Raw genomic sequence first — 230,686 nt, forward strand, 5'->3', positions numbered from 1 at the left:
TCTGGATGGTACGTCCGGTTATGTGGTAAATGTCAATTCCGGATCGGCCCAGGTAGCGGAAAATTACCGTGATGACGCCGGCACTAACCTCTACAGTGGGAACTACAGCAGCTACACGATTCCGGACCTTTATCTTAAGCCCAAAAGCGCCCAGTCCTACTGTGTCACCCCACAGAATGGTGATTTTTCGCAGAACAATACCATGGTCATCTATCAATGCGGCGCTTCGGATGACTTCAAGTGGCACCTGGTGAACGCCAAAGACGGTCACGTGAAAATAACCAATGCCGGTAACCCCACAAAGAATATCAAAGTCTATCAGGGGATACTCCAGAACAACGAAGACGCGGTTATTTATGAAGATCAGGATTATCACAGCCAAATCTGGGAACCGGTCTACGTTGATGCCTGGCAGGAGCACGTCGCCTTTCGTAACCGAAGTGACAGCAGCTTTTATCTGAAGGTCTACAACGGCGTGTTTTCCAACGATCAGAAACTCGTCATTTATGAATGGAATGACTGGGGATCACAGAAGTTCATAATGGATGAATACTGACGCGTATCAGTTTCTATCGTATTGATATAAGGGTTTGGGGAGGTGCCCCTCCTCCCCTGCCCGCTTCGGTTTATAACCATCCGCGTCGCTTGAAGAACCAGATCAGCCCTGTGGTGATTGCAATCATAATACCCCACACCATCGGGTAGCCGAAGTACCAGCGCAACTCTGGCATCGCCCAAGGACTGCCCGGGTTCTCAAAATTCATGCCGTACACGCCTACCACGAACGTCAGGGGTATGAAGACCGTGGCAATGATCGTCAACACCCGCATGGTTTCATTGGTGCGCTGGCTGATACTGGAGAGGTAAATATCGAGCATACTGGTCGTCATCTCCCGAAAGCTCTCCAGCAGTTCGATGATCTGTACGCTGTGATCGTGGCAGTCTCGGAAATAGACCTGCGTGTTGGCATGAATTAACGGATCTTCGGCTCTCATCAGGCTAGTCAGTAGCTCTCGTTGTGGCCAAAGCACTCGGCGAAGTACCAGGAGTTCTCGCTTTAGGCCATGAATCTGGGCCAATGTTCGCTGGCTCGGATGCTCGAGCAGATCTGTTTCCAGGTCCTCTAATTGGTAGCCGAACTGCTCCAACACCGGAAACCCAGAATCGATAACCAGATCCAATAAGGCGTACAGCAGGTAATCGATGTCCCGGGATAGAAATCGCCGGTTATTGGGCAACCGCATGCGCTGGCGGACGGGTTCGAAGGGGTCTTCATCCAATGGACAAAGACAGAGTAGATAGTTTTTGCCGATGAACAGGCTGATCTGGACAATCTCCAGATCTTCGCCGCTGTAGAATGGCATCGCCGCAATCAGGAACAGCCGGTCGTCATAGAGCTCGAGTTTGGGACGTTGTCCGGTATTGAGCACGTCCTCCAGGGCGAGATCATGAAGATCAAAAAGCTCGCCCAGGTTTCTGAGTGTTTCCGGATCTACCTGGCCATTGACCTGAATCCAGGTTCTTGTCTCTCTGATCACATAGTCCCGGCAATCCGCGGCGTTTACCAGCCTGACTTCCTCCAGGTGATCCTCGGTGTAATCGATCAGGTGAAAGCTCGGCGGCTCTCTGGTCTCGCTCTTCGCAACCAGGGTTCCGGGCTCGGTGCCGGGGTCGTGATAGTGCTTGCTGAAATAAGCCATGACGGGTCCTTATGAGCCTTCCGTTCAGCCACTTGTAGGCAATTGAGCTACGCTTGAGCATAGCTCAATTGATGGAAGGTTTCACAGCCCATTCAAGCCAACACACCAGCAGCGTGCCTCGACGTATCCAGTCCAGATTGGTACCGGATGGGCTATTTCAGCTTCATGTCGTTCTCAACCGATGTCACCCCTTTCACTTCACGTGCAATACTGACGGCCCGGTTAATATCAGCCCGGGAGTTTACGAAGCCAGACAACTGCACCACGCCTTTAAAGGTTTCTACGTTTATTTCCGAGCTTTTCAATGTTGAATCATTGAAAATCGCCGCCTTTACCTTGGCAGTAATGACCGTGTCATCAATGTACTCTCCCGTGCCAGAACTGGTCTCGGTAGAGGCGCAACCTGCAAACATGGCCAACAGCATCGCCAATGCCAGTATCGGAATTTGTCGCATTATCTTTTCCATGCCGGTTTCTCCTGCTATTGCAAATGGCCAACACCTTGCGACCTATGACCCCTAAGAGTCAGTACCTCGGCAGTTGGCTGACCGGGCACACCGTCAGGCTATTGCACTGCCATCATAGAGTCTGTTCGATATCCCACATCCAGCACAGTTGGCATAGGAGACCTTACGGTCAACGCACGCTTCCGCATTTTATTTGCAAGCCCGGATTGACTTTACCTCCGGCCGCCCCCAATCTATCGATTAAACACACTTGGCGCAGCCCCATGTACCGACCCAACCCATCAAGACATCGCCGCAAGTCCGGAGCCTTCAGCGCTTTGTGGCTCACTTTGCTGGTGCTGTCAGTGGGATTGTTGGGCGCCGGGGCTGGTGGCGTTCAAACCTCGGACCACTCGCTGGGGGTCGGCTTTTCGGGCGCCTTTGACCCGGTGGTAGGCGCGCCGTCGTCCACGGTGCTCAATGCCCTTCCCAACGGAGAGCGCCAGTCGTCAGAAGGAACCGACGAAGGCGATCAAGCATTCGCCGCCAATAACGCATTTAATGGCACAGTCGCCGAGCTGTCGGCGCCCTCCTATGACTATCAATCACCGACGCCTCCCAGGCTGAAGCACCCGTTAAACCAGGCACCACGAGCGCCGCCACTCGTCTAATCCGTCCCAGTTTTCACTTCTTTTACGGATTAAACGAGGAATTCCCATGAAATCCCTGCAAACGCGTGCCATCGTGTATGGCCTGGTGATTCTGTTGGGCGTGCTGAGCGCCCTACCCAACCTACTTCCCAAATCCATCAGTGAGGCCTTGCCCTCCTGGTACACCACCAATCAACTCGCCCTCGGCCTGGATCTGCGCGGTGGTTCTCACTTGTTATTGAACGTTGATACGACGGATCTCGGCTTTGAGGCGCTGTCCAGTGCCGAGCGTGCGGTCGCCCTGGATGATGTCATTGAACGCAGTCTGGAGATGGTCCGGCGTCGCCTGGACGAGACCGGGCTGACTGATCCCACAGTCACCCGCCAGGGTGAAGACGGCATTCTGGTCCAGTTACCCGGTGTGGATGACCCGAGCCGAATTCGGACCCTGCTGGGCACGACCGCGAAGATGACCTTCCATTGGGCCGTCAACGATCAATCCGTAGGGCCTGTGCTGCAGTTGCAGGGCCCTGAGAATGAATCACTGTATCGCCTGGAAAAGCGGGTTGCCCTGCAAGGCGAGCACATCCGCGATGCACAGATGGCGTTCAATCCGGATACCGGGGAACCGATTGTCAACTTCAAGCTGGACAATGACGGCGCCCGTCGTTTTGGCGACATGACCCGGGACAACATCGGGCGGGCACTGGCGGTGGTTCTGGACGGTGAGGTCATTACCGCGCCGGTCATACGCTCCGTCATTGCCGGAGGAAGCGGGGAGATCAGCGGCGGGTTTACCACCACGGAAGCCAGCGATCTGGCCTTGCTGCTACGGGCCGGTGCCCTGCCCGCACCGCTGGACGTGGTGGAAGAGCGCACGGTGGGCCCGGAGCTGGGCAGTGATTCCATCGCCATGGGGGTCAGTGCCGGTTTACTGGGTACCTTGCTGGTGTTTGGTTTCATGTTGGTGGTTTATCGGCGCTGGGGCTTGATTGCCAGCGCCGCACTCGCGCTGAATATCGCCTTGATTTTTGGCGTGCTCAGCCTGTTTCGGGCGACGCTGACCTTGCCGGGAATCGCGGGCATTATCCTGAGCATTGGGATGGCGGTGGATGCCAATATTCTGATCAATGAACGCATTCGCGAGGAAGTCGCTCAGGGTGGTCGCGCCTGGAAGGCGTTGGATGCGGGGTTTGGCCGTGCCTGGGCAACCATTCTGGACTCGAACGTCACCACGCTGATTGCCATCAGTTTACTCTTTCTGTTCGGTAGCGGTCCGGTGCGGGGGTTTGCCGTCACCATGGCGGTTGGCCTGCTGACCTCTTTGTTTACAGCCATTGCCGTGGCCCGGGTGTTGATGGAGTGGCGGGTCAGGCGCCTCGGGCGGCGTGCGCTGGTGATACCCGGTCTGGCCTGGATGAGCAGGGCCGGACAAGCGCCGCTGAATATCATGAAAGCCCGTTTTGCCGGTATCGCCCTGTCGGCGGTACTGTCTCTGGTATCCATTGGGCTATTTGTGTCACCGGGGCTGACCTACGGTGTGGATTTTACCGGCGGCAGCGTGGTGGAGGTTCGCGCTCCGGCCCTGTCCGTCGAACAGTTGCGCGACCAGCTGACGGACCCGGCCCTCGCGGGTGCGGCGATTCAGGAGTTTGGTGAGGCGGGTGTGTTTCAGGTTCGCTTGCCCACCGAAACGGCTGATAACGTCGCTTCCGGCTCACTGGTGCAACACCTGAAAGCCGAGGTGTTGGCCGCCGACCCCGACGCGAGTTTTCCGCGGGTGGATATGGTGGGCCCCAAAGTCAGCGGAGACTTTACCGAGGCAACGATTCTCGCCGTTTTGATGGCCGGTGGCGGTATGCTGATGTACCTCTGGTTCCGGTTTGAATCACATTTCGCCCTGGCGGCAACCTTGACGCTGGCTTTGGATCTGGCGAAAACCGTTGGCTTTTTTGCGTTGACAGGCATTGAGTTTAATCTGACAGCGGTGGCCGCCCTGCTGGCGCTGATCGGCTATTCGGTGAACGACAAGGTGGTGGTGTTTGATCGCATTCGGGAAAACCTGCGCCTGGATCCAGACCGATCGTTATGGACACTGTTTAACGACAGTATTTCCGCGACATTGAGCCGCACCTTACTGACCTCAATCACCACCGTGTTGGCCATTGTTCCGATGGCAGTTGCCGGTGGCGCCGCGGTACAGAGCTTCGCCTGGCCGATGCTGTTTGGCATCGTTGTGGGAACCAGCTCGTCTATCTTTATTGCCGCTCCGATCCTTTATTGGCTCAGCGAACGTCGCACGGCAAAGGGGCTGGCTCAACTCAAGCCCACAGGAGAGGCGCTTCGGGCCGAGCTGGATGCCCTACCCTGATCATAGCTCTCCGCTGACATCTACATCCGCCAGAAGGAATTGGTGGTTCAATAACCGGATCCCGAACGTTTTACAGCGTATGCCGCTGGTCGTATCCCGGTAGGCATTTGAGACCACCATGGGTGCATTGCGCTGCTCCCCCAGGCCAATCAGCTGCGGAAAATAGGGCCGGTGGCTCCAGTTCTTGCCGATGAACTGGTCCAGGGTTTCCCCCGTGGCAATTTCAACATTGGGCGACACCTGATTACCTTCAGCATCACAAATATAATAGCGAACGACGCCCAGGCGATTCAGCTCACTCAGGAGAGGGATGGGCAGTGGCTGAGTGTCAAGCAGTTGCCTCGCCACACTCTGAAGCTGGCGCCCTACCGCCTCCTGCTGGATCATCGCCTCGGAGTATGCGCGGGCTTTCCGGCTCAGGTATCGGCTCTTCAGATGTTGTGTTTTGTTCACGGTGGCCGTCGGCTCCATCAACGACTCGCTCGCTTTGCCGTGAATCCAGCCCTGAATCAGGTCCGCGCCGCACTCCAGCGCAAATTGATACTCCTGTTCGGTTTCTATGCCCTCACAGATGACCTGGCAGCCGATGCGCTTGGACATTTCGGTAATCGACAACGCAATATCCGCCTCGATACCACCGAGCACTGCCGCTTTCAACAAGCCCATGTCCAGCTTGATGACATCGGGGGTCAAGGCCGCAATGCGATCGACCTGGGAGGCGCCGGAACCAAAATCATCGATGGCAACGCGGATGCCCTGTTTTTGATACTCCCGGGTTAACCGACGCAGGTTATCAATATCGCCGGCACGCTCGGTGATTTCGACAATGACCCGGGCCGGATCGATCCCGGAAGACTCAATCAACCCCAGGGTCGGAATCAGCTCGTTCTGATCCAGGCGGTCCACCCAGTGTGGACAGATGTTGAGTGCGAGAAAGCCCGCTTGGGGCTCGTGAGCGAATGTATTCAACGCTTTCTGGCGCAGGTCCCGATCGATTCTCAGCACGGCGCTCGGCGCATAGTTCCCGCTGGTAAACAGACCGGCGGCGGTGCGCAGTTGCCCGTCACTGGCCCGGATTCGGGCCAGGGATTCATAGCCTGCGACTCGGCCCGTACTGGTATCCACGATGGGTTGGTAACAGGGAATGTACCGGCCAGAGGGTGACGGCAAGGAGGTTACGGCCAGTGATGGCTGAGTGAACAGTCTGGTGATGGGGGGCGGGTTGGCCATACTCGAGATCTCCGGTACATCTGGCCCTGCGTCCCGAAATGGGGGGTGCCTGGCATCCATTTATCGAACGATTGATTAACAACTCAGCCAGTTACCGAAGCAAGTTACGCGCCACCCCAAGGCACGGCGCCAACCCTTGTGCTCTGGCCCATAAATCTCGATAAAACAAGAGGCTTGGGCCATCGTCACCGAGCTATCACGCCTCTCGCCAGTGCCCGCTGCCCGGGCGCGCACCGGTATGGTGCGGTTTTATGTAAGCTTTCCCACACCAATAGTTGACAGTCAGACGCGCTCACCCCTTAAACTACCGAGAGACAACCCATAACCGCGTGTTATGCTTTCGTTTTCAGGCATTTACAGACTGCAGAGGATGGCTATATGGTCCAGCATCAGGAACAAGCGCCCCGTCGACCGGTTTACCTAGTGGACGGCGCCCGAACCCCCTTCCTGAAAGCCCGCGGGCGCCCCGGGCCCTTCACTCCGGTGGACCTGGCTGTTCAGGCCGGAAGGCCCCTGCTAATGCGCCAACCCATGGCGCCCACCGATTTTGATCAGGTGATTCTGGGCTGTGTGAACGTCATTTCCGAGGAGATGAACCCGGCCCGGGTCGCGGCCCTACGGCTCGGTATGGGTGAGGCCATGACCGCCTTTACGGTGCAGATCAACTGCGGCTCGGGGATGCAGTCCATCGATACAGCCTACCGGACCATTCAGGGCGGCAGTGCCGACCTGATCCTCGCCGGCGGTGCGGAAGCGCTGAGCCATTCGCCATTGCTGTTACAGCAGAAAGCCGTGAACTGGCTGGCTGACTTACAGCTCGCCAAAAGCCCCATGGCCAAACTGAAGGCGCTGGGACGGTTCCGCCCTTCCCTGTTCAAACCCGTGATCGGGCTTGAGCGTGGGCTCACCGATCCCATTGTCGAACTCAATATGGGGCAGACGGCGGAAGTCATTGCCCAACTGTTCGGCATTACCCGAGCCCAAGCCGATGAATACGCGGTAAGCAGTCACCTGCGTCTGGCCCGGGCCCAACGGGAAGGCTGGCTGGACAACGAAGTGGTTCCGGCGATTTCCGCTGACGGGCGCATTTATAAAGAGGACGACGGCGTTCGGCCGGATAGTTCGGTCGAGCATCTGGCCAAACTTCGACCGGTGTTCGAACGCCCCTACGGCATCGTGACCGCGGGCAACAGCTCCCAGATCACTGACGGTGCGTCCTGGATGATTCTGGCTTCGGAAGAAGCGGTAAAAAAACACAACCTGACGCCACGAGCGGTGATTACCGATAGCTGCTGGTCTGCCCTCGACCCGGAAATCATGGGCCTGGGCCCGGCGATGAGTATTGCGCAGTTGTTGTCACGTCACCAGTACCGGCTCGACGATATCGACCTGTGGGAGCTCAACGAAGCTTTTGCCGCGCAAGTGCTCGCCTGTCTGGCGGCGCTGGAAGATGAAACTTTCTGCCGCGAAGCGCTCAAGCTGGAGCACTGTTTCGGTCGCATTGACCGGGACAAGCTCAACATTGATGGCGGCGCGGTCGCCCTCGGGCATCCTGTGGGCACCAGCGGTAACCGCATCGTGTTGCACCTGCTCAACGCCCTTGAGCGCAAAGGTCTCAAACGTGGCATCGCCACCCAATGCATCGGTGGCGGCCAGGCCGGCGCCATGATGATCGAACGAGTTTAAGGAGAGCGCTATGACTGGTCCCGTCTATTCTGCCCTGCAAGCGCGCGCCCTGGAGCTGGGGCCCTTTGGCCACGAACCGTCCAGGGATAACCCCGGCCCCTGGCAACACTGGCAACTCGGCCGGGATGAACAGGATGTTGCCTGGCTACTGCTGAACAAAGCCGACTCCAGCGTCAATGTTCTTTCAGCCGATGTGCTGGAGGAGCTGGGTCAGGTGCTGGATGCCCTGCAGGACAATCCGCCCACGGGCCTGGTGCTGCGCTCGGGCAAGCCGGGAAGCTTCTGCGTGGGAGCTGATATCAAGGAGTTTCGGCATCTGCACAGCGAGCAGGAAGTGAGCGAAAAGCTGACCCGCGCTCACGGACTGGTCAAGCGACTGGTCGACCTGCCCTACCCGACGGTGGCGGTGATTCACGGCGCAGCGCTTGGCGGTGGTCTTGAGCTGGCTCTGTGTTGCGACTACCGCATAGCGGTGGCCGGCGCATCCATGGGCACACCGGAAGTGCTGTTGGGCCTGCATCCGGGCCTGGGTGGCACCGGCCGGCTGGTGGATCTGATTCACCCGGTGGCCGCCATGACCATGATGCTGACCGGGAAGAATACCCGTGACCGCAAAGCCAAAGCGCAGGGCCTGGTCGATCTGGTGGTACAGGAACGGCACGTGGCCAATGCAATCAGCGCCGTCATGTCCGGGAAGGTTAAAAAACGCAAGAACACCTGGCAGGCCAGGCTGTTCCGGATTGACCCCCTGCGTCGATTTGTCGGCAAAAAAATGCGTGGCCAGGCCGCCCGAAAAGCGCCACCGGAACATTACCCTGCCCCCTACGCCCTGGTGGACCTGTGGGAAAAATACGGCCGCAACGGAACCGACCTGTTACGCCACGAAGTTGACTCCTTTGCCAAACTGCTGACCAGCGACACCTCGCGCAATCTGGTGCGGGTCTTTTTCCTGCGCGAACAGATGAAGGCACTTACATCCGTTGATCCGCAGGTGGCACCCATTCGACAAGTGCACGTTATTGGCGCCGGTGCCATGGGCGCAGACATCGCCGGCTGGTGTGCCATTCAGGGGCTTCGGGTCACGCTGTTTGATACCCAACCGGAAATGATTGCCAAAGCGATTGGCAAAACAGCAGCCCTGTGCCGCAAGAAGCGCTTCTCCAGTGCGGACACTCGGGCCGTTCTGGACCGGCTGATTCCCGATTTTCATCACGACGGTATTGCCCAGGCCGATCTTGTACTGGAGGCCGTTCCGGAAAAGCTGGAAATAAAGCACAAGGTGTTCGCCGAGGTGGAGCCGAAACTGAAAGACGGTGCCATTTTGGCCACCAACACGTCCAGTATTCCGCTGGAACAACTCCAGGACGGATTGAAACATCCGGAGCGGATGGTGGGCGTACACTTCTTTAATCCGGTCGCGCAAATGCTGCTGGTCGAAGTGGTACAGCACTCGAAGATGAACAACGAAACCTTCGAGCGCGCGAAAAAGTTTGTCGGTCAGATCAGTCGGCTACCCACCCCCGTATCCAGTGCCCCCGGGTTTCTGGTCAATCGGGCGCTGACCCCTTACCTGATTGAAGCCATCGTCATGCTGGATGAAGGCCACAGCCCGGAAAGTATCGATCAGGTAGCGCTGGATTTCGGTATGCCCATGGGGCCCATTGAGTTGGCCGATCAGGTGGGGTTGGATATCTGCCTGGGTGTGGCGGAGATGTTACGTGAACGGCTGGATACCGAATTGCCGGAAACGCCCCAGTGGTTCAAGGATAAAGTGGATCAGGGCAAACTCGGCAAGAAAACCGGTGAGGGTCTCTACGTCTGGGACAAAGGCAAGCCGAAAAAACGCAACAGCCCAGCCCGAGCGCCGGAAGAGACTCTGGATCGGTTGATTCTGCCGATGCTCAATGCCTGCATGGCATGCATGCGCGAAGGCGTCATCGACAACGAGGAGCTGCTCGACGGTGCGATGATTTTTGGTACCGGTTTTGCCCCCTTCCGCGGCGGCCCCATGAAGTACGCCCATGAACGCGGCTTTGCCGACATTCAGCAGCGGTTGCAACAGCTCGCGCAGTTGCATGGCAAGCGTTTCGCACCGGATGCGGGATGGGCTGCACAGGATTCTGACAAATAACAAGACTGACCTGCCCCGAGGGCCGGTAGCCCAGACTATCGATTCGCGGTCTCGCAAACCGCTCAGGGCATTTCCCTGAGCGGTTTGCCCGCCTCATACATGGCCAGTTGCGCCTCGCGTTGTGTTAAGGGCAGCTGTAGTACTTGTGCATCTTCAATGACTTTTTCCTGCCAGAGTACTGCCTGTTTGAAATTGCCCTGCTCCGCCGCGACGGCGGCGGCCGTCATATAGTAACGCTGGCGATCAAAGTAGCGCTCGTCTACACTGCTCCAAAGTGAGTGAGCCAGTGTTCCGTCCCGAACCTCCTCGTCTGGATGCGTCGACAACACCCAGGCATATCGTAACCGAGCGGTTGGGTGTTGCTTTGCAGCCTCTCGCAACCAGAACAATGCCTGTTCTGAGTCCTGAGTGAAATGGGCGCCACTGAACAACTCCAACGCCAATAAGTATTGGGCACCAATCACACCCTTGTTGGCAGACTGCCACAGCCAATAGTAGCTTTTTTGGCGATCTATCTCGCATCCCTCTCCGTAAAGAGTGTTTCTACCCAGAGAGAAACTCGCATCACCGTGCCCCTGACGGGCCGCCTTCATCAGCCACCCGTTCGGATTCGACCGATTACTCTTCGAGAGCTGTTCCTCCCCGACATAAGACTGTGCTACCTGACTCAGGTAGGCGAACAGGTATTGATCTTGCGCTGCACCACCGTCGGCCTGTACCCGGAGTTTGCTTAAATGAGAGTCTGCAATAACTCCGCGACGCTGATTGTCTGCACCGTTGATATCCAACTGAAACAAAAATCGATAAGACACTCCGTGCACGGTGACTGGTGTCCCATCCACCGTGACCGGCTCATATCGGAAGCGCCGCAGTGACTCCAGAGCAGCCTCTACAAAACTGCTGTGGGAGCTGTAGTAGACCAGGTGATCACTCGTGGTTCCATCTTTTTCAATGCTGAATATGAACTCAGCCCAGCCTTATTCCCCCCGAAGCGCAGCTGATCGTGGATACTGTGAAGGATAGGTATACACCGGTGCGTAATGAGGGTTTGGTGGCTCACGTTCGGCGAAAGCGGGTTGCATTTTCTGCAGCAGGGCCTCATCGCCAAAGGATTTTTCTAATGTCCGCTGTCTCGCAACGGCTGCCCTCCTTTGCACACCACTCAAGAGGCTGAGCACCTGTTCATGGGTGCCGTTTTCAGACAGTGGGGCACTTTGGGCAGAAAGGGCCATCCAAGCGTAGCCTTCCACCAAATCCCGCTCGACATGCTGTCCTTTCAAATACATGACGCCGATATTCAACTGCGCCTGGTGGTCGCCCCGCTCGGCAGCATGCCTGAAGGCAAGGTAGGCAGACTCGTAACGTCCGGCCTCATAATGAGCCAGCCCACTTTGCAGACTGGCGAATACCAATGCCGGCCACAATGAGACCACCAGTGTTGTCAGGCGACATAAATGGACTACAGGTGGTTTGAATCGAATCACGGCAATCCTCCCTGCTGGGCTTCAGCCATCTTGGGGAGGCAGGCACATAAGCCTGGGAAGGCAGACTGACTCCGTTTATCAGAAGATTGTAGCTTTGATAGCGAGGGTCAGTCTACTCGACAATATTAGGAGTGGCGAACCGGACGACGTGCTGGGGATGATTCATCGGGCGCCAGTTGCGCGGCGCGCGCGGCGGTATTGGCCAACAGGTCCCGATTCATGCGGTGAGGGTCACGCTGACGTTGCTCGATAAACTCTCGCAGGGGTTTGGCACCATGCTCTTCGAGCATCTCCATTTCCAGACCCACGCCCGTCATGGATTTACGCACCACCAGAGCGGCTACGCAACAGCGCCGATTACCCTTGACGCGATCCCCCAGCAGTACTTCCAGCTCCAGTTTCTGCAGCTCACGCACGTTCTGGTAGTCGGTTTCCAGATAGAGACCGTGACTGCTACCGTTTTTGATTCGCCCCATCGCCACCGGTACACCGTGCTTGTAGATCAGTGTGTTGATATTGAGTGAGACTCGTCGACTGCATCGATGCTCCATGGGTTACCTCATGATCTTGATGGTTGCAAGGGTAAATTGGGTTGCCGCCCGTAAAGCGTTAACCAATGATGGATCGACTCATTCAGGCTCGGCGGCACCTGGGGCCAGACAAAACGCCAGCGCCAATTGCCGTCCTCGGTACCCGGCCGGTTCATCCGCTGCTCGGAGCCGAGGCCGAGTAAATCCTGAAAGGGAATGATGGCCAATCGTGCCACCGAAGATAGTGCCAGTTGCACCAACAGTTGGGGCATGGGCTCCTGGCTTTGATGGCAGTACTCGATCAGGCGCGTGCGAACCGATTCAGGCTGCTGCTGATACCAGCCCAGGCTGGTGTCGTTGTCGTGAGTTCCGGTGTACACGACCGAGTGAGGGTCGTAAGCATGGGGCAGATGAGGGTTGTCGGCATTGCCGTCGAAGGCAAACTGCAATACCACCATGCCGGGAAGACGAAACTCTTCGCGCAAGGCCTCGACCGCTCGGGTTATGAAGCCGAGGTTTTCGGCCACCAGGGGCAGGTTCTTGTGTTCCCGGAACAGGCTGTTGAGCAGGGCCCGTCCCGGCGCCTCGACCCATCGTCCCAGTCGCGGCTGCGGGGTTGCCGCCGGAATTTCCCAGAAGGCTTCCAGCCCCCGAAAATGATCCAGTCGAATCAGATCGAACCAACGCAGTTGCGTGTTCAGTCGCTCGCGCCACCAGCGAAAGCCGTTGGCCTGCATTTCATCCCAGTTGTAATGTGGATTGCCCCAGTGCTGTCCGTCTTCGGAAAAGTAGTCCGGCGGCACCCCGGCGACACTCAGGGGCTGACCGTCGGCGTCCAGCTTGAACAGGTCCTGGTTGGCCCAGACATCGGCGCTGTCATGAGCCACAAAAATCGGCATATCACCGAACAGTGCAACCTCTCGCTCCCGTGCGTACTGACGCAGCGCTTGCCACTGCCAGTCAAAAACAAACTGCTCAAACCGACGCGCTTCAATGCTCTGACTGAGCTCCCGACGCATGCGCGCCATGCCCTGTGCCCGGCGCAGGCGAATATCATCCGGCCACTTCGTCCAGTCATCGCCCGGGTAGCAATCGCGCAACGCCATGAACAGGGCGTAATCATCCAGCCATTGGCGCTGGTCGTGACAGAAACGCTCGTAAGCTTCGGCCTGCTCCGGATGCTGATCATACTGCGCAAAGAACGTATCGGCCGCCTGCCGCCGCGCCTGCTCTCCGGTAAGCGCCTGTCGTTGTTCCGACGTCAACCAACTGCGACTGACCAGATCATCCAGGTCAATAAGGGCCGGATTGCCCGCGTGAATCGACAGGGTCTGATAAGGAGAACGATTGGCGTGGGTGGGGCCTACCGGCAACATCTGCCAGACGGTAAACCCACACTCGGACAGAAAGTCCACAAACCGGAAAGCGTCGGCACCCAAGGTGCCCTGCTCTCCCGGGCCGGGTAATGATGTGGGGTGCAGCAGCACCCCGGCCCTGCGGTGCTGTAACAACGGGTGCGGCAGATCGCGCAGGGCCATCAGGTACTGCCCTCCGCATGGCCGCGCCGCATGACGCCGCCGGCGGCCGGTGCGCCACCGCCGTGACTGAAGGCGCTTTGCAAATAATCCGGTGGTGGCTGTTTGAGCAACCGGTACAGATTGGTCAAATGGCGCCGGTAAAGGTAGTCAAAGTCCTGCACACTCTCGGACGGGTTGTAATCACCAAACCACCAGAACCAGTCGGACCCTTCGCATTGCGCCAATTGTAACTGCGCGGCTTTCCGTTCAGGCTCGGGCAGCCCCTCGCAATGCGTGTCGTAAACGGCTTTCGCTTCACAGAGCATATCCCAGGCGCGGTTCTTGTCCCGATCGCCAATCCAGGTGGAAAAGGTGCCATAGACCCAGCTTCCCGCGACCAGATGATCGAGCGCCACCGCGTCCAGTTTCGTATCCTCCAGCGCCGACTCGTAAGTCGTCATCTCCAACCGTGGATGACTGCTGATGCGTCGGTAGAGGGCTTCGAGAAAGTACCAGGCGTTTTCCGGGTAGTACTCCCAGGCGTTTTCACCATCCATGATGATGGAAATTACACAGGCATCCGGGTTATCGCTTTCATCCGCGATGCGCACCAGGTGGTTGATCAGATCGCCCACGGCATCCTCGGCGTGCCAGTCGGAGTATTGAAAGCCGATCAGATCGGACAGGCCGTCATCACGGAAAAAACAGCGGATCGGTTGCTGGTCGAAGGTGTAAGCGCGGTGCAGGTGCTTGGGAGCCTGTTTGGCATTGGCGGTTTTTTTCAGACTGTTGTGCAACACGGAGTCTCCCGTGGCGGTCCAGGTAAACCCTTCGTCGGTAAGCAGCTTGAGGGTTTCCCCGCTGAGCGCCCCTTCCGATGCCCAACAGCCCTTCGGGCGTGATCCGAAGTAACCCTCGAACACCTCGAGCCCCTGTTTGAGGTGCCAGTGAGCCCGCTCCTCTCCGCCGGGGTAACCGGCTGACTCGGGCAGGACCACATCGGGCATGGCTTCCCGAGCGCTGTTGAAATCCAGAAGCAGCGGTAATATGGGGTGAGCGTAGGGGCTCATGGCCACCTCAATTCGCCCTTCGTCCCGCAGAGCCCGATAACGGGGTTTGATGGCCCGTAACTGTTCGGCAATCACCAACAGCAGGGTTCGACGATCCTGATCGCTGAAACCGCCGCCTTTGGTCTGCAGTGTCTGAACCCTCGGGTCATCCCGCCGGTGATTTTCACCCAACCAGGCAAGGTGGTACCAGACCACCAAGTCAATCAGGAACTGGGGATTGAGATAACACTGGCGCTGCGGACTGTCGGTGGTCTGATCCAGAATCTGGACCAGAAATTTGTAGGCCGGAAAACGCTCGATCATCCGGTCCCGGTGTGCTCGCAAACAGTTCTGTGCCAGCGTCTCATAGTCCTCACTACCCGGTTCCGGCAATTGCTCCTGAACCAGTGCCGCGAGCATGGGGTCACGGATGCTGGTCCCTCTGTCCAGATAGTCGTCCACTTGTGCCTGGTAATCGTCGAGCTGCTCCAGAAGGATGGGCGCAAAATTCACCACGGCCCGCGCTTTGGGATTGTCCTCCAGATGCACGAGCATGTCGGTGTAATCTTTCAGCGCATGCAGATAGGTCCAGGGAAAATAGTATTCCCCGGTCAACCGGTCCCGGTAATCCGGCTGGTGCATATGCCAGCAGAACACCACTTTAACCCGGGGTTTGACACTGTCAGAACACATGGGGGTATGCCTCATCAAGCATTTCCGGGGTGACCATCACAACGCCTTTGCTCGACACATGGAAGCGCTTTTTGTCCTCTTCCGGGTCGAAACCGATCACCGTTCCGGGTGGAATCTGGCAGCCCCGATCAATCAAGGCGCGTCGAATCCGGCAGTTCCGGCCAACATCCACCCGTGGGAACAGCACCGAGTCGGTAATCTCGGAATAGGAGTGAACCCGCACCCGGGGAAACAGCAACGAATGGTGCACCTGGGCTCCGGACACAATACAGCCACCGGCAATCATGGAGTCCACAGCGTTGCCGCGGCGCCCTTCGTCGTCAAAGACGAACTTGGCCGGAGGCACCTGTTCCTGATAGGTCCAGATGGGCCATTCCGAGTCGTAGAGATCCAGTTCCGGCGTAATGCCGGTCAGCTCCAGGTTGGCTTCCCAGAGTGAGTCGATGGTGCCCACATCCCGCCAATAGGCCTTACCGCCGGTAATCGGGTCGCGGAATGGAAACGCCATGACCCGGTGGCTTTTCATTAAGGAAGGAATAATGTCCTTGCCGAAGTCATGGGAGGAGCCGGGCAGGTTCTGATCATTGAGAAGCTCCCGGAACAGCACTTCGGTGTTGAAAACATAGATCCCCATGGACGCCAGGGCCTGATCGTCAGAGCCGGGCATGGGTTCCGGGTTTCGGGGTTTTTCCTGAAATTTGGTGATCCGGTTGTCGGTGTCGATATTCATCACGCCAAACGCGCTGGCCTGCTCCAGCGGCACCTCAATGCAGCCCACCGTAATGTCCGCCTCGCGCTCCACATGGGCCGCCAGCATGGTGCCGTAGTCCATCTTGTAAACGTGGTCGCCCGCCAGAATCAATACATAGGCGGGGTTATGACGCCGGATAATATCCAGGTTCTGCCACACGGCGTCGGCCGTGCCGGCATACCAGCTTTCCCCCATGCGCTGCTGCGCGGGCAGCAGCTCAACAAACTCTCCGAGTTCGCCACCAAGGAACCCCCAGCCACGTTGTATGTGCCGATCGAGTGAGTGGGATTTGTATTGGGTCAACACACTGATTCGACGGATGCCCGAATTCACGCAGTTCGACAAGGGGAAATCAATGATGCGGAACTTACCGCCATAGTGGACCGCCGGCTTGGCGCGCCAGTTGGTCAACTCATGAAGTCGGGAGCCCCTCCCGCCGGCCAGAACGATGGCCAGGGTTTCCCGAGTAAGACGGCTGACAAAACGGCCCGATGTCGACGTAAGCATAATGAATCCCCAAAGCGAGCGGAGCGCCTGTTATTCGATCAACGAATAAAGTGCCCGCATTATCATAGTCAGCAATAACAGTGCCAAGGATTCCCATCGCCACCAAACTGTTCAGGCAATCCATTGGCCCCTCGAAGTTACCGTTCAAGTTGCTTACTAAGTGTAGTCTCAAAACGAGCGGGTCTGCTTGTTCAAGATCAATTTGTTCCGCGAATTGTGGCGGCAAAAGCAACCCAACAGAAAGGTCACAAACCACTGGTAATATAACGCCATCCCTATTACGCTTTAACGACATACATGCTGTGAGTCCTCTCCCATGCCAGCGACTGCTCTGAAGGAAGCCAGCCAACGCCTGGCTCAGGCACGACACCACGATCCCTTTCAGGTACTGGGTCGACACCCGGTACCGGGAAAGCCGGATACCCTTCTGTTTCGCGCGTTTTTACCCCAGGCAAGCCAGGCTTCTCTCAACGGGGTTAAAGGCAAGCTGACTTTAACCAAAGAAGCGGAGTCAGACTTCTGGTCGTGGCAAGGGAAGGCAACACAGTTACCCGAACACCCGGAAGTCGAATGGCAGGACCACCACAACTGCACCCATACCGCGCACTACCCTTACACCTTCGCGCCACAAGTGGGCGATATGGATCTGCACCTGTTTGGCGAAGGACGGCACTGGCAGGTGTACGAGGTTCTGGGAGCACACCCGCGCACCGTCGACGGCGTGGCCGGCGTGTTATTCGCCACCTGGGCGCCGGCGGCAGAGCGGGTCAGCGTTGTGGGTGATTTCAACCACTGGGATGACCGGCTTCATCCCATGCGGGTGCGCGGAGGCAGCGGTGTTTGGGAGCTGTTCATTCCCGGGCTGGAGCCCAGCACCCTCTACAAGTATTCAATCCGCAACCGGCACTCCGGTCACATCCAGATGAAGACGGATCCCTACGGTCAGGCGTTTGAGGTTCGTCCTAAAACCGCCGCTCTGGTAACCGCTCCCTCAGAGTATCAGTGGCAGGATCAGAAATGGCTGACGCAGCGACGCCAATGGGATTGGCAAAACGCCCCACTGTCGGTGTACGAAGTGCATCTGAGTTCCTGGCGCCGAACGGAAAACGGTGGATTCATCAATTACCGGACTCTGGCGCACCAGTTAGTGGATTACGTCAAGCCTTTAGGGTTTACTCACGTCGAGCTTCTGCCCATTACCGAGCACCCTCTGGATGATTCCTGGGGCTACCAGACCACCGGTTACTTTGCCCCGACCAGCCGGTTTGGTTCGCCGGATGATTTCCGGTACTTTGTCGATCACCTTCACCAGTCCGGTATCGGGGTTCTGTTGGACTGGGTGCCCGCCCATTTTCCGAAAGATGAGCACGCCCTGGCCCGCTACGATGGCACCGCATTGTATGAACATGAAGACCCCCGCAAAGGCGAGCACCGGGACTGGGGCACACTGATTTACAACTACGGCCGCAACGAAGTGCGCAACTTTCTGTTGGCCAATGCGCTTTATTGGCTGAAAGAATTTCATATCGACGGTCTGCGAGTCGATGCGGTGGCGTCCATGCTCTATCTGGATTACTCCCGGGAAGAGGGTGACTGGCTGCCCAACCGCTATGGTGGTAATGAGAATCTTGAAGCCATTGATTTTCTCCGCCAGCTCAATGAGCTCTGTCATGGTGAGCACCCCGGCGCCTTGGTTCTGGCGGAGGAGTCCACGGCCTGGCCTCAGGTCACACGACCCACCTGGGTGGGCGGACTGGGTTTTTCCATGAAGTGGAATATGGGCTGGATGCACGACACCCTGCTCTACATGAGCCGTGATCCGATCTATCGTCACTACCATCACGACCAATTGACCTTCGGGCTGATTTACGCGTTTACCGAGAATTTCATGCTGCCGTTCTCCCATGACGAAGTGGTCCATGGCAAAGGCAGCATGCTCACCAAAATGCCCGGCGATGACTGGCAGCGCTTTGCCAACCTGCGTCTGCTCTACGCCTATCAATGGACTTACCCGGGTACCAAGCTCCTGTTCATGGGTTGCGAGTTCGGCCAATGGAAAGAGTGGGCTCACCACGGTGAGCTGGACTGGTTGTTACTGGACCTTGAACCCCACCAGGGCGTAAAAACGGCCCTGTCCGATCTGAACCAACTTTATAAAACCCGCACCGAGTTGCACCAGCGCAGCTTCCGCAGCGACGGCTTCGAGTGGATCGATTGTCACGACAGTCCCCAGTCGGTCATCAGTTACCTTCGGGCGAGCGACGATGGCTTTCTCGTGGTCATCCTGAATTTCACGCCGACGCCGCGGGAGGGCTATCGCCTCGGCGTTCCCAGCGCGGGGCGCTACCGGGAAGTGTTTAATTCGGACTCCACCTACTACGGCGGCAGCAATGTCGGTAACCCATTGCCACTGGAAACCGAAGATCGCCCGTGGATGAATCGACCCTACTCCATTGAACTGACCCTGCCGCCTCTGGGCGCCATCATTCTCGATATCGACCGGACATGAATATTCTGTTTCTGGCCAGCGAGGCCTTCCCCCTGTTCAAAACCGGCGGGCTTGCCGACGTTGCCGGTGCCCTGCCCCGCGCGCTGATCAAACGGGGGCACTCGCTGCGCCTGGTACTACCCGCGTATCAATCTGTGCTCGCCCGGTTGCGCTCGGACGACAAGGCGCCACCCCTCAGCTCGCGCGGACAGATCGACCTTGACGGAACCCCGGTGAAACTCTGGCAGACGCGTCTACCCGGCACCCGGGTAACGGTCTGGCTGGTGGATATTCCGGCCTTTTCCGAGCGCGAGGGTAATCCCTATGTGACGCCGGAGGGCGTCGATTGGCCGGACAATGACCAGCGCTTTTATACCCTCTGCCGAGCTGCCACCGAACTGGCCATGGGCCGGGCCGGGATCAACTGGAAGGCCGATCTGGTGCACGCCAATGACTGGCAGGGCGGGATGGTCTGCCAGCTGCTGGCGCGGGAAGCGTCCGCGCCCACCACGGTATTCACCATTCACAACCTCGCCTATCACGGGTTGTTTGATTACCAGACAATGCACCGGCTTGGGTTGGAACCCTGGTTGTGGCAACCGGACTTTCTGGAATTTTACGGACAACTGTCGTTTATCAAGGCCGGGTTGGTATTCGCCCAACGGCTGACCACCGTCAGTCCCAGCTATGCTCAGGAGATCCAGACTCCCGAGCTGGGCTGCGGCCTCGACGGCCTCTTGCGAGCCCGGCAGGAAGTTTTGAGTGGCATTATCAATGGCATCGATACCCAGGAGTGGAACCCCGCCCGGGACGCCAGTCTCGCCGCGCCTTACGACCGACGGAGACTGGCCCGAAAGGCCGATAATAAAAAGGCCTTGTGCACCGAGTTGGGGTTGGCTGACAAGCCGGATACTTTACTGCTGGGCTTTATTGGACGCCTGGTGGAACAGAAAGGACTGGACCTGCTGCTGGCAACCCTGCCGGAGCTGTTGGCCCGGGGCGATGTGCAGATCGCCCTGTTGGGCTCGGGCGTCAAAGCCTATGAGCAGGCTTTTGCCGCGTTAGCGAAAGATTACCCCGAACAGCTGTCGGTCACCCTCGGTTACAACGAAACCCTGGCGCACCGTATTGAAGCCGGTGTCGATGTGTTTCTGATGCCCTCCCTGTTTGAACCCTGTGGGCTGAACCAGATGTACAGCCTGCGGTATGGCACCCTGCCCCTTGTGCATGCCGTGGGAGGACTGAAAGATACCGTGATTGATGGCGACGACCCGTTGACGGCCAATGGCTTCTGTTTCGAGCCCGCGACTGTCGACGCCTTGCGCGTTGCGCTCAAGCGTGCTCTCGCGCTCTATCAGGACCCCGAGGCCTGGCAACAACGGCAGCGCAATGCCATGAGTGGCGATTACTCCTGGGATAGAAGCGCCGCCGAGTACGAGCGGATTTATGAGCTGGCGCTGGAGGATAAAAAGCAGAACGCCTGAATGGTACACTCTCGGCTTCATTGCACAGAGGTGACCATGCCAACATCACTCCCTTCCTGGTCCAGATGGCTGCTCGCGTTTATCGCGGCCCTGCTCGTGGGCACACTGCTGGGCAGTCTGGTTCAAACGCAATTCAATCTGCTGGCCATTCAATCCATGGGCTTTCCCGTTCCGCTGGATGTGCGCCTGGTGACCAGCGCACAGGATCTGCTGTTCTTTGGTCCGGTATTCGCCGCACTGTTTGGCGGCAGTTTTCTGGTCTCACAACCCGTCGCCCTACTGATCAATCGCTGGCTTTCCCCCCTCTGGCACCCCCTGCTTTGTGCTCTGGGCGCGGCTCTGGGACTGGCGGTCACCCTGAAACTGGTCGATGCTCTTGCGCCCATGCCGACATTGATTGCGGCCACCCGGTCTGCTTCGGGTACTCTCGCTTTGCTGGCCTGCGCCGCACTGGCCGGCTGGCTGTTTGCCCGCTGGCGCCCCTACCGCTCGACCCAGCCGGTACGATCGCCCTTGGCCACATCCGCGGTCCTTGTGCTTGTCGGTGCGCTCTGCCTGCTTCCCGACCCCTCTTCAGCCAGTGAGTCGGCAGACTACCGGATAGAAACCGTGGCCCAAGACCTCGAACACCCCTGGTCCGTGGCGTTTCTCCCGGAAGGCGGGCTGCTGGTGACTGAGCGCCCGGGGCGCCTGCGCCATATCGACGCTCAGGGTCATCTGCACGCCCCCATTTCGGGCATTCCCGAGGTCTATGCCCAGGGTCAGTCCGGATTGTTTGACGTTCTCCTGGCACAGGATTTCGAGCACAGTCATCGCCTGTATCTGAGCTACGCCTGCGGCACCCACAGCGCCAACCATACCTGTCTGGCCCGAGCCCGGTGGCAGGATTCGGCCCTGCGGGAGATCGAGGAAATTTTCCGGACCCGGCCCGCCAAAACCGCATCCGCCCACTTCGGTGGCCGCCTGGCTTGGCTGGACGATGGCACCCTGGTGATGACATTGGGGGACGGCTTTGACTATCGCGAACAGGCGCAAAATGTGAGCAATCACCTGGGCGGTACCGTGCGGCTCAACCCCGACGGTTCGGTGCCGGCCGACAACCCGTTTCGGAGTCAGACAGGGGCCGCCCCGGAGCTCTACACCCTGGGGCACCGCAATGTGCAGGGGCTGTTCTTTGATGCCACCTCCGGCACGCTGTTCAGCCATGAGCACGGCCCCAAAGGTGGCGATGAGCTCAATATATTGGCGCCCGGAGAAAACTACGGCTGGCCGGCGGTGACCCATGGGCTGGATTACACCGGAGCGCGGGTCTCACCCTACACACAGTGGCCCGGCATACGCCCGCCGCTCTGGCACTGGGCGCCATCCATCGCGCCTTCGGGCTTGACGCGTTATACCGGCACCTTATTTCCCGAGTGGGAGGGCAGCTTACTGGTGGGTGGCCTGGCGTCACGGCAAGTGCATCGGCTGACGTTCACCGATGGCGTGATCACTGAGCAGGAACCGCTGTTTGGCGAGCTGAAAGCACGCATTCGGGACGTTCGGGTCGGCCCGGACGGGGCCGTGTATCTTTTGACGGACAGTCCGGAGGGGAAGGTACTCAGAGTAACACCGGATTGACGGGGTACCGGCGCGGGAACGGCCGGAGAGGAGTCGGGGCGGGCCGTGCCCACCCCGGACAATATTTCAGTCTTCGCTGGTATCGGGCAGGTAGGCGCCGTCTTCGTCGTGCACTTCACGACCGGTGACCGGCGGGTTGAAGGTGCAGATCAGACGCATATCTTCAGTGCCACCACGCAGGATGTGCTTGTCGTGCTTATCCAGCGCGTACAGGGTGCCATCGGTGATTTCATGGGTTTCGCCCGTGGCCAGATCAGTAATGGAGCCATTGCCGGCCACACAGTAAACCGCTTCCAGATGGTGCTTGTACCAGAACGTGTGCTCGGAGCCTGCCTTGATGATGGTTTCATGAAAGGAGAAACCCATTCCGTCCTTTTTCAACAACAGACGACGGCTGGTCCACTGCTGTGCGCTGACTTCGCGTTCACTACCGATAATGTCTTGCACACGTACAATTTTCATAGAAGCTCCTCGTTGACTTGAATGTTCGGCCGACCATTATAACCGAAATGGCACTCTGACCCCACGGGCGGGCTTTATTGGCATCAAATGTCCAGATCCAGCTCGCAACCATAGGCCTCTGTACGGGGCGTTTCAACCGCTTCCCCTGCCAGACCGGCTTCCAGAGCGGCCTCAATATGACTCGTGGCGGCTTCAATGGCTTCCGGGCTTGCGCCATCGCTGTCATCCGGAGCACCGCTATATACCAGGGTGCCATGTGGATCAATGATATAAATCTGTGGTGCTTTACTCACACCATAGGCCCTCGCGACCACACTGGTGTCATCCAACAGCACCGGCGCACTGGATCGCAAGTCGTGGGTATCCTCCAGTGCCAACGCTTCTTCGGCTTCAATCACATTGTCTGGCCCTGGCGCCGAGGAGATGATGGTGAGCCATTTGACCCCCTGCTCTCGGTAGCGCTCCTGCAAACGGGGCAAGTTGCCACTGTCATAATGGTTTTCAACCGCTTCACACCCCGGATGAAACCACTCCAGCACAATCCAATTGCCGATATAGTCGGTGAGCGTATGGGACTGGCCGGCGGCATCGTTAGCACGGAATGCCGGCGCTGGATCACCGGGAGTCGCGACGGCCAATGCAGCGGCTGGCATCAGTAGCGATGAGATCCACAATAAGTGACCCAGTAACGGCTTCATTCAACGAGGCTCCTGTAATTGGTTTGGTGTGCTGTTCAGAAAGCCGCATCCTAACAGACTCATAGTGGATTCTCAGCCGCCCCGATGGTTTACAGTTCGGCCCTGCCGAGCCTATACTGTTTTTATATACAGTATATTTTTATCTGTGAGGTATCCTTGAATCCCGATCTGGAGCAACTCAAGCAACGACGCCTGGTCTGGCGCGGACGCGACGCCGCCCGCCCGCTGGAAGCGCGGGCCAGCGGTTGGCCAGAGCTGGATGCCCGACTGGGCGGGCTGCCCGGTGCCGGGGTAGTCATGATTCAAACGCCCCCAGGCATTGGTGAACTGCGACTCCTGTGGCCGTCCATGGAGCAACAATCCCGACTGACGGTACTGATTACCCCGCCTTACCGGATCGGGGTGGAAGCCTGGCTCGGTGGTGGTGTGGCACAGGAGAAGCTGCTGGTTCTGCACCCCGACAGCACACAAGCTGCGCTCTGGGCAACCGAGCAGAGCCTGAAAAGTGGCAGTTGTGACAGCAGTTGTCTGTGGCTGACGCAGCGATTGCAGACCATCCAGGCCCGCCGGCTGCAACTGGCCGCCCGTGCTGGCCAGTCGACCCTGTTTCTGTTTGCGCCCCCGGCGTTGGACTTGCCCCAGTTACCCATCGACTTGCACCTGGTGCTGAGTCCGGCTGCGCAGGGTGTCCGGGTCGAGGTGCGTCGCCGCCGGCAAGGGCGGCCACTGGCTCCCTTCACAGTCATCATGACAGAACACTGGCCAGAGCTGACCCGCCCCCAGGTTCATTCGGGTCGGGCACCCTCAAGCCCCCAAGTCCAACCCGGTGCCGAGGCCATTTGACATGCTCTGGCTCTACCTCTGGCTGCCTCGACTGCAACTGGATACCCAGGCGCCGGACGACCCTGGCCCGGTGGCGGTTGTGGATGAGCGGGACAATCGGGTGGTGCAGATGAATGAACCGGCTTCCCGGGAAGGCATTACCCTGGGAATGGGCCTGGCAACCGCCGCAGCACTCTGCCGGGACGTGCAATTATTGCCGTACCAGAGCGCCCTTGAGATCCGCCGCCTGGAGGAACTGGCTCACGGGCTCTACGATATCTCGGGGGACATATCGCCGGACCCTCCCTGTGGACTCTGGCTTGGGGCCTCAAGGATGGTTAAATACCATAATGGATTCGACAACTATTGCAAAAAAATAAAGCATTTTTTGAGCTGCCGAAAGCTGTCGATGCAGGTGGCTTCCGGTTTTACCCCGCTGGCCGCCAAGCTGTTGGCTCATTCACCGGAAGTGCCGCTGGACCCATGCCCGGAAAAGCTCCGGCAGGTCATCCGGGACTGCCCGCTCAGCGCTACCGAACTGCCTGAACAGACTCAGACCCACCTGCAACGGCTCGGTATCAAAACCCTGGATGGGTTGCTGGTCATTCCCCCCAAGGACCTGTCCCGACGCTTTGACCGACCACTGGCCGAGTATGTGGGGCGACTCGTCGGCCACTTGCCGCACCCCCTGCCCTTTTATCAGCCGCCGGACTACTTCCGTCAGCACCGGGAGCTTCCCAGCGAACTGGAATCCAGCGACCAGTTGGCCCCCTGGGTTAAGCGGTTGCTCGACGAGCTGGAAGCCTTTCTCCATCACCGGGACCGTGTGGTCGAGCGAGTTGAACTGGCCCTGCAACTGCGCAACCTGGACCCACTGTCTCTGACCATCGGCGCCGCCCGGGGTGAATCCCGGGCAGAGCGCTGGCAGCCCCTGGTCCAGCTGACCCTGGAGCGCCACCCTCTGGAAGCCCCCGTGTGCGGTTTGACCCTGACCGCTCGCACGCTGCTGCCCCGCCCCGGCCAATCCGAAGACCTGCTCAATGAGCGTCACGGCGCCGCGATGGCGCCCGCCCAACTGGTGGCCCTGCTTCAGGCAAGGCTGGGGGCAGACCGGGTCCGGAGCCTGAGGGTGGCGGAGGATTTCAGACCGCTGCGCGCCAATATCGAATCCTGTCCTCTTGAGTCGTCGAAGCCCCCCTCCAAACGACGCAGCGACGACGCAGCTCAGCCCGCGCCTCCGGCCTTGCGCCCGGCTTTTCTGTTAGCGGATCCACAGGTGTACTCGCAGCCCCTTGAAATCATCGAGGGGCCCGAGCGGATTACCACCGGATGGTGGGACGGTGAGCCCCAGGTCCGGGACTATTACATCGTGCGCAATGCCCAAGGGCAATGGTGCTGGGCGTTTCGGGAACCGAACCGTCCGGGATGGTTTTTACAGGGGTATTTTGCCTAGCAAAGACAAAATCGCTTTAGAGAGCTTTGGGGCACAGTGGTTAATTTACCACCGAGCCCCAAAGAGCGGGAAGGCTCAAGCGGGATCCGCTTCACCATGGTAATCACGCGCCATCCACAGGTAGACAGCCGGGATGACAAACAGCGTAAACAGCGTCCCGATGGTCATACCGCTGGCGATCACGAGTCCCATCGCGAAGCGGGATCCAGCGCCTGCTCCCGTCGCAATCAGCAGCGGCACCATACCCAGGACGGTTGCGGCGGTAGTCATCAGAATAGGCCGCAAACGAATCGATGTCGCTTCCTCGATTGCGTCGCGTTTGTTCCTGCCTTCCTGTTGAAGCTGATTGGCAAACTCAACGATCAGAATGCCGTGTTTGGCAATCAGACCAATCAGCGCCAGCAGCCCAACCTGAGTGTAAATATTGATACTGGTCAGCCCTATGCTAATGAAGATAAGGGCGCCACAAATACTCATCGGCACGGTGACCATGATAATCAGGCTATCCCGGAACGACTCGAACTGAGCCGCCAATACCAGGAAAATCACCAATAGCGCAAAGAAGAAGGTAACCACCAGTTGCTGCCCTTCTTGCTTGAGCTGCCTCGATTGACCGGCATAATCAACACTGAAGCCTTCAGGCATAACTTCAGACGCAATACGATCAAGCTCGCCCAAGGCATCCCCGAACGCGACGCCCGGCATCGGTACGCCACTGATGGTAACCGCGTTCAACTGCTGAAAGCCGTTTAGTGACCGAGGCTGAACCGAAGACTCCAGTGTTACCAGCGATGAGAGCGGTACCAGCTCCCCTTCGCGGTTACGCGTGTAATAGTCCTCCAGCTGACTCGGATTCAACCGTTCAGATCGTTCAACCTGGGGAATAACCCGGTAAGAGCGGTTATCCAGTGAGAAACGACCCACATAGCCGCCGCCGGTCAAGCTGCCGAGGTCCGCAGCCGCCCGCTGCATATCGACCCCCATCAGCGCGGCTTTCTCGCGATCAATTTCCACTGTTTCACGAGGGCGGTCAATCTTCAGGTCGCTGTCAATAAAGATGAACTTACCGCTTTGTTGGGCCTGCTGGACGATCTCATCGACCACTTCGTCCATCACCTGGTAGGGCTGGGTTGAGCCGACCACAAACTGGATGGGCGGACCACCGCCCCCCGGTGAAGGCAGAGAAGGCGGCACGGTAGCAAACACATTCACGCCCGGCAGATTATTCAGGAACGGTTGTATATCGTTCTGCAGAATCTCGTCCGTACTGCGCTCCCGCTGGTCCCAGGGCGCCATAACAAAACCCGCAATGCCGACATTAGTGCCACTGGTGCCATTGATGATAAACAGATTTTCCAGCTCGGGAATATCTTCCATCAATTGTTCAATATGCCGGGTATTGATTTCCAGATAGTCGAGAGTAGCGTAGGCGTCAGCGGTCGCCTGGGAAAAGACAAACCCTTGATCCTCCGCCGGCTCAAGCTCGGCCCGACTGGAAACGAACAGGAAATAACAGGACACAAGAATGATGGCGGCAAATACCAGAACCACTGGCATGCTGTTCAGAGTGCCGTGAAGTGTGCGCTGGTAACGCCCGCGTAACTTCTCAAAACGATCGTCCAGCCAGACTTCCAGCTTTGGACGCTCACCACCTGCGTCCCTTGAGCGCAAAATCTTCGAGCACATCATCGGCGACAGTGTGAGCGCCACGACCCCTGAGAGCACCACCGTTGACGCCAGGGTAAAGGCAAATTCAACGAACAGCACTCCTGTCAGGCCACCCACAAAGCCCAAAGGAATAAACACCGCCACCAGTGTCGTGGACATGGCCACAATGGGCCAGGCCAGTTGCTGGGCGCCCAGCAGGGACGCATCCAGACGTGACATGCCCTCTTCCACGTGACGCTGAATGTTCTCCAGCATGATGATCGCGTCGTCCACGACGATACCGATCGCCAGCACCATGGCCAACAGTGTCAACAGGTTAATGGAGAAACCCAGAATCCACATAAGGAAGAAAGTGCCCACCAAGGAAAGCGGTACAGCCACAGCCGGCACGATGACACTGCGCACCGACCCGAGAAAGGCGTAAATCACCAACACCACAATGATCAGTGCGAGAACAATGGTGATGACCACCTCGTCAATCGCGCTCTCGATATACTCTGTGGAATCGTAGGGAATATCGGCGCTCAACCCCTCTGGTAGCTCAGGAATAATATCGTCATCCCAGACGTCGCGCACCCGGGCAATCACATCTAGCGCGTTGGAGTCCGGGGAAATTTCAATGCCGATGAAGGTCGCCGCTTCACCATTGAAACTGACCGATGAGTCGTAGCTCTCGGCCCCGAGCTCTACCTTTGCCACATCCCGCAGCCGCACAATGCTGTCGCCATTGGAGCTGACCACCAGGTTTTCAAATGCTTCTACACTGCGCAAATCAGTACCGGCATTCAGGTCAATCGCCACCATCTGCCCTTTGGTTCGACCCAGTGCGGCCAGCACGTTGTTGGCCCGCAGTGCAGTCGATACTTCCGACCCGGTCAGCCCAAAAGCCGCCATCTGCTGCGGATCGAGCCAGATGCGCATCGCAAACGTCCGGGCACCCAGTATTCGGGCACGCTGTACCCCCTGAATGGTCGCCAGCTGTGGTTCGACCACCCGCACCAGGTAGTCGGTAATCTGGTTGTTATCCAGAAGATCACTATAAAAGGACAGATACATGGCGGCCGTATCCTGCCCCACTGACAGGGTTACGACCGGATCTTCGGCATTCTCTGGCAGTTGTGAACGCAGCGCGTTGACCTGAGCGGCAATCTGGGTCAAGGCCTCATTCGGGTCATAATCCAGGCGCAGAAAGGCCTGGACGCTGCTCACTCCGGCCGAAGAGGTGGATTTGACGTAGTCGATCCCTTCCGCCGCGGCCACTTCCCGCTCCATGGGCTTGGTGATAAAGCCCTGGATCAGGTCGGCATCGGCGCCAATATAGGTCGTCGACACGGTAACCACCGCGTTCTTGATTTCCGGGAATTGGCGAACATTGAGATCAAATCCGGCACGCGCGCCCAGTAACAGTAAAAACAGGCTGACCACTGTCGCCAGCACTGGCTTGCGGATAAATGCATCTGTAAACCGCATTGTGTAGCTCTCCTTAAGGCTGGCCTATTATTCGTTAACAGTGTCAGGGCTCTGTTCAGACGATGGCTGCAATGCGGGGTCATCATTGATATTCACCAAGGCATTGTTGCTCAACTTGAGCAGCCCTGAGGTAGCGATTTGCTCACCGACCGCCAGCCCATCGACAACCTCTACGAGATCTCCTCGTTGTTCGCCAGTTTTGATGAAACGACGCTTGACGCGAGTTTTATCTTCCTCATCAGAGTAAACGACGTACACGGAATTACCATAGGGATCGAACTGTACTGCTGTTTGGGGCAGCACTTTCACTTCTCGAGGCTCCCCCATGGTCAGCGATACCCGACCAAACATTCCCGGACGCAGCTTCTGCTCTGGATTTTCCAGCGTCGCCTGGACCGTAAAGCTGCGAGTGGCTTCGTTGATTGAAGGCTCAATGGCCGTTACTTCACCTGTGAATGTGTCATTGCTGTAAGCATCCACACGAACACTCACTGGCTGCTGTACAGAAACCGTGGCAAGCTCTCGGGCAGGCAAAGTGAACTGCAGATAAATGGGATCCAGCGCCTGGACCGCCACCACCGGACTGCCCGCCGACACATACTGACCGACATTCACCTGACGTATACCCGACAACCCTGCAAAAGGCGCACGGATCATTTTCTGACGAATACGGGCCTTCTGTGCCTCCAGCGAGGCCTGAGCCTGCTGCGCTTCACTCTGCCGTCGCTGCAATTCCGACTCGGAACTGTTGCCCTCCTCAAATAACCGCTGATAGCGCTGCAAATCCAGTGACGCCAACCGCTCCGCGGCTTCAAGGCGCTTGAGTTCGGCTCGATCAGTCTCAGTATCCAGGGATACCAGTAGTTGACCCTCTTCCACCGGTTCACCATTCTCAAAGTGTACTTCGGTGACAATCCCACCCACTTCGGTAGTCAGCTGTGCGCCATTCACCGCTCTGAACGACCCCACGGCCGTTGTTGAACGGCTCCAGGTCAAAGCCTCAACCTCAGAGGCGGTGGTGGCAATGGCCTGCTCCGGCATATTGGCAAAATACTGGCCCATCATGTAATTGCCGAACGCCTTCCAGCCAAAGATGAGACCGAAAGCAATGCTTACAGCCACCAACATTATGATCATTCGTTTGGTCATGCGTGTGCTCCCTCTACTCCTGAATCGCGCGTCGCGAAGGTATCTGGACTCTGAAACGTAGCCTGTTCCGGAGCCTGGTTTGCCGGCACCGGAGCATTCAGTGAAACCCTGGAAAAGCTCTGTTGAACCCTGTAGCCGAACGGATACGCGGGGGTGGGCTCTTTAGATGTGGGCAAAGCTTACAACAGAGGCCTGCAAAGGTACACGGTTGTTACAGAATCTTACATTCCCGCGCTGGCGGCTACGCGGTGTCACTGGATCACTTGCATCTTTTTACACACCAGATTACTGTACGTACAAACAGTATTTGATTGAAGTGTAACCATGAGCTATGCCGAACTCGTCTGCCAGAGCAATTTCTCCTTCCTGGAGGGCGCCTCTCATCCTGAAGAACTGATGAACCGGGCCGACGAACTGGGCTACCGGGCCCTGGCGCTGACCGACGAGTGTTCGGTGGCCGGTGTGGTGCGCGCCTACGCCGAGCACCGCCGGCTGGGCTCAGAGACCCGCCTGATCGTCGGCAGTCGGTTGCGCCTGCCCCCCGGCCTGGACCTGGTGCTGCTCTGCCCGACCCGCCAGGCCTATGCCGAGCTTTGCCGGATCATCAGTAACGCCCGACGGCGAAGCCCCAAAGGACAGTACCAACTGGAGAAGTGGGATCTGAAATCCATCCAGCACGGGTTGTTGTTATGGCTGCCTTGCGGCGATAGCACACTGGACCAGCGCTGGGGCCAGTGGCTGAAAAAACACCACGAGGGCCGGCTCTGGCTGGGCGTGCGGCGCCATCTGACGCACCGGGAGCACCGGATGATGGCCCACTGCGAGCAGCTTGGTCAGGATCTGGCTGTGCCCTTGTGCGCCTGCGGTGAAGTGCTGATGCACCGGGCCGAGCGGCTGCCCCTACAACAGGTGCTCACCGCCATTCGGCTGGGCACCACCGTTGCCAAGGCCGGCCGCAAGCTCTGCCCCAATGCCGAACGGAGCCTGCGCAGTCACGCCAAACTGGAAAAACTGTTCAAGCCCGAGTGGCTGGCCGAAACCTGCCATATCGCCGAGCGCTGTACCTTTGATCTGGGCGAGCTGCGTTACGAGTACCCGGCGGAACTCGTCCCCCCGGGGCAAACGCCCTTCTCTTATCTGTGTGAGCTGGTGGAACAGGGCGTTCAGAAACGGTTTCCCGAAGGGCCCGACGAAACGGTCCGAGCGACGATCGACAAGGAACTGGATCTGATCGACAGCCTCGGCTACGCGCACTTCTTCCTGACCATCCACGACCTGGTGGTGTTCGCACAACGGCGCGGTATCCTCTACCAGGGGCGGGGCTCAGCCGCCAACTCGGTGGTCTGTTACTGCCTGGAAATCACCGCTGTCGACCCGAGGCACATCAAAGTTCTGTTTGAGCGTTTTCTGTCCAAAGAGCGCAATGAACCGCCGGACATTGATGTGGACTTCGAGCACGAACGGCGCGAAGAAGTGATCCAGTACATTTATGAAAAATACGGACGCCCCCGGGCAGCCCTGGCCGCCACCGTTATCCGCTACCGGTTCAAAAGTGCGCTGCGGGATGTGGGTAAGGCGCTCGGTATCGGTGAATCCCACCTGGACTTCCTGATTCGCAACGTTAACCGGCGGGACCGGGACAACCAGTGGGAGCAACAGGTAAGCGATATAGGGCTGGACCCGGAATCCGGAACCGCCCAGCAACTGGTGCAGTTGGTCAATGAGCTGCGCGGTTTTCCCCGCCACCTGTCGCAACATGTGGGGGGCTTTGTCATTTCCTCCGGCCCGCTCTACGAGCTGGTCCCCATCGAAAATGCCGCCATGACCGAGCGCACGGTCATCCAGTGGGACAAAGATGACATAGAAACCCTCGGACTGCTGAAGGTGGATGTTCTGGCATTGGGCATGCTCACCGCCCTGCGTAAAAGTTTTGATCTGGTCCGCCAGCACTGGGGCCGCTCACTGAGCCTTTCCGAGCTGACCGGCGCCATGGACGACCCGGCGGTTTACCGGTTGATTCAGAAAGCCGATACGGTGGGACTGTTTCAGATTGAATCCCGGGCTCAGATGTCCATGCTGCCACGCCTGAAGCCGGCCTGCTATTACGATCTGGTGATCCAGATTGCCATTGTCCGGCCCGGTCCGATTCAGGGCGGCATGGTCCATCCCTATCTGAAACGCCGCAATAAAGAAGAGGTCGTGGACTACCCCTCCGAGGAAGTCAGAGGCGTTCTGGAGCGCACTCTGGGGGTACCGATTTTTCAGGAGCAGGTCATCCAACTGGCCATGGTGGCCGCCGGATTCACCGGCGGGGAAGCCGATCAGTTGCGGCGCGCCATGGCGGCCTGGAAGAAAACCGGTGAGCTGGAAAAGTTTCACGACAAACTGGTCGATGGCATGGTGGCCCGGGGCTACACCAACGAGTACGCAGAGCGTATCTATCAACAGATTTGCGGCTTTGGCGAATACGGTTTTCCCGAATCCCACTCCGCCAGCTTTGCCCTACTCGCCTATGCCTCGGCGTGGCTGAAACACCACTACCCCGAAGCGTTCTACACCGCACTGCTGAACAGCCACCCCATGGGCTTCTATTCACCGTCGCAGTTGATCCAGGACGCCCGCCGTCACGGGTTGGAGGTGCGACCGGTCTGTGTGAATCGTTCGGAGCGGGATCACGGCCTCGAAAAGACCGATCAGGGTTGGGCCATTCGGCTCGGTTTCCGATTGGTCAAAGGCCTCTCTGAGGCTGGCATGACTCAGCTTGTGGCACAGCCCCGCCAGAGCGAAGAACGCCGTTTTCAACAGGTGTCGCAACTGAAAGCCGACGGTTTCAGTCAGCGGGACCTCGAAGCGCTGGCCAGTGCTAATGCCCTGCATGACCTCAGTGATAACCGCTACCAGACCCGCTGGGCACTGATGGACCAAAGTCATTCACTGCCTTTGTTTGCCCATCTTGATGAACCAGACAAGGCGGCCGAACCCGAGGCGGACTATCTGACAGCTCCAAGTGAGTTGGACAACCTGGTGGAGGATTATGCAAGCACCGGGCTGACCCTGAATCGTCATCCGATCACTCTTCTGGATGAGGCTGGCGCTATCGGTCGCTTTACCCGGGCCAAGGACTTGTGCACCCGGGAGCACAAGTCCATGGTGGCCGTCGCCGGTGTGGTAACCGGACGACAGAGTCCCGGCACCGCCGCCGGAGTCACCTTCATCACCCTGGAAGACGATACCGGCAACAGCAATGTCGTGGTCTGGCTGGCAACGGCCCGCGCCCAAAAACAGGCCTACCTGACCGCCCGGCTATTGAAAGTCCACGGGATTCTGGAGCGGGAAGGTGAAGTCACTCACGTGATCGCCGGTCGCCTGGAAGATCTCAGCCACCGTCTGGATGCCCTGTCCACCCGGTCCAGGGACTTTCATTAAACCATCACCGGCATTAAACCATCACTGGCATTAATCAATCACTGATCTCAATCGTGTTACTGACGCACAAATACCAGGCAGCGATTGTTGGCGGGCAGCTCAAGGGTTTCGGTCAGTTCCAGTCCGCGTTGCCCGGCTTCTTCGGCGACCGTCTGTCGATTGCGGATGCCCCGGTGTGGCGCCTGGGTTTTCAGCCACTGGTCGAACTCGGCGTTGCTGTCGCTGGTGAACTCACCCTGCTCGTTGAAGGGGCCGTAAACCACCAGCAGGCCGCCGGGAGGCAGAATCCGCGCGCACCCGTCCAACAGGGAGAGCACCGCCTCCCAGGGCATGATATGAAAGGTATTGGAGGTAAACACCGCATCGGTGTGCTCGATCGGCCAAGGAGACTGCATGGCGTCGAGCGCCAACGGTGGTTTCAGGTTGCTACCGAAATAATCCGCCAGCCAGGCCCGAATGCCTTCATGGTGTTCCGGTAAGTCGCTGGTCTGCCAGGTCAGGTGCGGCATGGCCGCCGCAAAATAGACCGCATGTTGGCCGGTACCGGTACCGACTTCCAGCACATGGCGAAAGGTCGCGAAACGCGGCGCAAGCACCGACAGAATGGGCTGTTTATTGTTCTCGCAGGCTTGAGAGAATGGTTTGTCGACGACCGCCATAAGAACGACTCCAGCACGGTGAAAGAAACCTATTGTATCTCAATAAAACAACACTGACTCACCGACCCGGTCAATCAACAGATTCCGGTAGTACTCCGCCTTGGCAATATGCAGTGTTTCCAGAGGGTTGAAGTCATCCGTAATCACCAGCTCTGTATCGCCCGTAACGCTCACCTCCCGGGCCTGCAACCACTGGCGAGACACTGCGGGGCCACTGAGTTCCAGAGGGTCATCCGACACCACGAACACAAAGTCATTGAAGGTGGCCTCCGGTGAGGAGACAAACGTACGCCGATGCTCAAACACCTGATCCAGGGTGTTGGCCACGGCCTCCACCGGGGTGCGCTCCCCATCATGGGTCAAGCCGACAAAGTTCAGTGCCAACACACCGCCGGGCTTCAGGCGGGCTTTCAGCGTCTGGAACATCTCAAGGCTCAACAGATGAATGGGCTCTGCGCCGCCGGTAAAGCAATCGTGCACAATCAGGTCATAGCGTTGTTCAAGTTGCTGTATCCGATAGCGCGCATCGCCCACCACGACCTCGCCCGTCGGTTCAAAGCTGAAGTACTGTTGCGCGGCATGAGCCACCGCCGGGTCAATTTCAATGGCGTCGGTGCGTACACCGAAGCGGGCGTAGGTATTGACCAGGTGGCCACTGCCCAGGCCCACCAGCAGCGCCGAGTCCCCGGCCGGGTGAAACCGGGGCAGTTGACCGACAACCTGCTGATACCCCAGAAGGCCCAACCCGGTCTCCAGATCTTCCGCACCAATCGTCGAGCCACCCGACATCAGCCAGCGTATACCGCGCTCCGGCTGATCAATGACCCGGACCCAGCCGTAATGGGTTTCCGCTTCGAAGACGACGTCCGAGCCGGGGTAATCCCGCTCACCAATCGAAGTGCCAACTCCCAGCAAGAGCGCCGCCGCCAACACCCCCGTGGACACGCCCCAGACCAGCAGCGAATGCCCGGACCTCAAGCGCTGACGCTCATAGAGTGCCAATACAAACGCCATGATCAGCATCAGCAAACTCAGGCTGACCACGATGGCCTCGGTTCCAAACAGCGGCAACAGAAAAAACCCGAGAAAGAGCGTGCCCAGTACACTGCCCAGCGTACTGATCGCGTAAACCGTCCCGGCAGTTCGCCCCACCCGCTCAAGGCCCTGGGTGACAGTCTTGATGACATACGGGCCCACCATTCCCAATGTCAGCAGACAGGGGGTAAACAGGATCAGCGCACTGAGCAGCGCCCCACCCCGCAGTCCAAAGCCATTACTGGCGAGCTGCACCGGTTTGCTCAACAAGGGAATCACCCCAATCAGCACCCCCGTCACCAGAAGGATGTGGGACAGCCGCAACCAGGGTGCGGTGTCGGCAAGACGTCCACCCACCAGGTAGCCCACAGAGAGCGCCAGTAAGGCGGTGGACAGCAGCGACGACCAGACAATCATGCTCACCCCGTAGTAAGGGCCGATAATGCGCGTACCGAGCAGCTCGATCATCATGACGGTCGCGCCAGTGAGACTGGCGGTGACATAAAAGAGCCACCGATCCATCCGGGTCAACGGCGGATGACCTGGCGTCGCGTTGGGAGATGTTTGTTGGGAGTTGGTCTGCCTGCGTTTGGACACGTTCCATGACCTCTATTATTGTTGTATTGCGAATAGTTGGCCGTAGACTATAAGAAGTTCTGGACGCTGCCAACGTGACCTTCTGTTTTTGTGGTCTGGTTCGCAAGCGGTGAAAAGTATCAGGAGGTATTGTGCGTCGATCTGCATCCATTCTGGCCTGGCTCAATTGCCTGATACCACTACTGGCCGTTACCGGTGCCTACAGCTTAGCGCTGTACCAACAGGCCGCACCGGCGTGCAATCCCTTCCTCGACGGCTGCACCTCCATCAGCCGAGCGGCCCGAAGCGGCGATGCCATTTTCCTGTTTCGCGGCCTGATGATGCCGCTCAGCATGCTGCTGGTGCTTTACTGGCTGCTTCAGTGGCAGTGGTTGAACCAGCGCATAGGCCCACGCCGCCGACACACCGCCGCACTCTGGCTCGGTATCATTTCCGCCCTGGCGCTGGTGCTGTATACAAACTACCTCGGGACCGGGAGTGGTTTCTACGAGTTCATGCGCCGCACCGGCATCATTTTCCATTTCGCCTTTGCTTTACTGGCCCAGTTGATTTGCGTGCAGTCGCTGTTCAGCGCCCGGAATCGACTCCCGGCCGAAATCATTACCCCGGTTCGCTGGCAGTTTGCCCTGGTGTCAATTCAGTGGTTGTGGGGCGCAGTATCCTTGGCGGTGGATATCACTCTGCCCGCGTTCGAGTACGAAGCAAAGAACGTGATCGAATGGAATTTCGCCTGGGCAATGGTGGGGTTTTACGGTGTGAGCGGCTGGATCTGGTGGAGGCATCCACCGCAACCGTAAGTAGCTATGGAGAGGATAGCATTCATACGTCAGAAGCGTTCTAAGAAGCCCGGCGCCGGCAAGGAACACCGGTTGCAGACCCGCCGTGAACCCATCCTTGGGGGCTTCTCGTCGGCATCCATGCCTTCGAGAGTCTGCAACCGGTGTTCCTTGCCGACGCCTCAGTGCCACATTAGATTTTTGTGACTCCGCATAAGTGCTAGATCACAGAACCCCAAAGATCGTATTCGTCCGCCTGCTCAATGATAACCTGAACTTTATCGCCCGGTTGCAGGCCTTCGGCGCCATTCAGGTAGACCAGGCCGTCAATTTCCGGAGCGTCGGCGTAACTGCGACCGATGGCGCCCTCTTCATCAACCTCATCAATCAGCACTTCCAGAGTGCGACCGATCTTGGCCTGAAGTCGTTGGGCGGAAATTTTCTGCTGTACCGCCATAAAGCGGTCGAAACGCTCCTGCTTGATCTCATCCGGCACCGGGTCCGGCAGCTCGTTGGCCGCCGCCCCTTCCACCGGTGAATACTGAAAGCAGCCAACGCGGTCAAGCTGTGCCTCTTCCAGAAAATCCAGTAACTGCTGGAAATCCTCTTCCGTTTCACCGGGAAAGCCGACGATAAACGTGGAGCGAATGGTCAGGTCTGGCACCTGTTCGCGCCAGCTCTTGATCCGTTCCAGGGTTTTCTCGACCTGGCCCGGGCGCTTCATCAGTTTGAGCAGACGCGGACTGGCGTGCTGGAACGGAATATCCAAGTACGGAAGGATTTTGCCTTCCGCCATCAGCGGGATCACCTTATCGACATGGGGGTAGGGGTAAACGTAGTGCAGGCGTACCCAGACACCCAACTCCCCCAGGGCCTCGCACAATTTGAGCATGTCGGTTTTGAGCGGGCGGCCGTCCCAGAAGTCGGTGCGGTATTTCACGTCCACACCATAGGCAGAGGTATCCTGGGAGATCACCAGCAGTTCCTTGACGCCCGCTTTGACCAGGCGTTCGGCTTCACTCATCACCTGCCCGATCGGGCGACTGACCAATTTGCCGCGCATGTCCGGGATGATGCAGAAACTGCAACTGTGATTGCAGCCCTCGGAAATTTTGAGGTAGGCGTAGTGCCGTGGCGTGAGCTTCACGCCCTGGGGCGGCACCAGGTCCACAAAGGGGTTGTGGTCCTTGGCCGGCGGCAGGTGCTGGTGTACCTGATCGAGGACTTTTTCATAGGCGTGGGCGCCGGAAATACCCAGTACGCCGGGGTGCACTTCGCGGATTTCATCTTCCTTGACCCCCAGGCAACCGGTCACCAGCACTTTGCCGTTTTCCTTGAGCGCCTCACCGATGGTGCCGAGGGATTCCTCCACCGCGCTGTCAATGAAGCCACAGGTGTTCACAATCACCATGTCCGCATCGTTGTAGGTCGGGACAATCTGATACCCCTCGGTGCGCAACTGGGTCAGAATGCGTTCAGAATCGACCAGGTTTTTCGGGCAGCCAAGACTGACAAAACCAACGGTGGGCGTGTGTTTCATAAGACAAACTCGTGCGGGGGCGAAAAAGGCCGCTATTGTAGGCGTTCCGGACCCGGATTGCATGGGGTTCCCGTGCTAGAATGCCGCTTTTCCCTGAATGAGCCGTAGTTTGATTCCATGAGGCCCAGCCCACGCGTCTGCTCCCTGCCCTATTTCGTCGATAGTGCCCACTGGTTTGCCTGCCTGGCGGACTGGGAGGCTCCGGTCTGGCTGGACAGCGGGCATCCGGGAAGCCACTACGGCCGCTTCGATATTCTGGCCGCCGAACCCCACACACAACTCACCTGTCGGGGCACCCATTGTGATATTCAACCACGTGGACAACCGTCAGAGCGCCGGGAATCCTCGCCCCTGGATGTGGTGCGCGAGTTGATGCCAGCCCCGCTGAGCCCGCTCGCGGAGATTCCCTTTGCGACCGGTGCCATCGGTTATTTTGGCTACGACCTGGCCCGCCGCCTGGAACGCCTGCCGGAGCAGGCCGCCGCAGACATCACTCTGCCGGACCTCTGGCTGGGGTTTTATGATTGGGCCGTAGTGCAGGACCACCAGACCGCCCAGGCCTATCTGGTCACGCGGCCCGAACAAGACATTGAGCCACTTCGTGCTCGCCTGCTGGCCCAGACACCGGAAAAAGCACTTGAGAACTTTCTTGAAGAAACCGGAAACCGCTTTATTATCAATACGTTCAAAGCGGAACTTAGCGCAGATTCTTACCACAAAAAACTCGACCGCATCCTCGACTACATCCACGCCGGCGACTGCTACCAGATCAACCTCGCCCAACGATTTCATGCCGACTACCAGGGCAATCCGGCTCGCGCCTTCCTGGCCTTGCGGCAGGCGCTGCCCTCCCCGTTTTCCGGCTTTATCCCTCTGGCCGACGGGGCGGTAGTCAGCCTGTCTCCCGAGCGCTTTATCGCGCTGCACGATGGACAGGCGGAAACCCGCCCGATCAAAGGCACCGCGCCGCGCCGGAGCGACCCGGAGGCCGACCGGGCTGAGGCGCAGGCCTTGGCCCAGAGCGCCAAAAACCGGGCGGAAAACCTGATGATTGTCGACCTGCTGCGCAACGATCTGAGCAAAAGCTGTCACAACGTTCGCACACCCAAGCTGTTCGAACTGCAGAGTTTTGCCAACGTTCATCACCTGGTCAGCACGGTCACCGGGGAGCTGAACCCCGACGCCGACGCCCTGACACTGCTCGGCGGGAGCTTCCCCGGCGGCTCCATTACCGGTGCACCGAAAGTCCGGGCCATGGAAATCATCGAGGAGCTGGAGCCGGTTCGACGCTCGGTGTATTGCGGCAGCCTGGGCTACTTGAGCGCCGACGGCAATATGGATACCAGCATTGCCATCCGCACCCTGGTCTGCAATCAGGGACGTATTTACTGCTGGGGCGGCGGCGGTATCGTAGCGGATTCTGAGCCCGAGTCAGAATACGAGGAAAGCTGGAATAAAGTGCGGGTACTGATGGAAACGCTGGAGCGGGAGTTTTCCGACAAGGCGTGAGCGGCGCCCCGTGGGTGTTTTGTATGTTTGGTTTTGGTTGCGGCGGATGCGGGCTGCGCCCTTATCCGCCCTACGGCCGAGCGCAGCGGTATAAACCTGCGTAGGGCGGATAAGCGCAGCGCATCCGCCGCCAAGTCACCTTCACGCTGACACCACAAAAACGCCCTACAGCGCCAAATCCCGATTACTGGCCGCAATAAAGGCCTTCTTCAGGTCTTCGTAATTGTGCACCGCCGGGAACTGGGGGAACTCGTCAATGACGTTCTGCGGCGCATGGAACAGAATGCCGGCATCCGCCTCACCCAACATGGTGGTGTCATTGTAGGAGTCGCCCGCCGCTATCACCCGGTAGTACAGCGTTTTCAGCGCCAGTACGGATTGGCGCTTCGGATCTTTCTGACGCAGCGTGTAATCCGCCACCTTGCCATCCTCATTCACCTGAAGGCGGTGACACAGCAACGTGGGGAAACCGAGCTGGCGCATCAACGGCTGGGAGAACTCGTAAAAGGTATCGGAAAGAATGATGACCTGAAAGCGCTCGCGCAACCAGTCCACAAACTCGGGAGCACCATCCAGCGGCTTCAACTTGGCAATGACCTCCTGGATTTCATTCAATCCCAGGCCATTTTCCTCCAGAATGCGCAGGCGTTGCTTCATCAGCACATCGTAATCCGGAATATCCCGGGTGGTCGCTTTCAGCTCTTCAATACCCGTAACCTTGGCAAACTCAATCCAGATTTCCGGAACCAGAACCCCTTCGAGGTCGAGACAGGCTATTTCCACAATTACCCCCGCAGTGTATTGACAGTCGCCCGGACAGAGCCCGGAAAATGCGGGCAAATTTACCGGTTTGCCTGCCGAAACGCAACTTGCTTCCCCTCCTCCTGCGCGTATTGTGACTCCGGGGTTTTCACGTGGAACATAGATCCAGAAAGCATATCAATCCACGAATAATTAGCACAAAAGTTATTTTTTCATCGTTACTTTATGACCATTTTGTTGATTTTTTATTCGATATGTGGGGTTTTCACCCAACAAAACCACTAGATGCTGTGCATTACGTGGCCAAATTGATGAAACTTTGCCCAATGTTCCACGGAGCACTCCATCGGACACATAGGGGCAAACAGTGATGGAATAACCTCATAAAGACTGGGTATTAGGAAGTTATTTCGGCCTCTGGTATTCTTCTCCGCCGTGATCAGCCAACCCCAGCCATGGAATTATCAATGTCGAGCGAACTACTCAATACCGTCGATCTGGACGCCGAACTGCAACAGGCCTCGCCCCAGAAAATCCTGGAATTCGCCCTGAGCGAGTTCGACAACATCGTCGTCTCTTTCAGTGGTGCCGAGGACGTCGTTCTGGTGCACATGGCCCACCAGATACGTCCGGACATCAAGGTATTCGTGCTGGATACCGGACGCCTGCACGCCGAGACGTACCGCTTTATTGAGCGGGTGCGTGAGCACTACAAGGTCGATATCGATGTCCTTTCACCCGACGGAGAGGCCGTTCGCGAGCTGGTGCGCAAAAAAGGCCTGTTCAGTTTCTACCAGGATGGCCATCAGGAGTGCTGCGGCATCCGCAAAATCGGCCCGCTTCGCAAGAAGCTGCTGGAAGTCGACGCCTGGGTTACCGGGCAGCGCAAAGACCAGAGCCCGGGCACCCGCAACGGCATTCCGGTCATTCAGGACGATAAGCTGTTTGCCCGCCCCGGCGATCGGCTGGTGAAATTCAATCCCCTGGCCAACTGGAGTTCCCAGCAGGTTTGGGACTATATTCGGGCTATGGAGATTCCCTACAACGAGCTGCACGACAAGGGTTATGTCTCCATCGGTTGCGAACCCTGCACACGCCCGATTGGTCCGGGGCAGCACGAGCGGGAAGGCCGCTGGTGGTGGGAAGAATCAACCAAGAAAGAGTGCGGGTTGCACGCTGATAACGTCAAGTCGTGACGTGATAGCAGGCCGGGCGAGACAATGCTCCGAGAACGCCACGAGGTAAGCTTATGACCATCACGCTGGTAAAAAAGATACTCAAAGACGGCTCGCCCTGCGCGAAGTGCGCGGACGTCCTGCAGAAGCTGGAAGAAAGCGGCCATATGAGTCGCATCGACGACATTCTGGTGGCGGATGAACGCGACCCGAACAGCCCGGGGATGCAACTGGCCCGCCAGTACCAGGTCGACCGGGCACCCTTTTTCCTGGTCGATCATGAGGACGGTCAGGATCCGGTGATCTATACGGTGTATCTGAAATTCGTCCGGGAGGTGCTGGAGCAGGAGGCGTCAGAGTCGGACGAGCTGAAGGAAATCATGAAGGATAATCCGGATCTGGATTTTCTGTAATCTTCGCCGCAGACAGGCGTTTTTTGGCACTGCATGGGTGCCCTTGTTTGGTTCTGGTTACGGCGGATGCGCGCTTCGCGCTTATCCGCCCTACGGGTGCACGGCACGTAAAGTAGGGCGGATAAGCGCGAAGCGCGCATCCGCCGAAACATTCCTCCACACTAATACCAATACGTCGCATTGAGCCGATCAAGGCGCTGGACAGCTAACGCCGGTACCACCCAACCCGCAATAACCACCCGGGTTTTTGGCCAGATATTGCTGGTGATAAGGTTCAGCATAGTAAAACGGGCCGGCCGGCTGGATCTCTGTGGTTATCTCTCCCCTGCCCCGCTCCTCAAGCGCGGCCTGATACCGCTCCCGACTCTGCTCCGCCGCCGCTTGCTGCGTGGCATTCTGGGTGTAAATTCCGGAGCGGTATTGGGTACCCCGATCATTGCCCTGGCGCATGCCTTGGGTAGGATCGTGATTTTCCCAGAAGGTTTTGAGAATGCTGCTGAGCGGCGCAACGGTGGGGTCAAATACCACCAGGACGACTTCGTTGTGTCCGGTGTAGCCGGAGCAGACTTCTTCGTAGGTAGGATTGGGGGTATAACCGGCGGCGTAACCGACGGCGGTACTGTAGACGCCAGGCAGTTGCCAGAAGCATCGCTCGGCGCCCCAAAAACAGCCCATGCCAACAACAATCTGTTCCAGCCCTTCCGGGAAAGGTGGCTGCAGTGGCGTACCTTTGACAAAGTGTTTGGCATTGTCGCCGTCGAGTTTCATCGCCTCATCACGCCCTTTCAAGGCCTGATCCCGCGTGGGCATTTCCAGCTTTCTCGTACCAAAAAACATCTCTACACCTATTTCCGATCAGTACTTGTGAGCGTTTATCACGTCCGCTGGCTGAGGGAGTATGGCCTTTGGAGACCCGCCGTGAATACATCCCTGTAGGCTTCTCGTCGGCTCCCTGCCTCCGAGAGTCTCCAAAGGCCATACTCCCTCACCCAGCTCATTGCCAACCTTAGACAGTCGGGGATCCAGAATAGTTGTTATTGGCACGGAGGCGTCAGCGGGGTACACCGTTTGGAGACTCTCGGAGACATGGATGTCGACGAGAAGCCCCCATGGATGGGTTCACGGCGGGTCTCCAAACGGTGTACCCCGCTGACGCCGGACCACGAAGTATGCCTCAGAACCAGCGCTGGTTATTGGAGCGCTGCCACCAACGTAACAGAAGCCGATCAACCGCACCCTCGGTGGCCATACCGAGCTTTTCCGGGAGCGACTTCTTGTGCACAAAACTGACTTCAAACACATCGGACTTCTCGGCCAACTGTACCAGATACTCATCACTGGTTTTCAGCTCATCAATCAGCTTCACCGACTGCGCGCGACGACCAAACCAGATCTCCCCGGTGGCCACCTTATCGATCTCCACCTGAGGGCGGTGCTCCGAAACGAACTCCTTAAACAGAATGTGGGTGTCTTCGAGGTCCTCCACAAACTTGTCCCGGCCCTTCTTCGTGTTCTCACCAAACATGGTGACGGTACGCTTGTACTCGCCCGCGGTAAACATCTCGAAATCGATGTTGTTCTTTTTTAGCAACTTGTGGAAATTCGGTAACTGGGCCACCACGCCGATCGAGCCCAGTACCGCGAAAGGGGCCGCCAGAATCCGGTCCGCTACGCAGGCCATCATATAGCCGCCGCTGGCCGCCACCTTGTCCACGCAGACGGTCAGGGGAATATGGCGGTCTCGAATCCGGGCCAGTTGGCTGGACGCCAGGCCGTAGCTGTGCACCAGGCCGCCGCCGCTTTCCAGCTTGACTACCACTTCGTCCGAAGGGCGGGCCAGGCTCAGTACAGCGGTGATTTCTTCTCGCAGGCTGTCAGTGGCCGAGGCTTTGATGTCGCCGTTGAAGTCCAACACAAAGACCCGTTTTTTATCGCTGTCCTTCGGTTTGCCATCGCTTTTGGCATGGGCTTTGAGGGCTTTCTTTTTCTCGGCTTGCTCTGCCTTTTCCTGCTTTTTTTCGGCCTTGGCGTCGGCTTTGCGCTCCGCATCATCCAATGCCGCCTGCTTGAGCGCGTGGGTCATATGCTTGAAGCGGTCGTTCAGTTTGACGACTTCAACCTGCCCTTTATCGCCCCGCTTCCGGTTTTTGCTGCCAGCGGCTGCCACCAGCCCGGCGACAAAACCGATCGCAATCACGACCGTTATTACCTTGGCTAGAAACAGCCCGTACTCATTGATGAATTCCAAAGCTTCACTCCGTTATTTGGTGGTCTTCTTTTACGTTTTCTCTCGGTAGATCGGTCACTCCCAGACTGACAACGCCTGTCGGGCCGGATCATTCAACGGTCGCGCCAGCAAGCCGGACGATGACAGACGCACCTCAAACAGTGCATTGTCCGCCATGGGTACAAAGGTCGCACTGCCATAGCGGGCGTCAACCACCGGGAACCAGGCCGGGTTGCGATTGACCAGGGCCCATAGGTCCGGCCCCCAGGCACTTTGCTCCAGACTGTAGACGGTGCGCTCGGCGCTGCGCTCATCGTTCAGGGTGTAGTATCGGCCACTGAGCCGATCCAGCCGGTAGCCGGGTTTAATACCCAAGCCACCCAAGAATCCTTGCCACTTGATGATGCGTGCATCCAGTTGCCATTGGTCTCCGCGGAGCTCAAAGGTGTCCTCTTCGCCGTTGTTGTGCACCAGTGTCGCTCTGAACCGCTGATCCCCGAGCTGTTTGAGGCTCAAGGTGGCGACAGGTTCCTCCTGTGCCATCTGCCGATAGCTGAAGAGGTCCAGCGCTGCCAGGGCCAACACCAGAGCCAGAACCAACAGGCCCAGCCCGACGAAGCCCCGCAAAAAACCCATCAGCCAGTGCCGACGGGCCAGCAGGCGCAAGGCGGCATAGACCAGTATCAACCCGAGAAGAATGATGGCGATTGAAAAAATCGTGTAGAACATGAGAGTTTCCTAGTCTCAGGAGCGCTTATTGTGCTGCTGCGCGACAAAATCCGCAATCAACTGTCCGGCGATGGTCTGCACAGGAGGCGTGACGGGCAGCTTGTCATAGCGCCACCAGTTGGCCTCCACAATTTCATCGCCGTCCACCCGTATCTCCCCCGAGTCGTACTCCGCATGAAAGCCCAACATCAGTTGTCCGGGGAACGGCCAGGGCTGACTGGCGAAATAACGCGGCGCCTTGATGGTCAGCCCCACCTCCTCCATGACCTCGCGGTGTACGGTATCTTCAACTCGCTCGCCTATCTCAACAAACCCCGCCAGCGCCGTGTGGATACCTTGGCGCGAGCGCGCGTGGCGGGCCAGCAGACACTGATCGCCACGGGTAATCAGCGTGATCATACAGGGGCTCAGGCGGGGGTAAAAACGCAACTCACAGCGCGGGCACCGATGGGCGGGTTCGCCGGCAGGCATGGGTTCAGTCGGGCCACCGCAGCGCCCGCAAAAGCGGTGCTCCAGCCGCCACCGGGACCATTGCAGAGCATTGCCCACCAAGAAAAACAGCCGATCGTCCAGCAGCCCCAGTTGAGTTCGCAGACCCAGCCATTGGCAGCCTTCTATAATTGGTGCGTCCAGGAGGTGCAGCGCATAGAGTGAGAGACCCTCCCAGCGACCGAGGAAATCGCAATCCGTCGTCGCCACCCAGGGTTCCGCTTCAGCCGCATCCAGGAGTCTCAGGCGACCGGGCTGGTCGCAAAGAACGGTGCCGTCCCCTACCAACAGATACCGACGGGAATGATCAGCATGGGAGTCATCCGCCACTTCAGTTCACCGGATAGCCCAGAGCCGCCAGGCTTTCCTCGGCAACCTGGAGGACACTGTCATCGGTATTACGATCCTGACGCAGACTGTCTATGTAATACTCGAGGCTGATGATGGCATCGGCAAAATTCTCCAGCATATGGCGCACCGCCGCCGGCTGCTCACTCTTGAGCAGTGACTCTTCGATAAAGCGCGAGCAGGAGTGCAGCACCGCCGCTGAGCGTGGACGGTTCAGCAGGATCATACCGCCGCGGATGGTGGTCAGGGTGGTGGCCACATTCTTGATGTGCCCGACATCGTAGTTTGATTCGGCATAGGAGGTCAGCGCCCGTTTGATCATGGCCAGGCCGGACTCGGCCTCTTCCAGCACCAACTCTTCCGCCTCGGCGAGCTGACTGTTGGCAATGATCTCGTCCCGGGAGGTCGCATTCAACTTGGCTAACCGCTCATCGGAGAGGTTCATTTTACCCAGTCCCGACACGGAGCTTTCGATGTACAAGAGCGTGTCGGCGACGGCAAGCAGCTCGTCGGGATCGATGGTCTCGTCGGACTTCTGCCAGCGTTGTATTTTCTGGATTTCCTCTTTCAGGCTGTTACTGGGCGATACCAGCCCCACCACCGACAGAATGTCCGCCACTTTTTTGAGGGTTTCCAGCAGCTCCGGGCTTTCGCGCAACAGTTCGGTGCCGCCCTGGGCGGCCCGCTCGAGAATGTTTTTGGTGCTGCGCAGCTCGTCTTTCAGGACTGCGCCCATGGAGTTGATGGTGGCCGCACTCGGGCCCTTGAGGAATTCCAGCTCCCGCACCAGCTCCGCATCCGTATAAGGCAGCGGCTCCAGGCCGTAGGCTTTCACCACTGCATCGGTGCGCGTGCCGCTGGCCCGCGACAAGGCAATCAGATAGAGCATTTCCTTGAGCAGCGACGGCTCTGGAGGTTGCTCAAGTCCCTCGGGGCCGGCAGACTGAAGTTGTTTGATATGGCGATCCAGGGCGCTGAACAGACGTTTACGGCCGACGCCGATATCCATGTTGGCGGCCCGCAGCGCCTCGAACATCGCTGCGGCCACCCACCACAGGCCCGCCCGGGGGCGACCGTGGCTGATGGATTCCAGGCGCTCCATCGCCCGCCCCATCATGCCCAGTGAGGCCCGTTGCTGTTTGTTCTGAAGCAGGTTGACCAGACCCACCTGATACATGTGCCGAAGCCGGCGCACCAGCGGCGGCAGATCTTCCCCGAGTACAGTGCTGCTCTGCCCCGTCCCCGAATAAATGGGTTCCGGTTCCAGGGTATAGAAGTAGCTCTCCGGTAATGGGGGGGCTTTACGAAGCTGACGCAACTCATTGATATGAGGGATCAGAAGCACCGCCATGCTCCGGGAGGTCTGCAGGCAGTACTCGAGATAGCGCGGCAGGATGAAAAAAGCGGACGTCAGCACGTCCAGCTTGCGATTGGTATTCTGCTCTTCCCCCAGCGGGATGTCGGTGATCTGCTCAACCAGCTCCTGGGCCAGCAAGTCAACGCCTCGCAGTTGCAGGAGATTCAGGGTGCCGCTGATCTGCTTGATGCCATCGATACAGTTCTGGAGGAGCTCTCCGTTATTGCGATCGGCGGCAAACTCCTCCAATCGGACGGCGGCCTGCTCAATGGTGGCGACCAACTGATCCTGAACCAGTTTCAGGGAATTGAGGTTGACGTTTTCAGTGCTGCTCACTGCCGCTACCTTTTCTTGTCATGATTTCAGCCCTTGCCCCGAACAACCGTTGAGAGTCCAACGGGGCCGCCCGGGAGGCGCTTTCCGGGGAACAGCGCGCTATTACTTGTTGTTATGGGACACAATTGTTGTGGGAAACAATGTAACCCAAGTCCCCCTATTTTTCACACAAATTTGAACAAAGCAACGTAAGCCACTAAGAAATCAGCAAATTTGGGACTTTGATCAATCTTGCCAGAGCACCTGCCCAGCACTTTTCTCGATCGCCTCGAGCTTCGCGCGATGGGCGGCCAACTCTTCATCGCTGGCGCGAATCACCGGTGTCGGTGTCCGCTGGGCCGACAGGGGGCGCCGCTCCTGCCCGGAGCTGTCATTGCCGCTGCCCGCCGATGAACTTCCTCCCAGAGACAGTGCCGTCTGGCCACCGGTCATCAGCAGGTAAACGTCGGCCAGAATCTCGGCATCCAACAGGGCGCCGTGCAGCTCGCGCTGGGCATTATCCACGCCATAGCGCTTGCACAGCGCATCCAGGTTGTTTTTCTGCCCCGGGTGCTTGCTCCGGGCGAGGACCAGGCTGTCGATCACGCCGCAACGACGGGTAATAGAGCCAAACCGGGCATTCCACTGTTTGAGTTCGTGGTCGATAAAACCGATATCAAACGGCGCGTTGTGAATCACCAGCTCCGCACCATCGACAAAGGCCACAAAGTCTTCAACAATCTGCGCAAACACCGGCTTGTCCGCCAGCATCTCATTGGTGATACCGTGCACCTCCATCGCGCCGGCATCCACTTCCCGCTCCGGATTGATGTACTGATGATAATGACGTCCGGTCAGCTTCCGGTTGACCAGCTCCACACAGCCGATTTCGATGATTTTGTGGCCCTGGGAGGGCTCCAGACCCGTCGTTTCGGTATCCAGTACGATCTGTCGCACGCTCAACTCCTCAATTCGTCAATGCCGCGGTTGGCCAGCTGGTCTGCCAACTCGTTCTCCCGGTGTCCACTGTGCCCCTTGACCCAGCGCCAGTCAATTCGATGGGTCTGTACCGCCCGATCCAGCGCCTGCCACAAATCGACGTTTTTGACGGGCTTTTTGGCGGAGGTTTTCCAGCCGTTGCGTTTCCAGCCCTTCATCCACTCGCTGATGCCCTTACGCACATACTGAGAGTCCGTGGTCAGGACCACCTCACAGGGCTCCCGCAGGGCGTCGAGTGCTTCAATGGCCGCTCGCAGTTCCATCCGGTTGTTGGTGGTCTCGGCTTCACCACCGTACAGGCTCTTTTCCTGACCGTTGAAGCGCAGTAGCGCTCCCCAGCCACCGGGCCCGGGGTTCCCCCGGCAGGCACCGTCCGTAAATATCTCAACTTTTTTCAAACTATCACCAGCAATTCATTGATTTTCAATACTTTTGATCTTTTCTCATGGGCTGGGCGCCCAGCCCCGGCAACGACGATGGGCGCCGCTCCCACGCGGGTTTGACAGGAACCGCACCACCCAGCTCCTTGCAGGCAAGCACTTGATAGAAGGCGCCTCCCGGGAGGTGCAGCCTTTTACCCCACTGGTCACACCATTGTAAACGACGCAAAGCGCCGGGATGCTGCAACGCCGGGCGGTAAAACCCACGCTGAACGCGGTCCGGCTCAAGATCCAGCAACTGCAGCCAGTCCAACAAACGTCCAAGCCTCAACGGCTGATGGCGCCAGAGCGCGTGCCGGCTGAACAGGCGTGCGACGTGGCGGGTGAGCCCGAAGCCACTCCAGGGATTGAATCCCACCACAACCAGACATCCCCGGGGGATCAAGACCCGTTGAGCCTCTCGTAGCAGCTGATGGGGCGTCGGACTGAAATCCAGTGCGTGGTGCAACACCACCAGATCAACCGACCCGGAAGGCAGCGGCAGCTGTCGGGGGTCGGCGATCAACGACGACAGTGAACCGGCCCCGGCATCACTGAGGGCAATCGTCACGCGATGGGTGATCCGGCTGCTGCCGGTCATATCCAGCGCTGGATCGACACCAATCTGCAGCAGATGGTAGCCAAACAGGTCCTGCAGCGCGCCCTCGAGGGTGAGCTTCTCAGCCGCCAACATCGCCCGCCCGAGAGGGGTACCGAACCAGGCCGCCATTTCCCGGGCCGACTGATCCGCCGGCGGCACGCCAAAACGCTGCCTCCGCCAAGCCCGAACCCGGCTCAGGAACTTGTCTGAAGTCATAGTAATCGCCCCACTCGGCGGTTGCGCAGGCATCCGCTATGCTGAGAGTATACTCGCTTAACCCCATGAAAACAGGAGCCTTTAATGCGCGAACCCATTGGTATTCCCGCACTGGACAGCAACTATTTCTGGCTGCTGCCCGTGGACGATACCCCGGAGTGCCAGAGTGGCGACGTGTATCTGATCGATCCCGGCGACGCCCAACCGGTACTTGAAACACTGAAGCGGGAGAAATTCAGACTCAGAGGCATCCTGATCACCCACCACCACTGGGATCATACCGACGGATTGGACGGGATCCTGAGCCGCCTGAAAGTCCCGGTGTATGGCCCGGACTCAGTACCTCAAGTGAACCAGGTCGTGAAAGACGGTGATCGGTTGGAACTGCCGGGCCTGACCCTGTCAGTCATGGCCGTTCCCGGCCATACGCTGGACCACCTCGCCTACTTTCAGGCGGCGACACAAGAAGCTCCCCCGAGGCTGTTCTGCGGCGACGCCCTGTTTGCCGCAGGCTGCGGCCGACTGTTTGAGGGGACCCCGGCGCAAGCACAGACGTCTCTGGACAGGCTCAACACGCTGCCGGGCAAGACCCGGATCTACTGTGCCCATGAGTACACTCAGACCAACCTGCGTTTTGCCCTGTCGGTGGAGCCCGACAATGCGGCCGTGCGCAAGCGTCTGGGCCATGTCAGCGAGTTGAGAGCCAGCCACCGACCGACCCTTCCCAGTGAACTCTCCCTGGAGCGGGAGACCAACCCCTATTTGCGCACGGACGCCCCCTCCCTGGTGAGCGCTCTGGGTCTGCCCCCCAATACCGAGCGGTCAAGAGTCTTTGGGGAACTGCGCTCCAGAAAAGACCGGTTTCGTTAGTCTGCAGGGAAACCCGGATGAACGGCGCGCCACATCCTCCGTGCGTTCCTTGACGCCCCCGATGAGAGTCCCTAGAATCGCGAAAATCCGCGCCTGGCGAACGACGTCTGGCATCACGTGTCACCAGTACTTCGGTAACCCATGAATCGACTCAAGCGCCCTCTCGCCCTGGCCGTCAGCCTGATCAGCCTCGGTGGCTGCCAGACCCTGACCCCCTCTGAACCGTCCAAAACCGCGGACCAGAACCACCTGGTCATCGACGAATCGCTCTGCACCCTGGATCGGGAGCAACAGGCCCAATTCCTGGTGTCGGATGAGGGCAACCTCTGGCCGCGCCTGAGAGACGGCTACGGACTTCCCGATGTCGATCACCCACGAATCGACACCTACGTGGACTGGTACGCCCGTCACCCACATTACATGGAGCGGGTCATCGAGCGGGGCCAGCGCTTCCTCCACCACATTGCCAACGAGCTGGAAGCCGAGGACATGCCGCTTGAGCTGGCGCTGCTACCCATCGTTGAAAGCGCCTTTGACCCCTTTGCCTATTCCCACGGCCGGGCCTCCGGCATCTGGCAATTTGTCCCCGCCACCGGCCGCCAGTACGGCCTCAAACAGAACTGGTGGTACGACGGACGCCGGGATGTGGTCGCCTCCACCGACGCCGCCATTCGCTACCTGAAGTACCTCAACGAGCTGTTTGACGGCGACTGGTTGCTTGCCCTGGCGTCCTATAACACTGGCCAGGGTAATGTCATGCGCCGAATCCGCAGCAACGAGCGACGCGGCAAGCCAACCGACTTCTGGTCCCTGAACCTGCCCAGGGAAACCCGGGCCTATGTGCCCCAATTATTGGCCCTTGCCAGAGTGATTGGCGAGCCCGAAAAGTACAATCTTGCCCTCAACCCCGTCCCGGACGAGCCCTACTTTCGGATCGTGGATGTGGAGTCACAGATCGACCTTGCGCAGGCCGCCGAGCTGGCCGAACTGGAGCTGGACGAGCTCTACCTCCTGAACGCCGGCTACAATCGCTGGGCCACGGATCCGGACGGCCCCCACCGGCTGTTGATCCCGGTCCAGCATGAAGAGACCTTCCGCGCCAACCTGGCCAGCATTCCCACCCGCGAGCGCGTGGGCTGGGATCGCTACCGTGTCGTCAGTGGCGACTCGTTGATCACCATCGCCCGCCGCTATCGCACCAGCGTTGACACCATCAAAAGCGTCAACCAGTTGAACAGCAATATCATCCGGGCCGGTCAGACCCTGATGATCCCCACGGCCAAGCATCCAGCAAACCGCTACGCTTTCAGCGCCGATCAACGGCGGCAGCGGACCCAGAACCGCTCTCAGGGCAGCGAAGGAAGCTCCAGGGTCGACTACAAGGTTCGCCCGGGCGACAGCTTCTGGACCATTGCAAAGCGCCACGGCATCACCGTAGGGGCGTTGACCAACTGGAACGGCATGGCACCGGGCGACACTCTGATGCCGGGTCAGACGCTGGTAATCTGGACCGAACAGGAAGGCATGACCAGCAGCGCCCAGAGCGATCGCCGTTCCGTCGTGCGAAAGGTGCATTACCGGGTGAGAAAGGGGGACTCGATCGCTCGCATCGCCAACCGCTTCAATCTGTCGGTCCAGGATATTCTGCGTTGGAACACGGTATCCGCATCCAGCTACATTCATCCGGGACAATCCCTGACGCTGTTTGTGGACGTGACCAACAACGCTTCGTTCTGATTACTCCCCGGAGTTACAGGCATAAAAAACCGCCGATTGAAGGCGGTTTTTTTATGCCTATGAGGCGCGGACCAGAAGGTCCGCCACTCTGACTGTCAGCCCATCAACGCTCGACGGTGATCTCCTGACGCAACTGCTCGCGATACGCCAGATATTCCTGCTGCCCCTTCATCTGCGCCAGGTTGCGTTGCAGCGACTGCTGTTCCTCTTCACTCAGATCACTCCACTGACCATTCTGCACCTGGGTCAGCCTTACAACGGCATAGCCATTGCGTACCGATACACCACTGATCACAGGCTCGCCAGAGGGCTTGGGTAGTGAAAACACATGCCGGACCAGCGCGCGATCCAGATCGTTTGCACGGCGCTCGACATCCTCCGCCGTCTGAACCTCAAGCCCGGCTTCATCCGCCACCGTTGAAAGTGCTTCGCCAGATGCTACTGCCTCACGCAGTGCTTCACCGCGCTCCGCCAGCAAAGACTGGATCCGCTCATTGCGCAACTGCCGGACAATCTGTTCGCGCACTTCCTCCAGGGGCTTGATGTAGGCCTCCTGGTAGTCGGTCTTCTTGATCACCACGACCCGATCGTTTGCCAACTCGATCAGATCACTGCTGTTTTCACGCTCGAGGACTTCTTCCGAAAATGCCGCCTCGACAACGGTGGTCTCACCGGCAACGCCTGGGCCACCGTTGCGTCCGAACAGACCGGTGTTTTCCAGGGGCAGTTTCAACTCATCCGCGACAGATTCCAGGCTATCGGCGTTGTAGGACAGCTCGCTCAGTCGCTCCATCAGGGTGACGAATTCATTTTCCGCTTCGACCCGCTTGAGCTGCTGCGCAATGCGTTCCCGAGCATCTTCAAACGTGGTTACTTCTGAACCCCGCTGCTCGGTCACCGTGATCAGGTGAACCCCGGCTTCGGTTTCAACCGGAGCCGACACTTCGCCAACCTCGAGTGACTCAACGGCGGCCATAAAGGCTTCGGGCAGGCCCTCACCGGAAACAAAGCCCAGATCGCCACCCTGCCCGCTGGAGCCTAGGTCTTCAGAGTATTGTTCGGCCAGCTCTGCAAACGAGGCACCCTCTTCAAGTGCACTCTGCACCTCGGCAACCCGCTCGTCACTCGCGTCTTCAAACAGGATGTGGGCAACGCGACGTTCCGCCTCCTGCCCTTCCTGAGCCGCCTGGTTCTGCTCGAACTGGTCGCGTAGCGTCTGCTCATCAATCTCTATGCCCGCCATCAGATTGGCAACGCTCAGATCAATATAATCAACGGCCACCTGCTCGGGCTGACGGAACTGGCTCTGGTTACTCTGGTAATACGCCTCGATGTCACTGTCCGTCACCTCGACCTGGTCCGCGACCTGATCGCGGCTCAGAATGGCATACTGGAAATCGCGACTCTGGAAGTTCAAAGCGGCAAACCGCTCCAGCTCAGCGGGCGTCACAAAGCCACTGGCGGCGACACCGGAAGACAGCTGATTCAGCAACAGTTCCTGGCGCAGCAGAGCCTTATACTGGGCCGGCGTATAGCCCATGGAGCGCAGCACCTGCTGGTAGCGGTTCGGATCGAACTGACCACTGTCACCCGCGAACTGCGGGAAACTCAAGATCAACTGATCCAGCGTACTTTCGCTGACCGCCATCCCCTGCTTGCGGGCGTGCTGAATCAGCACCTTGCGCTGGACCAGCGCTTCAATGGCCGGCTCACGCAGACGTTCATCGCTGACAAATTCGGACGGAACGGAGTCGCCATACTGATTGAGAATCTGCTGGCGCTGGCGATAGATCTCCCGAGCCACCTCATTTTCGGTAATGGACTCACCGTCAACGGAAACCACTTCGCCGGAGCGGCTGGAACCCGAAAACAGCGCCTCGGCACCGGACAAAGCGAAAATGATCACCAGGAAGCCGACCAGAATACCGGCTACCACACCTTTGGAGTTGTCGCGAATCGTCTGCAGCATTGTCTGCTCCTAGTCATAAACCCGTTGGGACGATCGATTCCAACGCGCTTTCTTATCATCTTGCTCAAACCAGGGGCCGAGCGAGTCGATCTGGTTGAATAAAGAAAAGGCGCACCTCTAGGGATGCGCCTCTTCATACTGCCGGGTCAGCTCTCTCTGATTTCTGGAGCGATCACTCAACTCGCTGAAACCAAACTATGAACGTTCCCGGCAATCACCGAAAACGCGCACAGGGCGCGTCAAAAACGCTTAGTTGACCGCGTCTTTCAGTGCCTTACCCGCTTTAAAACTGGGCACCTTGGCAGCGGCGATCTGGATCTCGGCGCCGGTCTGTGGGTTGCGGCCGGTGCGCGCGGCACGCTCTTTCACAGCGAAGGTACCAAAACCGACCAGAACAACCTGATCGCCCTTCTGCAGAGCACCAGTAATGTTGTCAACCATTGCGTCGAGCGCACGGCCGGCAGCAGCTTTAGGAATATCCGCAGATGCGGCGATGGCTTCAATCAGCTCGGATTTGTTCACACTTAACCCCTTTTGATTATTTGCTTCAGAAATCGATGGCGCAGGTTACTGTTCAAAATCAATCCCCGACCATTCAATGTCGGCTCATGACCCGCTCAGGTTAGTACCCGTTCAGGCAAACACCATTGGCCTGAACGGTGAGTTGGCCAGGACAGCAAATCGCCCCGTGCCGCCTGCTTGGCGAATGAACTGCGATTTATACCAAGTGAGGTCAGGCGGGTCAAGAAGACAATGTTCGCTTTGTGCGATTACTTCAAGGATTGAACGTTATTTGACCAAACCTGACCCGAACCGGGCGTCAACGCCCTGTTTTGTTACCCGGATACCAGCCCGAAGGCTGGTCCGGTTGTTACCGTTGGAAACTTCCTTTTCGCCTCAGTGGGTGCTGATACGGTTACCGCAATCATCCTGCTGAGCCTTTTTTTCCAGCGCCTGATACTCTTCATCAGACAGCGGCTTGGGCATGGACTGCAACGCAATCTGCAACACATCGTCGATCCACTGCACCGGTTTGATGGTCAGATCTTCTTTGATGTTGTCGGGAATTTCCTTCAGATCACGTTCATTTTCCTGCGGAATAATAACCGTCTTGATACCGCCACGATGCGCCGCAAGAAGCTTTTCTTTCAGGCCACCAATCCGCAGCACTTCCCCGCGCAGGGTGATTTCACCGGTCATCGCCACATCCGCCCGCACAGGGATACTGGTCAACACCGAGACCAATGCGGTGCACATCGCAATACCGGCACTGGGGCCGTCTTTCGGGGTTGCCCCTTCCGGAACGTGAATGTGGACATCCATTTTTTCGTGGTAGTCGGGCGCAATTCCCAGCACCTGGGCGCGGGAACGAACTACGGTGAGGGCCGCCTGAATGGATTCCTGCATGACATCGCCGAGGGAACCCGTTTTGATGACCCGCCCCTTGCCTTTGACTGCCGACGACTCGATCGTGAGCAACTCACCACCGACCTGGGTCCAGGCCAGACCGGTCACCTGGCCGATCTGGTTTTTATCTTCAGCTCGACCAAAGTCAAACTTCCGAACCCCCAGATAATCTTCCAGGACCGCCGAATCAACCACATCCTCGCGCACGGTCTTGTCCTTCACATGGCGGGTGACCACTTTACGGCACACCTTGGCGATTTCCCGCTCCAGACCACGCACGCCGGCTTCGCGAGTGTAGTACCTGACGATGTCGCGAATGGCTTCATCGGCAATGGTCAACTCGCCTTCTTTGAGGCCATTGGTCTTCATCTGTTTCGGAATCAGGTAACGAAGCGCAATGTTGAGCTTCTCATCCTCGGTGTACCCCGGAATCCGGATAACCTCCATACGGTCCAGGAGCGGGCCGGGAATGTTCATCGAGTTGGAGGTGCAGACGAACATGACATCCGACAGATCGTAATCCACTTCCAGGTAATGATCGTTGAAGTGATTGTTCTGTTCCGGGTCCAACACCTCCAGCAGTGCCGAGGCCGGATCACCCCGGTTATCCATCCCCATCTTGTCGACTTCGTCCAACAGGAAGAGCGGATTTTTTACCCCGACCTTCGCCATTTTCTGCACCAGTTTGCCGGGCAGAGAACCGATATAGGTCCGGCGGTGACCGCGAATTTCCGCTTCGTCTCGCACGCCACCCAGCGCCATCCGGATGAACTTGCGATTGGTGGCCCGGGCGATGGATTCACCCAGGGAGGTTTTACCCACACCGGGCGGACCAACCAGACACAGGATCGGGCCTTTGATTTTGTTGACCCGCTTCTGGACCGCCAGATATTCAAGAATGCGCTCCTTGACCTCTTCGAGGCCAAAGTGGTCTTTCTCCAGCACATCCTCAGCCCGCTGCAGGTCGTGACGGACTTTGCTGCGTTTTTTCCAGGGTACCTTCAGCATCCAGTCGATATAGGCGCGCAGCACCGAGGCTTCCGCCGACATCGGGGACATCATGCGCAACTTGTTGAGCTCGGCACGGGTTTTTTCCTCGGCTTCCTTGGGCATACCCACTTGCTCGATTTTCTTTTCGAGCTCGTCGATTTCATTGCCCTCATCCCCCATGTCGCCAAGCTCTTTCTGAATGGCTTTCATCTGCTCATTCAGGTAATACTCGCGCTGGCTTTTTTCCATCTGCTGTTTGACGCGCCCGCGGATTTTTTTCTCGACCTGAAACAGATCGATTTCCGCCTCCATCAAACCCAGCAGGTGTTCGATGCGCTCGCGCACCGAGACCATTTCCAGAATCGCCTGCTTCTGCCCCAGCTCAAGGGTCATGTGCGCCGCCACGGTATCGGCCAGGCGACCGGGCTCGTCAATGCCACTGAGTGAAGTCATCACTTCCGAGGGTACTTTCTTACTCAGAGTGACGTATTGTTCAAACTGATTGATGGTGGAATTGATCAGGGCATCCGCCTGGTGCCCCGTCAGGGTTTCCTCTTCCAGCAGGTTCACTCTGGCGCGGAAATGTTTATCAATGACTTCGACATTTTCGATCGCGGCACGCTCACCGCCTTCCACCAGCACTTTCACCGTGCCGTCAGGCAGCTTCAGAAGCTGCAGAATCGTGGCAACGGTACCGACGCCGTACAGGTCCTCTGCCTTGGGGTCATCGTCACCAGGATTTTTCTGGGCTACCAGTAATACTTGTTTGTCGCTGGACATGGCGCTTTCCAGCGCCTCGATGGACTTGTCACGGCCCACGAACAGGGGAATCACCATGTGGGGATACACCACAACGTCACGCAGCGGCAACAGCGGAATATCACTGACTTGGGTGGGAATGGGCTTGTCTTGTTGATCCATCTGGGTCGGTCCTCATAGTGGAAGGCCAGAAACTGCTTGTCGCCAAAGGGCGACACACTAAAAGATTGGGGGCTACCCCGCCGGATTACAAGTTTTTGACGGTAAAAAACCGCAAAGAGCGCCCATAAGGCGCTCTTTGCGGTTCAACCACGATACTGCAACCGCGTTCAGTCGCCCTTGGCTACCTTCGCTGGCGCCTCGCTCTGCTCATAGACCAGCAGGGGTTCCGACTCGCCTTTGATAACAGACTCATCGACAATGACTTTCACGACACCTTCTTCGGAAGGAATCTTGTACATGGTATCCAGCAGCACCGCCTCCATAATGGAGCGCAGCCCACGAGCACCGGTCTTGCGGTCCATGGCTTTCTGGGCCACCGCCTCAAGCGCGTCGCGGCGGAAATCAATGTCGACCCCTTCCATTTCAAACAGTCGCTGGTACTGCTTGGTCAGGGAGTTCTTGGGTTCGGTCAGAATCTCAACCAACGCCTCTTTATCGAGCTCATCGAGGGTGGCAATGACCGGCAGGCGGCCGACGAACTCGGGAATCAGACCGTACTGAACCAGGTCCTCGGGCTCGAGCTGATGCAGGATTTCGCCAAACTTGCGCTTGTCGTCCTTGCTTTTGACTTCCGCCCCAAAACCGATACCGCCTTTCTCGGAGCGGTCGCGAATAACCTTGTCCAACCCGGCAAAGGCACCGCCGCAGATGAACAGGATATTTTTGGTGTCTACCTGCAGGAATTCCTGCTGAGGATGCTTGCGCCCACCCTGCGGCGGCACGGAAGCCACGGTGCCTTCAATCAGCTTGAGCAGCGCCTGCTGGACGCCCTCCCCTGACACATCACGGGTGATGGAGGGGTTGTCTGATTTGCGGGAAATCTTGTCGATTTCATCGATGTAGACAATACCCTGCTGGGCCTTGTCGACGTCGTAATCACACTTCTGCAACAGCTTCTGAATGATGTTTTCGACGTCTTCGCCCACGTAACCCGCTTCGGTCAACGTGGTCGCATCCGCAATGGTGAAGGGTACATCGAGAAGGCGTGCCAGGGTTTCAGCCAGCAGGGTTTTACCGCTACCGGTCGGCCCCACCAACAGAATATTACTCTTGCCAAGCTCGATCGGGTCCTTGCCTTTGTCGCCAACCCGAAGACGCTTGTAGTGGTTGTACACCGCCACGGCCAATACTTTCTTGGCACGCTTCTGGCCAATGACGTACTCATCCAGAATCGACGAGATTTCGCTCGGCGTGGGCAGGTGTTCAGAGGGGCCTTCAGCGGCCGCTTCCTGAATCTCCTCGCGGATGATGTCATTACACAGATCGACACACTCGTCGCAGATGAACACCGAGGGACCGGCGATCAGCTTGCGCACTTCGTGCTGGCTCTTACCGCAGAACGAGCAATACAGCAGTTTGCCGTTCTTGTCGCCACTGTCTTTGGTGTGATCGGTCATTAAACCACTCCGTCTTAAACGCTTATAGGGGTAAAGATGCAACCTTTTACCCGGAATTTCAAGCTGGATTCGCCGGTTTGGCCTCCAGACTCAATGAAGTATACGCACCGGGCCCCGTTTGGATGCCCGGGCGTGCTGGCGTCAGATTATTCAGCGCCTCCGCGGCGGCTGACCACACTGTCCACCAGACCGTATTCGACCGACTTCTGGGCACTCATGAAGTTGTCCCGCTCGGTGTCCAGCGCAATTTTCTCCACCGACTGGCCGGTGTGATAGGCCATCAGCTCATTCAGACGCTCGCGGATACTCAGAATCTCCCGAGCCTGAATGTGGATGTCCGACGCCTGACCCTGGGCTCCACCACTGGGCTGGTGAATCATGACCCGGGAGTTGGGCAGACAGAACCGCTTGCCCTTGGCGCCGGCGGTCAGCAGGAATGCGCCCATGCTGCACGCCTGGCCGATGCACATGGTGCTGACATCGGGCTTGATGAACTGCATGGTGTCATAAATGGCCATACCGGCGGTCACCGAGCCACCGGGAGAGTTGATGTAGAGGTGAATATCCTTGTCGGGGTTCTCGGCTTCCAGGAACAGAAGCTGAGCCACCACCAGGTTCGCCATATAGTCTTCGACCTGTCCCACCAGAAAGATCACCCGCTCTTTGAGCAGGCGGGAATAGATATCGTAGGAGCGCTCTCCACGGGCGGTCTGCTCCACCACCATGGGAATCAAGCCGGATGCCATAACGTCAGGTACCTGTTTGGAGAATTCGTTCGACATAAAAACCGTATGTCCTTCTATTGACTACCGCGGCTCGACTGGACGGAACCGCTGAAAATGGTAGGGAAAGCTTAACCTGAGAAACGCTGATATGCCAGCATAAGGAGACTTCGGCGGGGAGAATGGCCACAAACTGTCCAGTTTGTGGCCATTTTGTACAATTATTGCTGCTTTTGACGGGTAACGATGTCGTCGTAACTGCTGGACTCATCGGTCACTTTGGCTTTATCCAGGATAAAGTCCACCACCTGATCTTCCAGGGCCGCCGACTCAACACTGGACAGCAACTGACGGTTCTCGTAGTAGTAATTGACGACCGCCTCGGGCTCCTCGTACGTAGAGGCCAGCTCTTCCACCATTTCACGGACGCGATCGGCATCCACTTTGATCTGGTTTTCCTTGACGATTTCACCCACGACCAAGCCCAGGGCGACGCGGCGCTCCGCATCTTCCTGGAACATGGTGTCCGGGAGCAGAGATTTGACGTCAAAGTTCTGCTGCTGACCACCGAAGCGCTGCATCATCTGCTGACGCAGGGTTTCGATTTCACTGCTGACCAGAGCCTTGGGCAGGTCGGGCTTATGGGTTTCCAGCAGCGCGTCCATGACCTGGTTCTTGGTCTTGGCCTTGATGGCGTTCTTTAGCTCGCGGGCCATATTGGCCTTCACTTCCTTGCGGAACTGAGGCTTACCGCCCTTCTCGACGCCGAACTTGGCGTAGAAATCTTTATCCAGCTCGGGCAGCTCTTTCTCGGAAACGCTGTTGACGGTCACCTTGAACTCAACCGCGGCGCCGCGCAGCTCTTCCGCCTGATAGTCTTCCGGAAAAGTCAGTTCGAGGGTTTTCTCGTCACCGGCCTTCAGGCCAACCAAGCCGTCTTCAAAGCCGGGAATCATGGAGCCGGAACCCAGCACCAGATTCTGTCCTTCCGCACTGCCACCTTCGAAGGCTTCACCATCGCGGGTACCGACGAAATCGATATTGACCTGGTCGCCGTCTTGGGCGGCCCGATCCACTTCTTTCCAGCTGGCCTGGTGCTCACGCAGCACGTCGATCATGTTGTCGACATCTTCAGCGGTTACATCCGCCTTGTAGCGAGTCACTTCAATTTTGGAGAAGTCGCCCAGCTCAACGGAGGGGTACACCTCAAAGGTGGCCACATACTCCAGGTCCTTACCCTCTTCGAACTGCTTGGGCTCGATGGACGGCTGACCCGCAGGCTTGACGTCTTCTTTACGCACGGCTTCATAGAAGCTGCGGTTGATGACATCACCCAGCACTTCCTGACGAACACCGTCGCCATAGCGCTGCTTGACCACTTTCATGGGTACTTTGCCCTTGCGGAAGCCGTTGATACGAATGTTCTTGGCAGCCTGCTGCAAGCGCTTCTGCACTTCGCTATCGACTTCTGCGGCGGGGACTCCCACCGTCAGGCGACGTTCCAGACCGGACGTTGTCTCTATGGAAACCTGCATTCTCTTCCTCTATACGCTATTCGCATCGGGGGGCCAATGCCGTTAAGGGTAACTCATGAATGATCTTAAATTGGTGCGGTCGGAGAGACTCGAACTCTCACACCTCTCGGCACCAGAACCTAAATCTGGCGTGTCTACCAATTCCACCACGACCGCTTTCACTGCCGACGCACCTGGCTTGCGGCGCGACAGGCAAACTTCACAGAACCGCCAAGCCACTGATTTTTATGAATTTTTAACAAAAATCAGCCCTTCGGCCGGCGTGAAGGCAGGAGATTGTGCCACAAGCCCCGGAAGGGTTCAATAAGCGCGCTCAGAGCTGCTCGATGCGGTAACCCGCCTGGCGGAGGTTATCGACCAGACCATCGGGACCAATCAGGTGACCAATACCGACCACCAGAAATACCCGTTGCTGGGCGGAGAGGTAGGATTCCACAGCACTGGCCATGGCTTCATTGCGGGTTTTGAACACTCGCTGATAGAGGGTGCGACTGAAATGATCCTCGCGATCAAACGCCCCGAGGATGACCGACTCCAGGTCCGAGCGATCCCCTTCCCGCCAGGCCCGCGCCATTCTCCGCAACTGCGGCCCGGTGGCCTCGAGGTCCTCCAGAGTATGCTCCAGAAAAGCGCTCTGCTCCACTTCGGTCATACCGGCAAACAGGGACAATTGCTGCTCCAGGGTTTCAAGAGGCTCTACCGGCTTGTCCCCCCGGGCCAGATCGAGAAAGTAGCGGTCGACGCCCTGCCCGGCTCGGTAATCGCTGCGCGCCACCTGAAGGTTGACCAGTTGCAGCGCCGCCAACCAGGGGCGCAGATGCACAATAGACTCGGTCTGCAGGCCCAGCCGCTGACTGGCTTGGCTCAGTTGCTCCCAAAGTGCCGGCGCGATGCGTTCGGACAGTTGCACGCCGGACGGATAACGCCCCATTCGCGCCAGGGTGGCGTGCATACGGTCGGGGCCGACCTGGGAGACATCGAGTTCAACGGCGAGCAGATCCGAGTCGCGGTAGGCATCGAGCACTTTATCGGGGAGGGGAAAAAAACTGTCATCGCCGAAGTGCAGCGCTCCGAAGAGGTACACGGGCTCCGGCTGGTCCGGGTGCTGAACCCGCCACAAGAGTGGGCGTGACGGAGCCTCAACCATGGCCTGTGGGAGCACATCGGAAAGGGCGTCCTGAATGCGGACACTCTCGGCCTGCAGCGCTCCCGACCAGAGCGTCGCGACGAACAGGAGCGATAGCGACGCCACGGCACTCCGCAGCCCTTCGAAGAAGGGACGGGCGTCGCTCAGCCTGTTCGCGGGCGCCAGAGCACCGAATCTATTGACCACCAAACGCACTCCGCCGTCATCAGAGAGTCACAATGACGACGGAGTCTAGCAGAACCTGCACGAAAATCGACCCCTTTGAAAGGGCGCTCAGTTGATTCGCTCAATCACGGTGCTGATGCCCTGCCCCAGACCGATGCACATGGTGGCCACGCCCAGGGTCATATCCTGCTCCGCCATGGCGGTGAGCAGGGAGCCGGTAATACGGGTCCCGGAGCAGCCAAACGGGTGCCCCAGGGCGATGGCACCACCGTTGAGGTTCACCCGCTGATCCATATCGTCCAGCAGCTGAAGATCCTTGAGCACGGGCAGCGCCTGAGCGGCGAACGCTTCATTGAGCTCCACGCACTCCACGTCTTCCATGGTCAGATTGGCGCTGTCCAGCGCCTTTTGGGTGGCGGGAACCGGCCCGTACCCCATGATGGAAGGGTCCACGCCCGCCAATCCCATGGACACCACCCGGGCCAGCGGCTTGAGCCCCAGAGCCTGGGCCCGCTCCGCGGACATGACCACCATGGCCGAGGCGCCGTCGGAGAGTTGCGACGAAGTGCCAGCCGTGACCTGACCATTCTTGGGATCGAACACCGGGCGCAACTGCGCCAGCCCCTCCACGGTGGTGTCCGGACGAATCGTCTCGTCTTCCGCCACCATGATCGGAAAGCCCTCTTCAGTGTGCCCCGCCACGGGGACAATTTCCCGGGCAAAGCTTCCGCGCGCCCGTGCGGCCGCCGCCCGCTGATGCGAGCGGGCGCCAAACTCATCCATCTGCGAGCGGGTGATGCCGTGAAGGCGCGCCAGGTATTCGGCGGTAACGCCCATATTTCCCGCCGCCTTGGCCACCGACAGCCCCAACAGGGGGTTCGGATCAATGGCTTCGTACATCGGCAGGTGCCCCAAGTGCTCTACCCCACCAATCAGGTAAACATCCCCCAGGCCGGCGCGTATATTGGCGGTCGCGGTGTGCAGTGCCGCCATGGAAGAACCACACAGACGATTGACGGTTTGCGCCGGTACCGAGTGAGGCAGACCGGCCCGCAGCCAGATATTCCGGGCAATATTGAAAGCCTGTTCTTCACGCTGCAGCACACAGCCCCAGATGAAGTCATAGACCGATGCCGGCTCCAGGGCCGGGTTGCGGGACAAGAGCGCCTGAATCAGGCTGGCGGATATGTCATCCGCCCGACTGAAGCGGAAACAGCCGTTTTTGGACCGGCCCATGGCGCTGCGGGCGTAATCGACAATAACCGCGTCTCGGTGATGCAAGGTCATTGGGCACCTCCCTGAGAGGGAACAACAGGATAGAAAGGCTCGCCGCTCTCGATTCGGCGCAAAAGCCCATCGGGTAGATGGTACAGCGGGGTCAGGTCAGCCCAGGGTTCCGCCATGGCGCGGAAAGCGTCGAGGCCAACGGCATCGACCCAGCGCAGCGGTCCGCCACGAAAGGGAGGGAAGCCGGTTCCGTACACCATGGCCATATCGGCTTCGGCGGGCGAGGCGACAATCCCCTCATCCAGGCAACGAACCAGCTCGGTGACCATCGGCACCATCATTCGGGCCACAATGGCTTCATCCGACAGGTCGGTATTGTCCATCGGCTCCAGAGACTCCCGGGCCTGGGAGCTCGACTGTTTTTGCGGCCGCCCTTTGCGATCGTCACTGTAATCGTAAAAACCGCCCGCGTTTTTCTGCCCCAGCCGTCCGCTGTCAAACAGCACTTCGGTACAGGAGGTAAAATCGCGCTGCAGTCGATCCGGATAGGCCTCGGCCATCACCTGTTCGGCGTGAATGGCCGTATCCAGCCCCACCACATCCAGCAGATAGGCGGGCCCCATCGGCCAACCCCAGCGCTCCATGACCCGATCAATCCGCTCGTAATCGACGCCGTCGCGCACCAGCAGCGCGAAACCCGCGAAATAGGGGAACAGCACGCGATTGACCAGAAAACCCGGACAATCATTGACCACAACGGGCTTTTTGCCCAACTGATTGGCATAGGCGACCGTTCGGGCAATGGCCCGATCGGAGGTTTTCTCGCCCCGAATGATCTCCACTAATGGCATGGCATGCACGGGATTGAAAAAGTGCATCCCGCAGAAATTCTCTGGCCGGCTCAGTGCTTCGGCCAGCGTGGTAATGGAAATGGTCGATGTATTCGAGGCCAGGATGGTGGACTCGGCCACCGCCCGCTCCGTTTCGGCGAGCACCGACTGTTTGACTTTGGTGTTTTCCACGACCGCTTCGACCACCATATCCACATCGTCGAATCCGTCATACCCCAGCGTCGACTCGATCCGATTCAGCGCCTCGCCCATGGCACTGGCGGTCATGCGACCTTTCTCGACACGCTTGACCAACAGCCGGTTGGCTTCTTCCAGCCCCTGCTCCAGGCCTTTGCGGGCGATGTCTTTCATTTTGATCGGCACCCCCTTGAGCGCCGACTGATACGCAATGCCGCCGCCCATGATCCCGGCACCCAGAACCGCCGCCCTCGATACGCCCTGTTTGTCCTCGGCCTGCCAGCGCTTGGCGTTTCGGGCCAGCAACTGATCATTGATAAAGATACCCACCAGAGCCTGGGCCACGGTTGTCGTCGCCAGGCGGGCAAAGGTGTCGGCCTCAATGGCGAGGGCCGCCTCACGGCCCTCGCCCGCCGCCTGCTCCATCACCTCAATGGCCGCCACTGGCGCCGGGTAGTGACGGCCGGCCTGGGCGGCCACCACCGCTTTGGCTGACTCAAACGCCATGGCGGCTTCAATCCGGTTGTGCTTTAGAGGCGCGGTTTTGGCGGCTCGACGGGCGGCATAGTCAAACCGACCCTCATGACATTCTTTCAGGACGTGCAAGCCCGCTTCACGCAGTTTGGAAATCTCCACCAAGGCGTCCACCACACCGGCTTTCAGCGCGGCCTTGCCATCCCACTGACGGCCACTGGCAATCCACTCTGCGGCGGTATCCACGCCTGCCAGCCGGGGCAAACGGACCGTGCCGCCCCACCCGGGGATAATGCCCAACTGGGTTTCGGGAAGTCCGATCCGGGCCGTGGGCGTCATTACCCGGTAATCGCAGGCCAGACACAGCTCCAGGCCTCCGCCCAACGCATAGCCGTCAATCGTGATCGCCACGGGGATCGGAAGATCTTCGAGGCGATTGAAGTTGCGGTTATTACTCGCCAGATAATCCTTCACGGCCTGCTCACCGGAGGCAAAAAACCCTTGGAACTCGCCGATATCCGCGCCGACCATCAGTGCCGGCTTGGCGCTACTGATCAACAGCCCTCTCAACTCGGAGGGCTTCGCCGCGGCAAGCGCATCGAGCGCTTCGCTCAATTCAACAACGGTCTGCCGGCCGAATTTGTTGACCGACTCACCTTGCAGATCGAACACCAGCTCGGCGATACCGTCATCGAGCATGGCAAGCTTCAATGTGTGTCCCTGATACATACCTACAGTCTCTATTGGTCGTGGTCGAAAGGTGTGGTCGGAGTCAAGGGCGCCGGACAATCCGCGCTGCGGGCCAACACCGCGATGGCGGGCACCGAACCGGTATTGCGCACGCGGAACCACTGCCCCTCGGGCAACTGGCAGCCATCGCCCTCGCTCAAAGTGTAGCAGCGAACCCCCAGAGTCAACTCGAGGCGGCCCGACAACAACCAGCCGGATCGCGCTGAGGACAGCTGCCAGGGCTTGGCCCCCGTGTCTGCGCCGGGAGCAAACTGCAGACGTTCAAGTGACAGGGAGTGACGGTCAGATCGGGGGAAACGCTCTATCACCAGTCCCGACTCGGGGAGTTCTGAGCGAATCATCTGATCGCGGGTCAGGACGGTGCCCAGGGGAGCCCGGGTGTCTAATGCGAAAAATTGCGCCAGGGAGAGCGGGATGGCATCGAGCAGCTTGGCCAGAGACCCCACCGAGGGGCTGATCTGGCCCTGTTCGATCAGGGAAATATTGCTGTTGGTCACACCGGCGCGACGGGCCAGTTCGCGCTGGGACAGCCCGTTCAGCTCCCGCACCAGGCGAAGCCGTTCTCCCAGTGCAATAGCTTCGGGGTCACGATCCGTCTGACTCACTCTGCCGCCCCGCCCGAACTGTGACGGTCAGCGACCGAGGAGCCGCTGCTGGTCCGACGGAGGGAGGTTTTCCACGACTCGCTCATAGGAGTGATCGATCAGTTCCAGAATCAGATCTTCGGGCACACTGCCATCGAGAATCACACTGTTCCAGTGGACTTTGTTCATACGATGACCCGGCTGAATGGCCGGATAGGTATCCCGAAGTTCCTGGGCCCGATTCGGCTCACACTTCAGGTTGATGTAAGGCACGCCATCTTCTCCCTCGGCGAGGGTCGCAAACAGTTTATGGCACACTTTGAAAGACGCCACGCCCGGTCCGGCCGGTTGCAGTTCTACCGCTTCAGGTTTCGCCAATATGCTGGCCTTAGCACTTTCGTAATCCATTGATTTTGCCTCACACAAGGTAGTCGGTTAATTTTACAAAACCATAGTCTAACAGCTTAAAAGGAGGTTCGGCGATAATCACGATACTCCGGTTCCCAGAAGTTGCTCGCAATTTTCTGATCCATTACCTCCTCCGGCACCGGCATGGCAACACCGTCTTCAACCGCCTGCCGGAAAACCGCCCGGGCAATCACCTGGCTCACCGAACGGATCTCCCCCAGCGGAGGCAGCAGTGCGCCCTGGCCGGTTTTTACCATCGGAGAACTCTCGGCCAATGCCCGACTGGCCGCGACCATCATATTGTCGGTAATCCGTGACGCTTTTGCGGCCACAACCCCCAGGCCGACCCCGGGAAAGATGTAGCTGTTATTGCACTGGGCAATCTCGTGACGCTGCCCCGCCATATCCACCGGCTTGAAGGGACTGCCGGTCGCAACGATGGCCTTGCCGCTGGTCCAGCGGAGAATATCCACCGGCTGGGCTTCCACCTGGGAGGTCGGGTTCGACAGGGGCAGCACCACCGGTCGATCACAGTGAGCCTGCATGGCTTCAATGACCGCCTTGGTGAACAGCCCCGGCTGACCGGACACACCGACCAGCACCGTCGGGTTGGCGTTGCGTACCACATCCAACAGACTGATCTGGTCGGGATTTTTGCTATTGGACAGATCCCAATCGGCGACCTGCTCATCCGGAACGCACAGCGGCTTCTGGAAGCTGCGCACATTCTCCGACCCCGAGCGCAACAGACCGGAACGGTTCAGCATGTAGATCCGACCACGGGCCTGCGCCTCGCTCAAACCTTCCTGCATCATCAGGACAATGATCTGCTCCGCAATTCCGCACCCGGCGGAGCCGGCACCGGCAAACACAAACGTCTGCTTGGCAAGGGACTCGCCCTTGGCCTTACAGGCCGCCAGTAGCGTGCCCACGGTCACCGACGCGGTGCCCTGGATATCATCGTTGAAACAGCAGATTCGGTCCTTGTAATGCTCGAGCAACGGCGTCGCGTTGCCCTGGGCAAAATCCTCGAACTGGATCAGGGCATCGGGCCAGCGCACGCGCGCCGCTTCAATGAATTGATCCACAAACGCATAGTACTCATCGCCGGTGATGCGCTCGTGACGCCATCCCATGTACATGGGGTCGTTGATCAGAGACTGATTATTACAGCCCACATCCAGAACAACCGGCAAGGTGTAGGCCGGACTGATACCACCGCATGCGGTATAAAGTGCCAACTTGCCGATCGGAATCCCCATTCCACCAATACCCTGATCGCCCAGCCCGAGGATACGCTCACCGTCGGTGACCACGATCACTTTGACCTTCTGCTTGGTGGCGTTCTGCAGCATGTCATCCATGCGCTCCCGGTCGGGATAGGTGATGAACAGGCCGCGCTTGCGGCGATAGATCTTGGAAAACTGCTGGCAGGCCTGGCCCACCGTCGGCGTGTAAATCAGCGGCATCACCTCTTCCAGATGATCCACCACCAACCGAAAATACAACGTCTCGTTGGTATCCTGAATATTGCGCAGGTAAATGTGCTTGTCAATGTCGTTATGAAACGAGCACAATTGCTCGTAGGCGCGCGCCTTTTGCTCTTCGATCGTTTCGATACTGTAGGGCAGCAGACCTTCCAGATTGAAGTGTTGACGTTCCTGGGTGCTGAAGGCGCTACCCTTGTTTAACAGAGGGGCTTCCAACAAAGCCGGACCCGCGAACGGAAGATAAATGGGGCGTTTTTTCACTATGACACCTGCAACGAATACCAAAGACGCAAATGTTAACACAGACCCGGACACGGAGCAGGCCGCCGCTTGCACGACCAGGATGGGTCTCGGCCTTAAGGTACTTTTGACCGGATCCCTGGTGGTCACCCTGACCGCCTGTCAGGGAGGATCCGCGAACGAGCAGCCGACCCCGGCGCTGCCGGAAAATCTGACCGCTTGCCCGGAGGAGCGACCCGACGTCTGCACCCAACAGTATGATCCGGTTTGCGGCTATTTCCAGCTTGCTCCGAAAGACGACGGGGTGACATCAAGCAAAGAGTGGGCGACAGAAACGGCGGCGGGCGCCGGTCAGAAACGCACTTTCGGCAATGCCTGTAGCGCGTGTGCGAAAGACGGGGTGATCGGTTTTGTAAAAGGAGAGTGTCGCTCGTCGTCTGAATGACTCAGCGATCGGCGACGGTATCGTCGAGCAGGTTTTCAATAACCCGCACCATATTGTCATTGGCACTTTTCTGTGCGCGGGCGCTCGTGGTTTTGAGTGCGTTGACTTTCCAGCGAGCCAAAAACCCCTGCACGCCAAACACCCACATCTGGGCCGAGACCCGGGTGCCCTCTTCGCAGGCCGAACAGGTCAGCGCGACTCGGGCCCGATCCCAGGGCATTGGCCCTTCTTTGGCAGACAGCGGCGTATCGTCCTCGAGGCCGGTGTACTGATAGTCGTAAACCAGACGCTCCGGCGAGCCCACTTCGATCAGTTCCAACCGGGTACGGTACGCATAATCAGCCTCGGGCACACTGATCCAATACACCTTGCCCGGCGCGATGGGACTGTCGTCGGTTGAAAGATGCGCACCATAAAACTCGGGGAGCTGCATCAGATAGCGTTGAAAGTCGCTGAGACAGGAAAACACATCGGTCAGCGGCCGCCGGATCAGATACTCGGTATCGAAAAAAAGCATTGCGCTCGCCCTGCCCTCAGGGCTTTCGAGTTGCGCGTAACAACTCGATACCGTCGGCGTCTTTCAGAATCAATACATCGGACCCGGTCAACTGGACGGCGATAGCTTGGGGCAGGAGTTCAAACATCCGCGCCTCCTGTGCCATCACCGGCGCAGCGCAAGCCATCCGGGTACTGCCCAGAGAGGAGTCGATGCGCAGCCCGGAATCGTCGTACTGATAGACACCAAAGAAGCGATTGCAACCACCGTTTCCGGTGAGCCGCGGCGGCTCGGAAAACTCGACAAACGCATGGCTCGAGGCGTCCAGCTCATCACCGCTCAGCGCCACGACCCGCCAGCTGCCCTGAAATTCCGACAGCGCTGGGCCCATCTGCTGTTCAGCCGCCGTGCGAAATGACTGGCAGGCAGTGACGGATGACAGCGCCAGCGCCATCAATGCCAGCGTTTTGAAGGCGCGCATTGTCCGGCGCATCAGCGACGGAACCCCGGGGGCAACTGGCCGCCGCCGGCACCGGGCATACCGCCGCCACCGCCCATCATGCCACCCATGCCGCGCATCATCTTGTTCATGCCGCCGCCCTTCATTTTTTTCATCATCTTGGACATCTGCTTGTACTGCTTCAGCAACCGGTTGAGGTCCTGAATCTGGGTGCCCGACCCCATGGTGATCCGGCGCTTGCGAGAGCCGTTGAGCAGATCCGGATTGCGACGTTCGAAGGGCGTCATGGAATCGATGATGGTTTCCATGACTTTGAACTGGGAGGTCAGGTTATTCTGTTGCGCCAGCTGGGCCATATTGCCCATGCCGGGCAGCTTCTCCATCATGGAGCCCAGGCCACCCATGCTCTGCATCTGCTGGAGCTGATCCCGCAAATCTTCCAGGTCGAAGCGCTGACCCTTTTTGACCTTTTTGACCAGCTTGTCGGCCTTGTCCTTATCAATTTTCTGCTCGGCCTGTTCGATCAGCGACATCAGGTCGCCCATGCCGAGAATACGCGAGGCAATACGGTCCGGGTGGAACGGCTCGAGCGCATCCACTTTCTCGCCCGTCCCGAGGAACTTGATCGGCTTGCCCGTTACCTGACGGACCGAGAGTGCCGCACCGCCGCGCGCATCGCCGTCGGCTTTGGTCAGTACCACACCCGTCAGTGGCAGCGCCTCATTGAACGCCTTGGCGGTGTTGACCGCATCCTGACCGATCATGGCGTCGATCACAAAGAGCGTCTCGGCGGGATTGACGGCCTTGTGCAACGCCTGAATCTCTTCCATCAGGCTATCGTCAATATGCAACCGGCCCGCGGTGTCAACAATGACCACGTCCGCGAACTGCTTGCGCGCGTGTGCGATCGCGGCCTCGGCGATCGCCACCGGCTTCTGTTCGGCGGTGGAAGGGAAAAAGTCCACGCCCACTTCTTCGGCCAGGGTTTCCAACTGCTTGATGGCCGCCGGACGGTAAACGTCGGCACTAACCACCAGCACCTTTTTCTTTTCCCGCTCTTTGAGGTAGCGGGCCAGCTTGGCCACAGAGGTGGTTTTACCGGCCCCCTGAAGGCCCGCCATGAGGATCACCGCCGGGGGCTTGACCGCCAGATCGAGAGTCTCGTTGGCAGCCCCCATCACGGACACCAGCTCTTCCTGGACGATCTTCAGGAATTGCTCGCCCGGGTTGAGCGCCTTGCTGATTTGCTGTCCCAGCGCCTTGCTGCGAACCTGGGCGACGAAGGTCTTCACAACCGGCAGCGCAACATCGGCCTCCAACAGCGCTTTGCGCACCTCCCGCAGGGTGTCTTTGATATTATCTTCGGTCAGCCGGGCCTTGCCGGTCACCCGGCGCAGACTATCGGATAAGCGATCACTCAGCGTATTGAACATGGTTTCTCTCGACAGCAGATCAATGATGGGCGCGATTATACCCCCAAAGGTGGGGCCCGGGTCCAGCCGACGGGACCGACGAGGCCCAGCCTCCGGCCGACGGGAGAATGAGAAGCCTTCCGCTTCTCTTTGACGACACCTTGTGACACACTGCTACCCACCGGAAACCACTGGATATCAACGCTCATACGAGGACGCCCCCTGACTATGGCCACCCTGCTCCTCAACAGCCTGGCGGCGGCACTGTACCTGCTCACCGGAGCCTATCTGATCTGGACCCTGCTTCAGGGCCGGGAGCCCCACCGCCTCCACCTGCTTATTGCGGTCGCCGTGGCGCTGGTCGTCCATGGCATCGGGGTTTATCAGCTGGTCGCGCTGCCAGGGGCTATCGAGCTGGGCTTTTTCCGGGTCTCCTCGGTACTGTTCTGGGTCATCAACGCCGTGGTCCTGCTGAGCAGCCTGCGCAAACCCCTGCATAATCTGTTCATTCTGCTATTGCCGCTGTCCGCCCTGGGCATCATCGCCTCGTTACTGGGGCGCAATGCATCGGGGCACCCACTGGTGCTCGATTACACCCTGGCCAGCCATGTGCTCCTGTCGATTCTGGCCTACAGCCTTCTGACCATCGCCACCCTGCAGGCGCTGCTTCTGGCCTGGCAGAATCACCAACTGAAGCACCGACACCCCGCCGGCCGGGTGCGCCTGCTCCCGCCGCTGCAGACCATGGAGGCCCTGCTGTTCGAGTTGCTCTGGGCCGGTCACCTGGCGCTGAGCCTGTCGATCATTTCCGGCTTTGTGTTTCTGGACGACCTCTTTGCCCAGCACCTGGCCCACAAGACGGTGTTCTCACTCGCCGCCTGGGTCATCTACAGCGTGCTACTTGGAGGCCGTCACTACCTGGGCTGGCGGGGCTATACCGCCATCCGCTGGACGCTGGGCGGCTTTCTGCTGCTGATGCTGGCGTATTTTGGTAGCAAGTTGGTGCTGGAGCTGATTCTCGGGGCCGTCTGACTATTGATTCGGGGGGAGTTCTGCTTCAAGATACCCGGCCTCGCAGCAGAATGGGCATAAGTCGCCTTGAACGAAGCACCGCTAGAAATACTGTTTGCCGCGCTCATCGGACTGTTGGTCCTCTCCGCGTTCTTCTCCAGTTCGGAAACCGGGATGATGTCCATCAACCGGTACCGCCTGAAACACCTGACCAAAAAAGGTGATCATCGGGCGATTCGCGTTACCGGCCTTCTGAAGACTCCCGACAAGTTGATCGGCCTGATTCTGATCGGCAACAACCTGGTCAATATTTTTGCCGCCTCCATCGCCACCGTCATCGGTGTTCGCCTCTACGGCGATGCCGGTATTGCCGCTGCGGGCCTGATCCTGACCTTTGTCATGCTGGTGTTTGCGGAAGTCACGCCCAAAACGCTCGCCGCCCTGTATCCCGAGCGTTTCGCCTTTTTTTCCAGCTGGTTTCTCAAACCTCTGTCTGTGGTGCTCGCGCCCGCCGTCTATCTGGTGAACGGCATTTCCAAAAGCATTTCCCGGGTATTCGGCATCCACAAAGCACACAGCGGCGTCGAGCATCTCAACCCCGAGGAGCTGAGAACCGTGGTCGATGAAGCCGGAGACCTGATCCCCGATCAGCATCAGGGGATGCTCCTGAATATTCTCGACCTGGAAAAATCCACGGTTGAAGACATCATGATCCCCCGCAATGAAGTGGAAGGCCTGGACCTGACGCTACCCGTGGCGGACCTGCTGGAGCAGATTCGCACCAGTGAATACACCCGCCTGCCCCTGTTTGAAGGGGACATCAATAACGTGGTCGGCATTCTGCATCTGCGCAATGCGGCCCGCTTCATTCGCGGTACGGATGACAGTGTCACCCTCGATGATATTCGCCAGTTTGCGAACGAGCCCTATTTCGTCCCGGAAGCTACACCGTTGCACACCCAACTGCTGAACTTCCAGCAACAGAAGTGCCGCATGGCATTGGTGGTGGACGAGTACGGCGAGGTACAGGGACTGGTGACGCTGGAGGATCTTCTGGAGGAAATCGTCGGCGACTTCACCACCAATTCCGCCGAGGAATCCGATGAGGATATTCAGCCCCAGGATGACGGCACCTACCTGATTGACGGCGGCACTTTCATTCGGGACATCAATCGCGCTCTGGACTGGGACCTACCGCAGGACGGACCCAAGACGCTGAACGGTCTGGCAATGGAATACCTTGAAAGTATTCCGGACGCGCATATCGGCTTTGCGATTGACGGTTACCAGTTTGAGACCCGGGAACTGACGGACAAAATGATTTCCTGGCTTCGGGTCAAGCGCGTCCCCGCCACCAACTGACCACGCACTAACGCTGGCGTCGCTCCCGCCAGCGGCGCACCCTGAACAGCACAAAGCCCAGGATGGCGGCGGCAATAATCAGCCCCGCCAGCAGAACCGCCGCCACCCACAGCGTGTTAGCCAGGTCCTGCAGACTTACTCCCCATCCGTACACCGCCAACGCCAGAAACGCGGCGCAAGCCAGCAGGCTGACCCATAGGGTGCGGTACCGACGGTAGGTGGCTCGAAAAGACTTCATAGTGTACCTCTGCGGCGCTTCGTTTCGAACGATGGGACAGGACTTATTCCCGGCGCCATTGGGTTCCAGTGGGTGAGTCCAGAAGCACCACTCCTTGCGCCTGAAGCTGATCGCGAATTTCATCCGCCCGGGCAAAGTTCTTCGCCTTCTTGGCATCAGCACGCTCGGCAATCAACGCTTCAACCTGCTCGGCACCGATCGCATCGGCACCACCGGCCTGTAGAAACCGATCCGGCTGATCCTGCAGCAGTCCGAACACAGCGCCCAGCGCTTTCAGCTCCGCGGCCATGGCCCGCGCCTTGCCGGAGTCGGACTCACTGTTCAGGTCGCGAACCAGATCGTACATGACGGCCAATGCCAATCGGGTGTTGAAATCATCGTTCATCGCCGAAACGAAGTCCCGATAATAAGCACTGCCTTCCAGATCCTTCATCGAGGCGGGCTCAACCTCCGCGTAATCACGCAGTGCGCCATAGAAACGCTCCAGCCCGGTGCGCGCCTCGACCAGACTGTCCTCGGAATAATTGATCGGACTGCGGTAGTGACTGCCAATCAGCAGGTAGCGGACCACCTCCGGGTGATACTTCTCCAGCACATCGCGGATGGTAAAGAAGTTGCCCAGGGACTTGGACATTTTTTCACCGTCCACCCGCAAGGCACCGGCATGAATCCAGTAATTCACGTAGTGGCAACCGTTGGCGGCTTCGCTCTGGGCGATTTCATTTTCGTGATGCGGAAACGGCAGATCGGGGCCGCCGCCGTGAATATCAAAGTGCTCACCCAGGCAGTGTTTACTCATGGCCGAGCACTCGATGTGCCAACCCGGACGACCTCGCCCCCAGGGCGAATCCCACCCGGCCTCATCAGCCTCGGCGTGTTTCCACAGGGCAAAATCACGCGGGTCTTCTTTGGCTTCATCCACATCAATACGGGCACCGGCGAGCAGCTCGTCGGGATTCTTGTTGCTCAGCCGCCCGTAGTCCTTGAATCGGCTCACCCGATAATAGACATCACCGTTGCTCGCCGCGTAAGCAAAATCCTTGTCAATCAGGGTCTGCACCATGGCGAGAATATCGTCGATATGAGCGGTTGCCCGTGGCTCGACATCGGGAGGAACAATACCCAGCTTGGCCTCGTCTTCGTGAGCGGCATCGATGAACCGGGCGGTCAGACTCTGATAGGGCTCACCGTTCTCCTCCGCCCGCCGCAATATCTTGTCATCGATATCGGTCAGATTGCGGACGTAGGTCAGATCCCAACCCTGACTGCGCAGAAAGCGGGCAATCACATCAAACACCACCAGCACCCGAGCGTGCCCGAGGTGACAGTAGTCGTACACCGTCACCCCACAGACATACATGGAAATCTTGCCCGGCTGAATGGGTTGAAAGGCTTCTTTCTGTCGCGTCAGCGTGTTGTACAGATGCAGAGTCATAGTGAATTACTGTTGATCCATTTTGGCCCAGGTGTCGCGCAACTCGATGGTGCGGTTGAACACGGGCTTGTCGATGGTGGAATACTTGCTGTCCAGGCAGAAATAGCCGGAGCGCTCAAACTGAAAATGGTTACCCACTTTGGCTCCCGCCAGGCTGATCTCCGCCTTGCAGTTTTCCAGAATTTTGAGACTTTCAGGGTTGATCGCCTGCAGGAAATCTTTACCGCCCGAATCCGGTGACGGGTCGTTGAACAGACGGTCGTACAGGCGGACTTCGCAGTTGAGGTGATGGGTGGCCGACACCCAGTGGATGACGCCTTTGGGTTTGACGCCGTCCTCCGGGTCTTTACCCAGAGTGTCCTCAATGATGCGGGCACGAACCTCGATCACTTCGCCTTCGTCGTCCTTGATGACTTCATCGGCCTCAATCACATAGGCATTGCGCAAGCGCACACGTTTGCCCAAAACCAACCGCTTGTACTTCTTGTTGGCTTCCTCGCGGAAGTCGTCCTGTTCAATGTATAGTGTATGGGTAAACGGCAATACCCGCTCACTGAAATCATCGCGGTTCGGATGCCCCGGTGCACGCATTTCCTCGATGCGATCCGAGGGGTAATTAGTCAGCGTCACCTTCAGCGGGTGCAGTACACACATGGCGCGCGGGGCGTTCTTGTCCAGATGATCACGCACGGCATACTCAAGCATGCCGACATCCACGACACTGTCGGACCGGGTAACGCCAATCGCGGTGCAGAAATTACGCAGTGCTTCCGGCGGGTAGCCGCGCCGACGCATACCGGAAATGGTGGGCATACGCGGATCGTCCCAACCATCGACGTGCCCTTCGTCCACCAGCTGCTTCAGCTTGCGCTTACTGGTGATGGTGTAGTTCACATTGAGGCGCGCGAACTCATACTGTCGGGGCCGGGCAGGCACCGGAAGATTCTCGATAAACCAGTCATACAACGGCCGATGATCTTCGAATTCGAGGGTGCAAATGGAATGGGTAATCCCTTCCAGGGCATCACTCTGTCCGTGAGCGAAATCGTAGGACGGATAAATGCTCCAGGTGTCTCCGGTGTGGTGATGGTGCGCCTTTTTTATGCGGTAAATGATCGGATCGCGCAAATTCATGTTTGGCGCCGCCATATCAATTTTGGCACGCAGCACACACTCACCTTCGGCGAATTCACCGCGACGCATTTTTTCAAAGCGCTCCAGGTTCTCCTCGACGGAGCGGTCCCGATAGGGGCTGTTGCGGCCGGGCTCGGTGAGCGTCCCGCGATACTCGCGCGCCTGATCCGGACTCAGGTCACAGACATAGGCCTTGCCCTCGCGAATCAGGTGCAACGCCCAGTCGTAGAGATTCTGGAAATAGTCGGAGGTGTAGCGAACCGGGCCGCCCCATTCAAAACCGAGCCACTGGACATCGGCCTTGATGGCGTTGACATACTCCTCGTTTTCTTTCTCCGGGTTGGTATCGTCAAAACGCAGATGACAGACACCGCCAAATTCTTCCGCCATACCGAAGTTCAGGCAGATGGATTTGGCGTGTCCGATGTGAAGATAGCCGTTGGGCTCCGGGGGGAAGCGGGTCACCACCTGTTGCACCTGGCCCGATTCAATATCCTTACGGATGATCTGCTGAATAAAGTGCAGGGGCTTTTCCGGTGCGCGGTTTTCTGCGGTACCCGCAGTGTCTTTGGTGTCTTTGCCCTTGGCGGGCGAATGATCGCTCATACGACTTGCGTTCCCATTGGTCTCGGTTGAATTCGAGTGTCCCGAAGATTGCGAAAGCCCGGTAAAACGGGCCGTCAGATTGGCTTGAAAAGCCGCCTATTGTAAACACTCCCCCCGGTTTTTCCTAGCAAACCGGCGCCCCATCACTCCCGTAATGTCGGGATCAGGGCGCGGCCGGCAGGGAGGAGCGGTAATCTTCCCGTCGCTGCAATTGATATTCGCGTACCGCTTTGTTGTGCGCCTCCAGGGTGTCGGAAAACACGTGGGTACCATCGCCCTTGGCCACAAAATAGAGCGCCGTTCCGGGCGCCGGATTGACCGCCGCCGCCAGCGCTTCGCGCCCGGGTAGCGCGATCGGGGTGGGAGGAAGGCCGTCGATGGTATAGGTGTTGTAGGGCGTCGGCGCTCTCAGATCCCGGCGGGTCAGCCGCCCTTCGTACCGATCCCCCATACCATAGATCACGGTGGGATCCGTCTGCAGACGCATCCCACGGTTCAGGCGGCGTACAAACACCCCGGCAATCTCTTCCCGCTCCCAGGGCGCCCCGGTTTCCCGCTCGATGAGTGACGCCATGATCAATGCCTCATAGGGCGTATCATAGGGCAGACCGCTGGCCCGCTGCGACCACACCCGCTCAAGTTCCTCACGCATGATCCGATGCGCTCGGCGCAATATTTCAACGTCGCTGGTTCCCCGAGCAAACCGGTAGGTATCGGGAAAAAACCAACCCTCGGGATGCTTCACATCCAGCCCAAGGCGCACCATCTGCTGCTCGCGGTTCAGCCCCTTCAGCTCCGCTGCAATAGTGTCTTCGCCGTGCAGTGCAGCCACCGCCTGGGCAAAGGTCCACCCTTCAATCAGAGTTACCTGATGAAGAACAACGTCACCTGCATTGAGTTGCTCCAGCAACGTGCGGGGGGTCAGCCCGGGGCGAAGGTGGTATTCGCCCGCATGAACCCCGGTCTGCTCAGTCAGTCGCGCATACAATCGCAGCGCCCGGGGATGACGTAGAATGCCCTGGGCGCCAAGCTCTGATGTCAGATGGCTCAGCGTCTCCCCCCGGGTGAGCTCCTGGCGCAGGCCATCCTCCGGCAATGCCAGCGGGCTGTTCAGCCAGTGGTACCCGTAAGCGGCAAGCCCGCCGGCGAGCAGCACACCCAAAATAATCAGTTTCCCCAACAGCCGCTTCACGGCACCTCCTTCAGATTTCTGTTATCGGCCAGCCAATGCTCAAAGCAGCTCTGTAATTGCCGGGTCTGAGGGCCGACCGTCCAGGTTTCGCCACCGGGCGCCAACCCGGTCACAGGCCAGATGCCAAACACGCTATTGCAGATAAACCATTCCCGGGCCCCGATCAGAGCCTCACGGGTCACCTGGCCCTCCTGAACCACCAGGTCCAGCTGTGGCCCCAGGACCTCCATGATCAGGCGACGCATGACACCGGCCACACCATTACGGTCCAGGCGCGGGGTCCACCAGCCATCTTCCAGGCGGACGAAGACGTTACTCAAGGTGCCCTCGATGATATACCCCGCCGCATCGCTCAGCAGCCCCTCAGGGTATTCGTCGTCCCATTCCATTCGGGCCAGCACATACTCCAGGCGATTCAGGTGCTTCATGCCGGCCAATACCGGATTATCCCCCAGACGGTGACGACACTCGTGGAGCACCACACCGTCCCTGCCCTTCTGCCAGGCGGGTGAGACGCCGGGACGCAATTGCCAGCAATAACTGATCTGCGGGTGCTTCGGAGGCTGATAGGCCTTGCCGCCGACGCCTCGGGTAACGACCAACTTGAGGCTACCGTCCACAGCCGGCAGACGGGCGAGCAACCGCTCCCGCTCCCGTTCGAGGCGCTCGGTGTCCAGAGCCAGCCCCAGCATCCGGGCGCCGGCGATCAGCCTCTGCCGATGGAACGACCAGAGTGGTACCTGGCCGGCGCGCACCCTGGCGGTTTCGAATAAACCGTCACCATAGGCCAGGCCGCGATCCAGGGGAGAAAGCGTCGCGCCAAATTCACCGTTGGTCAGTGTGATCACTTCTGAATCTGTCATACAGGGAGTCTACCAAAAGCGGACACAAAAACGCCGGAGTGCAGCACACTCCGGCGTTCGAGCCTAAGGACCACCAGCCGGCTAAATGTTGCGGAAGATCAACGAACCGTTGGTGCCACCAAAACCGAAGGAGTTGGACAGAACCGCGTCAATCTTGCGCTCCTGGGCGGTATTCGGCACCAGGTTGATATCATCACAACCTTCATCCGGATTGTCGAGGTTGATGGTCGGCGGCGCCACCTGATCCCGAATGGCCAGAACGCTGAAAATGGCTTCCACCGCGCCGGCGGCACCCAGGAGGTGACCGATCATGGACTTGGTAGAGCTTACCGCCACCTGATCCACGGCGGACCCCATGACGCTCTTCACGGCCTGGCACTCCGCCCGGTCGCCCGCCTGAGTGGAGGTGCCGTGGGCGTTGATGTAGTTGATCGCCTCAGTCTGAATTCCGGCATCGCGGATGGCGTTGCGCATCGACAGCGCCGCACCGGCGCCATCGGCGGGCGGTGAGGTCATATGGTAAGCGTCGCCGCTCATACCAAAACCCACCAGCTCGGCATAAATTTTCGCGCCGCGCGCCTTGGCATGTTCGTACTCTTCGAGCACCATCACCCCGGCACCATCGCCCAGCACAAAACCATCTCGATCTTTGTCCCAGGGGCGGCTGGCCGCTTCAGGGGCATCATTGCGGGTGGACAGCGCGCGCGCCGCGGCGAAACCGCCCAGGCCCACAGGAGTGGTGGCCATTTCGGCACCGCCGGCAAGCATCACATCGCACTCGTCATACATGATGCTGCGCGCCGCATAGCCGATGCTATGGGTACCGGTGGTGCAGGCGGTGGTGATGGCAATGTTCGGACCGCGCAGACCGTACATGATCGACAGGTTGCCCGAAATCATATTGATGATGGCGCCAGGCACAAAAAACGGCGAAATACGACGCGGGCCCTTGTGCTCGATCATCAGTGCACCGTCTTCGATGGAACCGATCCCGCCGATGCCGGAACCGATGGAAACCCCCATCCGATGGCTGTTCGCTTCATCCACCTCGAGACCGGAGTCCCGCATCGCCTGGATACCGGCCACCATGCCGTACTGAATGAACGCGTCCATTTTACGAGCGTCTTTTACCGGGTAGTAGCCATCGACAGAAAAGTCCTTCACCGATGCGCTGAAGCGGGTGGTGAAAGCCGAGGGGTCAAAATGGCTGATCGGGGCTGCCCCGCTGACACCGTTGACGATTCCTCGCCAGCTGTCAGCAACAGTATTTCCCAATGGACTGACCATACCCAGCCCGGTAACTACGACTCGTTTGCGCGACACCTTGAAAGCTCTCCGACAAAAATGACAATCACCGAACCCGGGCCGGCTCCCGCTGCGGTGCAGCGAGGGCCGGCCCGGGCCCGAGTGTGATCCGGCATTATCGCCGTCCGGGACGGCAATAAGCAAAAGAAAAAGCCGTACTATTTCACAATAATACGGCTTTTCGGAAGACGGTAATCAACCAGCTTGAAGATTACGCCAGGTTGGCATTGATGTAATCGATAGCCAACTGAACAGTGGTGATCTTCTCGGCTTCTTCGTCAGGAATTTCGGTTTCGAATTCCTCTTCCAGAGCCATTACCAGCTCGACGGTATCGAGAGAGTCGGCACCCAGATCTTCGACGAAAGAAGCTTCGTTTTTAACTTCTTCTTCTTTCACACCCAGTTGCTCGGCAACAATTTTTTTAACCCGTTCTTCAATGCTGCTCATGATGTTATATAACTCCTAGTAGGTAGTATCGACGAAGCCAATACGGGACCCGGAAATACCGGTAATACCCGGAAAGACTCCTTAGATTAAGCTACGGACAAAATCGACGCGCATTTTACATCGAATTGCCCCGGGTTGTAACGGATATGGCCAATTTTCTTTGATTTTTACAAAAACCCATTAAAAATCAAAAGGTTAACCAAAGCCATTACGCCATATACATGCCCCCGTTGACATGTATCGTCTCGCCGCTGACGTAACCTCCGGCATCACTCGCCAGGAAGGCAACCACAGAGGCAATCTCCTCAGGCTGGCCCAGACGGCCAAGAGGGATCTTGTCGAGCAACTGATTGCGCTGCTCTTCCGGCAGAGCACGGGTCATATCGGTATCGATGAACCCCGGCGCCACGGTGTTAACCGTAATACCCCGCGAGCCTACCTCAGCGGCCAGTGATCTTGCAAATCCGGCAACTCCGGCCTTACTGGCCGCATAGTTGGACTGACCCGGATTGCCCATGGCACCGACCACGGAACTGATGTTGATGATGCGCCCCCAGCGGGCCTTCATCATGCCGCGAAGCACCGCTTTGCTCAGGCGGTAGACGGCACTCAGATTGGTGTTGATCACATCAAACCACTCGTCGTCGCTCATCCGCATCAACAGGTTATCTTTGGTGATACCGGCATTGTTCACCAGAATCGCGGGCAGACCGTGCCGCTCCTTCATATCTGCCAGTACCGATGCGACCGACTCGGCATCGGTCACATTGAGCACCATACCTTCGCCGGTGACGCCCTGGGACGCCAGACGTTCAGTGATCCGGTCGGCTCCGGCCTGGCTGGTCGCGGTACCCACCACCACAGCGCCCGCAGCGCCCAGTTGCTCGGCAACAGCGGCGCCAATGCCCCGACTGGCACCGGTAACCAGCGCTACCTTACCCTCAAGATTGTTCATGGGTGTTATTCCCCTTTGGTCTGTTGCAGTACCGCCTGGAGATCTTCAGGCGATTCAATGGAAAGCGTGTTAAGCGATTTATCGATACGCTTATTGAGGCCCGAGAGCACTTTGCCCGGCCCACACTCAACTGTGCTGGAGACGCCACCGTTGACCAGAGCGCGGACACAGTCGACCCATAGCACGGGGCTGTAGATCTGCTCAATCATCAGGCGCTTGATCGCCTCCGGATCCGTTTCACTTTTGGCGTGCACATTATGAATCACAGGAATCGTCGGCGCACGGAACTCGGTCTCAGCAATTTTGGGGGCCAGACCGTCTGCGGCCGGCTGCATGAGACTGGTGTGGAAGGGGGCGCTGACCGGCAGAGCCAGGGCACGTTTGGCGCCCGCGGCCTTACACAGGGCCATGGCACGATCGACGGCGGCCGAGGCCCCGGCGATCACCACCTGACCCGGCGAATTGAAGTTGACCGGCGCCACCACTTCTCCTTCAGCACCCTGTTCACACGCTTTGATAATGGCGTCGTCTTCGAGCCCGATAATGGCGGCCATACCGCCCTGCCCTGCGGGCACCGCTTCCTGCATCAGCTTGCCGCGCTGCTGAACCAGAGCAATGGCATCGGCAAAGCTGACCACATCCGCCGCCACCAGCGCCGACCACTCACCGAGACTGTGGCCCGCCAGCAGCGCGGGCACCGCCCCGTTCTGGGACTTCCAGACGCGCCATACGGCGGTACTGGCTGCCAGCAACATCGGCTGGGTGCGCTCGGTGAGGTTGAGCTGCTCCTGGGGCCCCTTCTGAACCAACTCCCACAGGTCATAACCAAGCACATCGGACGCTTCGGCAAATGTATCCGTCACTACGCCGTATTCCGCGGCCAGATCCGCCAGCATACCCACCTTTTGCGAACCCTGGCCGGGGAAAACAAAGGCCAATGATTGTTCGGACATAAACTCCACCTCTTATGATGTTGTTTCCAGAGCCACGAAGCACAGCCGTCGGTCAGGACTCCGCGAGCTCGGTTTCAATATGTTCTGTTACCCGCCGGCGCACCTGCTCTATGGCCACATTCAGGGCTCCGGCAAAGGCCCCCTCATCAGCGCCGCCGTGACTTTTGATCACCGGTCGCCGGAGCCCCAGGAAAATGGCCCCGTTGTAGGCGCCCGGGTCCAGCTCGGTGCGCCAACGGCGAAGCAGGGGCATCAACAGGGGGACCGCCAAGCGATAACGCCAGCGCGATCGGATGCCCGAGCGCAGCTTCTCGCCAATCAGCTTCGCCACACCCTCGCTGGCCTTGAGCGCGACGTTTCCGGCAAAGCCATCGCAGACCACCACGTCGGCCCGCCCGGTGTAGATATCATCCCCTTCAATGTAGCCGATATAGTGCAGGCGGCGGTCATCGGCCATCAGCCGGCTTGCGGCCTGCACCACCTCAGGGCCCTTTCCGGACTCGACACCGACGTTCAGCAGGGCCACTTCGGCATCCCGGCCCAGCTCCCGCGTCGCGAGGACCGCGCCCATCAGGGCAAACTGGTGCAGCTGCTCCGCCGTCGCCTGAAGGTTGGCACCGAGGTCAAGCATCCAGGTTCGCCCACGGGACACCGGCATCGCCTTGCAGATGGCGGGTCGCTCGATGCCCGGCAGGCTTTTCAGAAGGTAGCGGCCCATCGCCATCAGCGCCCCGGTGTTGCCGGCACTGACGCAGGCATCGGCCTGACCGGTGCGCACCAGATCCAACGCCCGCCACATGGAGGTTTCACGCCCGTGACGAAGCGCGGCGCGCGGATCATCATCCATCGCCACCCAGGATGGCGCATGATGCACGGAGACAGAGGACGGGAGGGTCGCGGGCAGCAAGCGCTCCAGAACGGAACGTTCACCCACTAGGATAAAGCGAACCCCGGAAGCGGCCGATGTTGCCAATCGGAGCACCGCCAAGATAGCAGTGCGGGGACCTAAGTCCCCGCTCATAGCGTCTACCGCTATACGAATCATTTCCGGATGGCTGAGTAGTCAGCGACTCCGAAATTACTCGTCGTTGCCGGTGTCGACCACTTTACGACCGCGGTAAAAACCGTCGGCAGACACGTGGTGACGCAGGTGCTTTTCACCGGTCGTCGGGTCTACTGACAGCGCTTTTCCGGTCAGCGCGTCGTGAGAGCGACGCATGCCACGCTTGGAACGGGTCTTACGGTTTTGTTGTACGGCCATGATGATCTCCTGTTGACAATACCACTGAAGCCGGGGCGCCTCACGATTTCGGCGAGCCCTTGAGTTGCTTCAGAACTTGAAACGGGTTTTTTGTCGGTTCCGGCTCCACCGGCTCGCCACTGCTGAGCAATTGCTCATCAATGCACAGCGCCTCGTGGTAAGCCACCGACGGCAAACTTAACAATAGCTCTTCTTCTACCATTGTGTAGAAGTCCGTGTTTCCATCCTCCGGCAGAATCCAGGGATCCAGGGCGCGAGGCAGCTGTCGGGCTTCCTCTTCCGTGCGCACCAGTGCCAGCTCAATCTGCGCATCCACCGCAACGGTCACCGGACCGAGGCAGCGTTGGCAGGTAAACACCAGATCAGCGGCAGCCGAACCTTCAACCACCAGCTTACCGGCCTCACTGATCCCGAAGGTCAGATCCACGCGAGCCTGCGCCCCTTCTTCCAACAGCAGATCCTGAATCCGGGTCAGTTGATCCACCGGCACATAGCCACTGATCCGGACGCCCTGTTGCGCAAATTTGCGCGGGTCGCCCTGACGCGGCAGAGGCTTGTCAAAGGGGGCTGAAAACATAAGCGCGCAATAATAGGGATAAGCGCCGCCTGTGTCAAAGAAAAAAGTGGCCAAAGGCCGCAACGACGGGGGTTTCCGCTAAAATGTTGGCCGATTGTCACTGTTTTTCGGAGATTGACCCATGCCAGAGCTGTTATTGGCCTCCCGCTCGCCCTATCGACGCCAACTACTCGAGCGGCTGAATCTGCCCTTCACCTGCGCATCCCCCGAGGTCGACGAAACCCCCGCCCCGGGTGAAGCACCAGAGGCTCTGGCCCGGCGCCTGGCCCACATGAAGGCCCGCGCCCTGGCACCCGCCGGAGCTCAAGACCTGTTGATCATTGGCTCGGACCAGGTGGCCACCCTGGATGGCGAACAGTGCCTCGGCAAGCCGGGCGATCACCAGAGGGCCGTTGAACAGCTGCGCGCGGCCAGCGGGAAGGTGGTCACCTTTTACACCGGCCTCTGCGTGTTCGATGCCCGCACCGGTACCGATGAAACCCGGTGCGAGAGCGTCCGGGCGCACTTTCGTTCCCTGACGGAGACACAGATTGAGCAGTATCTGCGGCAGGATACACCCTACGACTGCGCCGGCGCCTTCAAGGTGGAGGGGCTGGGTATTTGCCTGTTCGAGCGCCTGGAGGGCGATGATCCGAATGCACTGATCGGTCTGCCGCTGATCCGGCTGACCGAGTTGCTACAAAAGGCCGGTCTCGACCCCTTGCTCATGCCAACTATGACCCGAGACGGTTAGCTTACAACCGATCCCACCGGAGCAGCTCATCGAACTGATCCAGGCAAAGGGCGGGCTCATAGGGATGCAGCCGATCGATCGTATGGGCACCGTAACTGACGGCAATACGATCCATGCCCGCTCGACGCCCCATTTCCATATCGTATTCGGTATCCCCCACCATGACCGCGCTGGACGGCTCGGCCCGAAACGCCTCCAGCAATTGATGAAGCATCAGCGGATGCGGCTTCGAGGCGGTCTCATCGGCGCAGCGGGTGGCGTGAAAAAAACCATCAAGCCCCATAACCTTCAACACCCGGTCCAGCCCCACCCGGCTTTTGCCGGTCGCCACGGCCATCTGATGCCCGTCATCACGCAGCCGGGTCAGCGTTTCCATCACACCGGGGAACAGCTCGGAAGGCTGCGCCTGGTCGGCACGCAGATAGTTCGACCGATACCGATCGCGCAGCAGGCCATGCCCCTCGTCATCCTGATCCGGAAACAATAGATGAAGCGCCTCGGGCAAACCGAGCCCGATGATGTTCTGCACGGCAGCGGCTTCCGGGATCGGCCAACCGAGATCCTCGGCCGACTGTTGCATGGCCCGGGTAATCAGGCCGGTGGAATCGCTCAAAGTGCCATCCCAGTCAAAAATCAACAACAACGCTTATACCTCTTTATAACGTCCATCAAACACTCAAAGCCTCATTCGGATTGGCGTCACTCCTGAGGCGTTTGCGCCAGAACGGCCTGCAGATCATCCGGCAGCGGCGCGACCACGCGCGTCATGTCCGACTGGTCCGGGAGGTAAAAACCCAGCTCCGCGGCATGCAGGAACAGGCGTTTTACGCCCCTCGCCCGCCAACGCCTATTGGCTTCATCATCGCCGTACTTCTCATCCCCAACCAGACTGTGGCCGGCGGACTGGGCATGAACCCGAATCTGGTGAGTCCGCCCGGTAATCAAATGCGCCTCGACCAGGGTCGCCCCCTCAAAGCGCCGCAGAACCCGAAACCGCGTCAGGCTCGGCTTGCCCTCGGGGTGCACCTTGACGATCCGGTCGCCGTTGATTTCCAGGCGCATCAGAGGCGCATCGACTTTGGTTTTACGCTCGGACCAGCGCCCCAGCACCAGCGCCTGATAGATTTTGGTGACACCACTGGCACTCTTGTCTCTGAGTGCCGCCTGCATGTGGCGGAGCATACTGCGCTTTTTTGCCACCATAATGCAGCCGGACGTATCCCGGTCCAACCGGTGGATCAATTCCAGAAAGCGGGCCTCCGGCCTCATCTGCCGCAGCACCTCAATCAACCCCAGACTGACACCGCTCCCGCCGTGAACGGCGAGACCGGGCGGCTTATTGAGCACCAACAGCCCCTCGCTCTCAAACAGGATGGCCTTATCAAGCTGACGAACCAGTTGATCGCTGGGCTTGGGTGCGGGCGCACTCTGGGTCACCCGCACCGGGGGCACGCGCACCTGATCCCCAGAGACCAGGCGATAATCGGGCTTGACCCGACCTTTATTCACCCGCACTTCGCCCTTGCGCAAAATGTTGTACACCCGGGACTTGGGCACCCCCTTTAGGCGAGCCATCAGGAAATTGTCGATTCGCTGACCGGCCTGGTCGGCATCAATCGTCAGCCACTGAACCTGAGTGGGCGGCGTCTGGGGCGGCGGGGCCGACCGGGAGGAAGAGGAGGGTTTAGTCATGGCGCGCATGATAGCGCAAACCGGGCCGGGTCGCGACGGGATACTCCCCGGCGCCAGGCTCGGACCCGAAAACAAAGGCAGATTGAAGCTTTTTGCAATTACTGTTATATTCCGGGCTGCTGGGACAGGCAGGTTTCCGGACAGGTAAGCGTAAATCAGGCCTGTTGCGAGGAAATACCGCTGACAGCAACAGGGCCACTTCGGGCCAGGCGAGATGGTTTACCTCCCCCCGATGTTGGCCAGTGAACTGACAAAACCGGTGCTACCGCAACGACGCCCGAAAGGCCTGCGGGGCACCCCATGACCATCGCGCCAACCGCGTGATAGCCATAGTTGATACTGTACGTGTTTTTGTAGAACTCTGATTTCTACGCATTGCCGGCCAGGTGATTTTCCGGCGTCACAGCGAACATAGGGTCCAGACCAAGATGGTTTCTGGCGGGCCCGAGAGATACCACGTGACGATTCGGCACCCGAACACAACACCGGCACTGCCAGATTCCACGCGGACCCCCCCGCCGAGCCCAGCTCGACCCGGGGAACCGCCTGAAGCCGAAATGAGAAAACTAGAGTTTCATGGAGCAGGATTGCATGACGATCAAGGCAACCGACAGCCCCCTCCGCCGACCGGCTCTTTGCCGGGCGGAGCTTGTGGCTGGCCGTCTGCCTCTGCCCCCAACCCCGACAGGCTCTACCCTGGAGCCCGGTCTGTCCTAAGGTTGTAAAACACAACAGCGTTAACCTTGGTTATTCCGTCGGCCTGGCGCCCCGGACGACTATATTAGGTAACGCATGAAAAGAATGCTCATTAATGCAACTCAACCCGAAGAGTTGCGCGTAGCGCTGGTCGACGGCCAATGGCTGTACGACCTGGACATCGAAAATCGCAATCGAGAGCAGAAAAAAGCCAACATCTACAAAGGCAAAATAACCCGGGTTGAACCCAGCCTGGAAGCCGCCTTTGTTGACTACGGTGCCGAGCGCCACGGCTTTCTCCCCCTGAAAGAAATCTCCCGCGAGTACTTCAGCAAAGCCCCCAACGATGTTGAGGGCCGCATCAAGATCAAGGAAGTGGTCAAAGAAGGTACCGAAGTGATCGTGCAGGTCGACAAAGAGGAACGCGGCAACAAAGGCGCCGCGCTCACCACTTTTGTCAGCCTGGCGGGTCGCTACCTGGTCCTGATGCCCAACAACCCCCGCGCCGGTGGCATTTCCCGCCGCATCGAAGGGGAAGACCGGGCGCAGCTCAAAGATGCCCTGAGCGGCGTCGAAATCCCCTCCGGGATGGGAATCATCATTCGCACCGCCGGCGTTGGCCGCAGCGCGGAAGAGCTTCAATGGGACCTGAACTACCTTCTGCAACTGTGGGAATCGATCGACAAGGCCGCCAAAAGCGCCCCGGCACCGAACTTCCTGTTTCAGGAAAGTAACGTCATCATCCGCGCCATTCGCGACTACCTTCGCCAGGACGTCGGCGAAGTGATCGTGGATAACAAGGAAGCCTTCGATCTGGCCAACGGTTTCATCCAACAGGTGATGCCCAACTTCGGCAGCAAGGTCAAGCTGTACAACGACGACATTCCGCTGTTCAACCGTTACCAGATTGAAAGCCAGATCGAGACCGCGTTTCAGCGCGAAGTCAAACTGCCTTCCGGTGGCTCCATCGTCATTGATGTGACCGAGGCATTGGTGTCCATCGACATCAACTCCTCGCGCGCCACCAAAGGCGGCGACATCGAAGAGACCGCCCTGCAGACCAACCTGGAAGCCGCTGACGAGATCGCCCGGCAATTGCGTTTGCGGGACATGGGCGGCCTGATTGTGATCGACTTTATCGACATGCAGCCGGCCCGCAATCAGCGGGAAGTGGAAAACCGCATGCGCGACGCGTTGAACATGGACCGGGCCCGCGTTCAGGTAGGCCGTATTTCACGCTTTGGTCTGCTCGAAATGTCGCGCCAGCGCCTGCGCCCCTCCCTGGGCGAAGTGCACTCGAAAGTCTGCCCCCGCTGCAACGGTCAGGGCACCATCCGCAGCACCCGCTCTCTGGCCCTGTCGATCCTGCGCCTGGTGGAAGAAGAAGCACAGAAAGAGCGCAGCGCCGAGATCCGCGCGATTGCGCCGGTTTCTGTGGCCACCTATCTGCTCAACGAAAAACGCAAAACCATTTCCAACATCGAGCAGCGCAACAGCACCCGCGTGGTCGTCGTGCCGAACGCCGACATGATGACGCCACACTTCGAAGTTCAGCGTCTGCGCGATGACGACGAGGGCACGCTGGAGACCAGCTACAAAATTGTCGCCACCGCCGACGAACACAGCGAAGAGGAAGTGGAAACCAGCAGCAAGCCGGCCCCCCTGCCCCAGCCCGCTGTGCAACCGGCCGCGCCCACAGAAGCGGCACCCACGCCCGTGGCACCCAAAGAGCCCAGCCTGTGGGAGCGTTTTGTCGCCCTGCTGGTAGGCCTGTTCAAGGGTGATGAAGAGGACAAGAAGTCATCGTCGTCGAAAGGTCGCGGCCATCAACGCAGCCGTCACAGTCGCGGCGGCAACCAGAATCGACGTCGCGAGGGTGGCAACCGCAACCGCCGCGGTGGTCGTCGTGATGAACGCGGCAACCAGCGCGATGGCGACAGTCGCCCTGAAAAGCGTCAGGACAAAGCCGCCGACAAAGCCTCGGACAACACTCAGGACAAAGGGCAGGACAAGAACGCCGAAGGCAACAGCGGCCGCCGCTCCCGTGGTGGCAGAAACCGTCGCGGTGGCGCCGGCAACAAGCCGGAAAACCGCGGTGATAACGGTCAGCCGAAAGACGCCTCACCTCAGAAAGCCGAGGCCGCCGAGGTCAATGAGCCGGCACAAGACCAGGCCGCCAATGAGCAGCAGGAAAACCGGCCACCCAAGCGCCCGGCGGGACGTCGCACCCGCTCCGGCCCCCGTCGCCGCAACCGCCGCGAACTGCCGGAGGAGGTGATCGAGAAGGCCAATGAAATTCAGGCCGCCAATCAGGACACCACCGACAACGTGAAGGCCGAGCGAAGCAATCGGGCCAACCGTGACCAGAAGGCGGACACCGAGGCCCGCAGCGACAATGCGACCGACGACAAGCCCGCCAAGGCGGATACGTCGGCCCGTCGCACTGACACAGGACCAGTGACGGCTCAGGCAGACACAGACCAGAGTGAAGAGCGCGAAGCGCGGCGCACTCGCGGAAACACTGAGGCCCGCAACACCGCGACCACTGAGGAGCCTCAATCTCCGAAGGACGCCGACGCTGAAGCCACCATCAAGCCAACGGCTACGGCGGAACTTCGGGAAGAGGCGCCCCGTCGCGTCAGCCAGCGTCAAGTGGGCGAGCCTCGCCCAACCCAGGACGTCGCTGCCCCGACAGCCGACACAGCAGAAAGCAGCACCACAAAAAGCGATACCAAAGCGGCGCAGAACGCAACGGATACTGAGGCACCCCAGGGCCGCCCGGTAACCGACACGGGCTCGGCTGAAACCGACGCCGAGGTCTCTGCCAAAGCGGTCCAGCCGGCCACGCCAGAGCCGGTCACAGAGCCCGCCAATACCGCCGCCCCGGCGGAGCCCGCAGCGCCCGAGGAAAATGTGCTAGCCGAGGACGAGGCAAGCAAAGAAAGCGTCACCGCCGACACTCAGGAGCCGACAACCGCTGAGGCGCCGGCAGAGGAGACGCAGGAAGTCAGCGCACCGACTCCGGAGCCCGCACCCCGCTCGTCGGCGCGGGCGACCAATGATCCGCGTCTGGCTCCCCAGCCCAAGGTACCGACGGAGATCGTGACCGAGCATCGTCAACGCTCCGCAGCCCAGGCGCTGGATACCCGGCAACCGCCCGCGGTAAGCCACAACCCACGGCCTCTGGCGCGCCCGGCAAATGACCCGCGCAACCGGCAGGCTCCCGAGGTTGAGTCAAGCGCCAGCGAGTAAACCTCGTAACGGCAAGTTCAAAGGGCGCTCTCTTCGGGGAGCGCCCTTTTTTTGGCTCTTCAATCACTACTAAGTCTTCGAAATCCTTGAGTTTTTTTCCGCCCTCCCCTTGCTCCACAGAAAAAGCTCTGTATAATTTGCCCCTCTTCGGAAGGGTGGCAGAGCGGTTGAATGCAGCGGTCTTGAAAACCGCCGTAGGTTAATAGCCTACCCAGGGTTCGAATCCCTGCCCTTCCGCCATATAAAAACCCCCGCCAGCAATGGCGGGGGTTTTTTTATGGCCAAAGGGACGGGTGAGAACCCTCCGTTCGACTAACAAATATTTACACCACCCCCCCTAGAACTCCCCCAACCCGCCCCCATCTAATGCAACAAGCTTGGCAAGTTTCCGCCGGTTCCAGTATGATCTATGTCAGGCAATATTTGTCATCAATGGAGAAAAGCAATGCGAGAGCTCTACACCCAGAATGCCCGTGCTGATATCGGCAGCAGCATTGAGGTCAACAAGGTTTTGCGCAACACCTATATGTTGCTGGCACTGACCCTGGCCTTCAGTGCCGTGACCGCGGGTATCGCCATGGCCATCAATATGTCTCACGGCATGGGGCTGATCATGAGCGTCATTGCCATCGTATTGGTCTGGTTCGTACTGCCCAAAACCGCCAACTCCTCGGCCGGTCTGGGCGTCGTGTTTGCGTTCACCGGTCTGATTGGCGCCAGCCTTGGCCCCATCGTGAATCATTACCTGGCCATGTCCAATGGCGGCTCCATCGTTTTGCAGGCCCTGGGCGGCACGGCGGTCATTTTCCTCGGACTGTCCGGCTACACCCTGACCACCCGCAAGGACTTCAGCTTCCTGCGCGGTTTTGTTGCGGTCGGCATGATGGTGATGATCGCCTGTATGCTGTTGCTGATCGGCGCCTCCCTGTTCGGTTTTGATGTATCCGCCCTGAGCCTGGCCTTCTCTGCCGGTATTGTGTTGCTAATGTCGGCACTGATTCTGTTCCAGACCAGCGCCATTATTCACGGCGGTGAGACCAACTACATCATGGCGACCACGTCACTGTACCTGTCGATCATCAACCTCTTTACCAGCCTGCTGCACCTGCTCGGTGCCAGCAACGAGTAAAGCGGGACGCACCACCATGAAAAAAGCCCCGTAGATCGGGGCTTTTTTTGTTTCAGGAATCAGCGCTGATGAAATTCTCACTCGCCATATACGCCGCACCCTTCAACTCCGAGGCCAGCCAGAGCGCCCTGAACTTCGCGCAGGCACTACTGCGCCAGGGCCACGACATCTATCGCGTTTTTTTCTATCAGGAAGGAGTGGCCATGGGTAATAGGCTCGCCACTCCCGCTCAGGATGAGCAGAACCTGGTGGAGGAATGGCGAACCCTGGCCCGCGAGAACGCCATCGATGTGGTCGTCTGCATTGCCGCAGCGTTGCGTCGAGGCATTCTCAATCAGGAAGAGGCTGACCGTTACGAGCACGATGTTGCGAACCTCGCCCCGGAGTTCAGTTTGAGCGGTCTGGGACAGTGGGTGGACGCCGCGGTTCATGCCGACCGGGTCGTCACGTTTGGTGCCTGATGGAAAGGAGATGGAAATGAGCTGCCGCTTATTGTTCGTGATGCGCCACGCCCCCTACGGTAGCAGCACTGCTCGTGAGGCCCTGGATGCGCTCCTGGCGACCGCGGTATTCGGCCAGGATGTCGGCGTCCTGTTCATGAATGACGGGGTTTTTCAATTGGTGCGGGAACAGTCTCCGGACGCCCTTCCCCAGAAAAATCTGGCGTCGAGCCTGCAGGCATTACCGCTCTACGACGTCGAACGATTGTATGTACACACCCCCTCACTGACTGAGCGGGGTCTGGTAATGTCCGATCTGGTCATGGACAACCTTATCGAGCTGGACAACCGTGCGGTAGGCCGCCTGTTTTCCGAGCAGGACCAACTCCTCAGCTTTTAAGGTCGTTCTTCATGAGCACACTCCATACTGTCAATAAATCCCCGTTTGAACACCGGACCCTGCGCGCCTGTCTTGATGTCTGCCAACCCGGGGACGCGGTGCTTCTGATTGAAGACGGTGTCTACGGCGCCCTGCCCGCTTCACCGGAAGCGGATGCGCTGAACGCCTTGCACGAACGTCAGATTGAAGTGTATGCACTGGAGGCGGACCTCCAGGCTCGCGGCCTGTTGGAACGGATCGCGAACGGGGTGTCGATCGCGGACTATGAGAAATTCGTGGCCCTGACCGTCGCGCACAACACAACCCAGAGCTGGTACTGACATGTCACTGACAGTGGACGGTAAGACGCTGAACACCGACAAGGAAGGCTATCTGAAAGACTTGGGGGACTGGAGCCCGGCGGTCGCTGAAGCGCTGGCCAGTCGCGAAAACATTACCCTGACAGCGGAGCACTGGGACGTGATTGAAGTCCTGCGTGACTTCTACCGCGAGTTCGAACTCTCCCCCGCCATGCGCCCGCTGGTCAAACGGGTGGGACAAAAACTCGGCGCGGACAAAGGGCGCAGCATTTACCTGATGAAACTGTTCCCGCCCAGTCCGGCCAAGATTGCCAGCAAGATCGCCGGGCTGCCCCGTCCGGACAATTGTCTGTAGTCTGCAAGAAGTTTACAGACCGAGGGGCTCGGTATTTTTGCGCGCGAAGTACTCGCGGGTCAGACCCACCACCACACCGGATAGCGCCAGTAGCGCAATCAGATTGGGAATGGCCATCAGGCCATTAAGAATATCCGCAAGAATCCAGACCACACCCAGGCTCATATTGGCGCCGACCGGAATCGCCAGCACCCACAGCACCCGAAACGGCTTCACCACACGCTCCCCCATCAAGTACTGGGCACAGCGCTCACCGTAATAGCTCCAGCCCAACAGGGTTGTGAACGCAAACAATGAGACGCTCAGTGCGATCAGATGTTGCCCCTGGGGAATCACCGATGCGAAGGCCTCCTGGGACATGGCCGCACCCTCGGCTCCCGTCTGCCAAGCCCCCGTGACAATCAACACCAGGCCCGTCACAGTGCACACCACCAGGGTGTCGATGAACGTGCCGAGCATTGCGATCAGCCCCTGGCGTACCGGGCTGTTGGTCTGCGCCGCCGCGTGGGCAATAGGCGCGCTACCCAGGCCCGCCTCGTTAGAGAACACCCCTCGGGCAACCCCGAACTGAATCGCCATCATCACGGTGGCGCCGGCAAAACCGCCGGTCGCCGCGGTCCCGGTGAAAGCGGAGTCAACCACCAACAGGACGGCCGCCGGCAGCACCGGTAAGTGAAGTGCCAGAATCACCAGCCCCGACAGAAGGTAGACGATGGCCATGAACGGTACCAGTTTCCCGGCGACACTGGCCAGACGTTTGATACCACCGATCAGAACGGCGCCCACCAGCGCCATAAGCAGGACACTGGTAATCCAGGGGCTGATGTTGAAACTCTCGGACAGTGCATCGGCAACGGAGTTGGCCTGTACCGTGTTGCCAATACCAAACCCGGCGAGCATGCCAAAAAAAGCGAACAGAGCGCCGAGCCACATCCAGCGCTTGCCCAGACCGTTCTTGATGTAATACATGGGGCCACCGACGTGGCGCCCCTGGTGATCGGTTTCCCGGAACTGGACCGCGCACACCGCTTCGGCGTACTTGGTCGCCATTCCCACCAGGGCACTGCACCACATCCAGAACAACGCACCCGGGCCGCCAATGCCGATGGCGGTGGCGACCCCCACGATGTTGCCCGTACCGATGGTGGCGGAGAGCGCCGTCATGAGTGCGTTAAAGCCGCTGATGTCCCCTTCACCCTGAGCCTGGCGGCCCTGGAAGAGTTGCCGGAACGCGGTGCCGATGCGTCTCAGGGGCATGGCGCCGAGACGCACCATCAGGAAAAGACCGGTGCCCAGAATCAGCACCAGCATGAACTCCCCCCACACCAGGTCACTGAGGGTCTTCAAAAAGCTTTCCAGTGAACGGATGGCGGAGGAGTCAGTCATGGATTAGATGGACTTGATGGTGCCTTTGGGCAGAACGGCGTGAACCGCAACCTTCTGGAACTTCTGCTCAATGTTTTCGCCGGTTTCCAGAACGATGTAGTTGTCGTCAACCTTGAGGATTTTGCCCAGCAGGCCGCTGGTCATGACCACTTCATCACCTTTGCTCAACGCGGACACCAGGTTCTGATGCTCCTTTTGACGCTTGCGCTGCGGGCGGATGATAAACAGGTACATGAACACAAACAGGCCCACAAACATCAGCAGAGTGACCATCGGGTTACCCTGGGGTTGCGCAGCATCTTGAGCCATTGCGGCGGGAATAAAGAAATCCATGAAACAAGCCTCATTCTTCTAGGTCGGAAAAAGGGCTAACTCTACCCTGTTTGCGCGGGGCAGGCAATTACATGGAGGGGGTTGAGCGGTGAAAATCAAGAAGCCTCAGCCGCTGGGGACGGCTGAGGCAATCGCCAAATCTGTGGTCAGGCGTAATCGCGAAACAGCTTGCGGAAGACACTCGGAGAAAGCCCGGTCCACCGCTTGAAAGCGTTGGTGAAACTCGTGCGGTCCGAAAAGTCCAGTGCTTTGGATACCGCATCAACGCTCATATGCTGATCAATGAGAAACTTGATCGCATAATGGAAACGTAGACTGTCCCGCAGTTGGGCAAAGTTTTCGCCCTGCTGCTGCAAACGGCGCTGCAAAGTCCGTTTTGACAGGTCCAGATCCTCGGCAATGTAATCAATTGCCAAAGGGTCCTGACCGACGCGACGGTGCAGAACATCCAGAACCTTGGCGGCGACCCCTTCTGCCGGGGGAATACGCGCTAACTCCAGATATTCATGATAAGACCGGACACCGGGCGTGGCGAACGGGCGTGCCGCACTTTCACTGATTCGATCGTCGATACGCTGTAACTGAATCATACAGGCCTCTCCTTCTGCCAAAAACTCTGGGCATTGAAAATTAATGACGCTGGGTGGTCGCGGAGCGACTGCCAACCGAAGCCGCCAGTAACCGAGCTCGCGCGATCGTTATTGTCGACCAGCGGACAGGCCGATGCCTGAGCCCTGATCGGTCCCGAGGTTTGACGGTCAACCCTGTACCTCGAGGGCTGGGCCCTCAACCTCAAGACAGTTCTAGTATAGGCCAATCAAAGCGCAATTGTCGCTAACGGAGTCAAAAAACCCGACATTCAGCGGGACTAAGATCACATTTTTATTAAAAACCTGATCTTATACCGTAAAAGTCACCCTCGACTCCGATTTGGCCCAACCCGTGCGTCATTCACTTCCAAAATGCTCTCGAACCCAGGTCAGAATGACCTGGTCGTGGTTTTTGGTGGTGAACTTTTCAGGGATGGCCCGCAGACGCCCTTCTTTATCAATGATGAAGGTGGTGCGGATCAGCCCCATGTACTCTTTACCGGCAAACTGCTTCAACCCCCAGACACCATACTTTTCGGCGATCTGGTGCTCCGGGTCGGACAGCAGGTCAAAGGTCAATCCCTGTTTGGCAATAAACTTCTGCAGTGCCGGCTCCTTGTCCGGACTCACTCCCAATACGACCGTATCGTATTGCGCCAGTTCCGCGAGCGAATCGCGCATGCCACAGGCCTGAACGGTGCAGCCCGGGGTGGAGGCCTTGGGATAGAAGTACAACACGATGTTCTGTTTACCCTTGAAGTCTTTCAGGCTGACCGCTTCACCATTCTGATTGTTCAGGGTAAAAGCCGGGGCCAGATTGCCGATTTTCGGTAATGCCATGGTTCGCTCCGAATTGCATTGTCAAAGGTCGTCTTTCGGCATTGCACCGACGTAGTGCAATGCGGTTTTCGGTCACGGGGGCTCAATCCCGGTAGAGCTTGAGCAGGTCCCCGTAGTGATCCACTCGCCGGTCCCGCAGGTAGGGCCAGATGCGTCGCACCTTCTCACTGCGCGCCATATCCAGGGAGACCACGGCGTGCTCCACCTGGTCCGTGCTGCCCCGGTAGAGAAACTCCCCCTGGGGGCCGGCGACAAAGCTGCTACCCCAGAAGTCGATGCCGGAGCCACCGCCGGGATCGGTTTCGTGACCCATGCGGTTGACGCTGACCACGGGCACGCCGTTGGCCACCGCGTGGGCGCGCTGAATGGTGATCCAGGCCTGGCGCTGACGCTCCTGCTCCTCGGGGTCATCTTCCCGACTCCAGCCGATGGCGGTGGGGTAAATGAGCAGTTCCGCCCCCGCCATGGCCATCAGGCGGGCCGCTTCCGGGAACCACTGGTCCCAGCACACCAGAACTCCGAGCTTGCCCACTGAGGTCTGAATGGGCTGAAAGCCCAGATCGCCCGGGGTGAAGTAGAACTTCTCGTAAAAACCCGGATCGTCCGGAATGTGCATTTTGCGATATGTGCCGGCGATGGTGCCATCGCGCTCCAGAACCACCGCTGTGTTGTGATACAGCCCCGGCGCCCGACGCTCGAACAGCGAGGCGACAATCACCAGGTTCAGCTCGCGGGCAAGGGCGCCGAGGCGATCGGTACTGGGGCCGGGAATGGGCTCTGCCAGATCAAACTCGTCCACGTCCTCCTGCTGACAGAAATACAGACCCCGGTGCAATTCCTGCAGCACCACCAACTGGGCGCCCTGCTCCGCCGCGCGGCGGATACCATCAATGGAAGCCTGCAGGTTGGATTCGAGGTCGGCACTGCAGGCGTGCTGAATCAGCCCGACGTTAAGCTGGGTCATAGAGAACTCCCTCGGGTAATTGCATGGTAATACAGTGCAGGCTGCCCCCCTGCTCGATCAGTACCGAGCAGGGAATGCCGAAGATGTGATAACCGGGAAAAACCTGCATCACCTGCTCCAGGGCCTGCTCGTCGCTGGGGCAGTCATACTGCGGCACCAGAACGGCGCCATTGATGATCAGAAAGTTGGCGTAGGTGGCCGACAGGCGCCGGCCGTCGTCGCTGTGTATCGCCCCTGGCCAGGGCAGTGGCACCAGTTGGTAGGGCTCACCATCGGCATCGGTCATCAGGGCCAATTCGGCCTCCATCGCCTTGAGTTCGGCGTAGTGCGAGTCCTCCGGGTCATCGCACTGGACATAGGCAATGACATTGTTCGGGCACAACCGCGCCAGGGTATCGATGTGGCTGTCGGTGTCATCCCCTTCGAGATGGCCGTGCTTGAGCCAATTGACTTTCCGTACCCCGAAGGCTTCCTTCAGACGCGTTTCAATGGCCTCCCGACTCAACCCCGGGTTGCGGTTCTCATTCAACAGGCAGGCTTCGGTGGTGAGCAGCGTGCCGCGCCCGTCGACCTCAATCGAACCGCCCTCCAGCACCCAATCCTGGCGCTTCAGCGCCACCTCGGGAAAGGCGCCGTCGCGATGCAGGCGCTCGGTAATGCCGTTGTCCAGATCGTGGGCAAACTTGCCGCCCCAGCCGTTAAACTGAAAGTCCAACAGCACCGGACGCTCACCCTCGAGCACGGTGAGCGGGCCGTGGTCCCGGGCCCAGGTATCGTTGCTCGGCGCCGGGCGCAGGTGAACGCTGTCCATGGGCACATTCATCGCCTCCAGGCGGCTCTGTATGGCGTCCAGCTCCTGTTCCGGGACGGCTATGATCAGGTCCGCGTAGTCCGCAATCACGGTCACCAGCCCCTCATACAGCGGGATCACCTCATCGAGCAGCGGCGCCCAGTCGCTGTCCCGATGGGGCCAGGTCAGCAGCACCGCATCCTGGGGTTCCCACTCGGCGGGCAGGCGGAATTGTGGCATCAAAACACCTCGTTGGTTCGGCTTCAAAGGGCGGCGATTATAGCGCATCCGGGCCGCTCAGGTCCGCCGCGCCAACACTATCACCCGCCGCTCACCCTCTCTATAATAGCCGCCACTGAATACGTCGCGCTCCAGCGACCGGACGAGCTCACTATGCTTCGATTGCTTATCGCCCTGATTGTCATCATCGGCCTCTGGGCGGCCATGGCCCATATCCGGCGCCTGCCGCCGGCCGAGCGCAAGCGCCTGTACTGGCGCCTCGGTCTGTGGGGCGGCGGCCTGGGACTGATTCTGATGGTTGCCACCGGGCGGGCCCACTGGCTGTTTGCCGTGCTGGGTGCCCTGCTCCCCCTGGCGAAAACCGCCATTGCCCTGGGCCTGCAGTTTTTCCCGCTGTGGAAACAGCGCCAGCAGCAGGCCGGCCCCGCCAGCCCGCCGAGCGGCCCCATGGATGTACGCGAAGCCATGGACACGCTGGGCCTGAAAGGCGACGAACAGACGCTCACCCGGGAGGACATCATCGGTGCCCACCGCAAGCTGATGCAGAAGCTGCACCCGGACCGGGGCGGCAATGACTATCTGGCGGCCAAGGTCAACGAGGCCAAAGAGCTGTTACTCAAACGCCTGAGCTGATGGTGTTCAGGTCACCCGCTTTTTGAGCAATACATGCATATACCGCCCGAGCGAGCGGTACGGCTCCAACTGCGAAAGGCGCAGCTCCTGCTCCAGCACCTTGTCCGGTGCCTGCTCTCTAAGGGCCTTGTCCAGAATGTAGTCGTGAAACACTCGGATACCACTGGTGGCCAGCCGCTCCAACGGCCTCGCCGCCAGCCACTGATCCACCGTCTCCGGATAGAGCGGATTGATGGGTGACAGACTGCCCCGAAACCCGCCGTAATCCCCCCGCTCCACCTTCTTGAAGTTGGCCCGCAGCAGGTTTTTGTACACCGCGCCGTGCAGGTTGTAGTAGCACAGGGAGAGGTGACCGCCGGGCTTGAGCCAGCGAATCAGGTGATCGATCAGGGCTTCCGGATCCAGCACCCACTCAAGTACCGCGTGGCAGATCACCAGATCAAAGGCTTCAGTCTCTTCTGGTAAGGCGTCGTCCAGAGACTGAATGGCGCTCTGCACCAGGGTCACCCGATCGCTGACCCCCAGTTGCTCCGCTTCCGCCCGGGCACCAAGCAGCATCTGCTCAGACAGGTCGCACAGGGTAATGGCATGCCCGGCCCGCGCCAGCGGCAGGGAAAACTGGCCCTGCCCGCCGCCGGCATCCAGAATACGCAGGGGCGGCCGACCGGTGTCGGGCACAAAAGGCGGAAACGGCCAGTGTTGACCAAAGTCGCGGCGCAGCACGCTGAGCCGGATACGCCCTTTGAGCCCACCGTAGACATTGCGGGCGAAACGCTGGGCGAGATCGTCAAAGTTGCGGTCGCCGGTGACCGGTTGCTTGGGCATAGCGTGCCTCAGGCGGCCTGGGGCACGCCGCTGTGAAAGCGGAAGGTGTCATCCGGCGATTCGATCAGCGAGCGCTCCAGCGCCAGAAACTCCTCCACCCGAGCATCGATGGACTCCCCACCGGCGGCCTTGCGGGCCAGCTTGAGGTAGTCCTGAAAGTGCCGGGCCTCGGACTTGAGCAGCGACAGATAAAACCCCTGCAGCTCTTCATCCAGGTGCGGGGCCAGTTTGGCGAAGCGCTCACAGGAGCGGGCTTCGATGATCCCGCCCACGATCAGGGTATCGACGTAGCGCCCCGGCTCGTGGGTACGGATCGGTTTGCGCAGCTCCGAGGCATAGCGGCTGGGGGAAATCTGCCCGTAGGCGATGTCGCGCTTTTGCATCAGGCTCATCACCTGCTCGTAGTGACGCAGCTCTTCCCGGGCCAGGCGGGACATCTTATGCATCATCTCGAAGTCGCCCACATAGCGGTACATCAGCGTCAGCGCGGTGGACGCGGCCTTCTTTTCACAATTGGCATGATCGAGTAACAGCAGCGGCTCATTGGCCAGCGCCCAGCGAACCCAGGCATCCGGCGTTTCGCACTGAAGAAAATTAAGAATAGGTTTTATATCAGTCATTTACATCACAAAGTTCAAGTGTTTTGCGCTGCTTTTTGCATCGCATCCGCGGCCAAACCCGGGGCAATATAGCGCTCGTAGTGCGCGCAGGAAAGCTCGTAATAATCGTGATCGATCTGGTCGCGCAGCTCGGGCAGAGAATACGCCCGCCATTCGGGGCGCACCCGCAGGCCGTAGTGCGCCGGTTCACGGATTTGGCTGGCCCCTGCCTTGAGCAGATCGAAAATCCAGCAGTGCGGGTCCCGATCTTCGTTGAACCGCACCTGCTGGTGGCGGATCTGCTCGTGCAAAACGGCTTCGTCCAGAATCTCGAAGCGTGCCGCCACCACTTGGGTCAGAAAGGCCTCCAGGCGCTTGACGATGATATAGCGCTGCTCCTGGTCGTAGGCATTCCAGTCGATCACCTCGTGGGCAAACCGCTTACAGCCCCGGCACACACTATCCCCGATGCCCGTTGAACAGACACCCACACAGGGGGTTTTGACCCGTTTGAATACTGCCATATCAATAAGGATATCCCGCTACATCCAGTTCAATCTGCCAGAGCGTACCCGCGCCGGTCAGGTACAGCGTCTGACGCTCGGGGCCGCCGAATGCGGCATTGGTGATATTCGCATCGACACGGATCTCCGCCAGGGATTCACCCTCTGGGGAGAACACCCGCACTCGCTGCTCGGTGTGTTCGGTGACATAGATGTTCCCCAGGCAGTCAATCGCCGTACCGTCGGGCACAGTCACCTCGGCCAGATCCCGCTGCCCGGTTACCTGCCTGTCTTCATCCAACGAATAGGCCCTGAGCACGCCCTGCTCGCCGCCGCCGGCGACGTAGAGTGTCTTTTCATCCGGTGACAGGGAGACACCATTGGGGTTGCTCAGGGTATCGTCCACCACGGACACACCGTCGGAATCAATACGATAGACCCGGGTCTTTGGTTGTCCACCCGGCGCCGCCGAGCGCTGAAAGTCCGGATCGGTAAAATAGATCACGCCATCGCGGGTCAGGGTCAGGTCGTTGGGGGAGTTGAACGGGCTGTCCGCATATTCGTCCCAGACGATCTCCCGGTCGCCGGTAGAGAGCTCGTAGCGTGAGATGGCCTTGGCATCGTGGGTGGCGGCCATCAGAAAGCCTTCGGCATCCACGGCCAGACCATTGCTGCCGCTGTTTTCCAGCGCGGTTTCCAGGGTGCCCTCTTCGGTCAGGCGCTGGACTCGCGAGGGGAAGCCTTCCTGAAAGGTGAAATCGGAGAAGTACAGGGACCCACCAATCCACACCGGCCCTTCATACAGGCCCGCTTCTTCCCGGGTGGTGGCGGAGCCCGGAATCCGCTCGGCAGTCAGAGTCCCCGAGGGTGCCTGACCGGCGTCCTGCGGGCACTGCCAATGGCTGTCTGGCGTGGACGCGGTACCGGGATTGTCCGGGTCGCTGTACTCGACTCCACTGGCCGCGGCATTACCGGAGGCTTCGGGTGCCGGCTGCGGTTCTTCAGCGGGTTCACAGCCCCAGAGAATCAGCGCGGTCAGTGCGGCGCTCAGAGGCGCCAGGGCGTGTCGGGTGGTGTTCATGGAGGATGTCCTTGTGCCGATTTTAAGTTATTTATAGCTTTAGGTTTTGAGCGTAACTTATTGATTTTAATGAAATCAAATCGATCAGAAAAGCGAGTATTATTATACCGATCACTTGGATCATGAGCCAGTAACTTTAGTTTGACCGCCAGTCGATCGGCGCTCTTTGCTCCCCCAAAAAGGCGCTCCGATCATAATGCTCCGATGGGGTATAGCCTTGCGAGACACGCCGTGAACCCATCCATGGGGGCTCATCACCCGCCATCCAGGCGGGTGACGGTCTCGCAAGGCTATACCCCATCTCCGCAGTGCGAACGTAACGTTTCGGGAAATAGCACCTTAAGTTCAATTTGGCACTGAGGGCCGGGAAGGGAAAGCCCTTTCAAGACCGTAAGCGGAGGGACTCCGCGCGTCGAGCCCCCAGGGATGGGTTTACGGCGTGTCTTGAAAGGGCTTTCCCTTCCCGGCCCGGGCTTGACGCTTACCACCAGTCTATCTGCCGTAGTCGGCGCGCCTCACAAGGGTATGCCCCGGCGGAGCGCCACAACCGGAGCACCATAAGCATCGAAGCTCCATACAGCCCAACCGGGCGCCCTACACAGTTAAGGGGGGTTACTGTATAATCCGCCGCCGTTGAGCCGTGCCATCAACCGCCTCCCGGGGCGCGGCGCCGGACCCTGGGTCCACTCGCATCCATGACGGTCATGGATAGTCTCTCAAGGCAGAGATCCTGTTGAGAGAGTAACCCCACAAAATCAGAGGAACTCAATCGTGCTTGAAGCCTATCGTACTCACGTCGCGGAACGCGCCGCGGAAGGCGTACCCCCCAAACCGCTGAACGCAGAACAAGTTGCCGAACTGGTCGAACTGCTCAAAAACCCACCCGCTGGCGAAGAAGAGACCCTGGTCGAGCTGATCAGCCACCGCGTCCCCGCCGGTGTGGATGAAGCTGCTTACGTCAAAGCCGCTTTCCTGAGCGCCCTCGTGAAAGGCGAAGCCGAAAGCCCCCTGATCTCCAAAGAACACGCCGTCAAACTGCTGGGCAACATGCACGGCGGTTACAACATCGAAACTCTGGTCGAGCTACTGGACAACACCGCCCTGGCTCCCCTGGCCGCCGACGAGCTCAAGCACACCCTGCTGATGTTCGACGCTTTCCACGACGTGGAAGAAAAAGCCAAAGCCGGCAACGAATTTGCCAAAGGCGTTCTGCAATCCTGGGCCGATGCCGAGTGGTTCACCAAGCGCCAGAAAGTGCCCGAGAGCATCAAGCTGACCGTATTCAAGGTCACCGGTGAAACCAACACTGACGACCTGTCCCCGGCCCAGGACGCCTGGTCCCGCCCGGATATCCCGCTGCACGCCCTGGCGATGTACAAAAACGAGCGCGAAGGCCTGACCCCGGACGAACCCGGCACCATCGGCCCGATCAAGCAGATCGACGAGCTGAAGAAGAAAGGCTACCCGCTGGCCATGGTGGGCGATGTGGTCGGTACCGGCTCCTCGCGTAAATCCGCCACCAACTCCGTGCTCTGGTACATCGGTGAAGACATCCCCGGCGTGCCCAACAAGCGCACTGGCGGTGTGTGCATTGGCAGCAAAGTGGCGCCAATTTTCTACAACACCATGGAAGACGCCGGCGCGCTGGTATTCGAAGCGCCGGTGGACGATCTGAACATGGGCGACGTGATCGAAGTCCGTCCCTATGAAGGCAAGATTCTCAATGGCGAGACCGGCGAGCTGATTTGCGAATTTGGTCTGAAGTCCGAAGTCCTGCTGGACGAAGTCCAGGCCGGCGGCCGGATTCCGCTGATCATCGGTCGCGGTCTGACCGGTAAGGCCCGCGAATCCCTGGGCCTGGCCCCTTCCGAGCTGTTCCGCAAGCCCGAACAGCCCAAGGACACCGGCAAGGGTTACACCCTCGCCCAGAAGATGGTCGGCAAGGCCTGTGGCATGGAAGGTGTGCGTCCCGGTACCTACTGCGAGCCCTACATGACCACCGTCGGCTCCCAGGACACCACCGGCCCCATGACCCGCGATGAGCTGAAAGACCTGGCCTGCCTCGGTTTCTCCGCCGACCTGACCATGCAGTCCTTCTGCCACACCGCCGCCTACCCCAAGCCGGTGGACATTGACACCCAGCACACCCTGCCCGACTTCATCATGACCCGTGGCGGTGTGTCCCTGCGCCCGGCGGACGGCATCATTCACAGCTGGCTGAACCGCATGCTGCTGCCCGATACCGTGGGCACCGGCGGTGACTCCCACACCCGTTTCCCGCTGGGCATCTCCTTCCCGGCCGGTTCCGGCCTGGTGGCCTTTGCCGCGGCTACCGGCGTAATGCCGCTGGATATGCCGGAATCGGTTCTGGTGCGCTTCAAGGGCGACATGCAGCCTGGCATCACCCTGCGTGACCTGGTCAATGCAATCCCCTACTACGCGATCCAGAAAGGTCTGTTGACCGTCGAGAAGAAAGGCAAGAAAAACATCTTCTCCGGCCGCATTCTGGAAGTGGAAGGTCTGCCGGACCTGAAAGTCGAACAGGCCTTCGAAATCTCCGATGCCTCGGCCGAGCGTTCCGCCGCCGGTTGTACCATCAAGCTGGGCAAAGAGCCGATCATCGAGTACCTGAAGTCCAACATCACCATGCTGCGCTGGATGATCGAACAGGGCTACGGCGACGTGCGTACCCTGGAGCGTCGTGCGCGCAAGATGGAAGAGTGGCTGGACAACCCGGAGCTGATGGAAGCCGACGCGGACGCGGAATACACCGAAGTGATCGAAATCGATCTGGCGGAAATCACCGAGCCGCTGCTGGCCTGCCCGAACGATCCGGACGATGTGAAGAAACTGTCCGACGTGCAGGAAACCAAAATCGACGAAGTGTTTATCGGCTCGTGCATGACCAACATCGGTCACTTCCGTGCCGCCGGCAAACTGCTGGAAGCCACCAAAGACGAACTGGCCACCCGCCTCTGGATTGCACCGCCCACCAAGATGGACGAGCACCAGCTGATGGAAGAAGGCTACTTCAACATCTTTGGCAGCAAAGGCGCCCGCACCGAAATGCCCGGCTGCTCCCTGTGCATGGGTAACCAGGCGCGGGTCGCCCCGAACTCCACCGTGGTGTCCACCTCCACCCGTAACTTCCCGAACCGTCTGGGTCAGGGTGCCAACGTCTACCTGGCCTCGGCCGAGTTGGCCGCGGTAGCCGCCATCACCGGCAAGCTGCCCACTCCGGCGGAGTACCTGGAGTACACCAAAGGCCTGAACAGCATGGCCAGCGATATCTACCGCTACCTCAACTTCAACGAAATTGAGGAATACCAGAAGTCTGCGGACGAAGGTAAGCGCATCGCGTCGGTGCAGATTGAGGAAGTGGCGGTGTAAACCGCCCTACCCTCATCGCCCACAAAAAAGCCCGCTGGCGTCTGTCAGCGGGCTTTTTCATTTTTGCGGCGTCGCACAAACTTGCCAATGAGTGGCATAACGCCGTCGTTGTCACCCGACCCTGTTTACGGCTGAGGGTTCCAGCCTTCGCCACCGTTATAGGTAGAGAAAATTTGCTCCCTTGAAGAGAACTCGGTTTCGTACTCCTGCTGGCTCAGTGAATAGCTCACCCAACCGCTGGTATCGAGCGGGTCGCCATTGATATCCATACTGTTGTATTCGCGCCAGCCGTTAGTGGCGATGGCGGTTGCCGGGTTGGGAGTCGGGTCGGTGTGCCAGGCACTTGAACGGATGTGGTCATCCATACGGGTATTGATGAATACCACATTGTCGAAATAGTCCTGACTGCCGCCGCTGCGCGCGAGGGCAAACGTATTGTCAGCCACATTGGCACCGGTCGGTCCTTCACCACGAGTCAGTTCGCTGTTCAGGAACACAAAGCCTTTGACGCTGTCCGGTGTGCGCGCCTGAAGAATGTATCCGCCGCTGCCGCCATCGGACCGACCCACCGTGCGAATCTCACTGTTTTCAAACAGTGCCGCCTCCACATAACCCCAGATGTAATCCACGTTGCCGGCAACCAGGGACTCATAGAACCAGCTGTAGCCCTTGAGCAACAGGGTGTCCTGCTCGCTAAGAAAGGCAGCGTCTCTGGCCACCAGGCGATGCGAGCTATTGAAGTAAATGGTTTCGGCCTGACCACCATCGCCGATCAGGGTGGTGTTCTCAATCGTGAGGTGTTCAAGAACCAACATGTCCGCAGACTCGACCAGGAACAGGGGGCGACCACTGGTGCCGCCATTGAGCTGCTCGTTGTTGCGGTACTCGATGCGGGTATTCTCCCGGCTCTCGCCGCGCAGGGTGAGGTTGTTCTTGTTGCGCAGGTACAGCGGTTCACGGTAAGTGCCGTTCATGACATTGATGGTCACCGCATCGTCTTTGCCCAACTCCAACATGGCATAAGACAGTGCGCCCTGCACCGTGCGGAAATCCGCCTCGCCGCTTTCGGCCACCGTCAGCTCATTACCGGAAGACGCGTCTGCGGTGGTGCTGAACGTCCAGGCAGCGTCTTTTCCGAGACCTTCAAATTCAGCTCCGTTGAGGGTGCCGTCAATCACCCCATCGGCAATGGCGACATAATAGGTCTCGCCGGGCTCCAAAACACCGTAATGGGGTGCGATCACCACACTGTTGCCCTCGACCCAGATCTGCTCCGTGTTGAGGGTGCGCGCACGATCGGCCGATGGCAGACTGTCCTGCTCGCCCAAGACACTGATATTGTCGACCACAGCGTCATCACTGGCGCGGTAAATACGGGCCGAGCCCGCCGCACCGAGCGTGGGAACATCGTCAAAGGTCAGTTTGATCCGGGTATCGCGCAGAATATCGGTTGCACCAACGGCGGGAACAACTCGTTCAGCCAGATCGTAAACCGCGGTTGGCTGGACGAACGCCGGAGTGATTGTGGCTTCAATGGTTCGGATCAGAGTCGCATCAGAGCCGCTGGTAAAGGTGATGGTCGCCTCGCCCTCGGCCAAGGGGCTCAAGTTCACCTGATTGCCCTGCACGTCGACACCGACCACCGCCGTATTCGAGGACTCGACGCTGAACGTATCCGGATCCCCATTGCTCTGCACCGCCGTTACGTCGATCACATAATCATCGGTCTGGGCCTCGGCGATCCATTCATTACTGGCCGGATCAATGGTCAACTGCACCGGCTTGTTGGCCGGATCACCGATGACCACATCATCAATCTCAAACGACTTGTTGGCGGTAAACAGCCCTATATCGCCAATACCGGTGTAGTCGGTATCGGTATGGGAGCCGACATTTTCACCATTGAAGTAAACCGTCAGGGTATCGCCGATCAACTCAAAACGGACGGTGTACCACTGCCCGCCCTCCAGCGTATCTCTGGGGCCCTGGACGATTTCCCGGCCCACCTGGACCGGACGATCGATCGTGCCGTCCACCGACTTGGCGATCTCCACCTTGGTACTGTCGGTGTTGTTCTGCACATTCAGACCAGCGGCATACCAGTTACCTTCACTGTGATAGCGTGCCATCAGGTACAGGAACTTGTTTCCGGTGGTGCTGTTTTCGCGGGGGCGTATCCGCGCTTCCACGTAGTAGTCTTCCGACGGGATTTCAAGAGCGTTCACGTCGATAAAGGCCAACTCGCCGCCCTGACTGGCGGCGGTGAAGCGCAACACGTGGTTGTCGCCATCCTCCACCACATCGAAGGTACCGTTGGGTTCACCCTCCGGGTTATCCGGGGACGACTGCAGAACCCACTGATCGGCCGTGCCATCGGAGAAGTCGTCACAGAAGTACAACCCGCTCTCCGGGCAGACAAATACCGTCGACGCCGGCTCTGACGAGGCGCTCGCGCTGCTGGAGGAGGCCGGATTGCTTGAGGACGAACTGCTGGAGGAGGAACCGTTTTCGGGGGATGAAGAGCCGCCACAGGCGGCCAGCGCACTGCTCAACAGCAGCACGTACAGCCATTTTGGTTGATTCATTGTTTTTACTCTCACGTAATTATTTATAATATGTCATATCAAATGACCCCCAAATAATCTCAGTCGCTCGCCGGCAGGTCAAGCCCCCGGCTTAGGCTCTTTGGTTATACTGTGGTATTTCCCGACCACCCGCTATTGACGGACCCGACCATGCTGATACAAAACGACCATGTCGATCTCGACACTCCCACCGGCACCATGCGCACCTACGTGTACCGCCCCGCGGCCGAAGGTCGCTATCCGGCCATCATTTTCTACTCGGAGATTTTTCAGCAGACCGCCCCCATCGCCCGTTCAGCGGCGATCATGGCCGGGCACGGCTTCGTCGTCCTGGTACCCGAGGTGGCCCACGAGCTGAATCCGATTGGCACCGTGCTGGGCTACGACGACGCCGGCAAGGAAAAAGGCAACAACGACAAGTTCGCCAAGCCGCTGAAGGATCACGATAGCGACACCGGGGCTATGGTCGCGTTTCTGGAGAAGCAGCAATACTACTCAGGCGCGGTGGGCAGCATGGGAGTCTGCCTGGGTGGGCACCTGGCCTTTCGCGCCGCGTTGAATCCGGCGATCAAGGCGGCCTGCTGTCTGTACGCCACCGACCTGCATTCAAATACCCTACCGGCACCCGACGAAGACCAGACCCTCGCCCGGGCCGGCGAGATCCAGGGGGAGCTGCTGATGATCTGGGGCCGTCAGGACCCACACGTTCCGGATCAACCTAGGGCGGAGATCAATCGCGCTCTCAGGGACGCGGGCTGTACCTTCAGCTGGCTGGAAGTCAACGGCCAGCACGCGTTCATGCGCGATGAGGGCGATCGCTACGATCCGGAGTTGGCATTGCAGTGCTACCAGATGGCGGTAAGTCTGTTTCGGAAAGCGCTGCGCTGAGAGCGGTCAGGGACCCTGACGGTATTTCGCCGCCAATGTCCTGAGCCCACCGCACCCGTGGCTCGTCCGTATCGGTTTCGGGAGCGTACAATAGCGGTATGCGTGTTATTACCTGCCTGCTAACGACTGCCCTGCTATCCGCCTGCCAGCCAACGCCGCCGGCCGAGGCGATGCTGGACGACTACCTGACTCGGTTATCCAGGGTGTTATCCGTAGATATTCCCGCCATAGCCGCTGAGCCCGCACCCCGTATGCCGCCACCGCGGGAACTGCAGGTCGAGCTGGAGCCCCTGTCCATCAATCTATTGGATTTCTGGGGGTTTCGTCAGTGCGGCCTGGCCGAGGTACTGGGCGAACGCAACAGTATTCTCGGGCGGGTGATGGTCCCCTCCCAGCACCTGCACATGGACGGTCGTATTCTCCAGCGACTGCGCCATTGCATCCGGACACTGGACGACGCAGAACTGGTGGCGCTGGCCGAAGACCTCGAGCGGCGCAAGCAACAGCAGTGGCCGGCTCGCTACTGGAATGCCAGTGCGGCGGCACCGGAGCTGCGGGCTTTCTGGAGCCCATCCACCACGCCACTGGAACCCGGCCGGGAAGCCACTTTCCAGGAAGCGCTGACCGCCCTCGCCTTTCTATCGCGATTGCCAGAGCGCCTGGAACAGCAACAGTGGCCGGAACGTCCGGAGCTCGAATCGCAATACAAGGCGCTGGAGCAATACGCTCTGGGCGGCAAACTGCTGCAGAGTCTGGTGCTTGGCGAGCGCTATACCCAAGCGGCCAACCGGATGCTGGAACGAGCCCATCAGCAGAAAACGCTCTGCCCGGCGGGCCTGCCGAAGCTAGAGCTCGAATACGCCCGCAACGTCATGGTGAAGGTATTTGTGGGTGAGGTTCAGCCCTGGCTGGCGGCAGTCAATCGTCGAGCCAACAACGTCATGACGCACTATGAAGCGCTGCTGGACCAACAGTCCGCCGAACTGAGGCCTGCCATTGAGCCATTTTTTGATCAAGTGACCACGCAACACCTCGCCTTCCAGAACAGCCTGCGTGACCACGTGGCTCACTGGCAAACCCTGTTCGACGAGTGCGACAGCAAGGCAATCCCATCGAGGTGACCGGGGCCGGAAAAATCCAGTACACTGCATGCCCTTCTAATGGTTCAACAAACGGCGAGATCATTCCGCATGTCCGACACCAAAACCGTTCTGGTAACCGGCGCCTCCACCGGCATTGGTTACCACTGCGCCAAAGCACTGCAACATGACGGCTACCGCGTCATTGCCAGCTGTCGAAAACTGCCCGATGTCTCCCGCCTGCAGGCCGAGGGCCTGACCTGCATCCAGCTGGATGTTGCGGACTCCGGCAGCATCCACCGGGCCGTCGAGGAAACCCTGCAATTGTGTGACGGGAGGCTGTACGCCCTATTCAACAATGGCGCCTATGGTCAGCCCGGTGCAGTCGAGGATCTCAACCGGGACACCCTGCGCCGGCAGTTTGAAACCAACTTTTTTGGCTGGGCGGAGCTGACCAATGCCCTGCTCCCCGCCATGATTGCCGCCGGTGAAGGGCGCATCATTCAGAACAGTTCCGTATTGGGCTTCGCCGCCATGCCTTTTAGGGGAGCCTACAACGCCAGCAAGTTTGCCCTGGAGGGATTGACCGATACCTTGCGCCTGGAACTCGAAGGAACCGGTGTCCATGTCAGCCTGATTGAGCCCGGCCCGATATTGAGTGATTTCCGTAAAAACGCACTGGCGGCGCTGAAAAGCAATATCGACATGCAGAACAGCCGGCATCGGGGAAAGTACGAAAATGCCATTGAGCGTCTGAGCAAAAAGGGGCCCACTCAGCGATTCACTCTGGGGCCGGATGCGGTCTACAAACGCCTGAAACACGCACTGGAAAGTAACCGACCCAAGCCGCGCTACTACGTCACCTTTCCGACCTACCTGATGGGCTATCTGAAGCGGGTGCTGAGCACCCGGAGACTGGATAAAATTCTGGGGAAAGTGGCCACCTGAGCGACTATCGGTCGTTCATCAGACGGTAATCCACGGGCACTTACTGTGCCCGTTTTGCCATATACGCTTCGTAGTCCGGAATGGAGCGATCCACTTCGTTGTTGAACAGCGGCGAGGCCACCATGAAATCGGCCGATATCTGGTTGCAGGCCACGGGAATGTTCCACACCGCAGCGATACGCAACAGCGCTTTTACATCCGGGTCATGGGGCATCGGCTCGAAGGGATCCCAGAAAAAAATCAGGAAATCCACTTTGCCTTCAGTGATCAGCGAACCCACTTGCTGATCACCGCCCAGTGGGCCGCTGATCAGTTTGTTGATCGGCAGTTGTGTCGCATTGGCGATCACCGTTCCGGTGGTTCCCGTGGCGTAAAGCGTGTGGCTCTTCAGGGTCTCCCGGTGCTTGCTGCACCAGGCCACCAGGTCCTGCTTTTTGTTGTCGTGTGCCACCAACGCAATGCTTTTGTTGTTGGGCAGGGTTACGGTTTTAAATTCCATACTCCACTCGCTTTAGAATCGTTATCGGTTAATCGCGTTTCTCTGCCAGGGCCCGGGTGACATCGGCAATGAGTCGAGGCCCCTGATAGATGAATCCGGTATACACCTGAACCAACCGGGCACCCGCGGCCATTTTTTCGACGGCACTGGCGCCATCGCTGATGCCGCCCACACCAATAATCGGCAACCGTTCCTTCAGGTGACTGTGCAAGGACGCAATGACATGCGTGCTTTTATCGCGCACCGGCAGACCACTGAGGCCACCGGTCTCTTCACTGTGCGCCAACCCCTCAACCCCTTCCCGGCCAATGGTGGTATTGGTGGCGATCACCCCGTCCATGCCCTGCTCCAGCAAGACCTTGGCGACCTGCTCGATGGCGACATCATCCATGTCCGGCGCGATTTTCACGACCAGGGGGACATAGCGTCCGATGGCCTGATAGTGCTTCTGTTGCTCCACTTTCAGACGCTCCAGCATACGGGCCAGGCTGTCGCCAAACTGAAGATCACGCAGCCCCGGGGTATTCGGAGAGGAAATATTGAAGGTGATGTACTCGGCGTGTTCGTAGACGCGATTGAGACAGAAGAGATAGTCATCAACGGCATGTTCCAGAGGCGTCGTAGCGTTTTTGCCGATATTGATCCCCAGGATACCGGAGTAACGACGACGCTTGACCTGCTCTACCAGATGATCCACACCCAGATTGTTGAACCCCATCCGGTTGATAATCGCCTCCTGCTCCGGCAGGCGAAACAGCCTCGGTTTGGGGTTTCCCGGCTGGGGCTTGGGGGTGACCGTCCCGATTTCGACAAATCCGAAACCGAGCGCGCCCAGCGCATTGAAATAATCACCGTTTTTGTCGAGTCCGGCGGCCAGGCCCAGAGGGTTGGCAAAGCGTAACCCCATGACTTCGACCGGATTGTACGCCGCCTTGGGTTTGAACAACGGCAGCAGCTTCAGACGCTCCGCCGCCCCCAGCCAGTCCAGGCTGATGTGGTGAGCGGTTTCAGGGTCCAGTTTGAACAGGGCGTTGCGAATCAGCGAATACATGCAAGGGCTCTTTGCAGCGAGGTGAAACAGCGTCAAAACAGAGCCAAAGGATACTGGATTTCGGGTTTCTAGTCGATTTTTTCGATCTTCTTGAAGCGATTGTCGACATCGAAATGGATCCGGAATCGTCCCCGGATTCCCTCGCGGGTGACAAACTGACGCAGAATCGGCGCCGGGAATCGTACACTGCGGCCATCGACGGTCTGGGCAAGCACGCTCTGAGCGCTCCCCTGGTACCAGCGCTGATATTCATCCGGGGAAATATAGAGATTGACGATTACGGCGTTCAAGGGCGATACCACAGCTCCGGGCGGTCCAGTGGGGTGTCGGGCGTCATCAGCGGGTTATCCATGCGAATGAGGGTACGCTCATTGAGACGGGCCCGCTTCAGGCTCTCTCCGAAGTGTGCCATAAGCACCCGATCAAATGAACCATCGTCAATGGCGGCCAGCAGACCGCGCTCGATCGCCTCGGCCAGGCGCTCGTTGTTCCGGCGTACAAAAAAGTAATACGCCGATGGATAGACCAGAACCACATGCTCATCCACCGCCAGCTCCAGCTCGGAGAACACCCGCTGCTCTTTCCAGACTTCCACCACCGAGCGGGGAAAGTAGTCGACCCGACCGGCGTACAGCATCTTGAACATCCCCTCCCAATGGGGCGTGCGGATCACCGGCAGGCCGTTATGTTCCAGAATGGCGCTATCTGGCCAGTCATGCCCCTGGACGGTTTTCAGATCTCGCAGCGGCGCCAGGTCAGTCATGTTGGCAAACTGGTCCTCGTCGCCCGAACGAACCATCAGCAATCGCCAGCCAATCAACCCTTTGAACAGCGGCACCCGAATGGGGCGCAACACAGTCTCTCGGGTCTTGTTGGTATTCATCCAGTGGATGTCGTACATGCCTTTCGCCACAGACATAACACTGCGGCTTTCACGGAAGTTGGATAGCGTGACGGGATCCAGAACATACTCCTCCCCCGCCTTATCCAGCGCCAGGGTCATCAGCTCCAGAAAGTAATTGGGCCGGGTCTGCCCATACTCTTCGCCCAGCACCGGATATCGAATCACCAGCGCCTCACCCTCAGCGGTATTGCTATCGGCCCAGGAAGCACCGCTCAGTACCACTGCCAGAAGCACCCCTTTCCACACCGTTTTTATAACCTGAAGTCGCATTTTTCTCGCCCTATCCGCATAATAGTTATTAATCATCAAGAACTGCGGAACCATAGGCACAATAACGAATTCACGCACCAATTCAAAGCACGACGCATCGCCATTGTCAACCGAAGGGTCGTCAGGTATCGACGGTTTCGGACAGCGCGACGGCGCGTACCGCCGCCCGGTCCTCTGCCAGGTCCATGGCGCGATCTGAACGCGCCAGTGCCAGACGGGAGTGTCGGGTTGCGGCGCAGACCATGGTCTGGTCCTCCAGTGCCGCAAGGGCACCCAGCGCCTTCTGAAGCCGAATCGCCACTTCGGCAATCCCGGCACCATCCCGGGCAATCGCGGTAAAAGCATCATCAAACAGATCATCCACTGACAGCTCGGGGACCCATACCCGGTCGTAGCGGGTCGCGGCTAGCTCGCCCTGCTCCAGGGGCCGGCGCCAGAGGGTGAACAGGCGCACCAGAGTGCCGATCACATCGATCGCGGTCCCCGGATCATTGACGCCGGGAGACAGCGCCTTGTCGGCAATTTCGGACAGTGCCACCAGACCAAACCGGGGATCATCCTCGAACGTCCGGGTGCGGCCGATGGTAAACGCGGCTTGTAGCGGCTCCTCATCGATCGGACCTTCCGCCTCAACATAGGCCAGCACCCGATCGGGGCTGGCGAAGGTTCCGGGCAAGGCAACCACTTCGATACGGGCATTCCGGGTCTCGGCGCAGTCCTGCAAGACCGCCAGATCGACGTGCCGGACGTAGCCCACTCGCGAGCACATCAGGGGCTGGCCCTGCGCCCGAACGTCGCGCAGCGGGGTCGCGCAGAGCGTGGGAGCACATCGTCGCCGCGCCAGCGCCTCAGCCGTTGCCTCTTCAACCCGTTCAATGGTGTTGACCACCCGCCCCAGCCGGGCAATGCGATCGACCCAGCGGACAAAGGTAATGATGACAATGCCAAAGACCCATACGGTCAGGGCAAAGATGGTGAACAGGCCGGCCCCCTGAAAGTAGTCATTTTTGACCGCAATCAGCGCCACCAGGCTGAAGATGAAAGCGCCGACAAAGGCCGACAGCGCATTCTGGGTGACATCATCGGCAATCACCAGGGGAATGGATCGAGGCGTGGCGGCGGCGCTCGCGGAGGCGTAGGCCGCGACCATGGAGCCCACGGCGAAGGTCGCAATCACCAGCATGCTGGATGCCATCACCGAGAGCAGCGACTCCACCGAGTCGAGGCTGACCGCAGGGAGACTGCCGGCGAACGGCGCGCCCTCTGCGAGCTTGGCCAGGAATACACCGCCGACAGAAAGCACGCAAAGCGCCAGGGGCTTCACCCAAAGGCGCTCTCGAATTCGCTGGACGAGAAAACGAAGCCGGTCCAGGGATAGCAGCGAGGGGCGGCTCATCAGCGCAGCCAACCTGCTGATTCAGCGATCAATCCCCCCAGAATTTCCACCACTTGCGGCGCTTCTCCCGGGCTTCCTGGCCCTGCTCAGAGCCCTTTCCCGCCTCTTTTTGCACCTGGTCCTGTTTCTTCTCCCCCTGTTTTTCCATGACATCCATTCGCTCTCGCTCCGAATCCTCCATCGAGTCTTCCATATTTTCCCGGCGCTCCTTCATGTCCCGGCGTTCGCCATCGCCCATACGACGTGCTTCGTCCGCCCGTTCCTGGGCCCGATCACGCATCTCGGAGCCTCCCCGTTCGTCACCGCGCGGCCTGTCCTCACCGGCGTTCTCCGGTTTTTGAGCAACGGCTGCGGCCGATACTGAGAGCGCCAACACTATAGGGATCAATGAATGCTTCATGTTCTGTTCTCCGGATAAAGTCATCGCGAACCAGCCTTACCTTCTGAAGATTAGGTCCGGCCCCGGCAAGCGTCAAGCGTTTGGGTTCTGCGTAAAACACATCTATTATTCAAGGATAGGCGTACCCAGAGCGCGACCCATCGGTAATACCTGCACCCACATAACAAGGAGCCACCATGAGCCAGCCCGTGATCGCCAACAACAAGCCCGCCAAAGTGACGTTAAAAAAAGGCGAAGAATACGCCTTCTGCCGCTGCGGACGCTCCAAGGATCAACCCTTCTGCGATGGCTCCCACTCCGGAACCGGCTTTACTCCCAAGATGTTCAAGGCCGAAAAAGACGGCGATGCCTTTCTCTGTCAGTGCAAGCACACCGACGATGCCCCCTTCTGCGACGGCACTCATAAACAGTTCAGCGATGAGCAGGTGGGGAAGGAAGGACCGGCCGGGGAGCAGGACGAGCAGAGCGGTGCTCCGACCGCCAAAGCGACACCAGAAGAGCCCACGGTCGAATTCATCCACCTGCTGGCCCGGGAAGGACTGAAAAACCTGGGCAGCCACGGGCCGGTATCGGCCATGGGCGTCCCGCGCAGCGAACTGCCCCACTGGGATGACCTCCAGATCATGGTCGCCCAGATGGCGACCAAACCCCTGATGGAGGATGTCGCCGTTGATACGGAACTGGTGGTCGGGCCCGAGGCGAAGAAACCACTCCGCCTGAAGATTCCCCTACTGGTCTCCGATATGAGCTTTGGCGCCTTATCGGAGGAAGCTAAAGTGGCCTTGGCCAAAGGCGCCGAGCGGGCCGGCACCGGTATCTGCTCCGGTGAGGGCGGCATGCTCCCGGAAGAAAAAGCCGAAAACAGCCGTTATTTTTACGAGCTCGCCAGCGCGAAGTTTGGCTACAAGGAGGAACTGTTGAGCGATATCCAGGCGTTCCACTTCAAAGGGGGCCAGGGTGCCAAGACCGGCACCGGCGGGCATCTGCCCGGCAACAAAAACACCGAAAAGATCGCTCAGGTTCGCCAGATCTCCGCTGGCGAACCCGCCACCTCTCCACCCACGTTCAAGGACCTGTCCAGCGTCAAGGATTTCAAGCGCTTCGCTGACCGGGTGCGGGAGATATCCGGTGGCGTCCCGGTCGGTTTCAAATTGAGCGCTAACCATATCGAGCGTGACATTCAATTCGCGCTGGATGCCAGTGCCGACTACATCATTCTGGACGGTCGGGGCGGCGGCACGGGTGCGGCCCCCGAGATGTTCCGCGATCACATCAGCGTGCCCACCATTCCCGCCCTGGCGCGGGCCCGGCGCTACCTGGATGAGCAGAAAGCCAGTGGCCGGGTCACCCTCATCATCACCGGTGGACTCCGGGTTCCCATGGACTTTGTGAAGGCCCTGGCACTGGGCGCCAATGGTATCGCACTGTCCAACAGCGCCATTCAGGCGGTCGGCTGTGTGGGAGCACGAATCTGCAATACCAACAATTGCCCTGCCGGTATCGCCACACAGCGCGAGGATCTGCGCAAGCGACTCAATGTCGATCAGTCTGCCGAGCGTCTGAGCACCTTCTTCGACGCATCGGTGCAGTTGATGAGCGTCATGGCCAGGGCCTGCGGTCACAATGCGCTGCGGGACCTCAATCAGGAAGACTTGGCCACCTGGCATCGGGAGATGGCTCTCCTGTCGGGGGTTCGATACGCGGGCATCGGCACCCCCTGAACCCGCTGGCTGAAGGCGCCCAGGGTGTGGTTGGCGCCTCCAGAGCAGACGGCACCGCCACATTCGATTATCATGGGCGGACAGACTCAACGACAGGCTCTGATCCGCCCGATGCGACTGACTGCCCTACTGCTTCTATTGGCACTCTGCCAGGCCACCTTCGCCGCCCGGTCAACGGAGGCAGCGGAAGTGGTGGTCGACATACCCTATATGGAGCGGGCGGGGCTGCACCTGGACTATGCCATTGATTTGTTGACCCTCGCGCTGGAGCTATCCGAGCAGCGCTATGGCCCCTATAAAATCGTGCAGCAGCCGTCGCAAACCGTTATCCGCCGTCAGTTACTTGAGATACAGAAGAATGAGCGTTTATCGGTCGCCATCTCCATGCCCATGCCGGAATGGCTGAACAATGCCCAACAGATTCCGTTTCCCATCATGAAGGGGCTGGCCAGTTACCGCCTGTTTTTCAGCCACCGTCAGAATCTGGAGCGGGTCAATGCCATTGAAGATCTGGCAACGCTCAAAACCCTGAAAATCGGACAGGGCGCGGGCTGGTCCACCGCTAAAATCCTTGAGGATAACGGCTTTGAGGTCGTGTATGGCGGGCCTTACGAGACACTGTTTCCGATGCTGCTGGGAGATCGCTTCCAGTTACTCATGCGCGGGGTGTACGAAATCAAACCCGAACTCGAGGTCTACCAGCCCGACATGCCCGACCTGGCGATGGTGGATGAGATTGCCATCTACACTTACTTGCCAATGTACTTTTTTGTATCCCGAAAGCAGCCGGAACTGGCCGAGCGGTTGAACTTCGGCCTGAAAAAAGCGCACGAAACCGGTCAGTGGGACGCGCTGTTTTATCACTATTTCAGTGATACGCTCAGCCTGCTGAACCTCGACACAAGACGGGTGTTCTATCTGAACAATACCAACATTGATCGTTCTTTCTATGCCAACGACAGGCCCTATCTGCTGCCATCCATTGTGGCGCTGGAGTCGCAGCGCCAACAAGCCATCACCGATTGACGCCGCCCCCATCTGAATGCCGGAACAACACCGGACACCTATCCAATTCAATCCAATTTTAAGAGAGTGACTTTTGACCCCTACCGACTTTGCTACCCTGCCCCTCGATCCTGCTCTGCTTCGCAACCTGGATTCCCTGGCGTACCACCAGATGACGCCGGTTCAGGCCCAGAGCCTACCCGAGGTGCTCGCCGGCCGGGATGTGATCGTTCAGGCGCGTACCGGTTCCGGCAAAACCGCCGCCTTCGGGCTGGGCCTGCTGCACAAGCTTCAGGCGCAACGCTTTCGCATTCAGTCACTGGTGCTGTGCCCGACCCGGGAGCTGGCCGACCAGGTGGCCGAGGAAATTCGCACCCTGGCGCGAACCCTGACCAACATCAAGGTGTTGACGCTTTGCGGCGGTGTGCCGATCGGACCGCAGATCGGCTCTCTGGAGCACGGTGCGCACATCATTGTCGGCACACCCGGGCGGATCGAGGACCATCTGCGCAAAGGCACGCTGAATCTGAGCACCGTGGATACTCTGGTGCTTGATGAAGCGGACCGGATGCTGGACATGGGGTTTCAACCGGTACTGGACCGGATTGTCGAACACATCCCCTCGGACCGACAGACACTGCTGTTCAGCGCCACCTTTCCTCCGGAAATTGAATCCATCGCACAACGGATCATGAAGCAACCGGTTCGCATTACCGTTGAAGAGCCCCACGATGAGCGCAGCATTGAGGAGATTTTTTCGCCGATTGACGGCCTGTCCCGACCCGAAGCGGTGCGTCTGCTGCTGTTGGCGGAACGACCGAACGCCGCCCTGGTATTCTGCAATACCAAACAGGATGTCAAAGCCCTGACCCAGCACCTTAATCAGAATGGTCTCAAAACCCAGGCCCTGCACGGTGATCTGGATCAGCGAGAGCGGGATCAGACCATGGTGCTGTTTGACAACAACAGTTGTTCGATCCTGGTGGCCACAGACGTCGCCGCCCGAGGGCTGGATATCGACGCCGTGGACCTGGTGATCAACCATGAAATCGCCCGGGACAGCGCGGTGCACACGCATCGGGTCGGGCGCACCGGCCGTGCCGGCCGCCAGGGGAAGGCCATTACCCTGTTTGATGAAAAAGAACGTTTCAAATTGGCCCGCCTGGGGGACTCACTCACCATCGAGCCGCTACCGGATAAGGGCACTCTCACCCAGCCGCCCTATCGGGCGCCGATGGCCACCGTGCAGATCGACGGCGGGAAAAAACAGAAAGTGCGTCGGGGCGATATTCTCGGTGCGCTCACCGCTCCCGGCGGCCTGGACGGACAACAGGTGGGCAAAATACACCTGCAGGACCTGCGGGCCTACGTCGCGGTCAAGCGCTCGGAAGCCACGCTCGCCCTGGAGATGATCAACAAAGGCAAACTGAAAGGCCGACAGTTCCGCGCCCGCCTGGTGCGATAAGCGGACGCTCAATCAATCGAAGTCCTGCTGTTCCATCCAGGGAATGATGCGTTCGAACGCTTTCTCGATATTGTCCATGGAGGTGGAATAGCTCAGCCGCAGGGAATTGCTGCAGCTACTGCCAAAGGTTTCCCCGGGGATGGTACACACCCCGGTTTCCTTGAGCAGGCGCAGCGCGATATTGGTGCCATTGGCCCCCTCCGGCAAGGACGGGAACAGGTAGAACGCCCCTTCCGGCACATAGCCGGTCATGTGCGGCGTCTGCTCCACCAGCTCCACCAGACGATCCCGGCGCGCGGTGTATTCCTTGAGCATGTGATTGATGAAATCATTGCCGCCGTGCAGTGCCGCCACCCCGGCCCACTGGAACGGGGTATTGGCCACGGTGGTGGTGAACATGTGGTAGCGACGCAGTTTTTTGATCGCCCCCTGACTGCCAATCAGCCAACCGATGCGCATACCCGCCATGCTGTAGGTTTTGGAAAAACTGCTCACCACCATGACATGATCGAGATCGCTGCAACAGGACAACACCGAGGGATAGGTTTTTCCGTCGTAAATGAGATGGTCATACACCTCATCACTGATGATCTGGATACCGCGGTAAGCGGCTTCCTCCACAATCGCCTCCAGGGTTTCCCGCGGATAGACCGTACCGGTGGGGTTGCTCGGTGAGTTGAGCACAATACCGTAGGTATGGGGCTCGATCGCGTCGATGACTTCCTGGGGATCCAGTTGGTGATTGTTTTCCGCGCGGGTGGGAATCTCGGTGACCTCCCCGCCGTTCATCCGGATCAATGGGGAGTACAACATGAACGCCGGATCGGGCACGATGAAATGCCGTCCCGGCGCGGACACGGCGGTCAGCGCCAGGTAAAGCGCCTCGGTGGCGCCGGTGGTGATCATGATGTTGTCCGGGGTCAGGGTCCGCTGGTACCGCTCGCCGTAGTAGATCGCGAGCGACTCCAGCAACTCGGGCAGGCCGGCATCCATGGTGTAGCCGGTCTGGCCACGCTGCAGCGCTTCCACCCCCGCGTTGATCACGTTCTGAGGCGTCGGCAGGTCCGGTTGGCCGATGGACAGATGAATCACATCGTCCATGGTGGACGCCAGGTTGACCATTTTCCGGATGCCCGGAATCGGAATGGTCATCAAGGCCGGGTTCCAGATGGGATCCTCGGATTCGTAGAACTCGAAATCCATATTGCTCAGTGGCATACCGCTTCCCCCTTCAAGACATCAGTGCCGGACGACGATCGGTCAGATCGTTGGCCTGCTGATACGCATCGGCGGTTTGCAACACCAAAGCGTCATTGTAGCGTGCCCCCACCAGTTGCAGGCCGATGGGCATACCACCCGAATCAAAACCACAGGGCACGGTAATGGCGGGCTGCCCGGTCATGTTGAACGGATAGGTAAAGGGCGTCCAGGTGGGCCAACGGGTATTGGGCCAGTCCTCCGGGACTTCCCGTCCGGTTTTGAACGCGGTAATGGGCAAGGTGGGCGTCAACAGCAGATCGTACTTCTGGTGGAAGTTCGCCATGCGCTCACGCAGGCGCATGGATTCATCCACCGCCCCCATGTAATCGAGCATGGACAGGCGCCCGGCTTTTTCCGCGACCTTGACCAACTGAGGGTCCATCCGCTCGCGTTTTTTGGTACCCAGCTCGCGCATGGCATTGGCCACGCCGCCGTAGAATAAATGACCAAAGGCGGGCAAGGGATCGCTGAAACCCGGGTCTACCCGAACCACCTCGGCGCCCAGTTCCCGGAACAATTCAACCGATTGCGCCACCGTCCGTTCAACCTCCGGGTCGACGTCGACATAGCCGAGGTTGGGACTGTAGGCGATGCGCAGCCCTTTGATGCTGCGCCCCAGATTCCCCAGATAATCAATATGTCGGCGGGGAATGGCCCGGGTGTCGCGATGATCGTGCTCGGTGATCACGTTCATCATCAGGGCACAATCCTGCACCGTCCAGGTCATGGGGCCCGCTTGCGTCAGCGAGCCAAAGGGACTGGCGGGCCAGTGCGGTACTTCACCCGCAGAGGGTTTGAAACCCACCAGGCCGCAGAAGGATGCGGGAATACGGATGGAGCCACCGGAGTCCGTACCCAGCGCCAGTGGCGCCATTCCCAGCGCCACCGCCACGGCACTACCGCCACTGGCACCGCCGGCGGTTTTCTGTGGGTTCCAGGGATTATTGGTCACCCCATCGACCGGGTTGTCGGTCACCGCTTTCCAGCCGAACTCCGAGGTGGTGGTTTTGCCGATGGGCACATAACCGTGGCGGGCCAGTGCCGCGGTGGAGGGCGTCGTCCTGTCCAGCGTGTGTTTGGGGTCCACCGCCAGCGAGCCCTTGCGGGTGGGCCACATGGGAGTAAAAAACACATCCTTCACCGCCACCGGTACACCGTCGAGCGTACCCTGGGGCTGATGCTGCTGATAGCGCTGCTCGGACTCGCGCGCCAGTGCCAGGGTGGTGTCGCGATCCACCAGGCAAAACCCGTTGGTTTCGGAATCCACCCGTTCAATCTGATCGAGCATGGCGGTAGCCACCTCGACCGGTGACAGGGACCCGTCCCGATACTGCTCCAGAAGTTCTACCGCGGTCATCCGCAACATCGTTTGGCTCATCAACGGCCCTCCCCGGGTCAGCCTTTGGATACCAGATTGTTCAGTGTTTCGCCCGCCTGCCAGCGGGTGAAGTTGTCGGTGAATTGTTCGCCCAGGGCGCGACGCCAGCCGATAAAGTCACCGGCCATGTGGGCGGAAATCATCACATTGGGTTTATCCCACAGGGGATGATTCTCGGGCAGGGGCTCTTCTTCGAAGACATCCAGCGCCGCCCCGGCAATGTCACCCTGTTCCAGCGCCCCCAGCAGCGCCTCAGTGGCCACAATGGGCCCGCGCCCGACGTTGATCAGATGCGCCGACGGCTTCATGGCGCGAAAGGTTTCCCGATCAAACAGGCCTTCGGTGTCCGGCGTTAGCGGCGCGGTGATCACCACATAATCAACGTGGGGCAACACCGCCATCATGTCTTCCTGAGCGTGCACCTTGCGAAACCCGTCAATGCTCCGCTCGGTTCGGGCGGTGCCTTCGACCTCGAGCCCCGCCGCATTGAGCAACTGCCCCACCGTGGTACCAATCGAACCGGCGCCGACAATCAGCACGCGCTGGCGATCAATCAGGCGGGTTTCCCGATGCTGCCAGCGATGCAGACGCTGGTAGCTGAGGTTTCCCATGGTGTCCTTGGCAAACAGCAGAATGGCCCCCAGCACATATTCGGCAATGCCCCGATTGAATATGCCCCGGGCATTGGTCACTGGAATGTCACTGTCGCGCAGCGCCGGGAACATCAGTGCGTCCACCCCCGCGCTGGTGGCGTGCACCCAGCGTACGCTGGGCTTATCGGGCCAACAGCGCTCGATCATTCCGGAGCGAAAGTCGGTGACCACCAGAATGTCGGCTCGGGTCAGCGCGTCGGTCAGCGCCTGCTCGTCTCTCACGTGGGTCACCCGAACCGAATCGGGCAGCCCATCCAGGCCTGGCAGGTCCGGTTCGTCGTCGGCCGTGAGTACCGCTACTTCGGTCATGATGGATCCTTTTGAGTCGATTCAGTCGTTACAGTTCAGAGGCAACGGCTTCGAGCACCTTGCCGAAACGGTCCGCCGCATCGTCCACTTCTTCCGCCGAGACCACCAGCGGCGGCAACCAGCGAATGATCTGCCCGGCGGTGCCGCAGCGCAGCAGAAGCAGCCCACGCTTCTCGGCTTCTTTTGCCAGCTTTTCCGCAATGTCCGCGCGGGGTCGATCCGGGCTGTGGGCGATCTCCATGCCCAGCATTAACCCCCGACCGCGCAGATCGTCGATCCAGGCGTACTCTTTCTTGTACGCCTCCAGGCGGGCGTACAGCTGTTCGCCTCGCTCGGCGGCATTGGCGACCAGTTTCTCACCCTCGACCACGTCCAGGGTCGCCAAAGCCGCGGCGCAGGCCACCGCATTGGCACCGTAGGTTCCGCCCTGCGAACCGGGCAAGCCTTGGTTCATCAGGGACTGGGACGCGGCAATCGCCGACAGCGGAAAGCCGCTGGCCAAGCCTTTGGCGGTAATGACAATGTCCGGATGCACATCGGCATATTCATGACTCCAGAAGCGCCCGGTGCGGCCGTAGCCGGCCTGGATTTCATCGGCAATCAACAGGATATTGTGGTCTTTACAGCGCTGGGCGATGCCTTCCAGGAAGGCCTTCGGAGCCGGGTAATAACCATATTCACCCTGCACCGGCTCAATGATCATGGCCGCAGTATCTGAGGGGGCGCTGTGGGTTTTCAGAATTTCATCCAGCTCGCGCAGGCAGAAGTCCACCGCCGCCTGTTCGTCCCAGCCGTAGCGATAGGCGTGGGGAAAGGGGGCGGTCACCACCCCGGCCATCATGGGGTGAAACCCGGTGCGCACTTTGGTGCCGGAGGTGGTCATGGAGGCGGCGGCCATGGTCCGGCCGTGAAACCCGCCGTGAAAGGTCAGGATGTTGGCCCGGCCGGTGGCGTGGCGAGCCAGCCGCAAGGCCATCTCAACCGCCTCGGAACCGGAGTTGGCAAACGCCACCGAATCGAGGCCCTTGGGCATTTTTTCCACCAGGCGATCGGTCAGTTTGAGCATGGGCTCATGAGTCACCGTGGTGTACTGGGCATGAATGACTTTACCCACCTGCTCCTGTGCCGCCTTGACCACCGTGGGATGGCAGTGGCCCGTACTGGTTACCCCGATACCCGAGGTAAAGTCGAGGTAAACCTGGCCGTCAGTATCGTAAAGCCAGGCGCCCTCGCCGTGTTCAACGCAGACGTTACTGGACTGTTTCAGGAGTGGCGACAGATGATGGCTCATGGGTAGTGCTCCTGTTTTCTCGATGGTGCTTTCGTTTGCGATCGGTAGTGATGTTCAATCCGTTCTCATGAAAGATGTCCGAGAATGGATTGGGTAATCTCGTCGGTGGTGCGTGTGCCGCTGTTCTGCTCTTGTGACTGACGATGTTGTGCCTGCAGATCTTCGGCAACCGCCGAACGCAAGGATTGCGCCGCATCCGCCAGGCCGAGCCAGTCGAGCATCATCGCTGTGGTCAGCAGCATGGCGCTCGGGTTCGCGATGCCCTGCCCCGCAATATCCGGCGCACTGCCGTGGGTCGGCTCGAACAGGGCCGGCCGGGACTTGTCATCGGGGTTGATGTTGCACGAGGGCGCCACACCCAGTCCTCCGGCCAACACGGCGGCCAGGTCGGTCAGAATGTCGCCATGCAGGTTGCTGGCCACCACGACATCGAATTGCCAGGGGCACTGAACAAACTTCATGCAGGCCGCGTCCACCAGTTCGTGATGCACGCCAATGTCCGGATACTCCCGCGCGACCTGTTCAAAAACCTCGGTGTACATTTCGCCCCAGTGCGGTTGTGCATTGCGCTTGGTGATCAGGCACACCTGGGCCCCCTTCAGGCCCGAGCGGTCGCACAGGTACTCGCGCAGCTCACCGTCCTGCTCTCGCAGGGTCAGTCGCTCCCTGGCCCGATTGAAGGCATGCCGGATCAGTCGTTCGGTGGCCTTGCGGGTAAACACTTCCAGTTGGGTGGCCGTCTCATCCGGCGTGCCGGCGCGCAGTCGCCCACCCTGATTGACGTATTCGCCCTCGCTGTTTTCCCGAATGACCAACATGTCGATATCTTTGGCCCGCTCATCGGCGAGGTACTGGGGCGCTCCCGGAAGCAGGCGCGCCGGGCGCTCACAGGCCCAGAGATCCAGGCCTTTGCGGAAAGTCAGCAACGGCGCCAGAGACACACCGTCGGATAACCGGTAACGCTTGGGATCGCTGGTCGGCCCCGGATCGCCGAGCGCACCCAACAACAGGGCCTGATAGTCGCCGAGCCGCTCCAGCGCATCCGCCGGCATCATTTCGCCGTGCTCACGATGCCAGGCGGTACTCGGCCAGGGCAAGGTGTCCCAGCTCAGAGGCAGGTCATACCGCTGGCGCAAGGTGTCCAGCACCCGTTCGGCCGCGGCGACCACTTCCACACCGATACCGTCTCCGGGCATCAACGCCAGCTTGATCGGTTGCTGGGCCATGGCCGTTACTCCCCACCCATGCAGAGGTATTTGATTTCCTCGTATTCGGCCATACCGTGACTGGACCCTTCCCGTCCCAGCCCCGATGCTTTCATACCACCGAACGGTGCGGAGGCGTTGGACACGGCACCCTCGTTGACGCCGATAATGCCACTCTCCAGCGCATCGGCAACGCGCCAGACGCGATGAATGTTCTGGCTGTAAAAGTACGCCGCCAGGCCATAGGGCGTATCGTTCGCCAGGCGAATGGCGTCGTCTTCAGAGTCAAACGCCATGACTGCGGCCAAAGGGCCAAAGGTTTCTTCGTGACAGACCTGCATTCCCGGTTTGATGCCGGTGAGCAACAGAGGCTCCACATAGTTGCCCTTGTCGCCCTCCGGCGCCGGACCGAAGACCCGCTTGGCCCCTTTGCTCATGGCGTCCTGATAATGCTGCTGGACTTTTTCGACCGCCGCGCGGTTGATCAATGCAGATTGATTGACCCCATCTTCAAAACCGTCGCCGACCTTGAGTGTCTTCATGGCCTCGGTGAGTTTTTCAACGAAGGCATCGTGCACACTGCGCTGCACCAGAAACCGGTTCGCGCACACGCAGGTCTGGCCGGTGTTGCGAAACTTGGAGGCCATCGCCCCCTCGACCGCTTTGTCCAGATCGGCATCATCAAACACGATAAACGGCGCGTTGCCGCCCAGTTCAAGAGACACTTTCTGAATGTGTTCGGCGCACTGGGACATGAGAATGCTGCCCACTCGGGTAGAACCGGTAAAACTGAGCTTGCGCACCACGGGGCTGCGGGTCAGCGCCTCGCCGATCGGCTGGGGTTTACCGGTGATGACGTTCAGCACACCGGCGGGCACTCCGGCCTCCTCGGCCAGTTGCGCCAGTGCCAGCGCCGTATAGGGAGTTGCCTCGGCGGGCTTGACGATCATGGAGCAACCCGCCGCCAATGCCGCGCCCGCTTTGCGGGTGATCATGGCAGCCGGGAAATTCCAGGGGGTGATACAGCAGGTCACGCCCACTGGCTGACGGGTCACCACAATATGCTGACCGGGTTTGGCGCCGGGAATGGTTTCGCCATAAGCGCGGCGCGCCTCCTCGGCAAACCATTTGATAAACGATGCGGCGTAATTCACTTCGCCCTTGGCTTCGGCCAGAGGCTTGCCCTGCTCCAGCGTCATCAGGGCACCGAGGTCATCGGTATGATCCAGCATCAACTGATACCAGCGCATCAATATCTCATTGCGCTCATTGGCCGTTTTGTGACGCCACACCTGAAACCCCTTTTCGGCTTCCGCGATGGCGCGCGCCGTATCCTGCTCATTGCAGTTGGGAACCTGGCCGATGATCTCCCCCGTTGCCGGGTTGTCCACGTCCAGCGTTGCGCCGCTTTGCGCCTGCGACCATTGGCCACCGATGTAACAGGCTTGCTGAAACAGTGCCGCGTGGCGGAGTTTGATCGGGGCTGTTTGCTGGGTCTTGGCCATCGTCATCGAGCTCCTGTCCATCTCATCGTGAAATCGTAAAACGATCAATTCGTTACCTGCTCCAACTCTAGCAGACATCGGCTGGCTGAAAGCAAGTGTTTTTCCGACTTTTTGTCAAGAAATGTTGACAACTTCGTTGAACCCTAACAGTTCGTGGGCAAAAGTTTTGACGCCTAAAGATTACTCGCGATCTCCGTACTGGGTAATCTGCACAAGATCGAGCAGCTCTCGCAAGGCCACGGAGAAAATCGCGTAATCGGTACCGCTGCTGTTCTGCACTTCATTCATCATGGAGCGCCAGCGATCCAGCTGCGGAGCGAACTGTTCGGCCCAGTGTGCGACCGTGTGCTCCACTGGGCACTCGGTGCTCACCCATCCACACAGCGCCAACGTCAGGCTGCGCAATTGTGACTCCAGATCATCCAGATAGGTTTCCCGCGCCATCGCCTGCCAGTAACTTTCTACGGCCGCCTCAGAAATCTGACGGGCAAACTCGTGCAGTTGAAGTTGCTCATTGATGCTCAAGTAGAGATCCAATACAGACAACAGAGGCAGTTCGGTGTGGCGAGACGCCTCGGCGACACTCAAACCGGAGTACAGATGCCCGGGCGTCGCGACGCGAGGCACCAGCGCCTCAGGCACACCGGCCTGGGTCAGATAGTCGACCTGCGCCTGCCAATCCTCCAGGGCAGCCCCGCTCAGTTGCCCCGGCAAGGTGCGAATGACCTCTTCCACCAAGGGCATGAACTGTTGGATCTCCGTGCCCGGATCAAGATGACTGCGCCGGTTGCGCAAGAACCAGCGCGATGCGCGCCGCACCCGTCGCATCAACGTTTTCATCAGCTCCATCTGTACACTGGCATCAACCTGATAATCCAGCGACTCCAGCGTCTGCCAGACGTCATCCAACTGGTAGATATCCCGGGCAATCACGTACGCCTTTGCCATATCTCCGGCGCCCACACCGGTGGAGTCCAACAGCCGTTGGGCAAAACTCAGCCCCATGGTATTGACCAGATCGTTGGCCACCTGGGTCGCGACCAGCTCCTGGCGCAACCGGTGGCCATTGATCCACTCGGGGTAGTCTTTCTGCAGGGGCTCGGGAAACGCGCGAAAGGCGAAGCGGGCTATGTACTCATCACCGGCGAGATCCGCTTCGGCCAGGTCATTCTTCAATATCACCTTGGCATAGGAAATCAGCACGGCCAGTTCCGGGCGTGTCAGCCCCTGCCCCTGTGCCTGGCGCTCCGCGAGGGTTTCCTCATCCGGCAGAAACTCCAACTGGCGGTTCAGTCGCCCCTCGGACTGCCACACACTCATGACCCGCCGATACTCGGCATTACGACGCACCGCATCAGAACTGGCAAGACTGATGGCCTGGGTCTGGCGGTAGTTGTTATCCAGAACCAGTTGCGCCACTTCCTCGGTCATGGCCTCCAACCGTTGGTTGCGTTGTTTTTGCGTCAGGTCACCGTTACTCAGCACCTCGTTGAGCAGTATTTTGATATTGACCTCGTGGTCCGAGCAGTCCACGCCCGCCGCATTGTCAATAAAGTCGGTGTTGCAGGCACCGCCCTGCAGCGCAAACTCGATCCGGCCGCGCTGGGTCATACCGAGGTTACCGCCCTCACCCACCACTTTGCAGCGCAGCTCACTGCCATCAACGCGCACTGAATCATTGGTCTTGTCGCCCACCTCCATATGACTTTCACTGCTGGCTTTGACGTATGTCCCTATGCCACCGTTCCACAGCAGGTCCACCGGCGCTTTGAGCAACTGATGAATCAGTTCGTTCGGTGTCAGCTCGTCGTCTTCCAGCGAAAACCGCTGTTTCATTTCGTCCGTCAGGCGAATCGCTTTGGCATCCCGGGAAAAAACGCCGCCACCCTCGCTGATCAGCGACGCATCATAATCCGCCCAGCTTGAGCCGGGCGTCCGGAACAGCCGCTGTCGCTCCTGAAAGCTTTTTGCCGAGTCCGGGTTCGGGTCGATAAAAATATGCAGATGGTTGAACGCCGCCACCAACTGAATATGTTCGGACAGCAGCATGCCATTGCCGAACACATCGCCGCCCATATCGCCAACACCGACCACGGTAAAGTCCTCGCGCTGAATGTCCAGACCCAGCTCCTTGAAGTGCCGCTGCACCGCCACCCAGGCTCCACGTGCCGTGATCCCCATCGCCTTGTGGTCATAACCCTGGCTGCCTCCGGATGCAAAAGCGTCCCCCAGCCAGTGGCCATACTCCGCCGAAATTTCGTTGGCAATATCGGAAAAAGTCGCAGTCCCCTTATCGGCGGCCACCACCAGATACGGATCGTCTTCATCCAGTCGAACCACCTGTTTGGGTGGCACCAACTCGCCCGCCACCCGATTGTCCGTCAGATCAAGCAGCCCGCGGATGAACGTCTGATAGCAGGTGATTGCCTCCTTTTGCAGCGCCTGTCGGTCACCCCCAGCGGGCGGACGTTTGCAGACAAAACCACCCTTTGCACCGTTGGGCACAATGACCGCATTCTTGACCTGCTGGGCTTTGACCAATCCCAGCACTTCGGTTCGATAATCCTGCAGTCGATCCGACCAGCGCAGCCCTCCGCGAGCGACTTTACCCGCGCGCAGGTGCACACCTTCAACACGCGGGGAATAAACAAAAATCTCATACAGCGGACGGGGCTCCGGAATATCGGGAATCCGTCGGGGCATCAATTTGAAGGCGAGGTATTCTTTGAAGCGGTCATCCGCCTCACGCTGAAAATAATTGGTCCGCACCGTACCATCGAGAATCGCCAGGTAGCGACGGATGATGCGATCCTCGTTGAGGTTCGACACCTGGTTCAGGGAATCCAGAATGCGCCCGTGGATGGTGCCGCGCCGCTCGGCGCGATCACCACTGACTGATGGGTCGAACTGCGCCTTGAACAGGCTGATCAGGTCCCGGGTTATGCGGGCATGATTGACCAGTGCCGAGGCGATATAGCCCTCGGTGAAATTGAACAGTGTCTGGTGCATGTAGGCCGCCAGCGCCCGCAATACCGTCACTTCCCGCCAGGTGAGCCCGGCACTCAACACCAGGCGATTGAAGCCATCGCTCTCGGCGCGCTGATTCCAGACCGCTGCAAAGGCGTCCTGGAATTTGTGGCGCACAGCCTGTATATCCAGGGAGGCCTCGGCATCGTAGGTGAGATGGAAGTTGTGCAGATAAACCTCATCCCCCGAGCTCGATACAATGTCGTAGGGGTGCTCCGCCACGACTCTCAGACCCAGGTGTTCAAGCACCGGGATCACATCCGACAACTCCATCGGGGCGTGGCGGCGGAACACCTTGAACCTCAACCCCTGCGCCGAACGATCCGCCGGCTGATAAAAACTCAGGGCGAGATCACCGTCGCCGTCAAGATTCAATATATGGTCGAGATCCTGAACCGCGACACGGGCATCAAAGTGTTCCCGATAGGCGGAAGGAAACGCATCCTGGTACTGCTCCAGAAGCTTGACCGCCAGCTCCTCGCCTTTTGCTTCCGTCAGCGCCTCAAGCAGTTGGTCCTCCCAGGACCGGGTGATCTCGATGATCTGCCGCTCGAGTTGATCGACATCGAACGGTACCGTACCGTCGCCGGATGCTGGGCCATCGTTTTCCAGACGGAAGACCAGATGCACCCGGGCCAGAATCGATTCGGAAAAGTAGGTATTGAACTCCACTTCCTCCGCGCCCAACGCTTTACCCAATAGCGTCTGGATCTTGATCCGGATGCGGGTGGTGAAAAGATCCCGCGGCACGTAGACCAGACAATTGACAAAACGACCGAACGCATCGGGACGAACAAACAGGCGAACCCGGTAGCGCTCATTGATTCGGGCCACACCGGTGGCAATTTCATAAAGCTGGCTGGTACTGCTCTGGAACAGCTCGTCCCGGGGAAAAGTCTCAAGAATCTGGCGCAACGCTTTCCCGTCGTGACCGCTGCGGCTCAGTCCCGAGCGCTCGAACACCTCACGGACCTTTTCCCGAATCAGCGGAATTTCATAGGGGCTCAGGGTGTACACCGCCGAGGTATACAGGCCCAGCAACCGGCTTTCACCGCACAGCTGGCCGTCGGCATCAAACCGCTTGATCACGATGTAATCAGAGTACGCCTGGCGATGCACGCGTGAGCGCTGGGGCGCTTTGGAAAAAGCGATCAACCTGGGTGACAGATGAAACTGCAGCGTGCCCGGGTTTTCGTCACTGACCGGTTTGCGATCCGCCGCGGTATCGGCATCCCGGAACAGGCCGAGACGCTTGTCCGTGCGCTCTACCAACCTGGTGTCGCCGTTTTCGGTCACCAGGTCGTATTCGGTGTACGCCATGAAGGTAAAATGATCTTGAAGAAGCCAGTCCAGAAACGCCTGATTCTCCGGTACCTTCTGGTTCACGGGTGCCTGAGTCACCCGGCTGAGCTGTTCAGCCGCGCTTGCGGTGGCCTCTTTCAGCGCGCTGAAATCATCCACCACTCGGCGCACCTGCTCCATGACCGTCATCAGCGACCGACTGATCTGGCGCAGTTGGCGCGTATCGGTATGCAGCCGGATCTCCATGTACACCAGCGCTTCCAGAGCGCCCCTGCCAGCATCATCCGGCGCCTCATCGCCCTCAGCCGGCCAGAGTCCAACCAGCCGGTGCTGCTCGTCTCTGACCACACCGAGCACGGTACTCTTGATGCTGTGAATGGCGATATTGCGCCGATTCAGCTCGATCCGGATGGAATCGACGAGAAAGGGCATATCCCGCTGCTGCACCAACAACACACTGTGCGGACAGAGCCAACCATCCTCTTCCAGGGTTGGATTGAACAGCCGCACGGTCGGCTTGCCCGGCCGGAACTGATTCATCAACCGCCAGGCGCTGTGCACCGCGCCGAAAACATCCTTGATCGGCCGACCGACCCATTCCTCCAGAGGTAAACGTGCAAAAAAAGCCCGACTGAAGGTGAGCCAGAGTGCCCATTGGTTTTCCTCAATGGAATCTCCCGCCAGGGCATCCAGGTCCGCAAACAGCTCATCCTTATCTCCGGCGTTCACCAAGCGTATATCCACACTGCCTCCTGTTTCATCGTCCCGCGGACGTTATCGGTGTCGCTCAGTTTTCAGTTTGGTCCGGGGGTGTACACTTGTCGAGTGTAACTGCTTGAAAATCAGGGAACTGACGCCATTAACACAAGTCTACGAGCGCATCGCCGCAGAATTGCCGCGATTTGGTCAGCTTTTGATCAGGTCGCCCATTCATCCAGGCTCAACATCCGATCACAATAAGTGGGGACCCATGCAGGCACACGACGCATTACACACCCTCAATCACTGGCTCAATCAGCAGATTGTCGGTCAGGAACATCTGGTTCAACGCATGCTGATCGCCCTGCTGGCGGACGGCCACCTGCTGGTGGAAGGCGCTCCCGGGCTGGCCAAGACCAAGGCGATCAAAACCCTGTCCGATGCCATTGAAGGCAACTTTCAGCGCATACAGTTCACTCCCGACCTGCTGCCATCGGATGTGACCGGCACCGACATCTACCGCCCAGAGCAGGGTCGCTTTGAATTTCAACCCGGGCCCATCTTTCACAATCTGGTCTTGAGTGACGAAATCAACCGGGCGCCGGCCAAAGTACAGTCCGCCCTGCTCGAAGCCATGGCCGAACGACAGGTCAGCGTGGGCAGCACCACCTACCCGCTGCCGGAACTGTTCATGGTGATGGCGACCCAGAACCCCATTGAGCAGGAAGGGACCTACCCGCTACCGGAAGCCCAACTGGATCGTTTTCTGATGCAGGTGCTGGTGGACTACCCGAATATTGAGGCCGAGCGGAAAATCCTGAAGCTCGCCCGGGCCGAGGCCGCTCACCAGGAGACTCCGCCCCCCGCCGAAATCAGCCAGAGTCTGTTGTTTGAAGGTCGCCAGGCGGTTCTGGCGATCCACATGGCCGAGCCGGTGGAGGAGTATATCGTCCAACTGATCAATGCCAGCCGGCGCCCCGGCGACTATGACCCCGATCTGGTCAACTGGCTGGAATACGGCGCCAGCCCCCGGGCCACCATTGCCCTGGACCGGTGCGCCCGGGCCCATGCCTGGCTGGAAGGCCGGGACTATGTCAGCCCCGACGATGTGCGCGCCATTGCCCACGACGTGCTCCGTCACCGCCTGATCCTGAGCTTTGAGGCTGAGGCCACAGGGGTTTCCCGTGAACAAGTAATCGACCGTCTGCTCGACGTGGTGCCGGTGGCCTGATGGCGGGAACCAAGGCCAGACCCACTGCCGCCGCGCTGGCCCCCCAGGGCGCTTACTGCGACCTGGGAGATCTGTTGCGCCTGCGCTTTGCCGCCCGGGACCTGCAACTGTTCGCCCGGCGACCGGCTCGCAGTCTGCTGACCGGAGGGGTACGCACCCGAATGCGCGGCCGGGGGATCGACTTTGAGGAAGTGCGGCTCTATCAGCCCGGCGATGATGTCCGCACCATCGACTGGCGGGTCACCGCCCGGACCCAGGTGCCTCACACCAAGATCTTTCGCGAGGAGCGCGAACGCCCGGTGTTTGTCGTCGTGGATCAGCGTTCACCGATGTTTTTTGGCAGCCGTACCTGTTTCAAGTCGGTGCTGGCCACCCATATTGCCGGCATCCTGGCCTGGGCCGCTCTGAACCAGAGCGACCGGATTGGCGGCCTGATATTTGGCGATCATAGCCAGCGGGATGTCCGCGCCCGGCGCAGCAAACACGCCGCGCTGGAACTGCTCCACCAGATGCACGACTACAACCGTGAGCTGGCCACTCCGGTGCCAGACAAGGCCATCACCTCCCTGGAGACCCTACTGGCCGATGTCCGTCGCGTCGCCAAACCCGGCAGCGCCGTGTTCGTGATCAGTGATTTCCACGACTTCGACACCCGCTGCGAGCAGCAACTGTTCGAGCTGGCACGCCATACCGACGTAACCCTGATGCACGTATACGATCCGCTGGAGCGGGAGCTGAGCAGCAACCATTTCCTGACGGTGAGCGACGGGGAGGAGCGTCTGCAACTGCCCGCCCAGGATCCGGCGTTCCGGCAGGCCTACCGTCGGGAATTCGAGACGCGGTTGCAGGCGCTGACCGAAAGCAGCCGCCGTCTGGCGTTACCGCTACTGTCCTACGCCACCGATGACGACATTCACACATTGCTGCGCGAGCGTTTCGGCGCCCGCCGTCGCCGCGCCCGAGGCTGATTGACTGCACCCATGAATCCGCAAGACCCACTGGCACAACTGAAAGACATTCATCTGCCGGAGCCCATCGGCTGGTGGCCCCTGGCCTGGGGCTGGTGGCTGTTGATTGCCCTGCTGCTGATCGTGCTCGGAGCACTGCTGTGGCAGGGTTACCGCCGTCAACGCCGGCAGCGCTACCGCCGCGAGGCCATGGCTTTGCTCGATCATGCCTACCGGGACTACCTGCGGAGCGATCCGGGCCCAGCCACCCACCGACACTACCTGCAGCAGGTCAGCCAACTGCTTCGCCGAACCGCGCTGAGCGCCCTGCCCGAGGCCCGCGAAGCTGAATTGGCGGCACTGAAGGGGCCCCAGTGGTTGCGCTTTCTGGACGCCAGTGCCGGGCTGGAACCGGCGTTTACCGAAGGGCCCGGTCACATCCTGGCCGACGGCCCCTATCAACCCGATCCGAAAGTGGATGTCGAGGCGTTGCATCAATTGGCCGCACAATGGATTCGCCGCCACCGCCTGTCCGAGCGACACCTCCAGCAATGGCTCGCGGAGGTGCACCATGCTTGAGCTGCAATGGCCCTGGCTGCTGCTGTTACTGCCGCTGCCACTGCTGATGCGCTGGGTTCCGGAAGAACCCAGCCGCGAGGCGGCTCTGCGAGTGCCTTTCTTCAGTCGATTGAAGCGATTGCGAGGCGAAGAGTCCCGTCGGGGGGAACGGCGCTGGTTGATGGCCGCCAGCCTCTGGCTGATCTGGAGCGCCAGCCTGCTCGCCGCCAGCCACCCCCAGTGGGTCGGCGAGCCGGTCAGCCTGCCCAGCAGCGGCCGGGATCTGCTGATGGCCGTCGACATTTCCGGCAGTATGGAAATCGAGGACATGCAGTACCAGGGGCAAGCCATCAACCGCCTGCAGGCGGTCAAAGGGGTGGTGGGTGATTTTGTTCAGGAGCGCCAGACCGACCGCCTCGGTCTGATCCTGTTCGGCACCCGGGCCTATCTGCAAGCGCCGCTGACCTACGATCGGCAGACCGTCTATACCCTGTTACAGGAAGCCCAGATCGGTTTTGCCGGTGAGAAAACCGCCATCGGCGATGCCATCGGGCTGGCCGTCAAACGCCTGCGGGACCGCCCCGAGGCCAGCCGGGTCCTGATTCTGCTGACCGACGGCGCCAACAACGCCGGGGAACTGACCCCACAGCGGGCCGCCTATCTGGCCGAGCAACACAACGTCAAAATCTACACCATCGGTTTTGGCGCGGAGGAAATGATCACCCAGACCATCTTTGGCCAGCGCCGAGTGAACCCCTCCCGGGATCTGGATGAAGACACCATGAGAGAAATAGCCGCCCAGACTGGCGGGCGCTATTTCCGGGCGCGCAGTCTGGAGGAGCTGTACCAGGTGCACCAGACCCTGAATGAACTGGAGCCCATTGAATACGACGAGGAAACCTTCCGTCCCACCCGGAGCCTGTTTCACTGGCCCCTGGCCCTCGCCTTTGTGCTCAGCGCTCTGCTGGCCACCGGCCGCTGGCTGAGCCCACGACTGACCGCACGCACCTCGGGAGGATCTCGCTGATGGATACACTTCAGACAGCACTTGAGAACTTCCACTGGTTGCGGCCGCTCTGGCTGCTGGCCCTGATTCCGGCGATCGCTCTGGTTCTGTTGTTGTGGCAACAGCGCCAGCAGGCCCGCCAGTGGCGCCAATTGATCGCGCCGGGGCTGCTGGAGCACCTCCTGGACCCGGCGACCCAACAAAAGCGCCGCAGCTACCTGTGGGGACTACTGGCGGCCTGGGTACTGGCCTGCCTGGCCCTGGCCGGGCCCAGCTGGGAAAAACGGCCCATGCCCGTACACAAGACCGAGAACGCCCTGATCATCGTGCTCGATCTGTCGCCGTCCATGCTGGCAGAGGACCTGGCGCCGTCTCGTCTGGTCCGCGCCCGCCTGAAAATCGCCGATGTCCTGCGCGAACGCAAAGAAGGCTTTACCGGCCTGATCGCCTATGCGGGGGACGCCCATGTGGTCTCGCCCCTGACCGACGACACCGCCACCATCCGCAGCCTGCTCAACGCCCTGCATCCCAACGTCATGCCCCTCCCCGGCAGTCGCCCGGAGGAAGCGATCGAACAGGCCAGGACCCTATTTGCCGACGCGGGTATCAGCGAGGGCCAGATCTTGCTGCTGACGGACGGCGTTGTCGAAAAAGCGGTCGACCCCATTTTGGAACAGCTCGGGGATACCGCATTCCGGCTGTCCATTCTCGGTGTCGGCACCCCGGATGGGGCCCCCATTCCCAACGACCGCGGTGGCTTCGAGCGGGACCGTCAGGGCAACATTGTCGTGGCCAAGCTCGAACAAGACCGCCTTGAACGCCTGGCCGGGCGCACCGGTGGGCGCTACGAGCGTATTGATGCCAGCGCCGACGACGTACAGTGGCTGCTGGAGCAACCCGGCTGGATGGAAGGCAAGGAGCGTCAGTTGGACCGTCAGTTCGACACCTGGTACGACCGGGGCCACTGGCTGGTGCTGCTATTGTTACCCATCGTGCTGTACAGTTTCCGCCGCGGTCTGCTGGTGCTGGTAGTCGCCCTGCCCCTGTGCGGCCTGCTCCCCCAACCGGCTCAGGCGGCGGACTGGCAGGCCCCGTTCCTGACGCCGGATCAACGGGGCGCCCGGGCACTGGAAGACAGTGATCCGGCCGCGGCCGCCGAGCATTTCCAGAATCCGGAATGGCGCGGCAGCGCGCTGTATCGGGCGGAGGATTACGCGGCGGCGGCAGAGGCCTTCGCTCAGAGCGACAGCGCCCGCGCCCACTACAACCGGGGCAATGCCCTGGCCAAAGCCGGTGACCTGGACGGTGCGATTGACGCCTACGACCAGGCACTGGAAAAAGATTCCACACTGGAAGACGCCCGGGCCAACAAGGCGCTGGTTGAACAGCTCAAACAGCAACAGGAACAACAGGAGCAGCAACAGAACGGCGGCGACTCACAGGATAGTGACAATGACTCCGACTCCGAGAAGTCCGGGCAGAACGAGCAAGATTCACAAAGCGAGCAAAACGGAGAGCAGCAATCACCCTCGGAGAACGAGTCGTCCGGCGACAACGAACAGAACGCCAGCGAAGAAAGTCCATCGAATTCCGACACCAGCGACTCACCAGGCGACGACGAACCACAGAGAACCGATACGGACAGCCCATCGCCGAAGGGACAGAACGACCAGGCCGAGCAGGAGCAGCCACAATCCGGAAGCCCTGAAGAGAATGGCCAGGAGGGTGACAAAGAGACCTCAGCCGCCACCCTTCAAGAGGGCGATGTCAGCGATGAAGAGCGCCAGTCCATGGAGCAGTGGCTCCGTCAGGTACCCGATGATCCCGGCGGCCTGTTGCGCCGCAAATTCGAGTACCAGAGCCAACAGCGGCGCTTACAGCAGATGCGCGGCGAAACCGAGGGGCGGGGAACCGAAGAGCGCTGGTAGCCCGAGCATACTCAACCCACATAACCATGAGACAGACACATAATACGATGACATTCATGAGACCGTTCGCGACCCACTTGAAGGCGACATTCCAGGCCACGTTACTGATGATCCTGCTGCTGGCCGGCCACACCCAGGCCCAGGAGCTGATCGCCAATGTCGACCGCGAGACCATCGGGTTGAACGATACCCTGACTCTGACCGTGCGCCAGACCGGGCGAACCCTCACCGGGGGCCCCGATTTCGACGCGCTGCGCCGGGACTTCGACATCCTCAGCAATCAGCGAAGTCACCAGATGCGCATCGTCAACGGCGACATGGAAGGTTGGACCGAGTGGCGCCTGATGCTGGCCCCCAAGCGGGCCGGTACCTTCAACATCCCCGCCTTCGAATTCGAAGGCCGCCAGAGCGAGCCCATCACCGTAACGGTGCAGGAACGACAACAGCAACCGGACAGTGACGGCCAGGACATTTTTGTAGAAACGGAGCTGAACAAGGAGAGGGTCCACGTTCAGGAGCAGGTCCTGTTCACGGTGCGGCTGTACAGCCGGGTCAATCTGGATGGTGCGGAAATTCAACCGCTGGAACTGAACAATGCGGTGATCAAGGCCGTCAATGAAGAGAACTACATTACTCAGATCGACGGCCGCCAGCACATTGTTCTGGAAACCACCTTTGCCCTGTTCCCCCAGCGCAGTGGCACTTTGGAAATCCCCTCCCTGGTGTATGAACTCGCCGTCAGCCGGGGACAGCGAGACTTCTGGGGCCGCAGCAGCCGACAGCGAGTCCGCACCGACGCCCTCACTGTGACGGTGGACCCGACCCCCGATCAATACACCGGCGACACTTGGCTGCCGGCCCGCAATCTGCAATTGAGCGAACACTGGGGCACCGATCCGGACTCCCTGCGTCAGGGTGAGCCGGTGACCCGCCGGATCACCATTCAGGCGGACGGTCTGACCGCCGCGCAACTCCCCGCCCTGACCCTGGAAGAAACCCCGGGCCTGACACTCTACCCGGACCGGCCGCAGACCGAAGAGCAGGTCAATGCGAGCGGCGTCCAGAGCACCAGCACCCTGACCCTGGCGATGGTGCCCAACCAGAGCGGACGCCTCGAGATTCCGGCGGTCACCCTGACCTGGTGGGACACCGAGGCCGATCAGATGCGCACCGCGGAGCTGCCGGCGAGCACCGTCAACGTCACCGCCATACCCGGCGCCGCCCCCGCTTCCGAGGTCACACCGTCCCGGGAGCGCGAAAATGGCGAAGACGCCACCGCTCCCCGCCCGACTGCAAGCGGGCCAGCGCCGCTGGTTACCGTAGTACTGGGCATAGCCACGGCGCTCCTGTCAGCCTTGACCCTCTGGCTCGCCTTCCTCGTCTGGCGTCTGAAGAGCGATCTTGCCGCACGCGAGGCGCAGGCCCGAGGCGATAGAGACCGGGCCCGGGCCGCCCGTGGCCGAGCCTGGCAAGGCGTCAAACGCGCCGCCAAAGCCGATGACCTGCACGCCCTGCGCCGGGCCCTGCTCGACTGGGGAGCCGCCATCTGGCCCGAGGTGCCCCCCCGAGGCCTGACCGATCTGGCCGAGCGGCTCGACGACGACGTGGCGCGGGCGCGACTGCAAGAGCTGGACGCCATACTGTTCAAGGGTGAGCCCGACGCACCATTCGACACCGCCGCCCTGCTACAGGCACTGAATCAGAGCCGGGCCGGTTATAGATCCGGGCGCACCGATACCGGGGGACTCAAACCCCTGTACCCACACTCGTGATGGCAGAGAGCCGTTGGCAGGTTTACATCATTCTCGGTGACGATGGCCGGTACTACACCGGCATCACCACCGATGTGGTCCGCCGCTGGAAAGAACACAGCGGCGGACCCCGTGGGGCCCGCTACTTTCGCGGTCGCCAGCCCCATCAGTTATGCTTTCTGGAACATCATCCCGACCGCTCCAGTGCCAGTCGACGGGAGTACGCCATCAAGCAGCTGTCGCGCGCCGCCAAAGAACAACTGATCGCCAGCGCACCCGCTCCGGCCGTCGATCCGGAGGCCGCCGAATGAGCCGTGCCCTTTGCCCCCGTTGCGAGCGACCGGAGCGGGCCTGTATCTGCCACTGGGTCCGACCGGTCGACAACGGCGTATCCCTGCTGATTCTGCAACACCCCGACGAAGCCCACCGGGCCAAAAACAGCGCCCGCCTGCTGGATCTCAGCCTGCGGGACTGTCAGCGGGTGGTGGGGGAGCAGTGGTCCGATGCCGCCCTGGGCGAACTGCTCGGCCGGGCTGACGAATCGATACTGCTCTACCCGGAGACCGACGATCTCCCCGCCCCCCGGTATCCGGACCCGAGCGACCTTGCCGAGCGAACCGATACCGGGCCACGACGCCAGCTGGTGGTGCTCGATGCCACCTGGCGCAAGAGCCGCAAAATGCTTTACCTCAACCCGCCACTGCACGCACTGCCCAGGTTGGCGCTGACCGATACGCCAGCGTCGCGCTATCGAATCCGTCGGGCGCGCAAGCCCGGCCAGCTCTCCACCCTGGAAGCCTGCTGTTACGCACTGGCGCATCTGGAGGGCGAGCGCGTAGACTATGCGCCTTTACTCGACGCTTTTGACGGCTTCAACGACCAGCAACTCGCGTTTCGACCCAAGCCGTAAACCGATACCGGAGATTGTGAAACTTTATGACCCACACCAGCCATGCCGCCTTTGAGCACCTGCGCAGCCAGACCATCGACTCCCTGAACCTGCGGGTGGAGGAGTACCAGCACAAAGTGACCGGTGCTCAGCACATCCACCTCGCCAGCGACAACCCGGAGAACGTTTTTCTGGTCGCCCTGCGCACCGTGCCCCAGGACTCGCGCGGGGTCGCCCACATTCTCGAACACACGGCGCTCTGTGGCAGCGAAAAGTATCCGGTGCGCGATCCGTTTTTCATGATGATCCGCCGGTCCCTGAACACCTTCATGAACGCCTTCACCAGTCCGGACTGGACCGCCTACCCCTTCGCCAGTCAGAACCGCAAGGACTTCGACAACTTGCTGGATGTGTACCTGGATGCGGTGTTTTTCTCCCGCCTGGACGAGCTGGACTTTGCCCAGGAGGGTCATCGCCTGGAGTTCAAGGAGCCGGACAATCCCGACTCCCCGCTGACCTTCAAAGGCGTGGTGTTCAACGAAATGAAAGGCGCCATGAGCTCGGTACCCGCACAACTGTGGCAGTCGCTGTGTCGCTACCTGTTTCCGACCACCACCTACCACCACAACAGCGGCGGCGATCCGGAGCACATCCCGGACCTGACCTACGAACAACTCCAGCAGTTCTATCGCACCCATTACCACCCGAGCAATGCGATCTTCATGACCTATGGCGACATTCCGGCAGCGGAGCATCAGGCCAAGTTTGAAGCCAAAGCCCTGCACCGCTTCAAGCGCCTGGATGATGTCATTGCCGTAGGCGAAGAAAAGCGCTACCACGCCCCCATCGCGGTGGAGGAAGCCTACCCGCTGGAGGAGGGCGAAGACCCGACCCACAAAACCCACGTCGTCATGGGTTGGCTGCTGGGCAACATCACCGATCTGGATCAGACCCTCGAAAGCCAACTGATGACCGCCGTCCTTCTGGACAACAGTGCCTCTCCCCTGCTGCACGCCCTGGAAACCTCCGACCTCGGACAGGCGCCCTCTCCGCTGTGCGGACTGGATGACTCCCAATACGAGCTGGCCTTCGGCTGTGGCCTGGAGGGCTGCCAGTTGGAGGAAGTCCCGGAGGTGGAGCAATTGATTCTGGGCGCCCTGGAGCGGGTAGCCGACGAAGGCGTCCCCCAGGAGCTGATTGACAGCGCACTGCACCAGTTGGAACTGCAGCAGCGCGAAGTCGGCGGAGACGGTTTCCCCTACGGCCTGCAACTGATCATGAACAGCCTGCCCGCCGCCACCCACCGGGCCGACCCCATCGCCCTGCTCGACCTGGATTCGGCGCTGGTGAAACTGCGGGAAAAGGTCAAAGACCCGGATTTCATTCCCTCGCTGGTGCGCCGCTGGTTGCTCGACAACCCTCACCGCCTGCGCCTGACCCTGCGCCCGGACAGCCAGTTCACCCGCCGGGCCCAGGAGGCCGAGCAAAAACGTCTGGCCGATATCAACGCCAAACTCACCGACGACGATCGTCAGTGGATCGTGCAGCGCGCCAAGGCCCTGCAGGAGCGCCAAGTACAAAAAGACGACGACAGCATCCTGCCCAAGGTCGGCCTGGAAGACATTCCCAAGACCATGGCGTATGTGGAAGGCAGCCGGGAAACCCTCGACCCGAAGAACCCCGCCAGCGACCCGCTGCGCCGCTACGGCGCCGGCACCAACGGCCTGGTGTATGAACAGGTCACCTGCAAACTGCCTGACATCAGCGAGGAGGAGCAGCCGCTGCTGCCGCTCTACTGCAACGCCCTGACTGAAGTTGGCCTGGGCAACCTCGATTACCTCGAGGCTCAACGCTGGCAGGCAAGCGCCGTGGGGGGTATCAGCGCCTCGGCGACGGTGCGTGGCACCACCGATGATGTGCAGAACATCGATGCCTATTTTTCGCTAGGCTCCAAGGCACTGACCCGCAATGCCGGGGCCATGAACGAACTGCTGCGCGCGACCCTGACCGAACCGCGTTTTGACGAGCACAGCCGGCTGAAAGAGCTGGTCTCGCAGATGCGCGCCCGCCGTGAACAGAGCATCACCGGCAACGGCCACAGCCTGGCCATGCTGGCCGCCTGCGCCGGCATGGCTCCGTCAGCTCGCCTGACCCACCGGATTGGCGGCCTTGAGGGCATCGCCCACCTGAAGCGGCTTGATCAGGCCCTGAAAGACGGCGAATCCCTGAGAGCCTACGCTGCGCAACTGGAGAGCATTCACGCCCGCCTTCGGGTCGCACCCCGGGAGTTCCTGCTGATTGGAGAACCCCATCAGCTCGACGAGCTGCGCGACACCGTGCAGTCTCACTGGCCCAGCGAGCCGCCGGTGGCCGACTTCCGCTCCTTCGGACTGCCCGCCGTTCACGAGCCGGTACGCGAAGGCTGGCTGACCAACACCCAGGTCAACTTCTGCGCCCAGGCCTACCCCACGGTACCGTCAGAGCACCCCGACGCGGCCGCCCTGACGGTGTTGGCCGGTTTCCTGCGCAACGGCTATCTGCACCGCACCATTCGCGAACAGGGCGGCGCCTACGGCGGCGGCGCCAGCCAGGACAACAATATCGCGGCCTTCCGGTTCTTCTCCTACCGCGACCCCCGCCTGGCGGATACCCTGAAGGATTTCGAGGCGGCGGTGGATTGGCTGTTGTCCAGCGAACACGAGTGGCAGCCGTTGGAGGAGGCGATTCTTGGGGTAGTCAGCAGTCTGGATAAGCCGGCTTCTCCCGCAGGTGAAGCCCGCCAGACCTATCAGGCGGAGTTGTTTGGCCGCACCCGGGAGAAACGCGAGACTTTCCGCAACCGGGTCCTAGCTGTCACCCTAGCCGATATCCAACGCGTGGCCAATGAGTACCTGAAACCAGAACGGGCCAGCACGGCGGTGGTCAGTCACAGCGGAGAACGAGCGGTTCTGGAAAGTTTGGGACTGGAGTTGCGCGAGCTTTAAAGAGGTATGTTTGTCACTGGCTAAGTAACTTCGGAAGGAATGCTTCGCCTGGATAGCCGTTAGTAAAGAAGGTGCAGAGAATACGTGACGCCCGGGCCATGAGGGGGAAACCCTTTCAAGACACGCCGTGAACCCATCCCTGGGGGCTCGACGCGCGGAGTCCCTCCGCTTACGGTCTTGAAAGGGTTTCCCCCTCACCGCCCTCCGTGCCGGATATTACTTGGGTTGTTACACAAGCCCTTTTTTGAAAGGTCCGAGTTCCCGGAACGTTACGCTGGCACCGCGGAGGCTGGGTAACCCCTTGCGAGACCGTCACCCGCCTGGACGGCGGGTGATGAGCCTACATGGATGTATTTACGGCGTGTCTCGCAAGGGGTTACCCAGCCGCAGCTCTGCATACGAAGTCCGATTAAAAAGTCCTTTCGAAAAACCGAAGGGAATTTTGGTACGGCAACAGTCGAAAACCCAAACCGCGACCTGTTATGTAGTTTTCGACGGCAAAGTGCTTTAGGATTCCCGAGGCGATCCCAAGCCGGTAACATACGATGGTGACAACGGACTAACTATGCCCCAGCCACCCCTGGAATACAGCGCCGCCACCCACGCGGGCCACAAGCGCGACAACAACGAAGACACGCTCCTGAGCCTGCCCGAGCGCGGCCTATGGCTCGTGGCCGACGGCATGGGTGGGCACGAAGCCGGCGAAGTCGCCAGCGCCATCGTCCGGGACACCCTGCTCGACCAACAACACAAAAGCCTCACCCAGGCCATCCAGGCCTCCCACCGGGCCGTACTCAAAGCCGCCGCCAATGGCGAAGGCGCGCCGGGCATGGGTTCTACCATCGTCGCCCTGCGCAGCCTCGGAGACGACTACGAAGTCGCCTGGGTCGGCGACAGCCGGGCCTATCTCTGGACCCACACCGAAGACGGCGGTCGCCTCGAACGGCTCACCACCGACCACTCCTACGTGCAGATGCTGCTCGCCTCCGGAGTGATTGAAGAAGCGGAGGTCGAGGGCCACCCCGATAAGAACATCATCACTCAATGTCTGGGTTCCTACGAACTGCAGGAGGTCAAAGTTGACTCCGTGCGCGGCCAATGGCTGAAGGACCAGTGGATCCTGTTGTGCAGCGATGGGCTCACCGACGAATTGGATGACGAAGCCCTGGCCCGTCTGCTGTTTCGGTGCCGTAGCCCGCGTGCCGCCGTCAATCGGCTGATGCGCGCCGCGCTGGACGCGGGAGGTCGTGACAACATCACCCTGCAGCTGATCCAGTCACCACTGAGCCAGCGCTCGCGCTGGAGTACGCTGTGGCAGTGGGTGCCGCATATTACCGGTCGGCGCGGTCCGGATCTGGCCCTGTACGCCACCGCGCTTCTGTCGCTGGCGTTAGTACTCTACTGGGTGGCCCGGTAATGCATATTCCCGGCTACCGCATCATTCGCAAAATCAACCAGGGCGGAATGTCCACCGTCTACCTCGCCATTCAACTGAGCGTGGGCCGTGAAGTGGCCCTGAAAGTCATGTCTCCGGCACTCAATGGCGATCCGGTGTTCAGCGAGCGCTTTCAGCGCGAAGCCAATATCGTCGGGCAACTGTCGCACCCGAACATCGTCTCCATCTACGATATCGGGCGTTACAAGAACCTGAACTACATCGCCATGGACTATCTGGCCGGCGGGTCCATTCACGAAAAAATGGCCTCCGGTCTGAGCACCCAGGAAGTCCTGCGGATCACCCGGGAAATCGCCGGGGCGCTGGACCACGCCCATGAGAAAGGCTACATCCACCGGGACATCAAACCCGAAAACATTCTGTTCCGCGAAGACAACTCCGCGGTATTGTCCGACTTTGGGGTCGCCAAGACCGTCAGCTCCGCCTCCCGGATGACCAACGCCGGCACGGTGGTCGGCACGCCTCATTACATGAGCCCGGAGCAGACCCGGGGAAAACCCGTGGACGGTCGTGCCGATATTTACAGCCTGGGTGTGGTCTTTTACGAAATGCTGACCGGGCAGGTGCCCTACCAGGCGGACGAAGCAGTGGCCATCGCCATCAAGCACCTGACCGCGCCCATTCCCAAGCTCCCGCCCCAGTATCAGGCGTATCAGAAGATTCTCAACCAACTGCTGGCCAAGGATCCGGACAGTCGCTTTCAGCGGGGGCGGGATGTGATTGCGGCGATCGATGCCCTGGAAGGACCCGCCGGCCTGGGACAGACGTATTTCACCACCGCTGACTCCACCCGGGTCCAGCTCCTCTCGCTGTTCCGGGCACTGTTGGCGACCACGCTCGGGGCCTTGCGAGAACAGCTACGCCTGACCTGGCAGAGCCTGTGCTCGCTGCGCTGGACACCGCGTCGCGGCCTTTACCGCCACCCGCAGATCCGGGTGACCGAAATCAAGGGGCCGCTGAATCCGCCCCAGGAACACACCACCGTCATCTCCACCCAGGTTCAGCAGGCGGCGCACTACCACAGCCTGTGGCGAGGACGCCGGTTACTCTCCCGCACGCTGACCCTGATGATACTGCTGACGGTCATCTGGGGTGCCTTCAGCCTGGCGTTGAACGAATGGACATTGCCCGGTGAGCGCTGGCTGCCGGACTCGGTGCAGTCACTGGCCCGTCGCACCGCGCACTTGATCGCCCCGACACCGACCGAGCCCCGCCCCGAAGCGGCCCGCACCCTCGAGATTCCCACGACCCCGCTGGTACTGCGCCCCGAGCCCGAAGCCGAGAATCAGAGCAGCACAGACGCATTGATGGGGATGAGGCCCGACACACCGGTGGAAACCCCGACGGCCGCCCCACCGCGCTACGAACTGCGGGTTACGCCGGAGCCGGAAAACGCCCGGGTCCGCATTCTGAACATACCGGATCGTTATTACCCGGGCATTCCCCTGTTGCCCGGGCGCTACCATATTGAAACCAGCTATGCCGGCTACGATACCGACACCCGCTGGATTGAGGTGGAAGACGAGGCGGTGACGCTGCCGGTCGCCCTGCGCAAAACACCGGTGGCGGGTGCAACCTTTTACAACGAACTGCGCGACGGCGACCGCGGCCCAGAGATGGTGATCGTTCCCGCCGGTCGTTTCACCATGGGCAGCAAGCTGGACAGCCGCAGCATGCCCGAACGGAATGTCCGGATTCCCCGGGCATTCGCCATCAGCCGATTTGAAATCACCTTCGCCGACTACGACAAGTTTGCCCGGGCCACGGACCGCCCGCTGCCCGACGACGAGCGCTGGGGACGAGACAACCGGCCGGTGATCAATGTGAGCTGGAACGATGCCCTGGCCTACGTAAACTGGCTCAGTGAGAGCACCGGCAAACGCTACCGCTTGCCGAGTGAGTCGGAGTGGGAGTACGCAGCACGGGCGGGCACCCAAACCACCTTCTGGTGGGGAGAAGCCGGCGCCGACGCCGACGGACTCGCGAACTGCCGACGGGGCTGCAACAGTGAGTACACCGGCCTGTTTTCCTCCAAAAGCGCCCCCGTGGGTTCCTACCCGGCCAATGCCTTCGGCTTGCACAGCGTTGCGGGTAATGCGGCCGAATGGACCCAGGACTGTTACCGGAACCACTTGCTGGAAATGCCTCAGAACGGCACACCCCTGATCACCGAAAACTGCACCGAGCGGACCATACGCGGAGGTTCGTTTGAGGATTCGGTGGGCAATATCGCCACCCATGTTCGGCGGGGTGCGCCCACTGATTATCGGGACAGTAACCTGGGGTTCCGGGTCGTGGTCGAGTTGTACTGACCGTTCAGCACCGGTAGCCCCGGATAAGGGGCCGGTGCGTCAGGGATAGACCCGGGGTTCGGGCTCGAGATCCACTCCGTACTCCGCGGCAATGGAGTGACGAATCTCTTCGGCCAGAGCCAGCACTTCCCCGCCGGGCGCGCGGCCCGGATTGGTCAATACCAACGCCTGATGCGCATGCACCGCCACCGGCCCACGGGCCACGCCTTTCCACCCCGCCCGCTCGATCAGCCATCCGGCGGCAAGCTTCACATGGCGCGCATCCACCGGGTAGGACACCAGTCCGGGATGACGGACCTGCAGTTCGAGAAACTGATCCAGCCCCACCAGCGGATTCTTGAAGAAACTTCCCACATTGGGAATATCCGCCGGGTCCGGCAATTTGCTGCGCCGAATCCGGCACACCGCCTCACTCACCGCCACCGGCGTCAGTTCCGCCATGGGAATCGCGCCCACCGCCTCTTTCAACGCCGGATAAGTCACTTTCAGATGCGGCTGCCGAGAGAGCTTCAAGGTCACGGATAAAATAATGTACCGGTCTTTGCCGGCCCGCTTGAACAGACTGTCGCGATAACCGAATTCGCAGGCGTCTTTATCGAAGCGATGCACCTCGCCGGTCACCACATCCATGGCCTCCAGCTCTGAAAATACATCTTTCAGCTCCACACCGTAGGCACCAATATTCTGAATCGGCGCCGCCCCCACAGAACCCGGGATCAGCGAAAGATTTTCCAGCCCCCAGTATTCGTTCGCCAGACAATACTCAACCAGTTCATGCCAGTTTTCCCCAGCGGCCACGCGAAGCCAGACGTGATGGCGATCTTCCTGAACCAGGGTTTTACCGGTCATTCGCATGTGCAGAACCAGGCCGGGAAAATCCTCTCGCAACACGACATTGCTACCGCCACCGAGAATCAGAAGAGGCAGATTTCGATCCCGCGCGAACTGCCGCAACGCGGGCAGTTGGGACACGTCTGTGACCTCCGCATAGTGCTGCGCTTTGGCGGGCACTGCCAGGGTGTTATAGGGTTGGAGGTTGATATTCTCTTGTATATCCACGCGTTCCGAGTCTCTCATCACCGCTGAGTTTTGATGTGTTGAAGCAGACCGTCGCAGGCACTTTCAACCAGATCGAGCACCAATTCAAAACCGTCGCCTTCGCCGTAATAGGGGTCGGGCACTTCGCGATAATGGGCGTTATCGCCAAACTCGAGAAAAAGCCCGAGATGCCCACTGTAATGGGTCGGTCTCATGGCTTGCAGGTCCTGCAGGTTGCTGTGGTCCATGGCGAGGATGTAGTGGTATTCGTCAAAGTCGGCCGGGTTCACCTGCCGGGCCCGAAGCTGACTGAGGTCATAGCCGCGTTTGAGTGCCGCACGCTGGGAACGCGCATCGGGCCCTTTACCAATATGCCAGGCACCCGTACCCGCCGAATCGATCTGGATACGTTTCGCCAATCCCGCCTGCCGGACTTTCTCTTCAAATATCCCATGGGCGGTAGGCGACCGACAGATATTCCCCAAACACACAAATAAAACATTAACGCTCATGCTTAAACCTTTGCCTAGTAAATACTGATTTCATCTTTACGACTTCAGTTCTGGTCTCGTTACGCATAGGCGTCGAGAACCTCTTTGGGGTACGCTACAAGCACATCCATGTGCGCTCGATCGGCGCGCCATCCATGGCGACCGACGCCCCCAAAGAGGTTCTCGACGCCTATGCTCAGTGCCAACCTGAAGCTTCAGTTGCACTAATAAAGCAAACTTTACTAGATCATGGAGAACAATCGTCAAGTTCACACGGAGGCGTCAGAGGGGCAGATAGCGTTTGGAGACTCTCGGAGACATGGATGTCGACGAGAAGCCCCCATGGATGGGTTCACGGCGGGTCTCCAAACGCTATCTGCCCCTCTGACGCCGGACTCCAAAAAGACCACCAAACCAAAAAACTCAAGAGCCCAACAACCGCCGAACCCGATCCAAATCAAGCTCAGTATCAACACCACCAGGAACAGGCCGACAAGCCTCCGCAACGTGAATCGACTCACCTTGCCACATTACCCGCAGCTGCTCCAACGACTCAAACCGCTCCAACGGCGCCTGATCCCAAGTCACAAACCGGTGCAACAACCCCACGCGATACGCATAAATACCAATATGCCGCCGCGCCACAAAATCCTCCGGTAACGCCCTACCCTCACCCGCAAACGCATCGCGAGGATACGGAATCGGCGCCCGACTGAAATACAGCGCACGCCCATGGGCATCCATTACCACCTTCACAATATTCGGATTACAAAAATCCTCCACCGACTCAATCGGCTCACACAAGGTTGCCACACTGGCCGAACCATCACCCGCCAGATTCTGCGCCACCTGATTGATGACTGCGGGCGGAATCAGAGGTTCATCGCCCTGCACATTGACCACAATCGCATCGTCCGGCAACCCCAACTGACTGACCACCTCCTGCAATCGATCGGTTCCTGACTGATGATCCGGGGAGGTCATGCACACCGTTGCCCCGAACGCGCGAGCCGCGTGCTCGATGCGTTCATCATCCGTAGCGATGATCACCTGCGTGGCGGCACTCTCGCGGGCGCGCTCGTAAACGTGCTGAATCATCGGCTTGCCGGCGATGTCTTTGAGGGGCTTGGCGGGCAACCGGGAGGAGGCGTAGCGCGCGGGGATGACAACGTAAAAGCTCATGGGATTGAATTCGTTTCAGGTGTGGATTTCAGGGATTCAATACGGTTCAGAAACTCGCTCCAGAACGCCTCCGGCAATATCGCACTGACACTCAAATACCACCAGTCCGGCTGGGCGAAGGGCTGGCATTTGACCGCATCTTTGGCGGTCATCACAACCGGAAAGGCCGGCTGGAAAACAAGCTCGCCCGGGCGGTAATGATGATGATCCGCGAAACGGTGGGGAACCGGTTCCAGGTCGAGGTCTTTCAGCGTAGTGAAAAACCGGTCGGGGTTGCCGATTCCCGCCACCGCGTGCACGGATGTGTGGGGGGCAAAATGGGTCAGCGATGCGCGGGTGCCATCGGACACCCGATGCCAGGCGTCCGGGGTCACTTTCATGGTGTGCTGAACGGTGCGAAGCGTCGGGGTCTGTTCACGGACCTTGTCCTCCGAGCCGTTGACCACCACCCAGTCGACTTCATTGAGTCGCTCGATCGGTTCACGCAGTGGGCCCACGGGCAAACACCAGCCGTTGCCAAACGCGCGCGCGCCATCGACCACGGCAATTTCCAGATCCCGGGCCAGGCGGTAGTGCTGCAGGCCATCATCACTCAGCACAATATCGCAGCCCTGCTCGCGCAGCGCTTGCGCCGCTTCCACTCGATCCGGACTGACACACACCGCGCACTGGGTGGCCCGCGCAATCGCCAGGGGTTCATCGCCACAATGCGTGACCGGGGTGTCTGCGGAAACCATGAGGGGGTAACTTGGCGCCTTGCCCCCGTAACCCCGACTGACCACGCCCGGGCAGTAACCCGCCTCGCGCAGACGCTGCACCAGGGCAATGAGCAACGGGGTTTTTCCGGTGCCCCCGACACTGATATTACCGACCACGACCACCGGCACATCAAAGGCAACCGCCCGAGGTTTTAGCCGGGCTCGACGCCGGCGCGCCAAAGCCCGGAACAGCCAGGCCAAAGGAGCGAACAGATACACCCAGCGGGCCTTACCGTACCAGGCGTTTTCCCAGACCGAGGCCAGCGTCATGTCGAACGCCCCCGAATCACTCCCCGGACTCGGGGCGCCGGGTGGTGATACTCAGGTGCACAAAGCCCAGTTGACCGGCGGCATCCATGGCCCGAACCACGCTTTCGTGGGGCGCCTTGGCATCGGCGGTAATGGTCAGAGGCAACTGATTGTTGCCCTCGGAGGCCTTTTCCAGAGCCGACTTCAAGGTCACCAGCTTACTGTTTACCAGGCTGCGACCATTGATCGAGTAGTCGCCTTCTGCGGTGATCAGAATATCCAGCGGCGCCTCAGCATCCTGCTCGCTCGCTTCACCTTCGGCTTCAGGCAGGTCGATGCTCAGGTGGGTTTCTTTGGTGAAGGTGGTGGACACCATGAAGAAAATCAGCAACAGAAACACCACATCGATCAATGGTGTCAGATTGATGCTGTCATTTTCTCTAGATTGACGTCGAAATTGCACCCGCTTGCTCCTCGGTCAATCAGTTGGCTTTCACATCGACCCGACGGTCGCTGTGCAGGGCGTCCACAAGTTTTACCGCTTCTTCTTCCATGGTGACCACGATGGTGTCCACCCGGCGCTGGAAAAAGCGGTGCAGAATCATTGCCGGAATGGCCACAGTCAGGCCGGCGGCGGTGGTGATGAGCGCCTCGGAAATCCCGCCGGCCAGAACGCCGGCATTGCCGGTGCCCTGAAGCATGATGGCGGTAAACACCTTGATCATACCGATCACGGTGCCGAGCAGACCGAGCAGCGGTGCGATATTAGCAATGGTGCTGAGGATTGTCAGGTAGCGTTCCATTTCATGGATGACTTGGCTGGCCGCTTCCTGGATGCTGTCTTTCATGACCTCCCGTCCGTGGCGGGAGTTACTCAGCCCCGCGGCCAGAATGCGCCCCAGAGGGGAAGACTGTTTGAGCTCGCGGAGTTTGCCCGCGTCCAACTGGTTGTTCTTGATCCAGCTCCACACCTGTGCGAGCAGATGCCGTGGGGCGATTTTTTTGGGATCCAGGGTCCAGTAACGCTCTCCACCAATGGCAATCACCAGGATGGAACAGAGAATAATGGGGACCATCAGCCAGCCACCCGCGGTAATAATCTCAAACACTGAACTTTCCTCTTTTAAATCGTTTTCTGGCCAAGGCGCGCCACGTCAGGGGAGCAAGATAGCACAGACCATTTCCAGCGGGAAAACACCCGGTCACATTTTGCGACAGTCGCCACCGGCCACCGTCACCTTATTCATACCACCAACGTCTTGGCGCATGCCGGGCATACCGCTCGGTGCGCCGCCCCTGTTCGTCCCATTCGAACACGATGGCCCCCAGGGTCGCGGTATTGAGCACCTCGGCACCCCGGGAGCGATAGCGCTCCACCACCGCCTCATTCGGGTGGCCATGCCGCCCCTGAAACGCGGCGCTTACCACCGCGCGGGCCGGGCGAGTCTGTTCAACCCACTCGATCGACGAGGAGGTGACGGCGCCATGGTGCGGAACCTGCAGCACGTCGATGGCGCCGTTGAGCTGATCCCGGCCGATCAACCGCCACTCCACTTCCCGTTCGATATCACCGGTCAACAGGAGCCGCTGCCCCGCGTATTCAAGCTCGAGAACGCAGGAGCGATTATTGCCATTCACCCGCGCGGGGAAGCCAGCGTGCAGAAACCGGAAATTCACCTGATTCCACTGCCACGAAGCCTTTTGATGGCAATCCTGCCCGGGCATCGACGTGGACAGGCTCGGATCGCCCACCCAGAGCGTCTCGGTCGGGAGACTTTTCAGCACACTGGAAAGGCCGCCCGAGTGATCATCGTGACGATGACTGACCACCACCGCGTCCAGTTGATGCACACCCAGTTGCTGCCAGTAGGGCACGATCACGCCAGAGCCCGCATCCAGCCGCTCACTGTAGGTGGGGCCCGTATCATACACCAGCCGGTAATCCGGCGTCTGTACCGCCACCGCCAGGCCCTGCCCCACATCCAGAAACGTCACTCTCAAGGGGGGTACCGGTGGCCCCGGGAGCAGCAGCGCCAACACGATTCCGGGGTAACCCAGCCACCGTCCGGGCAGCCCTCGTGGCAACAACATCAGCAGTGTGGCGAGTCCGACCAGGGCCAGTGCCGGCCAGGACAGCGCCGTCTGAAACAGGGTCATTGGCGCCACGCCCTCCAGCCACTCCAACCAGACCAAAAGCGTGGACAAACCCAGGTCCGCCACCACCAGCGAGAGGTCGCTGGCCCAGGGCCAGAGAGCGCTCAGCAGCAACGCCAGAAGCAACCAGGGAACCACCAACAGAGTCACCAGCGGAATCGCCAGCAGGTTGGCGATCGGCGCCACCAGGCTGACTCCGTGCACCAGTATCAGGAGCGGAACCATCAGCCCCAGAAACACCGCCCACTGAGACCGCACCACCGTTTGACCCCACCACTGCACACCCGGGCGGCGCCGCCCACCGAGTGCCAGCATCAGGACCGCCACGGCGCTGAAGCTGAGCCAGAACCCGGTATCGTAAGGGGCGAGCGGGTCCCGGATCAGTACCGCCACCCAGGCCAATAGCAAGCCGGTGGCGGCGGGTAGACTGCCCCGGCGCAGCAGCACCCACTGCACCACGGCGATCATGATCAAGGCGCGCTGGGTCGGAATACTGAAACCGGCCAGAGCGCTGTAGAGAAGCGCAAAGCAGAGCGCAAACACCTGACCTACCGCCGAGGCGGGTATCCGATGGCACAGCGTGTTGAGTCCGCGCCCCAGAATGCCACCCAGCCATAGCCCCGCCAGCGCCACCATGCCCACGTGTAATCCGGAGATGGCCAACAGGTGATTGGTGCCCGTGCGCTGCAGCCGCGTCCAACGCTCCGGACTCAAGGTGGAGCGATCACCGATCAACAGCGCCAGCATCAGGTCCCGGTGAGCCACATCAGCCCGATGGTGGTCGAGCCAGTTCCGAATCCGTTCCCTCCAATGACTCAAAGAGCCTGCCGAGGGCCTGTCCAACCGGCGATTATCCGCACTCTCCCGCACATAGGCGGTGGCATCCACGCCCTGGCGCATCAACCATAACTGGTAGTCGAACCCGCCGGGATTGACGAACCCCCGGGGTGGTTTGACCCTCAGCGTCAGTTGCCAGCGCTCCCCGGCGTGCAGGGGCGGCCCGCCGTACCAACTGACCAGAATGTACCTGAGGGGCAGCGCCAGGGGATCGCCCTCGACCGAATCGACTTGCTCCACCCGCAGGCGGATACGCTCGCGGCGGGCATCGTGATCCGGCAGCCCGACCAGGGTCCCCTGGACCCGAATCTCGTCACCACTGAATGAGGGGGGCAGTCGATGATCGAGCTGCCAGTGACCGAACAGCACGCCCCAGAACAATCCCAGAGACGCGAACGCCACACACTGTCGCCAGCGGGGCGCGCGCCAGAACAGAACGGCGATCAGAGGCGCTGACAACCACAGTGCCAATGGCGAAGGTAGACGGGGCAATTGGGAGGCCAGGATGATACCCAGAGAACCACTGAGCAGCGCAGCGCTGAGGGAGAAAGCCGGGCGTCGGCGCATCAGCAGACGACGCACCGACTTTACCAGCGCCTGACGGCCGGAGCTTTGAGGGGTCGAGTCTCCTTGAGAATTCATCGCAGGTCCTTTGCGTGAGAGCGAACGCCGATTATGCGCAAACCGCGACACACCACCAAGCCTAATAGAGGCTATACTGGGCTCGACTCCCATAACTGTGACAGAACCCACAGTTTTAGCGGGGTATCGACAGTAATTTGACGCTTGCAGAGGGCGCGGGATAACAATGCTGGATTCGTTGACACTGACAACGATCATTCTTGGGGAGCTGGTCTTTTTACTCTCCCTCGGCTGCGCGCTGCTCGGTGTGCTTTTGGTGCGCGAGCGTCGCCACCAGAAAAAAATCATGGCCGCCTACCAGCGTCTGCGCAACACTGTGCGCACTGAGCGGGCCCAGAACCGTGCGCCGCCGGAGGAGTCTTCAGCGGGCGACGCGGTGGCCGATTATCTCTTGCGCGTGAAGAGCGAGGCGCGGGATCGGTACCGGAACATTACCCAGACCAACCTGCCCCGACTGACACCGGAACACCCGTTTAACGCCAAAATTGCCGCCCTGCGGTTCCTGTTCACCGAGGCCGAAGAGCGAGCCTACCGCAAGGAAAAAGCCTCCGGCGATGCCTGGGTACTGCTGGAAAAGCAGCTGTACGATATCGCCCGCTGGGTGGTGGATCGGCAGGACAGCAAACCGGGACGCCAGCGCAACAACCAGGTCAAGTTGCTCCAACAGCGGGTCGAAAAACTCAAAGGGTTCGAAAAACAGGCGCGGGACCTGCAGCGCAAATTGGAACTGAACCGACTCAAGCGGGAGGAGTTGGAGCAACTTCAGGACGAAAATCGCCTTACCATTGAGAAGCTTCAGAAGATCAATGACGCCTTGAGCCTTTCCGGGGACGCCGATGCCGAAGGCCTGCGCCGTCAGCTGCGCGACATCATGGATTCCGATGCCCGCCCCCTGGTGGCACCGCCCGAACGCCGTCTGACCAACATCGAACACTTCTCGGCCGACAATCAACGCCTGAACAGTGAACTGGCCAGAGAGCTACGCGCCTACAATGCCGAATTTCCAGACAATCAGAGCGAGCACCTGGAGCAGAGCATCAAACGCCTGGAGGCGGAACTGTTCCGCTCTGAGCAGCACATTCGGGAACTGAAGCAGCAGCGCTCGAGCGCCGAAGCCGAGTCACAAACCTCCGCCAATGAGGCCGACCCACACCAAGACAGTCCACGGGAGCAGACTCAGCAACGCGCTGAGTCCATGGAACAGATCGAGGAAACCCTCCGGGTGATCCACACCAATATGGCAGACAGCAGTCAGGCGTTGAATGTGGCGTCTGGCAGTGGCGGTCAGTCGCCCTACTCTCTGGCGGAGATCCAACAGCTGCGCCATAACAACACTCGCCAACGCAACCTGATCGTCGACCTGGAAGGTGAGATGCGTCGCCTGCGAGACACCATCCCCCACACCGAAGACGATAACGAGCGGGCGCAGCAAACGGAAAAACTGTTCAAGCTGGAACGCCTGGTCAAGGAGTGTGAGCACTGCATTCTGGCGCTGGAAAGCGAGGTCGATCTTCTTTATACGCAGCTCAAAGAGCGCGAACAGCGCCAAGCCCAGAGCTCAGGCCCCACGGATGAGGAAGTGTCACTTGAACAGTTGCAGTCCGAGCTCAGCGCGATGGCCAATCGGCTTGAAGACGTATTGCTGAACAGCGAGCGGGACTCGATCCTGAGCCAGTTTGCCCAGGCGAGCGTGCGAGTCCAGTCCATTGAGGAGCTGGCCCGCTGCGTGATCAGCGCCCTGAAACGGGGTCAACTGATCGCCGGATTTTACCTTCAGTCGAAACTCGGACACGCGGAGTTCTTTCCGGCGAAACAGTTCAGCGAGCGCGAGCGGGCCATGATCCGTCGCACCACCATCAGTCAGAATGTGGCGTATCTGAACGAGGGCATCATGTTCGCAAGCGATCATATGCACCTGCTGCTCAAGGACCCTCATGCCGACGAGCTGGAACTGCAGAAAACCGAACAACTGCTGCAGGCCCTGATGGACATTACCGGCGCCCGGGTTGACAGTCTGGAAATTGAGCATACCGGTCAGCACCAGCGCCGTTACCTGCAGGACTGGTCCGACGGGGCGCACAACACTCTGGTCAATATGGAAATCCGCTACGCCTACCAGGTCGAAGAGACGCTGCGCCTGGTCGACTCCCTGGTTGAGCAGATGCAGAAAGCTTGCTCTGTTCTCGAGGCCAGCGAGGCCACCCGAGCGGTGATCGACAATGCCCTGAGCGAGTGTCAGCACCGGATCCGTAATCTCATGACCCAGGACGACAGCATTGATGAGGGTTGTACCTGGTTGTTGAGCCACCTCGACGAGCTGCCCAAGATTGCGAAATAAAGCGTCGATTCACGGGTTTATCATCGTTTTTTCACCCGAGGACAGGCATAATGGCCCCTTTATTTTGGCCGTTATGTGATCGAGTATGGCACGCAAGCTACTACGGCGCTTTATCCCCAGCGCACACGCCATCAAGAGCAACCCCGCCCTGCATTTTCTCGGGGACCTGCTGCACGATCCCAACCTGTTTCACCTGAACCGCCACTCCGTTTCGGTCGCCTTTTTTGTCGGCATTTTCGTCGCCTTCATCCCACTTCCGGGCCAGATGCCCATCGCGGCGCTGCTTGCGCTGCTGCTGCACTGTAATCTGCCCATCTCGGTGGCCCTGGTGTGGATCAGCAATCCCCTGACCATGCCCGCCATTTTCTTTTCAACCTACCAGCTGGGCCGCTGGCTGCTGGAGCTACCGCCGGTCCAGGTCTCCCTCGAGCTGAGCTGGCATTGGTTGATGCATGAATTCAGTCTGATCTGGAAACCGCTGTTGGTGGGCTCGCTGCTCTCGGGGCTGGTATTCGGCGCAATGGGCTATGTGGTGATGCAGCTGTTCTGGCGCTGGACCGTGGTCAAAAGCTGGCAGCGACGCAAATTGAGGCGCCGTTCGTCACCGCCGAAACCCGACCACTGAGTTCACTTACTCGAAGCGCAACGCTTCGGCCGGCTGCACGCGCGTTGCCCTCCAGGCAGGATAAAGACTGGCCACCAGGCTGAGCACCAGAGCCGTGCCGGCCACCTGGGCCACATCGGGCCAATGCAGGTCCGAGGGAAGATAGCTGATGGGGTAGACGTCAGACTGCAAAAACTGAACGCCCAGCAGCCCTTCAAGCCATTGAACCCAGTCCGTCACCCAGTAAGACAGCGTCACGCCAAGGGCGGTACCGATACCGGTTCCGACGACGCCAATCATTCCACCCTGAATCATGAAGATACCGAGAATTTCCGCACTGGATGCCCCGAGCGTTCGCAGAATGGCGATATCCCCCTGCTTGTCCACGACCACCATGATGAGGGTCGAGACCAGATTGAAGGCGGCGATGGCAATAATCAGGAAGAGGAGCAGCCCCACCAGCTGTTTCGACATATGAATCGCCTGGTAAAGATTGCCGTGGGTGCGGGTCCAATCCGAGCTGTAGTAGCCACCGGGCAGGTCGTACACCAGATCCCGGGCCACTTGCGGCGCGGAAAACAGATCGTGCACCTGGAACCGTATGCCACTGGCAGCCCCGGGGTGCCCGGTCAGCCCGGAGGCGGTCTCCAGGGCGGTGAGGGCCAGATTATTATCCAGCTCGGTACCGGTGTCGAACACCGCCAGAACGGCCAGGGCCTGAACCCGAGGCGCGCCCTCCCCCGCCGGCACCACCAGAATCAATTTGTCATCAACCTTGACCGACAGGGACCGGGCCAGCCCGGCCCCCAGCAGCACGCCCCGGGGGTTGTCCGCTAGGCGGTTCCATATCCCCTCGGGAAGATAATCAGAGAGGACCGCCAGGGAATCCCGCTGCTCCGGCGGTACCCCCACCAGGCCCACGGGTGCCACCTCACGCTTATGGGAAAGCAGCCCTTCCAACTGAACAAAAGGCGTCGCCGAGCTCACGCCGGGATGGGCATTCACCCGGTCGGCCAGATCCCGGTAATCGACCACTCCGTCCCGGTGATACAGAGCGGCGTGAGGCATGATGCCGAGAATGCGATCGCGCAACTCCCGGTCAAAGCCGTTCATGATCGCGAGCACGGTAATCAGCAGTGCCACCCCTATTACCAGGCCGACAATGGAGACCGAGGAAATGAACGAGACCAGATGGCTGTGCCGTCGGGACAACGCATAGCGACGTCCAATCAGCCCAATATAACCAGTGTTACCCATGCAGGGCTCCATCTTCCAGCGTCAGAGTCCGATCCATCCGCGCTGCCAGGTTCAGGTCGTGGGTCACCACGACAAAACTGGTACCGCTGTCCCGGTTCAACTCCGTCATCAGCGCCTGAATGGATTCCGCCGTATGGCTATCGAGATTACCGGTGGGCTCATCCATCAGAACGCAGGCCGGTGAGGTCACCAGCGCCCGGGCAATGGCCACGCGCTGACGCTCACCACCGGACAACTCCGAGGGTTTATGACTGGCCCGTTCGCTGAGCCCGACCCGCCCCAACATGACACGGGCTCGCTGATGAGCTTCGGCTCGGGAAGACCGGCCGATCAACAACGGCATGGCGACATTCTCCAGAGCGCTGAACTCCGGCAGCAAATGGTGGAACTGATACACAAAGCCGAGCTTACGGTTGCGCAGGCGACCCCGTTGGTCGGCACTGAGTGTGCGCAGGGACTGCCCCGCCACTTCCACATCGCCCTCATTGGCCAGATCCAATCCACCCAGAATGTTCAGCAGGGTCGATTTACCGGAGCCGGAGGCGCCGACAATCGCCAGACGCTCACCAGGAGCCACCGCCAGATTCACCGCGTTGAGCACCGACACCGTCTGCGGGCCCTGAGCGTAAGTTTTATGAACGTTGCGGCAGCGCAATACTGCGGTTGAATCACTCATAGCGCAAAGCCTCTGCTGGTTCGATTTTCGCCGCCCGCCACGCGGGATAGAGCGTGGCCAGGAAACTTAGGAACAGGGACACCGTACAGATGCTCAGAACATCCTGCCAAAGCAGCTGTGACGGTAAATGGCTGATGAAATAAACGGAGGGATCGAATACCCGAACGTCCAACAAGCCTTCCAGAGTCGCCACAATGGGACCGATATACAGTGCCAGCACACAACCGAGCAGCGCGCCGACCAGCGTACCGACAAAACCGACCGTTGAGCCCTGCACCACAAACACCGCCATGATCTGTCGGGCTGTCATCCCCAGGGTGCGCAGAACGGCGATATCGCTGCGTTTGTCGGCCACCATCAGAATCAGGCTGGACACAATATTGAAGGCGGCCACCGCGATGATGATACCGAGCAAAACGGCGATGACGATTTTCTCCATTTTGACGGCCTGAAACAGGCTCCCCTGAGTCTGGCTCCAATCGCGCACCCTCAGCTCTCCGGGCAGTTCGGCGGCCAGCTCCCGCATCACCGGACCGGCGCGGTAAATATCCTCCACCTGCACCTGAACACCCTGCACTCCCTCGTAGCGGAACAGTCGCCGGGCATCGTTCAGATGGATCAGGGCGAGCCTCTGGTCCATCTGTGCGCCCACTTCAAAGACGCCGACCAGAGTGAACCGGCGCACGCGGGGGTAAACGCCGGCCGGTGTGATCCGAATATCAGGCAGGGTAATCGTGACTGAATCCCCCAGCGCCAGACCGAGTTGCCGGGCGAGCAGGCGCCCCATGACTACCCGGAATTCACCGGGCTGCAGCTGCAGTGTGGAGCCGAGCAACATGCGGGACTCCACCACCGAGACATCGGACTGGTACTCCGGCGCAATACCCTGAATCTGGACGCCTTCCGAACCACGTCCGTAATTGACCAGCCCGAAACCTTCGATATAGGGCGCAACGCCGCGCACCTCGGGGTGCTGTCTGACGTGGTCTGCCACTGCGCGCCAGTCCGCCAACTCCGGTGTGCCATCGATGAAACCGTGGGGCACCACACTGAGAATCCGCGACTTCATCTCCCGGTCGAAGCCGTTCATCACCGACAGCACGACGATAAGCGCCATCACGCCCAGCGCCATTCCCAGCAGGGAAAAGGCGCTGATGAAAGAGATAAACTGGTTGCGGCGCTTGGCGCGCGTGTAGCGCAGACCGATATGTAGCGGGACGTTGATTGACATGAGCGCATTTAACCCTATTGACCAGAACGCCACAAGCCCGGCAGGTGGATTTGCTGGGCCGCGCAGCGTCATTGACGCCACAGAACGTCATAGTGGCGGGGCACACCGGCAACGCGGTATGCTATACCTTATTACAATGACAAAAGCCTGTTGCGGAACTGTTATGCCTGAACGACGACTCTATTTTCGCATCGACGACTACCTGGATCTGGAATACCTGGCCGTCGACGAAGACACGCTCCAGCACACGCCAGCCGAGAACCTCTTTCCCGGCGCGGCGGCGCTCAAGACTTACGCGGAGCTGAAGAAAGTTGACAGCGAATCGAGCCAACTGTTCTATCAGATCAAGGACCGCGATCGGCAGATTGCCGATTACCTCTATCTGCTCAATCGGAAAATTGACCTGCTCGCCCAGCAACTGATCAGCGAACCCCGGCTGCACGGGACCCATCCAACGGATCAGCGACGCGTCAACATCAGCGAAGGCGGGCTGGCCTTCAGTAACCGGGAAGCGCTGAAGCTCGGCCAGGCAGTAGCCCTGAACCTGACATTCCTGCCCACCTACGTCGGGTTGGCCATCTACGCCCGAGTCGCACGCTGTGAACCACTTCGCACCGGCGGCTACGAAATTGCGGCAGAATTCGAAGCGCTGACGGACCCGCAACAACACCTTCTCAGCCAACAGATCATGCGTGCCCAGATGGCGGAAAAACGCCGCCTGCAGGATATCGATCCCGACGAAAAGGGCAACCTCTACTCCAAAGGAGCTTCTTCATGACGACGTTTCGATCCTACACCCTGCTCGCCCTGGGCCTATCCCTGGGGCTGGGATTATCATCCGCCTCGATCGCCGACCGGGTGGAAATTCCGGTAGGCCAGCAGGGAGGGGCCGAAAACGCGGGCGACGTGCCGACCAATGGCATGACCCAGGACCGCGTCGAATCGCGTTTTGGTGCGCCCCAGGAGCGCCGTGCATCGGTCGGCGACCCACCGATCTCCAGTTGGGTTTATGAAGACTACGTGGTCTATTTTGAGCACGACAAAGTGCTACGCACGGTATTGAAGCACCGCCCCCGCGCGGGGGCGGCACCCGCTAACGGCGGTTGATGCGGTTGATACCGTCCAACGCCGCCAGGCGATAGGCTTCTGCCATGGTGGGATAATTGAACGTGGTGTCGAGGAAAAACTGGATGGTGTTTCCCGCCCCACTCTGACTCATGATGGCCTGACCGATGTGAACAATCTCGGCGGCCTCCGCCCCGAAGCAGTGGACGCCCAGTATCTCCAGGCTGTCGACGTGGAACAGTATTTTCAACATCCCCACGTCTTCGCCACTGATCTGTCCTCTCGCCGTGTTTTTGAACAGCGCTCGTCCGACTTCATAGGGCACCCTCGCCGCAGTCAGTTCGGTTTCCGTCTGACCGATGGAGCTGATTTCCGGCAGGGTATAAATACCGGTGGGCACATTGGTGACCGGTTTGCAAGGCTCTCCGGTGATCACCGACGCGACCGCCCGCCCCTGATCAAACGAGGCACTGGCGAGACTCGGCCAGCCAATCACATCGCCGACCGCAAAAATGTTGTCCACCGAGGTTCGGTAGTCCTGGGACACCTTGAGATTGCCCCGGTAATCCACGTCCAGGCCGGTCGCCTCCAGATTCAGCTTATCGGTGTTACCACTTCGCCCATTGCACCAGAGAATCGCATCGGCCTTAAGTCGCTTGCCGGACTTCAGACGCAGCGTCACGCTGTGATCATCGGCTTCAATGGACTCGTATTCTTCGCTGTGACGCACGGTCACATCACTGTCGCGCAAGTGGTAGCTGAGCGCGTCAGAAATCTCATCATCCAGAAAGGAAAGCAGCCGATCGCGATTATTGATCAGATCCACTTTCACCCCGAGACCGGAAAAGATCGACGCATACTCACAACCGATGACACCAGCCCCATAGATGATCATATGACGAGGGGTGTGCTGCATTTCCAGAATGGTATCGCTGTCGTAGACTCGTGGATGACTGAAATCCACATCCGCCGGCCGATACGGGCGCGAACCGGTGGCGATGATGATCGACTCGGCGGTAATAGTTTCCTGGGCACCATCACCCGAGTCGACGTTTACGGTGTTGGCGTCCACGAAAGAGGCCATCCCGGTGTGCAGGGTCACCCGGTTACGGATATAAAATTCCGTGTGCAGCTCCACCTGCTTGGGAATCACCTTCGAGGCCGCTGCCAGAACCCGGGGATAGGACAGCCAGCGCGTGTCCCCCATCTCCCGGAACAGACTGACGCTGTTGTAGCGAATCAGTTGCTTGACCGCATGCCGAAGCGACTTGGACGGAATGGTGCCTTTGTGTGCGCAGTTGCCGCCCACATGGGCCCGACTTTCAATCACGGCAACTCGCAGATTGGATTTTGCCGCCGACATGGCAGCGCTTTCACCCGCTGGTCCGGACCCGATTACCAGCACATCGTAGGTGTGATCAGCCACTAGGATTAATCTCCTGATTGGGTTTGGGAGGATGTTGCTCTCTCTTTACCCTCTGATGCCGCCCCATGGCTGGCATCGTACGCCAAATCGTCGACGGGCAGACCCGCCTGCTGACGTTCGTTGATGGTTTTGCACTTTTCTTCGTCGTTACCACACAGATCACAGACGTAATCTTTCTCGCCCAGGGCGGCACCGACACCGCCACAGGAACCTTTGAGCGGCTGGCGACCTAACAGAACGCCGATGGACATCCCCACCACCACCAGAAGCATGACCAACAGGGAAACCAGAACCATACCCATGTGTTACCTCACCTGCCCTTGGGGCTTTCGTTGTGCACGCTCACTGCTGGCGCTCAGCGCCAGGGTGCGAATGCACTGGAATAGTCATCAGTAAAACCGTCGTCGGTTTTGACAATCATATACACGGGGAGTTTTTCCCGTTCCGCCAGCGCCATACCGGCTTCCGGCCCCAACACATTCAGTGCCGTCGCCCACGCATCGGCTTCCGCAGAGGTTGGAGCCAGCACCGTAACGGAAGCCAGGCGATGGGCTATCGGCCGACCGGTGCGCGGATCAATGGTGTGTGAGTAGCGCACACCGTCGCGCTCGTAGTAATTGCGATAGTCCCCTGAAGTGGCCATCGCAATATCCGTCAACGCCAGCGCCTTGCGGCCGTCACCCTGAACCAGACTGGGCTGTTCTACGCCAATGCGCCAGGCATCGCCCCGGGGACTGCTACCGCTGAGCCGGACTTCGCCTCCGACTTCGACCAGATAATGCTCATAACCCTGAGCCTCGAGCCAATCGGCAAGATGATCCACTCCATAACCCTTGGCCACGGCCGACAGATCCAGCCGTACATCACTCAATCGACGAGCCCGCCGACCATCGAGCGCCACCTGCGCATAACCCACCGTTGAACGTGCCGCAGAGATCGCTTCGTCACTGGGCACCTGTTCGGGCTCAGCCTGAGGGCCAAAGCCCCAGAGGTCGACCAGCGGCCCCACCGTAATGTCGAAAGCGCCCTCACTTCGCTCACTGATCCGCCGGCTGATGGCCAACACCTCTGCCAGTGGTGCCGACAGCGACTGCCACTGCCCGACCTCCGAGCGATTGAACTGCATCAACTCGGAATCATCAATGTAAGTGGACATCTGCTGATTGATCTGCGCCAGCTCCCGTTCCAGCCCCGCCTGAATCTTCGCGGCATCCACCGGCGGAGACTGGTCGGTCACCACCAGGGTGACGTTGAACGTCGTGCCCATGGTGGGCCCGGAGAACCGGTGCGCCTCGTGTTCGACAGGAGGCTCGCAGCCGCCCAGCAGCACCCCTAAAAACAAAAACGAGGCCAGCAGTGCCGGCCCCGTTTTAATTGTTGTGAGAACCTTGAACAAATCCTGCCCTCTATTAACCGCCGAAGTCGTCCAGCATGATGTTCTCGTCTTCCACGCCCAGGTCCTTGAGCAGTTTGATGACAGCGGCGTTCATCATCGGTGGTCCACACATGTAGTACTCACAGTCTTCCGGCGCCGGATGGTCTTTCAGGTACATGTCATACAACACGTTGTGAATGAATCCGGTCGGTCCTTCCCAGTTATCTTCCGGCTGGGGATCGGACAGCGCCACGTGCCACTGGAAGTTCTCGTTCTCTTCCTGCAGCTGATCGTACTCTTCGTGGTAGAACATCTCGCGCAGTGAACGCGCACCGTACCAGAAGGTGATCTTGCGATCGGTTTTGATCCGACGCAGCTGATCAAAGATGTGCGAGCGCATGGGAGCCATACCGGCACCACCACCGATGAAGACCATTTCCGCATCGGTGTCCTTGGCAAAGAACTCACCAAAGGGTCCGTAAACGGTGATGGTGTCACCCGGTTTCAGGCTGAACACGTAGGAGGACATGATGCCCGGCGGAATATCCTTGGAGCCCGGAGGCGGTGTCGCGATACGGATATTGAACTTCACGATACCGACTTCTTCCGGGTAGTTCGCCATGGAGTAGGCGCGCATGACCGGCTCGTCGACTTTGGATTCCAGATCGAAGAAACCAAAGCGCTCCCAGTCGCCACGGAATTTCTCTTCAATGTCGAAGTCCTTGAACTTCACATGATGCGCCGGGCACTCGAGCTGGACGTAACCACCGGCACGGAAATCGACGTTCTCGCCTTCCGGCAGCTTCAGTGTCAGCTCTTTAATGAAGGTCGCCACGTTCGGGTTTGCTTCAACGGTGCACTCCCACTGCTTCACACCAAACACGTCTTCCGGTACTTCGATGACCATGTCTTCTTTGACCGGTGTCTGGCAGGACAGGCGCCACCCGTCACGGGCCTCGCGCTTGGTGAAGTGACCTTCCTCGGTAGGCAGCATGGCGCCACCGCCCTGCTCTACCACACACTTACACTGTGCGCAGGTACCGCCACCACCACAGGCCGACGGCAGGAACAGGCCCGCATTGGCCAGGCTCTGCAGCAGCTTGCCGCCGGCCGGGACCTGGATTTTTTTCTCGTGGTTGATCTCGATCGTTACGTCGCCACTGCTTACCAGTTTGGCGCGGGCGCTCAGGATGATTACCACCAACGCCGCAACGATGACGGTAAACATGACCACGCCCAATATAATTTCCAAATTCATCTAGCCTACCTCGCTGGTTACAGGTCGATGCCGCCGAAAGACATAAAGCCCAGGGACATGAGACCGACAGTAATGAAGGTAATGCCCAGGCCTCGCAGGCCCGCCGGCACATCGCTGTACTTCATCTTCTCGCGAATACCCGCCAGAGCGGTAATCGCCAGGGCCCAACCGACGCCGGACCCGGCACCGAAGGCAACACTCTCGGCAAAGTTGTAGTCGCGCTCCACCATGAACAGCGAACTACCCAGAATGGCGCAGTTCACGGTAATCAGGGGCAGAAACACACCCAGAGCGTTGTACAGCGCGGGCACGAACTTATCCAGCACCATTTCCAGAATCTGAACCAACGCGGCAATTACACCAATGTAGGTAATCAGACCGAGGAAGCTCAGGTTGACATTGGGCAGGCCGGCCCACGCCAGAGCCCCATCAGCCAATACGTAGGTGTAGAGCAAATTGTTCACCGGTACGGTAATCACCTGCACAACCACAACCGCAATACCCAGGCCAAAGGCGGCACTGATCTTCTTGGAGATGGCCAGGAAGGTACACATCCCCAGGAAGAACGCTAATGCCATGTTTTCAATGAAAACGGTCCGTACAAAAATACTCAGTAACTGTTCCACGATCAGGCCTCCTGCGGCTTGGTGTTAGGCGCCATCTTGAACTCTTCTTCCTCGACCTGCTCCGGCTTCCAGGCGCGAATGGCCCAGATGAAGAACCCGATCAGGAAAAAGGCACTCGGCGGCAACAACAGCAGACCGTTAGGCACGTACCAGCCACCCTCGGTCACTGGGGTCAGCAGGGTGACGCCAAACAGGCTGCCAGAGCCGAACAGCTCGCGGATGAATGCCAGGCCCAGAAGAATGGCGCTATAACCCAGTCCATTACCCACACCATCGATAAAGCTCGGTAGCGGCGGGTTTTTCATGGCAAAGGCTTCGGCGCGACCCATTACGATACAGTTGGTAATGATCAGACCCACGAAGACCGACAGCTGCTTGCTGATGTCGTAGGCATAGGCCTTCAGGATCTGGTCAACCACAATCACCAGAGAGGCGATGATGGTCATTTGCACGATGATTCGAATGCTGCCCGGAATGTGATTGCGCACCATGGACACAAACAGGTTTGAAAAAGCGGTCACCGCCGTCAAAGCAATACACATCACCACCGTCACGCTCAGGCTGTTGGTAACGGCCAGAGCCGAACAGATACCCAGAATCTGCAGCGTAATCGGGTTGTTGTCAAAAATCGGTTCAATCAGAAGTTGCTTGAGCTTCTTCATGGCTTAGGCCTCCCCTTCGCGCAAGTTCTTCAAAAACGGCTTGAAGCCCATATCACCCAGCCAGAACTCCACCAGGTTATCCACGCCCTTACTGGTCAGAGTGGCGCCCGAGAGGCCATCCACCTTGTACTCGGCATTGGGATCAGAGGAATCGACACTGCCTTTGATGACCGACAGTTGGACCTTGCCATCGTCGCCGTAGACTTTTTTACCATCCCACTGAGCCTTCCAGTTCGGGTTATCCACTTCACCACCCAGGCCGGGGGTTTCAGCGTGTTCGTAGAAGGTAAGGCCAGCGACGGTATTACCATCGGCCTCGATCGCCATAAAGCCATACAGGGTGGACCAGAGTCCGTAGCCGCGCACCGGCAACACCAACGTCTGTAGTTCACCCTGCTCGTTTTCCACCAGGAAAACCTCGGCGTAGCGCTCACGACGGGAAATACCCGCGATATCTTCATCACCACTGAGATTCATGGAGCGACTCGGGTCTTTGGCAGCTTTCCATTGATCGTAGCTGTCCGGGTCCACTTCATCAGTGAATTTGCCTGACTCGAGATCTACTACACGGGTTTTGATCCGCGCTTCGAAAATCTCTTCGACGCTACCTTCGGCGTCGTTCAAACCGGCCGCTGCAATAATATTGCTTTTGAAATCCAGCTCCTGGTTCATCTGCTGCTTGGGGCGCAACAGCACAGCGGCTGTCGACACCACAACGGAGCAGACGATACACAGCGCCAGGGTCACTGTGATGGTCTTTTTGATCGTATCGTTATTAGCCACGTGCCAACCTCCGCTTGATATTCGCCTGTACAACAAAATGGTCTATCAGGGGGGCGAACAGGTTGGCAAACAGAATCGCCAACATCATCCCCTCCGGGAAGGCCGGGTTGACGACGCGGATCAGCACACACATGAAGCCGATCAGAGCGCCAAACCACCAGCGACCGGCGTGCGTCATGGAAGCGGATACCGGGTCCGTGGCCATGAACATCATGCCGAACGCGAAACCGCCCACGACCAGGTGCCAGTACCAGGGCATGGCAAACATCGGGTTGGTATCGGAGCCAATCGCATTGAACAGCAGCGTGGTCGCGATCATACCCAGCATCACACCGGCCACAATACGCCAGGAGGCAATGCCCATGATCAACAGAATGCCGCCACCGATCAGAATCGCCAGGGTAGACACTTCACCAATGGAGCCGTGGATGTTGCCGATGAACGCGTCCATCCAGCTCATCTGCTGGTATACGCCGTCCATACCCTGCTGGAAAGCGACCGACAGCGCCGTCGCGCCGGAGTAACCATCGACCACGGTCCAGACACTGTCGCCGGACATGGACGCCGGGTAGGCAAAGTACAGGAACGCACGACCGGTCAGTGCGGGGTTGAGGAAGTTCTTGCCGGTACCACCGAACACCTCCTTACCGACCACAACACCGAAGCTGATACCCAGCGCCGCTTGCCACAACGGCAGATCCGGCGGGCAGATCAGGGAGAACAGAACCGAGGTAACAAAGAAACCTTCGTTGACTTCGTGACCGCGCACGGTGGCAAACAGGACTTCCCAGAAGCCGCCGACCACGAACACCACGAAGTAGATCGGGATAAAGTAGGCGGCACCGTGCCAGAAAGAGGCCCAGATGCTGCTGGCGTCGTAGCCGCCCATCATTTCAATAAAGGCACCGCGCCAACCTTCCACCGAGGCGATACCCATGTCCGCCATGATGGTGTTGGCCTGAAAACCCATGTTGTACATGCCGTAGAACATGGCCGGGAAGGTGCACAGCCACACGGTGATCATGATGCGCTTGAGGTCGATGCCGTCGCGCACATGAGCGGTGGTTTTGGTCACACTGGCGGGGCGATAGAAAACGGTGTCCACCGCTTCGTACAGGGAGTACCACTTTTCCAGTTTGCCGCCCTTGTGGAAGTTCGGCTCGATCTTGTCGAGATAGTTGCGCAGAGCTTTCATACCTTAGCCCTCCTTCTCAATAGTGGTGAGATTGTCGCGCAGGATCGGGCCGTATTCGTATTTGCCAGGGCACACGAAGGTGCACAGGGCCAAATCTTCCTCGTCCAGCTCCAGACAACCCAATTGCTGGGCGGTCTCGGTATCCCCGACAATCAGGGAGCGCAGCAGCTGCGTCGGCAGAATATCGAGCGGCATCACGCGCTCGTAGGCACCCACCGGCACCATGGCACGCTCACTACCACCAGTGGTGGTGGTGAAGTCGAACTGCTTGCCTTTGAACAGTTTGGAGATGTAAATGCCCATGACAGAAAAGGCATTGAAACCGGCGCGCAGGTAGTGAAGCATCGGGCGATCGTTGCCCTCTTCCAACACGGACACCTGCTGGTGGTAGCGCCCCAGGTAGGCCAGGGGGCCGCGGCCGTTACGACCGCCAAAGACCGAACCGGAGATCAGACGATTCTCGGCGGGCTTGAGCTCACCGGCGGTCAGTTCTTCGAGGTTGGCACCCAGGCGGGTACGCAGCAGACGGGGCTTCTCGACCTGCGGGCCGCCCAGAGCCACGACGCGGCGGGTATCCAGCTTGCCCGTGGTAAACAGGGTGCCGATGGCGATCACGTCCTGATAGCCGATGGTCCAGACCAGCTTTTTGTCACTGACCGGGTCGAGGTAATGAATGTGGGTGCCCGCATTGCCGGCCGGGTGCACGCCAGCGAACTCCTCGGTGACAAAACGCTCGCCCGAGGCAGCGGGAATATCGGCGCCAGCAGCCTTACAGACAAACACCTTGCCCTCGGTCATCCGACTGAGCACGACCAGGCCCTGCTTGAACGCCTCGGCCTGCTCGGCAATGATCACCTCCGGATTGGCCGCCAGCGGATTGGTGTCCACAGCGGTCACAAAAATGGAGTTGGGCTTGCTGTCCAGAGCCGGCACCTTGCTGAACGGGCGGGTCCGCAGCGCGGTCCACAGGCCAGATTCGTTCAACAGCGCGCGGGCGTCCTCGTCGGACACCTGAGCCGGGTCCGTACCCTTATAGGCCTCGAAGGTCTCGGCGTCGTCGCCTTCGACATCGATCACAACGGACTGCAGCACCCGGCGTTCGCCACGATTGATGGCCGCCACGGTACCGGAGGCAGGTGCGGTATAGCGCACGCCTTCCGTCTTTTTATCGGTAAACAGTAACTGACCGAGCTTGACCTTGTCCCCCACCTGGACCGCCATGGTCGGTTTCATACCGTGGTAATCGAAACCGATGACAGCCACAGAGCGGATTTTTGGACCCTCGCTGATGGCCTGCTCGGGCGCACCGGATATAGGTAAATCCAATCCCCGACGGATCTTTATCATACGTCTCTGCCTAATCACTCGTTGGATAAACTGACCTGAAGGGGAACATCCCCAACCGATCGGTGTCGTATGCCGGGCTAACGGATTGCACTTCGCACACTCAACCCCAGCGGCCCGACAGTAACTGGGTTGCGATATTCAAATATGTGCGGATATATAGTTGTTAGAAGCGCAAGTTCCGGGTGCTCGAGCAGGACAAACCCCGCCATCCCTCAAAAAGCACCTCAGCTATGAGATTTCTCCGCCTCAACACCCATTGCGGAGTCGATTCGGGCACATTTTCTGCCCACACCCTTGGAAAAATCGCCGCAATTATAAAGATCACAGCGCCGAAAGGCCAGTCCACTGGCGGGTTTTTTGCAGTCATCGGGTGGTACCCACAGCGTGGATGGCGCCATCATCGCGGCAGCCAAACACAATCTCATCAGGTCGGGTACAATGGCGCCTTTTTTCCGCAGCCGTCAAATCATGAGTGAACAGAACCCGCTGAACCCGCCAACCACCGTCCGCCCCGGCGATCGTCAGACCTGGGGACAACTCCACGGTGCCGCCCAGGCGCTCGCGCTGGCGAACGCCGCCCGGTCCCACGAGGGCCTGAGCCTGGTCATCGCGCCGGACACCAGCACTGCTCAGCGCCTGGAGAGCGAGCTGCGCTACTTTGCCGGCGACCAACTGCCGGTCCTGCATCTGGCGGACTGGGAAACCCTGCCCTACGACACGATTTCCCCGCACCAGGACATCATTTCCGAGCGCCTTCGTACCCTCTACCGACTGCCGGGCACCCGCCAGGGCATACTGGTGGTGCCGGTCACCAGTATCCTGCAGCGGCTGATGCCGCAAAGCTACCTGCTGAGCAACAGCCTGCTCCTGGAGCCGGGCGAGCGCCTGGATCTGGACGCGCTGCGCAGCCGGCTGGAAAAAGCCGGCTACCACTGCGTCGACACGGTGTACGAGCACGGCGAGTTCGCGGTACGCGGCGCGCTGATCGACCTGTTCCCCATGGGCAGCGATTACCCCTACCGGATCGACCTGTTCGACGACGAAGTGGAAACCCTGCGCCGTTTCGACCCCGAAACGCAGATGACCGTCGAGCAGGTAAACCGTATCGAACTGCTCCCCGCGCGGGAATTCCCCCTGGATAAAAACGGCATCAATCGCTTCCGGGATCACTGGCACGCCCGTTTTGACGTCGATCATCGCGCCTGCCCGGTGTATCAGGACGTCTGCAGCGGCATTGCCCCACCCGGGATCGAGTACTATCTGCCCCTGTTTTTCGAACAGTCGAGCCACCTGTTCGAGTACCTGCCAGAAAACACCCGGATTTTTGCCCTGGGGGAGCTGGAAGCGGCCGCCGAGCGCTTCTGGAACGAACTGCAGAACCGCTATGAAAGCCGCAAAGTCGATCCTCAGCGCCCGATCATGCCGCCGCGGGACATCTATCTCGGCGTGGACGAGCTGTTCGGCCTGATCAAACCCCTGGCCCGCACCTTCGTGCAGACCGCACCGGTAGAGCCGGGCGCCGGCCGGTTCAACTTTGCCACCCACCCCCCCCCGACCCTGCCGGTCAACCATCAGTCAGACACACCGCTGGCAGCGGTGGAGGCGTTCCTGATGGAATTCGACGGTCGGGTGTTGTTCTGCGCCGACTCCGCCGGACGCCGTGAAACGCTGCTGGAACTGCTGGGCCGCATCCGTGTGCACCCGACCATCGTCGACGACTGGGACGCCTTTGCGCAGGACGACTCACGACTGGCCCTCTCCGTGGCCCCCCTGGATCAAGGCCTGCGGCTGCAGGACCCCAATGTGGTGGTCATTGCGGAGTCCCAGCTGTTTGGCGACCGGGTCCGTCAGCAGCGCCGACGCCGTCAGGCACAGGACAATAGCGACCTGATCGTCAAAAACCTGACCGAACTCAAACCCGGCGCCCCGGTGGTGCACATCGACCACGGGGTGGGCCGCTACCGCGGCCTGGAAACCCTGGAGGTGGACAGCCAGTCGACGGAATTCCTGACTCTGGAGTACGCCGAGGGCGCCAAACTGTACGTGCCGGTCACCAACCTGCACCTGATCAGCCGGTTCAGTGGCGCCGATGAAGAACTGGCACCACTGCATCGCCTGGGCAGCGAACAGTGGCAGAAAGCCAAACGCAAAGCCGCAGAGCAAGTGCGCGATGCCGCCGCCGAACTGTTGGATATTTATGCCCGCCGCGCCGCCCGCAAAGGCTTTGCCTTTGACGACCCCAAGGCCGCCTATGAGAGCTTTGCCGCCGCCTTCCCGTTTGAGGAGACGCCGGACCAGCAGCGGGCCATCGAGGCGGTGGTGCAGGACATGCTCTCCCCGCAACCCATGGACCGGCTGGTGTGCGGCGACGTGGGCTTTGGCAAAACCGAAGTGGCCATGCGCGCCGCCTTTATCGCCAGTTACAGCGGCAAGCAGGTCGCCCTGCTGGCCCCGACGACACTGCTCGCCCAGCAACACTTTGAATCCCTGAAAGACCGGTTTGCCGACTGGCCCATCACCATTGAAGTCCTGTCACGCTTTCGCACCACCAAAGAGGTCAACGAGGTGCTCAAGCGCGTGGAGGCCGGCAAAGTGGACATCGTGGTGGGGACCCATAAGCTACTGCAGGGAGACCTCCGCTACAAGAACCTGGGGCTGCTCATCATCGATGAGGAGCATCGGTTCGGTGTGCGCCAGAAGGAGAAACTCAAGGCGTTACGAGCCGAGATCGATATCCTCACCCTGACCGCCACCCCGATCCCCCGGACGCTCAACCTGTCGATGTCCGGCATTCGGGATCTGTCCATCATCGCCACCCCACCGGCGCGCCGCCTGTCGGTCAAAACCTTTGTCCGCACCCAGGACGACGCCACCATCAAGGAGGCGATCCTTCGGGAAATCCTGCGCGGCGGGCAGGTGTATTACCTGTACAACGAAGTCAAAAACATCGAACGGATCGCCCGGGAGTTGGGGGAAATGATTCCCGAAGCCCGGGTGGGCATCGGCCACGGCCAGATGCGCGAGCGCGACCTGGAGCGGGTCATGTCGGACTTTTACCACAAGCGGTTCAATGTGATGGTGTGCACCACCATTATCGAGACCGGCATCGACGTCCCGAGCGCCAACACCATCATCATTCACCGGGCCGACAAATTTGGCCTGGCCCAGTTGCACCAACTGCGGGGCCGGGTCGGCCGCTCGCACCATCAGGCCTACGCCTATCTGCTGACCCCCGAACGCCGCGCCATGACCGCCGACGCACTCAAACGCCTGGACGCCATTGCGGCGGCCCACGACCTGGGCGCCGGCTTTACCTTGGCCACCCACGACATGGAAATTCGCGGCGCCGGGGAACTGCTCGGGGAGGAACAGAGCGGCCAGATCCAGACCGTGGGCTTCTCGCTCTACATGGATATGCTGGACCGGGCCATCAAGGCCATCCGGGCCGGCAAGACGCCGGATATCGAACAGCCTCTGGACTCCGGCATCGATGTGAACCTGCGTATCCCGGCCCTGATTCCCGCGGGCTATCTGCCGGATGTCCACACCCGCCTGGTGCTGTACAAGCGACTGGCCAACGCGGAATCCGATGAGGCGCTGCGCGAGCTTCAAGTGGAAATGATCGACCGGTTCGGGCTGCTACCCGAGGCGACCAAGAACCTGTTTGCGGTCACCGCACTGAAACTGCGTGCGGAAAAGCTCGGCATCGCCAAACTCGAAGCCGGTGACCGGGCCGGCCGGCTGGAATTTTCCGAGCAAACCGAGGTCGATCCTCTGACCATTGTGCAATTGGTGCAAAGTGACCCACAAACCTACCAATTGGCAGGGGCGAATCATTTAAAATTCGTTCGAAATATGGAAAATGGCGAAACACGACTGAACGCTGTTTCAGAATTGCTGGATAAACTGACGCCCGGAAACCGCTCATGACCCACGCTTTGCGCACGTCCCGCACTACCCTCGCTCTGGCCGCCCTGCTCGGCCTGGCCGCCACCGGCGCCACGGCGCCAGCCCTGGCGGAGAACTCGGCCGACTGGTACCAGGTGGAAATGATCGTGTTCGAACGGATCGGCGGTGCAGACGGCATCGAACAGTGGCCGCGCAACATCCAGTTGCGCTACCCGTTCAACTGGGTGACGCTGAAGGACCCGGAGGCCGATCTGGCGGCTGCCGACGACTCCGAGGCCCCGCGCCCCTCCTGGGACAACGGCCTGGCGGCCCTGCAGGAGCCGGCCCCCGCCGACCCGGCCCGAGACGCTTTTCTCCCCCTACCCGAGGACCTGCGCTCCATGGACCGGTTCGCGAATGCCATGAACCGCTCCGGTCAGTATCGGGTCCTGTTTCACGAGGCCTGGCGCCAGCCGGTCACCGAGCTGGAAGAGAGTCCCGCGCTGCTGATTCAGGGCGGCGATACCTTTGATAACCACACCGAGCTCGAGGGCAGCATCACCCTGAGTGTGTCACGCTACCTGCACCTGCACACCCGCCTGTGGTTCACCGAGTTCGAGCCCAACTACGGCCAGCCCCCCGGCGCCTGGCCGGAACTGCCCCGGCGGCCCGACGCACCGCAGCCGGACACTGCCTCCACCGCCGACGGCCGTGAGGCCGCGCCACTGTGGGGCGACGAATGGCAAAACCCCACCGGTACCGCCTGGGACACGAGCCTGAACACCACCTCAAGCCTGCCGGACTTTCTGGAAGAGGACTATCTTCCCCGCCGGATCGTGACCCTGAACCAGCAGCGGCGAATGCGCAGCGAAGAGCTTCACTACCTGGACCACCCTATTGTCGGGCTGATGATTCGCGTCACCCCTTACGAACGCCCCGACGAAGAAGAGACCGGAAGCGACGAAGAGTAGGCGGGAACAGGCGGGAGAGAAAAGAGTAATCAGAGGGAGAAACGGTTATTACCTTGATCAACATGAACACACCCGCCCGCTACCGGCGACGGGTGACCGCACTGGTGTCAGGCAACGGCGACGACGTCGTCGGCCTGGAGCCCTTTGTCACCTTCGAGCAGCTCAAACTCCACACTCTGCCCTTCTGACAGAGAGCGATAGCCCTCACCTCGAATGTTGCGGTAGTGCACGAAAATATCGTCACTGTCTTCGCCACAGGTGATGAACCCGTAGCCTCTGGCGTTATTGAACCATTTGACGGTTCCTGACGCTCGCTCAGCCATAGTGATACCCCATTATTCTTATGAAAAATCCTGACGTCTTTCGTCTTTACGTTTTTAACACCCGGTCACCCGGGCTTTACTCCATCCGCTATTAACGGACGCCCACGTTTTAAGCCATCTGATCCCGATTGTCCAGTCTCGCCTGTGGATTTTGAGACACTCTTAGCGTTTTTGGTTATATGGGCAACCAGAGAGCCCGGCTAATGCCCGACACCAGACTCGGGAACGGCGTATAGGCCGGGCGCGTTACGCCACAGCCCCTGATAATCCATGCCAAACCCGAACACAAAGCGATCCGGCACCGTCAGCCCAACAAAGTCCGCCTCCACCGCCGGCGGGTCAGACAGACGTTTTTGCACCAGCGCCGCCGTATGGATGGAGCGCGCGCCCTGAGCCCGGCAGGCCTCCACAAGCCCCTTCAGCGTAAGCCCCCGATCGAGGATATCGTCAACAATCAGAATCCGTCGGCCGGCCAGCGGAGTGGCCGGTCGGTGCAGCCACCGCAACTGGTCATCGCCTTCCATCCGATGCCCATAGCGACTGGCGTGAACATAGTCGGTTTCCAGCGGCATCGACAGGCGCGGCAGCAAGTGTCCGGCGGTCACCAGGCCGCCGTGCATCACCGTGAGTACCAGCAGTGGCTCAGGCCCCGTCAACCGGTCGCCTATTTCGCGGGATAGACGATCGAGCGCCCGCTCCAGCTCGTCCCGGGTATACAGGCACTCCGCCGCCTCGGGCCAATGGGCATTAGTCACCATCGCCACCGGACTGCTCGCCGTCCACCTCGGGACCATAGGTCGCATCGCCCGCCGAGCGATTGCTCGGCTCTTGATGCTTGTCGGCGGCCCGGTCTGCCGCCTCGTTCTCCGCCGGCGATTCGCGCTCGGACCGGGACGTACGCTCACCCTCACGGCCCGACAGACGGACCGGCTCCGGCACATGCAGCGTCGACGTGGGGAACGCAATTTCCGCACCGTACCCTGCGATGATATCGGCGATTTTCAGCATGACATCCTGCTTGATTTCGTGAAACTCCACCCAATTGACGGTTTTGGTGAAGGTGTAGACGAAGAAGTCCAGCGAACTGGCGGCAAAGGTGTTGAAATTGACAATGAGGGTCTGATGGTCGGTTTCGATGCGCTCATCATCCAGCAACATCTGCCGGACATCGGCCACAATGTCACCCATTTTGTCGACATCGTCATAGCGGATGCCGATGGTCTCCAGAATCCGCCGATTCTCCATGCGCGACGGGTTCTCCACCGAAATCTGGGTAAAAGTCGCGTTGGGCACATACAGTGGCCGGCGGTCAAAGGTGCGGATACGGGTCTGACGCCAACCGATATTTTCCACCACACCCTCAATCTCCTTGTCCGGCGAGCGCACCCAGTCGCCGACCGCGAACGGGCGATCCATATAAATCGTCAGGCCACCAAAAAAGTTCGCCAGCAGGTCCTTGGCGGCAAAACCCACTGCGATACCGCCGACACCACCAAAGGCGAGCACCCCGGAAATACTGTACCCAAGCGCCTGCAGCAGCCCCAGCACCGCGGTGATGACCACCGAGGCCCGCAACAGCTTACTGACCGCCCCTACCGTGGTCGGATCACCGGGCTCCCCGATCCGGGGGCTGAGGAATTCCTGTTCGCCCAGCTTGATAAAGCGCACCAGAAACCAGGTCACCAGCAACACAAGGCCCACCTGACGAACGGTCTCAACCGCCCCCATCAGCTCAACCTCTGCCCCCTGGTGGGTCAGGTAGCTGGCCCAACTGATGCCCATCAGCCAGATGATGCCCTTCAGCGGCGGGCGAACCGAGCGAAACGCCATCATCAGCCAGATGGCGTTCGCGCTGTCGGCCTTCTTCTCCAGGCGTTTGACAATAAAGCTGACCACCATGGCCACGACCAGAGTGGCCAACACCACGGCAAACGCATGCAGTATCCAGAGCTGATCCCGATCGGCCAGATCGGTCAGGAAGTTTTTAATCGGATCCAATAATTCCATGGCAATCACTCAAGCATGTTTAGACAAAGTTTTTATGTAAAACCCTGCCAATAGATTCATTTCGACTCAGCGGAGTATACCCACGCCGTGGCAAAAGCCAAAACTTCAAGGAAAATTAGGCAATTACCGCGACCGGCCCCACGAGTTCCCGGACAATTGGCCTCCCGGGCTTCCTTCCACGGCTCGCGCACCGCTTGCTAGGGAGCGGAAAAGCCATGGTAAGGTAACTCATCGGCGATTCGCCGCACCGCGGACGCGTTTCATTCACGCAGATGGGAGCATTGAGTCATGGGCTTTCAGTCTCCAAGCATTGGCGCCTGGTATTTTGATCGCGAAGACCAGCAGGTCTTTGAAGTGGTCGCGCTGGATGAACAACAGGGTACCATTGAGGTGCAGTATCTCGACGGTGCCATCGGTGAATTTGACCTGGAAACCTGGCCCCAACTGCCGCTGGTGCCCGCGGCCGCCCCGGAGGACTCCGAAGCCGCCTACGAACTGAGTCAGGAAGATCGCTGGAACGACGATGACGTTCTGGTCCCGGACTCCTGGAACAACCCCCTGAACGACATCGAGCCCGACCTCTTCCCCGGCTACGACGACTGAATCCCGCCGCGAACCCGCCCTGCCCCCAGCCATTTTTGTCACCTGTGCTTGCATACAGGTGATAACTGTATATAATCACAATATCTGTATAAAAACCCAGACCACAGTGGTCCCCCACAGAACTGCCACGGAGCTCGCCATGTACAACTTGACCCCTCGCCAGGAAAAGGTGTTGCAGTTGATCAAGAATTACGCGGAGGAAACCGGCTATCCGCCAACCCGCGCCGAGATTGCCCGTATTCTGGGGTACAAATCCGCCAATGCCGCCGAGGAGCACATCAAGGCCCTGGCCCGCAAGGGCGCCATCGAAGTGATTCCCGGCGCCTCCCGCGGCATCAAACTGGTCGAGCCCCAGCAGGGACTGCCGCTGGTCGGGCGAGTCGCGGCCGGCAGTCCCATTCTCGCGCAGGAACACATCGAAGATTACTGCCAGCTCCCCCACAGCTTCTTTACCCCCCAGGCGGATTACCTGCTGCGCGTGCACGGTATGAGCATGAAGGACGCGGGCATTCTGGATGGCGATCTGCTGGCGGTTCACCGCACTCAACAGGTCCGCAACGGCCAGATTGTGGTCGCTCGCATTGGCGAGGAGGTCACAGTGAAACGTTTCAAGCGGGTGGGCAACCGCGCCCAGGTGGAGCTCTGGCCGGAAAATCCGGATTTCGATGTCATTGAGGTGGACCTGCGCGATCAGGAGTTCACCATTGAAGGTCTCAGTGTAGGAGTCATTCGCCGTGATTAACGCCCCCATTCAATCGGCCCTGCCGGCTCCCGCCGGTGGCATTACCGAACTGGTACTGACCCACAACGCCCCGGAGCAGACCCAACTGTTACTGCCCATGGTGGCACACCTGAGCCGAACCCCGAGCGATCGTTGGCTGACCTGGATCAGCCCCGGCCCGGTGGATCGGAGGTTGCTTGAGCGTTACGGTGTGGACATTCGCGGCATTCGCCTGATCCACGCACCGGAAACCGACGACAACCGCTGGATACTCTGGGAGGCCCTGGCCAAAGGCAACAGCCACACCGTCATTGCAAGCCCGGGGGCCTTGAGCGATCGCGAGCTCAAGCAGCTCGAAGCCGCCGCCTTGCAGGGGCAGTGTCAGGCACTGTTATTGCGGGTTCGATAGCGGAGGGGCAGGATGCGCGCGCTCCAGGGCTGGAGCGACTCATTGGGCGCGGGACAGTCACTTTAATAGAGACTGGGACCTCAGCGGAGACTGGAGCCTCAGTGATAAACCGGCTTTTCCTCGGTATCGGCAAACTCACCCAGAAAATCTTCCACGCCGTCTTCGGCAATCTCACTGGCGGCTTCCATACCCGCCTCGATCATGGCCTTGGCCACATCCAGCTTGCCTTCGCGCATATAGGACAGAGAGTCGGCGGAGAACCGGATGCTCACCAGAGGCTCGCCATTCTCATCGGCCCGCTGCAGAACCACATCGCCGTTGGCCAGTTCCACAATTTCATACAGGGATGATGACATAACTTCTCCGCCTTCTTCGATGACAACTGGCCATCAGTTTACCACAGGCTGCCCGGCCAGGGCTCCCCCTCAGTATTCCGCGCTGGTCTCGCGCTGACGTTCCACCAACTCGTTGAACGCCTCAAACCACTGGGTCAGCCGGGTCTGGGTAATCTTCCCCGGAGCGCCGTCGGGCGACTCCAGGTCCAGCACCTCAATGCGCGCGACCGGCGCCGCGCCTGAGGCGGCCCAGCAGGCGTCGTAGGCCTCCTGGAGAGCACCGAGCCAGCTGTCCGGATTGGTGCGAAGGGTGAGCAGCTCACGGGCTTCTGAGGGGTTCTTGCCGAAACGCTCGAGCGCATCCAGCAAGTCCTGCTCGGTGGTGATACGACTCAGGTCGGGAACCGAGTAGTTTTCGGCCAACTCCCGCAGATAGTGCCGGTAGGCACAGAGCAGATGAAAGGCCGCCCCATCGAGCAACGCCTGCTGGCGCAGGCGCTCGTTGGCGCTCCCGGGCGCGCCATCCCGGACCAGCTGCTTGAGCAGCGCACGACAATAGGCCAATTTCTGATTGACCCGAGTCAGACTGGTTCCAGCCATTAACAAACCTCATCAACAGCCCGGCGGCTGATTACTTGTTGGCGACCCACTTCCCTTTTTCATAAAAGGCTTTCCAGCCGGTCGCCTTACCATCCACTTCGGACTGTACATACTGCTCTTTGGTCTTGCGGCTGTAGCGAATCACTGTTTTGTTGCCATCCGGGTCTTCCGTCGGCGCGGAAAAGAGAAACTTGTATTTGGGATCGATCTCTTTTTTGTGCGGCACAATTTCCGCCACCAGAGGCGCGCGGGTCTCCCGGTTTTTGGGGAACTGGCTCGCCGCCAGGAACAGGCCGGATGCGCCATCGCGCAGGACGTAAGTGTCATCCACCTTCTCGCACTTGAGCTCCGGCATGGGTACCGGGTCCATTTTCGGTGGCGCAGGCTCACCGCTCTTGAGCAGCTTGCGGGTATTTTTACACTCGCTGTTGGTGCAGCCGAAGTACTTACCGAAACGGCCGGTCTTGAGCTGCATTTCGCTGCCGCACTTGTCGCACTCAAGAGTCGGACCTTCGTAGCCTTTCAGCTTGAAGCTGCCCTCTTCCACTTCATATCCCGGACAGTCCGGGTTATTGCCACAGATGTGCAATTTTCGCTTGCTGTCGAGCAGATAGCTGTCCATTGCGGTGTTGCACAATTTGCACCGGCGCTTGGTGCGCAGCAGCCTGGACTCGGCCTCTTCATCCGCATCCGCATCCAGCGCTTCGTCGCCGGAGACCAGGTTCATGGTGTTTTTACAGCGCTCTTTGGGCGGCAGACTGTAGCCCGAGCAGCCCAGGAACACACCGGTACTCCCGGTGCGGATCTGCATTGGCCGACCGCACTGTTCGCACTTGATATCGGTATCGGTGGGCGAGTTGGCCCGCATACCGTTGTCACTGCTCTGGGCCTGCTCCAGTTTACGGGTGAACTCCGCATAGAATTCATCGAGTAGCTGCTGCCAGTTTTTCTCACCCTGGGCAACATCGTCGAGGGAGTCTTCCATACTGGCGGTAAAGCCGTAGTCCATCAGGTCATCAAAACTCTCCACCAGACGCTCGGTGACGATATCGCCCATTTTTTCCGCGTAGAACCGGCGGTTTTCCTGACGCACGTAACCGCGATCCTGGATCGTGGAAATGATCGACGCGTAGGTCGATGGACGCCCAATCGCCCGCTTCTCCAGCTCTTTTACCAGGCTCGCTTCGGTAAAGCGCGCCGGCGGTTTGGTGAAGTGCTGGGAGGGTTCAAGTTTGATCAGAGGCAGCACCTGCCCCACTTTAATATCCGGCAGCACTACGTCTTCATCTTTTTTGGCCACCGGAGGCAGCACCTTCAGGAAGCCGTCAAAGCGAATGACCCGGCCGCGGGTGCGCAGCTCGAAGTCCTCGGCCTTGACCACGATCGAGGTGCTGGTAAATTCCGCCGGGCTCATCTGACAGGCCACAAACTGCTGCCAAATCAAAGTGTAGAGACGCTCGGCATCACGCTCCATACCACTGAGGTGGTTGGGCTTGACCGTTACACTGGAGGGACGGATCGCTTCGTGTGCCTCCTGGGCCCCCTCCTTGCTGGAGTAGACCACGGGGCTTTCCGGCAGATAGCGCTTGCCGTACTCGTCCTGAATAAAGTCGCGGCAGTTGGCCACTGCTTCCTGACTCAGATTGGTGGAGTCGGTTCGCATGTAGGTGATGTAACCCGCCTCATACAGGCGCTGGGCCATCATCATGGTTTTTTTGACCCCAAACCCCAGCCGGGTACTCGCGGCCTGCTGAAGGGTAGAGGTAATAAATGGCGCGGGCGGTTTGGACTTGGTGGGCTTGTCCTCCCGGTCCGCCACCTCGTAGCGTGCCCCTTCCAGCGCCTTGACCGCGGCCATGGCCTGGGACTCATTGAGCGGCTTGAACGCCTTGTCGCCCTGCTTTTTGACTTCGAAGCGCACCGCCTCGCCACCACCGGCTTTCAGTTGGGCTGCCAGGGTCCAGTATTCCTCGGGCACGAAGGCGCGAATTTCCCGCTCGCGCTCAACCACCAGGCGCACCGCGACCGATTGTACCCGCCCGGCCGACAGGCCTCGGGCGATTTTCTCCCACAGCAGCGGCGACAGCATATAGCCGACCACCCGATCCAGGAACCGGCGCGCCTGCTGGGCATTGACCCGGTCCCGATCGATACGACCGGGCTGCTTGAAGGCGTTCTGAATCGCGCTTTTGGTAATTTCGTTGAACACCACTCGCCGATACTGCTCGGGCTGACCACCAATGGCCTCCTGCAGGTGCCAGGCAATCGCCTCCCCTTCGCGGTCCAAGTCCGTTGCGAGGTAGATGGTGTCAGCCTTGGCCGCGAGCTTGCGCAGCTCATCGACCACCTTTTCCTTGCCCGGCAGAATTTCATAGCGGGCGTCCCAGCCGTGCTCGGGATCAATACCCATCCGTTTGATCAACTGCTCTTTCTGCTTCTTCGCCTTGTACTTGGCCTTTTCGGCCGGTGACAGCTTGCGGGTCTTGGCCGCCTGGCGGGCGCGCTCTTTGGGATCGACCGGTTTGGAGTTGCCACTGGTGGGCAGATCCCGAATGTGACCGACACTGGACTTGACGATAAAATCGTTGCCCAGATATTTATTGATCGTCTTGGCCTTGGCCGGGGATTCGACAATAACTAAGGATTTACCCATGCGACTCTTCTTTGTCCGTTCCGAGTGAGAGCGGCTAGCCGGATGGCCAGAGCGCTGCAAAATGCCGGTTGAGGTGCGCATATATAAGTCCTCAACCGGGCTGGGTCAAGTCGCGAACTTCCTCAAGGCCTCGATCAACACCGCCAGAACCGTCGCTCAGGGGCTTCCCTCACAGCGCTGGCAGGGTCGCCGACGGCCCCGGGAAGACGCGTCTATCTGCTTGATTTACAAGGGTTTGATAAAAATAGATCATAAAGCTTTGGCAACGCGAGCCGACAACCTGAAAAGCGGGCTCAACCCCGTCAGGAATTATTTCTTCCATTGATGACCCCCGGAGCGTCATGGCCAGCTTATTGCTGCTGACATCACTGCTGTTTCTATCGCTGCTGATCGTGCATCTGGTCAACCAGCGTGAGGAACGCTTTCGCCAGATCCGATTGCGGCAGCGCCGGGTTCGCTGGCGCATCGACGCCCTGGAGGAGGTACTGGTCGGGATCGAAGAGACCTTGCCCAACCGCGCCATCGCCCGCAGTATCAACCGGGAAATACTGCACCTGCTCGAGCAGATGCTGGAGCTCGAGGCGGGCGACAAAACCCACCTGGAAACCCGAATTGCCCATGTTCGGGAGCGGGCGGAAGACATGTTGCACGATCAGGAGCCGAGCCACGCCGGCCGCCTGCGGGAGAGCGACGCCGAAATGGCGCGCGCCAGGGAGTGCCTGGATCAGGCCGCTCAGGTATTGCGTCGACAGGACAACGAGGGGCGACTGGAGGGGGGTACACTCAGTGACTACCTGCTCGAGCTGTCCTGGACCCGATTGATGATCGATGTGGTGACCTACATTGCCGAGGGCCACAAGGCGTTACAGCGCGGGGATATCACCACGTCCCAGGCGTATTACAAGCGCGCCCAGGGGCTGCTGATCGGTTCCGATCACCCCTACCCGCAACGCATGGCGATGATCCGGGAGCTCGGGGAGGTGATTCAGGGCAAGCGCAAGGCGCTCAGCCAGGAGCTGATGCCGGAGACGGACTACAACCCCTGAGGGCGGCCAGAGTCTCCTCGACAACGGCGAGCGCCCGGTCACCCCCCGCTTCGGTCCAATAGATTGACCAACCCCCCGGGTCACCACTGAGGGCGCGCACCGAGCGCGGCATGCGGGGCAGACATTCGCGCAGACAGGCCCGCTCAGCCGGCGTCGCTCGGCCCTTTCCCTGCCAGGCCCAAATCCCCATAAAATGCGACTCGTGCTCGTAGGCGGCCCGCACCAGCATCCAGTCCCGGGCCGGCCCTCCCCCTTTGGCCGCGGGCTGGCGATAGACCGGCAGCCGCTCCGGCTCACTGAGGTCGGTCGCCTGCCTGGGCAGGGCTTCCAGAGTGACCTGCAGGCCTTTTTCGGTCGCCCGCCGGCGCACCGCTTCCTGCTGCCGGTCGCGCTCGCTGGGCTGAAGCATCATGACCGGCCCCAGCACCATGGCGAGCACGCCCAGTAAAATGACGACTATCCAGATATTCACCGTTCACACTCCTCCCGGTATTGCCTGTTCCCCTGATCCCCCCGCTTTAAAAGTGCTACTATCAATAGCATCGGAGAGCAGAATATCGCTCCCAGTTACAGGTCGTTCGCCAACCAGTTACGGGACGTCAGATTATGGCAGTTTACAAACATATTATTGCTGGCCTGGACTTGTCCGAAGAGTCGCCCCAGGTTCTGCAGAGAGCCACCGAGCTCGCCCAGGCCTGCCAGGCTACGGTCAGCGTCGCCCATGTCATCGAGCCGCTGACATTCGCCTACGGCGGCGACATGCCCGTGGACCTGTCAGAGGTTCAGGAACAACTGCAACTCAAAGCCGAACAGGAGCTGCATCGTCTGACCCAGCACGTCGATTTCCCCATCCAGCAGGAACATGTGCTGGTGGGCCAGCCGGCCACCGAGTTGCACTATCTCGCCAATCAGGAGGGGGCCGACCTGATCATTGTCGGCAGCCACGGTCGCAAAGGGTTTGCGCTACTGCTCGGCTCCACCTCCAACAGCGTTCTGCACGGTGCCAGCTGCGACGTGCTCGCGGTCCGGGTAGCGGAATCCGACACTCGAGAAACCTGATGTTTGCGCTAGGGCGCCCTCAGGCGCCCTGCATGTCCTCCAGCTCGGCCCAGCGTTCAAAACACGTCTCCAACTCCGCCTCCACATCGGCCAGCGCTTTCAAATGCGCATCCACCTTGTCCTGTGGCTCACTGTAAAACGCCGGATCCGCGGCCTGCTGCTGCAATGCGTCCAGCCGGGCCTCCAGCGCTTCAATCCGCTCCGGCAACTGATCAAACTCCCGCTGCAGTTTATAGCTGAGCTTTTTGGGCTTGGTCGCCGGCGCCGCCGGGGCCGACGGCGCGGAGGAGGCCCCTTCGGCGGCGGGCTCAGACGGCGCGCTGTCATCGGTCCATCGTCCCCCCTGGCGCAACCAGTCGTCGTAGCCCCCCACGTACTCACGCACCCGGCCGCGCCCCTCAAAGGCGATGACACTGGTGACGATATTGTTGAGGAATGCCCGGTCGTGGCTGACCAGCAATACGGTGCCGTCGTAGTCGGTCAACAGGTCCTCGAGCAGCTCGAGGGTCTCGACATCCAGATCATTGGTCGGCTCATCCATGACCAGCAGGTTGGCCGGCTTACTGAACAGCTTGGCCAGCAGGACCCGGTTGCGCTCGCCCCCGGACAGCGCGCGCAAGGGGGTTCTCGCCCGCTCCCCGGTGAACAGAAAATCGCCCAGATAGGAAATGATGTGCCGCGACTTGCCGTTGAGCTCGATGAATTCGCGCCCCTCGGCAATATTGTCCACCGCGCTCTGATCGAGGTTAAGCTGTTCCCGCAACTGATCAAAATACGCCACCTGCAACTGGGTACCCAGGCGCACCCGGCCTTCCTGAGGTTCCAGCTCCCCGAGAATCAACTTCAGCAGCGTACTCTTGCCGGCGCCATTGGCACCGATCAGGCCAATCCGGTCACCGCGCATGATGACGGAGGAAAAGTCCGAGACAATCGCTTTCTCCGGGAAGCCGTAGGACACCTTTTCCAGCTCCGCCACCAACTTGCCGGAACGCTCCCCGGAGCTGACCGAGAACGAGGCCTTGCCCTGGAGCTCCCGGCGCTCATTGCGGGTCTCCCGCATGGCTTTCAGCGCGCGGACCCGTCCTTCGTTGCGGGTGCGGCGCGCCTTGATTCCCTGACGGATCCAGACTTCCTCCTGGGCCAGCTTCTTGTCGAACAGCGCGTTGTGACGCGCCTCTTCCGCCAGAGCCTGCTCCCGGTACTCCAGGTACCGGTCGTAAGTCCCCGACCAGGTGCGCAAATGCCCCCGATCCAGCTCGGCAATGTCGGTGGCGAGTTTCTGCAACAGAGACCGATCGTGGGTAATGAACACCAGGGCGCCCGGGAACTGGAGCAACTGCTGTTCGAGCCACTCAATGGCGGCAATGTCGAGGTGGTTGGTGGGCTCATCGAGCAGCAGTACGTCCGGCCCGGACACCAGCGCCTGAGCCAGGGCCACCCGCCGGCGCCAGCCCCCGGAGAGCCTGGCCATGGCCCAGTCGCCTTCAAGCCCCAGGCGGGTCAGGGTGGTATCCACCTTCTGCTGGAACTGCCAGCCGTCCTGCGCTTCGATCTGCTGCTGCAGGCGCGCCAGCTCGCTCATACCACTCTCGCCACCGGCGTGGGACAGGTGGTGGAATTTCTGCAGTAACTCGCCCACATCCCCCAGCCCCTCGGCCACCAGGTCGAACACGGTTTTGTCATCGGCCTCGGGAAGATCCTGGGCCAACCGCGCCACCTTGACCTCGGGACCCACCTGCACGGTACCGCCATCCAGGTCGACCTCACCGGCCAGGACTTTCATCAGGCTGGACTTGCCGGCCCCATTGCGGCCGATCAGGCAGAGTCGGCGACCTTTTTCAACCGACAGGTCAACGCCATCCAGCAATACTTGCAGGCCATAACTGAGCTGGGCATTTTCTAAGCGAATCAATGACATGGGAACACTTTTTGATGTACTGCACAAAGGGAATAAAAATCCGGTTTTTATCGCGGAACGCCAGTAGCGCGGGCCCCAGGGGCCTGTTATGCTGAACTGACAAGCGCGAGACGGATGGGCATCATACAGCCTTCCTTCACGCCACAGAAGAATAATCCGGTCAATCCGCGAATTACCGGTTCATGCACGAGAGAATGAGGTAGCAACACCATGTGGTCGCTGCGTATTCGGTCCCACGCCCCCCTGTTCGCCGTTTTTGTCGGCCTGTTCCTGGCTCTACCCAGAGTACTCGCGGACCCCTCGTCGCAAGACATCGTCTGGCCAGATGCGACCACGGCAAGCCCGGAGCGTCTGGCCCAGCGCCAGACCTTTTTGGAGGCCCGGGATGCCCTGTCCCGGCGACAGATGACCCGTTACGAAACCCTGCTTGAGCAGCTGGAGGGGTATCCCCTCGCCCCCTACCTTACCTACCGGGAACTGACCCGCAACCTGCAGAAAGCTTCCCCCGAGGCGGTCGGGGATTTTCTCGAGGCCGAATCGGGCTCCTATCTCGCCCATCAACTCCAGCGCCAGTGGTTGCACAGCCTCGCCCGCCAGAAACGCTGGGATCAGTATCTCAGCGATTACCCCGGCGCCCTGGGGGACACCGAACTGGCCTGCCACGCCCTCCACGCCCGCCTCGCCCGGGGCGACAAGAGTGCCCTGGATGAGGTCGAACCCCTGTGGAATGTGGCGCGCTCGCAACCGGAGGCCTGTGACCCGGTATTCGACCGCTGGATGGCCGAAGGACGGCTGACACCGGCCATCACCTGGGAGCGCCATACCAAGGCCATCAAGGGACGCGCCTACGGCCTGGCCAACTACCTTGCCCGGCAGATGCCGGATAGCTGGCAAGGCAAAGCCAGACTCATGCGGGAGGTGAACCGCAACCCCACGGCGCTCGCCCAGACCGCACGTTTTCGCGAGCAGTCCGAGGCCATGCAGGACATCATCAGCCACGGCATTCAACGTCTTGCGCGCCGCGACGCCCTTCAGGCTCTGGCGCTCTGGCGTGGTTACGATGCCCAGCAGCTGTTTTCCCACGCCGAGCGCCTGGCCACCCAGGAAACCATTGCCCAGCGCCTGATTTTCCAGGGCCACCGGGAGCAGGCCGATCAACTGTTGGCTACCGTCCCGGCACTGGGCAATACCGATCTGGTCGAATCATTGATTCGTGACGCCCTGGAGCAACTGGACTGGGAGCGCGCCTATACCTGGCTCAACCAGCTTCCCGCCGAAGCTCAGGACAGCGAGCGGTGGCGCTACTGGCGCGCCCGGATGATCGAGGAGCTGGCGCTGGAGAACACCGGCCCCGAGCCGAGAGATCTCTACGCCGCCGTGGCCGCCACCCGGAGCTTTTACGGGTTCCTCTCCGCCGACAAGCTGGGCTTCGAGTACCGCCTACTGGACCAGCCGGCGCCGGTCTCGGACGCCGTGCTGGCCGACATGGAACAGCACCCGGCGTTGCAGCGCGCCTATGAATGGTTGATGATCGGCGACACCGTTGCGGCCAGCCGCGAGTGGTATTACACCGTACCCGGGCTGGAGCACGAGCGGATCATGGCAGCCGGCAAACTGGCCCAGCGCTGGGGCTGGCACCGCAAAGGCATTCAGGCAATGATCAGCGCTCGTTTCTGGGACGACTTGCAGATGCGCTTTCCCCTCGCCTATCAGGAACATGTCCAGGCCGCCGCCCGGGACACCGCCATCCACCCTCACCTGCTGTTCGCCATTGCCCGCCAGGAGAGCGCCTTCATGCCCCACGCCCGCTCACCGGCCGGCGCCATGGGGCTGATGCAGCTGATGCCCGCCACCGCTCAGCAGACCGCCCGGAGAGCGGGCGTGCCCTACCGGCGCGCCGATCTGCTCAGCCCGGAGAAAAACATCGCGCTGGGGAGCCGTTACCTGAATGAACTACTGACCGAATTCGGCGGCAACCGGATTCTCGCCACAGCGGCCTACAACGCCGGCCCCTATCGGGTAAAGCAGTGGTTGCGGGAGAAGACCCACAAGCTGCCCTACGACGTCTGGATTGAGACCATACCGTTTCGGGAAACCCGGGGCTATGTACAGAACGTGCTGTCGTATTCGGTGATTTACGGCTACCGGATGGGAGAGAAAAGTCCCTTCATTACGGCGGAGGAGGCAAGCGCGCCCTTCTGATCGAGCGCGCTACCGGAATCAGAGGTTCAGGTAGGCTTTCAGCCGGGCCTGAACCACACTGGCCAACTCGTCCGGCGCGAACTTTGACAGAAAGGCATCACAGCCTACCTTGGATACCATCGCCTGATTGAACCCGCCGCTGAGCGAGGTATGCATGACCACATGCAGGTCCCCGAAATCCGCCGACTGACGGATTTCCGCGGTCAGTCGATAACCGTCCATCTCGGGCATCTCCGCGTCGGTGATCAGCATGACCACCTCATCGGTAACCCGCTTGCCTTCGGCAACCCAAGCCTGCAGTTGCCGCAACGCTTTCAGGCCATCCTGCACCGCAATCAGCTCCAGCCCCAGCTCGCTGAGTGTCTCCCGGACCTGAGCGACGGCGGTTGCCGAGTCCTCGGCAAGCAGCACCTTCAGCCCTCGTGCCCTGGCTTCCCGGGCCAGCGTCTGATCCAGCGTCTGCTCGGAGACCGAGGTGTTCAGTTCCGCCACTTCGGCCAGAACCCGCTCGACGTCCAGAATCTCCACCAGCCGGCCGTCCACACGGGTGATTGAGGTCAGGAAGTGACCGCGTCCCGCCCCTTCCGGTGGCGGCAACACCTCCTCCCAGTTCAGGTTGACAATACGGTCTACCGGCCCGGTCATAAAGGCCTGTACCGAGCGGTTGTATTCCGTGACGATCAGGTTCTGCTCGGTGCCCGGCGGCAGAGCCCGGGCACCGATCGCGGCACTCAGATCCAGTACCGGAATTGTCTGTCCGCGCCACTGGGTCACCCCACACACCTGGGAGTGACTGTGAGGCACCCGGCGCAACCGGGGCATTTTGACCACTTCCTGGACCTTGAAGACATTGATCGCGAACAACTGGGCGCCCCCCAATCGGAACAACAGCAGCTCCAACCGGTTTTCGCCCACCAGGCGGGTTCGCTGATCCACGGTACTGAGCAGGTTTGCCATAGTGAAATCCCCGAAAGAAGGCGCGCTTGATTATTGTCTGATGAGCGTTGCAGCGGCGCCGGATATTGCCAGTCTAGCAGAAATGGCGCAATATTCATCAATTTGGCCTGACCCGTTCCCCCTCCCTCCGCTCCCGGCGATTGTGTACAAGGACCGGACCGGGCTAAACTGGCCCACTGGTTCGATTTAAGGATAACGCAGTAGCCCCCATGTCTGACCTTCTACCGCTGCTGGCGCGGCAACCCATTTTCAACCGTTCCATGCAGGTCGTCGCCTACGAACTGCTGTGTCGCTCGGGCTCCGGGAACCTGGCCTCCTTCACCAATGGTGACTCCGCCAGCTCGCAGGTATTGCTGCACACTTTCACCGATCTCTCGCTGGAAAAAGTGGTCGGCAAACTCAAAGCCTATATCAATTTTACCCGGACCCTGTTGATCACGCCCCCGCCCTTCGACCGCCGCCAGATGGTGGTGGAAGTTCTCGAGGATCAGGTGGTCGATCAGGCACTGCTGACCGGCCTGACGCAGTTGCGCTCCGAGGGCTATACCATTGCCCTGGATGATTTTGTGCTCACCGAGCAGACCCGCCCTCTGCTGGAGTACGCCGATATCGTCAAGCTCGACGTACTGCAACTGTCGGAAACCGAACTGCTGGATCATATCGAACAGCTCAAACCCCTGGGCCTCACTTTACTGGCCGAAAAGGTGGAAACCTACGAAATGCTTGAGCGTTGCCGGGCCCTGGGGTTCGACCTGTTTCAGGGCTATTTCCTCGCGCGTCCGAAAATTCTCTCGGGTCACAAAATCTCGGAAAGCAAGCAGGCCGTTCTGCAACTGCTCGCCGCCCTGCACGATCCCGATGTATCCATTCTGCGCGTCGAGCAGCTACTTTCCCAGGACCCGGTGCTGAGCTATAAACTGTTGCGCCTGGTCAACTCCGCCGCCTTTGCCCTGCCGCGAACCATCGAGTCCCTGCGCCAGGCCATCACCCTGCTCGGCCTGGACATCATCAAAAACTGGGTCAATCTGTTGGCCATGGCCAACCTCGGCAACAAACCCACCGAACTGAGTGTGGCGGCGCTGACCCGCGCCCGAATGTGCGAGACCCTCGCCAGTGCCATGCAAAGAGAGGCCCGTCAGGATGCGTTCTTCACCGTCGGCCTGCTGTCCACCCTGGATGCGTTCATGGACGTACCGCTCGATGTGCTGTTGGGCAACCTGTCCCTGAGCCCGGAACTGAGCGAGGCCCTGCTACGCCACCAGGGGCACGAGGGACGGATTTTGGATATCGTGGAGCATTATGAGCGGGGTGCCTGGGGGGCGATCGACTGGTCCTATCTGAGCAGCGTGGGCATCACGGCCAGCCAGCTCTCCCAAGCCTACCTGGAAGCCATTCAGTGGGTTTCCGACACCATGGATCAGATCGGGATAAAGCTCTGAGCCGACCGGAGGTCGCACTATCCTTCGAGTAATCCCGTTACCTCACCCGAGCTGAAGGGCCAGCCCAGTTCCGCTCCGGAATCGGACCGGGCGACCACCGGAATGCGCGCTCCGTAGCGAGCCATCAGGCTATCCGAGTCCGCTATATCCACCTCTTCCAACCGCCACCCGGTCTGTGTCAGTGCAGGCCAGAGTTCATCTTTGGCCTGTTCGCACAAATGGCAGCCGAGAGTGGTGTAAAGGATCAGAACCGGTTCCGACAATCAGGCCTCCCCGGACGTATCACCGACATCAGCCGAAGAACGCTGAGGCCGTTCGGCACCCACCGGGTCGGTGGTCAGCGTCTCCAGCATCTCCGCCATGAACCCGCGCAGGGACTGGGCTGGAGTATCGGTTTGATCAGACGGCAGCATGCGCTCGGCGACGTCCAGAAGCAGCGTGTCGGGATTTGCGGACACCCGGGATGCATCAGCCAGCGTTGCCTCCAGGCCCCGGAGGAACTGACCCAAGGGCGCCAATCGCTCCTGAAGCCCGGGGCCCTGCTCGGGCTTTCCGGTGCTCCGACCATAGGTTTCGCTGACCTGCCGGATCGACGATTGGCTCAGGTTCAGGGAGAAGCCGGCCACTTGCTCGCGGTCGTAACCGAGCGCCATGGCCGATTCCAGTGCCCCATTCAGGTCACCGGAGAAGAACTGTTCGGCCAGACGATCAACGCCCCCCAGAAGGGATTCGATCGCGGACCGTTCATCGGCATTCAGATCGCCCTCCACAGACCAGCTCAGCGAACGGCTTGCCGCCGCGGAAAAGGAGGATCCGTTGCCCGACCCACTGAGCGACACAGCGGCACTGCTGTTGGCCTGGATGGCGACGCGGTCCCCCTCGGCGGTCATCAGCTCGAAGCTGAACTGACTGGCGCGGGCCTGTTCATAGCGATAGACGAGCGGTCCCTCGGACCGGGAGGTATTGGCGCCATCAGCGCGCTCATCCGACGGGGATTGACCCCGTTTGGATTGACCCAGTTGTTGGTCAACAATCCGCTGCCTGAGGTCTTCGACACCGGCCAATACCCGCTCTCGGGTATCATCAATATCGGCCTGGATCTCGGGGGTAAAGCTCGCCAGGGCTTCCAACTGCTTCTGCGCCTCGGCAAAGCCCTTTTTGAACCCCTCCAACCCGGCGTCCAGGCGCGCCTGCAACTGGGCTTGGGTGGCGCCTTCGGCCGCGTCTTTGAGGAGTCGACGCTCGATAAAGCCGAGTATATTACCCGCGACTTTTTCCGCGCTCAGGGGCTCGAAACGGTCGAACGCCTGAGCCGCCCCACCGCGCTTGGAGGCGAGCTTTTCGTAGCCCATGGCCAGGGTCTGCTCGATGGTCTGGAACGCCTTCTGCCGGCGCTCCTCCAGGCTGGAGGTCTGGGCACCCGGGGCGCGGTCCGATGCCGCTGCTCCCTGAGAGGCAACCCCACCGTTGCGCCCGGACTGCTCGGGGAGAAGATCCGCCGGGCGACCGGAGGCACTGTGAATTGAGGAAATGGGCATTGTGCACCTCCCGGGAGGCGAGTGAATTTACGATACGCTTTCCCGTTATCGGCCGACGCCGGCGGACCTTTAGGTTATTTTTTGAACAACCACACGACAACCACTGCGGCCAGCAGCCCCAGCAGGACCAAGCCTCCGACCCAGCCCCGCTGGCGGGTGGTCCGCTCGGAGCCAGCGGTCGACGCCGTCGGCTGAGGCTGAACCTTCAGAGGCTCCTCGGCCTCTTCCCGTCGGGTCGTCTCATCTACTCTGGGTTTCTGCGCGCTCGTCTTTGGTGAGGGCGCCCTGGTCGGGGCCGTGTTGCGCACGGTGGTTTTCCCGAGATCATCGGAGGGGCCAATGACGCCGAAGCTCAGGGTATCAAAGCGCAGCTCGTCCCCACGACGAACCCGCGCCTCGGTGACCCGCTCACCATTGAGAAAAGTGCCGTTGGAGGAGCCGAGATCCTTCACGTACAGCAGACCATCCAGAATCTGAAGCTGAGCGTGTCGGCGTGACAGGTGTGCGACCGCCAGGTGAATATCACATTCGCTCGAACGCCCCACTACCGTCGTCTCGGCGAGCGGAAATACCCGGGAGCCGAGCGCCGCACTATTGGGCTTGAGGCTCCACTCGGTAAGCGCCGGCGGGGCCTGGCCAACATCTTTTTTCGGATCGATGATCTCCAGCTCCAGATCACCGAGGGTTATCCGGTCGCCCTCCTGAAGCCTGCAGCGGTCATCGATGAGTTTGTCATTGACCCGCAATGGCGTTTCCGGGGCACGGTTTTTGAGAATGAGTCGGTCGGCGCGAACACCGATGACAAACTGCAGGCTGGCCACGCTGGGTTGGTCCAGGATCAGATCGTTGGTGGCTGAGCGCCCCACTTTAACTCCCGGTTCTACCAGCCACACGGACTGGTGCTTATTATGTCGGGCTCGAAGTTTCAGCATAGTTATTATGAATTGCCTGTTAAGGGTTTCAGTGCCCGGCCATCACGGCAGGGTCAGAGTCAGAATGCCACCGCCGAGGGGGCCATCGTTGGCCAGTTTAAGGCTGCCGCGGACGCCGTGAGCGCGATGCAGCTGGACGATCCGGGACGCAAACAGCAGCCCCAGGTTGGTGCTGCCACTGGAGAAAGAAACGCCCGCGTTCATCTCCAGTGGGGCATCCAGCATTGACTGGGGGTAACCCTGTCCATCATCGGCAATGCGGATGTCCAGCCCCCGTTCCGTCGCCTCCGCGCTGAGCAACAGTTGCGAGCGCGAGTAACGGGCACAATTTACCAGAATATTGTTGATCACGCCGCCAAGCAATTCGCTGTCAAAGTACCATTTGAGATCCGGATCACACTTTACCGTCACCTCCAGGCCACGCGCCTGGAACAACACATCATTCCGATCCACCTGGTCCTCCAGCAGATCCACCACATGGTGCTCGTCGACCTGAACACGCAGCGACTCGTGCTGCATGCGATACAGGGTCAACAGCTGAACCAGCTCGCTGTTGATTCGCGACGCTTCGTAGCCGAGCACAGAAAAGGTTTTCCGCTGCGCATCATTTTCCGGCGGGTTCTCCGCCAACATGGACTCCAGGGTATGAAGCAGCATACCCAGCGAGTTTTTCATGTCGTGAACGCTGGAGGCCAATACAAAGCTGAAATCCAGACCGTCTTCTTGTTCGTCCATTGCGCTCCCCTTGTTGGTGTTCAGAGTGTGATGCACCGATGTCACCTCTACCCTCAACTACCGATTTTGACTTTGTGCTCGACTTGCCGATGCAGATCCTGAAGCTGCCGGAAGCGACGGAATTGCTCGTGGTTGGGCAGAATGGTGTCGGTCACAAACTGAAGGGTGACCGACACTTTGGCCAGGTCGCTCTCATGCACACCTTCCCGGTCGATTTTATCCAACAACGCCTGAGCGAGGTTAAGGCGAACCCCGATATGTCGCGGGAACTTGCGCAACGCTTCATCGAAGCATTCAATCGCGTCCCGGTACTGTTGCTGCTCATAGAAGCTGATGCCGCGCTGGTTGATTTCGGCCACCAGCTGCCGGTTTTTATGACTGACCGGTTCTTCCAGCAGCCGGTCAATTTTTTCCAGGTCGCGTTCCTGCCCGGCGTGCAGCGACGTCAACTCATCCAGCAACTCGCTGGCTTCGGTGGCGCGCTCCGTAGCGCGATAGGTCTTGGCCAGCTCGAGCGACGCATCCAGGCTCAGGACCAGGCCCTCATCCGCCAGCAGCGATTGAGTCTGCTCAAGTAACTGCTCCGCCAGTTTTTTATCGCCCTGCCCCGCTGCGATCTGCGCTTCAATCAACAACGCTTCCGCTTTACGATCGGTCTGTTTACCAAACCGCTGCTCGTAATCGCTGAGGGTTTTCAGCGCATCCCGGGCGTATTGTTTGGCCAGTGTTTTGTCTTCGGCGAACAGCGTCGCCGTCGCCCGGGCAAAGTCCAGGTGAACCTCGGCCCGGTCATACACCGAGTTCTCACCCAGTCGAACGGCTTTGCGGTAGGCCGTTGCCGCGGTAACCACATCGTGGTTTTCCATCGCCGTTTCGGCCAGGGTCTGCTGCCGCAAAATCGCTAGCGGAGAGACTTCAACGGCGTGTTCAAGCACTTTCTGCAGACGGTCACGGGCGCCCTGCTCGCGACATATTTGCGCCTGCAGGTCATAGGCCTTCATGAACAACGGGTGTTCCTGCACGGTTTCTTCCAACCATTGCTGCGCCCCCAAAAGGTCGCCCCGCGCGCGCTTGACCTCCGCCATGCCGACCATCGCCCAGTCCAGTGAGCGGTGCTCGAGCGCTTCGCGATACAGCGCCTCGGCGGCATCAACATCTCCCATCTCGAGATACAGGTGACCGAGCATTTTCTGGCAGTGAGCCGCGAACCGGCCGTCGGAGGCCACTTCTTTGCGACACAGCTGAATGGCGACATCAAACTGCTTGCCATTGATGGCCCGATACACCGGCGTCAGCTTGTCGCGCCGGGCCATCAGGCGATCGAGACGCCGCTGCAGGGATCGGGTGGTGATCGGTTTGGCCAGGTATTCATCCGGCTCCGAGTCGTAGGCGGCCATCACCATACTGCGGCTGGACTCCGCCGAAATCAGGATAAAAACGGCCGTGGGATCAAGAATTTTGTGATAGCGAAGATCTTCGAGTACCTGCTGCCCCGTTTTTCCCTTCCCCAAGTTGTGGTCGCACAGTATCAGGTCGTACATTTTGGCCTTGCACAGGCGCAGGGCTTCAGCGCCATTGCTGGCGGTATCAATCGAGTTTACGCCCATTTCCTGAAGCATTTTGCTGACGGTCATGCGAAAGCTGTCAAAGTCGTCCACAATCAGTGCGTGCAGCTTTTTGTAGCCCGCATAGGCCATAGCGAAGTCTCCGGAACCGTGTCATACAGGGCATCAACGCCTGTCCACAGAATAGCGTATTTACCGAGGGGGGAACAGAAAATCAAGAAAATTCAGGGGCCTGCGGCGGTCCGGGTCAGGCGGGCTGGCGCCGGCGGGACTCAAACAGCGAGTTGCCACCCAGCGCCTTGGCGCTGTGTTTCGCCTCGGCCAGTAGCTGCGCTACCTGATGATGGGTTTTACAGTGCACGGGATCAGGCGTCACACAACCGATGGACAGCGTCAGAGGGCCGAAGCGCTGACGCTGGCCAGTGCGGTCGTGGCTCCAGTAGTCTTTCTGCTCCGGGGGCATGAGGTCGACCGCGTCCTCGAGGAACTGCGCCAGAATGCGCTGGCAGCGAACGCGCCAATCATCACTGCGAAAGACCACGACAAAATCATCACCACCGACATGTCCGACAAAATCCAGAGATTCATGGGCATGCTGGGCCAGAAGAGTCCCCAGCATCAGGATCACGTCGTCACCCAGACCGTAACCGAAGGCATCGTTGAACGGTTTGAACTGGTTGATATCGCAGTAAGCGACCGTAAAGGGACGGGCATCGAGCAGTAACTGGTCTATCCACTCGTACAAAGGAACGTTCCCCGGGAGCTGGGTCAGCGGGTTGCTGTGTCTCGCCAGGCGCATTTTTTCCTCAGTGATACAGCGCAACAGCCGTCCCACCCGCACGACGCCGGCATAGCGGCCCTCCCGCTCTACCAGCAGATCAACACTCAGGTTCTGCAGGGGATCTTCCGTGACCATCTGGCCGGCCAGTTTCAGTTCACAATCAACATCAACCCGGATGGTGCGCTTACAGATGAAGGTCGAGATCGGCTTGCCCGCGTGCAGTTCGTAGGAGTATCGATGCGAGAAGATGTTCAAAAGCTCGCTGCGGCTGACCATCCCCAAAGGCCGATCCTCTTCCACGACCGGCAGGCAGGTCAGTTGCTGATCGGCCCGAAACCGTTCGACCACCGACAGGGTTGAAACCGTTGGCTCGACGGCCTCGGCGTACTGAACAATGTCACCGACCCGCTGGCGGAAGGTGAAGGTGTCGTGCAATCGCGGCCGAAAACCGACCAGCCCCTCCAGCCCCACCATCTGCCTGGGCGGGTGGCTGCAGGGCCTCAGCAGCAGGTATCCCTGCACATACTCGACCCCCAGTGCGGCGAGCGTGCGCAGCTCCTCTTCGCGCTCGATACCCTCGGCAATCACCCGGTTCCCGAGCCGGTGCGCAATATCCAGCATGGCGCGCACAAACTCCCGCTTGACCGGATCGGCATCGATATCGCTGATAAAATGTCGATCAATTTTGACGTAATCGGGATTGAGCTCACTCCAGACCCGCAGCCCCGCGTAGCCGGCGCCCAGATCATCCAGTGCCACCGCGAACCCCTGGTGGCGAAAGTGATCCGTGGCCGCCCGGAGCGAGACAAACTCATCCAGCGGCTGGCGTTCGGTCAACTCAAACACCACCCGCTCGGGATCCAGACCGACCCGGGTCAGAATCTCCCGGGTGACCCCTTCCCGGTAGTGCCGGTCGGTAAAGCTCAATGGCGACATATTGAGAAACAGCTTACCCGGCAGCGCCTGTGCCACAAAAGACTCGCAGGCCACTTCCCGACAGGCGTATTCCAGTGCGGCCAGTTGCTGACTGCACCGGGCCGCGTCAAACAACTGGGCCGGGCTGTGCAGGTCGCTGTCCTCGGGCCCCCGAATGAGCGCTTCGTAACCAACGATCCTGCCACCATCCAGTGCGATGATGGGCTGGAACAGAGGCGTCAGCTGCTTCCGGTCAATCAGGCGTTGCAACGCCTCCGAGGGGGCGGATACCGGGGAAAACGGGCCATTGGCCAGACAGGACGAGAGATTGGCAGACATTTCTGCATGGTGAAACATCGATGTGACAATTCCGTGACAGGCGGGCTCTGCCAATTCGGGACCGCAATCGGTACAATTCGCGCCTGAACTCGCCCGATTCACCTGGAAATGCCGATGTCCGACAACCGCTCCGACCAGCTCTACGCCGATCCACTCGCCGAAGTCAGCCGTTTTGCCTTCGATCAGAAGGTCGTGGAGGTCTTTCCGGATATGATCAAGCGCTCGGTCCCGGGCTACGCCACCATCATCAATATGATCGGTGACCTCGCCGAGCGCTACGCGACCTCGAACAGTCGCTGCTACGACCTCGGGTGCTCCCTGGGGGCCGCCACCCTGGCCATGCGACACCGGATTCGCGCCAGTAACTGCGACATAGTGGCGGTGGACAACTCGCCCGCCATGATTGAACGATGCCGCCAGGTGCTCGCCGCCGACACCGCCGAACCCCCGGTGCAGCTGCTCTGTACCGACCTGCAGAGCACCCCGATCAGCGGCGCCTCCATGGCGGTCCTGAACTTCACTCTGCAGTTCATCCCCCCGGCCGAGCGTCAGGCCGTGCTCGACCAGATCGCCGAGGGCCTGCAGCCCGGCGGCATTCTGATCCTGTCGGAAAAAGTGGCGTTCAAGGATCCGCTGCACAATGAGCTGATGATCGAGCTGCATCACAACTTCAAACGCGCCAACGGCTACAGCGATCTGGAAATCGCCCAGAAGCGCAGTGCGCTGGAAGAGGTCCTGATCCCGGAAACGCTCGAAACCCATCGCGACCGTCTCCGCCAGGCCGGGTTTACCAGCGTGGACGTCTGGTTCCAGTGTTTCAATTTCGCATCGATGATTGCTATCAAATGATTGAGTATTACCACACCCTGCTCGAGACGCTTCGCCTCGACCCGGTCCTGTCTCGCTGGGCTGAACAACTGCCGGAGCAGATCCGTCGGGGACTGGACACCCGTCGCTACGGTGACCTTCCCGACTGGCTCAATGCACTGAACCAGTTGCCCGACATCCATGCCGACTCGATCGAGCTGAACCACGAGGTTCGAATCGAGACCGATGACGAGCTCGATGCCGACACCCGCCAGCAGTTGCGACGCGCACTGGAAGCGTTGATTCCCTGGCGCAAGGGGCCCTACCACCTCCACGGTATTCATCTGGATACCGAGTGGCGCTCGGACTGGAAGTGGGATCGGGTCAGCCCACACCTGGCGGACCTGACCCATCGACGGGTGCTGGATGTGGGCTGTGGCAACGGCTATCACTGCTGGCGAATGCTCGGCGCGGGCGCATCCCGGGTCATCGGCATTGATCCATCACCGCGTTTTGTCGTGCAGTTTCTCGCCATTAAACGGTTGCTCGGCGGGAACCCGCCGGTGGACGTGGTACCGGTCGGCATAGAAGCCCTCCCCGCCAAACTGGAGGCCTTCGATACCGTCTTCTCGATGGGTGTTCTCTATCACCGGCGCTCCCCCATGGATCACCTTCGGGAGTTGAAAGAAGCGCTGCGCCCCGGCGGCCAAGTGGTACTGGAGACGCTGGTGATCGACGGTGGATTGGGTGAAGTGTTGGTGCCCGAAGGCCGATACGCAAAAATGAATAACGTGTGGTTTTTACCCAGCGGCCCGAGTCTTCTGAGCTGGCTGCGCAAAGCCGGTTTCCGGAACCCGCGCATGGTCGATTTCTGCCCCACCACTACGGAAGAGCAGCGCGCCACTGACTGGATGAGGTTTCACTCACTGCCGGAGTTTCTGGACCCGGATGATCCCAGCCGAACCGCCGAGGGCCATCCCGCTCCGGTTCGGGCGGTGTTTATCGCCGAGACCTGAATCGGGTCAGTCGTCGCTCAGCGAACTCAAGGGAGTAGTCAACCCAAATGCCTGATGGATCTGCTCGCACCAGAGATTCAGCCGGCTGAGGGTCAGTTCTTCCTGCTGATCTTCATCCAGAGCCAAGCCGACGAACAGGCCCTCGCCGGGAATTTCGGCCTTGGACGCCTCGAAATCATAGCCTTCTGTGGGCCAGTGCCCCACGATAGTGGCGCCGCCGGCGACCACCACATCGTGCAACATTCCCATGGCATCAAGGAAGTAGTCACCGTAACCAAACTGATCACCCAGGCCAAACAGCGCGATGGTCTTGCCACTGAAGTCCACTTCAGCCACATCATCCCAGAACTCTTCCCAATCCGACTGAATCTGTCCGAAATCCCAGGTCGGGATGCCGAGAATCATCTGGTTGTAATCCGCCAGATCCAGTTGGGTCACATCGGCGATATCGTGCACGGCGACCACATCCTCCCCCAGACACTGCTGGATCAGGTAAGCCACCCGTTCGGTGTTACCCTCGTCGCTTCCAAAAAACAAGCCTATCTGCGCCACATGCACCTCTGCTGGTATCACTCCGGATGGACGGGAATTCTCCCAATTCTGGCCCCGGCAGGCAAGTGCGGGAGCCATGTTAAAAAAGGTTAAATTGTGTCCCACGCCATGACAGACGGCGGAGGCTGTAGCACACTACACACTTGGCATTCAAACGAGGCAAGAACCGACACTACCATGGTGAAACTGCTACTGATCGACGATGACCAGGAACTCTGCCAGCTACTCAACGAGTATCTGACTGCAGAGGGGTTCGAAGTGGACGTTGCCCACGACGGCGAGCAGGCGCTGGAGCAAGTCAACCGCGGCCATTACGCGGCGATCATCCTGGATGTGATGCTGCCCAAGCGCAGCGGATTTGACGTGCTCAAGTCGGTGCGGCAGAAGTACACCACCCCGGTGCTCATGCTCACCGCCAAGGGAGACACCATCGATCGGGTCGTGGGCCTGGAAATCGGGGCCGATGACTACCTGCCCAAGCCCTGTGATCCCCGGGAGCTGGTTGCCCGCCTGCGGGCCGTGCTGCGCCGGGCCGGCAGCGCGGTGCAGTCACCGGGCGGCGCCGAAACCCTGCAGGTGGAGGCACTGCGCCTGCACCTGGGTAGCCGCAGCGCCCACTGGCAGGATCACGATGTCCCCCTGACCGGCACCGAGTTCAGCGTGCTGGAGCTGCTGGTTCGCCAGGCCGGCCAGGTGATCAGCAAGGATGAGCTCACCGAGCAGGCCCTGAACCGCAAACTGACCCCCTACGACCGCAGTATCGACGTGCACGTCAGTAATATCCGCAAAAAGCTGACCAGTGCCGGAGCCCGCCGGGAAATGATCATCAACGTCCGCGGCGCCGGTTATATGCTCACCCTGAACGATACCCACGAAGGTGGCCTCGCCTCCGCATGACACGACTTTACCTGAAAGTATTTTTCACCTTCTGGCTGATCACGGCCATGATCATTGTGGCCACCAATGTGCTGGTGCACTGGTTTGATCTTGCACCCGATACCAAAATGCACAAAACCAGCTACGACAAGGACTACGCCCCGGCCCGTCGCCTGCTGTTTCAGATGGTCGGCTCGGCCATCAACCGTAATACCGAAGAACTGATTCAGGACATGAGGGCCATGCCCGGCTGGTCCACCCAGTATTTCTACATTGTCGACGAACAGGGCGAAGACCTGTTGGATCGCCCGGTACCCCAGGGTGTCCAGGCGCTCATTCCCGAGCTGACCAGCATCAAACCCTACGGTCGGCATATTGAAGGCCACCAGAAAATCTATGGCCGATACCTCTCGCTCAATGATGGCCGAAAGATCAAGGTGATTACGGTCTCGTCGACGCACGACGATCCCTCCGAAGCGGATATCATGTGGCAGCTGTTTATCAGCAACATCTGGCCGCTACTGCTGGTCTCGATTCTGATCTGCGGGGTAGCCTGCTACTTCCTTGCCCGACATTTTTCTCGCAGCGTTGCCACTCTGCAGAAAGCCACCAAACAGATCGCCAATGGCGATCTGAGTGTGCGCGTCAGCCCCCACTTTGCCGGACGACGGGATGAAATTGCGAGCCTGGGCCGGGATTTCGACCACATGACCGAACGGCTCGAGAAGGCCATGCTGGAGCAGAAGCGCCTGATCAAAGATGTGTCGCACGAGCTTCGCTCTCCCCTGGCCCGACTCCAGGTGGCACTCGGCATTGCCCAGCAGCGCAGCAATGGTTCGGTCGACAAGGAACTGGATCGGATCAAGAAAGCCGCCGACTATCTGGGCGATGTCATCTCCGACATCCTGGCGCTGCCCGTGCACGACAACGGCGGTTGGGAGCTGGACGATACGCTGGACCTGCGGGCCCTGCTGGAAACGCTGATGGAAAACTACGGGGCCGAAGCGCGGCGCAAGGGGGTGGCCCTGGTATTGGAATCGGACTTGGAGGAAGCGCTGGTCCCGACCCACGGCAACATGCTGGTCGGCGTGTTCGAGAACATCCTGCGCAACGCCCTGCACTACACCGATCCGGCCACGACCGTGAGCCTGTCGCTCAGCGCCGATGCGGCCCAGAAACCCGACGATCCACACTACTGTGTGCGGGTCTGCGACCAGGGGCCCGGGGTGCCGGCGGAGAGTCTCTCCGATATCTTCCAACCGTTCTACCGCACGGACGAAGACCGCAACCGCGAAAGCGGTGGTTACGGGCTCGGACTGGCCATTGCCCAGCGCAGTGTCGCGCTGCACCAGGGCACCATTGATGCGCAGAACCAGCCGGAAGGCGGGCTTTGCGTCCGTGTCTGTCTGCCCGCCGTGAGTGAAAGCTGACGCGCTGAACGGGCGGCACCGGCAAAGTTTGGCCGCCCGCCGGCAAACCTTGTCAAAATTCCGCCACTGCATCGCATTTTGATGTTTCACACGCCAAAAACTGTCAAAGCGCCCTTCATTTTTATTAATAAAAACAACGAGTTAGAGCTCATCGTCTGAATCTGGCACAAAAATCGCTTGAAAGGTTGTTCAAGTACCGCGTTACAGGGTATTTCCGTTACCCGGCAGACGTGACCAACAGACAGAGCGAACCCGTTCATGCCAGACGACGCCCGACCACTACATCGCCAACAGCCTCGTACGCCCCAGAAAGACGCTGCCGAGCAGCGACTGCGCCTGTTGCAGCGCCTGATGACCACCCAGGAACCGGGCACCATGGTCACCCGTTTCTATGACGGGGTGGCACCGCTGTTGAGTCTGAAAGGGCTGCGCTATGAAGCGCCGGTGCCGGGGGGCATTGTGGATATCGGCAATACCGGGCGACACCAGTGTGATTACGCGTTGCACGGCTCCGGCCAGCCCCTCGGTTCACTGCTGTTCTATCGGGATCGTCGGTTTTCCGAGCTGGAGCTGGCGCGACTCGAGGAGTGGCTGAGCCTGCTGGTGGTCCCTCTGAGCAACGCCCTCAACTACCAGAATGCCGTGCGCCTGGCCTCGGTGGATGCCCTGACCGGTCTGGGCAACCGGGCCGCGCTGGATACCGCACTGCACCGAGAGCTGCGTCTGGCGGAACGTTGCGGCAGCGAATTTTCCCTGTTGCTGGTCGACGTGGATCACTTCAAGCAGATCAATGACCGCTGGGGCCACAGTCGGGGCGATCAGGTTCTGAGAGAGGTGGGTAAAGCGATCAGCCACGCCTGCCGGGAGACCGATCTGGTGTACCGCTACGGAGGCGAGGAATTTGTGGTGCTGCTCAGCGGCACCGATGCCAACGGCGCCAGGATTTTCGCAGAGCGTCTGCGCCATGCGGTCCAGACCTGGGTTTCCGACAGGGAGCGGCTGTCAGTCACCGTCAGCATCGGGGTCAGCACCCGCAAGCCGGAGGGTGAAACCTCCATCCACAGCCTGTTCGACCGGGCGGACCAGGCGCTCTACCGGGCGAAGGCCCAGGGGCGCAACCGGGTGGCCATGGAATTGACCTGCCACACCGGTGAAGCCCCCTGCATCCAGGCGGGGCTCAGCTAGCCTGCGCTCAACTGTCCTTGGGCGCTCTGGGTTTCTTCTGTTTTGCGGCGGGAGAACGTTTGCCAACTCCGGCTCGCAGACGCTTTTCCTGTCGCTCCATGCGCTTTCGTTCGTCCGGTGTCAGACGGCTCACTTTGGGCCGCTCAATCCCCGCGGTCAGCAGAAGATCCCGAATTTCCTTGTCATTCAGTTCAATCCACTGGCCTACCCGGACGTGGGAGGGGATGAAAATATTCCCGTAGCGCACCCGTTTCAGACGGCTGACTTTTACCCCCTGGGACTCCCACAGGCGGCGAACCTCCCGGTTGCGCCCTTCCATCACCACGCAATAGAACCAGCGGTTGCGCCCTTCCCCGGCACCCTCAACAATATCGGTGAAGCGGGCCACGCCGTCGTCCAGCAGCACGCCTTCCACCAATTGACGCTTCATTTCATCGTCCACGGCACCCTGAATCCGTACCAGGTATTCCCGGTCAATCACTGAGGAGGGGTGCATCAACTTGTTGGCCAACTCACCGTCGTTAGTGAACAGCAGCAGGCCGCTGGTGTTGTAGTCCAGGCGCCCCACCGAAATCCAGCGCTCACCCTGCAGCGCAGGAAGGTTTTCGAACACGGTGCGCCGCCCTTCCGGGTCCTGACGGGAACAGATTTCACCTTCCGGCTTGTTGTACAGAATCACCCGCTGACGGGATACCTGGGTGCGCACCTGTACCCGCTCACCCTTGAAAAAGATGGCGTCATCGGGCGTCACTCGATCCCCCAGATGCGCCGGGCGGTCATTGACTTTTACCAGACCGGCCTCAATGGCGCGCTCCATTTCCCGGCGGGAACCCAGCCCGGAGCGGGCCAACACTTTCTGCAGCTTTTCATCCAGCGGCGCCTCAGCCACGGGCTTTTTTTCCCGGGGAGCCGCAGGTGCCTTGCCTTTGGCGGCCTTTGGCGGAGCGCCACGACCGCTCTTGCCGGGGGCTGCTGGCTTGCTGGTGTTACTCGACGGCCCAAAGGGGCCCGGTCGTTTCGATTTACTCATAGGGACGATTGGTCTGCCTCGGGGTTCTGACGCGGCTCGGCGTCTGTATCATTCGTTTCGTCGCGCTCAAACAGCGAACCTTCATAGTATTCGGTCTCGGGGGACGCATCCTCCGGGTCTTGCTCACCGTCCGGGTCTTGAGCGGTTTCTGACGGTGCCGACTCATCGGCATCCTCTTCTGTCGCTTCGTCTTCTGCGGCTTCCGCGTGCTCTACCTCATCCGAAGTGGACGGTTCCGCCCCGTTGTTCACCGGCTCGGCCTGCGCCTGAGTCTCGTCGAGATCATCGCTACCCGCTTCAGCCTCGGCAGTGTGTTCAGCCCCGTCGTTCTGGTCATGGCTCTCAGCCGCGTTATCGTCGACGTTTTCCTCGGGACTCGCTTCAGTAGCGGACTCGTCATTCGTGTCGCCATCGCTGTTCCCCGCCGCTTCCGTGTCCAGGTCCAGCGCCGCATTGATGTCGTTGAGGTCGCGGATTTCACCCAGGCTCGGCAACTCGTCCAGACTTTTCAGATTGAAATAGTCCAGAAATTGCCGGGTGGTGGCGTACAGGGACGGACGGCCCGGCACATCCCGGTGACCGACGACCTTGATCCACTCCCGCTCGGTCAGTGTCTTGATGATATGGGAGCTGACCGCGACGCCGCGGATCTCTTCAATATCGCCGCGGGTGATGGGCTGGCGATAGGCCACCAACGCCAGGGTCTCCAGTAGCGCCCGGGAGTACTTCTGGGGTTTTTCTTCCCACAGTCGGTTGATCCAGGGCGCCACCTCGGTCCGCACCTGGAAGCGCCAGCCAGAGCCGACCTCTTTCAACTCGAAACCCCGGCCCTCGCAATCCGCCGCGATGACTTCCAGCGCCGATTTCAGCGCTTCGGTCTCCGGTTCTTCACCCTCTTCGAACAGGGCTTTGAGTCGATTGAGATTCAGCGGTTGGCCCGCGGCCAGTAGAGCACCTTCAACAATATTGCGCAGCTGGGTCGATTCCATGGTCATGCTTGGTTCACACTGATTGATCGGGAGTACCCGGGCATGGCTATTGCACCCGGGCCTTGACGTGAATGGGGCCAAACGGCTCGCTCTGGACAATCTCCACCAGGGATTCCTTGATCAGCTCCATGACCGCCAGAAACGTCACTACGACGCCAAGACGGCCCTCTTCCACACGGAACAAGGCAACAAAGGGCATGAACTGATTGTGGGCCAACCGGTCCAGCACCTGAGCCATTCGTTCCCGGGTGGACAGCTTTTCCTTTTCCACATGGTGACTTTCAAACATATCGGCCCGCCGCAACACCTCGGACAGCGCCAGGAGAATCTCCTTGAGCTCGACATCCGGGTCGGGGCGGGTCAGGTTCCGATCCGGCGCCTCCGCGCTGGCCTGGAAAACCTCGCGCCCCACCCGGGGCAGCTCATCCAGGTCCTCGGCCGCTTCTTTGAAGCGCTCGTACTCCTGCAGACGACGGATCAGCGCCGCCCGGGGATCCTCTTCTTCCTCGTCCTCCTCGCTGGAGCGAGGCAGCAGCATCCGCGATTTGATCTCCGCGAGCATGGCCGCCATCACCAGATACTCCGCCGCCAGCTCAAAGTGCGCAGCGTCCATCAGCTCCACGTAAGCCATGTACTGACGGGTGATTTCGGACACATCGACGTCCAGAATATCCAGGTTCTGGCGCCGAATCAGGTATAGCAACAGATCCAGCGGCCCCTCGAACGCTTCCAGGAACACTTCCAGGGCATCCGGTGGAATGTACAGGTCCTTGGGCAGCTCGGTGTAGGCCTTGCCCTGAACAATCGCGAAGGGCATCTCCTCCTGGCTGGGGCGATGCGTCAACTCAGCCGCCGGCGGCTGCTCTGCCGGGTCGTCGCGCTCGGCTGCTTCGGCCGTATTGTCTGCGGATGAACTCATTCACTCTCTCGCCCCGAGGCTACTCGGGATGGCTAACGGGTTGACGGGCATGCGGCTTGACGCCACTGGCCGGGCATTATAACGATTTAACCCGCCGGGGCCTACTCGGCGCTCGCGGGGCATCGCGCGGGTCCTGCTGACAGGGTCTAATCCGGAATGAACGCGGAGGCATCGCCCTTACCCTGACGGGTGACCTCGGGCACGGCCCCGGTCAGATCAATGACCGTGGTCGGCTCGAGGCCGCAATTGCCCCCGTCGATGACCAGCTCCAGCTGATGCTCAAGCCGATCGCGAATATCCTCCGGATCGCTCATGGGCAGGTCATCACCGGGCAGCAGCAGACTGCTGGTCATCAGGGGTTCACCCAGTGCCTCCATCAGTGCGAGCGCAATCCGGTTGTCGGGCACCCGCAGGCCGATGGTTTTTCTTTTGGGGTGCATCAGCCGGCGAGGCACTTCCGAAGTGCCCGGCAAGATGAAGGTGAAGGGACCAGGAGTGTGGTTTTTCAGCAGCCGGAAGGCCTGATTATCCACCTTGGCGAAGGTCGCCAGCTCGGAAAGATCCCGACACATCAGGGTAAAGTTGTGGTGCTTATCCAGGCGACGCATCTGGCGGATGCGATCCAGCGCGTTTTTGTCACCGATATGGCACCCCAGGGCGTAGGCCGAATCGGTCGGGTAAGCAATGATGCCCCCGCTGCGAATAATATCGACTGCCTGGCGGATCAGGCGATCCTGGGGGTTATCCGGATGAATCTGAAAATACTGGGCCATAATCGTGCTCTTGTTGTCATGGGTGTATCTGACCTCGTGCGGGTCGCTCACGGCGCAAATCCGGGAAGGTCCCACACCGGTCGGCAGCGCTCGGGCAGTGGACCGAAATTCCCCAGCTCCTGCCAGGGAGCGTCCGGGCGATGAAAGTCACTGCCACAGGAGGCCGCAAGCCCTTCCCGCTCGGCAATGCGTGCGAGATCATCGGCAACCCCGGAGGGCTGCTGGCCGCTGACCACCTCCAGCGCGTCGCCGCCTAGGTCGGCAAAATCCGAAATCAGGGCGCACATTTTGGTCCGGGTCAGCGGATACTTCTTCGGGTGCGCCAGCACCGCGAGCCCACCGGCTTCGTGAATCCAGCCGATCACCTGCTCCATGCCCGGCCACTGGAATTTCACATCGGCCGGTTTACCGGCACCGAGATACTTCTTGAAGGCGGCGCCCACGTCCTTTACTTTCCCCTGAGCCACCAGGAACTGTGCAAAATGGGGGCGTCCGAGCTGGCCACCATCGGATTCGCGTCGCGCACCGGCCAGGGCACCGGGGATCCCGAGCTGTTCAAGCCGCTCGGCGATGGCCTCAGCACGACTCTCACGAGCCTCCTGCTGCCCCCGAATGGCCGCCTGCAGCGCCGGCGACTCGATATCGATGCCCAGCCCGACGATATGGACCCCGCCTTTGCCCCATTGGCTGGAGAACTCAATACCGGGAATCAGTGTCAGACCGATATCGGCGGCCGCAGCCCGGGCCCGGCTTACGCCCTCCACGGTATCATGGTCGGTCAGCGCCAACGCGGACACGCCCTGGTCCCTGGCCCTCGACATCAGCGCCTCAGGGCTTAAAATACCGTCTGAGCAGTGACTGTGGCTGTGTAAATCGTACAAAAACAGGGCTCCCGCCGTAAAAGCGGCATTATGGCACGTCTGAGCGCCCGGGAGCCAACGAACCTTGCAACCCCTGACTTTCAACATCGAGGCCCGAATGACCGACAGCGACAGCGTCACCGAAAAAACCGCCAAACTCGGCCCTAACCCCAAGCGGGAAAGCCTGCTGGCCAACCTGCTGCTGAACATTGTGATTCCCACCGTCATCCTGACCAAATTCAGTGGCGAGGAGCACCTGGGCATCAAAATGGGCATCGTGGTCGCCCTGGCCTTTCCGCTGATCTACGGTGCGCGGGATTTTATCGTCAGCCGCAAACTCAACGTATTCTCCGCCCTGGGTTTTGTCAGCATTCTGCTTACCGGCGGCATCAGTCTGCTGGAGCTCGACCCGAAATACATTGCCATCAAGGAAGCCGCCATCCCGGGGCTGATCGGCCTGGCCACGCTGTTCTCCCTGAAAACCCGGTACCCGCTGGTCAAAACCTTTCTGTACAACGACAAAGTACTCAAGGTAAACAAAGTCGCCGCTGCCCTGCGCGAATACAACAATGAGAGCGCCTTCGAGCAGACCCTGCGCAATGCCTCCTATCTCATTGCCGGCTCATTTTTTCTCTCGTCATTCCTGAACTACGTGCTGGCCAAACTCATTCTGGTGAGCGATCCCGGCACCGTGGCCTTCAACGAGGAGCTGGGCAAAATGACCGCGCTCAGTTTTCCAGTCATTGCCGTGCCCGCCATGTTGGTGATGATGTTTGCCCTGTTCTATCTGTTCCGTCGGATTCGGCAATTGACCCACCTGGGTCTGGACGAAGTCATCAATGACGGAAGCGACAACTGATCCCACCGGCTTAACCCCCGGAATTCACCTGTTTGACAAGGAGCCACCATGTTTTATGCCATAATCAGCGAAGACGTTCCCAACAGCCTGGAGAAGCGCAAAGGGGCTCGCACCGATCACCTGGCCCGACTGAACGCGCTCAAGGACGCCGGCCGCCTGTTACTGGCCGGCCCCCACCCGGCCACCGACAGTGAAGACCCCGGCGCGGCCGGTTTTACCGGCAGCTTGGTGGTCGCCGAGTTTGCTTCGCTGGAGGAGGCGCGCACCTGGGCGGATGCCGACCCCTATGTCTCCGCCGGGGTTTACGCCCGGGTGACCGTCAAGCCGTTCAAGCGGGTACTCCCCTGACCGTGAGAGTGATGCGCCATCGGTCACTGAGGTTGAAATTTGTGGCCTGTGCCACTTGGTTTGTGCCGTCTTTGGCGTACAATCCCGACGTTTAACCAACTTAAAAAGACTACGGGTATCAGCGTGAACAAACTTCTGATCAGTCTCTGCCTCATCGCCCTGGCCTCGCCCTTACTGAGCGTCTCGGCCCAGGCTCAGGATCGCTACATCTCCGACGTGTTGTACGTGCCGCTGCGCAGCGGTATGGGCAACCAGTACCGGATCGTGCACAGCGGGCTGCCCAGTGGCACGCGCCTGGAGCTGGTCCGCGAGGAGCAGAGCAGCGACGGTGAAAACTGGAGCCTGGTCCGTCTGGAGGACGGCGAGGAAGGCTGGATCCGAAGTCAGTTCCTGATGGCGGAGCCCACCGCCGAGCTCAAATTGAGCAGCGCTCAACAGCGAGCTCAACGTGCCGCGCAAGAAAGCCAGGCGCTGCGCGATCAACTGACCGAGGCGCAGCAGCAGGTGGAACAGTTACAGGCCGAGCTGTCCGATGTGCGTTCCCGATACGAAGCACTTCAGCAGGAGCATGAGCGGCTGCGCACACTGTCCTCAGACGCGGTCGGCCTGCACGATCAGCATCAGGAGTTGAGCGAAAACTATCAGGTCTTGCAGACCCGCTACGACGTCGTTCAGGCCGACAACGAACGCTTGAAGCGGGACCGTCGCTACCAGGACTGGCTGTTTGGTGGTGGCATTCTGGTCGCCGGTGTCATCCTGTCCCTGATTCTGCAGGCAATCGGCAAACGTCGTCGCCAATCGGAATGGCGTTAAAGGAGCAACTCCGATAATGAAATTTCTGGCCCTGTTTGGTTTGCTCACTCTGTCTGTCGCCGTGCAGGCAGAAAACGATCGTCCCCGGGTCGAGCTGACCACGGATGAGGGCGCCATCGTTCTGGAACTGTTTCCCGACAAGGCACCGATTACCGTCTCGAACTTTCTGCAGTATGTCGATGACGGCTACTACGACGGTACGATTTTCCACCGGGTCATTCCCGGCTTTGTGGTCCAGGGCGGAGGACTGACCTACGATTTCACCCGCAAGCCACCGCGCGATCCGATTGCCAACGAGTCGGATAACGGGTTGAGCAACAAGCCCATGACTCTGGCTATGGCCCGGCACAGTGATCCGGACAGTGCCACGTCTCAGTTCTACATTAACCTGAACCACAACCCGGGCCTGGACGCGACCGAGGAACGTCCCGGTTACACCGTGTTCGGGCAGGTCGTGGACGGCTACGACACCATCATCACCATCGTCCAGGCCCCCAAAGGTAACTACAAACAGTTCCCGGATGCACCCAATGTCCCCATCCGGATTCTGGAGGCCCGCCGGCTGCCGGCTTCGGCCGATACCACGGCGGACGGGAAGGAGTCAGCGCAATGAATGCCACCAAACTGAGCGTCAACCTGAACAAGGTTGCACTGATCCGCAACTCCCGGGAAGGCAACTACCCGGATGTGACCACCTTCGGGCAGATCTGCCTGGACGCCGGTGCCCACGGGCTGACGGTTCACCCCCGCCCGGATCAGCGCCACATCCGCCCCGGCGATGTGTTCGCGCTGAGCGACTTGGTGCAACAGCACCCGGGCATCGAGTTCAATATCGAAGGCAACCCGAACGCTGACGCCCTGGGCGACTATCCCGGTTTTATGACGTTGGTCCGCCAGACCCGGCCGCACCAGTGCACTCTGGTCCCGGACAGCAATGAGCAATTGACCTCGGATCATGGCTTTGACCTGACCCGCAGTGGCGATGCGCTGCGCCCCATCATCGAAGAGCTGCGCGAGCTCGGTTGTCGGGTCAGCCTGTTCATGGACCCGGACCCGGCACAGATTGATCTGGCACGGGCGGTCGGCGCCGACCGGATTGAGCTATACACGGGTCCCTACGCGGCCGCCCACAAGGCGCACAACTCGGAAATGCACAAGCTGCTCGACCAATACCGCACCGCCACACAGCACGCCCGTGACATCGGGCTGGGGGTCAACGCCGGGCACGACCTGAACCTGGACAATCTGGAGCAGTTCCTGCACATCCCGGGTATTGATGAGGTGTCCATCGGCCACGCCCTGACCGTCGACGCACTGACCATGGGTATGGCCACCGCCGTGCACGCCTACCTTCGGCTCTGCCACCATCAGTAAGGCAGGAGGCGAGAATCCGCCGGGCAAGTGCGCGTTTATCGGCTATCCTTAAGGTGTAAGTCAGACGGTTTTACCCGCCGCAAACAAAGGAGTCAGCCATGCATTCGATTTTGGTAAAAGACTATATGCAGCCGGCCGCCCACGCCATTTCCGTAACCGCCAACACGGCGGAAGTGGTCGAGCGGTTACTGAAGAGCGGGTTGACCGGCGTCCCCGTGATTGATGAGCGTGAAGCGGTGGTGGGTTTTGTCTCGGAACAGGACTGCATCAAAGAGATGCTCAACGATGCGTTCTTTTGCGAAGAGCCCGCCAGCGTCAGAAAACTGATGAGCGAAACAGTACTCACCGTAACCCCCAACACCAGCATCGTCGAGCTCGCCCAGACCATGATGCGTGAAAAACCCAAGAACTACCCGGTGGTCAGTGACGGCAAACTGGTAGGCATCATCACCCGCCGACACGTGCTCCAGGCATTGATCGACAATGACGAGGACTGCTACCTGCGCACCTGATTGAACCCCGGAGACACCGCCTCCGAACGCCCCAATGCGAGCCGCACCCCCGGCTCGTCACCCTCTGACTTCTCCATGCACCTCAGACAGCGCAGACAATAGCGCGGTCGACACGTTATAATTCTCGGCCACTTTTCCCAACGATGGTCACTATGCCCAAGCCAGACAGACCCCAGCAGGACTCGGCCAGCTATCGAGCCAAGAAACAGTTTTTCGATTCACTGCTGACGGTGTACGGACGCAAGCCGGTGCTGGAGGCGCTACGCGATCCGGCGGTCAAGCTGTTTCGCCTGCACCTGGCGGAGAGCAACAAACCCGCCGGGATTCTCGATGAGATCCTGGGCATCGCCAAGTCCCAGGGTGCGGACATTCAGTACCATGACCGCAAGGCGCTATCGCGCATCTCCAAAAACAGCAAGCAGGATCAGGGAGTAGCGGCGGATCTACAATGCAAAGCTTACCAGTCGCTCGAACAGTTCTTGAGTCAACCACCCCGCCCCGACTTCCGCTTGCTGGCCCTGGACCGGATCACCAATCCGCAAAACCTGGGGATGATCATCCGTTCGGCGTGCGCGGGCAACGTGGACGGCATTCTGTTACCGCAGAAAGGTGGCGCACAGATTGATGCTCTGGTAATCAAGGCAAGTGCGGGCACGGTGTTCCGGGCTCCGATCATTCACTGCCCTACTCTGCCCGAGGCGTTGGCCAAACTCAGAGAAGCCGGCGCCACCATCTGCGCGCTTTCATCGCACGCCAGTCAGACGCTGGGGAATTTCAACCCAACCAGTGGCAGCGTGTATGTGTTGGGCAATGAAACGGAGGGGGTGTCGGCAGAGGCGGCCAAGCACTGCAATCACCAGCTTTCCATCCCGATGAATAACGGCGTCGAGTCACTCAACGTAGCGGTCACGGCCGCCCTGATCGCTTTTCAGGACACTATCTGAGGTTCTCCTTGCTCGTACTTTGTAGTGTGTGCTGCGGGAACTAGCTCCTTTCGTACGGCAACTTGGGCAACGGCGGATGCGCCTTCGGCTTATCCGCCCTACGGATAGCGCGGCGGCTTGGCGTAGGGCGGATAAGCCGAAGGCGCATCCGCCGAAACACGTTACGTCAGTTAGATTTGGCACTGAGGACCGGTGAGGGGATTACCGTGCCGCAGCACACCCGACGAAGCACACACGATAACCAGCCTAAAGCTTGTACCCCTCTTCCTCATGATGGGTAATATCGAGGCCAATCAATTCTTCTTCGCGAGTCACCCGCAATCCAGAGGTCAGAACACCGGTCACTTTCAACAGAATGAAGGTCACCGCCCCGGTGTACACCGTTGCCACGACAACGCCGACCACCTGAACTCCGAACTGCTGGCCCATCGTCTCGATACCCTCGGCAAAACCCTGACCACTGAACACACCCAGTTGAGTCGAAGCAAAGACCCCGGCCAACAGCGTACCCAGCATACCGCCGACACCGTGTACCGGAAACACATCCAGCGAATCATCGATCTTGAACACCCGCTTCATCGCCTGGGTCGCGTAGAAACAGACAATGCCCGCCGAAACACCGATAATCAGAGCACCGCCGGGGCCCACGAAGCCCGACGCCGGTGTGATGGTTCCCAGACCGGCCACCATGCCGGTCACGATGCCCAACACGCTCGGGCGACCGAACTTCACCCACTCCATCGTCATCCAGGCCAATGAGCCGGCAGCGGCGGAAATGTGGGTGACCAGCATCGCCATGCTGGCGTCACCGTTGGCCGCCAGCGCGCTGCCGCCGTTAAAGCCAAACCAACCGACCCAGAGCATGCCCGCACCGGTCACCGTCATGGTCATATTGTGCGGGGGCATCGCCGTTTTCGGGAAGCCGTCGCGCGGGCCGAGCACCAGCGCTGCCACCAGCGCCGCCACCCCGGCAGTAATGTGCACAACAATACCCCCGGCGAAATCCAGTACCCCCATGGCGCCCAACCAGCCGCCGCCCCAGACCCAGTGACAGATCGGAAAGTACACCCCGAACAGCCACAGCGTCGAGAAAATCAGAACCGCCGAAAATTTCATCCGCTCGGCAAAGGCGCCCACGATCAGCGCCGGTGTAATCACGGCAAAGGTCATCTGAAACAGGCTGAACAGGCTCTCGGGAATATCGCCAGACAGGGAGTCCGATTCCATGCCCGAAAACAGAATCCGGCTCGCATCCCCGATCCAGGCATTGCCTTCGCCAAAGCTCAGGCTGTACCCGGCCACCAGCCAGATCAGTGAGGCGATACAGGCGATCGCGAAACACTGCATCAGAATCGACAGAATATTTTTCGACCGGACCAGGCCGCCATAAAACAGAGACAGGCCCGGCAAGGTCATAAACAGAACCAGAGCCGTTGCCGTCATGATCCAGGCGGTGTTGGCGCCATTGAGTTCCGCTTGTGCCAGCGCGGTACCGGGCAACAGTGCCAGGCTGATCAACCCGAAAGCGACAGGTCGCTTGTTCATACGCTTATCCTCATTTTGTGTGTCGGCCCAAGGTCGCCGACTATTATTGAGTCACTGCAATGCCCCCGATCGGTGCAGACAAGAGAGGGCAACCCACTGAAAGTACGGGCAACACCGACCGGGAAATTCCAGCAGCTGGAATCTCCGAAGACGGCGTTGCACGAGAGTGCAGAGCGCTTTGGGAAGCAGGAATCGTGCCTCAACATTTTTTCTTTTTATATCAATGAGTTAGTAAAATTACCGAAAGAGATCATTGATGATTGGCACCAACACTGTGCACTACGGGCACTTTTGTGCACCACAGAAGAACACAGCGCGGGAGAATTGCCTGATCACCGGGCGTCCGTCGAAGCGGGCGCACCAGGATCAGGCATGAGGGGTTTCAGGGGTCGTTCGCGCGCCTCTGAACGCCGTCACCGCGCGGGCCAGATCGGTCAGTGCGGCGCGGTTGTCGCCGTAGCTCACACGCTCGTAAAGATCCGCAATGCGGATCAGGGCCGGCTCCAGGTCGGCCTTTTGGCGCCCCAACCGGCGAGCCAGCGCGGTCAAGGGTTCTCCCCGTCGGCGCGGACACCCCATGCGTCTCAGTTTGCGCTCCAGACGCGCCAGTTGGCGATCGGCCGGATAGCGGTAGTGCGGGCGTTGTCGCCAGAACATCCAGAGCAGCAGCACCGACACCAGCGAGGCACCGGTCAGCACCACCGCCAGGGCGATCCGCCACAGATCGGCGCCGCCGAGCCAGTCTTCCAGAAACGCGTCCTGGCGCCCTTGATCGTAACCAAGCACCCAGCGGTGCCATTCGTAATTGAGCGCATCCCAGCGCAGTTGCAGCTGCATCACAAAGGGTAAATCGGCACCAAAGGGTCTCTGCAGCATGTCGCCGTCCGTGGCGCTCAGCGAGACGTCCAGACCTTGCTCGATTCGCTCCGGTGCCACAGCGCCGGTCGGGTCGAAGCGCACCCAGCCTTCTCCCTCCAGCCACACCTCCGCCCAGGCGTGTGCATCCCGTTGGCGGACGGTCCAATAATCCTCCAATGGATTGTGGGTGGCGCCGAGATACCCCACCACCACCCGGGCGGGAATGCCCGCCGCGCGCAGGAAAAATACAAAGCTGCTGGCGAAGTGCTCACAGAAGCCCTCTTGCGTCTGCCACAAAAATTCATCGACGCTGTGCTGTCCCAGTGTCTGTGGACGCAGGGTGTAACGAAACCGCTCCCGGTAAAGCCCCATCAGTCGCTCTATCAGCTCGCTGGGCGATCTGGCGTCCCGCGCCCACTGCCGGGCCGTCGCTCGGGTTTCCGGGTTGGAGTCCCGGGGCAACTGCAACTCCTGGCGTCGCTCCCACTCACTCAGCCCGGAGCGCTGGAACCCATACCGGGTGTGCGACTGAACCCTATAAGCGGTGCGCTGCATGACCGGATCATCCCGTTGTAGCCGCATCTCCTGCCCTACTCCGATGTCGTCACTCCAGCTGACCGGTGCCGCCAGCGCATACAGCCAGGGTTGGCGGGTCGGTTCCAGCATGACCTCATAGGCCACCGGTTCACCCAGGGGATCGACCTGGTTCATCCATTGCCGGACATCATCCTCGCGCCAGCTCATAAAGTGCGTCGCCCGCTGACGTTCGGTAGGTTGCCATTGCCGTCCATCGAAATAGGAAAACACCAGGCCACGCCAGTAACGATCTCTGGGCGACGGCGCCTCGCCATCAAAAGTGACCCGAAAGGCCAGCGCATTGGATTGTGCCAGCTCACCGATATCCCCCGGAGACATGCTGTCACTGATGCCCGTGGTCGCGGCCCGGCGGTCCTGCGGAACCGACCAGAGCGCACCGGTGCGGGGAATGACCAGAAACAGGATCAGCATGAGGGGCGTCGCCTGTAACACCAACCACCCCGCCTGCCGAATACTGGGCCAAAAGCGGACATTGCCCAACGACTGGTGCGCCGCCAACAGCGTCGCCGTCAATAACAACAACGACAGGACACCATACACGCCCGCCAGCGGCCCGGAGTGAAACAGGAATTGGGTCGCGGAAACAAAGTAGCCCAGATAAACGGTGACCAGCAGATCCCGACGTCGGCGCAGCTCCAGCAATTTGAGAATAAAGCCGGCCAGCAACAAACCGACCATGGCAGTCATATCAAACCGGGCGCCGTAGCTCATCACCAGACCACCGCCGAACCCCGCCATCAGTCCGAGCCGCACCCACAACGAGGGGAAGCTCCAGGCACCGCGAAAGATCTGCCAGCGCCAGACCACCACGCACAACCAACCAGCCCACAGCCAGAGCGGCGCATGGACCGAATGCGGCAACAGAATGATGGCCTGGGCCACCAGCAGCCAGGCGAGACTGGTGCGGGTAACCTGTTCCCGTTCAGCCACGTTCACCTCCCTCGGCCTGCTCCGGCATACCGTAGAGCGCCAGGGCCCGCAGTACCCGCTCCTGATGGGCCTGCCCACGCCCCAGCGAAATATCCAGCCCCGGCAGGCGCAGGCCGTATTCAGCGGAGGTTTTGCCGTACTCCACGGCCCAGAAGCAAAGACGGCTCAATCGGCTTTCCTGATCCAGCCCCGGGAGGGCGTCCCAGTCCAGCCAGACCTGCTCACTCTGGTAACCGGCGTAATCTTTCAGATAGAGCCCCTGTTCCCGGGCGTAGAGCTTCCAGGCCACATGGGCCATCGGGGCACCGACCTGATAGGGCCGAAACCCCTGAAACTCTTCCTGATTCTCTGCCGAAAGCTGCTCTCCGACCTCGCCGCTCAGATGCGCTTGCGGTGGGTGGTCGCTGGAGCGCGGTGCGGGGTAAATCAGTGCCCGCCCATCCAGGTGAACCCAGGACCAGACACGGAACAGCCCCAGAGGGTAATAACTCTGTACCCGGAGGCGCTCCGGAACCAGCCAGCCTCGCCGGCGGGCACGGTACGCCAGCGTCACCGTGTGCTCTGCCCGGTGGGGCACATCGGCTTCAACGGTCAGGTCCCGATCCCACCCGAGCAGCAGGGCTTCGTGGCGCGAGCCCGAGGCAGGTTGCAGCAGCAGGTCAAACTCGGCCCACTCCCCGGCGAAGGCGGGATGAGCCCGCTGTACCGAGAGGGTCAACCCGGACAGGTTACGGAACGCATGCACCACCGACACCGTCATCAGACTGAGCAGCAGAAAAGCGGAGGCCAACACCAGATTGTTTTCGTAGTTGGTGCCCAACAGCCACAGCAGTGTGATGACCAACAGAAAGCCGATCCCCTGCGCCGTCGGCAGAACATAGATGGATTTGTGACGCAGACGGACCGACTCGGCCCGGGGCGCGCGACGCACCACCCAGTGCCAGAACCAGTGTGTCAGAGTATCGGGTAAACGCATCGGGGCTCAGTGATTCATCGAACTCGGGCCCTTACCTTACCCTGTCCACCATAAAAAAAGCCACCGGTCGATCGACCGGTGGCTTTTTTACTGTCGCGAGCGACGGACTAGGGTGCGCTACTGTAAAGCGCCGCCACATCGTCTGCGCTCAAGGGCACATCATAGATGCTCAGCTCGTCCATCAATCCATCATAAGGAGTATCCCAGTAGTTGACGCCCACCCCGAATACCGTGGTTTCCGCGGGCGTAAATACGTCCGGGAAATCCGCGCCGGTGAATACCGCTTCACCATCGAGATACAGCGTCAGATTGCCCGCGTTGTTAACCGCCACAAAGTGGGTCCAGGTATTCGTAGCAATCTGGGTCCCGGTATCGCCGTTAAACCAGTCGGTGCCCGACCAGAGCATGGTGTTCTCGTCGATCGGACCACTGGGCACTACGCTGATCCAGCTCTCAGTAGACGCCGCACCAAAGAAGGCGGTGGTGAACTGGGTCAATGCGGACGGATTGAGCCACATCGATACGGTGTAGGTTGCATCGGTAATCAGGTTGTCCGGCAGTGCAACACCATAGGTACCGTCGAGACTGAGTGCGCTACCGACGCGCCCCGCGTCAAAGCTGAGCGAGCCTCCGGTGTTGTCCAGCCGGTTACCGGTCACCGTGCCGGAACCCACATTGCCCGTGGCATCGTCGAGATGATCGTCGAAGCTGAAGCGCGCGGCGGGCTCCGGCATACCTTCCGACAGAACGGTGACCGTAATGTCGCGGGTGACCGATTGCCCCTCCAGGCTCAGGGTCGCGGTCAGAGTCACATCGGCATCGCTAGCCGCCGGCCGGGTCACTCGTGCGGTGGCCCCATCAACGTCAACGACGGCGCTGTCTGACGAAGTCCAACTGACCGCGGTCGCAAACGGGCCGCTCACCGGCAGCGCAAAGTCTTCAATCACGGCGCTGGTATCGCCGAGCGTCAACTGATCGCGGGCAACGCCGAGCAGCTCCGAGGTGGACAGCCGATCAATATCCAGTGCCTGAACTTCAGCGGCGGTGAGCGCAGCATCGTACACATTGAACTCATCCACCAGACCATTGAAGGGCAGATCCCAGTAATTGACGCCCAGAGCGAAACGTCCGGTATTGTCGGTAAAGAAGTCCGCGACCGAACCACCGGCGTACGCCTGCTGACCGTCAATATAGACCCGCACATAGCCCTGCGAGACCGACACTGCCAGGTGACTCCACTCTCCCGCGGGAATGGTCTCGCCCGTCGCACCGTCAAACCACGCATCGTTATTCCGGCTCCAGAACATGACGTTCTCGTCCCAGGAGCTGGGCAGGAAGCTGAACCACTGGCTCGGTTCAACCAAGGGGTCTGAGGTATCCCCCGGCACTTCACCAAACACCAGCGGTGAAAACTGGGTGATGGCGTTGGGACGCACCCACAGGGACAGGGTGTATTCATAGTTGTTGATCAAACCGTCGGGAAAGCGCACACCGCTGCTACCATCCAGCGACACCGCCTGTCCGGCACTGCCGGTGGTGTAACTGAGGTTGCCCTCACCCACTTTATGAATACGATCACCCGTACTCATGGCGGCTTCAAACTGACCGGTGCTGTCGTTCAGGTTATTTTCAAACTCAAACCGCGCTACCCGGTTGAACGGCATACGTTCGGGTACCAGCACCTCGAGGGTGACCGTTTCCTCTTCGCCTTGATACAGAATGGTCGCGGTTAGGTTGACCAGCGCATCGCCGGATCCCGGCGCGGGACGCTCAACCTGCCCATCGGTACCAATGACGGCTTCATTGCTGCTCTCCCAGAGAATCTGGGCACCGCGAATACCGTCGGTGGGCAACGTCAGCGCATCGCCTTTGAAGGTTTCCGGCAGAGTCAGCTCGGCGGCTACCGCGGCCAACACCTCGGTTGTTGACTGTGCGGGCAACCGGGTTCCCCAGACACTTTCACCGCTACCGGACACCGCCGAAAATGCCGGCACCAGCGCTGCAATGCGTTCATCCCACTGCCAGCGCAACTGCCCCTCGTAGTTTCCAAGGCCGTCCAGTTGCATGACGATACGATTGAGCGCCTCCGGGTCCAGTTGATAGGTGCCGGTCACTTCGCCGGTGATGGTGCCGTCGTCATGCAGGGTCATCGCCTGCGACTGACGCGCTTCCCGGTTGATGTCCTTGCCATGATTGATGAACTGGTAGTCACCAACCACATCCTCGCTGTCCACCACATTGTCGCCCTCAATGGGCGCGTAGCGGTGCGGCGATGCAACCAGCCAGCCATCGGCGGTGGCCATCAACTCATGGACCCGAATAGCATGCTGCTCACCCCGATTGGGGAAACGGGTGTGGGTGATCAGGAAATGCTGCCCGGTGGCTTCGTCGTAGTACGCCGAGTTGTGTCCCGGTGCCAGGTAACCCCGGCTGCCGTGGTCGTCACCGGTGCGCGAACGGAAGTTGAAGCCTCCCATCAGCTTGACGCCATAGGGCGCGATACCGTCCCAGCCGCCCCGGGCCAGGGCCATGTCGTTACCCTCGGCATCGAGGTAGGGACCATCGGGCGTGCGCGAGCGGGCAATGCGTATGTTGTACCCGTCGGTCGAGACAAAACCGCCAAAGGAGGCGAACATGTAGTAGTAATCGGTCTCGGGGCTGTAGAGCACAAAGGTGCCTTCAATGGCGCTGTGGTCACCCCCAGTCAGATGTTTACCGTAGCCCTGCCCCGGTTCGGGCAGCCCGGTTGACTCATCCATGGCGAGGATGTGAATACCGCCCGCGTAAGAGCCATAGATCATCCAGAGGTTGCCATCTTTGTCATAGAAAGTGTGGGGATCGATTGCGTTGGGGTGGATGTTGCCGTTATAGGATTCGATCTCTCCCACACCGTACCCCTGATCAATTTCGGCGTCTGTCTGCCCTGACCAGAGGAATATGCCCTGGTTCTCGTAGGGGCCGAAAATGCTGTCCTCCGAGGTGGCCAGACCGAGATAGGAACGCGGCGCATCGCAGACGCCACTGATTGGATTGGTGCAGTGGTTGAAGTAGAAATAGTACTTGCCGTCGGCCAGTTTACGGATGTCCGACGCCCAGGAACCTACATAACCACCGGTCCACTCAATACCTTCGGCCACTTCCGTTTCATAGTTGCCAAACAGCGGGTAATCAGTGAGGTCGGGATTCTCCAGCGCGATACCCGGCGCCTCCGATGTCCAGGTAATCAGATCCTGGGAGCTGGCCATCGCCAAGTGGGAACCGACCACGTAGTAAGTACCGTCGTCGTCCCGGAAAACCGAGGGATCGTGCACAGCCACATCGTTGTACTGGATCAGTTCGCTGTTGACGGTGGGATTGGCCTGAGGCTCCACTCGCGCGAGACTCGAGGAGCTGCTGGAGGACTCAGAGGAGCTTGATGAAACCTCCGATGCGCTGGAACTGGAGCTGGATGCCACCGATGAGCTGGACCCACCATTGTCTCCATCGCTACCGCCACAGGCCGCCAGAACCAGGGTACTCCCCAGCACCCAGGATAGTCGTTGTATTTTCATAATCTAATGCCTCTGCTGCGTTTATTGTTAGACAGAACTGCAGCAGAAATAGTATTACAATACTACCTTAATTGGTAGGCATATAATCACACAATTAGACACTATTCAGAACGGATTTGGACTAAAAAAGGCGAACTCTTAGATCATAAAACAATTTTACCCGCCAAACAGCAAAAAATCCGCTTTTATTTGTATTATTTATATTAGGCAGGAACGATGTCAACGGCGTTCAACAGTTCCGTGATCAGCGCCTGCTCGTGCCCCTCGGTGCCGCTGGCAGCCGGGGCAATTCGGTGCGCGACTACGGGAGGAAGCAGCGTCTGGAGGTCTTCAGGAATGACGTAGTTGCGTCCGTGCATGAACGCCCAGGTCTTAGAGGCACGAAGTAGCGCCAGAGCCCCTCGCGGGGATAGACCGCAGGCAAACTCCGGTGAGTGCCGGGTGTGGTGAACCAACCGCTGCAGGTAATCCAGCAGGCTGTCTGAGGTTTTGACCTGTTCGGCGGCCTGCCGGATCTTGGGCAGTTGCTCGGGCTTCAGGCGGGTTTTGACTCCCGCCAGTTGTTGGCGGGGATCGCCGCCGAGAAACATCTGGCGCTCGGCATCCGCACTGGGGTAACCCAGGCTGATGCGCATCAGAAAGCGATCCAGCTGCGATTCCGGCAGCGGGAAGGTGCCCATCTGGGACAGGGGGTTCTGGGTGGCGATGACGAAAAAGGGGTCTTCGAGCTTGCGGGTCTCCCCTTCCGCCGTGACCTGACGCTCCTCCATCGCCTCCAACAATGCGCTCTGGGTTTTCGGCGTGGTCCGGTTGATCTCGTCGGCCAACAGCAACTGGGTGAATACCGGGCCGGGATGAAAGCTAAAGCGCGACTGCTCCCGCTCGAACACCGACACACCGATAATATCGGCGGGCAGCATATCGCTGGTAAACTGGATTCGCTGGTAGGACAAGCCCAGCACCTTGGCGAGCGCATGGGCCAGAGTGGTTTTCCCCATGCCGGGCAGGTCTTCAATCAACAGATGCCCGTCGGACAGCAGACACGCCAGGGCGAGCTTTATCTTGTCTTCCTTGCCCAACAAAACCTGGCCGATTTCATCGACAACAACCTGGATAAAATCCCGCATTGACCCTCTGCCCTGTTCTGGTGGGTTCGGCGGACTCAGGACAGTCCGCGCAACAAATCGTTTTTCAGATCCTCGACATCCTCCAGCCCCACCGCCAACCGGATCAGGTTATCGGCAATGCCGGACTCGGCCCGCTGTTCAGGCGTGAGACGTCCATGGGTGGTCGTGGCCGGATGCACGATGGTGGTTTTGGCATCACCGAGGTTGGCGGTGAGCGAGCAGATCCGGGTGCTGTCGATCACGCGCCAGGCGGCAGCCTGATCCCCTTTGACCTGAAAGGACAGCACCCCACCGAAAGCAGACTGCTGCTTGCGCGCCAATTCATGCCCGGGGTGTTCGGGCAGACCGGCGTAGTACACACGCTCGACCTGGGGCTGACGCTGGAGCCATTCGGCCAGCGCCTGCGCATTGCGCGAATGAGCTTCCATCCGCAGTCGCAGGGTTTCCAACCCTTTCAGGAACACCCAGGCATTGAAGGCACTCAGGGTGGGTCCGGCACTGCGAACAAACGCCAACACCTCATTGATGGTGTCCTGATCGCCGGCGACCACACCACCCAGGCAGCGCCCCTGGCCATCGATGTATTTGGTCGCCGAGTGAATGATCAGGTCGGCACCGAACTCGATCGGACGCTGCAGCGCCGGGGTGCAGAAACAGTTGTCCACCACCAGTTTGGCACCCCGGGCATGGGTCAGATCGGCCAAGGCCTGGAGGTCAACGACATCGCACAGGGGGTTGGACGGGGTTTCCACAAACACCAACCGGGTGTTGGCCTGGAAACCGTGCTCCCACGCGGTCAGATCGGTGGGATCCACAAAGGTTACCCCAACCCCGAACCGCTGCAGATACTTGGTAAACAGAACCGTGGTGGTGCCAAAGACACTTCGGGAACAGAGAATATGGTCCCCCACCTGCAGTAATGCCATACAGGTGCTAAGAATGGCCGACATGCCGGAGGCCGTCGCAATGGCACTTTCGGCCTTTTCCAGAGCGGCAATGCGCTCTTCAAACGCGCGCACCGTCGGGTTGGTATAACGGGAATACACATTGCCGGGAGCGTCACCCGAGAAGCGGTCCGCCGCTTCCTGGGCACTGCCGAACACATAGCTGGAAGTCAGAAACAGCGCTTCGCTGTGCTCCCCTTCCGCCGTGCGGTGACATCCCGCACGAACGGCCAGGGTATCCAGGCCGGCACCGGTCAAGCTGTCATCATATTCACTCATGAGCGATCTCGTCAGGGGTTTTCCGCCACGTCATTGTGCAGGCCGATCAGCGTGGCCTCTGGCTTGGCCGCTTTCTTGTGCGCATTACTCTTGGCGCCATCGTTGCGCTCGGCCTCGAGTTTCTCCAAATAGGCATCATCCACATCGCCGGTCACATACTCACCGTTGAACACCGCGCAGTCAAACTCGGTAACCTTGCGGGTCCCTTCTGCCGAGGCGGCTACCAGGTCTTCCAGATCCTGATAGATCAGCCAGTCGGCTCCGATCTCCCGACAGATTTCTTCGTGACTACGACCGTGAGCGATCAGTTCTTTGACCGTGGGCATATCGATGCCATAGACATTCGGATAGATGACCGGTGGTGCCGCTGAGGCAAAATACACTTTGGCGGCGCCGGCATCGCGGGCCATTTCGATAATCTGCTGACAGGTGGTGCCGCGGACAATGGAATCATCCACCAGCAGCACGTTCTTGCCGCGAAATTCCAACTCGATGGCGTTGAGCTTCTGGCGCACAGACTTCTTACGCTGCTGCTGCCCGGGCATGATGAAGGTCCGACCAATGTAGCGGTTTTTCACCAGCCCTTCCCGGAACTTCACACCCAGATTGTAGGCCAGTGCCTGCCCCGCCACCCGGCTGCTGTCGGGAATCGGCACTACCACATCAATGTCGTGGTCGGGACGCTCGCGCAGAATTTTTTCCGCGAGCTTTTCGCCCTGGCGCAAACGAGCCTTGTACACCGAAATGCCGTCCATGATCGAATCCGGGCGGGCGAAGTACACATGCTCAAAAATACAGGGCCGCAACCGGGTATTCTCGGCGCACTGACGGCGGTGAAGCTCGCCCTCGGCGGTGATGTAAATCGCCTCACCGGGAGCCACATCGGCAATCAGATCAAAGCCGAGCACGTCCAGCGCAACACTTTCCGAGGCAACCATGTACTCGACCCCGCCCTCGGTTTCCCGCTTGCCATAGACCAGGGGACGGATACCGTTCGGATCGCGGAACGCAATCAGGCCGTAGCGGGCAATCATCGACACTACCGCGTAACCACCGCTGACCCGACGATGCACGCCGGCAATGGCTTCAAAGATGTCATCCTCATTGGGCTGCAACTTACCCTGAGACTGCAGCTCGTGGGCAAACACGTTGAGCAACACCTCGGAGTCCGAGTCGGTGTTGACATGACGCAGGTCGGTTTTGAACAGCTCTTCACTGAGCTGGTCCGCGTTGGTCAGGTTGCCGTTGTGGGCCAGGGCAATACCGTAGGGAGAGTTGACATAGAAAGGCTGGGCGAGCGCCGGGCCAGAGCTGCCCGCCGTCGGATAGCGCACGTGGCCGATACCGATATTGCCCACCAGCCGTTGCATATGACGGGTCCGGAACACATCTTTCACCAGACCGTTGGCCTTCTGCTGAGCCAGCTTGCCGCCGTCACAGGTCATGATACCCGCCGCATCCTGGCCGCGATGTTGGAGTATGGTCAGCGCGTCATAGAGCTGCAAATTGACATCGCTTTTACCCACAATACCCACAATGCCGCACATAGAAAAACCACCTTTACGTCATAAAAAAACGGAACACCCGGGCGGCGTCCCGGGATTAAAACCACTGAAAAAAGAAGCGGGTCGTCTCGGCCGCCAGTGCGCGAGCCCAATCTTCAAACGCGAGAAAATGCGGTACCAGGGCCGACTCGCGCCACCACTCGTCCTGGTCAACGGGAATGATCGAGGGCAACAGAATCAGCAGCGCCATGACCACCACCAGGCCACGGGCCAGTCCAAACAACATACCGAACAGTCGGTCGGTGCCCGACAGACCGGTCATCCGGACCAGCTCGCCGATCAGATAATTCACCATGGCGCCGACAATCAGTGTCGCCGCGAACAGAATGACGAAGGCCGCCATTTCTCGAATGGAAGGGGTGGGAATCAAGTCCGTGAGCAGTACTGCCAGGCGATCGCCGAACAGCACAGCCACCACAAAGGCCACCAGCCAGGTGACCAACGACAGGGCTTCTTTGACGAAGCCGCGTTTGATGCTGATAAGGCTGGACACCAACAGTATGCCCAGTATGGCCCAATCTGCCCAGTTCATTCGCTGGCCCGACTCATGCTATGGAAAGCTCCCCGGTTGCTTGCGCGCGCATTTTAGCAGAGGCACTGCGGATCAGATACCCCCGGCGCCCGTCGGGGCCATCGGGGAGGCTCAAGGTTCAAAGCGCAGAATCAGTGCATCGACTTTCAGGGCCTGATCGACCGCCGCCTTGGTCGATTCGGCCTCCGATCGGCTCACTTTCGGACCGATAAACACCCGGCTGACCGCCCCGGCGTCGGTGCTGGCAGAGCGCACGTAGGCCCGGTAGCCCTCGCCCTGCAATCGGTCCCGCAGCGCCCGCGCGGTATCCGGGTCCCGGAAACTGGCGACCTGGATGACCCAGGCGGTACCTTCATCGGTATTCACCTCCGGTGCCTCAGATTCCGGCGCCGAGCGCTCCGGCGACGGGTCGGCCTGAGCCTCTGTCGGGTCGGTCTGGGCCTCTTCCAGGGAGTCCACTACCGGCTGGGAGTCATCTTCGGGCATAAACATGGTGTCGGGTTCCGGTGCCGGCTCAATATTCTCCGGCGCCGTGGGCGCTTCAAAGACCATGGTGTCCCGGGAGGGACGGTCGGGAATCAGCGTCTGGGTACTGACCGGCTCCACCTGCCGATCCCGCAGAATGCTGGGCACTACCAGAATGCCAATCGCGATAAGGACGATCGCACCCACCAGGCGCTGTTTCAGACCGCTATTCATGGTTACTCTCTAAATTATTGCGCACCGCATCGCTTGGCCCGTCAGAGCCCGTACCCTCAGCATCCAGCCAATCGAGGGCCGCGCTGACCGTATAAAAAGACCCCATTATCACAATCCGATCTCCGGGCCGGGACTCCTGCCTCAACCGACCCATCACTTCCGCCACTGTACCACAGCCGCTTGCCGAGACATTGAGCGCCGCCAGATCCTGTTCCAATTGTGCCACGGTAGCGGCCCTGGGGATCTCCGGAAGCGATACCAGCCAACAGTGGGTCATCAGTGGTGAGAGCGGCTCTAGGGTGGCGACCCGATCCTTATCCGCCATCATGCCGACCACGACGTGGGTATCCACCGGGCCAGCGCTTGTCAGACGGGCCGCCAGGTGTCTGGCGGCGGCGGGGTTGTGTGCAACATCCAGCACCAGGGTTCGCCCCGCCCAGGGGCGAGTCTGATAGCGCCCGGGCAGCGTCAGCCGATCGAGCCGGCAGGCTTGCGCCAATGGCTCCACCTGATAGCCCAGTTGAGCGACAACCTGAAGGGCCGCGGCAAGGCTCGGCCAGGGCAGCACCGGCCGCTCGAGCTGGCACTGTTGAGGCTGACCATCACGACCCTGCCCCCACCAGCACCAGCGCTCAACCTGCCCCGTGAATCCAAACCGCTCGCCAATGCGCTGTAACTCGACTCCAATTTCCCCAGCCGCGGCCAGCAGGCCGGCTGGAGGTTGCTCATCAGCGCACAGTGAAATCTGACCAGCACGATAAATACCGGCTTTTTCCCGACCGATACTGTCCCGGTCATTGCCCAACCAGGCCTGATGGTCCAGATCGACACTGGTGACCACTGCCACATCGGCATCCAGCAGGTTGACCGCATCAAGGCGTCCACCCAGCCCGACCTCGAGCACCATGACCTCTACGGCCCGCTCCTGAAAAATCAGCAAAGCGGCCAGGGTGCCGAACTCGAAGTAGGTCAGACTGATGTCGGTGCTCGCGGCATCGATGCGGGCAAACGCACGGCACAACTCGTCATCGTCGACCGGAACACCGTCGATCTGGATGCGCTCGTTATAGTGCTGTAGATGGGGAGAGGTATAGGCACCGACCCGCTGCCCGGCCGCCCGCAACAGCGCGGAGCAGGCGGCCACGCAGGAGCCCTTGCCGTTGGTACCCGCTATGCTGACCACCCGGGCCTGGGGGGATAGCAGGTCGAGGCGCTCGGCCACCGCACGGATTCGGGTCAGGCCGAGCTCAATTTCAGTGGGGTGATGGCCTTCGAGCCAGTGTAACCAGTCGTCCAGGCGCTCAAAGCGCATTGTTGGTGCCAATCAGACCGCCTCGCGGCGAGTGAACTTGGCCAACAGGCGCGCGAGCGTATCGCGCATGTCCCGACGATGGATGATCATGTCGATGGCACCCTTATCGAGCAAGAACTCACTGCGCTGGAAACCTTTGGGCAGCTTCTGCCGAATGGTCTGCTCAATGATATTGGGACCGGCAAAACCGGCCCGGGCATTGGGCTCGGCGGCATTGATGTCACCCAGCAACGCGAGACTCGCGGATACGCCGCCGTAGACCGGATCGGTCATGACTGACACGTAAGGGGTGCCCTGACGCTTCAGACGTTCGATGACGGCGCTGGTCTTGGCCATCTGCATTAGCGAGATCAACGCCTCCTGCATACGGGCACCACCGGTGGCGGAGAAACACACCAGGGGAATATCTTCCTCCAGCGCCACTTTGGCCGCCCGGGCGAAGCGCTCGCCGACCACGTAGCCCATGGAGCCGCCGTGGAAAGCAAACTCAAACGCCACAGCCACCACGGGCATGCCTTTCAGAGTGCCCTTCATGGCCACCAGCGCGTCTTTTTCGCCCGTGGTTTTCTGGGCAGTTGACAGGCGATCCTTGTACTTTTTCACATCGCGGAACTTCAGCCGATCAATCGGCTCGACGTCGGTCGCCAGCTCCTGACGATTGTCCTCATCCAGAAACAGGTTCAGCCGGGTTCGGGCGCCAATGCGCATGTGGTGGTCGCATTTGGGGCAGACATCCAGGTTTCGCTCCAGCTCGGGACGGTAGAGCACCGCCTGACACTTGACGCATTTTTTCCAGAGCCCTTCCGGTACCTTGCTGCCACCACGCTTACCCTCTGCACGGGCCATGCTCGGTACAATCTTTTCTAGCCAACTCATGTCGATTCTCTCTGCGAAATCTTGAGGTTTTCAGTCTCTGCCGGGCTGCCGGGCCCGACTCGGGTATTCGTTACTTGGAGCGATCAGGCATCCAGCGCGGTGCGGATACCGCCCACAATATCGCCCACGGCGGCGGCTATCTGCTCAGGCGACTGTTCGTACCGATCACCCATGGTGCTCACCAGGACGCTACCGATCACAACGCCGTCGGCCAGCGCGGACAGCTTGCGAGCCGTTTCCGGATCCTTGATGCCGAAGCCGATACATAGGGGCAGATCGGTCAGTTTACCAAACTCGTCCAGCTTGGCCTTGACCGCGTCCACATCCAGGTGTCCTGCGCCGGTCACCCCCTTGAGGGAGACATAGTAAATAAAGCCGCTGGCGAGGGCGGACACCTGCCGGGCGCGCTCAACACTGGTGGTCGGCGCCAGCAGCAGGATGTTGTCCATGCCCACGGCGGTCAACTCGCGCTTGAGCGGCT

201 protein-coding genes and 2 tRNA genes (2 of these 203 only partly in view) are annotated in these 230,686 nt (G+C 59.8%); 72 read left to right on the plus strand and 131 right to left on the minus strand.

The features are described 5' to 3' along the window. A protein-coding gene (locus N645_RS16585; RefSeq protein ID WP_081665842.1) for a right-handed parallel beta-helix repeat-containing protein crosses the window boundary here: on the plus strand, positions 1–556 show its final stretch. It extends 902 nt beyond the left edge of the window; 556 of the gene's 1,458 nt are visible here — the last part of the coding sequence; its start codon lies off the left edge, out of view; it ends in the stop codon at positions 554–556. 70 nt (positions 557–626) lie between these two features. Here the strand turns inward: N645_RS16585 and corA are convergent, their stop codons facing one another. Continuing rightward, positions 627–1,700 carry a magnesium/cobalt transporter CorA gene (corA, locus tag N645_RS0103800; protein ID WP_024460185.1) on the minus strand — a complete coding sequence of 358 codons (1,074 nt, stop codon included), beginning with the start codon at positions 1,698–1,700 and terminating at the stop codon, positions 627–629. A gap of 152 nt (positions 1,701–1,852) precedes the next feature. Continuing rightward, the gene (locus tag N645_RS0103805) at positions 1,853–2,167 is read right to left on the minus strand and encodes a BON domain-containing protein (protein WP_024460186.1); all 315 of its coding nucleotides are present in this window, start codon (positions 2,165–2,167) and stop codon (positions 1,853–1,855) included. A gap of 263 nt (positions 2,168–2,430) precedes the next feature. Between N645_RS0103805 and N645_RS0103810 the strand changes: the two genes are divergently transcribed. Continuing rightward, positions 2,431–2,817 (plus strand): hypothetical protein, encoded by a 387-nt coding sequence (locus tag N645_RS0103810; protein ID WP_123637384.1) that lies wholly within the window; start codon positions 2,431–2,433, stop codon positions 2,815–2,817. Between the two features lie 46 nt (positions 2,818–2,863). Next, complete coding sequence (gene secD, locus N645_RS0103815; protein ID WP_024460188.1) at positions 2,864–5,167, plus strand: protein translocase subunit SecD; 2,304 nt, start codon at positions 2,864–2,866, stop codon at positions 5,165–5,167. Here the strand turns inward: secD and N645_RS0103820 are convergent, their stop codons facing one another. Continuing rightward, on the minus strand, positions 5,168–6,397 hold the full coding sequence (locus N645_RS0103820; protein ID WP_024460189.1) for an EAL domain-containing protein: 1,230 nt from the start codon (positions 6,395–6,397) through the stop codon (positions 5,168–5,170). Between the two features lie 378 nt (positions 6,398–6,775). On the opposite strand from N645_RS0103820, the gene N645_RS0103825 reads away from it, so the two are divergent. Both N645_RS0103825 and N645_RS0103830 read left to right on the plus strand, forming a co-directional pair. Beyond that, positions 6,776–8,083 (plus strand): acetyl-CoA C-acetyltransferase, encoded by a 1,308-nt coding sequence (locus N645_RS0103825; protein WP_024460190.1) that lies wholly within the window; start codon positions 6,776–6,778, stop codon positions 8,081–8,083. Between the two features lie 10 nt (positions 8,084–8,093). Next, on the plus strand, positions 8,094–10,214 hold the full coding sequence (locus N645_RS0103830; RefSeq protein WP_024460191.1) for a 3-hydroxyacyl-CoA dehydrogenase NAD-binding domain-containing protein: 2,121 nt from the start codon (positions 8,094–8,096) through the stop codon (positions 10,212–10,214). A gap of 62 nt (positions 10,215–10,276) precedes the next feature. On the opposite strand, the gene N645_RS17380 is transcribed toward N645_RS0103830, so the two are convergent. The 6 genes from N645_RS17380 to glgC all read right to left on the minus strand — a co-directional run bounded on the left by N645_RS17380 (position 10,277) and on the right by glgC (position 16,745). Next, the gene (locus tag N645_RS17380) at positions 10,277–11,176 is read right to left on the minus strand and encodes an energy transducer TonB (RefSeq protein ID WP_081665846.1); all 900 of its coding nucleotides are present in this window, start codon (positions 11,174–11,176) and stop codon (positions 10,277–10,279) included. 15 nt (positions 11,177–11,191) lie between these two features. Continuing rightward, entirely contained in the window at positions 11,192–11,698 is a 507-nt protein-coding gene (locus tag N645_RS17385) for a sel1 repeat family protein (protein ID WP_152521615.1), read from the minus strand. A gap of 125 nt (positions 11,699–11,823) precedes the next feature. After that, positions 11,824–12,249: a hypothetical protein gene (locus tag N645_RS0103845; protein ID WP_024460194.1), complete on the minus strand. Its 426-nt coding sequence runs from the start codon at positions 12,247–12,249 to the stop codon at positions 11,824–11,826. Between the two features lie 8 nt (positions 12,250–12,257). After that, positions 12,258–13,766 carry a 4-alpha-glucanotransferase gene (gene malQ, locus N645_RS0103850; RefSeq protein ID WP_024460195.1) on the minus strand — a complete coding sequence of 503 codons (1,509 nt, stop codon included), beginning with the start codon at positions 13,764–13,766 and terminating at the stop codon, positions 12,258–12,260. Then, positions 13,766–15,487 (minus strand): glycoside hydrolase family 57 protein, encoded by a 1,722-nt coding sequence (locus N645_RS0103855; RefSeq protein ID WP_024460196.1) that lies wholly within the window; start codon positions 15,485–15,487, stop codon positions 13,766–13,768. The genes malQ and N645_RS0103855 overlap by 1 nt, the downstream gene beginning before the upstream one ends. Next, positions 15,477–16,745, minus strand: a complete 1,269-nt coding sequence (gene glgC / locus N645_RS0103860; RefSeq protein ID WP_024460197.1) for a glucose-1-phosphate adenylyltransferase — start codon at positions 16,743–16,745, stop codon at positions 15,477–15,479. The genes N645_RS0103855 and glgC overlap by 11 nt, the downstream gene beginning before the upstream one ends. Before the next feature lie 316 nt (positions 16,746–17,061). On the opposite strand from glgC, the gene glgB reads away from it, so the two are divergent. From glgB to N645_RS16600, 3 genes are read left to right on the plus strand one after another with little or no spacing between them, the layout of a single operon-like run. After that, a complete protein-coding gene (gene glgB / locus N645_RS0103870) occupies positions 17,062–19,254 on the plus strand; it encodes a 1,4-alpha-glucan branching protein GlgB (RefSeq protein ID WP_024460198.1) in 2,193 nt (730 codons plus the stop codon). Next, positions 19,251–20,717: a glycogen synthase GlgA gene (gene glgA / locus N645_RS0103875; protein ID WP_024460199.1), complete on the plus strand. Its 1,467-nt coding sequence runs from the start codon at positions 19,251–19,253 to the stop codon at positions 20,715–20,717. Before glgB ends, glgA begins: the two co-directional genes overlap by 4 nt. A 36-nt stretch (positions 20,718–20,753) precedes the next feature. Further along, a complete protein-coding gene (locus N645_RS16600; protein WP_024460200.1) occupies positions 20,754–22,337 on the plus strand; it encodes a PQQ-dependent sugar dehydrogenase in 1,584 nt (527 codons plus the stop codon). A 66-nt stretch (positions 22,338–22,403) separates the two neighbouring features. Here the strand turns inward: N645_RS16600 and N645_RS0103885 are convergent, their stop codons facing one another. Together N645_RS0103885 and N645_RS0103890 are read right to left on the minus strand one after the other, a co-directional pair. Next, complete coding sequence (locus N645_RS0103885) at positions 22,404–22,799, minus strand: ectoine synthase (RefSeq protein ID WP_024460201.1); 396 nt, start codon at positions 22,797–22,799, stop codon at positions 22,404–22,406. Between the two features lie 83 nt (positions 22,800–22,882). Continuing rightward, positions 22,883–23,497, minus strand: a complete 615-nt coding sequence (locus N645_RS0103890) for a redoxin domain-containing protein (RefSeq protein ID WP_024460202.1) — start codon at positions 23,495–23,497, stop codon at positions 22,883–22,885. Positions 23,498–23,653: 156 nt separating this feature from the next. Between N645_RS0103890 and N645_RS0103895 the strand changes: the two genes are divergently transcribed. Together N645_RS0103895 and N645_RS0103900 are read left to right on the plus strand one after the other, a co-directional pair. Then, positions 23,654–24,340 carry a hypothetical protein gene (locus tag N645_RS0103895; RefSeq protein ID WP_024460203.1) on the plus strand — a complete coding sequence of 229 codons (687 nt, stop codon included), beginning with the start codon at positions 23,654–23,656 and terminating at the stop codon, positions 24,338–24,340. 1 nt (position 24,341) lies between these two features. Next, positions 24,342–25,772: a DNA polymerase Y family protein gene (locus tag N645_RS0103900; protein WP_024460204.1), complete on the plus strand. Its 1,431-nt coding sequence runs from the start codon at positions 24,342–24,344 to the stop codon at positions 25,770–25,772. 75 nt (positions 25,773–25,847) lie between these two features. On the opposite strand, the gene N645_RS0103905 is transcribed toward N645_RS0103900, so the two are convergent. Continuing rightward, on the minus strand, positions 25,848–28,910 hold the full coding sequence (locus tag N645_RS0103905) for an efflux RND transporter permease subunit (protein ID WP_024460205.1): 3,063 nt from the start codon (positions 28,908–28,910) through the stop codon (positions 25,848–25,850). A gap of 27 nt (positions 28,911–28,937) precedes the next feature. Beyond that, positions 28,938–30,059, minus strand: a complete 1,122-nt coding sequence (locus tag N645_RS0103910) for an efflux RND transporter periplasmic adaptor subunit (protein WP_024460206.1) — start codon at positions 30,057–30,059, stop codon at positions 28,938–28,940. Between the two features lie 324 nt (positions 30,060–30,383). Here N645_RS0103910 and N645_RS0103915 point away from each other — a divergent pair, with 324 nt between their 5' ends. Further along, positions 30,384–33,485, plus strand: a complete 3,102-nt coding sequence (locus N645_RS0103915) for an error-prone DNA polymerase (RefSeq protein WP_024460207.1) — start codon at positions 30,384–30,386, stop codon at positions 33,483–33,485. Between the two features lie 56 nt (positions 33,486–33,541). On the opposite strand, the gene N645_RS0103920 is transcribed toward N645_RS0103915, so the two are convergent. Then, on the minus strand, positions 33,542–34,144 hold the full coding sequence (locus tag N645_RS0103920; RefSeq protein ID WP_024460208.1) for a DUF938 domain-containing protein: 603 nt from the start codon (positions 34,142–34,144) through the stop codon (positions 33,542–33,544). 39 nt (positions 34,145–34,183) lie between these two features. Then, entirely contained in the window at positions 34,184–35,776 is a 1,593-nt protein-coding gene (locus N645_RS0103925; protein WP_238559195.1) for a fused MFS/spermidine synthase, read from the minus strand. Positions 35,777–35,907: 131 nt separating this feature from the next. Between N645_RS0103925 and N645_RS0103930 the strand changes: the two genes are divergently transcribed. Beyond that, a complete protein-coding gene (locus N645_RS0103930) occupies positions 35,908–36,573 on the plus strand; it encodes a hypothetical protein (protein WP_024460210.1) in 666 nt (221 codons plus the stop codon). Between the two features lie 199 nt (positions 36,574–36,772). Here the strand turns inward: N645_RS0103930 and rimO are convergent, their stop codons facing one another. Further along, positions 36,773–38,092: a 30S ribosomal protein S12 methylthiotransferase RimO gene (gene rimO / locus N645_RS0103935; RefSeq protein WP_024460211.1), complete on the minus strand. Its 1,320-nt coding sequence runs from the start codon at positions 38,090–38,092 to the stop codon at positions 36,773–36,775. A gap of 117 nt (positions 38,093–38,209) precedes the next feature. Between rimO and pabB the strand changes: the two genes are divergently transcribed. Beyond that, positions 38,210–39,601, plus strand: a complete 1,392-nt coding sequence (gene pabB, locus N645_RS0103940) for an aminodeoxychorismate synthase component I (RefSeq protein ID WP_024460212.1) — start codon at positions 38,210–38,212, stop codon at positions 39,599–39,601. A gap of 165 nt (positions 39,602–39,766) precedes the next feature. On the opposite strand, the gene thrH is transcribed toward pabB, so the two are convergent. After that, the gene (thrH, locus tag N645_RS0103945; protein ID WP_024460213.1) at positions 39,767–40,384 is read right to left on the minus strand and encodes a bifunctional phosphoserine phosphatase/homoserine phosphotransferase ThrH; all 618 of its coding nucleotides are present in this window, start codon (positions 40,382–40,384) and stop codon (positions 39,767–39,769) included. A gap of 446 nt (positions 40,385–40,830) precedes the next feature. Here thrH and N645_RS0103950 point away from each other — a divergent pair, with 446 nt between their 5' ends. Both N645_RS0103950 and N645_RS0103955 read left to right on the plus strand, forming a co-directional pair. Then, positions 40,831–41,559: a phosphoadenylyl-sulfate reductase gene (locus N645_RS0103950; RefSeq protein ID WP_024460214.1), complete on the plus strand. Its 729-nt coding sequence runs from the start codon at positions 40,831–40,833 to the stop codon at positions 41,557–41,559. Between the two features lie 53 nt (positions 41,560–41,612). Beyond that, positions 41,613–41,951, plus strand: coding sequence for a hypothetical protein (locus N645_RS0103955; RefSeq protein WP_024460215.1), 339 nt, complete (start codon positions 41,613–41,615; stop codon positions 41,949–41,951). Positions 41,952–42,140: 189 nt separating this feature from the next. Here N645_RS0103955 and msrA read toward each other — a convergent pair whose 3' ends face one another. The 8 genes from msrA to N645_RS0103995 all read right to left on the minus strand — a co-directional run bounded on the left by msrA (position 42,141) and on the right by N645_RS0103995 (position 49,651). Further along, positions 42,141–42,788: a peptide-methionine (S)-S-oxide reductase MsrA gene (gene msrA / locus N645_RS0103960; protein WP_024460216.1), complete on the minus strand. Its 648-nt coding sequence runs from the start codon at positions 42,786–42,788 to the stop codon at positions 42,141–42,143. Between the two features lie 337 nt (positions 42,789–43,125). Next, a complete protein-coding gene (sohB, locus tag N645_RS0103965; protein WP_024460217.1) occupies positions 43,126–44,199 on the minus strand; it encodes a protease SohB in 1,074 nt (357 codons plus the stop codon). A 54-nt stretch (positions 44,200–44,253) separates the two neighbouring features. Further along, complete coding sequence (locus N645_RS0103970; RefSeq protein WP_024460218.1) at positions 44,254–44,907, minus strand: hypothetical protein; 654 nt, start codon at positions 44,905–44,907, stop codon at positions 44,254–44,256. 15 nt (positions 44,908–44,922) lie between these two features. Then, entirely contained in the window at positions 44,923–45,726 is an 804-nt protein-coding gene (nudC, locus tag N645_RS0103975; protein ID WP_024460219.1) for an NAD(+) diphosphatase, read from the minus strand. A gap of 1 nt (position 45,727) precedes the next feature. Beyond that, a complete protein-coding gene (locus tag N645_RS0103980; RefSeq protein ID WP_024460220.1) occupies positions 45,728–47,437 on the minus strand; it encodes a hypothetical protein in 1,710 nt (569 codons plus the stop codon). Between the two features lie 225 nt (positions 47,438–47,662). Beyond that, positions 47,663–48,373 carry a DNA polymerase III subunit epsilon gene (gene dnaQ / locus N645_RS0103985; RefSeq protein WP_024460221.1) on the minus strand — a complete coding sequence of 237 codons (711 nt, stop codon included), beginning with the start codon at positions 48,371–48,373 and terminating at the stop codon, positions 47,663–47,665. Between the two features lie 2 nt (positions 48,374–48,375). Further along, a complete protein-coding gene (gene rnhA / locus N645_RS0103990; RefSeq protein WP_024460222.1) occupies positions 48,376–48,813 on the minus strand; it encodes a ribonuclease HI in 438 nt (145 codons plus the stop codon). 25 nt (positions 48,814–48,838) lie between these two features. Next, positions 48,839–49,651, minus strand: a complete 813-nt coding sequence (locus N645_RS0103995) for a class I SAM-dependent methyltransferase (protein ID WP_036159849.1) — start codon at positions 49,649–49,651, stop codon at positions 48,839–48,841. An 84-nt stretch (positions 49,652–49,735) separates the two neighbouring features. Between N645_RS0103995 and gloB the strand changes: the two genes are divergently transcribed. Further along, positions 49,736–50,521: a hydroxyacylglutathione hydrolase gene (gene gloB / locus N645_RS0104000; RefSeq protein ID WP_024460224.1), complete on the plus strand. Its 786-nt coding sequence runs from the start codon at positions 49,736–49,738 to the stop codon at positions 50,519–50,521. Between the two features lie 141 nt (positions 50,522–50,662). Further along, complete coding sequence (locus N645_RS0104005) at positions 50,663–52,258, plus strand: LysM peptidoglycan-binding domain-containing protein (RefSeq protein WP_024460225.1); 1,596 nt, start codon at positions 50,663–50,665, stop codon at positions 52,256–52,258. A 103-nt stretch (positions 52,259–52,361) separates the two neighbouring features. Here the strand turns inward: N645_RS0104005 and N645_RS0104010 are convergent, their stop codons facing one another. The 13 genes from N645_RS0104010 to N645_RS0104070 all read right to left on the minus strand — a co-directional run bounded on the left by N645_RS0104010 (position 52,362) and on the right by N645_RS0104070 (position 68,796). Beyond that, complete coding sequence (locus N645_RS0104010; RefSeq protein WP_024460226.1) at positions 52,362–54,227, minus strand: SurA N-terminal domain-containing protein; 1,866 nt, start codon at positions 54,225–54,227, stop codon at positions 52,362–52,364. A 249-nt stretch (positions 54,228–54,476) separates the two neighbouring features. Further along, positions 54,477–54,749: an HU family DNA-binding protein gene (locus tag N645_RS0104015; RefSeq protein WP_024460227.1), complete on the minus strand. Its 273-nt coding sequence runs from the start codon at positions 54,747–54,749 to the stop codon at positions 54,477–54,479. A 375-nt stretch (positions 54,750–55,124) separates the two neighbouring features. After that, a complete protein-coding gene (gene lon, locus N645_RS0104020; protein ID WP_024460228.1) occupies positions 55,125–57,545 on the minus strand; it encodes an endopeptidase La in 2,421 nt (806 codons plus the stop codon). 167 nt (positions 57,546–57,712) lie between these two features. Further along, on the minus strand, positions 57,713–59,002 hold the full coding sequence (gene clpX, locus N645_RS0104025) for an ATP-dependent Clp protease ATP-binding subunit ClpX (RefSeq protein ID WP_024460229.1): 1,290 nt from the start codon (positions 59,000–59,002) through the stop codon (positions 57,713–57,715). A gap of 146 nt (positions 59,003–59,148) precedes the next feature. After that, a complete protein-coding gene (clpP, locus tag N645_RS0104030; protein WP_024460230.1) occupies positions 59,149–59,784 on the minus strand; it encodes an ATP-dependent Clp endopeptidase proteolytic subunit ClpP in 636 nt (211 codons plus the stop codon). A 161-nt stretch (positions 59,785–59,945) separates the two neighbouring features. Next, positions 59,946–61,259 carry a trigger factor gene (gene tig / locus N645_RS0104035; RefSeq protein WP_024460231.1) on the minus strand — a complete coding sequence of 438 codons (1,314 nt, stop codon included), beginning with the start codon at positions 61,257–61,259 and terminating at the stop codon, positions 59,946–59,948. A 71-nt stretch (positions 61,260–61,330) separates the two neighbouring features. After that, positions 61,331–61,415 (minus strand) — tRNA-Leu (locus tag N645_RS0104040). 157 nt (positions 61,416–61,572) lie between these two features. Continuing rightward, a complete protein-coding gene (locus N645_RS0104045) occupies positions 61,573–62,592 on the minus strand; it encodes a TraB/GumN family protein (protein ID WP_193744947.1) in 1,020 nt (339 codons plus the stop codon). A gap of 87 nt (positions 62,593–62,679) precedes the next feature. Beyond that, positions 62,680–63,858, minus strand: a complete 1,179-nt coding sequence (gene fadA, locus N645_RS0104050) for an acetyl-CoA C-acyltransferase FadA (RefSeq protein WP_024460233.1) — start codon at positions 63,856–63,858, stop codon at positions 62,680–62,682. After that, the gene (fadB, locus tag N645_RS0104055) at positions 63,855–66,029 is read right to left on the minus strand and encodes a fatty acid oxidation complex subunit alpha FadB (RefSeq protein ID WP_024460234.1); all 2,175 of its coding nucleotides are present in this window, start codon (positions 66,027–66,029) and stop codon (positions 63,855–63,857) included. Before fadB ends, fadA begins: the two co-directional genes overlap by 4 nt. 11 nt (positions 66,030–66,040) lie before the next feature. Continuing rightward, complete coding sequence (locus N645_RS16605) at positions 66,041–66,655, minus strand: helix-turn-helix domain-containing protein (RefSeq protein WP_051174245.1); 615 nt, start codon at positions 66,653–66,655, stop codon at positions 66,041–66,043. Between the two features lie 27 nt (positions 66,656–66,682). Then, positions 66,683–67,012: an MmcQ/YjbR family DNA-binding protein gene (locus tag N645_RS0104065; protein ID WP_238559196.1), complete on the minus strand. Its 330-nt coding sequence runs from the start codon at positions 67,010–67,012 to the stop codon at positions 66,683–66,685. A gap of 86 nt (positions 67,013–67,098) precedes the next feature. Then, positions 67,099–68,796: an NAD-dependent malic enzyme gene (locus tag N645_RS0104070; RefSeq protein ID WP_024460237.1), complete on the minus strand. Its 1,698-nt coding sequence runs from the start codon at positions 68,794–68,796 to the stop codon at positions 67,099–67,101. Here N645_RS0104070 and N645_RS0104075 point away from each other — a divergent pair. Then, positions 68,795–69,217, plus strand: a complete 423-nt coding sequence (locus tag N645_RS0104075; protein ID WP_024460238.1) for a hypothetical protein — start codon at positions 68,795–68,797, stop codon at positions 69,215–69,217. The genes N645_RS0104070 and N645_RS0104075 overlap by 2 nt on opposite strands. A gap of 1 nt (position 69,218) precedes the next feature. Here N645_RS0104075 and N645_RS0104080 read toward each other — a convergent pair whose 3' ends face one another. Genes N645_RS0104080 through ffh form a run of 3 tightly spaced genes read right to left on the minus strand, consistent with a single transcriptional unit; the run spans position 69,219 to position 71,606 of the window. Further along, positions 69,219–69,734 (minus strand): hypothetical protein, encoded by a 516-nt coding sequence (locus N645_RS0104080; RefSeq protein ID WP_024460239.1) that lies wholly within the window; start codon positions 69,732–69,734, stop codon positions 69,219–69,221. A gap of 16 nt (positions 69,735–69,750) precedes the next feature. Then, positions 69,751–70,206 carry an META domain-containing protein gene (locus N645_RS0104085; RefSeq protein ID WP_081665850.1) on the minus strand — a complete coding sequence of 152 codons (456 nt, stop codon included), beginning with the start codon at positions 70,204–70,206 and terminating at the stop codon, positions 69,751–69,753. Then, positions 70,206–71,606: a signal recognition particle protein gene (ffh, locus tag N645_RS0104090; protein ID WP_024460241.1), complete on the minus strand. Its 1,401-nt coding sequence runs from the start codon at positions 71,604–71,606 to the stop codon at positions 70,206–70,208. The genes N645_RS0104085 and ffh overlap by 1 nt, the downstream gene beginning before the upstream one ends. A gap of 207 nt (positions 71,607–71,813) precedes the next feature. On the opposite strand from ffh, the gene N645_RS0104095 reads away from it, so the two are divergent. Next, positions 71,814–72,617 (plus strand): inner membrane protein YpjD, encoded by an 804-nt coding sequence (locus N645_RS0104095; protein ID WP_024460242.1) that lies wholly within the window; start codon positions 71,814–71,816, stop codon positions 72,615–72,617. A 66-nt stretch (positions 72,618–72,683) separates the two neighbouring features. Next, positions 72,684–73,958 (plus strand): HlyC/CorC family transporter, encoded by a 1,275-nt coding sequence (locus tag N645_RS0104100; protein ID WP_024460243.1) that lies wholly within the window; start codon positions 72,684–72,686, stop codon positions 73,956–73,958. A gap of 7 nt (positions 73,959–73,965) precedes the next feature. Here N645_RS0104100 and N645_RS0104105 read toward each other — a convergent pair whose 3' ends face one another. From N645_RS0104105 to N645_RS0104160, 12 genes are all read right to left on the minus strand, one after another. Then, the gene (locus N645_RS0104105) at positions 73,966–74,196 is read right to left on the minus strand and encodes a hypothetical protein (protein WP_024460244.1); all 231 of its coding nucleotides are present in this window, start codon (positions 74,194–74,196) and stop codon (positions 73,966–73,968) included. Positions 74,197–74,239: 43 nt separating this feature from the next. Further along, positions 74,240–75,631 (minus strand): cysteine--tRNA ligase, encoded by a 1,392-nt coding sequence (gene cysS / locus N645_RS0104110; RefSeq protein WP_024460245.1) that lies wholly within the window; start codon positions 75,629–75,631, stop codon positions 74,240–74,242. Positions 75,632–75,637: 6 nt separating this feature from the next. Further along, positions 75,638–77,371 (minus strand): glutamine--tRNA ligase/YqeY domain fusion protein, encoded by a 1,734-nt coding sequence (locus N645_RS0104115; protein ID WP_024460246.1) that lies wholly within the window; start codon positions 77,369–77,371, stop codon positions 75,638–75,640. Between the two features lie 163 nt (positions 77,372–77,534). Further along, entirely contained in the window at positions 77,535–78,563 is a 1,029-nt protein-coding gene (gene mltG / locus N645_RS0104120) for an endolytic transglycosylase MltG (RefSeq protein WP_202960765.1), read from the minus strand. Then, entirely contained in the window at positions 78,560–79,426 is an 867-nt protein-coding gene (gene pabC, locus N645_RS0104125) for an aminodeoxychorismate lyase (RefSeq protein WP_081665852.1), read from the minus strand. The genes mltG and pabC overlap by 4 nt, the downstream gene beginning before the upstream one ends. Positions 79,427–79,507: 81 nt before the next feature. After that, positions 79,508–80,749: a beta-ketoacyl-ACP synthase II gene (gene fabF, locus N645_RS0104130; RefSeq protein ID WP_024460249.1), complete on the minus strand. Its 1,242-nt coding sequence runs from the start codon at positions 80,747–80,749 to the stop codon at positions 79,508–79,510. 193 nt (positions 80,750–80,942) lie between these two features. Then, positions 80,943–81,179: an acyl carrier protein gene (acpP, locus tag N645_RS0104135; protein ID WP_012487300.1), complete on the minus strand. Its 237-nt coding sequence runs from the start codon at positions 81,177–81,179 to the stop codon at positions 80,943–80,945. Positions 81,180–81,387: 208 nt separating this feature from the next. Next, positions 81,388–82,134: a 3-oxoacyl-ACP reductase FabG gene (gene fabG, locus N645_RS0104140; RefSeq protein WP_024460250.1), complete on the minus strand. Its 747-nt coding sequence runs from the start codon at positions 82,132–82,134 to the stop codon at positions 81,388–81,390. Between the two features lie 5 nt (positions 82,135–82,139). Beyond that, on the minus strand, positions 82,140–83,087 hold the full coding sequence (gene fabD, locus N645_RS0104145) for an ACP S-malonyltransferase (RefSeq protein ID WP_024460251.1): 948 nt from the start codon (positions 83,085–83,087) through the stop codon (positions 82,140–82,142). A 52-nt stretch (positions 83,088–83,139) separates the two neighbouring features. Then, entirely contained in the window at positions 83,140–84,132 is a 993-nt protein-coding gene (plsX, locus tag N645_RS0104150; protein ID WP_024460252.1) for a phosphate acyltransferase PlsX, read from the minus strand. 33 nt (positions 84,133–84,165) lie between these two features. Further along, positions 84,166–84,348: a 50S ribosomal protein L32 gene (gene rpmF, locus N645_RS0104155; protein WP_024460253.1), complete on the minus strand. Its 183-nt coding sequence runs from the start codon at positions 84,346–84,348 to the stop codon at positions 84,166–84,168. 40 nt (positions 84,349–84,388) lie between these two features. After that, a complete protein-coding gene (locus tag N645_RS0104160; protein WP_024460254.1) occupies positions 84,389–84,925 on the minus strand; it encodes a YceD family protein in 537 nt (178 codons plus the stop codon). A 121-nt stretch (positions 84,926–85,046) separates the two neighbouring features. Here N645_RS0104160 and N645_RS0104165 point away from each other — a divergent pair, with 121 nt between their 5' ends. Next, entirely contained in the window at positions 85,047–85,658 is a 612-nt protein-coding gene (locus N645_RS0104165) for a nucleoside triphosphate pyrophosphatase (protein ID WP_024460255.1), read from the plus strand. A gap of 1 nt (position 85,659) precedes the next feature. Here the strand turns inward: N645_RS0104165 and N645_RS0104170 are convergent, their stop codons facing one another. Continuing rightward, positions 85,660–86,301 carry an HAD-IA family hydrolase gene (locus tag N645_RS0104170; protein ID WP_024460256.1) on the minus strand — a complete coding sequence of 214 codons (642 nt, stop codon included), beginning with the start codon at positions 86,299–86,301 and terminating at the stop codon, positions 85,660–85,662. Positions 86,302–86,357: 56 nt separating this feature from the next. Then, entirely contained in the window at positions 86,358–87,350 is a 993-nt protein-coding gene (gene rluC, locus N645_RS0104175; RefSeq protein WP_051174317.1) for a 23S rRNA pseudouridine(955/2504/2580) synthase RluC, read from the minus strand. A gap of 792 nt (positions 87,351–88,142) precedes the next feature. Between rluC and rne the strand changes: the two genes are divergently transcribed. From rne to N645_RS0104215, 7 genes are all read left to right on the plus strand, one after another. Continuing rightward, entirely contained in the window at positions 88,143–91,298 is a 3,156-nt protein-coding gene (gene rne, locus N645_RS0104185) for a ribonuclease E (protein ID WP_024460258.1), read from the plus strand. Positions 91,299–91,447: 149 nt separating this feature from the next. After that, a tRNA-Ser gene (locus tag N645_RS0104190) sits at positions 91,448–91,538 on the plus strand. A 205-nt stretch (positions 91,539–91,743) separates the two neighbouring features. Beyond that, on the plus strand, positions 91,744–92,427 hold the full coding sequence (locus tag N645_RS0104195) for a Bax inhibitor-1/YccA family protein (protein WP_024460259.1): 684 nt from the start codon (positions 91,744–91,746) through the stop codon (positions 92,425–92,427). 68 nt (positions 92,428–92,495) lie between these two features. After that, positions 92,496–92,888, plus strand: a complete 393-nt coding sequence (gene tusD / locus N645_RS0104200; protein WP_024460260.1) for a sulfurtransferase complex subunit TusD — start codon at positions 92,496–92,498, stop codon at positions 92,886–92,888. A gap of 16 nt (positions 92,889–92,904) precedes the next feature. Continuing rightward, on the plus strand, positions 92,905–93,267 hold the full coding sequence (gene tusC, locus N645_RS0104205; RefSeq protein WP_024460261.1) for a sulfurtransferase complex subunit TusC: 363 nt from the start codon (positions 92,905–92,907) through the stop codon (positions 93,265–93,267). Between the two features lie 11 nt (positions 93,268–93,278). Further along, positions 93,279–93,587: a sulfurtransferase complex subunit TusB gene (gene tusB, locus N645_RS0104210; RefSeq protein WP_024460262.1), complete on the plus strand. Its 309-nt coding sequence runs from the start codon at positions 93,279–93,281 to the stop codon at positions 93,585–93,587. Between the two features lies 1 nt (position 93,588). Beyond that, positions 93,589–93,921 (plus strand): TusE/DsrC/DsvC family sulfur relay protein, encoded by a 333-nt coding sequence (locus N645_RS0104215; protein ID WP_024460263.1) that lies wholly within the window; start codon positions 93,589–93,591, stop codon positions 93,919–93,921. 12 nt (positions 93,922–93,933) lie between these two features. Here the strand turns inward: N645_RS0104215 and N645_RS0104220 are convergent, their stop codons facing one another. From N645_RS0104220 to N645_RS0104245, 6 genes are all read right to left on the minus strand, one after another. Then, a complete protein-coding gene (locus N645_RS0104220) occupies positions 93,934–95,307 on the minus strand; it encodes a sodium:alanine symporter family protein (protein ID WP_238559197.1) in 1,374 nt (457 codons plus the stop codon). Between the two features lie 3 nt (positions 95,308–95,310). Continuing rightward, on the minus strand, positions 95,311–95,640 hold the full coding sequence (gene yajC, locus N645_RS0104225; RefSeq protein ID WP_024460265.1) for a preprotein translocase subunit YajC: 330 nt from the start codon (positions 95,638–95,640) through the stop codon (positions 95,311–95,313). Positions 95,641–95,786: 146 nt separating this feature from the next. Continuing rightward, on the minus strand, positions 95,787–96,230 hold the full coding sequence (locus N645_RS0104230; protein WP_024460266.1) for an AraC family transcriptional regulator: 444 nt from the start codon (positions 96,228–96,230) through the stop codon (positions 95,787–95,789). A gap of 357 nt (positions 96,231–96,587) precedes the next feature. Then, positions 96,588–97,070, minus strand: a complete 483-nt coding sequence (gene bcp, locus N645_RS0104235; protein WP_024460267.1) for a thioredoxin-dependent thiol peroxidase — start codon at positions 97,068–97,070, stop codon at positions 96,588–96,590. 82 nt (positions 97,071–97,152) lie between these two features. Continuing rightward, the gene (locus tag N645_RS0104240) at positions 97,153–98,034 is read right to left on the minus strand and encodes a carbon-nitrogen hydrolase (protein WP_024460268.1); all 882 of its coding nucleotides are present in this window, start codon (positions 98,032–98,034) and stop codon (positions 97,153–97,155) included. Beyond that, positions 98,021–99,064, minus strand: a complete 1,044-nt coding sequence (locus N645_RS0104245) for an agmatine/peptidylarginine deiminase (RefSeq protein WP_024460269.1) — start codon at positions 99,062–99,064, stop codon at positions 98,021–98,023. The genes N645_RS0104240 and N645_RS0104245 overlap by 14 nt, the downstream gene beginning before the upstream one ends. Before the next feature lie 153 nt (positions 99,065–99,217). Here N645_RS0104245 and N645_RS0104250 point away from each other — a divergent pair, with 153 nt between their 5' ends. Beyond that, positions 99,218–99,697 carry a hypothetical protein gene (locus N645_RS0104250; RefSeq protein WP_024460270.1) on the plus strand — a complete coding sequence of 160 codons (480 nt, stop codon included), beginning with the start codon at positions 99,218–99,220 and terminating at the stop codon, positions 99,695–99,697. Between the two features lie 6 nt (positions 99,698–99,703). On the opposite strand, the gene N645_RS0104255 is transcribed toward N645_RS0104250, so the two are convergent. From N645_RS0104255 to N645_RS0104270, 4 genes are read right to left on the minus strand one after another with little or no spacing between them, the layout of a single operon-like run. Further along, a complete protein-coding gene (locus N645_RS0104255; protein ID WP_024460271.1) occupies positions 99,704–100,522 on the minus strand; it encodes a methyltransferase domain-containing protein in 819 nt (272 codons plus the stop codon). An 8-nt stretch (positions 100,523–100,530) separates the two neighbouring features. Beyond that, entirely contained in the window at positions 100,531–101,142 is a 612-nt protein-coding gene (locus N645_RS0104260) for a tRNA-(ms[2]io[6]A)-hydroxylase (RefSeq protein ID WP_024460272.1), read from the minus strand. Between the two features lie 14 nt (positions 101,143–101,156). Further along, complete coding sequence (locus N645_RS0104265) at positions 101,157–101,645, minus strand: DUF1289 domain-containing protein (protein ID WP_024460273.1); 489 nt, start codon at positions 101,643–101,645, stop codon at positions 101,157–101,159. Between the two features lies 1 nt (position 101,646). Then, on the minus strand, positions 101,647–102,705 hold the full coding sequence (locus N645_RS0104270) for an SMP-30/gluconolactonase/LRE family protein (protein ID WP_024460274.1): 1,059 nt from the start codon (positions 102,703–102,705) through the stop codon (positions 101,647–101,649). Positions 102,706–103,476: 771 nt separating this feature from the next. Here N645_RS0104270 and acnB point away from each other — a divergent pair. Next, a complete protein-coding gene (gene acnB, locus N645_RS0104275; protein WP_024460275.1) occupies positions 103,477–106,095 on the plus strand; it encodes a bifunctional aconitate hydratase 2/2-methylisocitrate dehydratase in 2,619 nt (872 codons plus the stop codon). Positions 106,096–106,220: 125 nt separating this feature from the next. Here acnB and N645_RS0104280 read toward each other — a convergent pair whose 3' ends face one another. Beyond that, positions 106,221–108,680, minus strand: a complete 2,460-nt coding sequence (locus N645_RS0104280; protein WP_024460276.1) for a pectinesterase family protein — start codon at positions 108,678–108,680, stop codon at positions 106,221–106,223. A gap of 150 nt (positions 108,681–108,830) precedes the next feature. On the opposite strand from N645_RS0104280, the gene N645_RS0104285 reads away from it, so the two are divergent. The 3 genes from N645_RS0104285 (at position 108,831) to N645_RS0104295 (ending at position 111,595) form a co-directional block, all read left to right on the plus strand. Continuing rightward, positions 108,831–109,568 carry a dienelactone hydrolase family protein gene (locus tag N645_RS0104285; RefSeq protein WP_024460277.1) on the plus strand — a complete coding sequence of 246 codons (738 nt, stop codon included), beginning with the start codon at positions 108,831–108,833 and terminating at the stop codon, positions 109,566–109,568. A gap of 98 nt (positions 109,569–109,666) precedes the next feature. Next, a complete protein-coding gene (locus N645_RS0104290) occupies positions 109,667–110,689 on the plus strand; it encodes a DUF3080 family protein (protein WP_081665854.1) in 1,023 nt (340 codons plus the stop codon). A 69-nt stretch (positions 110,690–110,758) separates the two neighbouring features. Beyond that, on the plus strand, positions 110,759–111,595 hold the full coding sequence (locus tag N645_RS0104295; protein WP_024460279.1) for an SDR family oxidoreductase: 837 nt from the start codon (positions 110,759–110,761) through the stop codon (positions 111,593–111,595). Positions 111,596–111,635: 40 nt separating this feature from the next. Here N645_RS0104295 and N645_RS0104300 read toward each other — a convergent pair whose 3' ends face one another. From N645_RS0104300 to N645_RS0104325, 6 genes are all read right to left on the minus strand, one after another. Then, a complete protein-coding gene (locus tag N645_RS0104300; RefSeq protein ID WP_024460280.1) occupies positions 111,636–112,094 on the minus strand; it encodes a methylglyoxal synthase in 459 nt (152 codons plus the stop codon). A 28-nt stretch (positions 112,095–112,122) separates the two neighbouring features. Then, entirely contained in the window at positions 112,123–113,145 is a 1,023-nt protein-coding gene (locus N645_RS0104305; protein ID WP_024460281.1) for a quinone-dependent dihydroorotate dehydrogenase, read from the minus strand. A 68-nt stretch (positions 113,146–113,213) separates the two neighbouring features. Next, positions 113,214–113,435 (minus strand): DUF2835 domain-containing protein, encoded by a 222-nt coding sequence (locus tag N645_RS0104310; protein ID WP_024460282.1) that lies wholly within the window; start codon positions 113,433–113,435, stop codon positions 113,214–113,216. Further along, positions 113,432–114,319, minus strand: coding sequence for an ABC transporter substrate-binding protein (locus N645_RS0104315; RefSeq protein ID WP_024460283.1), 888 nt, complete (start codon positions 114,317–114,319; stop codon positions 113,432–113,434). The genes N645_RS0104310 and N645_RS0104315 overlap by 4 nt, the downstream gene beginning before the upstream one ends. A 121-nt stretch (positions 114,320–114,440) precedes the next feature. Continuing rightward, complete coding sequence (locus N645_RS0104320; protein WP_024460284.1) at positions 114,441–115,715, minus strand: DUF2254 domain-containing protein; 1,275 nt, start codon at positions 115,713–115,715, stop codon at positions 114,441–114,443. A 28-nt stretch (positions 115,716–115,743) separates the two neighbouring features. Further along, positions 115,744–115,995, minus strand: coding sequence for a hypothetical protein (locus N645_RS0104325; RefSeq protein WP_152521616.1), 252 nt, complete (start codon positions 115,993–115,995; stop codon positions 115,744–115,746). A 296-nt stretch (positions 115,996–116,291) separates the two neighbouring features. On the opposite strand from N645_RS0104325, the gene N645_RS0104330 reads away from it, so the two are divergent. From N645_RS0104330 to dbpA, 3 genes are all read left to right on the plus strand, one after another. Beyond that, on the plus strand, positions 116,292–117,836 hold the full coding sequence (locus tag N645_RS0104330; RefSeq protein ID WP_024460286.1) for a glutamate synthase-related protein: 1,545 nt from the start codon (positions 116,292–116,294) through the stop codon (positions 117,834–117,836). Positions 117,837–117,947: 111 nt separating this feature from the next. Continuing rightward, a complete protein-coding gene (locus N645_RS0104335) occupies positions 117,948–118,862 on the plus strand; it encodes a hypothetical protein (RefSeq protein WP_024460287.1) in 915 nt (304 codons plus the stop codon). Positions 118,863–118,935: 73 nt separating this feature from the next. Next, positions 118,936–120,306, plus strand: a complete 1,371-nt coding sequence (gene dbpA / locus N645_RS0104340) for an ATP-dependent RNA helicase DbpA (protein ID WP_024460288.1) — start codon at positions 118,936–118,938, stop codon at positions 120,304–120,306. A 12-nt stretch (positions 120,307–120,318) separates the two neighbouring features. Here dbpA and N645_RS0104345 read toward each other — a convergent pair whose 3' ends face one another. The 7 genes from N645_RS0104345 to N645_RS0104375 form a co-directional block, all read right to left on the minus strand. Next, entirely contained in the window at positions 120,319–121,524 is a 1,206-nt protein-coding gene (locus N645_RS0104345) for a pyridoxal phosphate-dependent aminotransferase (RefSeq protein WP_036159864.1), read from the minus strand. 13 nt (positions 121,525–121,537) lie between these two features. Beyond that, a complete protein-coding gene (locus N645_RS0104350) occupies positions 121,538–122,944 on the minus strand; it encodes an amidase (protein ID WP_024460290.1) in 1,407 nt (468 codons plus the stop codon). 17 nt (positions 122,945–122,961) lie between these two features. Beyond that, a complete protein-coding gene (locus N645_RS0104355) occupies positions 122,962–123,906 on the minus strand; it encodes a D-2-hydroxyacid dehydrogenase (protein WP_024460291.1) in 945 nt (314 codons plus the stop codon). A 28-nt stretch (positions 123,907–123,934) separates the two neighbouring features. Further along, positions 123,935–125,197, minus strand: a complete 1,263-nt coding sequence (locus N645_RS0104360; protein WP_024460292.1) for an aspartate aminotransferase family protein — start codon at positions 125,195–125,197, stop codon at positions 123,935–123,937. Positions 125,198–125,262: 65 nt separating this feature from the next. Beyond that, entirely contained in the window at positions 125,263–126,423 is a 1,161-nt protein-coding gene (locus tag N645_RS0104365) for an isocitrate/isopropylmalate dehydrogenase family protein (protein WP_024460293.1), read from the minus strand. 5 nt (positions 126,424–126,428) lie between these two features. Beyond that, on the minus strand, positions 126,429–127,913 hold the full coding sequence (locus N645_RS0104370; RefSeq protein ID WP_369755006.1) for an NAD-dependent succinate-semialdehyde dehydrogenase: 1,485 nt from the start codon (positions 127,911–127,913) through the stop codon (positions 126,429–126,431). A 174-nt stretch (positions 127,914–128,087) separates the two neighbouring features. Then, positions 128,088–132,980, minus strand: a complete 4,893-nt coding sequence (locus tag N645_RS0104375) for an NAD-glutamate dehydrogenase (protein ID WP_024460295.1) — start codon at positions 132,978–132,980, stop codon at positions 128,088–128,090. A 226-nt stretch (positions 132,981–133,206) separates the two neighbouring features. Between N645_RS0104375 and N645_RS0104380 the strand changes: the two genes are divergently transcribed. The 11 genes from N645_RS0104380 to N645_RS0104430 all read left to right on the plus strand — a co-directional run bounded on the left by N645_RS0104380 (position 133,207) and on the right by N645_RS0104430 (position 147,997). Beyond that, positions 133,207–134,166, plus strand: coding sequence for a MoxR family ATPase (locus N645_RS0104380; protein WP_024460296.1), 960 nt, complete (start codon positions 133,207–133,209; stop codon positions 134,164–134,166). Next, a complete protein-coding gene (locus N645_RS0104385) occupies positions 134,166–135,134 on the plus strand; it encodes a DUF58 domain-containing protein (RefSeq protein ID WP_024460297.1) in 969 nt (322 codons plus the stop codon). The genes N645_RS0104380 and N645_RS0104385 overlap by 1 nt, the downstream gene beginning before the upstream one ends. Before the next feature lie 12 nt (positions 135,135–135,146). Beyond that, positions 135,147–135,692 carry a DUF4381 domain-containing protein gene (locus N645_RS0104390; RefSeq protein WP_024460298.1) on the plus strand — a complete coding sequence of 182 codons (546 nt, stop codon included), beginning with the start codon at positions 135,147–135,149 and terminating at the stop codon, positions 135,690–135,692. Next, positions 135,685–136,698 carry a VWA domain-containing protein gene (locus N645_RS0104395; RefSeq protein ID WP_024460299.1) on the plus strand — a complete coding sequence of 338 codons (1,014 nt, stop codon included), beginning with the start codon at positions 135,685–135,687 and terminating at the stop codon, positions 136,696–136,698. Before N645_RS0104390 ends, N645_RS0104395 begins: the two co-directional genes overlap by 8 nt. Beyond that, the gene (locus tag N645_RS0104400) at positions 136,698–138,605 is read left to right on the plus strand and encodes a VWA domain-containing protein (RefSeq protein ID WP_024460300.1); all 1,908 of its coding nucleotides are present in this window, start codon (positions 136,698–136,700) and stop codon (positions 138,603–138,605) included. Before N645_RS0104395 ends, N645_RS0104400 begins: the two co-directional genes overlap by 1 nt. Positions 138,606–138,661: 56 nt before the next feature. Then, the gene (locus N645_RS16610) at positions 138,662–140,377 is read left to right on the plus strand and encodes a BatD family protein (protein ID WP_193744948.1); all 1,716 of its coding nucleotides are present in this window, start codon (positions 138,662–138,664) and stop codon (positions 140,375–140,377) included. Further along, positions 140,377–140,667, plus strand: a complete 291-nt coding sequence (locus N645_RS0104410) for a GIY-YIG nuclease family protein (protein WP_024460302.1) — start codon at positions 140,377–140,379, stop codon at positions 140,665–140,667. Before N645_RS16610 ends, N645_RS0104410 begins: the two co-directional genes overlap by 1 nt. Further along, the gene (locus N645_RS0104415; protein ID WP_024460303.1) at positions 140,664–141,266 is read left to right on the plus strand and encodes a tRNA-uridine aminocarboxypropyltransferase; all 603 of its coding nucleotides are present in this window, start codon (positions 140,664–140,666) and stop codon (positions 141,264–141,266) included. Before N645_RS0104410 ends, N645_RS0104415 begins: the two co-directional genes overlap by 4 nt. 26 nt (positions 141,267–141,292) lie before the next feature. Next, positions 141,293–144,229, plus strand: coding sequence for an insulinase family protein (locus N645_RS0104420; protein ID WP_024460304.1), 2,937 nt, complete (start codon positions 141,293–141,295; stop codon positions 144,227–144,229). Positions 144,230–144,794: 565 nt separating this feature from the next. Next, positions 144,795–145,646, plus strand: a complete 852-nt coding sequence (locus tag N645_RS0104425; protein ID WP_024460305.1) for a PP2C family serine/threonine-protein phosphatase — start codon at positions 144,795–144,797, stop codon at positions 145,644–145,646. Continuing rightward, positions 145,646–147,997 (plus strand): bifunctional serine/threonine-protein kinase/formylglycine-generating enzyme family protein, encoded by a 2,352-nt coding sequence (locus N645_RS0104430; protein ID WP_024460306.1) that lies wholly within the window; start codon positions 145,646–145,648, stop codon positions 147,995–147,997. The genes N645_RS0104425 and N645_RS0104430 overlap by 1 nt, the downstream gene beginning before the upstream one ends. Positions 147,998–148,036: 39 nt before the next feature. Here the strand turns inward: N645_RS0104430 and murB are convergent, their stop codons facing one another. From murB to N645_RS0104465, 7 genes are all read right to left on the minus strand, one after another. Then, complete coding sequence (gene murB / locus N645_RS0104435; RefSeq protein WP_024460307.1) at positions 148,037–149,056, minus strand: UDP-N-acetylmuramate dehydrogenase; 1,020 nt, start codon at positions 149,054–149,056, stop codon at positions 148,037–148,039. A 17-nt stretch (positions 149,057–149,073) separates the two neighbouring features. Next, positions 149,074–149,547 carry a low molecular weight protein-tyrosine-phosphatase gene (locus N645_RS0104440; protein ID WP_024460308.1) on the minus strand — a complete coding sequence of 158 codons (474 nt, stop codon included), beginning with the start codon at positions 149,545–149,547 and terminating at the stop codon, positions 149,074–149,076. A gap of 402 nt (positions 149,548–149,949) precedes the next feature. After that, positions 149,950–150,708 (minus strand): 3-deoxy-manno-octulosonate cytidylyltransferase, encoded by a 759-nt coding sequence (kdsB, locus tag N645_RS0104445; RefSeq protein ID WP_024460309.1) that lies wholly within the window; start codon positions 150,706–150,708, stop codon positions 149,950–149,952. Next, entirely contained in the window at positions 150,705–151,736 is a 1,032-nt protein-coding gene (gene lpxK, locus N645_RS0104450) for a tetraacyldisaccharide 4'-kinase (RefSeq protein WP_024460310.1), read from the minus strand. Before lpxK ends, kdsB begins: the two co-directional genes overlap by 4 nt. A 16-nt stretch (positions 151,737–151,752) precedes the next feature. Further along, entirely contained in the window at positions 151,753–152,178 is a 426-nt protein-coding gene (locus N645_RS0104455; RefSeq protein WP_024460311.1) for a biopolymer transporter ExbD, read from the minus strand. Between the two features lie 19 nt (positions 152,179–152,197). Continuing rightward, positions 152,198–152,824, minus strand: a complete 627-nt coding sequence (locus N645_RS0104460; protein WP_024460312.1) for a MotA/TolQ/ExbB proton channel family protein — start codon at positions 152,822–152,824, stop codon at positions 152,198–152,200. 130 nt (positions 152,825–152,954) lie between these two features. Then, positions 152,955–155,348 (minus strand): DNA internalization-related competence protein ComEC/Rec2, encoded by a 2,394-nt coding sequence (locus tag N645_RS0104465; protein ID WP_024460313.1) that lies wholly within the window; start codon positions 155,346–155,348, stop codon positions 152,955–152,957. Between the two features lie 166 nt (positions 155,349–155,514). On the opposite strand from N645_RS0104465, the gene N645_RS0104470 reads away from it, so the two are divergent. Further along, positions 155,515–157,686 (plus strand): hypothetical protein, encoded by a 2,172-nt coding sequence (locus N645_RS0104470; RefSeq protein WP_024460314.1) that lies wholly within the window; start codon positions 155,515–155,517, stop codon positions 157,684–157,686. Positions 157,687–157,771: 85 nt separating this feature from the next. Then, positions 157,772–158,311 (plus strand): DUF2062 domain-containing protein, encoded by a 540-nt coding sequence (locus N645_RS0104475; RefSeq protein WP_024460315.1) that lies wholly within the window; start codon positions 157,772–157,774, stop codon positions 158,309–158,311. Between the two features lie 6 nt (positions 158,312–158,317). Here N645_RS0104475 and N645_RS0104480 read toward each other — a convergent pair whose 3' ends face one another. The 3 genes from N645_RS0104480 to N645_RS0104490 are packed head-to-tail and all read right to left on the minus strand — an operon-like array spanning position 158,318 to position 161,454. After that, a complete protein-coding gene (locus tag N645_RS0104480; protein ID WP_024460316.1) occupies positions 158,318–159,547 on the minus strand; it encodes a lipoprotein-releasing ABC transporter permease subunit in 1,230 nt (409 codons plus the stop codon). Next, entirely contained in the window at positions 159,540–160,223 is a 684-nt protein-coding gene (gene lolD, locus N645_RS0104485; protein ID WP_024460317.1) for a lipoprotein-releasing ABC transporter ATP-binding protein LolD, read from the minus strand. The genes N645_RS0104480 and lolD overlap by 8 nt, the downstream gene beginning before the upstream one ends. Further along, positions 160,216–161,454 carry a lipoprotein-releasing ABC transporter permease subunit gene (locus N645_RS0104490; RefSeq protein ID WP_024460318.1) on the minus strand — a complete coding sequence of 413 codons (1,239 nt, stop codon included), beginning with the start codon at positions 161,452–161,454 and terminating at the stop codon, positions 160,216–160,218. The genes lolD and N645_RS0104490 overlap by 8 nt, the downstream gene beginning before the upstream one ends. Positions 161,455–161,617: 163 nt before the next feature. On the opposite strand from N645_RS0104490, the gene N645_RS0104495 reads away from it, so the two are divergent. Together N645_RS0104495 and N645_RS0104500 are read left to right on the plus strand one after the other, a co-directional pair. Further along, a complete protein-coding gene (locus tag N645_RS0104495) occupies positions 161,618–162,232 on the plus strand; it encodes a PilZ domain-containing protein (RefSeq protein ID WP_024460319.1) in 615 nt (204 codons plus the stop codon). After that, a complete protein-coding gene (locus N645_RS0104500) occupies positions 162,229–162,561 on the plus strand; it encodes a hypothetical protein (protein ID WP_024460320.1) in 333 nt (110 codons plus the stop codon). Before N645_RS0104495 ends, N645_RS0104500 begins: the two co-directional genes overlap by 4 nt. On the opposite strand, the gene sthA is transcribed toward N645_RS0104500, so the two are convergent. From sthA to N645_RS0104545, 9 genes are read right to left on the minus strand one after another with little or no spacing between them, the layout of a single operon-like run. Next, positions 162,548–163,945: a Si-specific NAD(P)(+) transhydrogenase gene (sthA, locus tag N645_RS0104505; RefSeq protein ID WP_024460321.1), complete on the minus strand. Its 1,398-nt coding sequence runs from the start codon at positions 163,943–163,945 to the stop codon at positions 162,548–162,550. The genes N645_RS0104500 and sthA overlap by 14 nt on opposite strands. A gap of 5 nt (positions 163,946–163,950) precedes the next feature. Next, complete coding sequence (gene nqrM / locus N645_RS0104510; protein WP_024460322.1) at positions 163,951–164,247, minus strand: (Na+)-NQR maturation NqrM; 297 nt, start codon at positions 164,245–164,247, stop codon at positions 163,951–163,953. A 53-nt stretch (positions 164,248–164,300) separates the two neighbouring features. Further along, a complete protein-coding gene (locus N645_RS0104515; RefSeq protein ID WP_024460323.1) occupies positions 164,301–165,341 on the minus strand; it encodes an FAD:protein FMN transferase in 1,041 nt (346 codons plus the stop codon). A 13-nt stretch (positions 165,342–165,354) separates the two neighbouring features. Continuing rightward, positions 165,355–166,578: an NADH:ubiquinone reductase (Na(+)-transporting) subunit F gene (gene nqrF / locus N645_RS0104520; RefSeq protein WP_024460324.1), complete on the minus strand. Its 1,224-nt coding sequence runs from the start codon at positions 166,576–166,578 to the stop codon at positions 165,355–165,357. Between the two features lie 17 nt (positions 166,579–166,595). Beyond that, positions 166,596–167,204, minus strand: coding sequence for an NADH:ubiquinone reductase (Na(+)-transporting) subunit E (nqrE, locus tag N645_RS0104525; RefSeq protein ID WP_024460325.1), 609 nt, complete (start codon positions 167,202–167,204; stop codon positions 166,596–166,598). A 2-nt stretch (positions 167,205–167,206) separates the two neighbouring features. Beyond that, positions 167,207–167,866 (minus strand): NADH:ubiquinone reductase (Na(+)-transporting) subunit D, encoded by a 660-nt coding sequence (locus N645_RS0104530; protein WP_024460326.1) that lies wholly within the window; start codon positions 167,864–167,866, stop codon positions 167,207–167,209. A 3-nt stretch (positions 167,867–167,869) separates the two neighbouring features. Continuing rightward, on the minus strand, positions 167,870–168,649 hold the full coding sequence (locus N645_RS0104535) for a Na(+)-translocating NADH-quinone reductase subunit C (RefSeq protein WP_024460327.1): 780 nt from the start codon (positions 168,647–168,649) through the stop codon (positions 167,870–167,872). Continuing rightward, positions 168,642–169,844 (minus strand): NADH:ubiquinone reductase (Na(+)-transporting) subunit B, encoded by a 1,203-nt coding sequence (locus tag N645_RS0104540; RefSeq protein WP_024460328.1) that lies wholly within the window; start codon positions 169,842–169,844, stop codon positions 168,642–168,644. The genes N645_RS0104535 and N645_RS0104540 overlap by 8 nt, the downstream gene beginning before the upstream one ends. Before the next feature lie 3 nt (positions 169,845–169,847). Continuing rightward, the gene (locus N645_RS0104545; protein ID WP_024460329.1) at positions 169,848–171,191 is read right to left on the minus strand and encodes a Na(+)-translocating NADH-quinone reductase subunit A; all 1,344 of its coding nucleotides are present in this window, start codon (positions 171,189–171,191) and stop codon (positions 169,848–169,850) included. 468 nt (positions 171,192–171,659) lie between these two features. Here N645_RS0104545 and mfd point away from each other — a divergent pair, with 468 nt between their 5' ends. Then, positions 171,660–175,121 carry a transcription-repair coupling factor gene (gene mfd / locus N645_RS0104550; RefSeq protein ID WP_024460330.1) on the plus strand — a complete coding sequence of 1,154 codons (3,462 nt, stop codon included), beginning with the start codon at positions 171,660–171,662 and terminating at the stop codon, positions 175,119–175,121. After that, positions 175,118–176,050: a CsiV family protein gene (locus tag N645_RS0104555; protein WP_024460331.1), complete on the plus strand. Its 933-nt coding sequence runs from the start codon at positions 175,118–175,120 to the stop codon at positions 176,048–176,050. The genes mfd and N645_RS0104555 overlap by 4 nt, the downstream gene beginning before the upstream one ends. Positions 176,051–176,157: 107 nt before the next feature. On the opposite strand, the gene N645_RS0104560 is transcribed toward N645_RS0104555, so the two are convergent. The 3 genes from N645_RS0104560 to N645_RS0104570 all read right to left on the minus strand — a co-directional run bounded on the left by N645_RS0104560 (position 176,158) and on the right by N645_RS0104570 (position 178,380). After that, complete coding sequence (locus N645_RS0104560) at positions 176,158–176,373, minus strand: cold-shock protein (protein ID WP_024460332.1); 216 nt, start codon at positions 176,371–176,373, stop codon at positions 176,158–176,160. A gap of 200 nt (positions 176,374–176,573) precedes the next feature. After that, complete coding sequence (locus N645_RS0104565) at positions 176,574–177,131, minus strand: hypoxanthine-guanine phosphoribosyltransferase (RefSeq protein ID WP_024460333.1); 558 nt, start codon at positions 177,129–177,131, stop codon at positions 176,574–176,576. After that, on the minus strand, positions 177,121–178,380 hold the full coding sequence (locus tag N645_RS0104570; RefSeq protein WP_024460334.1) for a mechanosensitive ion channel family protein: 1,260 nt from the start codon (positions 178,378–178,380) through the stop codon (positions 177,121–177,123). The genes N645_RS0104565 and N645_RS0104570 overlap by 11 nt, the downstream gene beginning before the upstream one ends. Positions 178,381–178,668: 288 nt before the next feature. On the opposite strand from N645_RS0104570, the gene N645_RS0104575 reads away from it, so the two are divergent. The 3 genes from N645_RS0104575 to N645_RS0104585 all read left to right on the plus strand — a co-directional run bounded on the left by N645_RS0104575 (position 178,669) and on the right by N645_RS0104585 (position 180,113). Continuing rightward, positions 178,669–178,983, plus strand: a complete 315-nt coding sequence (locus tag N645_RS0104575) for a DUF6763 family protein (protein WP_024460335.1) — start codon at positions 178,669–178,671, stop codon at positions 178,981–178,983. Positions 178,984–179,122: 139 nt separating this feature from the next. Continuing rightward, entirely contained in the window at positions 179,123–179,725 is a 603-nt protein-coding gene (lexA, locus tag N645_RS0104580) for a transcriptional repressor LexA (RefSeq protein WP_024460336.1), read from the plus strand. After that, positions 179,718–180,113 carry a cell division inhibitor SulA gene (locus N645_RS0104585; RefSeq protein WP_024460337.1) on the plus strand — a complete coding sequence of 132 codons (396 nt, stop codon included), beginning with the start codon at positions 179,718–179,720 and terminating at the stop codon, positions 180,111–180,113. The genes lexA and N645_RS0104585 overlap by 8 nt, the downstream gene beginning before the upstream one ends. A gap of 98 nt (positions 180,114–180,211) precedes the next feature. On the opposite strand, the gene N645_RS0104590 is transcribed toward N645_RS0104585, so the two are convergent. The 3 genes from N645_RS0104590 to topA all read right to left on the minus strand — a co-directional run bounded on the left by N645_RS0104590 (position 180,212) and on the right by topA (position 183,701). Then, entirely contained in the window at positions 180,212–180,469 is a 258-nt protein-coding gene (locus N645_RS0104590) for a hypothetical protein (protein ID WP_024460338.1), read from the minus strand. Between the two features lie 69 nt (positions 180,470–180,538). Further along, complete coding sequence (locus tag N645_RS0104595; protein WP_024460339.1) at positions 180,539–181,048, minus strand: DUF6586 family protein; 510 nt, start codon at positions 181,046–181,048, stop codon at positions 180,539–180,541. Between the two features lie 31 nt (positions 181,049–181,079). After that, complete coding sequence (gene topA, locus N645_RS0104600) at positions 181,080–183,701, minus strand: type I DNA topoisomerase (protein ID WP_024460340.1); 2,622 nt, start codon at positions 183,699–183,701, stop codon at positions 181,080–181,082. Between the two features lie 341 nt (positions 183,702–184,042). Here topA and N645_RS0104610 point away from each other — a divergent pair, with 341 nt between their 5' ends. Further along, the gene (locus tag N645_RS0104610) at positions 184,043–184,747 is read left to right on the plus strand and encodes a hypothetical protein (protein WP_024460342.1); all 705 of its coding nucleotides are present in this window, start codon (positions 184,043–184,045) and stop codon (positions 184,745–184,747) included. Here N645_RS0104610 and N645_RS0104615 read toward each other — a convergent pair. After that, entirely contained in the window at positions 184,707–185,219 is a 513-nt protein-coding gene (locus tag N645_RS0104615) for a hypothetical protein (RefSeq protein WP_024460343.1), read from the minus strand. The two genes, N645_RS0104610 and N645_RS0104615, sit on opposite strands and share 41 nt — an antisense overlap. 134 nt (positions 185,220–185,353) lie before the next feature. Here N645_RS0104615 and N645_RS0104620 point away from each other — a divergent pair, with 134 nt between their 5' ends. Next, positions 185,354–185,806 (plus strand): universal stress protein, encoded by a 453-nt coding sequence (locus N645_RS0104620; protein ID WP_024460344.1) that lies wholly within the window; start codon positions 185,354–185,356, stop codon positions 185,804–185,806. 19 nt (positions 185,807–185,825) lie between these two features. Here the strand turns inward: N645_RS0104620 and N645_RS0104625 are convergent, their stop codons facing one another. Next, complete coding sequence (locus tag N645_RS0104625) at positions 185,826–187,724, minus strand: ATP-binding cassette domain-containing protein (protein ID WP_024460345.1); 1,899 nt, start codon at positions 187,722–187,724, stop codon at positions 185,826–185,828. A 210-nt stretch (positions 187,725–187,934) separates the two neighbouring features. Here N645_RS0104625 and N645_RS0104630 point away from each other — a divergent pair, with 210 nt between their 5' ends. Next, entirely contained in the window at positions 187,935–189,926 is a 1,992-nt protein-coding gene (locus tag N645_RS0104630; protein WP_024460346.1) for a transglycosylase SLT domain-containing protein, read from the plus strand. 18 nt (positions 189,927–189,944) lie between these two features. On the opposite strand, the gene N645_RS0104635 is transcribed toward N645_RS0104630, so the two are convergent. Then, positions 189,945–190,883, minus strand: a complete 939-nt coding sequence (locus N645_RS0104635; protein ID WP_024460347.1) for a chemotaxis protein — start codon at positions 190,881–190,883, stop codon at positions 189,945–189,947. Positions 190,884–191,092: 209 nt separating this feature from the next. Here N645_RS0104635 and N645_RS0104640 point away from each other — a divergent pair, with 209 nt between their 5' ends. After that, the gene (locus N645_RS0104640; protein WP_024460348.1) at positions 191,093–192,322 is read left to right on the plus strand and encodes an EAL and HDOD domain-containing protein; all 1,230 of its coding nucleotides are present in this window, start codon (positions 191,093–191,095) and stop codon (positions 192,320–192,322) included. A gap of 17 nt (positions 192,323–192,339) precedes the next feature. Here N645_RS0104640 and N645_RS0104645 read toward each other — a convergent pair whose 3' ends face one another. The 6 genes from N645_RS0104645 to N645_RS0104670 form a co-directional block, all read right to left on the minus strand. Beyond that, on the minus strand, positions 192,340–192,585 hold the full coding sequence (locus N645_RS0104645; protein ID WP_024460349.1) for a glutaredoxin family protein: 246 nt from the start codon (positions 192,583–192,585) through the stop codon (positions 192,340–192,342). Next, positions 192,586–193,860 carry a DUF5610 domain-containing protein gene (locus tag N645_RS0104650; protein ID WP_024460350.1) on the minus strand — a complete coding sequence of 425 codons (1,275 nt, stop codon included), beginning with the start codon at positions 193,858–193,860 and terminating at the stop codon, positions 192,586–192,588. Between the two features lie 74 nt (positions 193,861–193,934). Continuing rightward, positions 193,935–194,792 carry an FHA domain-containing protein gene (locus N645_RS0104655; protein ID WP_024460351.1) on the minus strand — a complete coding sequence of 286 codons (858 nt, stop codon included), beginning with the start codon at positions 194,790–194,792 and terminating at the stop codon, positions 193,935–193,937. Between the two features lie 42 nt (positions 194,793–194,834). After that, complete coding sequence (locus N645_RS0104660) at positions 194,835–195,527, minus strand: sensor histidine kinase KdpD (RefSeq protein ID WP_024460352.1); 693 nt, start codon at positions 195,525–195,527, stop codon at positions 194,835–194,837. Between the two features lie 53 nt (positions 195,528–195,580). After that, a complete protein-coding gene (locus N645_RS0104665) occupies positions 195,581–197,224 on the minus strand; it encodes a tetratricopeptide repeat-containing response regulator (RefSeq protein WP_024460353.1) in 1,644 nt (547 codons plus the stop codon). A gap of 115 nt (positions 197,225–197,339) precedes the next feature. Next, positions 197,340–199,145, minus strand: a complete 1,806-nt coding sequence (locus tag N645_RS0104670; RefSeq protein ID WP_238559198.1) for a bifunctional diguanylate cyclase/phosphodiesterase — start codon at positions 199,143–199,145, stop codon at positions 197,340–197,342. Positions 199,146–199,241: 96 nt separating this feature from the next. On the opposite strand from N645_RS0104670, the gene cmoA reads away from it, so the two are divergent. Both cmoA and cmoB read left to right on the plus strand, forming a co-directional pair. Continuing rightward, positions 199,242–199,976, plus strand: coding sequence for a carboxy-S-adenosyl-L-methionine synthase CmoA (gene cmoA, locus N645_RS0104675; RefSeq protein WP_024460355.1), 735 nt, complete (start codon positions 199,242–199,244; stop codon positions 199,974–199,976). Beyond that, complete coding sequence (cmoB, locus tag N645_RS0104680) at positions 199,973–200,950, plus strand: tRNA 5-methoxyuridine(34)/uridine 5-oxyacetic acid(34) synthase CmoB (RefSeq protein ID WP_024460356.1); 978 nt, start codon at positions 199,973–199,975, stop codon at positions 200,948–200,950. The genes cmoA and cmoB overlap by 4 nt, the downstream gene beginning before the upstream one ends. Positions 200,951–200,956: 6 nt before the next feature. On the opposite strand, the gene N645_RS0104685 is transcribed toward cmoB, so the two are convergent. After that, complete coding sequence (locus N645_RS0104685) at positions 200,957–201,502, minus strand: flavodoxin (protein ID WP_024460357.1); 546 nt, start codon at positions 201,500–201,502, stop codon at positions 200,957–200,959. Between the two features lie 177 nt (positions 201,503–201,679). On the opposite strand from N645_RS0104685, the gene N645_RS0104690 reads away from it, so the two are divergent. The 3 genes from N645_RS0104690 to N645_RS0104700 all read left to right on the plus strand — a co-directional run bounded on the left by N645_RS0104690 (position 201,680) and on the right by N645_RS0104700 (position 204,993). Continuing rightward, positions 201,680–202,399, plus strand: coding sequence for a response regulator transcription factor (locus N645_RS0104690; protein WP_024460358.1), 720 nt, complete (start codon positions 201,680–201,682; stop codon positions 202,397–202,399). Beyond that, entirely contained in the window at positions 202,396–203,808 is a 1,413-nt protein-coding gene (locus N645_RS0104695) for an ATP-binding protein (RefSeq protein ID WP_024460359.1), read from the plus strand. Before N645_RS0104690 ends, N645_RS0104695 begins: the two co-directional genes overlap by 4 nt. Before the next feature lie 258 nt (positions 203,809–204,066). Then, on the plus strand, positions 204,067–204,993 hold the full coding sequence (locus tag N645_RS0104700; RefSeq protein ID WP_024460360.1) for a GGDEF domain-containing protein: 927 nt from the start codon (positions 204,067–204,069) through the stop codon (positions 204,991–204,993). Between the two features lie 7 nt (positions 204,994–205,000). Here N645_RS0104700 and rluB read toward each other — a convergent pair whose 3' ends face one another. The 5 genes from rluB to N645_RS0104725 form a co-directional block, all read right to left on the minus strand. Continuing rightward, positions 205,001–206,023, minus strand: coding sequence for a 23S rRNA pseudouridine(2605) synthase RluB (gene rluB, locus N645_RS0104705; protein ID WP_081665864.1), 1,023 nt, complete (start codon positions 206,021–206,023; stop codon positions 205,001–205,003). Further along, positions 206,020–207,018 (minus strand): SMC-Scp complex subunit ScpB, encoded by a 999-nt coding sequence (gene scpB, locus N645_RS18280; protein WP_024460362.1) that lies wholly within the window; start codon positions 207,016–207,018, stop codon positions 206,020–206,022. Before scpB ends, rluB begins: the two co-directional genes overlap by 4 nt. Before the next feature lie 40 nt (positions 207,019–207,058). Beyond that, entirely contained in the window at positions 207,059–207,931 is an 873-nt protein-coding gene (locus N645_RS16615) for a ScpA family protein (protein ID WP_238559199.1), read from the minus strand. A 146-nt stretch (positions 207,932–208,077) separates the two neighbouring features. Next, positions 208,078–208,704, minus strand: coding sequence for an L-threonylcarbamoyladenylate synthase (locus tag N645_RS0104720; RefSeq protein ID WP_024460363.1), 627 nt, complete (start codon positions 208,702–208,704; stop codon positions 208,078–208,080). Between the two features lie 47 nt (positions 208,705–208,751). After that, the gene (locus tag N645_RS0104725; protein WP_255327661.1) at positions 208,752–209,585 is read right to left on the minus strand and encodes a PHP domain-containing protein; all 834 of its coding nucleotides are present in this window, start codon (positions 209,583–209,585) and stop codon (positions 208,752–208,754) included. Between the two features lie 97 nt (positions 209,586–209,682). On the opposite strand from N645_RS0104725, the gene N645_RS0104730 reads away from it, so the two are divergent. From N645_RS0104730 to N645_RS0104760, 7 genes are all read left to right on the plus strand, one after another. Beyond that, positions 209,683–210,423 (plus strand): VC0807 family protein, encoded by a 741-nt coding sequence (locus tag N645_RS0104730; protein WP_024460365.1) that lies wholly within the window; start codon positions 209,683–209,685, stop codon positions 210,421–210,423. A 48-nt stretch (positions 210,424–210,471) separates the two neighbouring features. After that, on the plus strand, positions 210,472–210,771 hold the full coding sequence (locus N645_RS0104735) for a YciI family protein (protein WP_024460366.1): 300 nt from the start codon (positions 210,472–210,474) through the stop codon (positions 210,769–210,771). Between the two features lie 123 nt (positions 210,772–210,894). Further along, positions 210,895–211,584 carry a TIGR04211 family SH3 domain-containing protein gene (locus tag N645_RS0104740; protein ID WP_024460367.1) on the plus strand — a complete coding sequence of 230 codons (690 nt, stop codon included), beginning with the start codon at positions 210,895–210,897 and terminating at the stop codon, positions 211,582–211,584. Between the two features lie 16 nt (positions 211,585–211,600). After that, complete coding sequence (locus N645_RS0104745; RefSeq protein ID WP_024460368.1) at positions 211,601–212,197, plus strand: peptidylprolyl isomerase; 597 nt, start codon at positions 211,601–211,603, stop codon at positions 212,195–212,197. Then, positions 212,194–212,958, plus strand: a complete 765-nt coding sequence (locus tag N645_RS0104750) for a pyridoxine 5'-phosphate synthase (RefSeq protein WP_024460369.1) — start codon at positions 212,194–212,196, stop codon at positions 212,956–212,958. The genes N645_RS0104745 and N645_RS0104750 overlap by 4 nt, the downstream gene beginning before the upstream one ends. Before the next feature lie 98 nt (positions 212,959–213,056). After that, complete coding sequence (locus N645_RS0104755) at positions 213,057–213,470, plus strand: CBS domain-containing protein (protein ID WP_024460370.1); 414 nt, start codon at positions 213,057–213,059, stop codon at positions 213,468–213,470. Between the two features lie 152 nt (positions 213,471–213,622). Then, a complete protein-coding gene (locus N645_RS0104760; RefSeq protein WP_024460371.1) occupies positions 213,623–214,414 on the plus strand; it encodes an RNA methyltransferase in 792 nt (263 codons plus the stop codon). Positions 214,415–214,660: 246 nt separating this feature from the next. Here N645_RS0104760 and N645_RS0104765 read toward each other — a convergent pair whose 3' ends face one another. The 12 genes from N645_RS0104765 to trpA form a co-directional block, all read right to left on the minus strand. Next, positions 214,661–215,959: an ammonium transporter gene (locus tag N645_RS0104765; protein WP_024460372.1), complete on the minus strand. Its 1,299-nt coding sequence runs from the start codon at positions 215,957–215,959 to the stop codon at positions 214,661–214,663. Between the two features lie 366 nt (positions 215,960–216,325). Further along, a complete protein-coding gene (locus N645_RS0104770) occupies positions 216,326–218,344 on the minus strand; it encodes a DUF3488 and transglutaminase-like domain-containing protein (RefSeq protein WP_024460373.1) in 2,019 nt (672 codons plus the stop codon). Beyond that, on the minus strand, positions 218,337–219,320 hold the full coding sequence (locus N645_RS0104775) for a DUF58 domain-containing protein (protein WP_024460374.1): 984 nt from the start codon (positions 219,318–219,320) through the stop codon (positions 218,337–218,339). Before N645_RS0104775 ends, N645_RS0104770 begins: the two co-directional genes overlap by 8 nt. A gap of 107 nt (positions 219,321–219,427) precedes the next feature. Then, positions 219,428–222,871: a LamG-like jellyroll fold domain-containing protein gene (locus N645_RS0104780; protein ID WP_024460375.1), complete on the minus strand. Its 3,444-nt coding sequence runs from the start codon at positions 222,869–222,871 to the stop codon at positions 219,428–219,430. Positions 222,872–223,074: 203 nt separating this feature from the next. Beyond that, positions 223,075–223,998, minus strand: coding sequence for a MoxR family ATPase (locus N645_RS0104785; protein WP_024460376.1), 924 nt, complete (start codon positions 223,996–223,998; stop codon positions 223,075–223,077). Positions 223,999–224,033: 35 nt separating this feature from the next. Continuing rightward, positions 224,034–225,221: an O-succinylhomoserine sulfhydrylase gene (locus N645_RS0104790; RefSeq protein WP_024460377.1), complete on the minus strand. Its 1,188-nt coding sequence runs from the start codon at positions 225,219–225,221 to the stop codon at positions 224,034–224,036. Between the two features lie 11 nt (positions 225,222–225,232). Beyond that, a complete protein-coding gene (gene purF / locus N645_RS0104795) occupies positions 225,233–226,768 on the minus strand; it encodes an amidophosphoribosyltransferase (protein WP_024460378.1) in 1,536 nt (511 codons plus the stop codon). A gap of 55 nt (positions 226,769–226,823) precedes the next feature. Further along, complete coding sequence (locus tag N645_RS0104800) at positions 226,824–227,318, minus strand: CvpA family protein (protein WP_024460379.1); 495 nt, start codon at positions 227,316–227,318, stop codon at positions 226,824–226,826. Positions 227,319–227,429: 111 nt separating this feature from the next. Beyond that, on the minus strand, positions 227,430–228,017 hold the full coding sequence (locus N645_RS0104805) for an SPOR domain-containing protein (protein ID WP_024460380.1): 588 nt from the start codon (positions 228,015–228,017) through the stop codon (positions 227,430–227,432). Continuing rightward, positions 228,010–229,341 (minus strand): bifunctional tetrahydrofolate synthase/dihydrofolate synthase, encoded by a 1,332-nt coding sequence (gene folC / locus N645_RS0104810; RefSeq protein WP_238559201.1) that lies wholly within the window; start codon positions 229,339–229,341, stop codon positions 228,010–228,012. The genes N645_RS0104805 and folC overlap by 8 nt, the downstream gene beginning before the upstream one ends. Then, positions 229,342–230,205, minus strand: coding sequence for an acetyl-CoA carboxylase, carboxyltransferase subunit beta (gene accD, locus N645_RS0104815; RefSeq protein ID WP_024460382.1), 864 nt, complete (start codon positions 230,203–230,205; stop codon positions 229,342–229,344). Positions 230,206–230,288: 83 nt separating this feature from the next. After that, a protein-coding gene (gene trpA, locus N645_RS0104820) for a tryptophan synthase subunit alpha (protein WP_024460383.1) crosses the window boundary here: on the minus strand, positions 230,289–230,686 show its 3' portion. The gene runs 409 nt beyond the window's last position; the window shows 398 of its 807 coding nt (coding positions 410–807); its start codon lies off the right edge, out of view; it ends in the stop codon at positions 230,289–230,291.

It is taken from the genome of Marinimicrobium sp. LS-A18 (assembly GCF_000463525.1).
Lineage (GTDB): Bacteria > Pseudomonadota > Gammaproteobacteria > Pseudomonadales > Cellvibrionaceae > Marinimicrobium > Marinimicrobium koreense.

Coding starts and splice junctions, on each gene's coding strand:
- corA (WP_024460185.1), bottom strand. CDS start 1,700: ATGGCTTATTTCAGCAAGCACTATCACGACCCCGGCACCGAGCCCGGA.
- N645_RS0103805 (WP_024460186.1), bottom strand. CDS start 2,167: ATGGAAAAGATAATGCGACAAATTCCGATACTGGCATTGGCGATGCTG.
- N645_RS0103810 (WP_123637384.1), top strand. CDS start 2,431: ATGTACCGACCCAACCCATCAAGACATCGCCGCAAGTCCGGAGCCTTC.
- secD (WP_024460188.1), top strand. CDS start 2,864: ATGAAATCCCTGCAAACGCGTGCCATCGTGTATGGCCTGGTGATTCTG.
- N645_RS0103820 (WP_024460189.1), bottom strand. CDS start 6,397: ATGGCCAACCCGCCCCCCATCACCAGACTGTTCACTCAGCCATCACTG.
- N645_RS0103825 (WP_024460190.1), top strand. CDS start 6,776: ATGGTCCAGCATCAGGAACAAGCGCCCCGTCGACCGGTTTACCTAGTG.
- N645_RS0103830 (WP_024460191.1), top strand. CDS start 8,094: ATGACTGGTCCCGTCTATTCTGCCCTGCAAGCGCGCGCCCTGGAGCTG.
- N645_RS0103845 (WP_024460194.1), bottom strand. CDS start 12,249: ATGGAGCATCGATGCAGTCGACGAGTCTCACTCAATATCAACACACTG.
- malQ (WP_024460195.1), bottom strand. CDS start 13,766: ATGGCCCTGCGCGATCTGCCGCACCCGTTGTTACAGCACCGCAGGGCC.
- N645_RS0103855 (WP_024460196.1), bottom strand. CDS start 15,487: ATGTGTTCTGACAGTGTCAAACCCCGGGTTAAAGTGGTGTTCTGCTGG.
- glgC (WP_024460197.1), bottom strand. CDS start 16,745: ATGCTTACGTCGACATCGGGCCGTTTTGTCAGCCGTCTTACTCGGGAA.
- glgB (WP_024460198.1), top strand. CDS start 17,062: ATGCCAGCGACTGCTCTGAAGGAAGCCAGCCAACGCCTGGCTCAGGCA.
- glgA (WP_024460199.1), top strand. CDS start 19,251: ATGAATATTCTGTTTCTGGCCAGCGAGGCCTTCCCCCTGTTCAAAACC.
- N645_RS16600 (WP_024460200.1), top strand. CDS start 20,754: ATGCCAACATCACTCCCTTCCTGGTCCAGATGGCTGCTCGCGTTTATC.
- N645_RS0103885 (WP_024460201.1), bottom strand. CDS start 22,799: ATGAAAATTGTACGTGTGCAAGACATTATCGGTAGTGAACGCGAAGTC.
- N645_RS0103890 (WP_024460202.1), bottom strand. CDS start 23,497: ATGAAGCCGTTACTGGGTCACTTATTGTGGATCTCATCGCTACTGATG.
- N645_RS0103900 (WP_024460204.1), top strand. CDS start 24,342: ATGCTCTGGCTCTACCTCTGGCTGCCTCGACTGCAACTGGATACCCAG.
- N645_RS0103905 (WP_024460205.1), bottom strand. CDS start 28,910: ATGCGGTTTACAGATGCATTTATCCGCAAGCCAGTGCTGGCGACAGTG.
- N645_RS0103910 (WP_024460206.1), bottom strand. CDS start 30,059: ATGACCAAACGAATGATCATAATGTTGGTGGCTGTAAGCATTGCTTTC.
- N645_RS0103915 (WP_024460207.1), top strand. CDS start 30,384: ATGAGCTATGCCGAACTCGTCTGCCAGAGCAATTTCTCCTTCCTGGAG.
- N645_RS0103920 (WP_024460208.1), bottom strand. CDS start 34,144: ATGGCGGTCGTCGACAAACCATTCTCTCAAGCCTGCGAGAACAATAAA.
- rimO (WP_024460211.1), bottom strand. CDS start 38,092: ATGAAACACACGCCCACCGTTGGTTTTGTCAGTCTTGGCTGCCCGAAA.
- pabB (WP_024460212.1), top strand. CDS start 38,210: ATGAGGCCCAGCCCACGCGTCTGCTCCCTGCCCTATTTCGTCGATAGT.
- N645_RS0103950 (WP_024460214.1), top strand. CDS start 40,831: ATGTCGAGCGAACTACTCAATACCGTCGATCTGGACGCCGAACTGCAA.
- N645_RS0103955 (WP_024460215.1), top strand. CDS start 41,613: ATGACCATCACGCTGGTAAAAAAGATACTCAAAGACGGCTCGCCCTGC.
- msrA (WP_024460216.1), bottom strand. CDS start 42,788: ATGTTTTTTGGTACGAGAAAGCTGGAAATGCCCACGCGGGATCAGGCC.
- N645_RS0103970 (WP_024460218.1), bottom strand. CDS start 44,907: ATGTTCTACACGATTTTTTCAATCGCCATCATTCTTCTCGGGTTGATA.
- N645_RS0103995 (WP_036159849.1), bottom strand. CDS start 49,651: ATGACTTCAGACAAGTTCCTGAGCCGGGTTCGGGCTTGGCGGAGGCAG.
- gloB (WP_024460224.1), top strand. CDS start 49,736: ATGCGCGAACCCATTGGTATTCCCGCACTGGACAGCAACTATTTCTGG.
- N645_RS0104005 (WP_024460225.1), top strand. CDS start 50,663: ATGAATCGACTCAAGCGCCCTCTCGCCCTGGCCGTCAGCCTGATCAGC.
- N645_RS0104010 (WP_024460226.1), bottom strand. CDS start 54,227: ATGCTGCAGACGATTCGCGACAACTCCAAAGGTGTGGTAGCCGGTATT.
- lon (WP_024460228.1), bottom strand. CDS start 57,545: ATGGATCAACAAGACAAGCCCATTCCCACCCAAGTCAGTGATATTCCG.
- clpX (WP_024460229.1), bottom strand. CDS start 59,002: ATGACCGATCACACCAAAGACAGTGGCGACAAGAACGGCAAACTGCTG.
- clpP (WP_024460230.1), bottom strand. CDS start 59,784: ATGTCGAACGAATTCTCCAAACAGGTACCTGACGTTATGGCATCCGGC.
- tig (WP_024460231.1), bottom strand. CDS start 61,259: ATGCAGGTTTCCATAGAGACAACGTCCGGTCTGGAACGTCGCCTGACG.
- fadA (WP_024460233.1), bottom strand. CDS start 63,858: ATGACCTTGCATCACCGAGACGCGGTTATTGTCGATTACGCCCGCAGC.
- fadB (WP_024460234.1), bottom strand. CDS start 66,029: ATGTATCAGGGACACACATTGAAGCTTGCCATGCTCGATGACGGTATC.
- N645_RS0104075 (WP_024460238.1), top strand. CDS start 68,795: ATGACACCTGCAACGAATACCAAAGACGCAAATGTTAACACAGACCCG.
- N645_RS0104080 (WP_024460239.1), bottom strand. CDS start 69,734: ATGCTTTTTTTCGATACCGAGTATCTGATCCGGCGGCCGCTGACCGAT.
- N645_RS0104085 (WP_081665850.1), bottom strand. CDS start 70,206: ATGCGCCGGACAATGCGCGCCTTCAAAACGCTGGCATTGATGGCGCTG.
- ffh (WP_024460241.1), bottom strand. CDS start 71,606: ATGTTCAATACGCTGAGTGATCGCTTATCCGATAGTCTGCGCCGGGTG.
- N645_RS0104095 (WP_024460242.1), top strand. CDS start 71,814: ATGGCCACCCTGCTCCTCAACAGCCTGGCGGCGGCACTGTACCTGCTC.
- N645_RS0104105 (WP_024460244.1), bottom strand. CDS start 74,196: ATGAAGTCTTTTCGAGCCACCTACCGTCGGTACCGCACCCTATGGGTC.
- cysS (WP_024460245.1), bottom strand. CDS start 75,631: ATGACTCTGCATCTGTACAACACGCTGACGCGACAGAAAGAAGCCTTT.
- N645_RS0104115 (WP_024460246.1), bottom strand. CDS start 77,371: ATGAGCGATCATTCGCCCGCCAAGGGCAAAGACACCAAAGACACTGCG.
- pabC (WP_081665852.1), bottom strand. CDS start 79,426: ATGACAGATTCAGAAGTGATCACACTGACCAACGGTGAATTTGGCGCG.
- acpP (WP_012487300.1), bottom strand. CDS start 81,179: ATGAGCAGCATTGAAGAACGGGTTAAAAAAATTGTTGCCGAGCAACTG.
- fabG (WP_024460250.1), bottom strand. CDS start 82,134: ATGAACAATCTTGAGGGTAAGGTAGCGCTGGTTACCGGTGCCAGTCGG.
- fabD (WP_024460251.1), bottom strand. CDS start 83,087: ATGTCCGAACAATCATTGGCCTTTGTTTTCCCCGGCCAGGGTTCGCAA.
- plsX (WP_024460252.1), bottom strand. CDS start 84,132: ATGATTCGTATAGCGGTAGACGCTATGAGCGGGGACTTAGGTCCCCGC.
- rpmF (WP_024460253.1), bottom strand. CDS start 84,348: ATGGCCGTACAACAAAACCGTAAGACCCGTTCCAAGCGTGGCATGCGT.
- N645_RS0104160 (WP_024460254.1), bottom strand. CDS start 84,925: ATGTTTTCAGCCCCCTTTGACAAGCCTCTGCCGCGTCAGGGCGACCCG.
- N645_RS0104165 (WP_024460255.1), top strand. CDS start 85,047: ATGCCAGAGCTGTTATTGGCCTCCCGCTCGCCCTATCGACGCCAACTA.
- rluC (WP_051174317.1), bottom strand. CDS start 87,350: ATGACTAAACCCTCCTCTTCCTCCCGGTCGGCCCCGCCGCCCCAGACG.
- rne (WP_024460258.1), top strand. CDS start 88,143: ATGAAAAGAATGCTCATTAATGCAACTCAACCCGAAGAGTTGCGCGTA.
- N645_RS0104195 (WP_024460259.1), top strand. CDS start 91,744: ATGCGAGAGCTCTACACCCAGAATGCCCGTGCTGATATCGGCAGCAGC.
- tusD (WP_024460260.1), top strand. CDS start 92,496: ATGAAATTCTCACTCGCCATATACGCCGCACCCTTCAACTCCGAGGCC.
- tusC (WP_024460261.1), top strand. CDS start 92,905: ATGAGCTGCCGCTTATTGTTCGTGATGCGCCACGCCCCCTACGGTAGC.
- tusB (WP_024460262.1), top strand. CDS start 93,279: ATGAGCACACTCCATACTGTCAATAAATCCCCGTTTGAACACCGGACC.
- N645_RS0104215 (WP_024460263.1), top strand. CDS start 93,589: ATGTCACTGACAGTGGACGGTAAGACGCTGAACACCGACAAGGAAGGC.
- N645_RS0104220 (WP_238559197.1), bottom strand. CDS start 95,307: ATGACTGACTCCTCCGCCATCCGTTCACTGGAAAGCTTTTTGAAGACC.
- yajC (WP_024460265.1), bottom strand. CDS start 95,640: ATGGATTTCTTTATTCCCGCCGCAATGGCTCAAGATGCTGCGCAACCC.
- N645_RS0104230 (WP_024460266.1), bottom strand. CDS start 96,230: ATGATTCAGTTACAGCGTATCGACGATCGAATCAGTGAAAGTGCGGCA.
- bcp (WP_024460267.1), bottom strand. CDS start 97,070: ATGGCATTACCGAAAATCGGCAATCTGGCCCCGGCTTTTACCCTGAAC.
- N645_RS0104240 (WP_024460268.1), bottom strand. CDS start 98,034: ATGACCCAGCTTAACGTCGGGCTGATTCAGCACGCCTGCAGTGCCGAC.
- N645_RS0104245 (WP_024460269.1), bottom strand. CDS start 99,064: ATGCCACAATTCCGCCTGCCCGCCGAGTGGGAACCCCAGGATGCGGTG.
- N645_RS0104250 (WP_024460270.1), top strand. CDS start 99,218: ATGCTTCGATTGCTTATCGCCCTGATTGTCATCATCGGCCTCTGGGCG.
- N645_RS0104255 (WP_024460271.1), bottom strand. CDS start 100,522: ATGCCCAAGCAACCGGTCACCGGCGACCGCAACTTTGACGATCTCGCC.
- N645_RS0104260 (WP_024460272.1), bottom strand. CDS start 101,142: ATGACTGATATAAAACCTATTCTTAATTTTCTTCAGTGCGAAACGCCG.
- N645_RS0104265 (WP_024460273.1), bottom strand. CDS start 101,645: ATGGCAGTATTCAAACGGGTCAAAACCCCCTGTGTGGGTGTCTGTTCA.
- N645_RS0104270 (WP_024460274.1), bottom strand. CDS start 102,705: ATGAACACCACCCGACACGCCCTGGCGCCTCTGAGCGCCGCACTGACC.
- N645_RS0104280 (WP_024460276.1), bottom strand. CDS start 108,680: ATGAATCAACCAAAATGGCTGTACGTGCTGCTGTTGAGCAGTGCGCTG.
- N645_RS0104285 (WP_024460277.1), top strand. CDS start 108,831: ATGCTGATACAAAACGACCATGTCGATCTCGACACTCCCACCGGCACC.
- N645_RS0104290 (WP_081665854.1), top strand. CDS start 109,667: ATGCGTGTTATTACCTGCCTGCTAACGACTGCCCTGCTATCCGCCTGC.
- N645_RS0104295 (WP_024460279.1), top strand. CDS start 110,759: ATGTCCGACACCAAAACCGTTCTGGTAACCGGCGCCTCCACCGGCATT.
- N645_RS0104300 (WP_024460280.1), bottom strand. CDS start 112,094: ATGGAATTTAAAACCGTAACCCTGCCCAACAACAAAAGCATTGCGTTG.
- N645_RS0104305 (WP_024460281.1), bottom strand. CDS start 113,145: ATGTATTCGCTGATTCGCAACGCCCTGTTCAAACTGGACCCTGAAACC.
- N645_RS0104315 (WP_024460283.1), bottom strand. CDS start 114,319: ATGCGACTTCAGGTTATAAAAACGGTGTGGAAAGGGGTGCTTCTGGCA.
- N645_RS0104320 (WP_024460284.1), bottom strand. CDS start 115,715: ATGAGCCGCCCCTCGCTGCTATCCCTGGACCGGCTTCGTTTTCTCGTC.
- N645_RS0104325 (WP_152521616.1), bottom strand. CDS start 115,995: ATGCGTGATCGGGCCCAGGAACGGGCGGACGAAGCACGTCGTATGGGC.
- N645_RS0104330 (WP_024460286.1), top strand. CDS start 116,292: ATGAGCCAGCCCGTGATCGCCAACAACAAGCCCGCCAAAGTGACGTTA.
- N645_RS0104335 (WP_024460287.1), top strand. CDS start 117,948: ATGCGACTGACTGCCCTACTGCTTCTATTGGCACTCTGCCAGGCCACC.
- N645_RS0104345 (WP_036159864.1), bottom strand. CDS start 121,524: ATGCCACTGAGCAATATGGATTTCGAGTTCTACGAATCCGAGGATCCC.
- N645_RS0104350 (WP_024460290.1), bottom strand. CDS start 122,944: ATGAGCCAAACGATGTTGCGGATGACCGCGGTAGAACTTCTGGAGCAG.
- N645_RS0104355 (WP_024460291.1), bottom strand. CDS start 123,906: ATGACCGAAGTAGCGGTACTCACGGCCGACGACGAACCGGACCTGCCA.
- N645_RS0104360 (WP_024460292.1), bottom strand. CDS start 125,197: ATGAGCCATCATCTGTCGCCACTCCTGAAACAGTCCAGTAACGTCTGC.
- N645_RS0104365 (WP_024460293.1), bottom strand. CDS start 126,423: ATGGCCCAGCAACCGATCAAGCTGGCGTTGATGCCCGGAGACGGTATC.
- N645_RS0104370 (WP_369755006.1), bottom strand. CDS start 127,913: ATGACGATGGCCAAGACCCAGCAAACAGCCCCGATCAAACTCCGCCAC.
- N645_RS0104380 (WP_024460296.1), top strand. CDS start 133,207: ATGCAGGCACACGACGCATTACACACCCTCAATCACTGGCTCAATCAG.
- N645_RS0104385 (WP_024460297.1), top strand. CDS start 134,166: ATGGCGGGAACCAAGGCCAGACCCACTGCCGCCGCGCTGGCCCCCCAG.
- N645_RS0104390 (WP_024460298.1), top strand. CDS start 135,147: ATGAATCCGCAAGACCCACTGGCACAACTGAAAGACATTCATCTGCCG.
- N645_RS0104395 (WP_024460299.1), top strand. CDS start 135,685: ATGCTTGAGCTGCAATGGCCCTGGCTGCTGCTGTTACTGCCGCTGCCA.
- N645_RS0104400 (WP_024460300.1), top strand. CDS start 136,698: ATGGATACACTTCAGACAGCACTTGAGAACTTCCACTGGTTGCGGCCG.
- N645_RS16610 (WP_193744948.1), top strand. CDS start 138,662: ATGAGACCGTTCGCGACCCACTTGAAGGCGACATTCCAGGCCACGTTA.
- N645_RS0104410 (WP_024460302.1), top strand. CDS start 140,377: ATGGCAGAGAGCCGTTGGCAGGTTTACATCATTCTCGGTGACGATGGC.
- N645_RS0104415 (WP_024460303.1), top strand. CDS start 140,664: ATGAGCCGTGCCCTTTGCCCCCGTTGCGAGCGACCGGAGCGGGCCTGT.
- N645_RS0104420 (WP_024460304.1), top strand. CDS start 141,293: ATGACCCACACCAGCCATGCCGCCTTTGAGCACCTGCGCAGCCAGACC.
- N645_RS0104425 (WP_024460305.1), top strand. CDS start 144,795: ATGCCCCAGCCACCCCTGGAATACAGCGCCGCCACCCACGCGGGCCAC.
- N645_RS0104430 (WP_024460306.1), top strand. CDS start 145,646: ATGCATATTCCCGGCTACCGCATCATTCGCAAAATCAACCAGGGCGGA.
- N645_RS0104440 (WP_024460308.1), bottom strand. CDS start 149,547: ATGAGCGTTAATGTTTTATTTGTGTGTTTGGGGAATATCTGTCGGTCG.
- kdsB (WP_024460309.1), bottom strand. CDS start 150,708: ATGAGCTTTTACGTTGTCATCCCCGCGCGCTACGCCTCCTCCCGGTTG.
- lpxK (WP_024460310.1), bottom strand. CDS start 151,736: ATGACGCTGGCCTCGGTCTGGGAAAACGCCTGGTACGGTAAGGCCCGC.
- N645_RS0104465 (WP_024460313.1), bottom strand. CDS start 155,348: ATGAATTCTCAAGGAGACTCGACCCCTCAAAGCTCCGGCCGTCAGGCG.
- N645_RS0104470 (WP_024460314.1), top strand. CDS start 155,515: ATGCTGGATTCGTTGACACTGACAACGATCATTCTTGGGGAGCTGGTC.
- N645_RS0104475 (WP_024460315.1), top strand. CDS start 157,772: ATGGCACGCAAGCTACTACGGCGCTTTATCCCCAGCGCACACGCCATC.
- N645_RS0104480 (WP_024460316.1), bottom strand. CDS start 159,547: ATGGGTAACACTGGTTATATTGGGCTGATTGGACGTCGCTATGCGTTG.
- lolD (WP_024460317.1), bottom strand. CDS start 160,223: ATGAGTGATTCAACCGCAGTATTGCGCTGCCGCAACGTTCATAAAACT.
- N645_RS0104490 (WP_024460318.1), bottom strand. CDS start 161,454: ATGTCAATCAACGTCCCGCTACATATCGGTCTGCGCTACACGCGCGCC.
- N645_RS0104495 (WP_024460319.1), top strand. CDS start 161,618: ATGCCTGAACGACGACTCTATTTTCGCATCGACGACTACCTGGATCTG.
- N645_RS0104500 (WP_024460320.1), top strand. CDS start 162,229: ATGACGACGTTTCGATCCTACACCCTGCTCGCCCTGGGCCTATCCCTG.
- nqrM (WP_024460322.1), bottom strand. CDS start 164,247: ATGGGTATGGTTCTGGTTTCCCTGTTGGTCATGCTTCTGGTGGTGGTG.
- nqrF (WP_024460324.1), bottom strand. CDS start 166,578: ATGAATTTGGAAATTATATTGGGCGTGGTCATGTTTACCGTCATCGTT.
- N645_RS0104530 (WP_024460326.1), bottom strand. CDS start 167,866: ATGAAGAAGCTCAAGCAACTTCTGATTGAACCGATTTTTGACAACAAC.
- N645_RS0104540 (WP_024460328.1), bottom strand. CDS start 169,844: ATGAAAGCTCTGCGCAACTATCTCGACAAGATCGAGCCGAACTTCCAC.
- N645_RS0104545 (WP_024460329.1), bottom strand. CDS start 171,191: ATGATAAAGATCCGTCGGGGATTGGATTTACCTATATCCGGTGCGCCC.
- mfd (WP_024460330.1), top strand. CDS start 171,660: ATGAGTGAACAGAACCCGCTGAACCCGCCAACCACCGTCCGCCCCGGC.
- N645_RS0104555 (WP_024460331.1), top strand. CDS start 175,118: ATGACCCACGCTTTGCGCACGTCCCGCACTACCCTCGCTCTGGCCGCC.
- N645_RS0104560 (WP_024460332.1), bottom strand. CDS start 176,373: ATGGCTGAGCGAGCGTCAGGAACCGTCAAATGGTTCAATAACGCCAGA.
- N645_RS0104565 (WP_024460333.1), bottom strand. CDS start 177,131: ATGGTGACTAATGCCCATTGGCCCGAGGCGGCGGAGTGCCTGTATACC.
- N645_RS0104570 (WP_024460334.1), bottom strand. CDS start 178,380: ATGGAATTATTGGATCCGATTAAAAACTTCCTGACCGATCTGGCCGAT.
- N645_RS0104575 (WP_024460335.1), top strand. CDS start 178,669: ATGGGCTTTCAGTCTCCAAGCATTGGCGCCTGGTATTTTGATCGCGAA.
- lexA (WP_024460336.1), top strand. CDS start 179,123: ATGTACAACTTGACCCCTCGCCAGGAAAAGGTGTTGCAGTTGATCAAG.
- N645_RS0104590 (WP_024460338.1), bottom strand. CDS start 180,469: ATGTCATCATCCCTGTATGAAATTGTGGAACTGGCCAACGGCGATGTG.
- N645_RS0104595 (WP_024460339.1), bottom strand. CDS start 181,048: ATGGCTGGAACCAGTCTGACTCGGGTCAATCAGAAATTGGCCTATTGT.
- topA (WP_024460340.1), bottom strand. CDS start 183,701: ATGGGTAAATCCTTAGTTATTGTCGAATCCCCGGCCAAGGCCAAGACG.
- N645_RS0104610 (WP_024460342.1), top strand. CDS start 184,043: ATGGCCAGCTTATTGCTGCTGACATCACTGCTGTTTCTATCGCTGCTG.
- N645_RS0104620 (WP_024460344.1), top strand. CDS start 185,354: ATGGCAGTTTACAAACATATTATTGCTGGCCTGGACTTGTCCGAAGAG.
- N645_RS0104625 (WP_024460345.1), bottom strand. CDS start 187,724: ATGTCATTGATTCGCTTAGAAAATGCCCAGCTCAGTTATGGCCTGCAA.
- N645_RS0104630 (WP_024460346.1), top strand. CDS start 187,935: ATGTGGTCGCTGCGTATTCGGTCCCACGCCCCCCTGTTCGCCGTTTTT.
- N645_RS0104635 (WP_024460347.1), bottom strand. CDS start 190,883: ATGGCAAACCTGCTCAGTACCGTGGATCAGCGAACCCGCCTGGTGGGC.
- N645_RS0104640 (WP_024460348.1), top strand. CDS start 191,093: ATGTCTGACCTTCTACCGCTGCTGGCGCGGCAACCCATTTTCAACCGT.
- N645_RS0104650 (WP_024460350.1), bottom strand. CDS start 193,860: ATGCCCATTTCCTCAATTCACAGTGCCTCCGGTCGCCCGGCGGATCTT.
- N645_RS0104655 (WP_024460351.1), bottom strand. CDS start 194,792: ATGCTGAAACTTCGAGCCCGACATAATAAGCACCAGTCCGTGTGGCTG.
- N645_RS0104660 (WP_024460352.1), bottom strand. CDS start 195,527: ATGGACGAACAAGAAGACGGTCTGGATTTCAGCTTTGTATTGGCCTCC.
- N645_RS0104665 (WP_024460353.1), bottom strand. CDS start 197,224: ATGGCCTATGCGGGCTACAAAAAGCTGCACGCACTGATTGTGGACGAC.
- N645_RS0104670 (WP_238559198.1), bottom strand. CDS start 199,145: ATGTTTCACCATGCAGAAATGTCTGCCAATCTCTCGTCCTGTCTGGCC.
- cmoA (WP_024460355.1), top strand. CDS start 199,242: ATGTCCGACAACCGCTCCGACCAGCTCTACGCCGATCCACTCGCCGAA.
- cmoB (WP_024460356.1), top strand. CDS start 199,973: ATGATTGAGTATTACCACACCCTGCTCGAGACGCTTCGCCTCGACCCG.
- N645_RS0104690 (WP_024460358.1), top strand. CDS start 201,680: ATGGTGAAACTGCTACTGATCGACGATGACCAGGAACTCTGCCAGCTA.
- N645_RS0104695 (WP_024460359.1), top strand. CDS start 202,396: ATGACACGACTTTACCTGAAAGTATTTTTCACCTTCTGGCTGATCACG.
- N645_RS0104700 (WP_024460360.1), top strand. CDS start 204,067: ATGCCAGACGACGCCCGACCACTACATCGCCAACAGCCTCGTACGCCC.
- rluB (WP_081665864.1), bottom strand. CDS start 206,023: ATGAGTAAATCGAAACGACCGGGCCCCTTTGGGCCGTCGAGTAACACC.
- scpB (WP_024460362.1), bottom strand. CDS start 207,018: ATGACCATGGAATCGACCCAGCTGCGCAATATTGTTGAAGGTGCTCTA.
- N645_RS16615 (WP_238559199.1), bottom strand. CDS start 207,931: ATGAGTTCATCCGCAGACAATACGGCCGAAGCAGCCGAGCGCGACGAC.
- N645_RS0104720 (WP_024460363.1), bottom strand. CDS start 208,704: ATGGCCCAGTATTTTCAGATTCATCCGGATAACCCCCAGGATCGCCTG.
- N645_RS0104730 (WP_024460365.1), top strand. CDS start 209,683: ATGACCGACAGCGACAGCGTCACCGAAAAAACCGCCAAACTCGGCCCT.
- N645_RS0104735 (WP_024460366.1), top strand. CDS start 210,472: ATGTTTTATGCCATAATCAGCGAAGACGTTCCCAACAGCCTGGAGAAG.
- N645_RS0104745 (WP_024460368.1), top strand. CDS start 211,601: ATGAAATTTCTGGCCCTGTTTGGTTTGCTCACTCTGTCTGTCGCCGTG.
- N645_RS0104750 (WP_024460369.1), top strand. CDS start 212,194: ATGAATGCCACCAAACTGAGCGTCAACCTGAACAAGGTTGCACTGATC.
- N645_RS0104755 (WP_024460370.1), top strand. CDS start 213,057: ATGCATTCGATTTTGGTAAAAGACTATATGCAGCCGGCCGCCCACGCC.
- N645_RS0104760 (WP_024460371.1), top strand. CDS start 213,623: ATGCCCAAGCCAGACAGACCCCAGCAGGACTCGGCCAGCTATCGAGCC.
- N645_RS0104765 (WP_024460372.1), bottom strand. CDS start 215,959: ATGAACAAGCGACCTGTCGCTTTCGGGTTGATCAGCCTGGCACTGTTG.
- N645_RS0104775 (WP_024460374.1), bottom strand. CDS start 219,320: ATGCGTTTACCCGATACTCTGACACACTGGTTCTGGCACTGGGTGGTG.
- N645_RS0104780 (WP_024460375.1), bottom strand. CDS start 222,871: ATGAAAATACAACGACTATCCTGGGTGCTGGGGAGTACCCTGGTTCTG.
- N645_RS0104785 (WP_024460376.1), bottom strand. CDS start 223,998: ATGCGGGATTTTATCCAGGTTGTTGTCGATGAAATCGGCCAGGTTTTG.
- N645_RS0104790 (WP_024460377.1), bottom strand. CDS start 225,221: ATGAGTGAATATGATGACAGCTTGACCGGTGCCGGCCTGGATACCCTG.
- purF (WP_024460378.1), bottom strand. CDS start 226,768: ATGTGCGGCATTGTGGGTATTGTGGGTAAAAGCGATGTCAATTTGCAG.
- N645_RS0104800 (WP_024460379.1), bottom strand. CDS start 227,318: ATGAACTGGGCAGATTGGGCCATACTGGGCATACTGTTGGTGTCCAGC.
- N645_RS0104805 (WP_024460380.1), bottom strand. CDS start 228,017: ATGAATAGCGGTCTGAAACAGCGCCTGGTGGGTGCGATCGTCCTTATC.
- accD (WP_024460382.1), bottom strand. CDS start 230,205: ATGAGTTGGCTAGAAAAGATTGTACCGAGCATGGCCCGTGCAGAGGGT.